Raw genomic sequence first — 178,793 nt, forward strand, 5'->3', positions numbered from 1 at the left:
ATAGTAAATCCCCAGACTATAACCGGTTTTACTTCTCCTGTTGCTGGCAGGACGTCTCTTCCAACGACAGAGCCGCTTCCACTGCCAACGATCCAGAAATCCATACCAACAACGACGGTGCAATCCCCAATAATTACAACAGTCTCGCCAAACATGCCATCCCGACCTGTCAGGATTCTCTATACAAATAAGCCGTTTACGTACCCTGTCGTAAAGCTCCCCGACCGGCTTGATATATACGGGGAGTCGGACATACGACGTCCTGGTCAGGATACGGTTACATTTGCATACCTTGAGGAATCCCGCGGGGGGCTGAGCCAGGTTTTTACGGTTCCATACCCGGTGTGGACCATGGATATCCGGGTCATTGATAACGTTACCCCGAGTGTAGCAAATTTCCGGATGGCTTTATGTTATGCTGCAAACGGAACCGTAATCGATGGTGTGGAACTTAATCATCCGGGAATGACATATAAAAAGATACAGACCTCAAATACTCCCCTGTACCTTATCATCAGCATGACGGATATCCAGGGGAGTCGGATCGATCTCCAGACATCCCGCGAGTACTTCGAACAATCCGAAGCACAAAAGAAAGAGATCCTGATACAACAATAACCGGATCTCCCTGCCTGGAGGATCAGACTTTCTCTACGGTAATCCGGATGCGATCGCCGGCTTTGAGGCAGTGCCCCTTGGGGATATCGATGTTAAACCAGAGTGCCCCCGGGTTGTCCTGCGTCGGGTCCTGCGACATCAGGCAGTCTTTTTTATCATTGATATCTGCCACGAACTCTATCGCTGACTCGAACTCCAGAATTTTTTCCATGATGAAAAAGAAGATGATATCAGATTGCCCGTGGAGTGACCATCCACGTTGTACTGTTCGAATAGCTCCACCGGATAATGGCAAGTTCCCTGCAGCTGTCGGCAAGGATAGCCATATTTGTCCCGACCTCTTTGGGTGATAATCCAAGGTCCTTTGCGATGTATTTTGACTTGAAGTAGTGTTTTCCCTTGGTTATACCGGAGTTGAGGTACTGGACAATCTTGTGCTGGGTGTCGTTATAAGTCTCACGTAATCGTTTCGTTGCTGACATGGTGTGCCTCAGCGCTTAAAAACTCATATAGATCAACTGCTATATATACATAACGGAAATTAGGGTCAAAATTACGGTCTTTTTTCTTTGTCTTGACCGTAATTTCGACCAGAAAGCATATATCAGGGATTTCCCGCTCCCTATTTGCCGGCTTGTTTACCGGAATACCGGGGCTGGGTATCCGGGCAAAAATTGAGGGTATTTTTCAAAAATACCCTCAATCAGAGGGATCTCTGTATGTCAGCCTCGGCGATTTTCTGGATCAGTGCTTCGAGAACCACATCGCGCATGCCTTCCACGAATTTTATGCTTCCGACAACAAGGTGCCCGCCGCCGCTGATTCCGCCGCCAGGGATCTCGTTATGGAGTTCCCGGACCATCCGCGGAATGTTCATGAGAACGCCCCGCGACCTGAGGACCGCGAAATCCGGACCAAAACCGATCGTGACAACCGGTTTTCCGGCATTCTGCCTGCAGAGACGGTCGTGTACTTCACCGGAGGTTTTTCCCGGGGGAGGGAACGTGAATTTGTGCGCATGGATCTCGACATCGATGAGGAACAGGTGGGCCTCGTTCTTCAGTACCCGTGGTACAACGTGGGGCATGCAGGCACTCATCTGGTCTTCGATCATGGTGTTTGCGCCGTCAACAAGGAGGCTGATGAGTTTTTTGTGACGTTCGGTATTGCCGTTAATGTTCAGGATATCCTTGACGATCTCCCGCCCGTCGTTGAACCGGAGCCAGAACTGTTCGTAATCAAGGGCAAGGGCAATATCCTTGCATGCCTCTTCCGTGTACTGGTCCCTGATGAGCTCGAGGAAAAGCTTGCGTTCAGGAGCTTCGCTCCGGTCTCCGACACCGGCAACGGCCGGAAGATGGCGGATGAGCGGTTCAACCTTCGGGTTGATGAGCCGTGCGACTTCCGTTCCCAGCATACCGGCTGTAATGCCGAAATCTCCTCCAACATGATAGGGATTGACATGGGCCTGGAGATACTTGTCGATGGTGCCATCCGGGTGGTGGTGGTCGATGACCACGAACGGTATGTCGTACACGCTGGCAATCTTATAAGCCGGTTCATCCTCTTCTGTCGATCCGTTGTCGGTGAGGAGCACGAGCGGCATCTTCTGTCCGTAGCGGACATGGTCCTTGGTTGAGAAATCCAGATCCCGGGTGATGTCCTCGATCTCGTAGAACGGTGCCTTTGAGGGGGCCCGCTTGAACAGGAAATAATCCGCATCGAAGTCCCCGCCACTCTCACGGATCAACCCGACAACTGCCTGCTCAATGGCGACGGCAGAACAGATTCCGTCCGCATCCGCGTGGTGACGCAGGATTATTGGCTGGGAGGTGAATACAGCCTTCCGTATGATCTTTGCGACCTTCCGCATCTCAGGCCGGAGCCTTTCAAGCACGTCGCTCTTCACCAGAAGGGGAATTTCCTTCGGTTCCGATCGGATATCCAGTGCCTGCTCGATCCGATCCCGTACCGTTGCCGCAAGATCTTCGGAGAGGATCGTGAGCATGTCTGCTTCGATCTGGAGCTGGTTGTTCCGCATCATCACCTCGCCGATTATCTTGACGATGTCCCCCAGTTCGGCATCCGGGTATGCCCGCACCCCCGCTTCGACAAAAGCAGCAACGTTCTGGGTACCTGTCTCATCGACAATGGTAAAGATTGTCGGACCACTGGTCTGTTTGATCTGGGCGATCTCCCCTTCAATGGCAACAGTCCTGCCGACTTTTCCGGAGAGGTCGGCGATCCTGACCGTGGTCGATTTCCGTTCAACGTTCTGGACCTGGTAGACCTGAATGGTTACTTCTTCGAGATCGATGTTGCCGTTGGGACGGATCTGGCGGACCCTGACAAGAATGGAATCCCTCTCCTTGTGGTCGCTTTTCATATTGCTCTTGTGCACAAGGCCCTTGATCCGGTCATTCATCTGGACGAACATGCCGAAATTGGCAAAACCCTGGACCCTGCCCTGGTAGATACTGCCTTCAACAACATCGGCAAGGTCACATCCCGCTCCCAGCCGGTAGACAAGAACATCGTTTTCGTCGTTATTTTGCATTGTCTTCACTCCACACACAAGCGTTCGTGCATATTGTTGCGATATGGTATTGGTATCGTCAACCCTACGCGGTATTGATACTGTGCTGTATGATCATGAATGGGCGTCCTCAGGTAAAATATGCTTGTTATAAATACACGCGGCATTCAGGCCGTTCGGTCAGTCCCTGTACGGGATCTCGACCATATCCCGGTCGTCCGGGGCCAGAACCGGGCCGGCAAATGCGGATTTCGCATCGCTGATGTGCGCCTGGGCATCAGGGTACCGTGAACTTGTGTGGATAAGGACGAGTGTCCTGGCATTCAGTACGGTTGCGGCTTCGCCAGCCTGTCGTGCAGTTGCATGATAAAATTCTGCTCCCCGTTCCGCTTCCGATTCGTCATAGGTGGCATCGTGGATAAGGAGATCTGCATCGCGGGCTATGTCCCTGATGCGATCATGGATCGCCCGGGTATCTCCGGTATAGACAATCTTGCGACCCGGCCTGGCGGATCCCATTACCTGTTCCGGCCGGATCTCCCTCGCGGACTCTCCGGCTCCGAGTCGTATGGTCTCTCCCCGCTGGAGTCTGCCAAACAGCGGACCCGGCGGAACACCAAGGGCAATTGCCTCTTCGCGGTTGAAACGTCCCGGTCGGGGATCCTCTTCAAGGACATACCCAAGGGCGGGCATACCATGGCTGACGGCAAATGCTGTAACCGTGTACCCGTCAAATCGTACCCAAGAACCGGCTGCCAGTTCCACGGATTCCAGAGGGAACTTGAGGTTGAACCGTGCCACGGTTTTCAGGATACCGGTAAATTCATGGATCCCGTCAGGGCCATAGATGGTCAGAGGCTCCGTCCTCCCGTTGAAGGACATGGTCTGAACAAGGCCGAATATCCCAAGGAAATGGTCCGCATGCCAGTGCGTGACAAAGATCGCATTGACAGTGAATCCGCACCGGGAACGCATCATCTGCTGCTGCGCTCCCTCTCCGCAGTCAAAGAGTAACGTATCCGAACCGCGACGGATCATGATACAGGGCGGGTTGCGCTGAGGGGTTGGCAACGCTCCGGCAGTCCCGAGGAAATATACCTGAAGTGTCTCACCGCTCAAGGAAAATCCCCCCGTGATTTTCTGGCATTTGTTTACGATGCACGGTGCTCATAGGAAATACCTCCGGATCATGCTGCGACTGGCCTTTGCCTCATCCAGAGACCGGCCTTCGACAACAATGACTCCCGAATACTGTGCAGCGATCTGCCGTCCGGTCTTTTCCCAGTTGATGGTTCCGGCTCCAAGCTGCAGGTGTTCGTCGGACACCCCGTGATTATCGTGGATATGGATATGGTTTGCACGCCCAACAAACGGGAGGAACCGGTCGACAATCCCGAGCGTGTTGGCATGGCCGAAGTCGAACGTCATGCCGATGCCGTCGATTCCTTCCGTCATGCCGATCAGTTCCTCCGGCTGCCGGCAGAGGAACTCCTTGAGGCTGATCATGTTCTCGAGACAGGCAAGGACGGAGTGCTCCTTTGCAGTTTTCCCGATCTGGCGGAGGGCCTCCTTCTGGAGGTCCCAGACCTTCTGGGGCATCATCTTGCCGATGGGGGAGATGTATCCCGGGTGGAAGGTGACCCGGTCGGTGATTCGCGAAGCGTGCTCGATGCAGGTGCTGATCTGCCGGATCGATTCCCTCCAAATCGGATCGTTGAGGGTCGCAAGGTTCAGGTCACCATACGGTGCATGAACGGTCACTCCGAGATTCGTGCTTGCGATGACCTCCTCGATCTTCGCAAAACAGGCAGGATTGTCGAGCCGGTAGTTGCCGTCACCGACTATCTCCCATCCTTCGTAGCCGGCGTCCTCGATCCCGTACACCCACGTGATATCGTCCCATACCTTCGACGACGACGAGAAATATGGTTTCAGGGTCATGGATCCCGTCCTATCTCTTCGAGCAGATCGCGGACGGCCCGCGTATATTCCCCGAGCGATCCCTCGTTGGCGATATGCCGGTCTGCGCTGTTCAGTGCCTTCAGAAGGCCCCACTTCTGTTCCCGTTCGTCACGGTTCCTGAGGGCTTCAGCTGAAGTGAAATCGTCGGACCTTGCCCGGGCTGTTATCCGGGCCAGCCGGGTGTCGAACGATGAATCGATGCTGATCAGGATGAAGCCGGGGAAATGGCGCCGGAAGAGCGACACTTCCGCGTCTCCGCGGATACCATCGACAAGCACGAGCGGCGCGGACTGCTTCCGGATCTCGGGAATGCACAGTTTCGCAATCGCGTCCATACCCCCCTCTGCACGAAGACGGTTTGCTGTGTCACCGAAGTTCGTATCGTTCGGCTCGAGTCCCTGCCGCTGTACCTCTCTCCGGATCATGTCCCCCATGACGATGACCGGGATACCCATTGCTGCAGCGATGTTCGAAAACTCGCCCTTGCCGCTTGCGGGAAGCCCGACCACGCCGATCACTTTCATAACAGGAACCTCCGGTTGAACAGGATCTCGCCGGTCTGGCGGGTGCGTATCCTCACGTCCCGCTTCAGAGTCTCGGCTATCCTCTCGATCTCTTCAAGAGTCATGGGAGTGTACTGCTGTATCAGGTTCTGTTTTCTGGAAATATATTCGGTCATGTTGACAACATCAGCTGTTACCATGGGGATTTTGTATTCCCCCTGCTGGAGTACCAGGGGAACATCGGGATTCTCATCCGAGATCTTCCTGATGTATTGTTCATTTTCCCGAAATACTGTAATAACAATCTCAAATTCGGCCAGCCGGCCTTCAGCGGATGCCTTTTTACAAAGAGCAATGGACTTTTTTATGTTCCTCTCATATTTTCCTCGGAGAAGGGCACATTCCGGCTCCCAGACCCCGGGCTCTTCCCACCGGGTCTTGTAGTCAATGGCGATCTTATCGGCAAGCCGTTCGCGGATCAAATTGTCAAGCGTGTCGGAGAAGAGGCCACTGGTCTGAATCCCAACGAGGAGCCCAATGTTCTTGGCGTCCCGTGCCAGGGCAACGAGGGCGTTTTTTTGGGCTGCCGGTTCTCCCCCGGAGAACATGACCCCGCTGATGAAAGGTGCCGATGTGCGGATCATGTCCATTATCTCCCCGGTATCGCGAAAATCCTCCCCGGTCTGGATAGCCTCGTTCTGGCAGTAGGAGCACCTGAGCGGGCAGCCGCGGAGGAACACTGTACATACTGCCTTTCCGCGCCAGTCAACGGTCGATAGCGAAACGAATCCACCGAAATTTACCCTGATACAGAACCACCGTGCCGGAATATTTTAGTACCGACATTATATGAGCGTATTGAACAGATGACCCTGATGCATGGGGTGTCGGGCACGGACCTGGAACACTGACCAAAAATGGGGGTATACAAGGATAGGTATCAGAATTTGAAGTGCCGGTTGACAATCTTGATGGCGCAGTAGTCCCCGCACATGGTGCATCCGTCAGTATCAGCTGGCATCCGCTCATCCCGGATAGCCTGGGCGCGGGCAGGATTCATCGCAACCGCGAACTGGCGGGCCCAGTCAAGGTCACGGCGGGCATGTCCCATCTCAAGATCGAGACCGCGGGTTTTCTTCAGCTTGATCATGTCTCCGACATGTGCAGCGATCCGTGAACTCATGACGCCTTCATACACCTCTTCGGGTGTGGGGAGGGCAAGATGTTCTGCAGGAGTGACATAACAGATAAAGTCAGCGCCGAGCGATGAAGAGATGGCAGCCCCGATAGCGGCAACGCGATCATCGTATCCGGGCGCGATGTCGGTAACAATGGGGCCGAGCATGTAGAATGGTTTGTTGTTCGTGACCTTCTTCATGAGCTGGACATTGGTTGCAATCTCGTCGATCGGAACATGGCCGGGACCTTCAACAATGACCTGCACGTTCTGCTTGTGTGCCTTGTCAGCAAGTTCCGCGTTTATGAGGAGTTCCTGGATGCCGGCCCGGTCGGTCGCATCATGGATTGCGCCTGCGCGCATTCCGTTGCCCATCGAGAGCGTGACCTCGTGCTCCTTCATGATCTCGAGAAGGTAGTCGAACTCGGAATAGAGCGGGTTTTCTTTTTCATTATGGAGCATCCATGCGGTCATGAAGGCACCGCCCCGCGAGACAAGTCCCGCGTGTCTCCCCTGGTTTTTCAGGCGCTTGACGGTCTCCCAGTTGATACCGGTGTGAATGGCCATGAAGTTCGTTCCCAGTTTTGCCTGTTCAGCTGTGATACGGAAGAGATCATCTTCCTTCATGTGGACAACAGCGCCATCTTTGACAGCAGCCTCGATGAAGGCCTGATACAGGGGAACACAGCCGACCGACAGCGTGGTATTGGCGATAACCTGTTTCCGGATTTCGATAAAATCTCCTCCTGTTGAGAGTTCCATCAGGGTATCGGCACCGGCGAGTTCTGCCTGCTTCGCCTTCTCGATCTCCTCCGGGATATTGACGATATCCGTCGATGTGCCGATGGACGCATTCACCTTGGTCCGGAGTCCTTCACCAATCCCGCAGATCTTCACCTTCCGATAGGGGGAGATTGGGATGACGATGTGTCCACCGGCAACGCTGCGCCGGACAAAGTCTTCGGTTACTCCTTCCTGCGCCGCAACAGTCCGCATCTCTTCAGTTACGATGCCCCGCTTGGCATCAGCAAGTATACTCATACCATACCCGTTGCGGCAAAGACAAGATAAAGGCTTGTTTTTCCGATTCTGGAATAAATCCGGCTTGTCTTCTTCACAAGTAAAGTTGGTTTGGAATAAGGAAAAATAAATTGAATTGCGGGATTCTGCCGCTACTTGCCATTTTATAATTTCTCAGCCCAACCCTAACATACTTGGGAATGTGTAACAATGACCGATGATGGCTTTCAGGAGGTTACTGTCAAGGAAGCCTCGCATGATGACGCCGGGAAGGGCATCGCACGTTTGAGTATTGAGGTGATGAAGGATCTCGATCTGGTTTCGGGCGATATCGTAGAGATCAGCGGAAAACGGAAGACGGCAGCAATCATCTGGCCGGGGTTCGCCCAGGACACCGGTTACCGCATTCTCCGGATTGACGGTAACCTGCGGGGCAATGCCGGGATTGCGATTGACGATAAGGTTCAGATCCGCAAGACAAAGGCATTCTATGCCAAAAAAATCACTCTTCAGCCTACCCAGCCGCTGCGCCTCGTGGGAGGCGACCAGTACCTCTCCCGCCTGCTCCGGGGCAGATCAGTGATCGAAGGTCAGATTATACGGATCGACGTCATCGGCAACTCGATCAACCTGGTCGTTACCCGGGTCGATCCGAAGGGAATCGTCATTGTTACTGACAACACAGAGATCGAACTCAGGGAGGAACCGTACAGCACAGAAGAGAAGAAACAGGAACCGACGGGTGTCCATTACGAGGATATTGGAGGCCTCGGCCGGGAGCTCCAGCTGGTCCGTGAAGTGATCGAGTTGCCCCTTCGTCATCCCGAGATCTTTGAGAAACTGGGGATCCAGCCCCCCCGCGGTGTCCTGTTCGTGGGCCCCCCGGGAACCGGCAAGACCCTTATTGCCAAGGCGGTTGCCGACGAGGTTGATGCCCATTTCATCTCGATCTCGGGGCCTGAGATTGTCAGTAAATATTACGGCGACAGCGAAAAGGCTCTTCGGGATAAATTTCACGAGGCTGACGAGAACGCCCCGTCGGTCATCTTTATCGATGAAATCGATTCCATTGCACCGAAGCGGGAGGACGTCCACGGGGAGGTTGAGCGCCGGGTGGTTGCGCAGCTCCTTGCACTCATGGACGGGCTGACGAAACGCGGGCAGGTAATCGTCATTGCCGCGACGAACCTTCCCAACTCCCTGGATCCAGCCCTGCGGAGGGGTGGCAGGTTTGATCGGGAGATCGAGATCGGAATACCGGATAAGAAAGGCCGGCTCGAGATCTTCCAGATCCATACACGGGGTGTTCCCCTGGGCAACGATGTAGACCTCGATTATTTTGCTGAAACGACCTTCGGTTTCGTTGGAGCAGATATCGCCCTCTTCGTCAAGGAAGCGGCTATGAACGCAATCCGTAAGATCATCCCGCTGATTGATATTAACAAGGAGATCCCGGGCGAGGTGATCGACCAGCTGAAACTGACAAAGGCCGATTTTGATGCTGCACGCCGGGTTGTTCAGCCGAGCGCCCTTCGGGATGTCCTCATCGAGATACCGGAAGTACCCTGGGAGGATATCGGGGGGCTCGACGAGGTCAAGGAGGTCCTGGTCCGGAACATCGAAGGCCGGTTGAAATATTCCGGCATCTTCGAAACTCTCCGGTTCAGGCCCCCTAAGGGTATTCTGTTATTTGGCCCTCCGGGAACGGGAAAAACCCTTCTGGTTAAAGGTATTGCTGCCAAGCGTCAGATGAACTTCATCTCGATCAAAGGCCCGGAGCTGCTCTCCAAGGGAGTCGGGGATTCGGAGAAACATGTTCGGGAGGCATTCCGGAAGGCCCGGCAGTCCGCACCGTGTATCCTCTTCTTCGACGAGATCGACGCGCTCTTCCCGAAGCGGGGATCCTTTGAGGACTCCACCCATGTGACGGAGAGCGTGATGAGCCAGTTCCTGACCGAACTGGATGGTGTGGAGGAACTCAAAGAGATCATCGTCATAGGCGCCACCAACCGGCCCGATCTGCTCGATCCTGCTCTTCTGCGGCCAGGAAGGCTTGAGCAGCATCTTTATATTCCCCCTCCCGATGAGGCAGCCCGACAATCCATTCTCGGTATTTACCTGAGGGATCTCGAAGCTTACTTGGATCCGGAAATTCGAATCGAGGACCTTGCCCGGAGGACGCGATATTTTGTCGGTGCGGATCTCGAGGCGCTGGTCAGGGAGGTTAAAGCACAGCTCGTGGATGAACTCATCAGAATGGGCGGGGATGATTCGTCCCTCAGGGTGACCGGCCGCCACCTGGAGGCAGCCCTCGATTCCATGAAGGGATCGCTCGACAGTGCTGATTTTGAACGGCATGAGGAGATGTCCTGGAATCTGCTGTACAGCAGGGGGAAACGCGAGATCCTGCATCAGGCTTCCGGCCTTGTCAGGCAGGCAGAGATACTAAGAAGCACGGGTACCCTCCCTCCTGCCACAGAAACGCTTGCCAATTCCGTAAAGGAACAGCTGTACTCTGCGAAGAAATCATTCGAAGCCCTCCAGCGTGATTCGGCAGAACTGCGCCATCTGCTGTCCGCCGGACCACTCAAACTATCTTCCCGATAATCCCCTTCCTCTCCAACCGCCCCGAACAAATAATTTATATACTTGACTATACTAACCTAAAGTAAATCATCGGGCCTGCCCGGGGAAGATACCGTTCCCGGGATAGATTCCGGCAGCGACCCGGAGGGGGAAACGCATGAACTTCAATAACTTCACGATAAAATCCCAGGAAGCCGTCCAGAAAGCAACGGAGATTGCTGCGGCGCAGCAGAATCAGGCTGTCGAGACGTCCCATATCCTGAAGGGTATGCTGATGGTGGATGAGAACGTCATCCCGTATCTTCTCAAAAAGCTGCAGGTGAATCTCGATGTCTTTATGCCGGCGCTCGATCGCCTGATCGGGGCGCTGCCCCGGGTCAGTGGCGGGGAGCAGTTCCTTTCACGGGAAGCTACCAAAGCCCTGCAGAAGGCAACGGCCCTCTCCCAGGAGTTCCATGACGAATTCGTCTCGCTCGAGCACCTCCTCCTCGCCGTCTATTCCATCAATGACAACACCTCGCGGCTGCTGAAGGAGAACGGGGTGACCGAGAAAGACCTGCGGGCGGCCATCACACAGCTGCGCAGGGGTTCGACAGTTCACAGCCAGGACCCTGAAGCGACCTACAACGCCCTGGATAAATATTCCCGGAACCTCAACGATCTCGCCCGGAACGGGAAACTCGATCCGGTGATCGGGCGCGATGAGGAGATCCGGCGCGTGCTCCAGATACTCTCCCGGAGGACGAAGAACAATCCTATCCTCATTGGCGAACCCGGTGTAGGAAAGACTGCGATTGCCGAGGGTATCGCTTACCGGATCATCGATGAGGATGTCCCGGACAACCTGAAAACCAAACAGATCTACTCCCTTGACATGGGGGCACTGATTGCCGGGGCGAAATTCAAGGGGGAGTTCGAGGAGCGGCTCAAGGCCGTGATCAAGGAAGTGATTGGTGCCGAGGGGGAAATAATCCTCTTCATCGACGAGATCCATACCCTAGTCGGGGCAGGCGCCGGTGAGGGCGCCATGGATGCCGCCAATATCCTCAAGCCGGCACTCTCGAGGGGGGAGCTGCATGTCGTCGGCGCAACAACACTGAAGGAATATCAGAAGTACTTCGAGAAGGACAAGGCGCTCGAGCGGCGTTTCCAGCCCGTGATGGTCAACGAGCCCGACGCCCAGGACGCCATCTCCATCCTCAGGGGCATCAAAGAGCGGTACGAGACCCATCACCACGTCCGGATTAAGGACGAGGCCATAATCGCAGCCGTCGAATTATCGCAGCGATACATATCAGACCGGTTCCTCCCGGACAAGGCGATCGACCTGATCGATGAAGCAGCAGCGAAACTCCGTCTCGAGATAAACTCTGTGCCTGAGGAACTGGAGACGATTGAACGGAGAATCCGTCAGCTGGAGATCGAGCGGGAGGCGATAAAAAGGGAGAAGGACCAGCAGAAGCTGACAAGCCTTAACAGCGAGATCGGAAACCTCACTGAGGAACGTAACCGCCTCAAGGCCAAGTGGCAGGCAGAGAAGGACCTTGTCGAGCAGATCCAGTCCAGGAAGAACGAGATCGAGAACCTGAAATTCGAGGCTGATCGCGCCGAGCGCGATGGAGAACTCGGGAAGGTGGCGGAGATCCGCTACGGCCGTATCCCCGATATGGAGAAGGCCATCGCATCCCTGAAGGAGAAGCTGACTGTGCTCCAGAAGGACTCCGCGATGGTGAACGAGGAGGTTGACGCCGAGGAGATTGCCGCGGTGGTCTCACGCTGGACCGGTATCCCGGTCAGCCGTATGCTTCAGAGCGAGCGGGAGAAACTGCTCAGCCTCGAGGCCGAATTGCATAAACGGGTTGTCGGGCAGGATGAAGCGATCGCGGCAGTTGCCAATGCTATCCGTCGGAGCCGGGCCGGGCTGCAGGATGCAAAGCGCCCGATCGGTTCGTTCCTCTTCCTTGGGACGACTGGCGTGGGGAAGACTGAGCTTGCCAAAGCGCTGGCGGAATTCCTGTTCAGCTCCGAGAACAGCACGGTCCGCATCGATATGTCGGAGTATCAGGAGCGCCACACCGTGTCGCGCCTGGTCGGCGCCCCCCCGGGCTACGTGGGATATGACGAGAGCGGGCAGCTGACGGAAGCGGTCCGCCGGAAACCCTATTCCGTTGTACTGCTTGACGAGATCGAAAAGGCTCACCCGGATGTCTTCAACATCCTTCTGCAGGTTCTTGATGACGGGCGCCTGACCGACAACAAGGGTCGGACCGTGGATTTCAAGAATACCGTTATCATCATGACCTCCAACATCGGATCATCCCTCATCCAGGAGAACCTCGAGCATGTCACCGACAGGAACCGCGACGAGCTGTTCGATCGGACCCGTGTGCAGGTTTTCGATCTGCTTAAAAAGACCCTGCGGCCCGAGTTCCTCAACCGGATCGACGAAGTCATCATGTTCAAGCCTCTCACGAAAGATGAAATCCGTACCGTGGTCGGACTCCAGATCGACGTGATCCGGAAGATGCTGGCAAAGAACGAGATCCGGCTCGAGGCCACGAAGAAGGCGATCGGCTTCATCGCAGAGCGCGGCTTTGATCCCCAGTTCGGCGCCCGGCCCATCAAGCGGCTGATCCAGAGGAACCTCCTGAATGATCTTTCACGGATGATCCTTGAAGGAAAAGTACATAAGGAGAAGGGGATAGTCGTTGATGAGAAGGATGGATCCCTCGTCTTCAGGAACGCATGACACGTTCGCGGGGAAGGCGTGCACAGGAGAAAAGGGAGGTACAACGGTGGAAGACATTGAACAGCTGAAAAAGGATCTCGAGGAGAAGACCCGGCTGGCAGACGAACGGCTCAGCCAGCTCAGGTACCTCCAGGCCGACTTCGATAACTTCCGCAAATGGAGCGCGAAGGAAAAGGAAACGATAACCAGCCTTGCAAACGAGAAGCTCGTCAGCGATCTTCTCGTCATTCTCGACGATTTCGAGCGGGCCCTGCCATCGATAGGGCAGGAGAAGAACCGGGAGGGAGTGGAGATGATCCATAAGAAACTGGTGAAGATCCTCTCGGATTACGGGCTGCAGCCGATCGCGTGCGTCGGAAAACGGTTCGATCCGCGTTTCCACGAGGTGTTATGTACAGAGAAATGTGACAGCGAGCCGGACACGATCACCGAAGAGATCGGGAAAGGGTACCAGCTGAAATCCAAGGTCATCCGACCTTCCCGGGTAAAGATTGCAGAACATGTTCCAGTCAGTGAAGGTGAGAACCATGAGTAAGGAAAAAATTATCGGAATCGATCTGGGTACTTCGAACAGCGAGGCTGCCGTCATGGTTGGCGGCAAGCCGACGATCATCCCGTCCGCAGAGGGGGCAACCGTTGCCGGCAAAATGTTCCCCTCGTATGTGGCATTCACGCAGGACGGGCAGCTTCTCGTTGGGGAACCTGCACGGAGGCAGGCCGTGAGCAACCCGGCAGGGACCATCACTGCTGCGAAGCGGAAGATGGGAACGGACCACGTATACAGAATCTACAACAAGGAGTACACACCGCAGCAGATCTCGGCGTTTATCCTCCAGAAGATCAAACGCGATGCTGAGGCGTTCCTGGGAGAGAAGGTGACAAAGGCAGTCATCACGGTACCGGCATACTTCAACGACAACCAGCGGACTGCGACGAAGGATGCGGGAAAGATCGCCGGCCTTGATGTAGTACGGCTGGTCAACGAGCCTACCGCGGCGTCCATGGCATACGGTCTGGACCGGGGTGGCGAGTATAAAATCCTGGTCTTTGACCTGGGCGGGGGCACGCTGGATGTCACTATCATGGAGTTCGGCGGAGGGACCTTTACCGTGCTTGCGACCTCTGGCGATACCCAGCTTGGCGGCACGGACATGGACAATGCCGTGTTCGACTGGATCGCCGATGAGTTTAAAAAACAGGAAGGCATCGATCTCCGGGCCGACAAGATGGCGGTCAATCGTGTCAGGGAAGCTGCCGAGAAGGCGAAGATCGAGCTCTCTACCGTCATGGAGACTGAGATTAACCTCCCATACGTATCAGCAACACAGACAGGCCCCAAGCACCTCAACATCAAACTCTCGCGCTCGAAACTCGAGCAGTTGATCGATCCGATCATCAGGAGGTGTATAAAACCGTTCGAGCAGGCGCTGAAAGATGCGAACCTTACCAAGGACGATATCCAGAAGGTTATCCTTGTCGGAGGACCAACGCGGATGCCCATTGTCCAGAAATTTATCGAGGATCATGTCGGAAAGAAGACCGAGCGTGGTATCGACCCGATGGAATGTGTGGCCATGGGTGCGGCCATCCAGGGCGGGATTCTCGGTGGCGAGATCAAGGACATGGTGCTCCTTGATGTCACCCCCCTGACTCTTGGGCTCGAGACTCTTGGCGGTGTCCGGACCCCCTTGATCGATCGGAACACAACCATCCCGACCAAAAAGAGCCAGATCTTTTCGACCGCGGCGGACATGCAGACTTCGGTCACGATCCACGTCCTGCAGGGGGAACGGCCCATGGCAGCCGATAACGTGAGCCTTGGCCAGTTCAACCTTGTAGGGCTTCCACCGGCCCCGCGGGGAGTACCCCAGATTGAGGTAACCTTCGACATCGATGCATCGGGAATCCTGAACGTATCCGCCAAGGATCTCGGTACCGGCAAGGAGCAGAAGATGACCATTACCGCATCGACCAAGTTGTCCGAGGCTGATGTCCGGAAGATGGTAGACCAGGCAAAGGAGTTCGAGGAGCAGGACAAGCAGAAGAAAGAGGAGGTCGAGAGCCGGAATATCGCGGACTCCCTGGTCTATACCGCGGAGAAGACCAGGAGCGATCTCGCGGACAAACTGAGCCCCGAGATGACAGAACGGCTGAACGGTGCGATCACTGCCGCAAAGGCAGCTCTCGACGGTAAAGATCTCTCCGTTATCAAATCAGAGACAGAGAAGCTCCAGAAAGTCCTGTCCGAGGCAGGGTCCGCCGCGTATCAGGAGGCTGCAAAGCGGCAGGCGCAGCAGCAGGCCTCCTCCTCCGGTACCGAAACCTCGTCACAGGGCTCCGCCTCTCCGGGCGGCGAGAACGTCGTTGATGCGGATTTCAAGGTAAAGGACGAAAAATAATTATTCCCAAACCACTATGGCGGCACGCGACTACTACGAGATCCTCGGCGTCAAACGGGATGCCTCCGCGGACGACCTGAAGAAGGCCTTCAGGCACCTTGCCCGGAAATATCATCCGGACCTGAACAAGGGGAGCAGGGAAGCGGAGGAAAAATTCAAGGAGATCAACGAGGCCTACCAGGTCCTGAGCGATCCCCAGAAAAAAGCCCAGTACGACCATGGGGGGCATGTCGAGTTCACCCCCGGCGATACAGCAGGATACCGGCCGCCCAGTTATGAGGACCTTTTCCGGGATTACGGTCTCGGCGATATCTTCAACGCATTCTCCGGGGGATCCCGGAGGATGCAGCGAGCCGGGGCGGATCTCCGGTACGACATCGAGATAACCCTCTCCGATGCATTTTACGGCACGAAGAACACTGTCTCGGTCCCGCATGACTCAGTCTGCGGAACCTGCCACGGGACCGGCGCGGAACCCGGTCATATCCGTGACTGCCCAGCATGTCATGGTACCGGGGAAATCCGCAACCCGCAGAAAGTGGGAAACCGAAAGGTTATGAGCATCAGCCAGTGCCCTGACTGCGGAGGCAGCGGCAGGATCATTGATATGCCCTGCCGGGCCTGCAGCGGATCGGGAATGGTTCAGAAAATGCGACGGATCGAGGTGACGATCCCGCGGGGAGTCGAGGACGGGCAGTTCCTGCGTATTGCAGGTGAAGGGGAACCCGGTGAGAACGGGGGCACACCCGGGGACCTTTACGTGGTCGTCCATGTCAGGAAGCACGACATCTTCGAGCGGCAGGGCGCCGATCTGAATACCACCGCGGTGGTCGGGCTGATGACCGCGCTTCTGGGGGGGGAGATAACTGTCCCGACGATCACCGGGAGCGCGTCCCTGAAAATCCCCCGTGGGACGCAGAGCCATACCATATTCCGCCTCCGCGGCCAGGGAATGCCATCTCTGAGTTCAAAGGGCCGGGGGGATCTCCTCGTCAGGGTGATTGTGAAGATCCCCCCCAGGTTGAGTGGGAAACAGGAGGAGCTGCTGAGGGAAGCGTTCGAGGGAATCCCTGCAGATTGACGAAAAAACCCGATCGGTCGTCCTGCTGTCAGGATTCTCGCGGAAAATGACTTTACCGACAGAGATTGTCGGGAGATCTGGCATGTTGCAGGTGGCCGTCGAACCAGGGACTGCGAGGAACATGATGTCGGTTCAGTTCCGCACTGCCGGGAAATCATAGCCCCCAGCGGTAGTACTGTTCCATCTTTTATGGGTTCGAGAATCTTTGGGAGAACTTCGAGACCCTTCGAAGGGAGGTTCCCGAGGAGATCCGCGACTGCCGGAAAAATCGCTGGAAGGAGCGCAGAAAGTGACGCTGTCTTTTCCCATCCTGCACCTGTGGCCGAAGAGGGATCAATATCTGCAATGCAGGACGGGCTGCTTGAATTCCTCCTGGGGATGCCGGGCAGGAGCCGAAGCGCAGAATCCATATTTGATCCCTGCCGGATCATGCAGAATGAGACGTCAGCATCCTGCATACCTGCTTTTTCATGTCAAATCAATGAGCCCGTGATACATACGACAACAGGATAATAATCCTCATAACGATCCGCGCCAAAGGACTTATCACCTCAGGGTATCCGGCCGGATCACCGGAGGCTGCCTGCCGTTTCCCGCGGCAGGATTCGGGGGATTTTCATGAGACTATCGGACTTTCTTAAAAAACAGGGAACGGAGAAGAACCTTGCGGAATTGATCCTCTTTCTGGGAAGACAGTCTCTTGTTGTGAAGAAAGGATTCCTCACGATGCCCGGCAAGGGGCCGGAAGGGGAAAGAACCCGGAACGTGTTCGGTGAGGAGCAAATGCCGCTCGATAAATATGCTGACGGTGTTTTTATTGACGCCCTCCGACAGGCGCGGCTGGCCCGGTATATCGCAACCGAGGAGCAGGAGCAGATCATTGAGATTCCCGGCGCGAAGAATGACTTTGGTATCGTCATGGATCCGCTGGATGGTTCATCTCTGATCGATGTGAACCTCTGCATCGGTACTATCATCGGTATATGCCCGGGAAATGTCCTTGACAAGGGATCCCGTTTCCTCGCAGCGCTCTATATTCTCTATGGTCCTCTCACCACTCTGACATACACCACCGGAAAGGGCGTCCACGAGTTCATGGTGGACGAGAGCGGCGAATTCGTTTTGCGGCACCAGGATCTGCGCATTCCCGACGGAAAGATCTACGCCCCGGGCGCTCTCCGCAAAGACTGGATCCCGGCTCATGCCCGATGGATCGAAGATCTCGAGAAGTCTGGTTACAAGCTCCGCTTCAGCGGTAGTTTTGTCGCTGATGTCCACCAGATCCTGCACAAAGGCGGTGTCTTCACGTACCCGGGGATTAAAGGCAAGGATGCGGGAAAACTCCGCCTGCTGTACGAAGCAAATCCCATGGGCAGGATCATCGCGGAGGCCGGTGGGGCAGTCAGCAACGGGAAGGAGGATCTCCTCAACATCCAGCCGGCATCGATCAGCCAGGTCACACCGGTCTACATCGGCGGGAAGAAGGAGATCGCCCTGATTGAAAAATTTATGCGTGAAGGGTGAGTACACTGTGGCAGAGGAATGATGACGGAATGACAGCGAAGACCTATGGTCCAATCTCCGGCTCAGCTATCCTGAGAGGGATCACCGGCCACAAAGCAATCGTCATGGCGGCCAATGTCCGTATCGCGACTGTTGCGCAGGGTATATTTCAGGCAGCAAAGGATACGGACTCTGTTGTGTTTATGGAACTTGCCCGGTCCGAGAGCGACCTGAAAGGCGGGTATACCGGCATGACTCCGGCGATATTTGCAGAAAAGATGAAGGAATCTGCTGCGAAGGTGATGTTCGGGACATGGGCGCTCCATGCGGACCATATTACGATCAAGAAAGGCGATGCAGCAGAGATTGATGGAACGAAACAACTTATCGATGCGCAGGTGGATGCCGGTTACACCTCATTTGCGATCGACGCCTCTCACCTCTTCAACTTCGAGGGAAAGAACGTCCGCGAGGAGCTTTCTGAGAACATCCGGGTCACAACAGAGCTTGCCCGCCACATCAGGTCAAAGATGAAAGACCGTGAGTTCGGTCTGGAGGTTGAAGTCGGTGAAATCGGCCGCAAAGACACCGGCGGGCTTGTGCTGACAAAACCCGCAGAAGCGGTCGAATTCATCAGAGCGCTGAACGAGAACGGCGTATTCCCTGACGTCCTTGCTATCGCGAACGGCAGCACCCATGGCCATACTTATGATGCAAACGGGAACGTGGTTGCACAGCTTTCAATCGATATTCCCCAGACGAAAGCGATTGCACAGGCCCTCCGCGACAACCGTCTCAGTGTCGGAATTGCCCAGCACGGGATCACCGGCACCCCCCGCGAGCTGATCAACCTCCATTTCCCCAAGGGAGACATCATCAAGGGTAATGTCGGCACTTTCTGGCAGGATGTTGTCTTCGATGTCCTGAAAGTCTACGAGCCGTCCCTGTACAAAAGCATCTATGACTGGACACTGGAAAAGTACCGGCCTCTGAACCCCGGCAAGAAGGACAACCAGGTTTTCGATGGCAACTGCAAGATGGCGATCAAGGAGTTTTACAAGGAACTGTATTCCGTTGGCGAGGAGACGAACCAGGCCATCAGGGCCCGTGCATATGCCGAGAGTCTCGTCTTCTTCCGTGCCTTTTCCGCATATGGCACTGCGTCTCTTTTAAAAACCGGCGCAAAGAAAAAATCACCGTAATCTTTTTTTATCCCCGGCGTATCTCTAACTGTGAGACTGTATGCCCAAGACCACCATTTCTGTTATCAAGGCGGATGTGGGCAGTTTTCCCGGACACTGCCGCACCCACCCGAAGCTCCTTGAGAAGGCGTCCAGGCTCCTCAAGGACGAGGAGGGAAAGCTCCTGATCGATTCGCTTGTTACGCACTGCGGTGATGACCTCGAATTGATCATGACCCATACCCACGGCGTTGACAACGAGAAGGTCCACAAGCTTGCCTGGAATGTCTTCATGGAATGTACAAAGATAGCAAAAGATCTCAAGCTGTATGGCGCCGGCCAGGACATGCTCTCGACTGCATTCTCGGGAAATGTTCGGGGGATGGGCCCTGGTGTGGCAGAGATGGAGTTTGAGGAACGGGCATCCGACCCGGTGCTGGTCTTTATGGCGGACAAGACCGAGCCGGGGGCATGGAACTTTTTCCTGTACAAGATCTTCGCCGATCCGTTCAACACGGCCGGCCTCGTGATCGATCCTGCAATGCACAAGGGATTCACGTTCGAGGTGCACGATCTTTTCAAGAAGCGGAAGATCCTCTTCAGGTGCCCGGATGAGATCTACGACATGCTCGCTTATATCGGCGCACCCTCCCGTTACGTGATCAAACACGTTTTCCGGAACGATGGTGAGATAGCCGCAGCGACCAGTACCCAGCGGTTAAGTTTAATCGCAGGTAAGTATGTGGGCAAGGACGACCCGGTCATGATCGTCCGGTCGCAGAGCGGCCTTCCGGCAGTAGGCGAAGTGATCGATCCGTTCTGCATTCCGGTTCTCGTTGCAGGCTGGATGCGGGGATCCCACCACGGACCGCTGATGCCGGTGGGTCTCTGCGACGCTAACTGCACGCGGTTCGACGGTCCGCCCCGGGTTATCTGCTTCGGGTTCCAGATCTGCAACGGGAAACTGGTTGGTCCTGTCGATATGTTCGACGACCCGGCGTTCGATCGCGTCAGGAACCGGTGCAATGAGCTTGCCGATACAATCCGGGCACAGGGGCCGTTCGAGCCCCACCGCCTCTCGCTCGAGGAGATGGAATATACTACCCTCCCCGCTGTCGAAAAGGCACTTGCGGGCCGCTGGGAGGATCTGCCGAAGGAATAGCATCTTTTTATACAAACCGGTCCAGCAGGTCCGGCAAGGTTGGATCCCGGTGGACAGAAGGTGACTCATCCGGACACGGTACCCGTGTAATGATTGACGGGTTCGGGGAGACAGAAGCAGCCCGTCAGGGCCCGGATGCCATCAGCAGGTTGAAAAATCCTGCGGATTCATCTCCGGTATCGGGTCATACGCCCCTCACCATAAGCAAGCTTTAATTATTTTACATGCCAAATTAGGGCAGATGGTTAACGGAATTGTTTTGCCGATAAAAAAAGTATTTGCGCTCGTTGATTCCAAAATTTCAGTGGAGATCAAGGATGAAGGCCGTATCCTTCAGGGACGCCTCGTTGCAGTGGACGAATATCTGAATATCCACATGGACGAGACCATTGAGTTTGTCAACAAGCAACGGGGGAGGAGCCTCGGGACCGTTGTTATCCGGGGTAATAACATCCTGACAATTGCACCGGTTATCTGAGACGCAGGTGGAAGAACGTGGCAAAAACTGTCGTCAAAAAAGCCTCAAAGAACGCGGGCGGGGATGGCAAGAAGGCTGCAGGAAACAAACCTGCAAAGACTGCAACAAAGAGTCCCGTAAAAAAAACAAAACGAAACGAGGAAAAAACACCTGAAAAGAAAACCGGCCGGAAATCAGGTGTCACCGAAGAAAAAACCCTTGAGAAAATCCCGGTAAAAAAAGCAGTTCCAAAAGAGAAGAAAGAGAAGAAGCCCCCGGCAGAACAACCAGTAAAGACCGAAGCACCTGAAGAGGATATGGACAGTGAAGCGGATCCGGTCGACGAGGGTCTGAGACTGATCCAGTCGAAACCCGAAGGGATCCTCCAGAGCGAACTATGGAAGGAACTCGGTGTCGACAGCCGCAAGTGCTCGCGGATCGTCAAGAGGCTCGAAGAGAGCGGGCTCATTGAGCGGGTCGATTTCAAGCGGGAAGGAATCAAAACATACCTCCTGCGGGCAAAACAACAACCGGTAAATCCCGCGGACCTTCTTGCTGGTGACGAGCTCATTCCCTGTATCGGGTGCGAGCTCGAGTGTGTTGTCGAGGAATGTCATCCCCTCATGGACTGGATGTATCAGCTCGCCATTGTCCAGCATTCCGACGAATAACTTCATTCCCGTTTTTCCATTTCGGGTTTTGCGGACTGTTCTTTCTTTGCAATTTCCATCTGGAACAACTATTTATCGGTCCACCATCCACCTTTATCCAGTGAATCTGGCACGCTTTCAGCCCGGAGCTGCGTGATGTTCTCTGTTTTGGTTGTTGACGACTCGAGCGATCTCTTTGCCAGGATCCGTTCATACCTGGAGAAGAGCGGGGAGATCCGTGTCGAATCCGTGCATTCCTTCAGGCAGGCAACCGAGAGACTGAAAAGCCGGAATTATGATCTGGTCTTTTCCTACGATCAGGTACCCGATGTGAACGGCATCGAGTTCGTCTCCGAAATGAATGCACCGGAATTTATCCGGTATCTCCGGTCCGCCGGTAACAGTATCCCGGTAATCTTCCTGACCAGGAAACCTGGTGACCGGATCGTGCTTGAAGACGTGTCCAGTGCAGCAGAGATGGCGCTCTCTCCATCCGGCGATCTGCGTCCGCAGCTCGCCGATATTGTCACCCTGATCAAACAATCCGTTCTGCGGAAAAAGGCAGAAAGGGATACCAAGCTCCAGAACGACCAGCTTGCGGCTATTCTGGCAGCAAGTCCCCTTGGGATTATCCAGGTGCGGAACAGAACCATCCTGTGGGTGAACAACCGCATCGCCGCTTTCCTGGGCTGTAACGAGGCCGGCCTGACGGGAAAGGATTTCCCGGCCCTGTTTCCTACACCCGAAGAGTATGCCCGGTTCTGCGCCGCAATCCAGCACGTGCAGGATTCCTCCGGATTCGGCAGGGCAGAATGCAGTATCCAGAAGAAAGACGGGACACTTCTGCCCTGCCTGGTTCAGGCTCACCTTTTCGATCCCCGGGACGTTGCCAAGGGCGGAATCTTCATCGTTACCGATATCACGGAGAAAAAGGCGATGGCTGAAGCCTTAAGAAAGAGCGAGGCGAAGTACCGCGATCTGCTGGGAAACACGCAGAGCATTATAATCAGGATGGACCTGCAGGGGACAATCACCTTTATCAATACCTATGCGCTTGCATTTTTCGATTATGCATTTGAGGATATACTTGGAAAGAATGTTGTCGGGACAATCGTATCGCCAAAATCCCGGTCCGGTCATGATCTGTCTATGATGGCCGATGACCTGGGATTCAATGCCGATGGATACGCCGTCAATGTCAGCGAGAATATCCGCAGGAACGGAGACCGCGTCTGGATTGCCTGGATCAACAAGGCCATCCGCGATGAGAAGGGGCACGTCGTCGAGGTCCTGTGCATCGGGAATGATATCACCGACCGGAAGCGTGACGGAGTTGTCCGTATCAGCACCGATACCTGGAAAGACGTTGTTGTCGCAGAAACGGACATTTCCGACAGTGTCTTTGACGCCGTATTCCATATCTGCACCGAGATATCTATCGAAGGGAGGGAAGGGAAGGCAGTCGGGACGACGTTTCTTGTCGGGGACATGCAGCACGTACTGGAGAAGTCGCGCCAGATCATCCTGAACCCGTTTGAAGGCCACCCGCCAGAGTCGCGTATCATCACCAACCCCGGGCTCAAGGAAAACATCAAGGCGCTTGCGCAGCTGGATGGCGCCTTTGTCATATCCGGTGATGGTTTTGTCGAATCCGTAGGACGCTATATCACAGTCGATTCGAGCAGTGTCAGTCTCCCTCCCGGGATGGGCACACGGCATAACTCGGTTGCGGCCATCACCAGTGTAACCCGGTGCGTGGGGATCGTGGTTTCCCAGAGCGGAGGCGGGATCACGGTGTTCCGTGACGGAAGGATTGTGAAGAAGATCACGCTTTGATCCTCCCGGTGATGGTATATGCAAAGTGGGGGAGAGCCGCTATCCCAGAAAAAATTCCGGCAATTCCCGCGAATTCATTCTTGTGCAGGCTCCAGGAGCATATCCTGGTACCACCGGTCGACCGGAACAGAAAGTCCGGCTGTAAGCGCAATCTGCGCTGCAAGCAGGTGCCAGCAGGCCCTGCCGCGGTACAGGAAGTCCCCGCAGGTACAGAACCCGTCTTCTACGATATAGGATGAGGTCTTTCCCTCGACAACAACAAAGTCCAGATATTTTTTCACCCGGCCGGCATCGATCGCTTCAAGGGCATATTTCCCTTTCCGGCCGAACCTGTCTTCTATCGCTTTACGTACTTCCGCATCAAGCCCGTTACGTCCTTTCAGCAGGTCCCGGATATCGTTCATGGGATCGTATTCAGGACCGGAGGATCGGCAATGAATATCCATCCTTTTCGGGCTGCGAGTCGTTTCATCGCGGGAGTTTCGAGCGCATAGTGAGTTGCCTCGATGCAGGGAAGGGGTGCAGCGCGGCAGATCGAATGTTTAAGTTCCGATGAGAGGAATGCCAACGCACCCTTTCCTTTCGCCTCCTCCATGAGGAGAAGGTCGAATCCGCTCCCGCCGGCAACGGCAATCCTGCCGACGGGTCCGGTTTTTGTCATCTTTCCCCAGATTCGGAGCGGGCAGTCAAGGCGTCGGGAAATCTCCTTAACGGTCATCGGGCAGTCCCCGACCATCCCGAGTTCCAGGGGTGCGGTGTTCTCAAGGGAGAGGAGTTCCGCGAGTGCGTCGTTTACGCCAGATTCGGCATGGTCGAAGTTGGTATGCATGACCCAGATGTTCATGCCTGCTGCGAGCACGTCCCGCATAAGCGCAGCGGTCTGGCCGGTAAGGGTGGTAAGCGGGGTCCAGATAGGTGTGTGGTGGACAACGAGCATATCGGCCCGGGCGGCTGCAGCCTGCTTCACGACCGTGGGGGTGGCATCGAGTGCGCAGCAGATCGTGCCAATGGTTTTTTTCCCTTCAACGATGAGGCCTATCCTGCCTTCATCGAATTCCTCGGCAAGCCCGGGCGGGGCGATCCGCTCCATCTCGTCAATGAACTCCCGCACATGCATACAGGATCATGGACGCCGGTGGTTAAAATCGCATTTATTACTGAAAGTAATAACAATTGTCTTAAATATTCGGAAAACGGAATATCTGGGCATGCACAAGACCATCGGACAGATCAACGATCGCATCCGTGACGGATCGGCACGGGTCGTCACTGCCGAGGAGATGCCGGCTATCGTGGCCGAACTCGGCGAGGAGAAGGCGCTTAAAGAAGTCGACGTGGTTACCACCGGAACTTTCGGCGCCATGTGTTCGTCCGGGGCTTTTCTGAACTTCGGCCATGCTGAACCGCCTATTCGCATGGAACGGATCTGGCTGAATAACGTCGAAGCATACGGAGGTCTTGCCGCGGTCGATACCTATATCGGTGCAACGCAGGAGTCCGATACGCAGGGAAAGGAGTACGGAGGAGCGCACGTCATCGAGGATCTCATTTCCGGCAAGACTGTCGAGCTCCGGGCAAGTTCCCGGGGCACCGACTGCTACCCGCGCCGCACGCTTACGACCGAGCTTGCGCTCGAGAACCTCAACCAGGCGGTGATGTGCAACCCCCGAAACGCGTACCAGCGCTACAATGCTGCAACCAACACAACCGACCGCGTCCTGAACACCTATATGGGCACACTGCTGCCGGGCAATGGCAATATTACCTATTCCGGCGCAGGGCTCCTGAACCCCCTCTCAAACGACCCGAAGCTCCGTCTGATAGGGAGTGGTGTTCCAATCTTCCTCTGCGGCGGCCCCGGTATCGTTGTCGGTGAGGGGACTCAGCACTCTCCTGCCGGTGGATTCGGTACACTGATGGTGACGGGGGACCTCAAACAGATGTCACAGGAATACCTCCGCGCAGCGACCATGACCGGTTATGGCGTGACGATGTATGTCGGTCTTGGCATTCCCCTGCCGGTTCTTGACCTTGATGTCGTGCGGGCAACTGCAGTCAGGGACGAGGATATCAGCGTGGATATCATGGATTACGGGGTCCCGAGCAGGAACCGGCCATCGCTTCGCAAGGTCACGTACGCGGAACTGCGCAGCGGTGCGGTCGAGCTGAACGGCGAGGAGATCAGGACATCATCGCTCTCGAGCTTCCGCAGGGCGCGGCAGGTTGCAGCCGAACTGAAGCAGTGGGTCGAGAGCGGGAAGATGACCCTGGCTCTTCCCACCCGGCCGATCGACCCGGCTAAACAGAACAGGCCGATGCACCAGACAAAGTCGAGCCCAAAGGTACTGGAGATCATGGACAAGAAAGTGGTGAGCGTGGGGGAGGACGAGGAGATAACAACGGCAGCCAAGAAGCTCCTCAAGGGCGAGACCAATCACCTGCCGGTCATCAACAGCGGAAAGGTGCTGGTCGGGATCGTCACCACCTTTGATATTTCCAAAGCGGTTGCCAACCCGGGTAAAGCGCATCTCGTGCGGGACATCATGAAAACCAAAGTGATCACGACAACGCCGGACGAAGCGGTTGATATTGCGATCCAGAAACTGGAGAAGAACAACATCAGCGCCCTGCCGGTTATCGACGAAAAGTCGCATGTTGTCGGGATCCTCACCGCTATGAATCTCGGGAAGCTGGTCGGCGGGAGGTGGCTGAAATGAAACTGCTGGTCACGTTCTCCCGCGGGAAGGGGAGGAAGCCGATCATCGCCCAAGCGGTCCGCGATACCGGTGTCCTTATCAACGTGGAACGTGCGGTCATCGATTCATCCGAGGGCGAGGCCCTGATTGAAGTCCCGGACGACCAGTGCCGTCTCGTGAGCGACACCATGAGTACGCTCGGGGCGCATGTCCGTATCCTCGACCATGGTGTAAGCTACGATGAAAGCGAGTGTGTGGACTGCGGCGCCTGCATCAGCGTATGTCCCCGTGAGGTCTTCAGTTTCGACGCGGACTGGAAGCTCCATCTTGATGAAGGGCGATGCATCCTGTGCGGCAAGTGCGTTGATGCCTGCCCGCACCGTGCGCTTTCCCTGCCGTTATGATCCGGGAGCGATTCCATTTCCGGGAAACATTTGCAAACATCCTCGCGGATGATCCCGCGCATACAGCGGCAGCGAAATCCGGCATGATGGCCGCGAGGCAGGATCTGGAGGCATATATTGCCCGCGATCCTTTTTTTTCAGCAACCTTTGATCCGTACGAACCGGATTCTGATAATCAGGTCATCACCCGGATGGCAGAAGCAGGACGGAAGGCTGGAGTCGGACCGATGGCAGCAGTTGCCGGTACGATCGCATGGGCTGGTATCGAGGCGATGCGGGAAGCCGGAGCAACGTTTGGTGTTATCGATAATGGCGGCGACATCGCACTTGTCGCGAATCGCCCGGTCCGTGTCGGTGTTCACGCCGGTGGCGCACCCCTCTCAAACCGGGTCGCGTTTGTTATTCCTCCGCAGGAATCGGTTCTCGGCATCTGCACCTCATCGGCAACGGTCGGTCCGTCCGTCTCGTTCGGCATGGCCGATGCCGTTACGGTCTTCGCCCGCGATGTGGCGCTTGCGGACGCTTGGGCAACAGCTGTCTGCAACGCGATTCTGCCGGATGACCGGTCGGTGCTGGATAGGGTGGATCCTTATGAGGTCGCCGGAATTTTCGCAATCATGGGCGATATTACGGTCCGCTGGGGAGAGCTGCCCCCTCTGGTACCAGCAGTCGTTGACGAGGGGTTGATTAGCGCCGGGGACCGGTGATAAGAGATACTCTGAGAAACGCCCGGAATCACTGATACTCCGGGCTTTCCATGAACTCAATCCCCTGAATATATGCGGCCGAGCCGGAGAACGTTGCGACAACCTTCTCCCCATCGCTGATCGCGATCACGGGTTTTGCATCGTGCACGGCAACGATCATCGCCAGGAAATCGTTCTCCCGTATTTTGATTCCGCCGGTCAGCGATGATGCCGGTTCGAGTTCCAGCTGCTCGCGCAGGAGATTGTCGCCGGCGGTCCGGAAGAAGAAGTAAAAGACCTGCCATGCGTTCAGCAGGTCCGAAACCAGCAGTTCGTCCCGCACCTCGGATACAAGGAGTCCCAGCCGGGTCGCGAGGCACTCGTAATCGTCCTCGCAGTCATCCAGCAGCCGATCGGCAGCCGCAACGAGTTCGGTAAACGGGACGCGGGACTGGGAGAGACTCATGCACCACATATTCATTCCGAAACCACAAATACTTCCCTGCCCCGGGTTTCTGTCTCATATAGGTCCAGGAGCCGTTCGGATTCGTTTCATTTCCCACTTCTTCCTGAAGGATTCAAAACAAAGAAAACCCTTATTCCGATCGAAGGGAGATGAATACAGGTGAAAGAAGCTGACACGGACTGGCTGGTCTACCACCATCTTCCTGAGAGTGCAGCAGTCAGCACGGACGAACTTGCGTCCCGCTGCGGGCTCGCGCTTCCTGATGTCGAGGCATCGCTTGTGCGCCTCGAACGTTCCTGCCTTATCGAGCGGAATGGCCGATCGGTCAGGATGCTCTCGTTCGGTGAAGCTCTCGTCCGCAACCAGCTGAAATACGAAGAAGACCTCCCGTTCACGATTGAAAACGGCGTAATCAAAGCAAAAAACAGGGATCCATGCCAGGAAAAGAAGTAGCCATTCTCCGTATCGGTCACCGGCCGGAACGCGACCAGCGGGTGACGACCCATGTCGGGTTAACCGCCCGCGCTCTCGGGGGGAAGGGGATGTATCTCGCTGCTTCCGACAAGGGCGTTGTCAAAAGCATCGCGGACGTTGCCGGGCGGTGGGGCGGGGAGTTCTTCTGCGAGGACAATGTGAAGTGGCGGTCCTGCATCAAAACCTGGAAAGCGGAGGGAGGGGTTGTTGTCCACCTTACGATGTACGGGATCAACCTGCCGGATGCTATCGGCGAAATCCGGATGCATGGGAAGATCCTCGTCATTGTCGGGGCAGAGAAAGTGCCCGGGGATATCTACGGCCTTGCGGATTACAACGTGGCCGTGACGGGCCAGCCCCATTCCGAGATCTCGAGCCTCGCCCTCTTCCTCGATCACCTTTTCGAAGGTTCCGAGCTTCGGCATGAATTCCCCGGTGCGCAGATCCGTATCGTCCCGTCGAAAGCCGGAAAACAGACGGAGGGCCCGTGAGAGGCCGGCTGCTGGTTGCCGGGTTTGCCACCCGCCATATCGCCCAGTCTGCCAACCGGGCCGGCTTCGAGGTCTGCGCTGTCGACCATTTCTGCGACCAGGACCTTGCATGGTACACACAGGACCGGGAGAGATTCGACGATCTCGCCGATCTGCCGGCTGCAATTGAGCGTATCTGCCGCCGCAACCGTTTCGACTTTTTCGTGCCTGCATCCGGTGCCGAGATGATCCCTCCACCGGCACCGCTCCTCGGGACGCCGGCAGACACCGCTGCCCGGTTCCTCGACAAGCTGGAAACCCAGCGGTTCTTCGAATCGCTGGGGGTTACGGTGCCCCGGCTCCTCCCGGACGATGAGTATCCCGCGATGGTCAAGCCACGGTCCGGCGCCGGAGGGTGGCGGAACGCCGTAATCCGGACCGGAGCGGAGATGGAATCGTGGAAGGCGCTGTACGAAAATCCCCCATATATCCGGCAGGAGATCATCCCGGGAACCGCGGCAAGCGTCTGCTGCGTTACGGACGGTTCGCGGGCTGTTGCGATTGCGATAAACGAGCAGATCCTCCGGGGACAGGGAGAGTCTGCATTCGGGTTCTCCGGTTCGATCACGCCGTCAGAACACCCCCGCGGCCGTGAAATGGCGGATATGGCCGAACGGATTGCCGCAGCCAGCGGATGCCGCGGCACCATTGGGATCGATTTTGTTGCGGGTGACGACCGGGTGGCAGCCATTGAAGTGAACCCCCGGTTTCAGGGGACGGTCGACACCGTGGAGATGGCATGCCACGCCAGCCTGTTCTGTCTCCATTACGATGCCGTCCGCGGTAACCTGCCGGCCTGCCGGCCAAAACCCTGTGAGGTGGCGGTCCGGAGCATCCTGTTTGCCGACCGGGACATGACCCTGAAAACGGATCTTCGGGCGCTGAAGGAATACGTTGCCGATATCCCCTGGCCGGGAACGTTCTTTGAAAAGGACCAGGCCGTTGTCAGCGTGTACGGGCAGGGGCCCGATCGCGCGGCTGCCCTTGCTATGCTGGATAAGCATATTAGTTCCGTCCGACAATATATGCGCTGATGGATCCAACCGAAGACGCGCTGAACAACCCGGCAATTCGTGCCTACCTCCACCGACTCGTGGGGGATGAAGGTCTCGACCTTCTCGAGCGGTTCCCCGAGGAAGGGGAGCACAGCGACGAGGACCTTGCAGCCTCGACAGGTATCAACCTGAACTCAGTCCGGCACACGCTCTATACCTTATACGAGAAGCGGCTCGCCGAATATCACCGGATCAAGAACAACGAGACCGGCTGGCTTACCTATCTCTGGCAGCTGCGCATCGATCATATCTACGATGCCATCCGCGAGGACATGGAGACAGTGCTCGAGAAACTTTCACGCCGGGAAAAATACGAAACTGAGAATGATTTCTACATCTGTAAGGACTGCCAGATCCTTTTCACTTTCCCGCTCGCGATGAACTGCGATTTCACATGCCCGGAATGCACTAAACCGCTCGGGCACTTCGATAACGAGATCCTGCTCCGCTCCCTGACGACACGCATCGAAGCGATCAAGAAATCGCTTGGTCATGCCTGAACACAGGAGAATGAACAAAACGGCACCCGAATCGTCCAGCGAAGCGATTCTTGAGGATGCCGGGTGCAGTGAAAAGGTCATCGCCCACTGCCGTGCCGTGCGGGACTGCGCCTGCGAATATGCAGCGCGGAATTCCGCGATTGATTTTTCTCTTGTTGAACAGGGTGCGATGCTCCACGATATCGGCAGGGGTCGGACCCACGATATCCGTCATGCCCAGTGCGGGGCGGATCTCGTGCGTTCCATGAACCTTGGTGAGGATTTAGCCCGGATCGTGGAATGCCACACCGGTGCCGGCCTTACCGCCGATGAGTGCACGCTCCTTGGCCTCTCCCCCCGCGAATGTATGCCCCGGACAACTGAAGAGAAGATTGTGACGCATGCTGACAACCTTATCGCCGGGAAAAAACGGGTGACTATCCACGAGAGCATAGCTTCCGCATATCACCTGCCGCGGAAGGCACGGATGCGGATGTGGCGCCTCGCGTGCGAGGTGGAGATGCTGTGCGACGGGTGATGTGGTATGACTTTTTCCCACTCACACCACTTTTTTATATGCTACCCGGGTCATCAGCATCAACCATAGAACGGTTCATTGATGTGTAAACCGAAGAAAAGAGAAACCGGGGACATTTTTCAGATAATTACCTGCCGCACCTGCGGGAGCGCCCGGATCTGTTCGATGACGCCGGCCGGCAGGGGATCTTCAACAACGATCACCAGCTTTGGATCCTCGGAGAACTGGGGGTCGGTTACAAAGATCTGGCGGATGGAGAGCTGGTGGTCCGCGAGGACCCGCACAGCGGCCCCGACAATCCCCCGCTCGCTTGCATTCTTCGGAAGCACGGTGATGACCGTAAAGCCAAGCGACTCGGCGACCCTGCTGACATCCGGTGTGGCCCGCATGTTGAGGAAGATGTCGCGGAGCGTGGGACGCTCGAGGATCCTTCTTGCGGTCGCATCGACAACCCGACGGTCCGATCCGATGGCCTTTGCAACCGCGGTTGCCGGTATTTCGATACCATTGCAGCAGATCCGGCCATCTTCCGTTACTCCAAAGCCATTTTCGAGGAGGAACCGGACGACACGGCTCTGCGACGGTGAATCGCCAAACTCGTGAATGATTTCAGACCACATACTCACCACACGGATTCCTGTGAACATATCTGCATTCATATCAACCTGATCGCCTGGTTACTCAGGTCCATAGTTCGGGAAAATCGGCAGGCATTCCGGTTTTTCCATGCTAGTGCTTGTGTTCCAGGTACTGAAATATTCTTCGATGTTCGTGTACCAGCATTACGGAACAGCCTTATACATGTCCCCAAAAAGTCCCCGCGTAGAGCTAGGCGCAGACCGATCACGCGAAAAAAGTTAGAGTTTCCCCGCTCTCCGTATAAGGAGAACGGCGCTAACAAATCCTATGATAAAGGTTACCGGAACGAATGCAGTCGGAAACTCAGGAGAACCTACTGGCGGGCAGAATACCTTACTCCAGAGGTTCTTTGCAAAGAGTGTGTTGTCTGCGGTGGAAATATGGCGGTTATCGAAGATATTGGAATCACCGATGACGATAACCCGGCTCTCTTCCACCGCGTCGATCGCGGGGTATTTGTCGGGGGTCCATGCGATGGTACCTGTTGGACTGAGTTCGCCGCCTGCACGCAGGTAAACGGTTGACACGCCACTGAATGACGGGTGAGATGCCAGGTTCGTGATATACAGGTCAAGGGGAGACAGATACGATACTCCCGTTGTTACACCGAATGCCTGGCTGACCGGATTGATGTTTCCATTCGGGCAGTCGGTATTCTCGGCCAGTATGAGCAGTTTTCCGCCATTGTCTACGAAGGACTTGATTGCGGCCACTTCGGCAGCAGAGTACGGGGAATCGTCTGTTGTCAGCGTCGAAATGATCAGGATATCGAACGAGCTGAGATCCACCGAGGGATCCAGGATCCCCTTGTCGGTTACTGCAACAGGGTATCCCTCACCGGCCAGTAATGCCACAAATTGTGAAAAATCCCCGGTGGGATAATAATTGAGATAGACCCCATGGGATATATCCCATAGTGCAAGACAGTTTTGTGATCCGATTTCACAGACGGATGCCGCCGGGGAACTCCCTGTCATCATCATTTTTTCTTCCACGGGCAGACCATTTGATCTGTCGATCTCTGCTGATGCTATCCCACATACCAGGAGCATCAGTGTAAGGACAATAACAGCCTTCACGTGTTTCATTCCCTATCCTCCTCCTCTCATGATAATCATAACAGGGTGCTATGATTAGAAATGAGATATTTTTTTAATTGGAATTCCTGTATAAAATGAGGTGCAATGCGCCGGTGCAAGGCACCTTCATGGCGCACAGTGAAACACAGTTTTTCCGGAAACAGGAGTGAAGGTGGACTGCCATCTTTTCATGGATTATTTGTTTACCGATCCCGGTCCGGGACCGAAATACCCGGGGATGATCAGTATCCCCTCAACCCGGCAAGTAATCATGTTAATCCGAATCCTGATAAGGTGTCTCCTGTCGCAAGTTTTTATAAGATAGACAGCCTTTTTGTAATGGCACGAGAGCGTGGGTTGCCGAGCCAGGTCAAAGGCGCCAGCTTGAGGGGCTGGTCTCGAAGGAGTTCTCCGGTTCAAATCCGGTCCCACGCATGGTTTCTGTTCTTTCCAATCCTCTTTGCAGGTCAGCGTCTTTCCCGCTTGACGACCGTACAGGTATTTAGGCATGAATATCGATGTATATCGATGAAAAATATCCCGGTTCACCTCATGTTCCTGTTGGGAATCGTCCTTTTCCTTGTATCATCCGGCTGCACTGGTGGCCAGTCCGGCGTACAACTCACGGCAAAGGCAGTCCCGGTCGTGTCCCAGCATCAGACAGACAGATCCAACGAAACGCTTGTTGCCTTTGTGGAAAATGCGGCTGCTTACGTAAAAACCAACGGTGCACAAAAGGCACTTGCCGAGTTCAGCAACCCGAACGGTTCGTTCATCCGGGGTGAACTGTATATATACGCGTACGGTTTCAACGGCACGACCCTTGCCCACCCGGTCAATCCAGAGTCGATCGGAAAGATCCGTGAAGGAGCGATCGGCGTTTTTGTTACGGAGATGGGTGAGGTTGTCCGGAACGGGAGCGGCTTTTACCGGTTTACGTATGTCAACCCGCAGCATAACGGGATTCTCGAATCGAAGCTGGGGTATGGCGTGAAGATCGATGACGACTGGTGGATCGGATCCGGTGTCTATACCGGGCCGGTTGAGACTGCAGCAGCGCCATTGCCGGCAACACCTGGTACCTGATCGCCAATCCCACACCACTCTTCTGCCGCCTCTCGTTTTCGGGCCAGTGAAATCCTTATCATATTCCCAGCATAATTCTCCAGTATGCCGGAACAGAAGGGCCGGAAGAAAAAACCTGATCCAAAAGAGCGGGTAAAAAAAGCGGTTCGGAAACCTGGTTTGGAAAAAAGGGTGCCGGAACCTGCAAAAATGCCGCAGAAAAGGACGATTATCGATATGCTTCCGGACCTGCTGGTGAAGGCCCTCGCCCGCCATGACGATTTCATCATAACCTGCGAAACAGATCCCGGTACGGAGAAAAAAACCCTTCATATCCTCTCCGGCAGGTTTGTCACACCCTGCATGCTGAACAAACTTATTGGCCAGGCAGAGTCGCAGCGCGACGAGGGAAGTACGCTGATCTCGCGGAAATGGATATAGCCGGCCAGTGATATCACGGCCTGTCCGTCTGCCGGATTCCGGGTATATGGCGGGAACGATCACCGCTCGATCAGCCGGATGGTATCACCGGTCTTTTTTGCCAGCACGTCCCGTCCCTGGAGCCGCGCCACATCAGCGATTGCTTCGAGAACATGGACCGATTCCTCAAGGAATGACAGAATATCGGCCGGGAAGAGTTCGATCCCGTATTCGTCCAGCAGGTACGATCCTATCTGCCGGTGGTCGAGCCCGTTCATCCGGAGTTCGAGGACTTTTGTAGCAAACTTCTTCTCCGGACAGCCGCAGAGCGGGGAGTCCCGGCAGTTACACCGCAGAAACGCATCAAAAAAAGCAAGGATCTGCTCCCTCACTGCATAATCGAGGGAATCGTAATCGATCCGAGAACTGAGGGTCTCGAGCATCGTGCCCGAGAATGCAAGCTCGGGAATGCGGTATCCGGCGAGCCGTTCAATCTTTTTTGCATGACGGAAACGCGCCCGGTCAGCGATCACTCGTCTTCTCCGGTACTCTCATCAAAGTTCTTTAACGAGGTCATCGACTCGCCGATCCGCTCGCATTCGATGAGCCATTCGTCGAACAGCGTTGGATTCTCGAGATCGTCCTTGACATATTTCCCGCAGCAGGCAGCACCGTCAATGACTGCAGCGGCGATGTTGGACGCGGTCTCGAGGGCGAGTTCCATGTCCTTATCGATCTGCTCTTTTCCTTTCTTGACGAGTGTCTTGATGTCCTTGTCGAAGGTGCCGGAAATATATTTCCTGCTGCCGGCAAAGAGGACAAGCTTGGGCAGCTGGAGGATCTCGACGAGTTCCTCGAGATCTCCCTTGGGGGCCGCCGCCATTACAATCGCTTCGACCGCGGCGAGCTTGTCGAGGGCCTCTTCCTTGCTGAAACGCTTGTTCTGGTACAGCTTGATGATCTTCAGGACCTCGATGGTAATATCGACGGAGAAGCCGTCAAGGATACGGAATCCCTCGGGCATCTCCTCGCTCTTTGGATCCTGTTCGAAACTCGCTTCGGAAAGGGTTTTGAGCCAATTGTCCCAGCGCTCCTGGTTATAAAAGATATAGAACAGCTTCAGGGGCTCTTCTTCAACTTTTTTCGCTGCCTTCTTTGCCATTTCATTACAGTATTCCACCTCCGTGATTAAATGATTTCGGAACTTCGAGGGTCGCCAGAGCCGGGAATGGAGAAGACCGAAGGTTTTGAACTCCCCCGGGGTCGAAGGTTTGTTGCGCAACCCATTACCTCATCGACATTCGAAGTACTCCGGAGAGTACTCCTCCTCATAATCCAGATGATCTATTCAGATTCTGACGAACCTTCCGGACTCATCAGTTCCGAAACGTGAGGGATGACAGGATCCCGGGCCGAGAACGGTTATCACCATTGACGGGCAATTATTCCGGGACTATGGCGGCAGGAGGAAACGGACACGGGAAGGAGAAGCTTGTGATGGCGCGGTACGGGGAGCTCTTCCTGAAGAGCGAACCGGTCAAGCGCCATTTCATCGGCATGCTCCTGCGTAATATCCGGAAAGCGCTCGGAGCCGCAGGTCTGGAATGCCGGTTCGAAACCCCCCGTGGCAGGATCCTGATCTATGGCGATAATCCGGATCGGATCGCGGGGATTGTTTCGCGGATCTTCGGCATAGTGGACGTCAGTACCTGCCTCCGGACATCTCCCGATCCGGAGGAGATGAAACGGGCAGCGCTCGCCCTTGCGTCTTCCCGCCTCAAAACCGGTATGAGTTTTGCCGTCCGTGCAAAACGGCAGCACAAGACCGGCATGGACAGCCAGGAGCTGGGACGTGTTATCGGCTCATGGCTGTACGAACATATTCCCGGTCTCACCGTTGATCTTGATGATCCCGCGTATGAGATCTTTGCGGAGGTCCGCGATATCGGGGGGCTTGTGTATGATGGGCGGTTGCCGGGACCGGGCGGTCTGCCCTGGGGCACGCAGGGCCGCGTGCTGGTCCTTCTCTCAGCTGGAATCGATTCGCCGGTTGCGTCATGGCTTGCCATGAAGCGCGGTTGCGAGGTCACCAGCCTGTACCTGGATGCAGGGCGGTGGGCCGGTGCGGACGTCACGGCTGCAGCGATTGAGAACCATCGAAGGCTCTCCCTCTGGTGTGCCGGCACTCCGCTCCCGATGGTTATCGCGGACAGCGAACCGCTGTACGATGCGATGAGCCGGCAGAAAGTCCCGCCGCGGTACCGTTGCGTCATCTGCAAGCGTTTTATGCTCCGTGTCGCGGGACGGCTGATGGAACACGAAGGCGCTCTTGCGGTCGTTACCGGGGAGAACCTCGGGCAGGTGGCTTCCCAGACCCTCGCGAATCTCGGTGTTGTTGCTGACGCTGCGTCTGTCCCGGTTCTCCGACCGCTTATCACGTTCGATAAGGAAGAAACGATCGCAATCGCCCGCGGTATCGGGACGTTCGTTGCAAAGCCGGGCGATCTTGCCTGCCGCGCTGTTCCGAAGATGCCTGCAACGGCAGCAGGGCTGAAGGAAGTGCTGGAGCACGAGCAAACGGTCGGGATTGTTGATCTTGTGGACCATGCGGTCATCAATTGCCGGTTCATCACCGCGCTTGACGGCAGGATTGTTGATCAGATACCCCATGTCCGCGGGGAGTGACCCCCGGGAGTGACCGATGGAACCGGATGAATTCCGACCGGCATACCTCACCCTGCATGCATCCGGCGAACTGGATGAACGGGCGGACCGTGCAGAGGATCTTTTGAAGGCCTGCACGGTCTGCCCCCGCCGGTGCGGGGTGAACCGGTTCGCGGGCGAGCAGGGATTCTGCCGGACCGGGCTGCTACCGGTCGTCTCCAGCTATGGCCCGCATTTTGGCGAGGAGCCTCCGCTCGTGGGGCACGGGGGTTCCGGCACGATCTTTATTACTCACTGCAACCTCGCCTGCACGTTCTGCCAGAACGCCGATATCAGCCAGGAAGGACGGGGGGGTGAGATACCCCTGGAAAAATTCGCGGAGATGATGCTCCGACTGCAGAAAGGGGGCTGCGTGAACATCAACGTCGTTACCCCGACCCATATTGTCCCGCAGCTTATCAGGAGCATCGGGATCGCGGCCGGCCGGGGGCTTTCTTTGCCAGTAGTGTACAATTCCGGCGGGTACGAATCCATGGATACGCTCCGGCTTCTCGACGGGATCATCGACATCTACATGCCGGATGCAAAATACGGCAGCAACAGAATCGCAGAAGCCCTCTCTGGTGCGGCAGGGTACGTGGATGTCATGAGAGACGCCCTCCGGGAGATGCACCGGCAGGTCGGTGACCTTGTCATAACCGGAGGCATTGCACGGCACGGCCTGCTTGTTCGGCACCTTGTGCTGCCGGACAATCTCGCGGGGAGCGATTCTGTCCTTCCGTGGATAGCGGAGAATCTCTCGCAGGATACCTACGTAAACATCATGGACCAGTATCATCCCGCCCACAGAGTCATCGATAATCCGGAGAACAGATTCCCGTCGCTCCGGAGAAGTATAACTGCCATCGAGTACCGGCAGGCTGTACGGATCGCACAGCGGGCAGGGCTGCACCGCGGTTTTCCCGGCTGAACACACAGGAACTGCCGTGGTCACGCGGGACTGTCCACTCCCGGTTCCAACCACTGTTTTATGTATCTTGAATTGAATATCTGGAGCTATGCCCCATAACGAAACCGAGGTCTCGCTCAGGATGCCGGTCGGCCTTGTTGAAAAGATCGACGAGATTGCAAAGATGAAATACCTGAACCGTGCCGATGTGATCATCGATGCCTGTGCATTTTACTGCCAGCATCAGGATATGCACAGCGAATGGTTCCCAAAGACCATGCGCAATGTCTTCTTCGACCTTGCCCGCCATGACGAGGAGTTCCGTACGACCCTGTGGCACCTGATGCGCGAGTATCCTCTCGAAAATGCTGATAAATAATCGCCCGCCCAAAGAAAACAGCCATGATTCCCGGCATCCTGCCTGAATGAACGGTTTCGGAAGACAAAAGTCTGTATCCAAATCTTCTTTTCTGCTCCCGGCAGAACGACCGCTGTCCTTTTGTTAAATTTTCCTGCCGGATTATCCGTACCCATACTCCAAGCTAACTCGCGATTTGTAACCTGACCCTGTCTTAGCAGGTCTTTTGGATTTTCTCCAAAGAACTTGTCGTGAAGGTACGGTTTCACAACAGGTTCTGGACGGTGTTGATAACCGTCTTTAATGCCTTGACCCGGGAATACCATTTGTCGTCTGATTCGATGACGGTCCACGGTGCGATCTCCGTGCTCGTCCGGGCAAGCATCTCATCAACAGCCTCAGTGTAGAGATCCCATTTCTCGCGGTTGCGCCAGTCCTCGTCTGTGATCTTGTACACTTTCTGTGGATCGTTTGCCCGCTGCTGGAACCGCCTGAGCTGTTCGTCCTTGTCGATCTCCAGCCAGAACTTGACAATACCCCCGCCGGAGGAGTTCACGAAATCCTCCTCCATCTCGTTGATCTCGCGATACGCCCGCTGCCAGTCCGTCTCTGTGCAGAAGCCCTCAACCCGCTCGACAAGAACCCTCCCGTACCAGCTCCGATCGAAGATCGCGATATCCCCTCCCTTGGGGAAATGCTTGATGAATCGTCGCAGGTAGTGGTACTGTTTCTCGTGCTCGGTCGGTGCGGCGACGGGAACGACATAATACCCCAACGGGTTCATGTACCGTGTCAGCCGCGTGATGTTGCCCCCCTTCCCTGCCGCGTCCCAGCCTTCGTACGCAATCATGAGAGGGATCTTCCGCTTGAAGAGGAGGTAGTGGAGCTCGAGCATCTCGATCTGGAGGCTTGCAAGCGACTCCTGGCACTCCTCTCTGGAATATTTTTTTTCCGGTAATGCTTTTCGTTTCACCGGATTCTTCTTTGGGAGGGGCAGATCCTTCTGTTTTGCTTTTTTTTGTTTTCCCTCCCGTATACTATCTGCCCTCTTCTCCAGGGACTTCACAATCGTACCGTAAATTTTGAGGATCGCGTATTTCCGGTCCATAGCCTCGACAATGGTCCAAGGTGCATAATCGGTGTCGGTCTTCTCGATGAAACGGTCGATGAGCGGGAGCGAGTCCTCGTAATGCCGGTGGATGTTCCAGATCGACGGGGTGACGAGCCATGCCGTGAGCGGGTTCCGTTCGCGCTCATCGAGCCGCCGTTTCTGCTCCTCCTTGGTGATGTGCAGGAAGAATTTCAGGATGACCGTGCCGTCATCATGGAGCTGGCGCTCGAAGTTGTTGATCTGACCAACCCTTCCGGAGAGTGTTTTTTCCCATGCATGTTTCTGCATCTCTTCAGAGATGGCGCGGCTGTACCAGCCCCGTGCGAAGAGGGCGATCCTGCCGCGGGGAGGGGTCCGCAGCCAGAATCTCCAGAGGAACGGGTGTGCCCGTTCCTCCTCCGTGGGTTTTTCTATTGCATGCAGGGTAAATCCGCGGGGATCGAGCGCCTGGATGATCTCGTGGACCGCCATGGTGATCCCGGCCGTGTTCCATCCCTCAATGACGATGATAACGGGGATCTGCTGGTCGCGCAGTGACCGCTGGAGATAATTCAGGCGTTCCTTGTACGACCCGAGGGTTTTGTCATAGGATCCTTCGTCAGCTTTCTTTGTCAGGTCGCATCTGTCAAGCATGGTCGAGATTCCCTCCCGCCATTTATAATCAGCGGTATATCTCTATCGGATTCGTAGGGCACAGGGGATGATAACCTTTACCCGGGTCACCCCGGGTAAAAAAATGACCGGGGAATTATCCCTTTACCGCTAGCCCGTTCTCCCGGGCGATCTCCACGAACGCCTTTGCAAGGTGCAGCGCCTGTTTATGGGTCGTTCCGTACGTATTGAACTTCCAGACCTTCGTTGCACCGGGGATGACTCCCGTAACACCCCGTTCTTCGAGAGCACTCTGGAGGAAGTACCCCCGCTTCTTGTGCGATTCCGCGATCCGGTCGAACGATGCCGTTGTGTCAACCCGTGTCATCGTGTGCTTCCGCGGATACTCGGAGAGGCACTTCGTGCCCTCGATGGAGAGGAGCGCGTCCATGACAACCGCGTGGTTGGCGAGTTCTCGGTCGAAATGCTTTGTCCGCTGCCTGACATGCGGGAACGACGCCATCATCCCGATCAGTGTAGCGCCCATCAGCGTGCAGCCTATCATTTCCGGCTCCTTGATTCCGAACTTACGGTTCGTTACATCGCCGACAATTGCTGTTGTGCGGAAGACCTCTTTCTCCCGTTCTGCAGTAACGGCGAGGATGCCGGAGGGAGCCGGGGCTGCCATGCTCTTGTGGCCGGATCCGACAACAAAATCTGCGCCAAGGGCTTTGCCATCAACCGGCAGGATGCCGACCGTGTATGCGCCATTATAAACAACCGGAATATCGTACTGGTGCGCCACCTTTGCAATCGCAGCAAAATCGTGCAGGTTCCCGTACTGGTAATCAACGTGATCGATAAAGGCGAGGACCGGGGCTTTCCCCAGTTCTTTCTTCACAGCCTCGATCTTCGCTGCAGCCGCATCGGGGGTTACGAGTTTCTGGTCGTTTGCCGGGATCTCGCGTGCGACGCCACCCGCTTCTTCGATGGCCAGGAACTCGGTGTAGTGGGAAAGAGATGTCAGGAGGACCGGGTCACCCTTCTTCACGTAGGTCTGTGCAACCGCCTGGAATCCCCGGCGGGCCCCGGGGACTGTCCGGACAGCATCCATGTTCAGCCACTTTGCAACGTCCTTGTGAAACTCGGCGATGGGAGGCTTTGCAATATAGTCGAGCCGGTTGGGCTTGCGGCAGTTGTCGCAGACGGAGTATCCATCACCGTACGCGATGACGGCCTTCATCGCTTCGGCCGTGAGCCGCCCGCCCGCCTGTATGGGGTCGATATTGATGAAGAGCTCGTCCACCTGCCGCGCCTCGATCCCGCTTGCACACTTCATTTCAGCATCTCCTGCTTCAGGGACTGGACCTGCCGCTCGAGGTTCTCAAGGAGCCGCACCGCCTGTGCTTCCTGGTGGATATCGAACTCGTGGGAAGGAGCGGTTTCCCGGAGAAGAATACGGATATCGGTAAGAGTATAAATTGCCTGGAAGGTCATGTCGACTGCCCGTTTTGACATCGGTTCACCTGCCTAGAGTATACGCACCGGAAAATTAAGTACTTGCGCCGATCCCGGGCAGGCTCACTGATATGTATCTGTGTTTCATGGTCTTTATTTGCCAAACGCCAATATACGGATAAGCCGGTGAATGATGAATCCAGCACTAATCCGGTTCAAAACCGAGATCGCGAATTTCTATCGCATCTCGCTCATCAACCTTGTCTTTGCCGCGCTGGCTATTGCATATGGAATCTCCTACATAATCACAGCTGTGCTTGGCAGTCCCCTGGGGCTGCAGGCAGTCCTGCTCCGGCTCGTTACCGGTGCGGCTGCCCTTGCCTGTTTCGGGCTCGGGCTCAGCTGGCTTTTATCAACGCTCAGGATCTTCGAAGGTGTCGAAACGATCCGGGACGCACTCAGTGCGTCGGGCGAAGAGGTATCAGAGGAACGGCTGACCTGCCTGATTGTGCGGATGCTTGCCCATTACCGGGACAACAGGGATACCATCCGGACCATGATCCTTGTCAGCACAGCCGGCGGTTGTGTCTTCTTTGTCCTCTCAATCACGAGCGGCATCCGGGCACTGTCCCTGACTGCGAACAGCGGGTCGGCCACGTTTGAAAGCCTCGTTCTCCTCCCGTCCATGCTGCTGACGCTGGGGATCGCCCTTGTCAGCCTCATCTCGTCGTATTATTTTTCCCGGTTTGCCGGCCTCTGGGACCGCCGCTTGCACGAGATAGGGGAATCCGAATGCACCCTGAAAAAGACCCTGGAAAGGGATGAGGCATGAGCGGGCGCCGGACCGTGTACGAGATTTACTGGGAGATCCTCGTCTATTGTAAAACCCCGCGATCCTTCACGGCAATCATCAACCGGTGCGATCTGAACTCGAAGACCGGGCAGGAATATATCGCGTTCCTCGCAGCGAAGGGATACCTGTCTTTGGTCACGGAAGAGGAGAAAGCGCGGTATCTTTCTACTCCTGCTGCTGCGGAATACATCGCGCTTTTCAGCTCGCTCTATCAGAAACTGTTCGATACCGGGCCCGGGTTCAGGCTCTGATGGAGGTGGGGAACGCGACGACCTCTCCACAATCCCTGACGCGGCCGAACCCGCCGCCGCGCTTATCACCTCCGGGAGCTATTATATTGTCAGATGAGCAGCGGACTACCCGGATGCCCCACCGTGCATCCTGTTTACATCTTCGGGCACAGGAATCCTGACACGGACAGTATCGCCAGCGTCATCGGGTATGCGGATTTCAGGAACCGTTCCGAGCCGGGGCGGTACATACCAGCCCGGTGCGGCGACCTGAATCCCGAGTCACGGTACATGCTGGAACGGTTCGGGATCGAGAGCCCTGTCTTTATCCCGTCTCTCGAGCCCCGGCTCTCGGATATTCCCTACAAGCCGGTCTTCTCGCTTGCAGCCGATGTCCCGACAGTCGATGTGGCGTCCCTGATGGCCACGGAAGGGATCCGGAATGTTGTCATCACCGACCCTGACGGGAAGCCGGTAGGGATGGTCGGGGAGCATGCCCTTGCCGCAGCATACCTCCGGAAGGTCCATCTCGCAGAACTTGCGGTGACCCCCGTCAGCATCGGAACGCTTGCCCGGATCCTGAATGCCGGCATTGCGGTATCTGCCGGCGCCGTTCTCGAGGGTCGTGTCTATATTGCCATCGATGCCCTGCATGTCACCCTTGCAAAGATGACGGCAAAGGATATCGTGATCGTCGGTGACAACGAACCTGCCCAGCTTGCGCTCATCGGTGCCGGGACAGCCTGCCTCATCATTGCGGAAGGCGCTCCGGCTGGTGAGCGTGTCATCGACGCTGCACGGAAGAAAGGAGTTGCTGTCCTGACAACCCCGCTGGACGCATTCGGTGTCGGGAAGATGATCAGCCTCTCGCTCCCGGCACGCGAGGTAATGGAACCGGATGTCCCCATCCTTTCCCTGGCTGATACAATCATCCATGCCCGGGAGGTTGTTGCCGGTTCGAAGTTCCGGGCTGCATGCGTTGTCGGAGCGGACGGTACGCTGTCCGGTATCCTGACCCGCACGACCCTTCTTATGGATGTCAGGCGCCAGGTCATCCTGCTTGACCATAACGAGGCATCGCAGGCTGTTGACGGGATCGGCGAGGCAGAGATCGTGGAGATCATCGACCACCACCGGCTCAGCCCGATAACAACCCTGAGACCGGTGAAATTCTTCAACGACCCGGTTGGCGCGACATCGACGATCATCGCGATGAAATTCATGGAGTCCGGCCTTGTGCCGTCTCCGGGAATTGCCGGCGTGCTGCTCTGCGGGATCCTTTCCGACACACTTGCCCTGCGCATGTCAACGACGACCCACCACGACCGGATGGCGGTGAAGTACCTCGCGCCGCTGGCTGGAGTGGAACCGGACGATCTCGGGACTGCCCTTCTTGAACGGGGTATGGACCTTGCGGGCGTACCGCTGTCGCAGATCATTGCCCGCGACACAAAGGCATTTACCCTCTTTGGCAGAAAGGTGATTATCTCGCAGGTGATGGTTCCTTCATTCTTCTGGAACCGCGAACGATCGGATGCCATTCGTGGGGAACTGTCGGTCCTCCGGTCAGGAACCGGGACCGACCTTGCTGTCGCCCTTTTCACGAACGTCATGGAGAATGCGAGTGATATCTATGCTGCCGGAGACAGTTCCCTCCTTGGGAAAATATTCTGTACCGGTATGCCCGCCCGGTTCGATGGGGTCATGTCGCGGAAGAAGGATTTTCTTCCCTGGCTTGGTGACCGGCTCCGCGGGGTTTCCTGAGACCAGCGAGTATCGTCACTTCCTGCCAGCGGCTCCTGCAGGAACCGGGTGAGAAGACGGCAACCGTTATCATTAGATAGATCCGCGTCAATGCTCTCACTATGATGCCCCGCACCCTTGCCGGTTCCTGCATCCTCCTCGGGCTCATGCTCGTGGTGTCCGGGTGCATGGAACCACCGGTAAAAGATCCTGTCGTGACCGTTGGGAATATCACGCTTTCCGATGTCACCCTCCGGACAATGAACGTGAACACGACCGTGAATATCTTCAATCCTAATCCGCTCGGTGCGAGGCTGAACAGGCTGGCATTTGATGTTTACTACCTTGATGGTTCCCGTACCTTCCTCGGCCACGGAGAAAAGTCAGATATCGATATCAGGGAAAACGGCAACACCACCATCGAAATCCCGGTCACCATCAGCAACGTCCAGGCAGTCAATGCGGCCGGCTCTCTTCTCCGGAACGGGAATATCACGCTGTATGTCAACGGCTCAGCGTTCATTGACGTAAAGGTGACGTCGTTTGAGAAACCCTTCGAACAGAGCAGGACGTTTGAAGCATCCGAGTTCACCGGCCTTGTCCCGGCAACCATCCCGGGCACCGATATCAATCTCTCGGAAGGGATTCAGCAGCTCGGGGGGCTCCTGGGATCATTGTCCTGATCCCGGCTGCCGGACAGGACAACCTTCCGCGACAGGAATCTTCCGGTTTTCCTGCAGAAGACCGGGCGGAATCCTCTCTTGCCCGGAGGGAGTGAGCCTGTGCATGCTGCGCTGAGATTAAGAGAACCCGGGATAGTACCGGGTATGGTCTTTGGGTGAGATGAATGCCTTTTGAATGCAGCCAGTGCGGGGAATGCTGCAGCCACCTCGGCCTCGTTCATGTGATCGTGGAGGAGTACGGGCAGTACCGTTTCCTGGTACGGAACCAGTATACCGGAGATAAGACGCCGGTCGCGGTCGACAAGGACAAGATTTCCCTCTTCAACGACCGAAGCATCTTTGCCGAACGCCCCGAGGCGTGCCCGTTCTTCCGGTTTGACCATGCAGCGGAGAAGGGATACTGCACCGTTCATCTCACCCGCCCGGAGATCTGCCGGGACTATGGCTGCTGGCGGCTGCTGATCCTGAAGCCGGACGGAACGCGGGCCGGGAGGATCATGGGCCATCGCCACCTTGCGTCGGAGGATGAGAGGCTGACCCGGATTTTCAGGCAGAAGGTGGATCAGATAGTTGAGCCGGACGATGCCCAATGGGACCGTCAGGTGATCCTGACACTCGTTGCAGAAGGGTACCGCGTGCTCACGTGAACCGCGGCGTTGAAAAAACCTGGTCCGGTCGGTCCGTTTACTTCTTCTTCAGCCTGGCCCCGGCCCTGTGGGCTGCGATCTTTGCGTCGGCAAAAGCCTTGTGCACACCGACCTTCACCTCATCGGACACCTTCTGCACATCCGCCTCGGTGTCCACGAGGGTGTTATGGGCAGCAACGGATACATCGTCCATCACCGCATGAGCGGCAACGCGGGCATCATCGATCGCTTTTTTCGCTTTGACTGAAAGGGTATCGGCCATTGATGTCCACCTTCCTTCCCGGTATGGTTGTATGCTCTTTTTGGGATAATTAAGGTTTTTTCTTCCGGTTGCTGATGTGGGCGGATGACAAACCGATCGACCTGACCGGCAATGATCCCGGCAGAATTTTCCGTTCGTTTTATTTCCGGAGAACACCTACGGAATGTATGCATGAGCTCCTTGAGGTCTGGAGAGACCGGAACGGGCTGAAATGGATCGCGCTCTCCGCGCTGATCTATGCGCTTGTCCTCATCCCGTTCAACCAGCTTCACTGGAGTGTTGCGGGAATACCGATCCGTCCGGCGGCCGCGCTGCCGGTTGTACTGGGCATCATCTGGGGCCCGGCTGCCGCATGGGGTCTTGGCATCGGGAACATTGCCGGCGATTATTTCGGTTCATGGTCCCCGATGAGCATTGCCGGGTTCCTTATCAATATCCTGTACCCGTACCTGTCCTATCTTCTGTGGCACCGGCTCGTTAAGGGGCGGGGAGAGAGGATGGGCCGGCACGGCCTTGCGATCTTTCTCATCGTAACTGCAGTCATGACTCTCGTCTGCATGGCGCTTCTTGCCGCGTCCGGTACCTTCTTCTTTTCCCGTCCGTTCGAAAGCAAATTCACCGGGTACCTTGGCAACAGCATTGTCTGGGCAATGACTGCCGGGCCTGTCCTGTTCAAGGTTCTGGGAGAACGTGCCGTACAGAACGGGTGGACCTACGGCAGGGAATGGACAGGCAGCGATCAGTAAGCTGCGGGGATATTCTGTGTCTCCCGGCTTAACTGGAGGATTTCCTGAGCATGGTCCAGGAGGCCGGCGAGGTATCCCTGCACCCATTCTTCGCCGGCATATTCCTCGAACGGGCGGTAGGATCCCTGGATCTCCGTGCCCTCCCGGTCGAACCGGAGCAGGCCGATTGGTGACCCTCCCCTGCTGATGAGCTTGTTCAGTTCGGAGAGCGGCTGCCTCTGCGAGCTGAAGATGAAACGGGTATCGTCTGCGAACCCGACCGCTATTGCGACGACAACAGCACCCCTGGCTTCCTTGAGCATCTCGTTGACCAGGTCGGCAGAATTTCTCATCGGTCTCACCCAATGGATTGCCGTTCATGGTTTAAAAGATTCGTCATTCGTCCGGCATGTGCTGCCCTGCCCCGAGCGGGAATCGCAGGACCGATCCGATACCTACTTTTGCCTGCGTGCCGGATGAACAAGGGAGAGATGCTGCATGGACATGCCGGAACTGGATGACGAACCCTGCGAGCAGTGCGGTCTCTGCTGCCGGATCTTCGGCCCCGGTATCACGCCGACGGCAGCGAACGTCTATACCTGGATTGAAAATGGCAGGACCGACATCCTGCGCTGGTTTGCTGCCAACCGCGACGATGGCAGCCGCGTGCCCTGCATTGCCCTGCATGGCGAGGACCTGGGGAATATCGTCTCGTTCGAGATGTGCGATCCGGAGACCGGCGGTTTTGTCACGGTCTGCCCCTTCCTGCGCAGGGTATCCCGGGAGCGGTATCTCTGCGGTATCCATTCGGTGAAACCCGAGATGTGCTGCACGTACCAGCCATGGGTCTGGGGCGAGACGTTCTTCAACCGGTGCCCGGCCCTGAAGAAAGCCGGGAACAGCTGCCGCTGGCCGCTCTGATCCATGGTACCGGGCCATGCAGCCTTCCGGTATGCCCGGACCTGCCCGGACCCGGCCGGGTTTACGGAAACGGGTTCTGCCAGCGTTTTCGGTATCGCGGCATTGTCCTGCCTTTGCGGACAATCATTATCTTTCCAGACCGGAATGGTACTTGGGAATATCATGCCGGATACTGTTCAACCATTTACCGTTGCAAAGGGGGCACACGATGTCACGATGCTTCCTGCAATGGCAAACCGCCACGGCCTGATCGCCGGAGCAACCGGGACCGGAAAGACCACGACGCTGCGGCTCCTTGCGGAAAACTTCAGTGCCATCGGCGTCCCTGTCTTCCTTGCGGATATTAAGGGGGACCTCTCCGGGCTCGCGGCTGCCGGCGGGGACAACCCCAAAGTGAACGAGCGGGCGCAACAGCTGGGCATTACCGGGATACAACCCCAGGGATACCCCGTCACGTTCTGGGACGCATATGGTGCGGCCGGCCACCCGGTCAGGACAACCATCTCGGATATGGGGCCGCTCCTCCTTGCCCGGATCCTGGACCTCAACGATATCCAGACCGACGTGCTGACCATCCTCTTCAAGATAGCCGACGATCAGGGCCTTCTGCTCCTTGACTTAAAGGACCTCAGGGCGATGGCGCAGTACTGCGGGGATCATGCAAAGGATCTGAAGACAAGGTATGGCAACATCTCGCCTGCAAGCATCGGATCCATCCAGAGGAGCCTGCTGGCGCTGGAACAGCAGGGGGGAGACCGGCTCTTCGGCGAGCCTGCCCTTGATGTCATGGATTTTGTCCGGACCGATTCCGCGGGCAGGGGCATGATCAATATCCTTGCAGCCGACCGGCTGATGCAGTCCCCGAAGACCTATGCAACATTCCTCCTCTGGCTGCTCTCGGAACTCTTCGAGAAGTTCCCCGAGGCCGGCGACGTGGACAAACCCAAACTCGTCTTCTTCTTTGATGAGGCGCACCTGCTCTTTGCTGACACCCCGAAGATGCTCGAGGAGAAGATCGTGCAGGTGGTCCGGCTGATCCGGTCGAAAGGTATCGGCGTTTACTTCGTCACCCAGAACCCGCTCGACCTTCCCGACCCGGTACTCGGCCAGCTGGGGAACCGCGTCCACCATGCGCTCCGGGCATTCACCCCCAAGGATGCAAAGAATGTCAAAGGTGCCGCCGGGACACTGCGTCCGAACCCGTCATTCGATACGGCAGCGGTAATGACAGAGCTGCAGATCGGGGAAGTCCTCATCTCGCTGCTCGATGAGAAGGGGAGCCCGTCGGTTGTTGAACGGGCGTTCGTGTACCCGCCGCGCAGCAGGTTTGCCCCGCTCGTACCCATGGAACGTGATGGTGTTCTCCGATCGTCCCCGTTCCAGGCACGTTACGCAAATATCATTGACCGCGAATCCGCGTATGAATTGCTGAAAAAGCGGGCCGATGCCGAGACACCCGCAGCAACACCTCTCACTCCTCCAGCCCCTGTTCAAAAAGCCCCGGCCGAGACCCGGAGACCGGCCCCGCGCTCATCACAAAAAGATATGGGCGATGTCCTTGGATCCGCCGCCACCAGCGCAGCCCGTTCGGTGGGAACGCAGCTGGGGCGGGCCCTGATCCGAGGCGTTCTCGGGTCCCTTGCCGGAAAACGGTGAAGGGTCGGATCCTTTTTTTTTTAATTTTCCTGCTTTGAAGAAACTTGCATGAACCAAGCGAGTTCAGACCAGAACGATGAAAAAAGGTCAATCAATTAGAATTAATATGAGTGCTCCCCGCCTCAGGGCCCCTCACGGGGCACGGCGGGGCAATTACCGTCACCCGGAAAACCGGTAATTGAGGCCGCCGCGGGAGCGCCCCCGCGGGGGCGGCGGCAACTATCATAAAGGGGGTATGGGGGCATCAGCCCCCATCATGGCAATTGAGGAGCGGGAAATCATCTCCTCTCCAGTATCCAATGTTCTTGAGGGAGTCAGGGGATCATCGTCATATATAATCGGAATAGGAAGGGATTATCGGCACCAGACCTGCATCACGTCACAGCCGGCAGCAGGGAATTCTCGCATGCCGAAACCTGCCCGGAGTCCATTCCCTTACGGAACCATCTGACGCGTTCGGCAGAAGTCCCGTGTGTGAAGGAGTCAGGGACAACATAACCCTGCGCCTCTTTCTGGAGGGTGTCGTCGCCAATCGCGTTCGCCGCGTTGAGTGCCTCCTCCAGATCGCCTTTCTCGAGAATCAGGTCCTGGCGCTGCGCCCGGTTGGCCCATACACCGGCATAACAGTCTGCCTGCAGTTCGAGCGCAACGGAGAGTTTGTTCGCCTCGGACCCGCTCAGCTGCCGGCTCTTCCGGTCCACATAATCCGATGTCCCAAGAAGGTTCTGGACATGGTGGCCGACTTCGTGGGTGATAACATATGCCTGTGCAAAGTCGCCGGGCGCCCCGTACTGCCGGTTCAGTTCATCGAAGAAATCCAGGTCAAGGTACACCTTCTCGTCACCAGGGCAGTAGAACGGCCCGATGGCAGCGCTCGCGTACCCGCAGGCAGAGTCGACACTGCCGGTGAAGAGAACGAGTTTCGGGTTCTGATAAGTCTTTCCCAGCTCGTCCTCGAAGATTACCGCCCATGTCTTCTCCGTATCGCCAAGCACCAGCGTTGCATTGTCCGCAAGCAGGTCCTGCTCTTCCCGCGACAGCGATGACTGCTGCGCCGGCATGGCCGATGAAAGGTCGGTGCTGCCGAGAAGAGAGATGGGATCGATCCCGAGGACGAGAGCCAGGCCGATGACAACGATGATCCCGACGATGCCGAGGCCCCCGGCCCGCCCGCCGGACATTCCCCGGATATCCTCCACGTTCCCGCTCCGCGTTCCGGTCCGCCACCTCATGCCCGTTCCTCCTTTGGCAACGTATGCATACCCCCGGAATTCCCGCTGGCAGTGTAGTTTTTCCTGCAGTAACTACCTCTCAAAATCATCACGCACCACCTTTCTTGACTGAATCCTTGATGCTGCTATCACTTAAGGAATGGCATGTGTCCTGTCCATCATTGTAGGATAAAAAAATGGTGACCGGAGTGTTCAGATATGCTGTGCCGGGACCACGGTGCCGGGAGTATGCATGGCAAACGGCCGGGGCAGCTCGATGCCGAGCGCTTCTTTCAGGACCTCCTCGACAGTCTCTACCAAAACAAACGCGATCTCGTTCCTGACATCCTCCGGTACATCCTGGAGGTCGCGCTCGTTCTCCTTTGGCAGGATGATCCTCCGGATTCCCGCCCGGTGCGCGGCAAGTACCTTCTCCTTGATCCCTCCGACCGGGAGGACGGTGCCGCTGAGGGTGATCTCGCCCGTCATTGCAAGACCCGGGTCAGCGGTCTTGCCGGTAATCAGCGATGCAAGGGCGGTGAAGAGCGTGACCCCTGCGGACGGACCGTCCTTGGGTGTTGCCCCGGACGGGACGTGGACATGGATGTCGCTCGTTATGAAGTTGAATCCGTTCTCCGTCCCAGCGAGCCTTGACCGGATGAGGGAGAGGGAGATCGTGGCGGATTCCTTCATCACGTCCCCGAGCTGGCCCGTGAGCGTCAGCTTGCCGGTGCCGGGCATGAACGTTCCTTCGATGAAGAGGATCTCGCCACCAGCCGGAGTCCATGCAAGGCCGGTGACAACGCCAAGCACGGGCTCCTTGCGGGCCACCTCCTGACGGACCTGCTCCTTCCCGAGGATTACCGGAAGCTTTTCGGGTGTTACGATGAACGGCAGCACGGCCTCTCCCGAGACGATCTTCTCGGAGACGTGCCGTGCAGCCTTTGCCAGCTGTTTTTTCAGCCAGCGGACACCTGCCTCGCGGGTGTATTTTTCAATGATCGTTTTCAGTGCTTCGTCATCGAACTGCAGTTGTCCGGCTTGGAGGCCGTGATCCTTCAGGGTTTCCGGGATCAGGTGCTCTTTTGCAATGGCAAACTTCTCGTTCTTCGTGTATCCCGAGATCTCTATCAGTTCCATCCGGTCAAGGAGGGGTGCCGGGATCGTGGCAAGCGAGTTGGCGGTTGCGATGAACAGGACATCGGAGAGGTCGTAGGGGACCTCGAGGTAATGGTCGGAGAAGGTGTTGTTCTGCTCCGGGTCGAGCACCTCGAGGAGCGCGCTTGCCGGGTCGCCGGCATACGACATCGCCAGCTTATCGACCTCGTCGAGGATAAAGACCGGGTTCCTGGTCCCGGCTTTCCGGATGCCCTGGATGATCCTGCCAGGCAGTGCCCCGACATAGGTCCGGCGGTGCCCCCGGATCTCTGCCTCGTCACGGACGCCGCCAAGGCTGATGCGGACATACTTCCGTCCGAGCGCCTCCGCGATGCTCCTGCCGAGGCTGGTCTTGCCCGTCCCGGGCGGCCCGGCAAAGAGGAGGATCGAACCCTGCTTTTCCGCCTTGAGTTTCATCACAGCAAGGTGCTGGATGATCCGCTCCTTGACCTTCTCGAGCCCGTTGTGGTGGCTTTCGAGCACCTTCCGGGCGCCCGCAATGTCGATGCTTTTCTTCTCTTCCGTCACCCACGGGAGGTCGAGCAGGAGGTCGAGATAATTCCGGATGACAGAGCTTTCATGGTTGTGGGGACCGCCGGTTTCCAGCTTCTTTGCCTCCGCCAGCGCTTTTTTCCTGACCTCCTCCGGCATCTTCGACTGTTCGATCCGTTCACGGTATCCGGTATCGCTGCCGGTCCCGTCGCTCTCGCCGAGCTCTTCCTGGATCACCTTCAGCTGCTCCCGCAGCATCGCCTCCCGGTTCGATTTGCTCACCCGGTCGGTGACCTTCTTAGCCATCTCGATCCGGATCTTGATGGTCTCGCGCATCCTGATGAGCAGTTCGAGGAACGCGATGTACCGCTGCCGTACGGAGTCGATCTCGAGGAGTGCCTGTTTCTCGGAGACGTGCACCGGCAGAAACGGCATGACAAATCCCATGATCTGCTCGGCGCTGTCCATCCGGTCGATCGGCGCGGTGAACTGTTCGGAGCCGGAGAACCGGCTGCTCATCTCGTGGAGCGTGTCCCGGATATCCGTAAGGATCCGTTCCCGGAGATCGTCTTCAAGGTCTTCGATATCCGGTACGGGTCTCCAGGCAGCGTAGAGCCGCCCCTCCTTTTCGAGAATCTCAGATATCTTCACCCGCTGCCCGACCTCTGCGCAGATGACATAGCCATCATCTGCCGGCTTGACGTACGCAACGCGGAACAGCGTTCCGGTCTTATAGAACGACTCTACGGTCAGTTCACGGGCACGGGTCCCGCTTTTGACGGTAAGTCCGATTGCATGGGCTTCGTTCTTCTCCTTCATCGCCTCGAGCAGCAGCTCCCCGGTCTTCTGGTCGACCTGGAATTTTGTCCGGGTCTCCGGGTACACGACAATCTCGAAGAGCGGTATCACCAGTTTTTCCTGTGTTGTTTCCATTGGTTCTTTCTGCATGGTTTCCTCGTTCATTTAGTTCGAATTTACCTAACTAATGCCAGGAAGAAAAAAAATTACCTGACTTTGCCCAGGATCCGTATCAGCGTCTCCAGTTCATGGTCATCCAGCGAATCCACCATCCGTTCGACCACCCGTCGGAGGGCAGCCTGTTCGGCGCCTGCAACCATCTTTCCCTTGTCGGTCAGGCGGATGTACAGGATCCTCCCGTCGTCCCGGCAGGGTTCCCGGTACACGCAGTTCATCCGGACAAACCTGTTGACCATCTCGGTGATCGTGGGTTTTGAGTTGTTCGTGATCTCGGCGAGCCTGCTGAACGTCACATCGCCCTGTCCACTGATGGCTTTCAGGTACGCGATCTGCCGGACCGTCATGTCCGAAAGCCCGCATTCGGAGAAGATGGAACAGGAGCATTCGTTCTTCATCATGAGCAGGCGCTCAAGTGCTTCCAGCAGGTGCTCGTTGTGTTCGTTCATACTCCGACTGTTGGTTAGTTAGGCCTTACCTAATGATAAAGATGGTGGTATGTGCTGGTGTCCCGGGATTCCTTCGTTCCGGTGAAGACGGGAACGCGATGTGAGGACCGGGGCCCGGTTTTGTTATGAAAAACAGGGATCGGTTTTTGTACGAAAACCGATGATCGATTTTTCCGGAAGAAATTTTAATCGGGATCGTGATCGCGATCAAAAAAGAAAAATCAGGATCCGATTGAAAAAAAATTTTCAAGGATCGATATTGATCTCAAAATCGATGATCGATTTTTACAAAAAAATCGGGGATCGATTTTACATTCCGTCTGTGATTTGGATCCGGAAATGAGTTTTCAATCAGGGATCGATTTTTCTTTGAAAATCAGGGATCGATTTTTTCCGGGAAATCAGGGATCGATTTTGATCTGAAAATCGATGATCGAATTTTCCGGAAAAGATTTTGATCGGGATCGTGATTGCGATTGATTCCGGGAAATCGCGAACCGGTTTTATTGACCAGGATCTGATCGCTATCCGCCCATGCCAATCCGATGTAAGGGGTACAGGTTTAATGACAAAAGAAAGTGGTGAATTGATATTCTATTCTTTGAAAAAGAACATAAATGTAATTTGACCTGTGATAATTGTGGGTCTGTCAATTCCGTATCACAGCGGCCCGCTCGTGTTCCCGCGGACCGTGAAGTAATTGGTATACTCGTCGGATTGACCGTTGGGATTCGTGACAACAATATCCCAGGCACCAACTGTTGACGTGTTGGGGATGACAAACGTTGCGGTCACGCTCTTGTCGGAGTACCAGCTGATGGTTGTTGCATTGATCTCGTCCTGCCCCTTATGGCGCAGTCTGGCTGTCAGGTCCTTGAGGAACCCCGATCCGGTGATCTCGGTGACGACCTTTGTCCCGGCCTCGCCGTGATCGGGCTCCATCCCCTTGATCGAGGGCCTGGCGCTGGAAGTGGTTGCGGTCGTTGTGGCTGAGGTTGTCGCTGCGGTCGCACTCTTTGCCGTGGTCACGGCGGCCGTTGTTTCGGTTGCAGCGGTTGTCGGGGCCGCGGTCGGGATTGAACCGGCATCAACGTGCGTGATCTTCACGGTCATCACCTTCTCCATCGTGGTGCGCTTTGCCGTGTCCGTTGCCGTATTCATGCGATACCCATACGATCCATCGGCGTTCCGGTAGATGAGGGCACGGGAATACGAATCGGTTGCGGAATCATACCCGAGAACAAGCCATGCAGGAGACTCGCTGCCGGACGCACTCCGGACAATATCGCCAGCCGCGTACAGGGGCCCGATGGTTGTTACCAAAGCTGCGGTTTCTGTGGGGACAGTATCAGAATCGTCGGAACATCCGGAAAAGGATGCAGCCATGACAAGGAAAAAGCCAAAGATAATCAGGATTTTGAGAAATCGGTTCATGCACTCCGGTTACTCTGGATTCTATTAATAATTGCCAGACGGTACGCCATCCATTCTGTAACAAGACGCTGCCGGAAACGGACGTTCTCCGCGTTCCCGCCTCTCTGCGGCAGGTTTTTTCCCTGAACCCATGGCCGGTTCCTGTAAATGCGACAAATCTTCGGCCGTCGGAGATTTCCCCCTGAAAGTATCTCCCACCAGTGCCCGGTGAAGCGACGACTGGCATCCCATATCTGATATAGCTCCCGCGCCCAACATTCCGGTGTGACGTTCGACAAGCGGTACTGGATCTTCATCGGATCCGCGATGTTCTTTGCCAGTGTTGCATCCGTTTCTACGCTCTATCTCGCGCTGGTGCAGGAGCATTTTATGGAATGCAATTCCGTATCCGCCGCCTGTTTTGGTATGTTCGGGATGGTCCCGTGCATGGTCTTTGGCGTCTTCTCGCTCCTGCCGGTCATGATGGCAGTGCCGTATCTGTTCCGGCAGAATGAGACGCCCGGGTTCCTCTCCGTATTCGTGCTCGGGTGCTTTGTCCTGTACACGGCTCTTGACGCGGCAAACAATATCTCGGCAATCCTGGGATACCATCACATCTACCTGTTCGCCCACGCAACGCTCGACACCGCAAACAACATCACCGGGACTGTTGTCGGCACAGGCGAATCGCACTGCTGACCTTGCAAATATGCCCAACAGCCACTATCCTGAGCGGGAAAAGCGGTATTAATGCCCCATGTTGGCGGCAGCTGTTGTCATTATGGGGGTATGGGTGTATCAGCCCCCATCATCGGATCGTTACATATCACGGGACAATTCATTCCCCCTGACTCGCTTCGGAATATAATACCCCGCGCAGGATGGAGAGGCGGGATAAGGAAAAACCGGTATCCTTCATCTGCCCTGCGGGTATGAGGGAATCCTGATTCTCTAATAAAATCAGCTGAACGGGTCTGGAGAATACATTCGGGGTATAACGTCAGAACAGGATGAGTCCACGGGCGCTCATGGTCTGCCGACCATCACCCCATGGAGCATTACCTTATCCTGACATTGAAAAAAGGGAGTCAAGGAAGCTTGCCCCCGCCAGCTGCCTCCTCCTTTGCTGAGAGAGCGGATCACTCCGGCAATTCCCCTGAGTATGATGCCGGAATGGATTTCTCCGGAGCCCGCTGAACACCGTATATCTTTTACCGGAATGTCTGACGGCCGGTACTCCGCGCGCCCCGTTCCCCGGCAAGCGCACGGTACTGTGAGAAACAGTCGATTGCCTCGGCCTCCCTGCCGAGTTTTGACAGTGCCAGCCCCTTGTTGTGCCACGTAACCGGGTCACGGGGATCGATCGCGAGCGCCTCGTCAAACGAGCTGAGGGCTTTCTCGTGCTGCCCGAGGCCTGCAAGCGCCACGCCAAGGTTGGTCAGGACAACAGCCACGCCGGGACTCATGTCAAGGCATGCACGGTATGCCTCCACTGCCTCCTCGAACCTTCCGAGATCCGCAAGCGATACTCCCTTGTTGTACAGGGCCTTGGGGTAGCGTCCCGAGATCGCAAGGAGGCGGTCGAAACACTCCAGCGATTTCCCGATCTCGCCGGAGAGGTAATGGCAGTTACCCAGGAAGAACCAGGCTTCGGTATGCTCCGGCACCAGGGCAACTGCCTGCCGGAACGCGTCGATCGCGCCGGTATAGTCCCCCCGGCGGTAGAGCGCGAGACCCCTGAAGAACCAGGCATCAGGCGAGAGCGGAGCTGCAGCTGCAGCCTGCTCGGCAAGGCTGAGGGCATGCGAGAAGAACCCGAGCCGGTCCACGGCGGCAGCAAGGCCGGTGAGGTACCGGGCCTCCCGCGGCCGGGCATCGAGCGCTTTCTCAAACAGGCGGATTGCTTCAGGATATCTCCCGGCAGTAAAGAGCGCTGTACCCTCGCGATACCAGTCATCGGGATTGTCAGGTTCAAGGGGTTCGTCATCAGCGCTCCCGCCTGTTCCTTCCAGAAGGACCATGCTTCTTTACTCTCCCGGTTCTAGAATCCGGTTGCCGGAATATAACAGTTCCGCGATGGCAGATGCCAGTACCCAAACCCTTAACAGAATATCCCCGCAATAGTCCGGACAGTCATGCCGGTACGAAAAAAATACCCGTTCCTGATCTCCGTTCCCCATGGAGGTACTGAGATCCCGGAGACTATCCGGCCGCGGCTGCTCCTTTCCGATGCGGACCTCCGGTACTATTGTGATCCTGCAACCCGCACCCTTTTCGGGTACCGGGACCGGGTTGCCGCCTGGATCGATACGCCGGTCTCCCGCATGGTCGTTGATCTCAACCGGCCCCCGCTGCCCCTCCCGCTCCGGGATCCGGACGGGATCATCAAGCTCCGGACCATTGACGGCCGGGATGTATGGAGGCCGGGACAGGTTCCCGATATGCAGATGATCCACCGTCTGTGTGTGGATCATTACTTCCCGTTCCACCAGCGAATCGATGAGCTGATTGACCGGTACCGGATCAGCATCGCGTTCGACTGCCATTCCATGCTCCCGTCCGGTTCGGAACTCCAGAAGGATGCCGGAAAAAAACGCCCTCTCATCTGCCTTGGCAACAACGGCGACCGGAAAGGGCGGGCAAAAAAGGGTGGCATCGCGACATGCAGTGAAGAATGGATCACCGCTCTTGCGGACCTGTTTGAGGATGCATTTCCCGGGAACGATGCTGTTGCGATCAACAATCCCTTCTCCGGCGGGTTTATTGTCAACGCCCATTTCTGGCGCAAGGGAGTGCCGTGGATCCAGATCGAGGTGAACCGGTTACTGTACGAATCTTCATCAGGCCCGGCCCTGGCTGAAACCGGTACCGGCGGCGGACAGGTATCGCAGCTGAAGGAAAAGATCTGGAATGTTCTGGCATCCTTCTGGGATCAGGTTTCCGGAACGTAGCTAGAGGTCTTTCTCATACATCACGACGTCGAGAACCTTTCCTAACTTTTCACCGGTGTTCCTGATATGAGCGCACCGTTCATACCCGCATTTCTCCATCAGCCGGATACTTGCATGGTTCTCCCCGCAGAGGGTCCCGATGATGACCCGGATGCCTGATTTTGCTGCCGCGTCCTTGAGCACCTTCAGCGCTGCAACCCCGATTCCCTTACCGGTGAATTCCGGCCGCAGGTAGATTGAAACCTCAGCCGTGCGATCGTACGCCTGGCGTTTCTTGTACCGGGTCAGGAAGCAGTACCCGATGATGCTATCGTTCTCCTGTATCAGGAACGAGGGGTATTTCGGGTTTCCGACAAACAAAAATTCTCTCAGTTCATCTACCGTGACCGGTTCGCTGTGGAACGTTGCCGTCGTATTCCTGACATAGTAATCATAGATATCCCTGATCGTGCCGAGATCGTTCTCTGTGACCGGGAGGAATACTGGCATAGGTACACCTTGCATCCCGGTGCACCTGTATCTTGCGGTGGTGGGGACCCCGGGCATAACGGGTCCTCCCGATACAAGACGGAGGGTAAAAACGGATAAAAACCGAACCCCAACAATTATCCGTCACCTTTCCCTACACACAATAGAACGCATGCCGGTCAAAGTCCTCTTCATCGCCTCCGAAGACGAGGAGAACCTCTCCGTACGGTATCCCGCTGCGGCACTCCTCAGGGCCGGGCACACGGTAGAGATAGCACCGTTCTCCGTTCCGGAAGATACTGAACGGGTCTTAAAGCAGATCCACAGATTCCGGCCGGATCTCGTTGCAGTATCGATGGCGTTCCAGAGCCGGGCATTGCCGTTTTTCGATCTTATCAGGAAGATCCGCAAGAACAATGCAGCCTGCCATATCACGGCTGGCGGCCATTTCCCCACGTTCGAATACCGGAAGATACTGGAGATGAAGATCGGGATCAACAGCATTATCCGGTTCGAGGGTGAGCAGGCCCTCGTTGAGCTGGCGGAATTCCTTGACGGCAAACGGAAGATCTCTGATATATCTAACCTCGTCTTCTGGGTTGGCAAGATGATCGTGGAGAACCGTGTTATTGACGAGTTCCCGGATCTCGATGCCCTGCCGTTCCCGGTCCGGAACGATCATCCCCAGGTCCGCCTTGGCGAGAATTTCGCTACCCTTGTCTCGAGTCGGGGGTGCTGGCACGCGGCCTGCTCCTACTGCTGCATCGGGGCCTTCCATGCAAAGAAACCGGGGAAACGGCATGCGCTGAGAAGCCCGGAGAATATCGCGAAAGAGATAGCATGGCTGTACCACAAGCAGGGTGTCCGGCTCTTCCAGTTCCACGATGATAATTTCCTGCTGCCAAAGGAGCGGGACAGTATTGCCCGTCTCGATGCGCTGATGGCTGCGCTCGATGCAGAGAAGGTGGACGTCAGCACCACCGCCTTCCTGATCAAGGCCCGGCCCGACTCGATCACGCCAAACGTTGCAACCCGTCTCTGGAGGCTCGGGGTCGCGGGCGTCTTCCTCGGTGTCGAAAATGCTACCGACAGCGGCCTGTTTGCACTCATCCGGGGCTCGCAGGCCGATGATATCGAACGCGCGTTCGGGCTCCTGCGCCAGAATAATATTGCCGTGACCTACAACCTCCTCATCTTCCACCCGGATGCAATGCTTGACGAGATCAATGATAATCTGCTCTTTATCAGGAACCACCCGGGATACCCGTTCGATTTCGGGAGGGCCGAGATCGTTGCAGGCTCCCCTCTCGAGAAGCGGCTTGTCCGCGACGGCCTCATCAAAGGCAGCTGGCCGAACTGGGACTACCGCATCATGGATCCTGCTGTCGAGCAGATGTTCCGGATCAACCTTGCCACGTTCCGCGTTCCGGGATCGGGATACGCAAAACTCGCCCACACCCTCATCGCGCTCTCGTACCGGGCAGCGGTAGTCCGGCGGCTGTACTCAGGTCCGGTGGCAAAGGAGCTTGCCGACGAAACAACTGAACTTGTCACGAAGGGCAACACGTTTGTCCTCGACCAGATCCTGAAGATGTATGCCCTTACTGCCCGGCTTGTCTCAAAGAAAGATATTGATGACCTTGCAGCTTCCATCCATGACGGCAGCAAAGACCTGATCAGGCAGGCGGATGCTCTCTCCCAGCGACTGGATCGGCTGCAGCAGGTGGAAAGGAAGTTCCGGAAGACCGGTGTGCCCGGCGAAGTGCAGTTCTCGACTGTTCTGCGGAAGATCTTCCGGATCTAGGGGACGATTGAATACATGGCATCCCGGAGTGTGGATTAATGTCAGGTTCAGCTGATATCATCCGTCCGAACGGAGCAAAACTCCTCCTTGCGGCAACATTCCTCATCCCGTCTCTCTTCCTGGTCCTGCTCATCACCGGCTTCACCCTGTGGGAACCTCTGGTGCCTGTTGCCCTCTCTGCGGTCATCGCCTATGGTGCGGCCTGTGCTGCCGATTCCTGTATCAGGAGCCGTGTCATGAAGATCGCGGTTGCATCGGCTGCCGCACTCGCGTCGATCTTCCTGGGATCGCTGTTGATCCGGAGCATGACCCTTGTCTGCGACCCGGTCCATGATCCCGGGCTGGTCTGTGATCCGGTCCACGTGCCGGAGACTCCGGAACCGAGCGTTATCCCGACCGTCATGCCGGCGGAAACCACGCCGATGATCTTCGATCCGGTCCATGACCCGGGCAGCTGCAGCGCAGACGTTTGCACTGCCGCTCCCGGTATTGCGACCGGGCTTGTGGCAGAAAAACTGGAAGAGTGCCGGCGGAAGTGCGGCCGGTAAAGGCTTGTCATGTGAGGTATTCATGGATCCGGGAAAAAACCAGTGCACGCCATTGGTATAGTGGTTCCCCCCCATTCTCCATAAAAATTGGTTAGGTTGACTCAGGCATGAACAGGATTTCACAACGAGATGATGAAAATCATATAAAAACCGGAGATTTATGAGGGCTCCCCACCTCAGGGCCTCTCCAATGTACGGCGGGGTCAGAGCAGGTTCGGGAAAAACCGCTGATTGAAGGCCGCCGCGGGAGCGCTCCCGCGGGGACGGCGGTAACGATCCTTAAGGGGATATGGGGGAACTAGCACACATCGTTTATCTTTGAGGGTGTTTTTCATAGGAGATTTCCCGGGGTATAGCGTTTAGCTGGGATCTTGTCACGAGAGTCTGGGGTGTGTCGATCCTCATAATTCGACTGAATAGGTTTTACAAATGATTTTCAACATATCTGAAAATTCCCAAAACCCGTTTCCCTGTACGGGTAAAAAAGCAGGTTCATCTCATTTACGTCCCTTCCCACAAACCTTATACCCCTCCCGCCACTACATCCCAGTATGTCATCGATATATACCAGAACAATACCCCTCCTCGTATTATTCCTGCTCCTTTGCCTGCCTGCCGCAGCAGAGGTTCCCCCCGGGAGGATCACGGTGTACTCGTCGCCATCGGGTGCACTGGCCTGCATCGATGGCGGGAACTGCGATTTCACGACAGCCACGTTCACGGTCTCCGGCAACTCCCTGCATACGGTAACGGTCCGCGAAAAAGGATACCGGACATGGACAGAGAACGTGTACGTGACCTCCGATCAGACCAGCAGGGTTGACGCATACCTTGACCTGGATCCCGATGCAACCGGTATCAAAGTCAGTATTAAGCCGGGCGGTGCGACCATCTGTATGGACAACATGGACTGCCGTGCGAATGTGGGTGCAAACAGCACCTCAGGATCCACGTTCTTCCGCGGCGTGAGTCCGGGATACCACACGATCTCTGTGGAGGCACCGGCCGATTACGAGGATACCACCCGGCTTGTTCAGGTTGAACAGGGAAAAATCTCCGAAGTGAACATCGAGCTGGTCGCATTTTTCGCGCCGGTTACGGCAACCATCACCACGGCGGCTCCCCGCGCCACCGGCTCGATCCGCGTGTATATTGACCGGACCGGCAGCACCGTATGTCTTGACAATACGGACTGTTACGTCAATGTCGGCGGGAGCCCCGGCCCGGGAACCGGCACGGTTGTCTTTAGCGACGTAACTGCAAACGAGGTACATATCATCACTATCGCCGCGGACGGGTACCGGCCGGTCTCGACGGGTATCACAGTCGGCAAGGACCAGGTGGCTACTGCGGACGTGTCGCTTCAGCCCCTTGGCAGCAGTACGACGGAGATGACACCCTCCCAATCACAGAAACAGACCGCTCCCCCCACCATGCCGACAGCGCGATCCGGGCTGGATCCCGTTGTGGTTATCGGTGCGCTGGGGCTCTGCGCTCTGCTTCGTGTGACCCGGAAATAGAACCATACCCTTTTCCAGAAAATCTTCCCGCCCCTGTCTTCTGCAGATTTCCCGTATTTTACGGAAGTGTTCAGGGTGTGTTTTTGCCTGACAGATCCGTGAAGCAGGTCAGGAGGCAGGTAATTGCCCGCCAGATAAGGTTTTTTACAGGTACCGACCAATACTCGCATGCGCTGATATGAACCGGTATCCTTTCCGGGGGCTTGCAGAACAATCCCGCAAATAAATGTCATATCAGGGACAAGAACCAGGAGTTGACCACGAGTTATGGCAGATGATACAATCGACCGGATGGCGAGTAAGGGTGTATCGGAAGCGGACCATGTCAAGACCCAGACGATCGAGGCACTGGAAGAGGCAGCCCGCCGGCTCCGGAATACCGATATATCCGTGAGCGGTGAGGATGTGAAAAAAATCCTGCACGGCGTCCAGGACAAGATGGACAACCTCAAGGTGGAGATCGGTGCGAAATATCACGAAGTGGAAGCCGAGTACCAGAAAAAAGTGGAGCCGGTTGAACACATGATCTGCGATCACCCCATCCCGGCGGTTGTTGTTGCCATGGGATTCGGGTTCCTTCTCGGTATGCTGATCTCGAGATCCCGTGACTGACGGGGGACGGCATGGAACCTGATTCCTGCGACGAAGACGTGTCGGTAGAATCGGATCTGGCGACAACGGTCAGATATCTTGACCTCTGGCTGCGGCAGAAGACCGACCTGTTCCTGCAGCATTACGTCTTCGAGCCTTTTGATCTCCTCGGCACTAGGATGATGTACCTTGTTGTCGTCCTCACCCTCCTTGCGACGGCGGCCCTGATCATGGTTGTGGGTGTGATCTTTCTTATCGCGACCTATATACCCCTCTGGGCTGCCCTGCTTCTCTCGGGGCTGCTTGCCCTGCTGGCAGCATTGATCATCGTACAGGTATTCCTGAAAAAACCGATCGTCCTCCAGACACCAACGGCGCGGGAGATGATGAACCGTGGAAAACCGTAGACCGATCACCGAGGATGACGTCTACCTGACCGAGCTGCTGCTCGCAAAATCCTACGGGCACCTGAAGACGTCCGTGGTAAAGGCATCGTCCGATGCACTGTCTTCCGTGGGAGAAACAGTCGGGGGAACCGTGAAGCGTCATCCTGTTGCAACGGCAGGTGCAGCCGTTGGTGCCGGTATCCTCCTGTTCATGCTGTTCCGGATCCTGGGCGGGGGAGGAGGCTCCTCCAGGCGGAGGAGTGCAGCCCCGCGGGACGAGAAGCCCCGTTCCAGCCTTTTCATGGATCTCCTTGGCATGCTCATGCCGTTCGTGATGCCCCATATCACGGCGTACCTCGAGCGATCCCTCGGCCGGATGGCTGGCAGGGACCGGGACTGAGACGTGTGATCCCCGGGATTAATATTGCCGGGCCGGTGTTTCCGGTCTTCTCTTTTTTTTCAGCTCTTGAGAAAAGTATCCAGACATGTCGTATGGTACTGCGATGGGGCCACGGGCGCTCGGGGTCTGCCGACCCCCGCCCCGTGGAACATTGCCGTATATGGGCATTAATAAATCGAATATGGGAATCGAAGGTTAGCTGAAGCCTCCATTCTTCTGTTCGGGATCTGATGACATCTCACACGCTCAAGGGGGCTCCCAGAAAATAAGATCTGTTCCAGATTGTTTCACCGGCCCGCTACCCGAACATGTCGTGAAGTCTGAACCGGTACTGCCCGAGTTTCCCCTCAAAGTTCGATGCCCCGATGCAGCGGGCCTTCCCTGTCTTTGTGGCGGCAAGGATGCCTGCCTTCATGGCTTCCCGTACCGCTTCCTCACCGGTGCCGTTTATGACGATCTCGTAGATCGAGCCCACGCCGTCAGGGACAAGCGAGTCCGGTATCCTGCCTTTCAGCACCGGGCAGAACCGGTGGCTGGTGCTTGCCGGCATGGGGAATGAGTAGTTTTTGCACGCCACCTTCGACCCGCTCCTGACGATTCCCCCGGCAAAACCGGTCATTACTCCTTTCATCCCGGCGATGGCACCGGCTCCCGCCTCCGCTGCTGCGAGGGCGGCCGGCTGGTCCTTCCCCATGACCAGGAAATTTCCCCCGGCAATCCCCCGGACGGTGCCGAATCGTTCCTCGCCAACGTACTCGCCCTCCATGACCGGTATCCTCCAGCAGTTCCTTCCGCCGACAATACAGCGTTCCTCATACCGGTCACCGAAATAGTGCATCCGGATATAAAACCGCGAGTCCGCATCCGGCAGGCCGTCGAATGCGGCAGCTGTTGGTGCCGGCAGGATGCACTGGGAGACCCGTGCAGCCACGTTGGCTTTCATGTTCTTCTTCTCCGCACAGATCAGGATCGATACCCCGGGCCGTTTGTCGGGAGTATCGCGGGCCGAAACATCGTATTCTATCCCGGCCTCGCAGGGGCATGCAATCTTGGAGGTTGCAAAACCGGTTGCGGTCACGGCAGCCCTGCGGGCCCATTCCGGGGTAGCGGCAGTGATGATGACCCGCGAGACCCAGACCGGAAATGCCTCGGCATACGTGTCGAGGATCTCTGTGCCGTTGATCTGCATCGTGATCATCCCTTAAGGATATACGATACCTTCCTCCGTGATAATATGATCCATGCGCACATCGGTCTCGTCGAGCGGGAGCGACTCTATCTCCTGGCAGGAGAATGCAAGGCCGATCTTGCGGAGATTGGGGTGCTTCTCCAAAAAGCGGTCGTAATAGCCGGCGCCGTATCCGATCCGCCCGCCCGTCCGGTCAAAGCCGAGCATCGGGAGCAGGATCGTGTCGATATCGCCGCCCTGCGCCGGGATCTCGCTTCCGATAGGCTCGGGAACGCCGAAGGTGCTGGGGACAAGGACGGCGGGATCGCGCAGGTACGAGAGCCGGAGGCTGATATCCTCCTTTACGATGATCGGGACGATGAGCGGAATTTTCCGTTCAAGGAGACGCATGATGATCGGCTGCGTATTGACCTCCTTCTCCTTCGAGGTGTATGCCATGACGGTTTCGTTGTCCCGGATGAGCGTCATGAGATGGCGGCAGATCGCCCTGCTCTTCGCCAGCCTGTCTTCCGGCACCATCGCGTCCTTGCGTTCCCGCAGGATCTTCCGAATACTGCTTTTCTGCTCCCGCATGGGTAGGAGTGGAAAACAGAGGTATTTATGTTTTTCCGGATTGCTCTCTGACGGAGTACGGTATCCCGTGACGTTTTTTTCCTGACGATCCACTCTGGGAGGTGCATCACCCCGTTCGCGGCTCCTCAGCGATCCTGCCGGTGATGCGGCTGGCCGTGACCGTCATCCGCTGAGCCGGAACGGCCCTGGAGGGGCATGGGTGAAATATTCGTCAAAGATCTGGGAGACATCGATCTCTTCGGGTGGTGAATACGGTCTCGGCCGGTATCCGAAGACCCGGCGGAGGTCGCGCCGGACAAAAAACGAACGGCGGGAGACGATCTCCCGCTGCTGCCGGACCGGTACTGGGAGGTGGTGGATATGATCATGGCAGAGATGGCAAACCACGAGGATACGGGTCGAGGGATCCCGTTTCATCTCGCGGTACTGGCGACGGGATATACGGTGAATATCAAGGAACGGGAGCGCGAAATACTCGGAGCAGAGCTCGCAGGTTCCCTCCACTGCAAGCTTGAGCCGTTTCTCCTGTGCCGGGGTCAGCCCGGGACATTCGGGCGGCGGCATGGCAGTCCCTGATTCAGGATCCGTTCCTGCAGGATTTATTCCTGACGGCAGGGACATTGTTCCCGCTACCCATCCGGAAAACGCTTCCTGCAATCCCCGTTCCGGAACGTATCCCCAAAGGTGATCGAAGATACCCGTGAAAAACCGCCGGTTTATTTTCGTACGGTGTAAAAATCCATCCAATGCCTATGTTTTCCATCGCCCGTAACCAGGTTGTTGTTGCAGCGCTCGCCATGGTATTCATCCTGTCTGCAGGGTGCGTCTCGGAATAACCATCAGGACCTCCCCTTTCAGTGCATCCCGGCTCGCTCGATCCGTCGTTCAATCCCCCGCTTGGCTACCTGATGTCGGCTGATACCGAAGAGTTCCGGGACCGCGGCGTCGAAGTTGCCGTCCAGGAAGACGGGAAGATCGTAGTCCTCGGTTACGGGAACAACAACAGGAACGAAGACCTGGTCATCACCCTGTAAACGGCAGGGGGAGACCCGGACACAGCTTTTGGCAACGGGGGAATTGTCCGCTATGACGGGGGCGGTAACGATCGTGGCCTCGGGCTCGCGCTCCAGTCAGATGGTAAGATCCTTGCAACCGGTTTCACGACAAACGGCAGCCGCCAGCGGGACGTGCTGGTTCTCCGCTATGACAGCAGCGGGAATCCCGACCGGGCGTTTGACCGCGGGGGGTGGTCACGTACAGTTCGCCGGGCTCAGCAACGGATATCGGCTTTGCCTTAGCATGCGGCGATGGCGGACGCATCCTGGTTACCGGTGAAGTGTCCAATAAAACCAGCCAGGATCTCCTTGTATTGCAATTCACGGAAGCAGGAGATTTGGATACCCGGTTCGGGAACAGCGGGGTTTTTACCTATGGCGGGCCGGGAATGGACCGGGGATTTTCTGTCGCAGTCCAGCCTGACGGGAAAATCCTGGTAACGGGAGCAACGGTCATGAACAGCCGGGATGATGTGCTTCTCATCAGAATCAACCCGGACGGGTCGATGGACAGGACGTTCGGGAACATCGGTGCTGTTACCTACAGCAGCACGGGAGACGCTGCGGATTACGGGAACTGGGTCACGGTGGGGGATGGCGGGAAGATCGTAGTGAGCGGCGCGGCAACGGTCAGCGGTGCGTTTGACGTGCTCGTTCTTCAGTTCAATGCCGATGGTACGCCTGACACGGCGTTTGGCGACAGCGGGGTCATCCACTATGGCGATGCGGGCGGGAAGGATGATTACGGGTATGCACACGTGATCCAGGGAGACGGGAAGATTGTGATTGCAGGATACTCGCAGAACCGTACCAGCGACGAGGTCCTTGTTGTCCGGTTCAACCGGGACGGGGATCCGGATACTTCGTTTGGTCTGGAAGGCAGCGTGCTCTGGAACGGCCCGGGAAAACGGACGGATTACGGGCAGGGTATCGCCCTGCAGCCTGACGGCAGGATTCTTGTCACAGGTTTTACCTGGCATGGCAACAGCGAGGATCTGCTGCTGATGCGCCTTATTCCCTGAACCGCAAAGGCACCGTGCCAGCGAAAAATATATTACTCTGACGCGGGCAGGACTCCCGTATGACAGTCTATGTGATGCTGGGGAACCTGACCCATGCTGCATTCGACGAACTAAACAGCATCGATGAGCGGGACAGGAAGGCAAAGGAGATCATCGAGTCGCTCGGGGGAAAGCTCATCGCCCGGTATTACACGCTCGGCCAGTATGACTTTGTCGTGGTCTTCGAGATGCCGGACAAGGAGAATCTGGTGAAGTTCCTTTCGATTCTGGGCAAGTTCGGCACAGTGCGGACCGAGACCATGGAAGCGATCCCAAGCGACCTGCTGTACCGGGTTGCAAAAACGGTGTAATTCCGGATAGCATTCCTCCGGAATGGGTTATCGGGAACCCGTGCATACCCGCAGGTACCAGACATCCCCGACCTGCAAGCGGGACACACCATGTGAACCTTTTTCTTTCCGGGAACCAGACAGTACGGATATGCAAACCACGGAATCCGAACGGCTGCTCATCCTGGAGAAAAAGGAGGAGGTCTGCCGGCTCTCCCTGGAGATCCTGGACATCATCCACCAGCCAAAAACCGACAGCGATGATGTCATCGAAGTCAAGAAGCGGATGATCCGGATCCTCGCTCTCCTGAACGGTCTTGCAAGTTACGGCTTCCCCGGCCGGGATCTCGATGCCGTGATGCGCCTCGTCCTGCGGTTTTTCTCGATGCAGGGCAGGGGCAAGGAGGACTACCTCCAGGGTATCCCTCTCTGCGAACTGTTCTGCATAACCGTAAACGCGATCGAGTTTACGCAGGGCTGGATCCCGCCCGTCATCAGGGCGCAGGTTCCGCCCTACGATATCCTGATGAAAAAATGATTGCACCGTCGTGCAGGTGCTTTAAAAAAACAGGTGTGTGTTCCCATGTCCCGGAAAAAGAATAAAATTCCTTCAGAGAATATTGCGAAAGAACCTGACGAATCATCCGGGGTTCCCTCAGGGACCATGCAGGGCCAGAAAATTCTTCTCGTCATTCTCGTTCTGGGAATCGTTATTACCGGGGCTGTTGTTCTCATCGGCAGCCAGCCAAGTACCCCGATCCGTCCTTTCCCCAAAACGGACGGAAGCCTGACTGTCTGGTATTTTTATGGCAACGGATGCGAGCATTGCGAGAATGTGACACCGTATGTCCAGTCGCTGCAAAGGAAATACAAGGACGTCGATTTCAGGATCCTGGAGATCTATGATAACCCGGGGAACCGCGACAAGCTTCTTGCCCTGAACCGGCAGTACCGCCAGACATCTACCGGCATTCCCGTGGCATTCGTCGGGAATGTCGTATTGCTGGGCGCGGACGAGATACCCGCGAAACTTGAGTCAGCGATCCTCCGTGAACGGGGATAGTCCGGACGTTTTTGGTACGGGACAGATCTTTTTTCTGTACCGGGCTATCCCCGTCGTGTCGCCGCCAGTCCGATCGCGAGAACAACCGCTGCGAAGATTACCGTAGTCGCCGGAGACGATTGCGGGGAGGTTGGCCATGGGGTGGGGAGGGTTATCGTTGATCTCGGGAGGGTTGTGATGGTTGTTGCCGTTCCAGCGGTCGTGATCTCCGAACTGATGGTATGCGATACCGGGGTGAGCACGGCTTCGAAGATCACCCGCTGCCCCTTGCTGACCGTTACCTGACCGGTAAAATTTTCGTACCCTTTCTTCCAGGCACGCACCCGATAGGTCCCGGTTTTATCGAAGAAATAGGTAAAATCACCGGTACCAAGTTCGGCATCGTCCACCCAGATCATTGCACCCTTTGGATCCGTCGTGAAATAGACGCTGCCCCCGGTCCTGATGGTCTCCGCTCCCGTTACTGCGGGTGTTGCAGTGTCGGTCAGGTTTGCTGCGGCCGGTACTCCCGTATCCGCGGCGGATGCTGTTCCCGTGTGGGTTACGAGTATGAGCAGTACCATACATGCGAAGGACAGGGGATGATCCATGCTTTTCCTCTCTCTGCGCCTCCTCTCTCTCCAGATGCATGAATATATCGACATAGTGCCGGGATCCTGTCGGATTGTATCGGGACTGTCAGCCGTCCTCCCGGGTTGCCTGCGCTGACCCGGTTTTTTTACAATGATCTCCTTTACGGTACATAAAATCATAGGATGGTCCGGATTCAGGATATCCGGTATCCGCAACACCCGGATCGAAAATCCCGCGATTCTCCGAAGGCCGGATCAGAGGATCTTTTTTCCGGCATCGGGCCCGGGCTTGACAGTATAGACATCGGTTACCTTCAGGAGGACCGCGGTCTTGGGTTTCAGCTGGGGCCGGAGGTCTTTCATCCACGCAACATTCTGCAGGAAGACCTCGTCGTCCGTGTGGAGCGTGACGGTCCCCCGGATCTGGAAGCCGCCCTTGTCGCCCCACCACGAGAGGGCAGCGTGCGGGTTCTCCTTCATGTTCGCAAGCGTCTTGTTGAAGAACTGGTCCGAGACAAGGATCGTCCCGTCATCGTACATTTTAAATGCCCCGATCGGGACAACGTTGGGAATGCCGTTTTTCGACGATGTCGCGAAGAACGCGGTCCTGGTTCCTGCCAGCGATTCCCGGATCTCGTTTGTCAGGTTTACCATCGAATCTTCCCTCAGGTCAGTATATCTGGTTCGCATACTCTTAATGGCAGCAGTCAGGGTCCGGACACTGTCTGGTCCTGCGAAAGGGGTCGTGACAGACAGCACCCGCACTGATCCCGGCGGGATGGGATACCAAACCTGTCTTTCGGGAATCAGGAAACTCCGGAAATCCCCGGGTGTTCTGGTATTTCCCTGACAGGCAGCAGTGGTCTGAAATCCAATATCCATATTAACCCCTTTATACTATTCACTCACGATGGTTGTCACCGGTGCAGAAGCATCCCGGAAGCATGCTGCATACCACGTGGCCGGTCATGTTGTTGCTGACCTGGTGTACGGGTACCGTTTCCGTTTTGTCACCATCAGGCCCCTGGAATCCGGGGGGGAGGACGGATCGCTCTGCGGCAGTGTACGGGGCAGGGCCCGCGATCTTGCGGTTGTCCAGCTTGCAGGAATTGCAGCAGCCGCCCGCATGGCCGGGCAGGATCCGCGGGAAGAGACCGTCTGGTCCGGGGACGAGCGCGACGATAGTGCTGCTGCAGATACCTTTATCGACAACTGGATTGCCTTCCTCACCCGCATCTATGGAGAAGCGCCGTACCGGGACAGGATCCGGGACGAGATTCTGGACAGGACACAAAAGCTGGTGGACACGAACTGGGGAGCCATCGAGGTCATCGCCGAATGTCTCCTTGCGAGGGAAACCCTTTCATATAACGACACTGAACGGATCCTGAAGGAGCGGTGCCCGGAATTCAGACACGGTGAGAAAGTCTAGGATCCGGCAGGGCGGGTGTCATTGCTGTACGCAGGGCAGTTGGCAGAACCCGCCGAAAACTGCAACATAAAGAAAGATCTTTTACCCTTGATTGCCCACCTCAAAGGGTATGTTTGAAACAAAAATGCCCGGGGTGGAGAACACCGAGGAGAACAAGGCCATCTGCAGGAAGTACTGCACCATCTGCCAGAACTACCGGAAGCACTCGCTGGAGAAGCACCAGCCGGCCGAGCTCTTCTGTGCCTGCGGGCAGTCGTCAGCAACGGGGATGAAGATGATTGGCTGCTTCTGCCAGGGATGCGAGATTTACCTGACACATCACCTCCGCGGCGGGTTCTTCTGCGTCCGGCGCTAAACACAGATCTTTTTTATCATCTTAAGTCGTGAGGGAGAGCATATCCCTCCGGTATACCGGTGCATACAACCTGCAATCCAAAATGCACACGAAGTGACGGTTGAAGGGGAGAGCGTGTGTACAGTACCTTTGGATTCCCGAAGCCGAAGGAATATCCCGGTCTCTACACCTGGTGAAAATCCCGGGGTCCGTCATGCATATCGGTTTCCGAAGGTTCTTCAGCTGTTCACGGCCTCCCGGGGCCGGTCAGAGGGGAGATTGTGACCTCCGTATCCTGATCCGGTAATGGACCGTTCTCCACCCGGCAATTTACTGCAGCCCAATGGTTTTTCAGGATATGCTCTCGGAAAAACCTGAAAATCCGACGTTTTATTGTAAAGAACATTTTGAAACATTCATAAGCAAGAAGGGAATAATGATATTTTCATAGTCAAACCATGTCCCCGGTACACCCTCAGCCCGCACCGCTCTCGATCCTCGTGGTCGATGACGATCCCGATGTTCTCGATACGTTTGCTACCTATTTCACCAGCAAGCCGGGGATCGCCGTCCTGACGTTCAGGTCACCGATTGCCGCACTTGAAAAGCTGAAAACGGATCCCGTCGATGCAATCTTCTGCGATTTCTCGATGCCGGATATGGACGGTGTCGAATTCCTCCGGGTGATCCGGTCGCGGGGAAGCACGGCATTTTTCATCATCTGCACCGGCAGGCACCTCACACGGGTTGCCATCGATGCAATGAACAGCGGGGGGAATTACTACCTGCAGAAGGGGGTGCTCATGATGGACGAGATACCAAAAATCATCGAACTCGTCCGGCAGCACCAGGCCGGCCAGGCTCAGGCTTCCCCTGCGAAACCGGCGGCTGCTGCAACCCGACCCGCGGCAACAACGACCCGGTCCGCATCAGCTGTGACACGGTCCGGCACCGCTGCATCCCGGCCGGCAGCATCCCCGACCCGGGCCCCGGCAACACCGCCGGTCACAGCCGCCGACAGCCCGTTCCAGTCGCTGATCGACAACCAGTTTGTCCCCTTCTGCGGCTTCGACCGCAATGGCAAAATCCGGTACGCAAACCGTATCTATGCCCAGGAGATCTCCGCAGATGCTGAGGAAGGTGCGGGATTCTTCTCTGCAATCCCTGAGGACGAGCGTGCAGAGTTTGCAACGTACATCAAGTCGCTGACGGCACAGAACCCCGCCATCCACCTCCTGCATCATGTCCGGTCGAATGGTGCGCTGAAGCTGGTCCTTGGCAATTACCGGATATTTACCGATCCCTCCGGCGAGATTACCGGATATACTGCAATCCTGACACCGATGTCCGGTATCATCTCCCTCTCATCTCTTGCCCTGCACTCTCTGGAGGAACCCCGGGTCAAGCCGGAGCCCGTGGTGCAGAAGGTCACCATGCCGCCGACTGAAAGCCACGTGACGGTCAGGAAGAAGCGGCGGACGAAGGATTACTTTACCGAGTTGTCGGAATCGGTCGAGAATGTCCAGTACCCGGTCTTTGCCATCGATACTGCCGGAAAGGTCGTTGCCTGGAACCGGGCTATCGCAGAGCTGACCGGGATCGGCGCCGCGGACATGGTCGGAAAGGGGGGCTATGCCTATTCAGATGTTCTCGTGGGCGAGAAACGGCCCATGCTGATCGATTACCTGGCAAAGATCCCGCACGACCTCAAGCTCAAGAAAGCGCTGGGAATCACCCATGACGGAGACGTGTTCAAGAGCGAACCCGACACGGTCCGGCTCCGGGGAAAGACGGTGCACCTCCACAGCAAGGGGGCCGGCATCTACGATGCGGAAGGAGCGCTGATCGCCGCGGTCCAGTCCATCATGGTCAGTACCGAGCAGCCGGCGCGGAAGGGGAGGGAACGGTACAGCGAGGAGGTGTACCTTGGCGGGATCTCGAGTATCATCCTCAAGGTCACCGACAGCGGCATGGGCGGGGCAATTGCCGGTGCGATCGGTTCGGCAGTCGGCGGGTATGGTGTGTACGTGACCGACCGGCGGCTGTTCGTGATCCACAACCCGTTCCTGGACGCACGGCGCAGTGACAGCATCTCGTTCGGCGAGTTCATCCTTGGCGAGCTCTTCGGCACGAACGTGGATACCCGCCCGCGGCAGATGGAGGAGCTTGAGCGCCACAAGGTCTTCGAGGTCTGGAAGAAGGATATCGTCCGGATGGAGCTGAAAAAACCCAAGCTCCTTGCCGGGTCGCTCGATATCACCACGACCGCCGGCGGGAAGTTCCGCGTGTACATCGACCACATCCGGGCATTCGATCACCTCCACCAGGTGCTGAAGATGGCTTACCCGGATATCCTTGAAGTTGAATGATTTTTCCGGTTGTCCGGCCGGTACGGTCCGTACATTTATTATCTACGGGCCGGATTACTCCACATGGCAGCAAAATCCATGCCTGAACGCGGGAAGAAGTCTTCCCGTTCCCGTGGCCCCCCAGGTGTGAGCCAGGACCGGAAAAGGGATATCCTTGAGGCCAGGCACCACCCGTCGTCCCATGCCCGGCCGCATCCGGCACACCACCCCCGGCACAAGGTTACCGGCACTTCCCGGCACTATCCTCATACCCATCCCCCGGAAGAGGCTCTCGACATCGATCACGGCACTCACCAGGACCGGCCCCGGCCCGGCAAGATCGCGAAGAAGAGCAGGCGTCTCTGAATCCTGTTTGTTCTTTGCATGGCCGAATCATTCCGGAGGGATTTGACGGCAGGAGGAAAATGATTTTTAGCCCTGCTTATCCGGCCTCCGAAACCTTTAATGTCCCGGGCCCGATCCTGACATTGGAGGGATCTGTATGGCAGCGCAGAAAAAAACGGTCATTGAATTCCCGAGCGTCTCCGACCGGGCGTACCGGGAATCCAGGCGCCACCTGAAGGTGGACAGCATCATGAGCAAAAAGGTCGTCACCACAACACCGGAGACGACGATGAACCAGGCTGCACAGATCATGGGGGAGAAGCACATCGGCAGCCTGATTGTGGTGAAATACAAGACACCCGTTGCCATCGTGACGGAAAGGGACGTGCTCTCACGGGTTCTTGCAACCGGTAAAAACCTCAAGAAGACCCTGGTCGGGGATGTCATGTCGTACCCGCTCATCAGGATATGTACATCGTTCGAGATCCGGGAAGCGGCACGGACCATGATCAATAAAAAGGCACGGCTCGTGGTCTATGTCTGCGGGAAGATGGCCGGGATCATCACCGCTTCCGACCTGATCCGTGAACTGCCCGACGCACCGGAGACCTCGATGGTTGTCGATGATTTCATGACGCGGGAGATCGTCACTGCTGACGAGGACGAAACGGTGTACGCGGCAGCAACCCGGATGGGGAAGAAGCGGGTCGGGAGCGTGATCGTCATGAGCGATGACAAGCCCCTCGGGATATTTACCGAGCGCGATCTCCTCTCGTCGTTCCTTGTTCATTCCCGGTCGCTCGACACCCCGCTTCGCGAAGCCTGCTCCGGCCTCATGACCACGGCTCCTGCCGGCATCAGCATCCACGAGGCAGCCAAGATCATGGCGGCGAAGCATATCCGCAGGCTCCCGATCATGAAGAAGAAGCAGATCGCCGGGATCATCACGGCAAGGGACCTTGTCGAGGCGTACGCGAAGTGAGGATTTTTACTCTGTCGAGAAATCCTCGCAGCAATCCGTTCATTGGAATAGCGAAGGTGACCTGTGGTTTCGATCATTTTTTAGATGGCCCTGTACGGCCATGCTCCACGGGGCGAGGGTCGGCAGACCCCGAGCGCCAGTGCGCCCATCATTATCCGCTATTTGCAGGTTTTCTCCAGAGCGAGAAAATACATAATCGCCCCCCTTGCGCCAGCCCAGCCCCCGTTGGGGGCGGGGGCGCTTGGGATTCCGCAGTTTTATCTGTTTCATCACTCCTGATTTCATGATAAATGGAATTTAAAAAAATGAATGATGCTACTACGGAATGATCCCGCAAGATTGAATCGCAATCAGCGGAACATGTGACTCCTGTTTGACATAGAGAGGTGTCACCGTTGCAATCAGGAATTCCCGGTCCTCGTCTACAATACCTTCAGCACCATGATGGTGATATCGTCATGCTGGGGCTGGGTTCCCGCGAACGCGATCACGTCCCGGACAACCGCCTCCCGTATCTCTTTTGCAGTGCCATTCCGGTTCTTCATCACGCAGTCCGTGAACCGGTCGGTGCCGTACTCCTCGATCTTCTCGTTGGTCGCCTCCGTTACGCCATCGGTGTACAGCACGATAAGGTCATCGGCGTTCAGCGGGATCTTCACGGCCTCGAGATCGATCTCGTTGATAACGCCAAGCGCGATCCCCTTTGCGGAGAGGAGCTTCACGCTGCCGGTCCCGGCGCTGATAAGGATTGGGGGGTTGTGGCCGGCGTTGACATACGTGAGGCTCTTTGCCCTGCTGTCCAGGACCGCGTAGAAGAGCGTAACGAACATCCCCGTCTTCGAGTCCTCAACGAGATGGACGTTTGCCTCGCGCAGCGAGCCGACCGGGTCGCCGGCGCTGTGGGCGCTGGCCCGGATCAGGGTCCGCGAGAGGGCCATGAACAATGCGGCGGGCACGCCCTTGCCGGAGACGTCGGCGATGACGAGACCGGTATGGTCGGAGTCCAGCGGGATAAAGTCGTAGAAGTCCCCGCCGACCTCGAGCGCCGGGAGATTGTACCCGTCAAGGTCGAACCCGGGGATCATTGGCGCACGCTCCGGCAGGAAATCCTGCTGGATGCCCTTGGCGATCTCGAGCTCCTTTAACATCCGCTCCTTCTCGGCGGTGGTCCGCTTCAGGGTGCTGATGTACTCCCGGAGATCCGATGCCATGGTGTTGAAGGAGTACGCCAGGCTGCCGAACTCGTCCTGCGTGTTCACCTCCACGACATAGTCGAGGTTCCCTTTACCGACCTCCTCGGCTCCCTTCTCAAGTTTCTGCAAAGGCTCGGTCAGAAAGCGGGAGAAGGTCCACGTCAGGACAACCACTGCCAGGATCAGGATAATGAATATCCCGATGAAGATGGTCTTCATGGTCTGCTGCTGGCTTGCCATGTGGTCGGCGGCGGCCCGCGTGTCGGCCCGGATTGTCTCCTGCGAGAGCCGGGCCGGAGCGGTCACGTCATCGACCGGCATTACGACACCGACACTCCAGTTCACGCTCGGCACCGGGGCGTAGGCAATGAACCGGTCGCCATCCTCAAACTGGACACGCTCGATGCCGGTCTTTCCCGCGGTCATCTCCCGGGCCACCCGGACAAGTCCTGTGTTGTTACTCTCCAGCAGATCCTCAGTCACAAAGGATTCGTCCCACCTGCGATCGCCGGCCGAGAGGCCCGGCCGCGTGATGACATGCCCCGTGCTGTCGATCAGCATCGCATAGCCGCGGTCGCCGACCTGCGTGCCGATGATGTTCTGGTTGATGGTGTCGATGGTGACATCGGCTCCCACCACCCAGGTTCTGCCGGTCCGGTTGTCATACACCGGGCGCGAGCAGGTGACCATCAGGCCGTGGCCGAGCAGGTCGACATACGGCTGGGACCACGTGACGCCGCCGTTCTTCTTTGCGTCCTTAAACCAGCTCCGGAGCCGGGGATCGAATGACGCGTTCAGCCCGTTCGTCCACGGGTAGATGACCGAAATGCCGCTGTCCGTCCCCACGTACACTGCCGAGATCTGGCGGTTGTTCGCATACACCGGGATAAAGATATCCCCCATCATGCCGGCAGCGTTGCGCTCTTCCAGTGTCACGGTCTCTTTTGCGCCGGGTGAGTAGAAGAGGACGGTCGTTGCAAACCGGTCTTCCGGGACATCGTCCTGCGTGTACAGCCGCTGCGTGCGGACCCGGTCCGGGTGCGCCTGGATCTCGCCGGCATAGTATGCCATGGTCCCGAGATCTGCGCGGACCCGCTCGAATATGATGTTGCTGATATAGGCCTGGTCGCTTGCAAGTTTCAGGAGCGAGGCCCGTGCATTGGTCTCGAGCGCCGCGGCGCTGTCGGCGCTCGCCTTGTTCCCGAGATCGGTGCTGCGGCCGGCGGCAAAGGTGCTGACGTCCTCCATCTGCGTGAACGCAAGATACCCGGTTGCGCCCAGCGCTACGAGGGAGAGTACGAGGAACAGCAAAAGGATTTTTGTCCGTAAAGGGAAGCGGATCTTCGGAGGAGAGCGGGTACCCGGATTCATCCATTCTCCTTCACGTTCCGGACAAAAAAATGGATTGGTTCTGCACTCAGAAACCGGAATCCCGGCTGACAACAGGATGGCAGGGGGCGCCTGTATCACCCGGGATGTTTGGGGAGCTCCCATGGAACAGGGAAACCCGGAGAGGAAAGGAGGGTATTACGATCCAGTTTTCCCGAACCAGCCAAACGGGTTCAGGATATACAATACCGCAGCGAGCCCGACGAGGCCAAGGGCAATGATTGCGAGCAGCAGTACCTGGTTTGTAGTCAGCGCCATATCAATCAATGATCACGGTTCCGGAAGGAAAAAAGGTTTCCAAATTTTATCAGGTCACCCGGAATATTCCCCGGGATATGCCCCTCCTTTGCCGGCATACATTGACACCGGTGTCCGGCCGGTGCCGCCCGATAAAAAAAGAGGCAGCGATACCATATCCGTTGTGGATCTCAGCTGCCCTTTCCAAAAGAGAGGAGAGCTGCACCACCTGCATCGGTCAGTGTGAGCCGGTTACCCGTGACGGTAAAGCCTGCAGTCTTTTTCAGCAGGGTAAGGAAGGTATTCTCCTGCAGCATGATACCATCTCCGGGACAGTTCATTTTCGTTGAACTCAGGGAACTGATCATAAGCGAGGTTCCGTTCACCGTGTACGATCCGGAGTACTGGTTGCAGCCGGCAGAACCGCTCACGCGCCCTGCGGTGTCGAAAACGGCGGTAACCGTGCTTCCGCTGATCACCGATGAAACAGCATCACCGGCATACACGGAGTCGAGTGTCCAGTTCGTGCCGGCGAGGGGTGCCGGAGCGGGCGGGACCAGTCGCGTGAATGTCAGCACGGTCCTGCCGGACGCGTCAGCGAACGCAAGGGTATCGCTGCCTGCCGACACCGATGCAGCAAGGGGGAGTACTTTAAGGTAAGCGCTCTCCTGCTCCATCACGCCCGGCTTCATACAGGCCATTTCCGTGGAACCTGCCGGCCCGATCGTGATCTTCGTTCCGTCGAGCCGGTAGTCGGCAAAGTAATGGTTGCAGCCGGATGTGCCGGCGATGCTCCCTCCCTTGCCGAACTCCATCGTGATCGTTGTGCCGTCCATGGGTGCGGCAAGTGTCCCGCCGGAAAGGTATCCGGTAAGGACCCAGCGGCTCCCGTCAGGTGCCGGGATGTCTCCTGCCGGGATCCCTGCAGACGGTATGCTGCCGGTGCATCCCGCGGCGATGAGTACGGGGACAATGACCATGAGGCCGGCAATCACGGGGAGGAACGGGATCCTGCCGGTCGTATTCTGCGGATTCATGCAGGAACATGGGATGAATGGTATTATAAACAGACCTTTGACTGCGAATGGTTTCGCAGCAATCGCTCCCCGCAGACCGGCCGTGGCTGCCGGGCCCATCATGAGATGGGACGGCAGTACGGCGCCCTGATGAAGTACAAACTCACCGGTGAACTCACGTGCCGGGCAACCAACATCTCGCGGCGAGAGTACATGCCGGAGCAGATCCGGGCCATGGGCTGCAATCATTCCGGAAGCACCGGTGCATGCCCTGCCGTCAGTCCCGCGGGTAATGGCTCCGGCAGCTTGCGTAAAAAAAGGGTTCAGACCCGTTCCATGGAGATTGTCATGTCTTCTGCAATCCAGAAGATCGGATCCTCAGTGCAGGTGTCGCACTCGGCCCGGGGTTCCTGGAAGGCCATATCGTTCGTGACCGGCCGGGTGATCGCCGGCACGAGCGGGATATCGACGTCCTTCTGGATCACGTACCGGTACGGGTCGAGGTTCTGGGCAAAGTACTCCTTCCACCGGTGCCGATCGTCCGGCGTTGCATTGTATGACCAGTCGCCCCCTTCGGCCGCGGTCACGTCGTTGGGGACCCAGCCGTAGCCTTCAAGGTAATACTCGGCCCAGAAGTGGGTGCCGGGGTTCGCCTCGAACATCTGGTACCCACCGGCAGCGCGGGCCGGAATGCCGAGCGCCCGGCAGAGCGCGGCAAAGTACATGCTCTGGGTGCCGCAGTCGCCCTCGCCGGTCTCCAGCATGTACTCGGATTCAGGCTTCCGGATCGCATCCAGGTAGGAATGCGGGGCATGGCTGTAGGGATACGTGTCTACGATATACCAGTAAATCTTCCGGGTCTGGTTATACGGATTGGTCTCGTTGCCCACAATCTCCTGTGCTTTCTTCTTCATGGCGGGCGTGATAACGATGTTCACGCCGGATTTTGTATATTTCTGGTACTCGGGACTGCTGGTATTGTACGGCAGGACCTTTGCGGGATCGATGGTAAATCGCACCTCGTGCCGGGTGAAGCGGAACTTTGCCGTGGCATTGATGAACGGATCCTTCATCTCCTCGAGCGGGAACTCGAAGTACACGATTCCGATGTCCCCGCTGGTGCCGGTCGTGGATTTCATGTACTGTGCTGGTTCCAGGGAAAGGATGGTCACATTCGTCTGGTGAACGTACTCGATGGGGAGGGGCAGCCAGAGCCGGAACGTGCCGGTTGCCGGGAGCTTTGAGCGGGGAATTGCGATGGATTCGGTTCCTTCCCAGACAACGGGTTCGCCCTTCGAGCCGGTGCCGGTCCGGTGGAGGAGGAGCGGCACCATCTCATCATAAATTGGCGTGTGGTTCTTTGCGGCCATCCGTTTCCGGATCAGGGGTATGTTGTGGAACTGGATGTTGTTGATGGTCTCCGAGGAGTACATGATTTCGCCATCGGTCATGAGGGCTGTCGGTTTCATCGAATCGAGCTGGGCGGTCTGCTCCTGCAGGCTGAGGTCCGGGAAGGCCGACGCGACCTGTGCTTCTGCCACGCTCCGGTTCCAGGGGAACGGGTAGAGAATCATCATGACCTTTGTGGAGCGGTCCCGCGCCCTGAGGGCTGCCGCGGGATTGCCTTCAGCGGTATAGTTCTCCTGCGCACGGATGAAGAGATCTTCCGCTGCACGGTAATTTGCAGCCGAAAACTCCTGCTCTGCCTGCTGCATGAGGGTATCGCCCTGCGATTTTTCGGACGCCGGAGGTACAGCTGCGCCCGGGGACTGTGTTGTACAGCCGGCAGCAAGGAGTGCGCATATGCAGACAATGATGAGGGGAAGGATAAGTGATCGTTTCATAAGGCATCGTACAGGAAAAAAAGTCGGAAATATACCCTGATAAATGTTAGGAAATGATCCCGGAAAGAAGCCGGGGGCTGGTTCCGGTTGGTGCGGTATATCCCGTGGATCCACCGAACCCGGTGGGCCGTGCGGTACCGGCCGGGGTAAGCGGCCCGGTACGCGCACCCGGACAAGTCTCGCGGAAGAAAACGGGTTCGGTCGGCGGGCAGGGCACCATATCAGGTTTTTCTGCGGGCGACGGGATACCCGGGAAGATTTCCATAATGAGCCCGGCCGGTCATTGCAGTATCATACCGGAACCACATGTGTTCCGGCTTCCGGGCAGGGTGGAAGTTCCGGATAGCGGGGGTCAGGCTATGCCGGTTGCTGCCCCGAAACCCTGCCGATAAGGAAGAACAGGGCCTGGACGATGACGGCATTCAGGAGTGCTGTGCCGATGATGATGGGAAGGTATGCCGCGATAAAGTTCCCGAACGTCCCGAACCGGGAAAGGATGGTGCCGAAGACGAAGACCGTTGCAACGGCAACGAATGCACAGCCGCTGACCAGCGTGGCGGTACAGGTGGTGAACAGCGGGGCCAGGGCGCTGCCGTTCCCGTAGGATTCATACACGTGATGACAGGCATATGCCCCTGCCGGCCCGCTGATCAGGTTTGCCCAGGGAAAGATGGACCCGGGGATCAGCATCGACAAAAAGCCGCCGGCGATGCCGATGCCCAGTACCTCGTGGATTGAGGGCCTGAACAGGATGATCCCGAGGCAGAAGAACGCGGTGATCACATCCGGGGTAAGCAGCAGCCCGGGCAGGGAGAGGAGGTACTGCAGGAGCGTGCCTGCGGCCAGCAGGATTGCTATACCGGCACTGTCCCGTGTGTTCATTGCTGTCACATCCACCCGGAAGAAAGAATATTCCTGCCGGCACCTGCCCCGGCTGTCCGGTTATTCCCGCATATGTCCCATCCGATAATTCCGGGATCGGCACGCGGTTCCCCGATCCCACCGGTCCGTTGTGTCATGATAATTCCCTGTATGGAATATTGCCGGTGATATTCTTATTGGTTTGCCGCAGGCCCCGGGGAACCGTACGGGCGCGTTGGTCCGCCGGCAACGCTGGTGAGGGGTGCGGGCCGGATCATATTCCGCTTCCGAACGCCTGCCTCATTCACCGGGACAAAGACTGTTACGATCGCTGCAAAGATCCAGAGCGCTGCAACGAGGGGGAGATGCACCGCGTTCCTGTACCCGGTAAACAGCACGACCACAGCCCCGATCGCCGCGAGCCACGCAGGAACGATGATGAACTGCCCGCGGTTCCGGGCGATACCTTCGGGATGTCTTCGGATATCTTCTTTCCGGGGAGGATATTTCCCGTCGCGCCACCGCGGGCGCCCGCTTCACTTTCACCCGCCGCAATCCCCGGGTTCATCTGCTGTGCCGGTCACCTGATCGGTGTATGGGACGGACGTTCCTGAGTGTCCGGCAGGGCTCGAACATCATTGCGGAACGCTGGGAGCGCACAGCCCGGCGCACGAGGCACGGGAAGCACGCGAAGCGGATGGCAGAGCTGGCAAAGAAGTACGCGAGCGAGGGGTTCATGGGCTGCAACGACCCGCTGGAGTCGGTGCTCTTCTCCGCGTGCGTGGAACTGCAGAAAGCGGGTAAGTGATGGCACCCCGGGGGATATCCATGCGAGGATACATGAGCGCAGAAGAAAAACCGGGACGCATGCAATTCTACCCGGCGTTCTGCTGTATCCTGCTCATCCTCCTGCTCTGTCCTGCCGGGTGCGACCGCCACTGCACCGTGTCCTGACGGGCCGGGGAATCCCCGGGATGGTATCACGCGCTCCCTCTCCCCGGCAGGACTGCCGGAACGGGTAACAACGCCCTCACCACCTGCACAGGATACTGCGGCCGCCATAACCCCGCCAATCCCCCTCATTCTGTCGGATGCAGACCGGCATGCAGCGGACAGTTGCGTTTTGTCGGAGAAGAACATCTCGGAGAGTGTTGCCCTGTTCATGGACAGTTGCATGGTAAGAACAATGCTCCGGGACGGCTGGACGATCCAAGGGCTGCGGTACGATCTTAACCTTCTCGGCAGCAGGTGCCGCCAGAGTTCACACCAGTATGCATCGCGGAACTGCGACTGGTGCGCGGACGGCGGGCCGGTGCTTGTTCTCGGGTACCACGGTATCATGGAAGCCGAACTGATGGCACACCTGGAGGACAGAACGGTATCCCATCTTGGTGCAACACTTCCGCAGGATTCAGGATCGATCTCACATGGTAATTCAACGAGTGTAATCTTCCGGAACGGGACTGTCCTGTACACATTCCCTGACTGCTGAGAGGTCCGTTTTCCCGGGAGGACCCGGGATATAACGGGAAGAAACCTATTATCCCTTCGTGAATATATCCTCCCGTATGATACCCGCCACAGCGGATGTTCCCCCGGATACGGAAGAGAACCGGGAGATCTGCAGGAAGTACTGCACGATCTGCCCGACGTACAAGGCGAACCACCTTGAGCAGCACGAGCCGGACGTGCTCTTCTGCACACGGGGACGGTCGTCCTGCCCCGACAAGAAAGAAGTCCGGTGCTTCTGCCTGGGCTGCGAGCTCTTTCTCAAGTACCACCTCCGGCTCGCGTACTACTGCACGAAAGGCCGGTAAGCGCCGGGGACAGATGGGGAACGGCGCTTTTTCAGATCCGGACAGGAACCGTATCGCCATTCTGCAGCATGTCCTGCAAGCCGGCAGGTGTACTCTCTTCTCCGTACGGGGAGTACCCTGCCCGGGACGGTATGCCATGTATTGTTTGCGTACAGCAAATTCTTACGATATCACTCTGTGCGTGTCTCCGCCGGGATGACCCGGAAGATGACAAACACGGCAAGGAGAAATCCGGTCCCCACGAACCCGGTCACGAACGGCACGAGCCACAGCAGGAGAGCGCCCGTAAAGGTGTCAGTGCGGGCATCCTCCGGGTTCGCCGGGTCGTAGAGCACGGTTACCTCGTCCCCGGCACTCCAGGCCGGAGGGCTGCTGCCCTCGGGAATCTTCACGGTATGGTTCCGCCCGCCGCTGTCCGTGAACGCGACAACGGGATAAGAATAGACCGTATCCTCATCGATCTCCTCCACCGTCTTCACCACGATGCCAGGTGCCCGTTCCTCAATGCCCGACCTGGTGAAGGCATCGTACGATGAGATTGCTGCAACAAGCAGCATGATTATGGCGATGGAACCGAATGCCAGGAGAAAGATCGTCCGCGTGCGTGCTGTATCCCCCGCCAATGCGGATGGGCCGGTGCCTGCCCCAGATACCCCTCCGAAGTCCCGTGCGGCCGGATCGCTGAGCATCGTGGACAGCACGGCCCGGTCCGATTCGTCCGGAACGTCTTCGATCCTCGCGTACAGGGCCCCGTTGACCTCGAACAGCACCGAACCGTCCTTCTTCCGGTTGACAGAATAGTTCTTCTCCATGCCGGTTCTCCGGATTCCGTTATTCGCGATCTGGTCTTGATTTTCGCATGACCTGCAGGATTTGTGCCCGGGTCATTTCCCCTTGTATGCCCTCGTCAGCGCACCGATATCGGGCTTTGCCATCGGCAGCATCGCCTTCATCACCCGTGCGGCCATCTCCGGATCCGGGTCACCGGGCATGCGGGTAATTGCAGATGGGATGATCTGCCATGATACGCCGAACCGGTCCTTCAGCCGCCCGCAGCGCTGCTCTTTGCCGCCGTTCGAGAGCCGTTCCCAGTACCGGTCGATCTCCTTCTGGTTCCTGCAGTTTACGGCAAACGATACCGCCTGCGAGAACGGTATCCCGGGGCTGCCGTTCAGGGCAACAATGTCATGTCCCGCCACCCGGAATGCTGCGGCCATGACCCCCCCACTTCCTGCCCGGGTCCTTCCCTGCCGTACCGGGTAATACGGCGCATCTTCCCTTTCCTGAAGACAGAGCAGTAAAACTCTGCCGCCTCTTCTGCCTGGTTATCGAACCAGAGAAACGGTACGACCTTCTGCATGATTACCGGATATCCGGCAGAATATAAAACAGCGATCATAGATACAAACACCGGTGCCGGGTACCCGGGGCACGCCTGCCGTTGCAGGACTCGTTTTTCCTCGGGGATTATATCTCTGTCTCCGGATCAACTGTGTCGAACTTTCCCTTGTCGTTGAGACCCTGCAGTGCAGCCAGGACCCGCACTGCCGGCATCCGGCACGAACGGGCAAGCCGCTTCACGAACCCCTCATAGAGCGCGGGAGGGATCTGGTGCGGTTCCGTGTCCAGCCGGAGCAGCTCGTGCAGCACCACCTCCTCATCCGGTGTCAGTGGCTCGTCCATACTACACCCTTTTTTTGTACTATTATAAAACCGGCATATCCGTATCCTGCATTTTTTCCCGTGCCGGAAACGGAAACCTGCGCGGAATGATGTGCCGGCAGAGGTGTCACCACGGCCCGTTCACCGGTTCCCGGTATCCCCCGTCTGCAATGGCGGCACCTTCTGCTGCCAGCCCTTCAGGTTCCTGTGGAACTTCACGCAGGCAAAGACAAGGATCAGGATGCCCAGCCCGATGATGAACGTCCCCCAGTTGAGGGGGCCGGCCGGCGTGAACACGTACAGGGCCAGCATCAGGACGAACCCGCACAGGACCGTGACGACGCCAAGGGCCAGGATCTTCCACAACCCCATAAGGATGAAGAGGGCAAGCAGGATCCCTTCCCAGCTGTTCAGCCGGATCCCCGCAAACCCGGCCCAGGCCTTCTCCCGGTATTCTTCCCACACGTTCTCCGGCATACACGCGACAGCAAGCGCTATTCCGATCGGCACGATGATCAGGTCGTCGAGGTACCCGAAGAAGGGAATGAAATCCGGGATGAGATCGATGGGGCTGAGTGCGTAGACCACGGTCAGGACGATGATGGCCTTTGCGTACCACGGGATCCGCGGGTCGTTCCTTGCAAGGTAGAGCGCATAGACATCGCTCATGATCCGCTCGGCCCGCTGCCGGAACGATTCGAACGAGTCCATGGCCCGATTCCTCACCATCCGGTTGATTGCTGATGGGAGAAAAAGGAGAGTACTCTGCCTTCGGTCTGCCCGGAGCCAACTGTCACCGCAGGATTTAGCGAAACACTTTTTGGCGGGTACCGGCAACATCCCGTGATGGCACCCCAACCGGATCCCGGCATGGTACTCCGCGACCTCACACGGGTGAGGCTGACAAACCTGGACAAGATCCTGTACCCGGCAGCCGGGATCACCAAAGCGGACGTGCTCACGTATTACGTCCGCGCGGCCCCCCGCCTCCTCCCGTTCCTGCACAACCGCCCGCTGACCATGCACCGTTTCCCGGACGGGGCCGGCGGCCCGGGATTCTTTGAGAAGGATGCGCCGGCCGGCACACCGGACTGGGTGGAGACCTTCACCCGCAGAGCGGAGACTGCCGGGCGGGACGTCCGCTACGTGCTCTGCAACAACCTCGACACCCTGATCTGGCTCGGAAACCTCGCATCGCTCGAGATCCATACAGCCCTTGCTGCAGCCCCCGCGTACGAGACCCCCGACCTGCTGCTCTTTGATATCGACCCGGAGCCCCCGCTCACTTTTGACGATGTCGTTTCCGTTGCCCATATCGTCCACGGGCAGCTGGAGAACCGCGGCCTTCGCCCGTACGTCAAAACCTCGGGAAAGAAGGGTGTGCATATCGTGGTTCCGCTGGTTCCCGGCCTGTCCTTCTCCCGGGTCAGGGATTTTGCGCACGGGATAGGCAAGGCGATCGCCCGTGACACCCCGCAGGTGGTCTCCGAGTTCCCGCACTCCCGTGAGCCGGGAACAATCTTTATCGACTACCTCCAGAATTCCCATGGCAAAACCATGGTGGCTCCGTGGAGCCTCCGGGCAACCCCCCTGGCGACCGTTTCCGTCCCGGTCCGGTGGGACGAGCTGAAAAAAGGGGTATGTCCCGAAGTTTTTAATATAAAAACCGTGCTTTCAAGACATGAAGATCCCTGGAGCGATATCTTCCATGACCGGCAGAAAATCACCTGAATCCCCGCCGCCAGCAAAGCAGGCCTCGCACGGAAAGAGATCCCCGGTAACAAAACCCGCGTCTATGGTGAAGACGGAGCACCTGCCGGCCGGCGGGGAGGAGCACGGGGCACAACCCGGTCGCGCCTTCTGGAGCGGGAGCATCACCATCGGCCTTGTGAACGTCCCGGTCCGGCTGCACACGATGGTCCGCGATCGCTCGTTTGCGTTCCGGCTCCTCCACCGCGACGACGGCCAGCCCCTGAAGTACGACAGGGTCTGCTCCCGCGACGGGAAGGTCGTGCCGTGGTCGGAGACCGTGAAAGGCTACGAGATCCGGAAGGGCGAGTTTTTGGTCTTCGAACCTGATGAGCTGAAGGCGATCCTTCCCGAATCGGACCGGAAGATCCGGATCGATAAATTCGTGTACTATCTCTCGCTCGATCCGGTGTACTTCGACAGCTCGTTCATCCTCGTCCCCGACCGGAGCGAGGAGGCGTACGGCCTGCTCCTTGCTGCCCTGCAGGACCTTGGCCGGGCCGCGGCCGGAACCATCACGCTCCGGACCAAGGAGTACCCGGCCATTGTGCACGTGTACGACGGCGCCCTTGTCCTCACCACCCTCCGCCATGCTGACGAGGTCATCCCGCCGCACGCGTTTTCGATCCTGCCGGAACTCCCGGTTCCCAAAGCTGCGGAGCTTGCGCTTGCAAAGAAGATCGTTACCGATCTCTCGGGAGATTTCTCCATCAACGACTACCCGGATCGCTACCGTGAAGCGGTGCTGGCGCTTGTGCACAAGAAACTTGCCGGCGAAAACATCGTATACGAGGAACCGCATCCCGGGCAGGCAAAGGAGCTGATGCAGGCCCTGCAGGAGACCATTGCAACCCTTGCGAAGAAATGACGGACTGTCCCCGTTTTCAGCCGATGCTTGCCGCAACTGCCCCGGCCCCGTTCAGCGGCGACGGCTGGCTCTTTGAGATCAAGTGGGACGGTGTACGGGCGATCGCGCATGTGGGGCAAAGATTCACCCTATGGAGCCGGAGCGATGCTGACCTGACGGAAAAGTTCCCGGAACTCGCGGAGCTCCAGACCCTCGCGCCCGGAACGGTGCTCGATGGAGAGATCGTGGTGATGAGCGGCGGCAAACCCGACATGCAGGCCCTCCTGACGCGACTGCAGGGGCGTGCGCCGGGCGCCGGTGCGCCGGCCGTTACCTACCTTGTGTTCGATATCCTCTGCCGCGGCGGGAAAGACCTGACCCGGCTGCCGCTTGCGGAACGACAGCGTATCCTCCGGGATGCCGTGCGGGAAGGCCCCCACATCGTGATCTCGGAGCCCGTCCCGGGGAACGGGGAGGAGTATTACCGCGCTGCGGTTGCCCGGGGGCTCGAGGGGATCATGGCGAAGCGGGCGGACAGCCCGTACGAACCGGGCGTGCGGAGCGGAGCATGGCTGAAGATCAAGGTGACAAAGACCTGCGACTGCATCATCGCGGGATATACGCCGGGAAGGGGCGGGCGCAGCCCGGCCTTTGGTGCGCTGATCCTCGGCCTGTACGACCGGGGAACGCTGGTTCCGGCCGGGAAGGTCGGGACCGGATTCTCTGACCGGCTGCTCAGTGGGCTGATGCAGTTGTTCGCTCCTCTCGTTGTGCCGGAGCCGCATTTTCCCGGGTTCCATTCATCAACAGTCTGGCTGGATCCGGTCCTGGTCTGCGAGGTGGGATACCTTGCCGTGACAAAGGACCGGAGACTCCGGATGCCCCGCTTCGTCCGCATGCGGGACGACAAGCCGGCCGCAGCCTGCACAACGGACCAGCTCGCGGGACCGGCAACGGCCCGTCCTGCAGGCCGGGTGCAGACGCACACGACACCGCAGAAGACGGTAAGAAACGGACTGAGGACCTATCATGAGAAACGGAATTTTTCTGTCACACCTGAACCGGCGGGGGCGCCCGGCATAAGCGGCAGCCGGTTTGTCATCCAGGAGCACCACGCCCGCCACGTGCATTACGACCTGCGGCTGGAGCGCGACGGCGTGCTGAAGAGCTGGGCCGTGCCCAGGGGTATCCCGGAGATCCCGGGAGAGAAGCATCTTGCGGTCGCTGTCGAGGACCACCCGATCGAGTACGCATCATTCGAGGGCGAGATCCCGAAGGGAGAGTACGGGGCCGGCACGGTCACCATCTGGGATTCCGGGACGTACGAGACAAAGCACTGGGACGATACGAAGATCGAGGTCCGGCTCCGCGGGAAACGGCTGGACGGGATGTACGTGCTGGTGAAGTTCAGGCGTGCGGGAGACAAGGACTGGCTGCTGTTCCGGGGAGCGTGATCCGTACGGTACACGGTCTTTCCAGACCCCTGCCGTTACCTTTGTTGTACCCGGGATCTCCTCTCTCCTGCTCCCCGCAGCCGGCTCTCCGTCCGGTGATGCTGCCGGCATCAATCCGCCAGCGTTAAGAGCGATGAACGCATAGTCTGGAAGATCATTGTATGAACAATATCTCAGTATTTCTGCTGACCGGCGTCCTGTGCGCCCTGCTGATCGCCTCCGGCTGCACGGGCCCTGCTCCCGCCAGTACGGCGACACCCGCTGCCACGACTGCAACGACCGCTGTACCGGTGCCATCGCCGGAAACAACCGTCCATTCCTCACCCGCACCGCAGACCGCATCGTGGGCCGGCACCTGGAACACGACATGGCTCGAAACCGACAACAGCACGACCATCGCGCGGGTCTCTCTGTTCCAGACCGGCACGGACGTGACCGGGAACTACACGTTCACCTATCCCGGGGAAGGCACATATACCGGGCATCTCAATGCAACCGCGAGCGGGAATACCCTTGCCGGGACGTATTCCGAGAGCGATGACGATACCGGCTTCATGATCTTTGAACTGTCCGGAGATACCACATCGTTCACCGGCCGCTGGGTCCATGCAGAGAACCGGAGCATGCTTGCAGACTCGACGCTCTGGTGGAACGGCACGCGGGTGTAATCTCACAGCATTTTTATTTTTCCGGGAATCGTCCCGGCCGGTCCCTTCCGGCCCGGACAATATGCCGTTCCCTGTCAGTTCCATCAGTTTCACCCCCCGTTCCCTGAGTATAAACACGCTGACCGGGAAACGGGAACCTGCAGGAGCGATTGCTCATCCGGAACAAAACCCGTCCCCTCTACCCGCCGCCCGCCGCGGACTTTGAGACCATCGGCAGCATCGCGGAACTCGACGCAGTTGCCGGCGGATCGCGATGGCAGGGCTTCGAGCGGCTGGCTGCATACATCTTCGGGCAGCATGATTTCGAGGTCAGCGTCGGCACGGTGATCAACCGGAACGGCAAGCGGCGGCAGTATGATGTCATTGCCCGGCGGGACGGCCGTACCCTGCTCGCGGAGTGCAAACAGTGGTCGGGCAGGCGGTACCGCATCTCCGCGCTGAGGCATGCCGTGGTGCAGCACCGGGAGCGGGCGCAGTTCTACGAGACGATCACGCGGGAGGCATCGATCCCGCTTATCGTCACCCTCATCGACGAGGATATCCGGATCATTGACAGCGTCCCGCTGGTGCCGGTGCACCGGCTTAACGCGTTCATCGGTGAGCTGGATCATTTTACGGAGGGTTTCCCATGTCCGGAATACCAGACAGCAGATACGGCTGTGACAAGTGTGGAGGATTCGTGGAATCAGGAAGAAGCGTACGAGGAACAGTAAGGTTTTTCCACCACGGGATCATCCGAATCGTGACATCGTGGTATGACAGGAGAACTCCCCCGACCATGAAAACGGAACGGAAGGATGCGTCATCGCGGGGATCAGGGACCACCTCTTCCGGAAACGGGAGGGAGAGAACGGCGAGACTGTCGCGGGCCTGCTGACGGGCACCCGCAGGAGGAAACGTGTAAGAAGGGAAAACAAAAAATGTCTGATTCCTGTGGCAGAACGGATGAAGTGCGGGAAGGACGCGATCGGGTTCCGGGGGTTCGGGTTCTGTACCGAATATGTCTGAGCAGACCACGCGGACACGGCGGTCATTGACCTGAAGCCGGGCCAGCGGAAAATATCCGGCGAATGCATTTTCGAGCGGTTCGGCTGACCGCGATCATCTTCCCGGTGACCGGCACAGTACAGGAGATGTAAACCAAGCGCACCCGGAAATGCGGAGGAGTATCCCCGGCCGGGCCGGTATGACAGCTGCCTATGATGGCGGGACACGCATCATCGGATCAACGTTTGCCCCTTCCATCTCCCCCTGAGCCCATGCAAACCGTTCCCGTATCGACTGCGGGAGTTCCTTCTCATTGATCGGGACGAATCCGTACGCGCCATAGAATTTTTCGAGGCCCCGAACCGAATGCATGTACAGGACGTCACTGCCGCACGCCTCGACAAGCCCCCATACCGCAGCGTGCGCAAACCCGTGGCCCCGGTGGCCGGGCGGGGTGAAGACCCCGTCGACCTCGTACCCGTCCGGATGCCTCCTGCAGCGGGCGAGCGAGACCATCTGCCCGTCATGGAATGCGGCGAAGATCCGGTCGGTCCGGGGATCCCCGGTCGTGGTGTGATAATCAACCCAGAGTGCATCCGCAAGCGGGAACTCGGAAGAGAGCAGCTCGCGCACGGTTGCTCCGGTGCTGTGCCGGATGATATTCCCGGGTGACTGTCGGGGGAGGGCAGAGGGCGGGGCGTCGTCCGATGTTCCCTCGATACGGTACCGTCCTGCCGGTACATGGATCACAAACCAGGCCCCGCTGCCCGGGATCCCGATCTCCCGGAGCGTCATGCCGGTCACCCCGGCAATCTGCCGGCAGATGAACAGGCCGATGCCGGCCTGCCCGCCGGAATCGTACTCGAAGATCCGATCCTTCTTTTCTGCGGGTATTCCCTGGCCGTCGTCCCGGATGGAGAGGTCGAGCCCTTCCGGCGTCTCGCGGTATGTGACAACGATGTTTTTTACCGTCCTGCCATGACGCAGGGAATTTTCCACCAGATGGACGAGGACATCGGCAAAGAGCGGGTCCGCGTAGATCTCGAGACGTTCGGTCCAGATCCTGAGGGAGACCGTGCCGATCTTCTGCATCAGCCGGCCTGATTCGAACACCTGCCGGACACTCATCCAGACCGGGGGCGTTGTGCCGAGATCCTTGTACGATTCAGTGAGAAGGAGCTGGCGGGAAATATTCCACGCAAAGGTCCTGATGCGGTCAAGATACCCGTGCGTTCCGGTATCCGCGCAGCGGGCATCCGCTTCTTCCACTGTCTCGAGGATCCGGTCCACCGAGAAGTGGAGGTGGTCAGCCGAGATCCGCGAGAGCATGCTGAGCTTGTCGTTTGCGGTCCTGAGCGCCTGCTCGGCCCGGACCCGGCCGGTGATATCGGTGAACGTAAGGACTGCCCTGCCCCCCGGGAGGGGGGCAGCCGAGACAAGGACGATGAATGTCCGGTTGTCCGGCAGCCGGAACACGGTATCCGCTGCATAGACCGCTCCTTCCCGCGCGAGCCGGGAAAAGAAGTCCGGTTCGTCATCCCCGCCCCAGATCAGGGACAGGGGGGAGCCGGTAAGATCGCCTGCCTTCCGGTGGAGGAGATCGGCTGCCTTCCAGTTGACCGCCTCGATCGTCCGGCCGGCGCCGGTATCGCTGATGAGAATGGTGCCGCTCTCCGAATGTTCAAAAAGCCCCTGGTAGAGCGCTTCCTGTTCGCGGAGCCGATAGGTGAGCCAGCCCACCAGCCACCCGATGATGACGAGAACAATGATCCGGACAATCGCCTCGTAAATCTTCTCCGGCATGCTCCCGGCAAGGATGAACACCATCAGGAAGTAAATCGCGCCGAGAGCAGCAGCCGCGATTGCTCCCCGCCGCGGGAACCGGTATGCGGTAATGACGACCGGGATATACAGGAGGTGGGGGATGGCGACCGTTATGCCGGCGAGGAGCCCGGCCAGGTTCAGCAGGAGCGCCGCTGCTGCAGAAACCCCGATGAGAGTCTCCCAGAACCGGGGACGGTTTGCGATGGCTTCCAGCCGGATCACCGGTGCCTCCCTCCGCTCCCCGCGACATCGGTCCCATGGCAGGATGGTGATAGCCATATGACCGGTAAACCCCGGGAACCGTCCGGCGTTTCCTGAACGCCCGGCATACCGGCCGGCACGAGCGGTACCAATCCCGTGCGGCAGATGTCCCGTGTCATGGCAGTCTCCGGTGCTCGTACTCTCCCGCTCATCGGATACATGCTTTGCGAAACGCGATCCGGCGGGTAATCTCCTGTCAGCTCCTGCAGATATGATCAGGCCATGACATAATGGTACTAGCCCATACCGGAGGAAAAAACGGCGACGGTGAAAAAAATTCAGCCCCTCGTGACCGCGATCGACCAGCAATCCCGCGTGATTGTCCGTGACGTGTCGGGAGAAATACTTGTTCGGAGATCGGCCTGCCGACCATAAACGCTTTGGTGCTCCGGGCCAAATCATGGTAAAACAGTTCATGGTTTTTTTATGAACGCAACTCCTCACGGGTGCGACAGCCCGCGCCCCCTCACGTTACCACAGCTTGGCTGGACCTCCGAACACGCAGATGCTTTTGCGAAATATTCCGGGCCCTACACGGCCGGCCGCGTGGCCTGCCGGCAGAAGACCGTCTGGGACGTCCTGACCGAATCCGGGATGGTCACGACCGGCATCACCGGCGCCCTCCGGAAGCTGGGCCGCTTCCCCGCGGTCGGCGACTTTGTCGTGCTGCTCAGCCAGCCCGGTACCGGGGTCTCCGCGATCGTGGATATCCTTCCGCAGCGGACGCGGTTTTCCCGCGGGGCTGCGGGAAAGGAATGCACAGACCAGGTCATTGCGGCAAACATCGATACCGTCTTCATCGTGACGGCTGCCGGCCCGGACCTCAACGCCCGGCGCATCGAGCGCTACCTTGCGCTTGTCCATGCTTCCGGTGCCCGGCCGTTGATCGTGATCAACAAGGCCGACCTTGCGGAGGACCCGGGCGGGCTTGCATCCGCGATCCTCCCGTCGTCCGGCCAGGTCCCTATCGTTACCCTGAGCGCCCTGAGCGGCGATGGCATGGCACGGCTGGACCCGTACCTTGCGCCCGGCACAACCATCGCCCTTGTCGGCTCTTCCGGCGTCGGGAAGTCGACGCTGATCAACCGCCTGCTGGGCGGTACCGTGCAGGACATGGCCGAAACCCGGGAGTACGACGACCGGGGCCGGCACACGACAACAGTCCGGCAGCTTTTTGTCCTCAGGGGCGGGGCGCTCATGATCGACAATCCCGGGATCCGCGAAGTGGGTATCGGGACTGCATCGGAGGGGATCGCGGATACCTTCCCCGATATCCTTGAACTTGCGGGAAACTGCCGGTTCTCTGACTGCCGGCACGACCAGGAGCCCGGCTGCGCGGTGACGGCGGCGGTGCGCAGCGGGAAGCTTCCGGCATTGCGCCTTGAGAACTACCGCAGGCTCATGAAGGAACTCGCGTTCGGGCAGGAGAAGGCGGAGATCGGCCTTGTGCGTGCCGAGCGGAAGCGGTGGAAACAGTACAACGGCCATGAGGCAGAGAAGATCCGGAGGGCAAAGGAAGGCAAAGGGATGTTCTGAGAACACCCCTGCCACCCGTATCCCTTTGACCGGCGAATCAGCCTGCCCCATACTGTCCCGAATCAAATCTCACAGGGTTTTTTCCTCCCGTGACCCGTGGAGACCGTGAAGTTTTGCCATGAAAAAGGAACAGTCCATAAGAATTTCAAAGGAGCGGAGGGCGGAACTGATTGCTGCGATCCGGGATTTTTACTCCCGCGAACGGGAGGAGGAGATCGGCGAGCTTGCCGCGGGCCTGCTGCCGGACTTCATCATGGAATCGAGTGCGCCGGAGTTTTACAACCAGGGCGTGGACGATGCCTGCCGGCTCATGAAGGAATCTGCCGAGGACCTGCTGTCCCTGCGGGCCTGATTCCCTGCTTCCCGGCAGAATATCCGGGCCGGAGTCCTGGTCTGGGAAAGACGTATGAATATGCAACGGGAATCTCTGATCACCATGGCAGAACGGATGAAGTGCGAGAAGTGCGGGAAGGATGCGATCGGGTTCCAGGGGTTCGGATGCTGTGCCGAGTATGTCTGTGCCGACCATGCCGACAAGGCGGTCCTCGATCTGAAGCCCGGCCAGCGGAAGATATCCGGCGAATGCGTCTTCGAGCGGTTCGGCTGAATGGCGGGTTGGCCCGGGATGACCAGCATTTGCCGGGAACGCGGCCGGGGCCGGTGAACATCGCTGGAAATGCATGATGTTCCCGACTGATACACGATACGGTCTTATCGTTTCTGGCCTGCGGCGCCGCACTGTTCTGAAATGAACAATTTTTATGGCATCCGCGCGATCGTTTGCATCTGAAGCCGGACTCTTCGCGGCGCTCTGTTACGGACAACACGTTTCAAAAAGGATTGTATTGGAGAATGTCCCGGCGCTGCCGAACGCCTTGTATATTCCGGGAAGCACGGGTCAGCAGGGAATGTTTATAGGGTACCTGCCCAAGACTAACACCAGAATACCCGTGCAGGACCCGCCCCATGCATCCTTGTCCGTTGTTCCCAAAGGTATCCGGCCTGTCCGGCATCCTTATCGTCATGGCTGCAGCAATCATTCTCCTTGCCGGGCTCCAGGCGGCGTCCCCTGTTCTCGGTCCGTTTTTCCTGTCAGTGTACCTGACGCTTATCTTCGGTACGCTGATCCACTGGTTTGAAAGGCACGGATTCTCATCCCGTGTGGCTGTTCTCCTTTCCCTGGTCTGCTTCTGTGCCACGATCGCGGTATTCCTGTTCGTTATTGCCGGGTCCTTTGTTCAGGCCATGTCCGATCTTCCCCACTACCTGGAGAAGCTTGAGGACGGCGTTGAAGCAGCGAGCCCGTTTCTCCTGTCGATCGGGATCGATCCGGCAACCCTGACGTTCCTGAACCTTGTTCAGTTTTTCTCTGCTGAAATATACGGTCTCATCAACAATCTCTGGGGGATTGCCAGTCCGCTCGGGCTGACCGTTCTCACCACCGTTTTTTTACTCTTCGAAGCAAAGGGATTCTCCCGGAAACTGACGGATATTATCGCGGAATACCGGCCCGGTGATGTGGACCGGTTCCGTGCACTCGCACAGAAAAACGTGGACTACCTTGTCATCCGGACCGGGGTTAATCTTGCCATGGGTACAGGAACGACAATCGTTCTTATGCTCATCGGTGTGAAATACGCGGTATTCTGGGGTTTTCTTGCATTCCTGCTGGGATTTATCCCGAACATCGGCTTCTGGGTTGCCGTTGTTCCACCCATGCTCCTCGCATGGTTCGATCTAGGACCCGTGCAGGCATTCCTGGTGGTTGTCGGATCCGGGCTGATGGATTTTCTTGCCGAATACCTTTTTTTCCCGCACATCGCTGCCCGGGGGCTGAATCTCTCCATGGCCGTTGTGTTCATATCCCTTTTTTTCTGGGGTTGGATCCTTGGGGGGATCGGTGTTTTTCTTGCAGTACCCCTGACGCTCTGCGTCCAGATGATCTGCGAACTGTTTGATGAGACCCGGTGGATCGGGTTCCTGCTCAGCCCCGCACCCAAAGAGAATGGCAAGCCCGGATGATCCGGGGGCGGAAACGCACAGCCGGGCTGGGCCGTGCCCGGGATGAAATAATCCCAAAGGCGAAAACGGTTGCAGAGGTTTTTCCTGCGCTGCCATTCGGGCGTGGTTTTTTTTCCCGGAGTCCGACCGAAGGCCCCTGATCTGTCTTTCGGGCGGGTCTGTGCAGCAGGGAACCCGGAACGATGCAATCCCTTTTTACCCGGCAGGTCGATGGTTTCCGTATGCCTTCAGCCTGGCTCGATACCAGGGAGTACCCGTTCAAACCGCACTATTTCACCGTACCTGCGGGGAAGATGCATTACGTGGACGAAGGATCGGGTGACCCCATCGTGTTTGTCCACGGAAACCCCGCATGGTCCTTCGAGTTCCGGCACCTGATCAAGGCCTTTGCGCCAACGAACCGGTGCATTGCACCGGACCTGATCGGGTTCGGGCTGTCCGACAAGCCGGAGGACTGGACGTACCTCCCGCAGGACCATGCGATGAACCTCGGGATGCTCCTCGGGGCGCTGAACCTGGACCGGATCACGCTGGTTGTCGGGGACTGGGGCGGGCCGATCGGGATGTCGTACGCCCTCGGCCACCCGGAACGGATCCGGAACATCGTCATCATGAACACCTGGATGTGGCCGGTGGATGATGACCTGCATTTCAGGTTGTTCAGCTGGTTCATGGGCGGCAATGTGGGCCGGTGGCTGATCCGGCACCGGAATTTCTTTGTCCGCAGGGTCATGCCGTCCGTGTTCGGGGACCGGTATAAACTCACGGAAAAGATCCACAGGCATTACCTGATGCCCCTTGCAAAGCCTGTACAGCGGAACGGCTGCTGGATCTTCCCCCGCGAGATCATCGGATCGACTGCCTGGCTCCGTTCGCTGTGGGAGCGGCGCAGCGCACTTTCCAAAAAGGATATCCTGATCGCGTGGGGCATGATGGACAACTCGTTCCGCAAAAAGGAGATGGACCGGTGGGTGGAGGCATTCCCCCGGGCAAGGCTGGTCCGGTTCGAGTACACCGGTCATTTTGTGCCGGAGGAGAGCCCGGGCGACCTGATCCGCGAGATGCGCAACCTGATCGGGTGAGGCGGGCACCGGGTGCGGGATGGTGGTATGTGCAGGGACGGGAATGTCCGGTATCTCACGCATACTGGTACTGGCAGCGGATACCTGCCCGGTTTGATCAGCTTGTCGTAGTTGCTTTTTTGAAAAACTAGGATCCTATCCCGCCGGACCGGTTTTCAGGATCTCCGCCACGTCATCGGTTACCGTATAGTTCATGTTCCTACCGTCCCATACGGAATCGACTATCCGTTCCTCAAGAAACCGGGAGAGGTGCCAGTGCACAGTGCTTTTATCCAGCTGCATCCTCTCTGCAATCTGCAAATTGCTGATGCCGGGTTCTCTGAAGATTGTCATGAGGATTTCACGCTTTGTCGGGTTCCGGATATATCCATAGACCTGTTTCTTCTCCGGCCGGATCCCCCCGTTCCTGAACAGGTACCTCATTTTCCCGTCTTTTTTCTCGGTGACTTTGCTTTCAAGACCGAGCAGGTATATGTGATATTTCGCGGTGCCACGGTTCAGGTTCATGTCCCGGACGATGTCCGCTGTCGTGCATCCCGGGTTCTGCCCGACATACTCCAGGATTTCCCGGCGTTTCTCGTTTTTTAAAATGTTTCGTATCCTCGCAAGGACGACCGGACCGAATTTCAGCACGGTAAAGCCGGCGACAAGGGCACCGGCAGCCCAGCTGAGCTGGATCCAGAGCGGGAGATCAAAGAAGGAGACCGTCATATCCGAACCGGCAGAATCAAAAGGTCCGGTCGGGGGGGAATATGGCTCGACCGTGTAACCGCCGCCGGCAAGTGCTGCTCTCGGCATTAAAAACAATAAAAAAATGAGAATAATTGCCGGATATTTCATCCAAGAGCATATAGAATTTCAGAGTGAATAACCTTGCGTTCCGCTCACGGATTCCCCGTACACCTCGTAATACCATGTCCCCTTTGCAATCCCGCCCGGGTTGTTGATGTTCAGGTTGATCCGGCTGTCATAATTCCCATCGTAACTGTCATAGAACGGCCCGAAGGTGTACCCGTCCGGGGAATAGATCTTCAGCCGCAGGGAATTGCCGGGGTTTCCCCAGTTCAGGTCGACGTTGAGCGTCGTGATATATGACGACACGGACTTCGTATGCCAGTTTGTCTGGCCCTGGACGATCGTTTCGTACACTGACAGGAGACCTTTCAGATCCCCGCCAGCATCGCGGGCCGGCTCGACTGAATAACCGCCAACGCTGGTGAGAGGTTCCGTGTTCTCCTGTGCCGATACCAAAGCGGATGATGCGCACAAGACGAGCATCATCATGACAAGTGCCATTCGTTTTGCCATGGAAATGCCGTTTCAGGAAAAGCGACTTGAATTTTCTGTCCACATCGTCCAACTGGCAGTTGGATGTTGTGGACAGATTGCTTATTACAAGGAATTGTCAACATGCGTCTGTGAATACCTGAATGGTATTCCAGGGATCCCGCCCCGCAGATTCACATCCATTATCATCACACTCAGCGGGATCCTGAAACGCTCAGGGACTGGCTGGTCCCGATAAAGGCATGGTAACTGGTCCTTTGAGCGGAAGCTATGGAAAAAAGGAGTGAAAAAATAGAACTGCGAAAGGTTGGAACTATCCTGCTGCTGGTAATGATGGCAGTGATGGTAGCTGTGCCCTTCGTGAGCGCAGAAAATGCAACGCTGAGTAAAAACCCGAAAATCAAAAAAATCGTCAGTGATCTTCCGAGTAAAAAAACCATTTCCCAACTCGACCTGCCGAAAGAGTACCTGGAATACCTGAATGCCCCGGCAATCAGTCCGGAAAACAAGGATCAGGCAGCAGCAATATGCACAAATTCCACGGGCTTTTCAAAATTCAGGGATCTCACTCATGGTCAGATAAGTGTTGTATGGGCATATCCCTACACCGGCAAACAGAGGATATCCACCGTTGTTGGCTCATCGGCCTCTGACACGTACGGATTATATTATGCGTATGTAAACCCGGAAGACGGCAGCATTCTTGACGAGGGATTTCTCAACTGGAAGAAATACTGGTAGGTGGAAAAATGATGAAAAAAATCCTCATAAGTTGTATTGCACTCTGTCTGATGGCCGGAATATCCTCCGCCACTCTGACTGCCAACGCCCTGGCGACCGCACCCGTGAATGAGGGCAACTCGATTGCCGACACGAGTGCTATTGTGGCCACATGGATAGACGCCGGGTACGATCCCGATTACCTCACAACATCTGCGGCCACGAAAAGCCTGATGCTGGATTATTGGCAGAATGATGCCTATCTGCTCCTGAACAACAACATCGGGCATATCAACACGGCAGCCAGTCACGGCTCTCCGGCATACGGAGTCTATGCGTACAATAATAACCAGATTACCTCGACCGAGATAAACGATCTGGATCCTTACCAGGGACTGGCAAGTTCATACATCTTCATGAACGGCTGCAACAGCTATCAGAATCCCTTGCGATCGGCATTTAAAGTGAATAATATCAACATGTATATTGGAGGAGTTACCCTGCTGCCGCTGTATGATTCAGAGGATACAGCAGCAGATTTCTGGGACTTTTTCCTCATACAGGGTCTGGAACCGGCGGATGCACTCTCAAACGCCGTTGCACTGCATGGAACCGGGGGTATGTACGGAATATTGATGCCCTAGAGTTCAGGACATAGGATGTATAATGAAGCACCAGAAGACATACCCCATCCCTTTTTTTATCATGGCTATTTTCATTTGTCTTGTGATCATCGCTCCGGTCAGCGGAACTGTTTCTTCGACGGGCAGTAATCTTCAGGACCGTGATATACCATTACTGAACAACACGATTCTCACTGCTGAACGTGATGTCCTGTCATTTGATATCGAACCGAACCTCAACAGCACAGCCAATCTTTCCCTCATCATCCACCATGAAGCATGGATTTTCAATTATTATCCAGATAAAAAGACCGTTTCTGTTACAAACCTAGTGCCGGTCGGCCGCGATACCCCGGTGCATAATCACACCGTTTTTGGTAACAGATCGCTGATGCAGCAGAGCAATATCCCGAACCTTTTCTTCCCGAAAAAAACGCAGGTTTTAGAGAGCGCCCAGATCTCCGGCACCGGAAACCAGACGCAGTACGGATGGAATAATATTACCATCGATCCGAATTGTGCCGTCATCATCGCATATTCGCACGATTTCACAGAAGGGTCCCGGTTATATAACGGCGACCAGATCAACCTGCCCGGGGTAACCATATCCCGGAATTTCAGCGAACGCGATTCCTCGTTTATCCTGAATTATTCATTGAAAAATACCGGCCCGGTCTCCCTGCACAACGCAAACCTGAACGTGTTTTTCCCGGAAAAAGCGAATGGTATTCCGCTGATCGAAAGTGCTGTGATGAATGTCACATCCCCCTGCGGGATCGATATCGCGGACAAAACAACATACACCGATGGCACCGGCCACTTCTCCGCGGGAAAATTATTGTTATCTGACTGCACCGGAGATATCATGAGCGGCGGGCAGCAGAATTACCTGGTAACCGTCACGGGAAAAAAACAGAATAGCGGCATGATATTCCCCACGGTAATTCTCAATTACCGGGCCGACACTGATCCGTTCAACGCTTCGGGCAGCATGAACAGGATCTGGCCCGGTGTGAACCTGGTTACCGGGGATAACGTGAACATCTCCCGGTACTATTATTACGAAGCCTCGGTTGCTATCCCTGAAACAAAATTCTTTGTTGTTTCTCCGGATGGTTCCGGTGCCAGAGAAGCATCGCCCTCCTCTGATGCCACACGATCAAACCTGGCTTCTTCACCGCTTCCTCTTTTGGTATCTCTCTTCGCCCTGTGTCTGGCAGGAATATATGTCCGGGTGAACCGAAGATGAGGGGTGACGGGAATCATATCGGACGCTGACCTCCATTCATAACTCTTTTTTTTATGTTGACCAACATTATATGAAGAACTTTGAAATAATGAGGTAAACCAGCATGACAACGATCAATGTCCGGAAAGTCTTTGTTTCAATCACCGTGATTATCCTTGTTTTTTTTGTGGCATGGTATTTCAGTATCATGTATTTCAACAACAGCCCGGGGCTCTACCGGTATACAGTTGATATCCGGGGGCTGGAAGATTTTACATCCGGGTCTGTCACCGATATCCTCGTCCCGCTTCCCCAGAGGAACGGCCAGCCGGTCTTTTCTGATGATGAACTCCAGTACAAAAGGTTTGGGAACTGGACATCGCTCATCGTCGTGACAAAAGATGGCAAAATGCTCTCGTTCCGGACTACCGGCAGGAACCTGACCCCTATCCATGCAGAATTTTCAAAAAAATATCGCGATGGAACGGTCATCAGGAATATCACGCAGGAATCCCTCACCCCAGTTCTGCCTCTCGTGCATTCTGAATACTCTATGCTCAAAGCTGTTCCGGATCCCGCGAGGGATTATTCTTCAATTGTGTACATCCCGGATACGATCAGGCCTCTCCACAGTGCCGGGGGCACGATCTCGGTTTCGCTTGACCTTATCGCGATCGAAGGGATGCAGCATTCGGTAAACGGAAAAGTGTATACGGTGCAGGTATCGGAACGTTTTCCTCCCGCGGTGTATAACGCTATACCTGTTCTTGTGCATATTTCAGAGGGTGTATGATCTCCCGGCAAAAGTACTGCTGTGTGATGGCAGGAACATGGTTACAGCAGGACCGGACCCGGCTCCCGGGCACCAGGATGTTCCGGGATATGCCACTTCCATAAGGTATTGGTCAGAATGGATCCGTTTTATTCTGTCCCCCGGAAAAAATCCTCTGTTTTTCACCCGCTGACGGTATCCGCCCTGATTATCCTGTGCTGGTGCATCCCGCTGGCCGCAGCTGTCCTTGCAGGAAAAGGCCATGGCGCCGGCATCTGGAATATTTTTGAGATCATCGCACTCGCTGCAACGGTCCTCGCCTCGGTTATGTACGGGTGGAGGACACTCGATACGAACGGTGCCGTGCTCATCGGGATCCTGCCGTTCCTGTTGGTAATGACGGTGATCCGGTTTGGAACGGGGAACCTGCCGGTGACTTCGCACCATCTCGTGAATACGGTGGTTTACATCGCCGTACTCTGCATCATCGGCGGGCTCGAAGGGTACTTCGCATCGCGGCCTGACTGGAAATTCCGGGGAATCGCAATCATCCTTGCTGGTGCATGGATCGGTGTGTTCCTCTCGGGGATTGATTAGCCTGCCCCATGGTGAAAAAATGAAATTGTTTAAGCGGATCCCGATCTGGGTCCCCCCGCTGTCTGCCCTTGGGATCCTGTACCTGTATTCCATTCTTGCCGGAGTGCCTGTATTTCCCTGCAAAACGATTGTCATGCTTTCCCTTCTCGCTGCGTTCGTTGCAATGGCAGTGATAACACCCGTTCCGCTCCTGGAAAAATTCAAGGGGGGCTTCCCGGTAATTCCACTGTTTCTGACTTTTATCATCGCGCTGGGACTCCTCGGTTATTTCATCCTTGGTGGCAGCAGGGAAACCCGTGCCGGCGGATTGATGCCCCCCTTCGGGTACAGGTTTCCGATCTCCGGCCTGGCAGCCGACACTCTCGTGTCGCTCACAGGCTTTGCGAATATTATGTACCAGAGTCCGGTATACGATGTGATGATCTGGGCTGGATTATTTATCGAGATCGGGGTGGTTTCCGGAATAATGTACCTGGTATCTGCCCATCAGCCTCCGGATTCCTGACCAGCAGGGAAAAAACATCGCGATCGCGTGCGGACAGGGAAAAATTTCATCGCGTTCGCTCGATCGGTTTGCGGCTGGTGCGGGAGTGCGTCGGTTTTCACGGGATTGCAATATTGAACGCAGGATCGAAGCTATCGAACATGCCGGCAAAGGCAGCAAACACCCCGGGATCTCCCGCGGTCACGCTCACGTTCCGCGGCGCCTGCGAGGGGTTCAGTGCCAGCGTCTCGAGGGTTTTTCTCGGCATCTCCACAATTACCGCTGCATCCGGCGCAGTCTCGTTCAGCCAGTACATCAGGACGCTGTTCTTCACCCGGATCCGGGCGGTTTCACCGGTATCCGTTATCCGGAGATTCATGGTATAGTCAGCGTCGGCTGCTCTCGTTGCATTGACCCGGACGGACAGGTAGTCGAGGAGCTGGCCGGTGGTCATGGCCGCCATGATGTCGCCCGAGATCATGTTCCGGGCCGGGACCTTCAGCGTGCCCCGGAGTTCCGATGCTGCCGTGAGATACTGGTTCCGCTCGGCGCCCGATTCCGCCTGGTACCCGAGCTGTTCAAGCGCATCGGCCTCGATCCGCCGTGCCTCCATATTCTCCGGATCGGCATCGACAAGGTATTGCGCGATCGAGGCAACCAGCTCGTACTTCCCGGCATCGTAATCCCTGCGGAGCTTCGGCATGATCGCATCCGCTCCGCCCATGTACTCGGTCATGCTCTTCCCGAACTCCGTGGGGGTGAGCCGCTTGATGTTCACCGGGTTCCCGTCGTAAAACCCGAGATATCTCTGGTACGTGGCCTTCACGGCCATCGGGACCGAGCCGTAGAATCTGTGGGTGTACCAGTATGGTTCGAGCGAGGCGGGAAGTTTCACCCTGTCCGCGATCTCGTCCATGGTGTAGCCCTTGTTAGCCAGGTTCAGGGTCTGGTCGTTGATGTACTTGTACATGTCCCTCTCGTTCTCGAGGATTTCGATAACTTTTGCGTTGCCGAACCGGGGCCAGTTGTGGGCCGAGATCATGACCTCCGCCCGGTCCCCGTACCGCGTGCGGGTCTCGTCCAGGCTCTCTGCCCAGGCACGGGGGTCACGGACCTGTGCGCCCCGCGGCGTGAGGATGTTGTGGAGCGATGCTGCGCAGTTCTCCGACACGAACAGGGTGTTGTACTGCGGGAGCCAGATGTTGAGTTCCACCGGAGCTTCGGTGTTTTCCGCCATCTGGAACTCCATCCGGACGCCGTCAATGGTGACCTCCTGCCCGGTGTGCGTGATCGTCATTGTGGGGGGGATGAGCGATGCTGTCCCGGTCGCGAGGGTTTTGCCGATGCCGATATCCACAAGCCCCTTCTCATCCCGGGGGAGCAGGAGGCCGAACTGGTTTACAGCCCGCCGCTGCATTGCATTGCCGGCGTACACGTTCTCGCTGATGGCCTGATCCATGAACCCTTCGGGTGCGATGATCGCAACGTTCCCGGATTTCACCGCATCGCTGGTGGTGACGCCCTTCACTCCCTGGTAATGGTCGCTGTGGGGATGGGAGTAGATCACGGCTTTGACCGGGCGGGAGCCGAGTGTTGAGTTCACGAGTGCCATCGCCGTCCGTGCCGTTTCCACGGTATTGAGGGGGTCGATCACGATCCAGCCCGTGTCTCCCCGGATGAAGGTGACGGACGAGACATCGAAGCCCCGGACCTGGTAGATCCCCGGCCGGACTTCAAAGAGGCCGTGGATGTTGTTCAGCTGCGCCTGCCGGAACAGGAGCGGGTTGATGGTATCCGGCCGTGCGCCGGCAGCTGTGCGCCGGAACCCTTCGGCATTCCACGCGGTGATATTCGGGATATCGGACGGGATGACCAGCGGGTCGTACGTGGCAAGGAGCCCCCGGCGTGCGAATGCGAAGTCCTCATCGCTGTTGTTCCACGCCGGGGTGTTGTTTGCCGCATTGTTTGCGGCGATGGTGAACGATGTGGCATTGTTCCGGAGATCGGCAGCGGAGGTACCGGCAGCAGCGACGGTAACGGTACAGGCGCAGATGGCGAGAACAGCCAAAATGACAGGAGACCGGGATTTCATGGGCAGTATTCCGGTACTCTGTCCTGTGGGATAATAACGCCGCAATAATCCGGATCTCGATCGCCGGCGGGGTCTTCCCATCAGCGCATACCACCGGGTACCTCACAGTCTCGCTCGCATTCCTCTCCCTGACATCGGCAGGTTTTATTATGGCTTTTCCCAGGCCGGAACGAAAAATCATCCGGGTATCTGCCTGTGTATCCGGCGTGATCGGGTTGTATGCCATTTTCCTGAGTACCAGAGTGTTTCCAGACGCCTGTACCCTCTGCAGATTTCGGGGAATGGAAAGGGTGCATATGCTGCGATGAACCTGTTGGTACTCCTGCCGCTCACCGGTTTTTATCATGTCAGTGCTGCACTGGATGAGAGATCGGAAAAATCGCAAAATTCCCCGGCACAATCCGCGGTTCTCCGGCAGGAAACCGCGTGCGCCCGTGCCGGAACTCAGATGATCCCCATTTATGAACATTGAACAATAATCCTCCGGTGTTCAGGGGAGATCAATGGCAGGAAACTCCGGATTAGGGAGGATACCGTCCGAATCATGGTATCCCGTACTGGTTACGATCGCGATCATCATGCTCTGTTGTGCGGCGGGCTGTATGTCTTCGTTCGGCACGGAGAAAAAAGCAGAGGCCGGCAGCGGAGGGGGCTCCGGCGGGGGGAGTTCCGGCGGGGACAATGCCGGCAGCGCGGGCTCCGGTGACGGGGGATCCGGCAGCGGGAGCTGGTCGTCCCCGGGATCGGATGAACCGGAGACCAGCACATGGCAGGCAACGGTCTCGGCAACAGAAAAGGTCTGGACAAAACTCACATACGTGAGAAAGTTAGAAAAGGATACATCGCGGAGCGAGGAGACCACGTCAACGCTGCAGTTCCAGGGATCGTTCCCGGTGCAGGTGGATCACGAGCAGGATTACCAGGGCAAGGATATCTACCGGATGCATTTTACCGAAGGCAAACGCTCGTTCCCGGTCTCGGGCTCGTTCTCGGAACAGAGCACGTCGCTCGCAACCGGGGGCGAGGCCGGCTGCCACCCGATGGACTCCTACACGTTCGATTACGAGAAGCAGGGGACGATCTCGCAGACGGATTTCGACTTCGGGTTTTACCCGGACGGGAAGATGATTCAGCTGGACGGGGGATACACGGAAACCACCCATTCAAAGAGCGTTTCATCGGACGGGAAGTGCGATGGTGAGGACACCGACACCCAGGACGGCGTGTTCTGGTTCCAGTGCCATTCCGAAGCCGATGATGCGAAAGGCACCGAGTTCGATGGCGGCCAGCGCGACTTCAAAATGGACGGGACGAGCTACGTGATCACCTGCCACGTGAAGAACGTGCGGGAGATGAAGGACGATGAATCGCTGCACTACACCTCGCCGTCCTCGACAACGCGGGAGATCACGATGCGTGTGGTTCTGGACCCGGTGCCGCCCAAACCGAAAAAACTCAAGGCAGTCCCCGGCGGGCCGTATACGGTGGAGCGGGGAACCCCGCTGCAGCTGGACGGCAGCAAATCAACCGGATCGATCACGGAATATACCTGGACCTTTACGAAAGGTGCCGGATGCCCGTCATCCGTCTCGATCGGTTCCGGCACGCTGACCGGATCGCAGCAGACGGTCACGTTCCTCTGCCCGGTCACCGCGAAGCTGACGGTGACGGACGGCAAGTCCACAGATTCAGCGACTGTGCCGGTTTCCGTGACGCCCCGGTCATGGGAGACGCCCTTCACCCTATCGGCAGAGGGATTCGATACCGGCTTCATGGCAACCCCGCCGTGGTACAACAGCCTGAGCGGCATGTACGAAGGCGGCGCAAGCATCTGCGGCCTCTGCGAGGGGACGGCAGACGAGAGCTCGAACCTCCTCCACCCGGCACCGAAAGGCGGGTCCTGGGAGACCGCTGGCGGGTACAGGATTGCCACAGTCAGCGAACCGGGCAAACCTTTTGACGGGTACTCGTACACCGCGGACTACAAGGTGGAGATGAACCGGAAGACCGTGATCAACCCGAATATCCTCCCGGCAGCATCCGGCGGCAAGGAACTCCCCTATGGCATGGGATCGTTCTACCAGCACAATCTCGATGCAAAATATAATGTTGACGGGTATCTCGCCGGCATACGGAAGCACGAGAAGGACCATGCCGACCGGATGAAACAGGCCCTCAGGTCCGCGGATCCGGCAAAGGATATCGAAAAGATCATTGAGAAGGACAAGGACACCGTCAAGAAGAATGCCGACAAGAAACTCCATGATACCGAGAAACTGATCTGCCAGAAGAGCAGCGATGCCAGCCAGCCCCCCATGGCAGTGACCTGGACCGGCAAGCTCCTCTTCCCAACGGCAGATACCAACGAGTGGAAGGAAGGCACGACCAGTGTCGGCGGGTACCGGGCGGATGCCGGCGCATCGTGCGGGTAATTTTTTTGGTTCCCGCAAGGAGTTGACGATGCAGGATTCCGGCTGAAAGCCCGGAAACGATCCGTTCCAAATCCTGCAATCCCGGATCCTTCCTTCCGGATCTTTTCCGGGAAAACGTTATCAGGATGGAACGGTCAGATCCTCTCCGGCAGTCCGGCGGTACGGTGACGATCATGCGTGCAGGTCATTCTTCAAAGCGAACCCGTTGCGGGGCGTGGGTATGGTGAGCGGGCTGACAACGGCAGAGATTGAGCGGAGGGTCCGGGCGCTGATGCCCGGTGTCGTTGAGGATATCAGGGATCTTATCCGGTACCCGTCCGTATCGTTCCCCGGCTACCCTGCTGAACCGGTCCATGCCATGGCCTGTGCAACGGCAGACGTACTGAAGCGGTCCGGCCTTCCGGACGCACATCTCATGGAGATCCCCCGCGGGTACCCATCGGTGTACGGGGAGATCCCCGCGCCTCCCGGGGCACCGACCATCCTGCTGTACGCCCACTACGATGTCCAGCCCGCAAAAATAGAGGATGGATGGGATTCGGATCCATGGACGCCGGTGGAGAAGGACGGCCGGCTGTACGGGCGCGGGGCAGCCGACAACAAGTCGGGGATCGTTATCATCGCCGCCGCTCTCAGGGTCTTTGACGGGAAACCTCCCGTGGGCGTGAAGGTCATCATCGAGGGTGAGGAGGAGACGGCCGGCCATCTTGAGGAGTTCGCTGGAGCGCACCCGGACCTCTTCCGGTGCGACCTGTTCGTTGTGGCGGATACCGGGAACATTACGGCAGGTGACCCGGTGCTCACCACTACCCTGCGGGGCGTGGTTTCCTGTATCATCAAAGTCCGTACGCTCGATCACGCGGTGCACTCGGGCTCATTCGGGGGACCGGCGCCGGATGCCCTCGTTGCCCTCATCCGGATCCTCTCGACGCTTCATGACCCGCAGGGAAATGTTGCGGTGAAGGGCCTCCGCGAATCCCCGGCCGGCACCGCGGAATACCCGGAGGAACTCTTCCGGCAGAACGCCGGCGTGCTGCCGGGGGTGGATCTTGCCGGCACCGGACCGATCGGTTCGCGGCTCTGGGCAAAACCTTCCGTAACCGTGATCGGCATCGACGCCCCGTCCGTCACCGGTGCGGCGAACATCCTGATCCCCCACGCCTCGGCAAAGGTCAGCATGCGGATCGCGCCTGATGCCGATCCACGCCGCGAACTGCAGATCCTCGCGGACCACCTGCGGGCGGCTGCCCCGTGGAATGCACGGGTCACGATCCAGGAGACGGGAAATGATCCGGGATTCGTCTGCCCGGCCGGCGGGCCGGGGTTCGCGGCTGCAAAACGGGCGATGGAGGCCGCGTTCAGAAAGCCCGTGCAGGAGAAGGGGACCGGGGGTTCGATCCCCCTGATGCGGGCGCTCCGCGATGCGGTGCCGGGAGCAGAGTTCGTGCTGTGGGGTGCCTCGGACGATGCGGGCTCGTTCATCCACGGGCCCAACGAGAGCGTTGACATTCGCGAGCTGGAGCGGTTTATCGTGGCACAGGCGCTGCTGATGCAGGAGATGGGGGAAGGCTGGTGAGATTCATACCATTTTCAAAAAATGCGTTTTGGCCGGTGCCATCCCGTACCAAAAAATTTTGTACAATGTTTTTCCGGATACACGAACATTTGGGCGGGTCTGGTGAACGCGGACCATATGCCGGAATGTTTATCGATATCTGAGGAACGGAAAAACCGTGTCAATGGTTTGTACTCGCTGCCAGGAAACGTTTCAGCAGTTTTTCGGATATACCCGTTGACTGTTTTTTGGTGAAACAGACGATCCGTTCCCCTTTTTCCTGACAGCCGGTCTGACCAGCCCAGTCCTTCCGGATGCTTCTCAGGCAAGGCAGACGCTGGTGCGTGAATACGTTCAGCGGCCCCGGATGATCGCATCCATGGTTTTGACGTTTTTATCATATCATGGCAATGTATCCGGTTCTTTTTCACAGCGGGTTATCGTGGCGATGTGCCGGTGCGGTGGGAGACGGGAACCGGTCGACTGCCATTCATCAGTCAGGATGACGGAAGGATATCCGGCGAAAAGGACGGGCTGACCCCTGACTGCCGGACACATCGAACTCTTCGGGCAGTGATCCCGTAACTGAAAAATACCCGGAGAGACAGAGAAATTGTAATGGAACCCTCTGAAATCCAGGAGATGTATCCGGCACTTGACCGGGCGGCAGATGACGTGCTGAGCCTGCTCTCCACGGAATTCATGAAACCAACCGGGAGTCATGTTGAGACGGTCATCTCTGCTGCAGCAAGCCTGGCCGGCCTCTCGCTCCTCCGGAGCAGGAGTTTCGATCTCAGCCCCTACAGGCCGGGAATGATACTGGCCTACGATCCCGGCAGGGATCTGGAAGAGATCCGGGATTTTATGGTGACTGCCGCCGGGAAGACCGGCCTTGACCCGTCTGCAGGCTGGGGGCGGGAGATCCCTGAAGCACACCGGCCAAAATTCAGCATTCCCGAAATGACCCGGGAACAGGAGAGAAAATTCATTGACGTATGCGAACGGCACCGGCTGAGACGGGTTTTTTATCCCTATGTTGCAGTCCTTGCGGCCCTGAAGTTCGTGTATGCATCAGACCGGGTCCGTCTCCTTGACCAGAATACCGGCAAAGCCCTGGTCCTGTACTATCTCGTGGCCGGGGCAAAGACCGTTCCCTACCCCTCATTCTCGTAAGGGGTGCCGGTGGCAGTGCAACCGTGCGCCCGTTCTCCAGGATTTCACGTTGGCCGGGGATGGCAGCAGGGGACATCCCGCCAGCGATCGGAAAAAGGTTTTTGGCAGCTGGTCCCGGGTACCTGATGAACCGGTGCATGATCACCGGGTACCATCAGGGTACATCCGTTCTCCGCCTTCGGGAACCAGGTTCCGGGGCCGATCCCATCCGGGCCCGTATTGTGCCCCGCTTTACCATTTTTCCGGGAAAATGACAGTGTTTCTCCGGAAAACAGCAGGGTTTTTAGGAAAAAATGGCCTTTTCACGCCGAAGCAGGATGACAGGATATGGCAGAGTTGGGACGGGCGATCAGGAGGGGAATCTGACTGGGGGAGCGGGATCTGAAGGAAGGCTGGTTTTCCGGATCGGGCGTACGTCGGCTCATACGTTTTTCCCGTCAGAGAAGATACATATCCCCGGGCACCCCCCTTTTTGGAGTACTTCCCAAAGGGGCCCTGTACGGCCCCGGATTGCCCTTTTTTCCGGGAAAATGACAGTGTTTCTCCGGAAAACAGCAGGGTTTTTAGGAAAAAATGGCCTTTTTACGCCGAAGCAGGATGACAGAATATGGCAGAGTTGGGACGGGCGATTGGGAGGGGGATCGTGCTATGGCACTGGGGGAGATTTGTCGAAAATTTCCGCCAGGATCCGATTGATCCGGTTCAGGTTTCCGGCAGGGTTGTGGTCACGACTGGAATTCTGGACACTGCGAAGCAGTTCCAGCAGGTGGGTATCTACGATACCCACCTTTTTTTTCAGCCAGGGTCCGGGTTCGAAGAAACCTTAAGGCTTCTTCTCATCCTCCAGGATCTGATGGCCTGTCGGATTAAAAAAAATCTGTCCGGCCCTGTTTCCCGGACATCCTCACGTTGATGCTGATGCGATGCCCGAGACTCCAGAGAATGATCTGGTACTGGATCGCGGACATGAAGAGCACGAACGCGGGGATGAGGCCGTCGAGCCAGTCCCGGAATGCGATATATTTTTTCCGGAACGGATCGATACGGGAAAGAAGAGCAGCTCCGCGAGAGCAGCCGTGATAAGCGGGACAAGGCCGGTGCCTGCGAGTTTTCCCATGGAGCCGTCCGGCTCACCCGCGGCATTCCAGTGAGTGATGATTTGATCCGGGAGCACCGGGTACGCGGCGAGCGGGACGAGGGAGGTGAAAATGAGGCCGGTTGAGATCGGGAGGGAGTTCGAGCCGGGTCGAGGGGTGCTGTGGGGAATGAAGAATAAGGGATGGGGCTTATGGGGGATTGCCATCTTCTTTTCGCGGATGGGTCGGTTTTGTTAAGCTAAGGCAAGTGCCGGAATGTGTGTCACCCAAAAACACGGAAATCGTATCCTGCAACCATTATTCCCGTCGTGAGAGAAATAATTAATGGGAGGTACATCAGATAGGAAGTAGAGAACCATATGACCAGCCGTGACGAAATCCTTGATCTCCTCACCTCAATAAAGAGTGATCTTACCGCACGGTATAAAGTCCGCAGCATTGGTATCTTCGGTTCATTTGCCCGGAAGGAAGGACGGGCAGATAGTGATGTGGATATTCTTGTCGATTTTAAAGAGGGTGCAGATCTCTTCGATCTTATCGAACTTTCGGAATATCTTGAAGAAAAGATCGGAAGGCACGTGGATCTTGCTACACCGCGGGCACTCCGTCCGGAGATACGTGAAGGTGTTTACCGGGATGTTGTGTACGCATGAGGGAATACCGGCTCCTCATCTCCGATATCCTTCAGGCAGCAGAAGATATTCATAATTTTACGCAAGGGAAATCCCGGGAAGATTTTGTTGCTGATGAGAAGACCAAATCTGCGGTCCTGTACAAATTTGCCGTCATGGGAGAAGCAACGAAACTTTTACCGGATCAGGTGCGGGAACGTTACCCCGATATCCCCTGGCGGAGTATCGCCGGACTGCGGGATAAGGTGATTCACGGATATATCGGTGTGGATTATGAGCTCCTGTGGGAAACGATTGATAAAAAAATCCCGCTTGTCATCATCGGCCTTCGCAGGATCCTTAACGAAAATAATTGATAATCCGGCACGAAAGGAAATTTACCAAATCTTTTTTTTTCGGCCTGGCCTTACACGTCATCCGATATTTTCAGGATTGCTCCTTCTCCATCCGGAAGACGTAGTAGGAATTAACAACTGTGGCAAGCGCACCTGCGAGCGCCGAGACCAGGATGAACCAGATGGCAAGATCCGGGACCAGCGCCCCGGCACAGCTCACGATACCGGCAACCTTGAATAAGGTCCCGCCTGGCATGTGGTCTTCTTCCAGACCGACGGGCTGCTGAGGGTCCAGGGCGTCCGGATGCCGGCAAACCAGTTCGGCTCGACCTTTTCGAGGAAAAACCCGCAGTACAGGAAGAGGAGCCCCACGAGGACCGGCATCACCAGGTTTATGCTGATGCGATACCCGAGGCTCCAGAGGATGATCTCGCACTGGATCGCGGGCATGAAGAGCACGAACGCGGGGATGAAGCCGTCGTACCAGTCCCGGAATGCGTCATAATTTTTCCGGAGCGGATCGATCCGGGGAAGGAACAGGAGCAGCGCCACGAGAGCGACTGTGATGAGCGGGACAAGGCCGATGCCTGCGAGTTTTCCCATGGAGCCGTCCGGCTCACCCGCGGCATTCCCGTGCGAGATGATTTGATCCGGGAGCACCGGGTACGCGGCGAGCGGGACGAGGGAGGTGAGGGGCCGGCGATGATTGCTGGCCGGATGAGGTTCATGCCGGGTGGTGGGTTTCGAGGGGGAATGAAGATGGGGAATGGGGTGGGTGACGGTTTTCCTGTCCGGGCCTGCGTCGGCTGTATGGTATTTCACACCAGCCCGGGATGCTGGTGGAAGGGTGCCCTGCGACACGAGATTGCCGGAAGGAACGCGGGCACTGGAATTATTCAGGGAATTGTGGAAATCAGTGCGGTTATCAACAAAGATTTTAGTATGGGAGAACCCATGCTGATTCAGGAGAATCGTATGTCAACATTCACCGCTGTTCTTCATAAAGAGGACGATACCTATGTGGCAGAATGCCCGGAAATAGGAACCGTCAGCCAGGGTAAAACCGTGGAAGAGGCGGTCAACAACCTCAGGGAGGCAACTGAATTATATCTCGAAGAGTTCCCCAAAACAAAAAAGAAGCGGGCAATCCTCACAACCTTTGAGGTGTCATCGGTTGCCACATCATAAACCGGTTTCCGGTGAGGAAACGGTTAAAATTCTTTGTAATACCTTTGGCTTCTCTGTTTCCGGCCATGCCGGCAGCCATGTCAGGCTCTCAAAACCAACTGCTGACGGGAAGGTCGGGACGGTTGTTCCTCTCCATGACGAGCTGAAACAGGGAACACTGCGGGGTGTTCTCAGGCTGGCCCGTGTGGATATCGATGACTTTTACCGGCATGTATGAAGGGATGTCGTGGTGAAAAGGGATTCATTGGTGATAGAAAAAGCCGGAAATAATTCCGCGGCCTGTTTCCCTGAACCGCCCGGATGTAGTGAGATCGGAAAAACCGTTAATGAAACGGAAGAGAACATGCGCGAAGGAATTGAAATGCATCTGGTGGAATGCATTTCCCGAAGGCGTTCTGACATTGTAGTCCGTTCGCACGAAGCGAGAAAAAATATCCTGAATAATCAATGTAAATCCGGGACGTCCGCCAGTCTTCTGGAGGATTTACACACATAGATACCGGGAAAGGCCGGTTAACCTGATCGACAACTTGTTCAGGCACCGGGAACACGACAGGATTCCCCGGTATCTCTGGGACCTCTGGACAACCCGGATTTAATCCCATCGAATTCGATGGGATTAGAAAACAGGCCGGCCTGAATAGATGTATCCTGACTGCCCGTTCACATTGCAGGAACGGAATGTCTGCGAGTCATGAACATAGTGTGCCGCAGGTAAACTTTATCTCTCTACCAGCAGGACCCGGTCTCAAGAGACAGGGACCCGTCGGAAAAAAACCGGCCCCGTATCGTGCCCTGTTGTACGACTTTTGCCTCACCCCTCGGATCGCAGAGGCAATGTTTCGCGAAAACACGGTAATTTATCCGGAAAAAATCGTGATTGTCCGGCGGGAAAATGAGAGGCAATGAATAGCAGAGTTACAGCGGCCGAAATTTCCCTGCCACGTATATTTGCCTTCAGGGGATCCTGATCCCCGGCCGGGAAGCAGGGTGTGTCTCCGGGCGGAGGGGGGCGGGTTTTACTCCGGTACACGACGGTACCATCTCACCCTGGCGGAGATAGGGCGATCCCCACTCCTTTGTGAGGGCAGTACGCAACGGAGGCTGAAATGACCTCCGATTGGCCTTTCCGGAGGCATCTTTGGCCACAATTCATCAAAAAGCGGCCACATGTTTTTCGGAATCGGCGATTCTGGCCCCTGTTTGCCGTTCCGGTGCCCTTTCCGTGCCCGGAAATGGCCACATTCAGCAACGATACACGGGCTTTTGTTTTACCGGATAGGCTGGAGGACGCTGGATCGAAGGGAAGGGCTGTTTTGGGATCGGGTTTTAGGGAACCCTGGGACGGGTCAGATACCCGTCACGGGTCTGAGCGGAATCCAGAAACGGACTATCTTAGTAGGGGCCTGGAGGGGGTTTCTACGACGGTGGGCGACAGTGGATTGCGTGCGGGGATTTGGGCATGAAAGTGGCGTTTCAGGATTAACTGCTTGAATTTTCTGTCCATATCGTCCAACTGGCAGTTTGATGATGTGGACAGAGTGCTTATTACGGGAAATTTTCAAGACTCGTGTGCGAATACCAGAGTGGTATTCCCGGGATCCCGCCCTGAACTGCTACACCACACCCACACCCTTAACGGGATCCTGACTCCCCAAAGGGACGGCGTTATTCCCGCGAAAATGAATTATGGCTGATCCTTTGAGCGGAGCGTCTGAAAAAACACAAAGGAGAGAAAACGAATGGAACCACGAAAAATCAGTATCGCCCTGCTTGCACTGCTGCTGGCAGCGATGGCGATGGTGCCGTGCGTGAGTGCGGCGGAACAAAATGTCAATGAATCCGGTGTGAGTCATGAGAATATTGGTAAAAATGCACCGGAACATTATATCCCCCCGGAATATTTTAAGGACGCAAAGCCGCCAACCCCTCTGCCTGAATCGGAAATGATCAACCTGATTATTTCAGAGAAAACAATTGAGAAATCTGCTCTTGACAACGAAACCGGGATAATTAATCTTCCAACCGCATTTCTGGATTTGAAAGCACAGTTTACCGAATCGAAAGGATATTCGAACCGGTTTACTGAAAACGGTCTCAAACCAGAAGAGAGGGTTGTTCTCGTGCGAATGCCCCACGTGATGTATGACAGGTTCCTTGCCGCATCAGATAGCGGTAACCTGACCTTACCAGCATCGAATTTTGCAAGGTATTATACGAATCTTGCAGATCTCGAGTCCCATATCAAACTTGAAGGTGTAACATTAAGGGTATCTCCCGGGGAAGAGGATGCTAAAATGTTGGAGAGGATGACCTCTCTTCCGGCGCCTATCCCGACACCGATGACCGTGAGTTCGGGTAATGCCGGGATTGGAACCAATGCACTCCTCACCCCACCGGGTGCAAACACATGGCATAATGAATGGATCCATTTTAACCGGATAAATTTCCTGAATACCTATGATTACTGTATCGGTCAGATTACCCCGAACACATGGTATGTATCAGGCAACAGCAATCAGTACTATTCCCCCCAGGAAAGAGAGTATTACCTCAATGACGGTCAGGAGGCTATTGAGATCGTAGTGAATTACGATCATTACACCCAGTACCCCTCAGGATATGTTTACCTGTTCCCGGCGATTTACGATGACCACAGTGGAGCACCCATTAATCTGTCGTTATATGAAGACCCCGGGGAAGGGATTATGCAACTGAATCCCGGGACATTTCCCCATGCGTACGGGTATCACGTCCAGATCTATAACGGGAAATATTACATCGTTTTCCAGGATATGAATGATCTGTCATGGTTCCATGAATACGTGTATAATGATCAGGATAATCCCAGTACAACATTCACGAGAGCCAGTGGATCTGTTGAATTCTGGCAGGGTTCGAACCCGATTACGGATACCTTTTATGCATACACTACTCCCGTGATTGATGAATGGGCCCATGAAGTACCTATTCTTGGAAGCGCATCATGGAAGAAACCCAGTTCTGTCTGGAGTCTGAACCAGCAGACAGCAAATGAGAATTTTGTCCACATCAGCTGGGCATGGGGAGGTTCGAATAATCAGGACCTGATCACAAATTCATATCTCTGGTCCGGATGGGCATAAATCCCCAAATTTTTTTAGTATATGATACAAATAATGAAAAAAGGAGAATGTTTTCATTTTTTTTGTTTCATGATAGTGCAGCTGAAAAAAAGGTAATTACCGAGGATGTGATCAATTAGATGAAAATATTGCAGATATCCCCCAAGAGGCTGATTCTTGGTATCACTCTCATTGTTTTAGGAATAATCGGGGTTTATTTCCTGTTTGGAATGATAATTCCTCCCAATAACTCACAAACCGGTGTGTCACCTGCTACAACACAGGAGAATAGTGGCTCCTACTGTTTTATCCAGGAAGTACAACCCGATTTCATCGGGAATTCTGTGATTGTCCATCTCACTGATGATGATCTGGAAGATTTCCCCGTTATAGGAAAATTCATCAGGAACCCGGGAAATTTTTCGAAAACATGGCATAATGGTCACAGGACCGTTGGTGATTTTACCGATTACCAGCACCAGTATTCAGATTTCCGAAATTTGTCGTGCCGGAATATATCCTACGAAGAATGTCATGCACGACAGGTTCCGGTGGTTTTCGAATATGATGGACGATATCATGAGATAAGTTGTCTTCCGGATTTTGGAGGGGCACACCAGATGAGGGATTCCTGATTGCCGGGAGAAACATCGATGCAGAATGGCCAGCAGATATTACCACGCGCAAAAAAACAGTCGAGGATTTAGAGGGGATCTCCGGCAGGACCACCGCATCCAATGGGACCGCTTGGTCTGTTGACGTGAACATGACCTTATGGCTTTCCGGGAGATATCTCGTTAATGCCTGGCCGGAGGAATCGGATCCCCGTTACGGGGACCGGAAAATGTTTTTCATTCCCCTGGATGATACTGTCAGTAATGGTTTCGGTAAGTATTCCGGAACCGGCGAAATTGTTCTTTTTGCGATTGCACCTTCTGAACAATCGTCTCTTCCCGTGTCCATAACCCCGAAACCAACACCCGGTTCATGATGACTCAGCCAGGATCGTGTCAGGTGATTTAACGAACATCAGGACCGCGAGCATGAAGAGCACGAACGCGAGGATGAACCCGTCGTACCAGTCCCGGAAGGCGGCATAATTTTTCCGTGGCGGATCGATGCGGGGAAGACACAACAGCAACGCCGCGAGAGCGGCCGTGATGAGCGGGACAAGGCCGATGCCTGCCGGTTTTTCCATGGTGCCGTCCGGCTCGCCCGCGGCATTCCAGTGCGAGATGATTTGATCCGGGAACACCGGGTACGCGGCGAGCGAGATGAGGAAGGTAAGGATGAGGCCGCCGATGATTGCTGGCCGGATGAGGTTCATGCCGGGTGGTGGGTTTTGGTGGGTAATGAAGTGCAGGGACCGGGATTTACGGGAGAATGTTCTGGGTTTGGGAAAGTTCTGTTCAGCAGGGGGTTGTGCATCCGGGGATGGTGGTCGAGGAGTACCCCATGTCACTCGAAGGAGAGACCGGGCCGGGCAACCCGGTTTCCAATCATATCCGGGGAATCCTTCATCGTGGTGTTTTGATCAACTGTTCCATCCGGTTGATGAAGCGTTCAGCATCCAGAAGAGCCTGCCGGACTTCTGCTGTTGTCGGTCGTGCATCAAAGCTGTACTGATCATTCTGCCTGAGCCCCCGCATATAATCGAATTGTAAGACCCATGTATCCTCAAGGAGTCCTTTTTTCTGGTACGACTCAAGATAGATACCGATGCAGTAGTGGCTCTTTTCCCGAATCCCGTCACGATACAAGAGAGCCCGGGCTGCATGGAAATATCCCATGTACACTGCAATCAGGCCGGAACGCAGGGCATCAGCATCCAGGTCTAATTGCGCTTCAACGATCCATTCCCGCGCCTGAACTATTGAGAGAAGGGCTTTCTCTTCTGATGCCGGGACAATCCGCAAGAGTCCCCGCTCGTAACATTCGTCAAGCCGCTTCAGGAGACTCACCGTCCAGGGTTATTGACTGCCGGGAAAAGAGCCGGTAGAACGGTTCGTCGTTCTTTTTCATGCCGTCAATCTTTTCCCTGGTGATAACGAGAAGATGGACTTCAACAGACAAGGCCCGCGAAACCGTACGTTCAGTTTCGGCAACGGCAGTACCGGCCGGGGGCTCTTGTACAAAGACCCAGAGGTCGAGATCGCTCTCTTCCGTGTTTGTCCCCTCTGCCCAGCTCCCGTACATCCCAATCCCAAGCGCCCAGGCTGGTTTTTTAAAAAAAGCCATGACCCGGTCAATATTCAGGATGCGTTTGATCGCTGCGGTCCGTGCGGAGGGAATGACCCGGTACGTCCGGTCGTCCCTGCGGGCAAGCAGGCCTTCGCGTTCAAGAAGTGCAAGGTACTGGGAGGCAAGCCCTTTTGAGATGCCGGTCTTTCCGGCAACCTGCTGTACGGTGCAGGCATGCCGGGTGAGTGCAATGGAGAGGAGGGTAACCCGTTCCGGTGTCCGGAACAGGGCCGGGAGATCGTGCGGCTGGTTGTTCATGGTCCCTGAACAATATGTTCACGTTTCATGAACAAAATGTTTATGGATCGTGAACTTTGCGAACGGGCTTACGCCATATCTCCGGGATTTCACGTTGGAGAAACCTGACTGTTTCTTCTCCTCTTTCAGGTCTGATGACCATCAGGATCCTGATGACCTGTCGGAAATCGTTATGCAATGGTAATAGCTACCATCCTGGCACTGTCCCGCGGGAGTCTCCCTCGCTTACACATCCGGCCTCTCCGCGGCCCCGGATTGCCAATCCGGCGATCCGCGATCCGGAATTTCGTGCAATTTCAGGCCACTTTCGTACACAAATTTCCGGGGGGCGTTGCATTGCCCGTTTTTCGGTAATCGGGGCGATTTCCTTTGAGTTTAAAATCCATTAACCGGCATTAACCAGTGGCCGATCGCGGGGCCGGACGGGCTGCAGCACTGGGAAATGGAAAGAAGGCCTGTTTTGGGGGGCCAGGTTTCGGGTGCCCTAGGACGGCTGTCCGGACCTGTGACGGGTCAGGTGATTTGGCCGGGTCGGTGACCTGTCACGGGTATGAGTGGAGTCCGGGAATGCACTATCTTAGTGGGGGACTGGAGCGGGGTTTTACGACGGTGGGCGACGGGGAAATGGTGAGATTTGGAGGAAAAACTCCGGCCATATATTTTCAACCGGTTTGCGACCGGAATTTTTTTTGAAAAAATCGCAAGAAATTTTTTTTATCACGTTCATTTTGAAATGAAAAAAATTCATCACGAAAACAATCGCGGCCGAAAATTTTTTCAAACATTGTCCGGTAAGGCAAGGTGAACGGCAGCCAGATGTCCCCCGTCACCAGCGGCCGGGCCGGACCCGGCAGCACGTACAGCGTCCCGGTGGTTGCCATCCTCGCGAACTTCCGGGGACCGGACGGTGACAAGCCATCGCTCCTCAGCCACGAGGATGTCGTCACCCTCTTCCACGAGCTCGGCCACACGTTCCAGGCAACCCTGACACGGGCCCCCTACGCGACCCTCTCGGGGAGCAATGTCGAGTGGGACTTTATCGAGGCGCCCTCCCAGGCCCTGGAGGAGTGGGCCTGGCAGCCGCAGGTGCTGGACGGGATCTCCGGTCTGTACATGGATCCCTCACAGAAACTCCCCGCCGATTTTCGGGACCGGATGATCGCGGCCCGGGACATGGACGCGGGTTTCTTCTACACGCGGCAGCTGATGTTTGCGAGCGAGGACATGGCGTTCCACACGGTGCCCGGCCCGGTGGATGTGACCAGCGTCTCGAACTTCCTGTACCGGGAGATGATGGGGATCCCGCCAACCCCCGGGGCCCACGAGCCCGCCACCATCGAGCACTTCATGAGCGGGTACGATGCAGGCTACTACAGTTACCTCTGGTCGCAGGTATACGCCTTCAACATCTTCGCGAAGTTCAGGGAAGACGGCCTCGCCAGCCCGGCCACCGGATCTCTGAGTTCCGGCACTGGATCCTCAAACCGGGGAACATGCAGGACGGGGGCGTGCTGCTGCAAGGATTCCTCAAAAAAGAGCCCACGACCGCCACGTTCTACGAGTGGCTCAATATCACAGTGGCGGCAGGAAACAGGAGCCGGTGAAAAACCGGCCCGGGGATTTTTTACTCCGGTTTTTCTCTCCGGCATCCGGACACAACCATGCATGGTTTCAACTTGCCGGAATAATACCATCAGGATGATCCCTGACTATAGGCCTCATCGTGATGAAGTAATTTCAGGAAAACAATTGCATTTTCTTTTGTATCAATCACGTAAAACAGGACAAAATGTCCGATATGGACACGCCACTGTCCTTTGAGCGGGGGATGGAGAGGTTTACCCGATTCCGGGTTTTCAACAAGGAATCGTATCTTTTTTTTGAGTTGCTGGTATCGTGCAGGATCTTTCGTCCGAATCTTCCGGCAGGTGGAAGCCAGATCGGGATGAATGACAGCCCGGTAGCTCATGCCTCAATTTCCTTAAAAAAATCGTCGATGGAATTATACGTTTTTCCTTTGCCTTTTTTGATATCGGCATGGGCTTTTTTCAGCTGCCTGATGATTTCGGGTTTGATTGCCGATTCCGGGGGATAAACATTCTCATCGATCTTCTCTTCAATCCGGTCAAGACGGCAGACAATATCGGTGAGAAGGGATTCAATTTTCTCATTCCTTGCAAGACCTCCGGCAGACTCACGGACTCCGGCAGGTTTTTTTCCGGCTGCGGCGATCCATTGCGGATCGTACGTGATGCCTTTCCTGCTCCGGGACCCGGAATGCCCTGCTGCTCTGGAAGTCATAGTAATACAGTAATGTGTATTTTTTTATTCAATAGTCTTTTGCCAGAGCGTTCGATGGGGAATCCGTTGGTTAATCCCGCTCACGCAAAGGGCCGGACGATTTGTCCGGAATCCAAACAGATCCCAAAAACCTATCCTTTCCGCCACCCCTCATCCACCAGCACCTGCATCACGCTCGCGTTCACCGTGACCCCGAAGCGGTAGAACCCCGGGCAGACGCCGCAGGCCTGGCACGTCACCATCCCGGTATCAGACCGGGTAATGTTCGAAACCTCGATCCCGTACACGGCGCTGTAGTAGTGCCGGATGATCTCCTCCTCGGTCGGCGCCCGGATGTACACGCGGCCCGAGTTCGCTTCCCAGGCATCCCAGGGGGTCTGCTCGCATTGCATGGGAAGGTAGGTGAGAGGGATCGGAGAGCCGATCAGGTACTGGCCGGTCTCGTCCCATGTGTCATCGATGACGGCCGACTCCACGGTCCGCCCGGCAACGGTGACGCGGATAGTGTGCTCCGTGATGACCTGCGCCGTCACCATGCCGGAACGGTTGCCGTATCCGGTATGGGAGCTGGTGAAGCGGTACGTGAGCCCGGACCGGATCGGGTAGTCGGCGGACCGGGTCGCGTTGACGAGCGTGAGGCCGGAGCCGTCATACGCATAGGTCGGCGCTCCCTTGATCCAGGCCTCGGCAATGGTCCGGACCTCAGTCTCGTCCGGTGCCCGGGTGTATTCGATGGTCTCCTGCAGTTTCTGCCGGATTTTTACCAGACCGTCGGGCAGGTACTCGTCGAAATTGTACACGGTGACGGTCTTGTTCCGGCCGTTCCCGATGACCGTGATGTCGGCCCAGCCAACGTCCGTCACATGGCTCTGCCCCTCCTCGTACCGTTCTTTGAAGGACGGGAAGTTATTGTCCGCAAACACCTTCGCGATCGCCGCATACTGCTCCTTTGAGAGAGGCTTTGAGAACTTCTCCGTGACATTCCCGTCATGGGACATCACCGTGAACGTCGCGGTGTCCGGTGTCACCACCAGCTGCTGGATCGCGTGCGTGGGCATGACAAAGCCCCCGTAGAACGTGTACCGGATCTCGGCCGTGCCCGTCCCCGGCGCCGAGGTGTTGGAGGTCTGTACGCATGCTGCGGTTACTGCCAGCAGGAGCAGCAGTGCCAGGATTCCTGTCAGGTATGGTTTCATTGTCTCGTCTCCCCGCGCTGAACGCCGGTAGGTCCGGGATAAGGCGGAAGCAGGTGTCTCCACACTGGCGTTTGTTGAGAATCGGATAAAAAACCGTGGCATCGTACCCATGGCGGGGCACGGACGATCCCACACCAGGACTGAATACAGCAAATCCCCTGAAATCCGGTTTTTCCCCGGGTGCAGGTTCGCTATACCCCGCGTAATCACGGAGCCTCCACCAATGCCGGCTCCCAAAACGTACGCCATCGTTTTAAATAATCCGCAGGAGCAGATCCCTCTGACGCTGCGTGGCGTGTACGGAGGGTGTCGGATGTCTGTCTCAGGGAAGCGTGTGATCGTTGGTGTCGTTCTTATCGTGATCGTCTGCGTCGTCGCAGGCTGCTCGGGCTTTTCCGCAACGAAATCCCCGGCGGCCGGTGGCAGCAAAGGTGGCGGAGGCAGCGGAGGCGGAAGCGGAAGCAGCGGTGGCGGCACCGGTGGAGGGAGCGGAGGCAGCAGCGGCTCCCCGCAGTACGGGTACTTCACCATCAGTTGCAACGGTGAATGGAAGGAATCTTCCGTCGCGGACCATCACGGGACGTTCTCAATGAAAGGTACCGTACCGTTTACCTTCGACTATCCCTGGGATAACGAAGCCCGGATAGCGATCTATACCAGCGACACGGGAAAGAACGGCGGCGGCGCACCCCTGCGCATCAAATCCGAGGTGTGGGACGGGGCCCTGTGCACGGGAACCGACTGCCAGCCCTGCCACTTCACCTGGGAGGGGGATGTGGGCGCGAGCGGATTAATAAACTACAAGAACGGGAAATGGACCGTGTTCTTCTCGGCTGTCCCGCTGGATACCGGGCCGTACAGGACGATCTCCGAAAAACAGGACAGCCCGGACTGTCCTGCGATGTACAACAGCCCGGAATTTGTCCATTACGATTCATATGGGCCGGAATATGACTGCATTGTATCGGATGCACCGGTACCGTTCGATTTCTCCACCGGATCCGGCTTTGACCTGCCCCCGCACAAACCCGGGAAATCGTGGGAAAAGTTCACGTCCCATGTCTCGTTCTCCCGCGGGAGAGCGCCGGGCTGAAAGGATCCTATCTTCAATTTTACCAGTCCCGCCCGACCGGAAAATCCGGCAATTCCGGGTGCCGGGATTGCCGGGTCGTGCAATGAATACATTTTTCACTCAAATGAATACTTTTTGTATTCATTCCGGAAACCCAGGCGGTTCACTGACGACATCACTTATCCGTTCCCGTTATGGTGTCAGGTTATAACCCCTCACAAATCCCAGAACATGTCGGGTTATAATCCCTCCCCACAATTCCTCACAGGAGTCGTGGCAGAATCCGGGATGCATTACCGGATCTGTTTTTATGGAGCAATCACCGATTCCCATTTTCTATGCAAGGATGAGATATTCAAATCATCAAACCATACTGATACTTTCACCCCGACCCCCCTCCGCTTATATTCCTTGAAATTCCATTAACAATTATCAGATGAAACTCATTCATATCGCCGACACCCACCTCGGCCTCGCCGCCTTCAGCCGCCTCGATCCCGAGACCGGCATGAACCTCCGCGAAAAACAGATCTACGATAACTTCCTCCGCGGAATAAACGACATCATTAATCAAAAACCCGACGCGCTCGTCCACGCCGGCGATCTTTTCGATACCGTCAAGCCCAAGACCAAAGCCTACACCACCGTTCTCGAAGCACTGGAGCGGTTGCGGGCCGCAGACATCCCGCTCATCATCATCGCCGGCAACCACAGCATGACCAAGACCCGGTACACAACAAGCCCGTACGAGGTGCTCACGTACCACCCGGGAAAAATCACGGCCGCGTATAAGTTCCGGTACGAAAAAGCCGAGATCGGCGACACGGTCTTCCATCTCCTCCCCAACATGCTCCGGCCGGAAGATTACCGGACGGAGTTCGACAAAATCGAACTGAGTAAATCCCGCCACAACGTGCTCGTGACTCACGGCCTCGCAACCCAGATTAAGGACAAGCGCCTTGCTACCGTTGCGGAGCACGAGCTGGACGGCACGATCCTGGGAGAGAACTTCGATTACATCGCGCTCGGCCACTACCACCGGCAGTGCCAGATCACCGATAACGCGTGGTACTCGGGCTCGCAGGAGTTCCTGACATACGGCGAGATAAAAGACGAGAAAGGCGGCCTTATCGTGGACACCGCGAAGCGCACGGTGACACCGATGGTCCTGCCGCACACCCCGATGGCGGATTGCGGGACGATCAAGTGCGCCGGGATGCACCCGGGCGACATCACGGAGGAGATCATCAGCAGGGTTTCCGCAAAGCACCTGCCCCTCGGGGCAATGGCACAGATCACGCTGGACCAGCTCTGCCGCGAGGACGGCAAGGGGATCGACATGAAGCAGCTTGCGGGGATCCGCGAGGGGCTGCTCGACCTCAAGATCCGGGTGAGGGCTGCGGAGGAGGACACGGTGCAGCCGCTCCAGCAGGACATCCGGATGATCGATTACCTGCAGGAGTTCTCGTCATTCATCGATCGGCAGGGCCAGCTCACCGCGAAGCAGAAGGCGTTCATCGCTGCCCGCGGCAGGGAGATCCTGGTGCAGGTCATGGAGGAGCACCGGGGGGAGGTTGAATGAATCTTTTGTCCGGTTGTCCGTTCCGGTCAGAAGTTTTTCAGGGGCAGTCTCTGGAAATTATGAGCATTCCCACCCCCTTCGGGGGTCGCTCGGGCGCCTCGTCGGGCCCTCGCTGGGCAGATTACCGGGTCCGGGAAACCTGCGGAGAATTTCCGGGTTGGCGCCCCTTTTCGATTTCCGAGCTCGTGAACCCGGTAATCTGCCCCGCCGTGCCGCGGAGCGGCCCTGAGGCGGGGAGCCATCGTATTTCCACAGGTATTTACGGTACTGCCCCGACGTCTCATGCAAAATTTTCCGGAGGATCGCTGATATGATCCTCGACCGCCTCGTGCTCCACAACTTCAAGCGCTTCAAAAACGCCGAGATCGATTTCAAAGACGGCATCACCGGAATTCTCGGCAACAACGGCTCGGGGAAGTCAAGCCTGGTCTCGGCCATCCTCTTCGCGCTGTACGGCGTGCAGGCAACGGGAATCGCGGCGGACTACATCGTCTCGTCGTTTGCCGGCCCGAGGGACCGGTGCGAGGTGCGGCTGGACTTCCGGATCGGCGGGGACTCGTACACGGTGGTTCGCACGTTCAAAAAAGGCAAGACCGTGTCGCACGATGCCACGTTCCACAACGGCGGCAAACTGGTGGCAACGGGGGTGAGCCCGGTGGAGGATGCGGTGAAGCGGACGCTCGGGATGGGGCCGGTGGACTTCCGGAACACCATCTACGCGGCCCAGAAGGACCTCTTAACGCTGCTCGAGAACACGCCGGGGAAGCGCCGGGAGTGGTTCCAGAAGGCGCTCGGGATCGATTACCTGAAAAACGGCAGCGATACGATCCTGAAAGAGGAGATCGATCAGAAAGCCGGCGAGCTCCAGCGGGTGACCGGCCAGCTCGACGCCCTTACGGCACGGCTGGGGGAGGCAGATCTGCCCGCGCTTGAAGCGTCAGTCACTTTCCATAGGGCAGCCATAGCGGAGCAGGAGCAGGCCCGGGCGGCGAAGCAGAAGGAGCGGGACGGGCTCGCGGCACGGCAGAAGGAGCTTGCGGAGCAGAAGCTTCTGTACACTGCCCTGCTCCAGAAACAGGCGGCGGTTGCAAAGGAACGGGACGCGGACCGGGAACAGGCAGGGAGACTCGAGGCGCAGCTCGCACTCATCGCACAGGAGCAGGCCGAGTACGAGCGGCTGAAGCCTGTGGTGGCCGGGCACGATGATCTCCGGCAGCGGCTGGAGGCGCTGCGGCAGAAGAAGGAGAAGTTCCAGCAGCTGAACGCGGAGCTCGGGTTTGCGATGAAACAGATCGCCGACCTGAAGGTGCGGGAAGAGGCACAGAAACAGAAGCTCGCCTTGCTCGATGCCGGCACGAAGAAACGGGCTGAGCTGGTGACCGCCATCCGCGCCGGCCTAGGCGCCGGTGAAATCGCGGACAACCGGCTCGAGACTGCTGTCAGTTTCCGGCTGGCGGAGATCAGCAAACAGGCCGGCACGCTCGCTGCCCGGCTCGCCCACTCCACGGAAGAGCGGGAGAAGATTGCAGCCGACCGGGAAACCATCCGGAGAGCCGGAGCCGACGGCATCTGCCCGCTCTGCCGGCAGAAACTCGGGGAGCACTTCGGCAGCATCGACGCGGAGTTCAGCGCGAAGATCCACGATCTCGAGGAAAAAGCGGCCGCCGACCTTGCACGGCAGGAGAAACTCGCACAGGAGAAGGCCGGCATCGATGCACTGAAACCCTCCCTCGATACCCTGCGCAGCCTTGACGCGGACCTGAAACAGAAGCCCGTGTACGACCAGGATCTTGCAAACCTTGCCGGACAGAGGATACGCAAGGAAGAGGACGAACACCGGATCCGGAACGCGCTCACCGTCCTGATGTTCAATCCGGATGAATTCGCTGCCTGCGAGAAGGAGAACGCGGACCTGCAGAAGGTCCAGCTCCGGTTCATCGAACTCGGCAGGAAGATCGGGCAGGGCATCATGGCGCAGCAGCACCTGGACGCGATCCGGGAGAAGATTGACCGCCGGACGGAAGACCTGGAGACAATCTCAGAAGAGATTAAAGCCGCAGCCTTTGATCCTGAAGCAGCAGCAAGGGCAGAGCGTGCTGTCGCGGAGGCCGATGCGGCCCTTCGCGACATTGGCGTACGGATTGCAGAATCTGCAAAGGAGCTCCGTTTCGCGGAAGAGAAGATCGCGGAGTACCGGAAAGCGGAGCAGCAGGCTGCCGGGCTGAAGGAACGGATTTCGGCTCTGGAAGACGAACTCGACCTGCTGGCACGGACCCGGAAACTGATCGCCGAGTATGTGGTGTACCTTATGCAGGTGGTGCGCAGCCGGCTCGAGGGAGAGACCAGCCGGATCCTTGGTGAAATAACCGGCGGGCGGTACGAGCAGGTGCTGCTGGACGATAACTTCAACCTGCTCGTCCGCGACATCGACAACGACTACCCGGTGGACCGGTTCAGCGGCGGCGAGCAGGACGACATTGCAGTCGCCCTCCGGATCGCCCTCTCGCGCTACCTTGCCGAGCTCCACGATGTCCACGAGTCCACGGTGCTCATCTTCGACGAGATCTTCGGCAGCCAGGACGAGGAGCGGAGGGCGAACCTGCTCACAGCGCTCCGCACGCAGGAGTCCCGGTTCCCGCAGATCCTCCTCATCTCCCACATTGCCGATATCCAGGGCGAGTTCGCGAGCACGCTGGTCGTGGAGAGCGGCGCAGGCGAGGGGAGCCGGGTCCGGGAAGCGGAGTGAGGGGGTCCCGGCGAATCCGTGCATCGTCTTACCGCGGTGAAAACCGGTTCGCCCGTACGCCGTATTATTTTAATACCATGTACCTCAACACGTCTACTCATTGAGGCAGCGGCATGATCTCTCTCCTGTACGTGGATGACGAAGAGGGCCTTCTGGACGTCGGCAGGATCTTTCTTGAGACGACCGGCGATTTCAGCGTCACGACCGCGCTCTCTGCAAAGGAGGCGTTCGCCGTCCTGAAGAACCGCGAGATCGACTGCATTGTCTCCGATTACCAGATGCCGGTCATGGACGGCATCGCATTCTTAAAAACCCTGCGGCAGACGGGATGCCTCATCCCGTTCATCCTCTTCACCGGGCGCGGGCGGGAGGAAGTGGCGATAGAGGCGCTCAACAACGGGGCCGATTATTACCTCCAGAAAGGTGGCGATCCGGTTGCCCAGTTCGCGGAGCTCTCCCACCAGGTCCGGCTCGCGGTCCGGCGGAAACGGACCGAGCAGGCGCTGGCCGACAGCGAGCGCCGGCTCCAGGAGATTATTCACGGCTCACCCATCCCCCAGTTCGTGATCGACCGGGACCATCGCGTCATCAGCTGGAACCGGGCGCTGGAGGAGATCAGCGGGATCCGGGCACAGGACATTCTCGGGACAACCGATGCCTGGAAAGCGTTCTACCCGGAGAAACGGCCGGTCCTCGCCGACATCATCGTCAACAATCTTCCGGAGAACGTGCATCACTGGTATGCAGGGAAATCCGGCAGGTCCCGCTATGTTGATGATGCATTTGACGCCATCGATTTCTTCCCCCATGAAGGCAGGCCGGGGACGTGGCTTTGTTTTACCGCAGCCCCGCTGAGGGACGGGAACGGGAATATCATCGGGGCTGTCGAAACGCTCGAGGACGTCACAAGCCTCAAGGAGAAGGAGATCGCGGTCACGGAATCCAAGGTGTTCCTCGACAAGATCATCAACAGCATTGCCGATCCCATCTTTGTCAAGGACCGGGAGCACCGGTGGGTACTTCTGAACGATGCCTGCTGCCAGCTCATCGGCCGCTCGCGCGAGGTCCTGATCGGAAGGTCTGATCGCGATTTTTTCCCAAAAGAAGAGGCAGACAGGTTTCAGGAGAAGGACGAGATCGTATTTACCAGCGGGAAAGAGAACATCAGCGAGGAGCCGCTGACAGATGCCCGTGGAAAGACCCATATCATTGTTACCAAAAAGACCCTGTACACCGATACAGCCGGTAACGCGTTTATCGTCGGTGTCATCCGGGACATTACCGACCGCAAGGTGGCGGAAGAAGCCATCAGGCTGAGCATGGAAGAGGCCTGGATCAATGCGGACCGGCTGAAACGGGCGCAGGCTGTTGCACACACGGGCAGCTGGGAGTACGATCCCGTAACGGGGAAGATCTGGGGGTCGGACGAGGGATTCAGGATTTACGGGATGGTACCTCCCCCCGGCAACGATCTTCCCATCGGGGAGATCGAGGCGTGCATCCCCGAGCGGGAGCGCGTCCACCGGGCGCTCACCGACCTGCTCGAACGGGATCTCCCCTACGATCTCGAGTTTGCGATCAATCCTGCAGACGGTTCCCCGCAGCGCATTATCACGTCCGTTGCCGAAGCGCAGCGGGATCCGGACGGCACTGTCCGGAAAGTAGTCGGGGTCATCCAGGATGTGACCGAGCGCCGGAGGGCTGAAGGGGTGCTTGCCGAGAGCGAGGAAAAGTACCGCTCGCTGGTTGAACACAACCCGTTCGGGGTCCTCCTCACCCGCCCGGACGGGAGGATTCTGTCCGCGAATGCTGCAGCGTGCCGGATTTTGGGCCGGACCGAGGAGGAGATAAGGACCGCCGGGAGGGCCGGCATTGTCGATATGCAGGATCCCCGCGTTGCAGCGGCACTGGACGAGCGGGAACGGACCGGCACGGCGATTGGCAGGGTCATGACCTTTGTCAGGAAGGACGGGACCCGGTTCGATGCGGAAGTGTCGTCCACGATCTTTCACGACCGGAACGGTGAGAGGATGACCAGTATGATCATCACGATCCCGGCACCTCCCTGCAGGTAATGAGATTGTCAGGCCGGGTGCAGGATCTCCGGGCCTGCAATCGTGCGTGAAGGATGACGGCCAAAGAACCCGTTCTGCTCATCAGCATCTTCACGCAGGGGACTGCTCTTGGGAGTGCTGTATCTTTCAGTGACTGCAGAGATATCGGGGGATACCCATTCCCTGGATACGGAGCGCCGGGTCAATATGATCAGGTTAACCCCATGGTATGACATAACCAACGGCAAAGCATCAGATCACCTCAGCGAAGGCATGCGTCCGGTGCCAGACACCGGTGCCTTGCACGATTTTAAAAACGTGAAGGCGATTCACTTTTACTCATTATCTTTCTGATACCGGTCTGGCACACTGTACGATTATCCTGATCACAGCAATCTGCCGGTGTTCGGAGAGATGAATGATGGTCGTGGTGTATGAGTCCGATAAAGGTTCTGACAGGTATTGCAGTCCTCGTCCTTGTTCTGTTCCTTGTCCCGGGCGTGGCTGCGGATTATACGTTCGTGATGAAACTGAATTCGCATGGCAACGAGTTCGAAGAGTTTGCCTCGCCGGTATCGGTTGCGATCAGTCCCACCGGCTGTATCTATGTGCTGGAGCAGGAAGGGGGAAACCGGGTCCAGAAATTTGCTCCCGACGGCGATTATCTCCTGCAATGGGGAAGTAACTATCATGGCGGTTCTGATGACGGAGATTTTTCCTATCCAAGCCAGATAGCCGTGAACTCTTCAGGCTATGTCTATGTTGCTGACACCGGGAATTACCGGATCCAGATGTTCGATTCGCAGGGGAATTATCTCCGGAAATGGAGTTCATGGGGCGCCGGCACCGGGGAACATTTTACCAATCCCCGCGGTATCGCCATTGATGGACAGGGGAATGTGTATGTTGCCGATGGTGGCGTCTACGGGCGGATCGTAAAGTTTGGACCCGGCGGGAACTATATCGGGGAGTGGGGACCGCTGGGTTCTGGAATCACACAACTGGGGGTTGATGGAGACGGACACGTCTATGTTGCGGATGCCGGCGCCAACCGGATCCAGAAGTTCGATACTGCGGGAAACGAGCTCAGCTGGGGTCCGGTATCCTTTGCCCGGTTTGGTCCCCGGGGTGTCGCCGCTGATTCCCTCGGGAACGTCTATGTCTCAGATACCGGCAGCGACCGCATCCGGAAGTTCGATACCTATGGCAACGATATCACCGAATTCGGATCTTCGGGTTCGGGTGAGGGCCAGTTCAATTATCCCCAGGGTCTTGCCGTGAATTCCGCGGGTACTGTCTATATTGCTGATACATCGAATGGCCGGGTCCAGGCATTTTCAGAAGGACCGGTTGCATCCGGGAGTATCTCGGTGACATCGTCTCCTCCCGGGGCAGCGATATTTATCGATGAGACAGATACCGGGGAGGTAACCCCGAAATCGATCCCGAAAGCCCCCGGCACCTACCGTGTGTATGTGCGTCTTGCCGGGTATGAAGTACCCCCGTTACAGTTCGTTCTTGTCGAGAGAGGCAAGGATGCAGTTGTGGATTTCCTGCTCACTGCAGAGCCACCAGCCCCGACGGGAACGCTCCGCGTCACGTCCACACCGGAGGGTGCGGAGATCTTCATCAACGATGCAGATACCGGTAAAAAGACCCCTGCAGATATCGATGGTGCCCCCGGTACGTACACGGTCGCGGTCGGGAGCCTCGCGGGATATATAACGCCCGCGCCACAGAGTGCCGTGATTGAATCCGGTAAAATCACAAGCATTGATTTCCGGTTCCAGGCCGGCGGCAGGGCGTACGTGACTTCAACAGACGAGGGGGGAAATCCGTATCCGGGTCTGATAACCATTGACGGGCACGATACGGGAAAATTGACACCTGCCATGCTGGACAGCATTGCCCCGGGGCATCACCATTTCATTGTCCGGGACATCCACGGCGGCAGTGCCATGGTCTGGGGATATTTTGGCTCTGCAGAAGCTGACATTCCCGTATTTGGGACAACCGATGTGAATGTGCCATTGAAGTACGTTGAACCTCTGATGACCGTTATGACCGGATGTCCGGTTGACCTCGCGATCACCGATCCGAAAGGTCATACGGTCAGCGGCCTGAACAACGAGATTCCCGGCGCCATCTATTTTGAATATGGTCCCGGTGCCGATGGCCGGCCCGATACAATGGTCATGATTCCCCGGGGTGCGGAGACGGGCGAATACCTGATTTCCGTGACACCCCGGCCCGGTGCACTGCCGGCAGAAACGTTTACACTGACAGTCTTCAAAGCCGATGGCAAAATTGTTCTTGCGGACAATGTCCCCATCAGCGAGATTCCGGCCGAGCCATATCATGTTATTGTTGGAGGGACCAGCCCCGTTCCGGAATATCCCGGGGGAGCTATTCCCGCGTTCCTGATTATATTGATGGCGATTGCCGTCTTCACCCTGAAGGCGGGAAGAGATTGAGCGCCGGGCCGGACACCACGACTTTTTTTTGGCCCGGCGGAATGGGCAGGTTACGCCCTTTCATCGGGCCACAGCAGATCGCTGCGGGCCGTTAATCACGCGAATCCCGTCAGGTCCCCGGCTGGAACGGATTCCTGGCCGGGACAATGGATTGGCAGAGAAGCATCCCTCGCCGGAACCCGCTCACCCGTATTGGCAGACCTGAGCGTCTTTCTGGCAGACGGCCCCCACAGCAGAAGGATCGGGCCGGTTCCCGGAACCGGCACCCCCGGCAGACGGGGAGCGGTTTTCGGGCAGGATGTGTCCGAACCACCGACGGCCGGCAGTGATCGATCCGCAGGTATATCTCCCCCCGTAACCGATCCTTCCGGGAATGACAAAAAAAGAGCACACTACCCGGGTTGTCGATGAGAAGGAAGGGCTGATGGAATGCCTTGTCTGCGGCGAGAAGTACCACACCACGATGAAAGCGGGACCGGACGGGAAGTTCCTTCCCGAGAACTGGGTCTGCGTCAACAAGTGCCGGCTGATCCATCACGATAAGAAACCGGCAGGCCGCAAATAATGCCCCGGCTGGTTTTTCCCGCCCGGCAGGTTCTGACCTCCTGACGGTAAACCGGCACAGCCATCCGGGGTGTGCCTCATGATGCTCATAGATCACTTTAAGCGGCTGCTCCGGGAGAGCCGGGAGCAGCTCCGCGCATTTATGGACCCGGCAACGGATGCGTACACCTCTGGGACATTGACCTTAATCTTGTTGAGATCAACCGGGCCGGCCTCGCTTTCCTTCCCCCGGGTATGCTGAAGGCGGACTTTGTGGGACGCAACATCGCGGAGTTCATGTCAGACGACGGCGAGAGGGGGATAATCGGACGGTACCGCGGGGTTCTCAGGACCGGTATCCCGTTCTCCGGCAGCGGCAAGCGATCACAGCATCTCGGCAACCGCTGGCTGGATGTCACGTGCTTCCGGGTGGGAAGCGGCCTTGGCATCGTAACCCGCGATATCACCCGGTTGATGGAAGCAGAAGAAGAGCTCCGGGCCGCCAATGCGAAGCTGACTGCAGCTGAGAAGGCACTCAGGGAACAGTGCGGACAGCCTGACGGGCGGGAGAAGGGCAGCGGGGAAGGGCGGTAGCGGCGGACGGCTCCGGAATTTCCAAAGCGCTTCCATGCGAACCGCCGGTCGCGATTACTGCTTTTTAAAGCGTGCTGATCCCAAGAACCGTATAGGCCGGGCAGGTGCCGATCGCACCGGTCACCAGCCACATGATGCCGAAGAAAACCACCAGATACGAAAGTGGTGCTGTCACCATATTCAGCACGAATCCTGCAAGAAGAATACAGCCGGCGAGGATCCTGACAGCCCGGTCAATGGTACCGACATTTTTTTCACCAAATTTCACTGCGGTCACCTGAATGACTATCGGATGCTGCAGGGAAAAAGGTGGTGATGGTGTCAGCAGGCCGGTAATTCACCCGTTCCCGATATTCCCGTGGCTGTCAGCCCCCGCCAGGATCTTTTCCTATGAGAAACCGGCCCGAAAAACAAAAGGTACCCGATCCTTTTCTGCCAGCTTCCCTGCCCCCCGGATCGGCAGGTATTCCCGCCCGGCGCGCTGGCGGATCAGGACGGCGGCCGGTCGCTGCCGTACCGGAACCCTCTTTCCGGCAAAACGATCTCGAACCGGGCCCCGGTACCTGGCACGCCGTTCTCGGTGATGGTAATACCGGTGATGGCAAGGATCTCGCGCGAGAGGAAGAGCCCGAGGCCTGTGTTCCTCCCAAACCCCCGGGTGAAGAGGCGCTTCTTGTCCTCCGCGGAAATGCCGGCGCCGTCATCCTCGTAGAGGATCGCGGGGGATTTGCCGGGCCGCTCCTGCACGCTCACCCGGATGAGCGAGAGATCCGGCCCGGCATACCGGAGGGTATTGTCGATGAGGTTGTAGAAGACTTTCGGGAGCAGCCGGTCGGCATAGATCTCGAGGCCGGGGCATTGGATCTCGAGCCGGACGCCCTGCACCGTCAGTGATGCAGCAGCATCCTTCACCACAGACTCCACGGACTGCCATGACGGTGATGTTACCCCGAGATCTTCGTAATCCTTCGTGAACTCGATCTGCGCGGCGATCGTATTCGTTATCCTCACCTCGCGGTCGATGAACCCGAGGGTCTTTGCCGGATCGCTGAGGGTATCTTTCGAGATCTCGAGGAAGCCTCCCAGCGCCATCAGCTGGTTGCGGATATCGTGGCGGGTCATGCCGGAGAGGAGGTTCAGTTTCCGGTTCACGGTACGGAGGGCATCCTCCATCTGCTTGCGCTCCGTGATGTCGGTGAGCACGCTCAGGATGGCCGGCGATCCCCCGAACCGGACCGGGACGCTCCGGACAATGCAGATATGCCGGCCCCCGCCCGGGGCGATGATGGTGATCTCATGTGATGCGCCCGCTGCCGGGTCGGTCCGGATTCGCCCGAGAATGCCGGCACTCACGGCCCGGCTCTCCGGGGCAATGAACGAATCGATGGGCAGCCCCGCGATCCGGTCCTCCGGGATCCCGAGGAGATCCCGGGTTGCCGGGTTCGCGTACCGGATCGCGCTGCCATCGTGCACCACCACATAATCGGGAAGGCTGTCCGCGAGCGTCCGGTACCGCTCCTCGCTTGCGGCAAGATCGCTGCGGGCACGGGCCATGTTCAGCATGAGGAAGAGCCCCGCGGCAAGGAGGTCCACGAGCAGCGTGATGATGAAGAAGATACTGTTGAGCTGGTCGGTGGAAAAGACTGTCTCCGGGGTGGAGATGAGCCAGTTGATGGTCCGCAGCGCGTAGATCAGGGCATAGAAGGAGAGCGCGCCGGCAAAGATGTGGGTGAGGGTGCGGTTCCCGGCAGTGCCGGACTGCAGGAGGATAACGGCAATGGCAAGGAGGCCCGGGACGATAACGGCAGATATCACCAGGCCGCGGAGGGCAACGGAATCGCTGACGTACGTGTAATAGAGGATGAGGAAAAAGACCGGCACGAGTGCTGCATATGCCATCGGCAGGATCTTCTGTCCTCTGATGAACCGGTGTATGCTGTCCATTCGCAGCAGCACGCTCAGGACGACCAGCGTGTTGGCAAGGACAATGGATACTGCGGGGGCAATGATCCCGCGAAGCGTGATGAACAGGTAAGCACAGGAGACGACCGCCGTTGCACCGGCCCAGATGCTGAACCCGTCATAGGTTTTCTGTGTCTTCCAGTACACCAGGAGCAGGCAGGCCAGGAGCGCGCTGACAAGGAAGAGGAGAAGGAGAACGGTGCGGTTATCGATTTCCATGGGGGGTGCTCACCTGTTTGCCAGAGTGCCCGGCTGCTGTCCGCCAGAGGCAGGGGGCCGGAATGAATCCTGCAGCGCGTTCTGATGCCGGCGACAGGAATCACTGGTTGCTGCGATGAATTCGGACGGAATGCGCAATAAGGATTGCGAACGTGCCGTGCCGAAGGAGCCGGGTATTCCCGGTTATCCGGTTGAGCCGGGGCCGTTCCCGCCGGGATCAGCGACGATCTTCCCGTCCTGCAGGTAGATGACGCGATCGAAGTACTTCCGGTGCCAGTCCTCGTGGGAGACCATCACGACCGTCTGCGCAAGCTCGCGGTTGAGCTTCCGGATCAGGTCGAGGATCAGGACCGAGTTCCGGGAATCGAGGTTGGCACAGGGTTCATCCGCGAGGAGCAGGGCCGGGTTGTTGACGAGCGCCCGGGCAATGGCAACGCGCTGCTGCTCGCCTCCCGACATCTCGCCGGGCAGGAAATTGTACCGCTCTTTGAGCCCCACGAGTGCAAGTATGTCCCGGCAGGCAAGGGTGCATTCCTTTGCTGTCATGCCCCGTACTTTCGAGGGCAGGTAGATGTTCTCCTCGGCCGTCAGCTCCGGCACGAGCGCGTAGTCCTGGAAAACGTACCCGAGCCGGTTGAGCCGGAAGAGCGTCCGCTCCCTCTCGGAGAGGGCCGTCACGTCCGTGCCGGCAATGACGAGCGTCCCGGCAGTAGGCCGGTCGAGAAGCCCGAGCAGGTGCAGGAGCGTGGACTTCCCGCTTCCGCTCGCACCCATCACGCCTACGAACTCGCCCTTGCGGATCTCAACGTCAACGCCATCCAGCGCCCGGACCTCCACGCTCCCCCGGCCGTATATTCTTGAAAGACCTTCTGCCCGGATCATGTTACCCCCGGATTGCCGCAAGGATCTCCTCGCGGGTGGTCAGCCATGACGGCACGAATCCTGCGATCAGCGCAACAATGAACAGGCTCGCAATGGACCGGATCACGAGCCCGGCCTCCAGCAGCGGCGCGACCGGGCCACCGGGGAAGACGAGCGGGTTCACCGCAAGGTACTGCAGGACAGCAAGGAGAAGGGTGCAGCCGGCTACCGTGCCGCAGGCGCAGATGAAGATCGCCTGGAAGATGTAGGACTTGATGATGATGCGGCGGTCGATCCCGATGGCCTGCAGGATCCCGATCTGTTTCCGGCGGTACACGATGGAGATGAAGATGACGATGAAGATCACCACCACCGCTATCACAAGGCTCACGACCGTGCTGATCAGGTTAATGATGTCAAAGGAACCGACAATCGATTTCAAAAAGTCCGCGGATTTGTCCTGCCACGTCCAGATCTGTTCCTGCACGCCGTACTGCATCAGGAGGAGGCGCATCGCGTTTTCGTTTCCGGTTTCCTGTGTCCGGACCAGGATCTGGTTGGCCGGGTCCTCCACCCCAAGTACCCCCGCAAGATCCCGGCGGCTGATATACGCGTTGTTGTCGATCAGGGACGTCCCGGTCTTCAGGATTCCTTTTACGCGGAATTCCTTTGTTACGCCGTTGCGAAACGTCACTTCGACGGTCTTTCCCACGTCAACGCCGCCAAGCGTCGGCGTCCGCTCCACCTTCTGCTCCCGGTCCCCGGCAAGGGTCGTGCCGATAAGGATCTGGCCGGTGTCGCTGCCGCTCAGGTAGTCGCCGCTGATGATGCCGGTATGGACCTTCATGACTTCCGGCTCGCGGTCCGGGTCAACGGCAATCACGAGCGGGGTTGTCGACTTCCCCTTGTACACGATCGTTGCCCCGGCCGCGTACCGCGGGGTGGATGCGGCAACGCCCGGTATCCGGTTGATCTTCTCAACGAGCGTGCCGGGCTTCGCGATGAGAAGCGCCCCCTCTTTTGGCTCAATGACCAGGTTCGCGTAGCTGTAGTCAATGGTCTGCTGGTTGAAGAGCACCACCACGCCTGCGATAATGGAGGGCAGGAAGATCAGGTTCACGAAGACCATCGCGATGATCATGATGGTCAGCGCCAGCGTGCCCTTGTTGCCCCGGGCAATGAGCCGGGACGCGAGGAACAGGGCGACCTGCTCTTCCTCAAGCATTGCCGGGTCCCTTTTTCCTTGTGAGGAACCAGTATGCCGCTCCCGCGCAGAGCAGGAAGACGAGCAGGCCGGCGATTACGACGCCTGTTGCGTCGCCGTCAAGAACGGTCATCTGCAGGCGTTCCTCCCGCGTCTGGACGCCGTAATCGTCCTCGTACTGCACGGTCAGGGTATACGTGTACGTGCCCGGACTGCCCGCCTGCAGGGAAAAGACTGCCGGTGCGTCATTATCCGGCTCGATCTTCCCGACGTACGCAGCTTTGTTGCCGGCAAACGGCAGGTCGATGGTAGCTTTCACCGAATTGGCATTGTCCGTGCCGGTGTTCTCCAGCCGGATCACGAGCGAGACCGGGTCGCCCTTCCGGATCCGGACCGGATCGGTCGAGAGGGACGCGATGCCGATCTTTGCCCTGCCGCGGACATGGATCCCGATCACCTCGTCCTGTGACGTTATCGTTCCGTCAGGGTTTACGTAGCTGATGGTAAGGCAGACGCGGTTGATCCCGATCGGGGCGTTCTTGTCGGTCAGGAAGACCATATCGATGGAGGTATTCTCTCCTCTCAGCAGGCTCCCGGCATGGAACGTGCTCGGTGTCTTCTGCGTAATGGAAGGGCTGCTGCAGTTGACGATAACCGTCACCTGGTCTGCCCGGGACTGGCCGTCGTTTCTCAGGACAACCCGCGCGTTCACCTCGTCACCAGGGCCGATAGCTTCGGGCACGGTCTTGATGGCGGTGAGCGCCGGTTTTTTCAAAAGCGCAATCTGGGTGTTGACATTAACCGGCACCGGCTGCCGGACACTCTGGCCGCCGGTTACGTCAATCCAGATCTCCGGGAAGTAGATGCCGTCCTTTGCAGGCGCCCGGATCAGGAACGTGATGGGGATGGACTGGCCCGGGCCGATGGAACCGACCCGCTTATAATTGCCCGAGATGACCTCGACATCCTTAGAGTCGAGCTGAACGCTCTCGATATTGACGCCGATATCGGTGCTCTTCGAGCTCTCGAACGCTCCGCTGCCCGGAAGGCCGGTCTTCTCGCTGACGGTTGCCGTTGTGGCAGTGTTTCTGATGATGGCGGTGATCGTACCGACATCGCCCGGCTGCAGCACTGCCGGGGATATGGTGTAGTCAGCGACCATGACGGTGGGGGGTTCCGCGCTCACCGGCACAGCGGAGATCATCAGGGCCAGCAGGAGGAAGAGAAGGCAGGGACGCAGGGAATGCATGGATCGCAAGCTCCGTTTTGTACGCCAAACATCGGGCGGGATGGGGTATAAGGATTGTGAACGTACCGGTGGAGACAGGTTTCTTCTCATCTCCCGTCCCGGAGCGAAAGCTGTAAACCCCAAGCGTCCCATTCCAGAGTAAGTACAGGCTGCATCATGACTCCCTCCCCGCGAAGAAAGCAACCATCCTTCTCCCTTGCGCAGAAGGACGGGGAGCTGGATGCCCTCGTACAGGCAACTGATCACCGGACGCTCGCGCTCTGGGCCATCGACTGCGCCGGCCGGGTCCTGCATCTCTTTGAGGAGAAGTTCCCTGGCGATCCCCGCCCCCGCACGGCCCTCACCGTGTGCCGGGAATGGACGGACAGCGGGGAATTCAGCATGGCAGTCATACGCACGGCATCGCTCGACGCCCATGCGGCAGCGCGGGATGCAGGGAAGGACAGCCCTGCCTGTTCCGCTGCGCGTGCCGCGGGGCAGGCTGCTGCAACAGCGCATGTCCGGACACACGCCCCTGGCGCTGCGCTGTATGCCCGGCAGGCAGTCTTCCGTACAGCGGCTGCGGAAGATACTGGCACGGCAGTTGCAGCAGAGCGGGACTGGCAGGTGCGGCACCTGCGGTCGCTGCGGGAGCATGAAAAATCCTGAACCGTGCGGGGATGCCGCGGGATACGGGATCATGCGTGACCATCCCGGCCCGGAGCCGCATCTGCAGCGCCACAAAGCCCCGCGGGAGGATACCGCACGGCTGGCGGAACCGGGACTGGGCGGCGAACCGTGCCCGGAGACACAACACCATCAGAATGATCGTGAGAATGAGAAGACCGAAAGCAGCGGCACAGATCCGAAACCAGCGGGTTTCATGAACCGGCCCGATCCCGGTGAGATCCCACGGGCGCGAATCATCGATATCATGGCAGCCAGGCAGCCGGTTCAACCGGGATATCATGTGGAACAACTTCAGGTACGTCTCGGATCAGGCACAGAGATCCTCCCGGGCCGGATACCTGCCGGACAACGCGGATCCCCTTGAGCCGCATGTGCTTTATTCCCCGGTCTTATCCGGAAAACAGTCGTTTCGTTACGCTCGTGCTGTGCGTATCAATAGTGCTGCAGATGATGAACCTGCGCATCGCACCTGCATGCTGGCATACCGGGGTGCAGCCACGGTGGTCCGGTGCAACACTCTATCACCTTCGGCAGCGAATATCATATACTCATCAACGGTTTTGCCATCGGGTATTTTTCCGGAACCTTCGTTCCCATGCCCTTTGCATGACTCTTTTTGAAAGCGCCCGCGTTCCCGGAAGGGGACATACGGGGATCTTCGAACACCTCGTGAAAAGGAACAATGATACCAAAAACCCGTCATCCGAATGTCAGGGGCACCCGTACCGGCTACGTGATCCGGTACACCTGTCCTTCATGCACCGCCGAGAGCGTCATCGTCAATAAATCTGCCCGGGACCATTTCAGGGAGGCCCGGGCCGCCGTGTGCCGGCACTGCCGGACACGGATAAATGTCCTGACCCCGGGGAAGGATTCCTGAGCAGCTGCCGGTACCGGTACTGGGTACAGGCCGGCAGACTCTCTTTTTTTTTTGAGTACCCGGTATCAGCAATGGCGAGGCAGCTCCGTGCAAACGGCACGGTAAGCCGTTCCGGCTCCTGCCGGATCGCCGGGATGTACCGGTATTGTCCGGCAGGCGCCCTGCCCTGTGCACGGGACGGATCAGTCTGCCCCGTCCGCCTGGATGAAGAGCCGGCCGCGGGAGGTGAGGCGCAGGATGATCCCGCTTGTGGATCTCCCTCCATCAAGGCAATGCTTCGACAGGAGGGTATGGACCCCGGCCCGGACGCTGCTCTCGCTGCGGGAAGGCTGCAGCGCCTGCACGACATGACCGATGTGGCAGCCCTGCCGGCCGGAAACGGTGCGGAGGATATCCAGCTGGATCTCCGTGGGCTCAAAGGGACGGGGGGTTTCGAAACTGATTTTTTCCATGGTTACCATGTGGTTGTCCTGGTGACAGGTTATTAAAAACTCAGATCGCAGCAGGTATTGATCCTGGCGTGCGAATCACCATGAGAGTATTGGCGTTCCGACATGATGTAATCATGCACCGGTCCGAAGAACGGGACTGCGGAACGGCCGATCTCCTTATCTCCGGGTATTCCGTCGTATCTGCCGGGATCTCTTCTGCTGCTTTTCCCGGATATAGATGATCTTCCCGCTCTGGTCCTTTGCCTGCCGCTCATCGATCTCGAAGATGCGGAGCGAATCGATCAGGTCGAAAAATTTCCGGAACCCGTAGTTCCTCGCATCGAATTCAGGACACTTCTTCTGGAGGTTGCTGCCGACAAGCCCGAGCTCCGCCCACCCCTGGTCATCGGAGGAGTCCTCGACGCTGCTCCGGAGCAGCCGCAGGAACCGGGGATCGCTCTGTGCGGTGCCGATGCCGGGGATCTCCCTGCGTGGCACGCCGGCATGCCCGGCAGCCGCTTCCGGAGAGCGCAGGATCTCCGTGAAGATGAACTTGTCGCAGGCATCGACAAAAGGCTTGGGTGTCTTCCGCTCGCCGAAACCGAACACGACCAGCCCCGACTCACGGATCCGGGATGCAAGGCGGGTGAAATCGCTGTCACTGGAGACGATGCAGAACCCGTCGAGATTTCCCGCGTGCAGCAGGTCCATCGCATCGATGATAAGTGCGCTGTCCGTTGCATTCTTGCCCGTGGAATACCCGAACTGCTGGATCGGGACGATTGAGTGGGACAGGAGCACATCCTTCCATGGCTGGAGCTGCGGGGTTGTCCAGTTGCCGTATATTCTCTTGACCGAGGCTATACCGTACTTCGCGACCTCATCCAGCAGGTTCTTGATGATACCTGCCTGGGCATTATCCGCATCGATCAAAACAGCCAGCCTTTTCTGGCGGCCGGCCGGCTGCGCGAGATATTCCATGGTTCATCATGGGTGCCGCAGGATAATAATCTGTGGCAGTGACACCAACGGTACGCGGGCGGCCCGCAGGATGAGATCGTGAAGCACCCGCACCTGACGGAAAGGAGAATAAAAAAGTTAGAACCGGGGTTTCCGGTGTTTCGGGAGGCAGTCGCGGCAATATACCGGCCTGCCTTCGGTCGGCTTGAACGGAACTTCACATTCCTTTCCACAGTCCGAACAGGTTGTCTTCGTCATCTCGCGGGGTCCGCCGAAGTCTCTCCGGGGCCCTCTGCTGCCGCCAAAATTGCTTGATCCAAACATAGCTATTACTCGAACAGTCTCAATTGGATTAAAACTGTGACACAGTATAGGACGGCAGGGTTTAATAAATGGCGTATCGTGCAGCCTTCATCCCGGGCCGGGGATGGTGCACGGATGCGGGCCCGGACGGCAGCAGTCAGGAGGTGACCGGGACGTTGTGGTCCGGCACGGCAGGTGGCCAAACCCATACCTTCATCATCCCGCGCACCCTTGGTTTACCTCACCGGAGATGTTTGCATTAATAACCATGGAAAAAAACCCGATACCGGAGTTACACCCGAATTCAATCCCGACGGCACGCCAGTCGTCCGCGTACGGCTGCCAAAAAAGAAACTGAACGAACAGTTTGCCTGCGCCGCCACGAACCTGGGGGCGAACCATATCCGCGTGAAATGCCATGACGGCGTCGAGCGCCTGGGCAGGATCAAGGGCAAGATCAAGAAGCGCGCGTGGATCCGCGAGGGCGACATCCTGATCGTTGTCCCGTGGAGTTTCCAGGACGAGAAGTGTGATATCCTGTACCGCTATCTTCCGCCGCAGGCGGACTGGCTGCGGAAGAACAACTATCTCTGATTTTTATCACCCGGACTCCCCGCACCCTGCCGCGGGTATCGCGCATCCCGGATGCACGGGTTTGATATTCTTTTAAGGAAGTATTCACTATACCAGGCAGTCCGCCGGCGGAGGAGAAGAGCGAGAATGGCAGGAGACGATTCCGGCAAACCCCCCGGCCGCAGCACGGAATTTTTGTGCATTATCCGTTTCCGGAAGGACGACAACGTCGGTATCGCGCTTGCCGACCTGCCGTGCGGGGGATCGTACCCGCTCATCACCTTTGGCGAAAGCGGGCGCGGGAGCCTCGCTATCCCGGAGAACCAGCCTTCATGGTTTGCAGGGTCCGGCGCCCCTGCCGTCATCCCCCGGTACCACAAGGTCGCGCTCCGGGCAATCCCCCCGGACGCAGCCGTGGTAAAGGACGGGACCGTGATCGGTGCAGCAACAACGGCAATCCTCCCGGGCCAGCAGGTGGATCTCGTTGTCGGGGACCGGGGTGTTACGGCCGGTAATATCCGGGAATACCCGGATCCGTACCAGCCTCCGGCGGAGTCCCTGGAAACGCTTGCGGCGGCATACGCCATCCAGCGCGACGGTTTCGACCGGTGCCCCGTGCTCCGGTCCCGGGAAGATCTCCCGGATTATAACGGGGTCGCCGTGCCGGTGTATCCGCGGGCGGACGGTGCCTGGGGATCCCGCAACCATATCCTTGTCATCCCGTCGGTCTTCTGCGTGAACCAGGAGGCCGCTGCGATCGCGGACGCGTTCCGGCACGAGGCATGGGGCGATAACGGCGAGAACGCGGTCATCGCCCTTCCCCACCAGTCCGGGTGCTGCCAGGCCGGCTTTGACGAGGAGGTCACGCTGCGCACGCTCGCGTCTATGGCCTGCCACCCGAACACCGGCGGCTTGGTCATCGTCACGCTCGGCTGCAGCCCTCTCTGCGTCAACGACCGGCTGTACGCCGCGGTCCGGGCTGGCGCCGGGAGCGATTGCCTGGTTGCCTGCGTTCGCGTCCAGCAGGACGGACGGGAGGCGGCGATCCGGAACGGACAGGAGATCGTCCGGGGGATGATCGGGCAGCTCCGGGCGCAGGAGCGCAGACCCCTCCCGCTCTCCGGCCTCTGCCTTGCCGTCAAGTGCGGCGGGTCCGATCCCACGAGCGGTCTCTTTGCCAACAGCGCGATCGGCCACATCGCGGACTGGCTGCTCGACCGTAACGGCACCGTGGTCATCTCGGAGATCATGGAGTTTTTCGGTGCCGAGCGCATCCTCCGGGAACGCTGCCGCGACCCCACAGTCTGGCTGGACCTCCTGCGGATCATCAAGACCAACGAGATGATCGGGGAGTCGGTTGCCCGGGCCGCGGATTCCGGGACCTTCTCCGTGGAGCTGACGCCGGGCAATATCCGCGCCGGCCTCTCCACGCAGGAAGAGAAGTCGCTCGGGGCGATCCGGAAGATGGGCACGCGGCACCCGATCGAGAACGTGGTGCCGTTCGGCCGGCGCGTTGCCGGCTTCCGGCACGGGCTCTATGTCATGGATGGGCCGGGGCAGGACCTGATCTCTGCCTCCGGCCTTGCCGCTGCAGGTGCGCAGGCCATGCTCTTCTCGACCGGGATCGGGACGCCGCTCGGGAACGCTGTCACGCCGGTTATCAAGATCACCGGTAACGCGGACACGTTCGCGCGGCACCGCGACTTCATCGACCTCTGCATCCCGTACCGGGAGATCCTGGACCGGGGGCGGATGGAGCGGGAGGTAGCCGAGGAGGCGCTCCTCCCGGAGCTCCTCGCGGTCATCGGCGGGAAGAAGACCCGGGCCGAGGAGAACCGGCACCGTGACTTCGGGATCCGGAGCTACATAATGGTGCAGTGAGGGGTGCGTGATGGAGATCATACCGGAAGAGAAGGGCGGCCGGCTTGTGATCAGACTCGCCGGGCGTTTCGATGCGGAAGGCGCAAAAGCCGTTGCCGGCGCGCTCGACCGGGCCCTCGCCGCCGGGCATCATGCCGTGGAACTGGAAATGGGTGGTGTTGACTACCTCAGTTCCGCCGGCATGAAGGTCCTGATCCTCTACCACCGGAAGTTCTCGCAGCTCAGGGGACAGTTCTTCCTCTCCTCGGTGAACGACCGGATCGGACGGATCCTCGAGATCACCGGCCTGTACAGCCTGCTGGAGATCTCTCCGGGCAGGGAGGCGGAACCCGGAGTACGCCGCGTCCCGTGTGATGGATGGTCGTTCTCCCTTGACGAAACGGAGGGAGGTGCAGCCCTGCCCGTTACGGTGGTGAGGGCCGGGGAGGGCGGGACGATCCTGCCGTTCCCCCCCACGCTCACGGCATTCGGGAACGGTGCACTCGGCTACGATGCAGCGGACTGCGCCGGCCGGTACGGCCCCTTCCTTGCTGTCGGCGGTTTTGCCGCATGCCGGCTTGCGCAGGGGGATGAGGCGCCCGATTATGTCGAGTACGCGGAGGCCGAGATCCCCCGCCTGCACGTGCAGGACGGCATCGGTCTGGCCGGCGGTTTTGTCCGGAAGGCAATGTTCAATGGCGGGACAGCCCCGCCGGCTGTTGATGTGCTCGTGCAGGCTCTGCTGGAAGCGGCGGGACTGCCGGCCGCCGGTTTCATTATTGCCGCGGAATACCGCCGGACAGGGGACGGGGAAACCGGGCCGTCCGGGTGCGGTGACACCGCACCGGGGCTCTTGCTCGCCGCGGGCGTTGCCGGGACGGGGAGCATGCCGGATCCGGTCCGGGTCCTGCTCTTCCCCCGCATCCCGTCCGCGGGCCCTGCCAGCCATGTCTACGCGGCCTTCTTTCCCTACAGTCCCCTCCGGCAGCGGGGCCCCGTACGGCTGAAGGAGACTGCAGCAACGCTCTTTACCGGGGACCTGCTGGAGATCGCGTGCCTTGCGGATACGGAGAAACGGCCCGGGCCGGGAGCGATCCGCCTCCTCCGCGGGATCATCTGGTTCGCACCGATCCGGGAACCCTGACGGTTTTTTCTGTGCAGCATAGCTCCGCCTGAGATCCGGCAGCCGGCAGCGGATATCCCCCTGAGCGTCGGCACCGGCAGAGGATCTTCCCGCAGCTCTTAAAGGATACCCCCCGCGAAAAGGAGAGGGTGAACCGAACACCCCGGACGGACTGCGGAAATCGCATGCCGGTACATCCATATAATCCCGATTGACAGAAGAGACCGTATGTTTGATTTTTTACTCTGGAGAAATCCCTTCCACCAAGCACTCATCGGAATTTATGAATGTGAACCCCTCTCTCCCCCAGAGGGGGAGGCAGCCCAAGGGGGCAAGCCCCCTTGACACCCATTGTCTGTTTTAATATCCACACATGGTAGTGCTCCAAGGGGCGCGGGTCGGCAGATCCCGAGCGCCCGTGGCTCCATCATTATCTCCACATTTTTATCAGGTTTTCTCCAGAGCCTGATTTTTCATCATTTTTCAGTCTGTTCCCGACAGAGCCCCACGCACGCCGCATTTTCCCCCCGCACCCCCGCTTCCTTATATGCCATAACCAACCTAACTAAAATCAACGGCATGAAAGACGACGCGTACTACGGTACGATACGGGAGACGGCCGGCCGGATCCGGGCATCGGTCCCGGCCGATCTCGCGGGATTGTTCGCAAAGACCTGCGGTATCAGGCACAGCGACTTTGTCGCGTGCAGCCCCGCGGAATGCGGTGAGGTCTGCGCCGTGGACGGCTCCAATGTCATCCTTCTCGAATCCGGCAGTATGGCGCTTGCGGTTGTCCGGGCGGCCCAGACCACTTTTCTCAACATGGAACGCACCCGGCGGTCGGTCACGCCGATGACGTTTGCGCTGATCGGTCCCGGAGAGGAGAACCAGGATTTTCCCGTTCTGTACACGGACTGCTTCGGCCACCCGCCGGGAAAGCCCCTGAAGAACGAGGACATTGCCCGGGCTGCGGGGATTCTCCGCGACACAGTCGAGTACTGGGTCACGGAGACAATGGCGCGGGAGCTCGGTACCGGCGCCCTCCTCCTCCGTGACGGGCCTCTGCGTGTCTCGCACGAGAGCCACGATCCGGTCCTCACCCGCATCGCCGCAACCTGCCGGGAGAGGGATATCGGCCTTGCCGGCATCTCCAAGCGCTCGGCCGCGACCTGGGGTGGCGGCCACCCGCTCCTCCCCGCGGTCTGGGCGTGTGCGAAAACCCTTGCAGTCAAAGCCCCGTGGTGGATCAAAATCGATCCCGGTATTCTCGACCATGCGGCCTTCCCCCAGTGGCAGCACGGCGAAATGTACGTGTCCTGCCTTCACCCGCGGGCAAAAGGCCCGCTCAAGATCGAGCTTGCGAAGGGGACCGGCGATGAGATCGCGAATACGATTATGCACCGGATCTGCGGTTGCTCCGCGGACGGCCGTATCCCCGGCTACCCGTATCCGCTGCTCGACGCCCACCGCACGGTCGCGCTCACGGAAGAGATCGTGGAGCAGGTGAAAGGCGATCTTCTCGGCCGGCTTGCGGAGGCCGGTATCGATCGGCAGACCTATGAGATCCTGTTCGGAGATTATCATGATGAATTTGCGCGATACTGATATCGCGGACGCATCCAAGTACCGGCTCATCGGCCGGAGCGTGCTTGCCTACCGCTTCATCGCACCCCATGACGAGACGATCTATATCGGCGACATTAAAAAGATCGTGGATCGCACGAAGGGCTCCACCTTCTTTGCCAAGGTCACCGATCTCGTCCACGATGCCAACTTCGCGGACCCGAAATGGGACACGCGGGCGTATGCCGAGCAGTTCTACGGCCTTGGCGAAGATGTCTTCATCGCAGTCGACGCAGTCCCGCTCGGTTTCGTGGACAAAGACGGCCGGTTCCATAAGCCCCGCACCATCCCGTCCAAGTTCTCCACGGTGGAGGACCCGACCGCTGCCGATTTCCGCTTCCTCACCGAGCAGATGGGCGAGATCGAGGTCGGGCTCATGCGGAGCGGGCAGGACGTGATAAAGGACGTTGCGGTTCGTATCCCGGCAAAGGTGCTCCCGCAGCACATGGGGGTCTTTGCCACCACCGGCATGGGCAAGTCCAATTTCATGAAGACCTTCTGCGCCTCGTGCATGAAGGAGCAGAAGTTCGGCCTCCTGATCGTGGACCCGCACGGCGAGTACGTCAGCGGCGGCAAGTCCTCTACGGGCGATCCCACGAAGGGGCTCGCCCACTACACGAACGGGAAGGATGGCCTTTCCATCTTCACCATCCGGGGCGAGGCCGACCGGAAGAAGTACGCCATGAACCGGCTCTGGCTGGAGTACGACGATTTCCGGATCGGCGACCTTTCGATCCTGTACGATCTCACGAGCGCCCAGTTCGACATCGTCGAGGCGTTCTCGCGGGTGAACGGGAGCGACGTTATCCGGTTCTTCGAAGAGGTGGACCCGGAGATCTTCCCGGTCAAGGACCCGCTTGCAGCCGGTATAAAGGAAGGCAGCCTTGCCTGGATGATCCGCAACTCCATGGCCGGGCCGGTCCGCGTCATCCAGCGGCATATCGAGAACATCACGAAGGCTAACAGCGCCTTCTTCCGGCAGAGCGGCTCCACGGTGCAGGAGATCATCACAAACCTCCATAAGAACAAGGTCGTGCTCATCGACATCCCGGACATGGGGGAGCGCAGCGAGCTCTTCGTCCTCTCCATCATCACGCGGATGATCATGGAGAAGCACCGCTCCGAGGCCCGCGGGTTCGGCATCGACGAGAAGCAGGAGGCCTCCCACCAGGTGCTCATCACCATCGAGGAGGCGCAGCGGGTGCTTGCTGCCGGCGGGGCATCCACGCAGATGTTCCGCGAGTGCGCCATGGAGGGCCGGAAGTTCGGCGTGGGCCTCTGCGTCATCACCCAGCAGCCGAAGAACGTGGACCCCAAGGTGCTTGCCCAGATCAATACCTTCGTGGTCATGGGACTTGGCGACCGGGGCGACCGCGAGATCATCATGGGAAGCGCCAAGCAGGACCTCAGTAAGATGGAGATCGAGATCCAGACCCTTGACCGCGGCGAGGCGATCATCTCGACCATCGGGATCCCGTTCCCGGTCTCGACCCGGATCCACCGGTACGAGGACTACATCGCCACGCTCAATTCCCGGAAGAAGAAGGACATCCGCGAGGGGTTGTCCGGCGGGTTTTCGTAAGGCGCACTCTGCAGTGTCAGTTGCCTGCCGGTGTCCCTGCATCGGAACGGAACGCGCCGGACGGTACCGTCATCTCGAACCGGGCCCCCTTTCCCGGTTCACCGTTCTCAAGGATCGTGATGCCGGTCAGAGAGAGGATTTCGCGGGCAAGGAACATGCCCAGACCGGTATTCTTCCCGTAACCCCGGTCGAAGATATGCTCTTTCTCACCGGCAGAAATCCCGATGCCATTGTCTTCCCACACAACCATGAGATCCTTGCCAGACGGGAAGGCACAGACCCGTATCTCCGTTACCCGATCCCCGTGACGGACCGAATTGTCAAGGAGATTGCCAAACACGGTCTTCAGCATCGGGTCCGCAAAAATCCGGTAACCGTTCCCTTCCACGCTGAACGCAATCGTCGGAGGGATCGAGGACCGCGGGACAACATCGGCAAGCGCGAGCCATTGCGGTTCATGGGAACCGAGGTCCTGGTATACCCGCGTAAACTCGATTTGTGACCTGATGGCGTTGGTCTCAGTATCGATCCGGTCCAGCAGGGAGTTTACCGCAGGGTCGGAATTGTTCTTTTTTGCCAGTTGCAGGAACCCGCGGGTGACCGAGACCTTGTTGAGGATATCGTGCCGGGTGATACTGGTGAGCAGGGTAAGCTGGCGGTTTGCTGCCCGGAGGCGTTCTTCCGCGCTCCGGAGGCCCGTTATGTCGTGCAGGGAGAGAAGGATTGCATGCCTTCCCTCGTAGCTGATAACCTTGCCGATACTTTCAACAGTGCGGGAGTTCCCCTGTGCTGTTATGACCGAATAATAGGCAAGATAAGCATCATGGCCCCCGCTGACACGGGCAAAATCTGCAGCTGCTTTTTCCCGCGATGCCGGTGCAAGGAACTCCATTACGTCCTTTCCGGTGAGGTTTGTCTCCTCCGGCATCTCCAGCAGTCGTGCTGTAGCCTTGTTGGCAAAGAGGCACCTGCCGGAAAAATCAAGGATCGAGATCGATTCCAAGGCGTATTCAACCAGGGACCGGAACTTCTCCTCGCTCTCAACAAGCGCGGACTGCGAGTTCTTGAGTTCCGTGATGTCCTCGGCTAACCCAGCGACACGGTAGATGCGGCCGGTGGTATCCCGGATCGGGAAATTCCGGGAATGGATCCACCGCACCGTGCCGTCCGTGTGACGGATCCGGTATTCGGTATCGACCGGGATCCCCTCGTCCAGCTCTTTCCGGATCGCTTCCTGCACCGCTGGCAGGTCTTCGGGAAGGACCGCTGCAAGGAAGGAGAACGGGTCGTCGAGCAGCGACCGGGCAGACCTGCCCCAGATTATTTCATAAGCCGGGCTGACATACGTGAACCGGTTCATCGCCCTGTCGGAGATGTAGAACACGGTCGTGATATTCTCCGCGATCTCCCGGAGCCGCTCGTCGCTCTCCCGGAGCGCGGCCTCTGCCTGCTGGCGGCGCAGCGAGACTGCGACCATGTGTGCAAACGAGTCCAGCAGGTCTGGCGGCGGATCAGGCTGGTCAGCCCGGAGCGCCAGCAGCGAGGTGCCGTACAGTTCGCCGTCAATGACATGCGTGATGAGCAGGAAGCGGTCGATGGCTGCCAGTGCCTGGATACCGGCACTCACCGACGGGGAGATCTGCCCGTTGCTCATCTCCGCGATGCTCCTTTTTGTGGTGATATAACTCCGGTTGATGTCCTGGTACATCGCCGGGGTCACGGGCACGGCGATCTCGACCGGATCCATGCCGATGATCCCGGTGAGTCTCTGCCAGGCATCCGGCAGGCTCTTCAGCACTCCCGGTGCGATTTCGATCGCTGCTGCCCGCAGCACCTGCTTCTGGCGATCATAGATATTGAAGGTCGTGGCAACCGCGCCGGAGATGGCGAGGAGTTTCTTCGCCGCACGCTCCTCAACACTGCCGGCGGAAGGCAGCGATGCGAATTCCTGCTCAAGTTCGCGGATCGTTGCAAGCATCTCGTCAGCGGATCTCCGCAGGGTGATGTCACGGGCAAACCCGGTCGTACCGATCACGGTCCCTGCAGCATTTTTGATTGGCATCTTGTAGGTCTCGAACCATTTCACCTGGTTCTTGTCAGCTATCTTCTCCTCGACATGCAGGGGTTGCCCCGTGGCGATAACCCGTGCATCGTCCGCACGGTACTTCCGGGCAAGGTCTTCCGGCCAGATGTCCAAATCGGTCAGACCGAGCACGTCCGCTGCGGAACGCTTCCCGCAGGAACGGGCGAAGGCTTCGTTGGCAGCGAGGAACCGGCCATCGGGATCCTTTAACCAGACCAGCCCCGGCTGGTTCTCGATGATGGCTGTCAGGTACGATTCACGCAGGATCACGGCGTTCTCGGCACGTTTCTGGAGAACTGCTTTCTGGATTTTGTGCGCAAGCTCGGCAAACTGCGGTGTCGCGTTCCCGCCTTTCTGGAGGTAGAAATCGGCTCCTTCGTTCAGCGCCTGGATAACGATCTCCTCGCGGCCCCGACCGGTAAAGAGGATGAAGGGGATGGAATTTTCAGAACCGCGTACCCTTTTCAAAAACTCAATCCCGTCCATCTCGGGCATCTGGTAATCAGAGACAATCGCATCGTACGGGTGCTGCCCGAGCAGGTCGAGTGCCGCTACTGCTGATGGCACGGTATCAACGGAGAACTGCCTGTCCTGTTCAAGGAAGATCCTGCCGAGTTCAAGCAGGCCGGGCTCATCATCCACATACAATACCCTGATAACCGGCATCTGCACCAGACAGGATCTTTTATGAACGGGGGGTTATTCCTTTCGATCATGCCTGTTTTATACAATGGAAGGGTATCCGGCCGCGGGATCCTGCCGGATCTCATCGTTCCGGCAGTTCCGGTACAGCAGTATTCGCCACCGGTCCGTTCTCATCCTGCGGGCAGGTTCCGGATTCGTCCCGGTTTTACGATCGGGGGTACCTGATCCGGAAGGGAACGTTCAGTTCCACCTTCTGGTTATGCAGGGGCGGGTACCGCCCGTCCCGCATCAGCTCGCTGACCCGGCGGACCAGGTCGCAGACCATCATCTTCTGTTCATCCGTATGGGGTCTCATCCGTATTCCGGCAGAAAGGGGAGTCATTGGTCACCGTATTCCGTGTAATCAGACAGCACCTTGCAGTGCCAGGAAATAAATTGCCCAAATCCACGCGGTTATCCCCTTCCACCAGCCTGTTCAGATCAGGAACCTGCCGGTCCGGTAATCAATCCGCGTTTCTGCTGATGAACAGCGCGCAGCCGAAGACGATGATCCACCAGCGGGGGAGCAGCGGCTTATGGGCAATCCCGCCGGCTCTGCAGTAAGTGTAACCTGCCAGCGGTGAAAAGCCCTTCTCGATCGCAAACAGACAGTTCCGGCACTGGTTCGGGTGGGTGAACACGAAACCAGTGTTCATTTGGCTCTGCTATCAGGTTTCCGGTTGAATCGGATCAATGCTGTAACCTGCCGGAACGATCAGGGAACCCGATCCATTCAGGGTATTTAATCCGACCGGCAGGGAGTTCTCAGTATCTGCAATACTATACGGAGCTGATATTTTTGACCATACTCTGGAAATTTTTCTGGAAAAAGATACGTCTCATCGCAGTATGTTTTCTTCTCCTGTCCGCTGTTCAGGCTGCATCAGCTGAAAAACCCTCTGCCGATTTCTCTGGAAGCCCCATTACCGGACTGCCGCCGCTGTCCGTAAACTTCAAGGATGCTTCATCAGGCAGCCCGGCCGGGTATGCATGGTTTTTTGGCGACGAAAGCTATGCGGGATCCTGGACGCGGATGACTGCTTCCGCCCAGTGGACGAAACGGCTCCGGCCGGCCGTTGCCGTAACCCCGGACGGAACGATCGTGCTGATGGGCGGCCATGATGACACCGGCAACAGAAACGATGTCTGGAGGTCAACCGATAAGGGGGCTACCTGGACCCTTGCCAACGCGAGCCCCGGCTGGATCGGGCGGCATGCCCACGCGGCCGTGGCACTGGCGGACAGCAGTATCATCATGACCGGGGGCTTCAACAGCAACTCGAAGCGCGAGGTCTGGATTTCACCGGACAAGGGATCGACCTGGTCGGTCCTCAGCGCAGATCCCGGGTTCACGCCCAGGTACTATCATACCATGACCGTGCTTCCTGACGGCAGCATTGTTATTGCCGGCGGGTATGGCGACATGGCGGGCCGGATGAACGACGTCTGGCGGTCGGCTGACGGCGGGATGACCTGGACGCAGATGACCGCGGGCGCTGAATGGTCCAAACGGGACAGCCACACCACCGTTGCCCTGCCGGACGGCAGCCTTGTCCTGATGGGCGGGTTCGACAACGATTACCGGAACGATGTCTGGCGATCGGAAGACAATGGCACACACTGGGCCCTCGTGAACGCGAGTCCCGGATGGTCCCCGCGGCGGATGCCGGTCAGTGTCGCGATGCCGGACGGCACCATCGTCCTCACCGGCGGATATGATGATGCCGGCAGGATGAGCGATGTCTGGATCTCCCGGGATCGCGGGGATACGTGGACACGCGCAGGCGGAAGCCCCGGGTGGCCGAAACGGAGCGAACATGCCATGGTGGTCCTGCCGGATGCGAGCATCGTGCTCCTTGCCGGATATGACAATGTCGGCAGCAGCCTCACCGAGATGGTCAAGAACGACACGTGGCGACTCCAGCCGGCAGGATCGCTTGTGAAGAATCCGCAGCATACCTATGCAGCGGAAGCAACTTACAGCGTTGCCCTGCAGGTGTACAATGCTGACGGGTATGACAGTATGCTGAAGAGCAGGTACATAAGGGCGGGTACGGCGGGCGGTGTCATCCCGCTGCCCCCGTACACGGATCCCCCGACCGATCCTGATGAGGACGGTATCTATGAGGACCTGAATGCCAACGGGCGGCCGGACTTTGCCGATATCGTCCTGTATTACGATTACCTTGACTGGATCGCGGCAAAAGAACCGCTCGCAGCATTCGATCTCAACGGGAACGGCAGGATCGATTTCGCAGACCTTGTGATGCTGTACGATGAAGTCTGATCCCCGGTATTTTTTAGTTCTGTTGAAATCCAGACATACATCATACTCAGTGGAATTGCGAGAGGTTATCAGACCCTGAATAAGACAAGGGAGGCATCAGCCGACTTTCGATCCCATATCCCATTATTTTATCAAAGTCCGGATAAGGTAATGCTCCACGGGACAAGGGTCGACAGACCCCGAGCGCCCGCGGCTTCATCTTAATCTTACGCGATGATTCAGGAGAAGTATTCCCATGAAACCATGCACAAAGATAAACGATGGGGGATGACGCCCCCATACCCCTGAATGATACGAGCCGCCGCCCCGAAGGGCGCCCTGCGGCGGCTTTCAACTACCGTTTTCTTGAATCTGCTCCTGCCCCGCCGTGACTCGAAGAATCTGATGGTTCTTCTCACATCTCATTCCACGGGACCTCGATGTCCCGCGAGGGGCCCCGATCCGGGGAGCCATCATACGTATCCACAATTCAGGTGATTTTCATCGCTTTCGTGTGAACCATACCAGTTTCATGTATGTCTCTCTGGGGCCAGACAGACAGGTACAGTCCGCGCAGCCGGTCACGCCTCCAGCAGTTTCCGGGCAAACTGCTGGAGGGATAAGAGCGATGGCCGGTCTTCCGGGGATGCGTGCCACGCTGCGCTGAACAGGAGCAGCAGGGCATTGTCCATCATCGTCCCGAACTCATGATCGGGATCCCCGGGCCCGGGCAGGGGTTTTGCCATGACGGGTGCATCAGCGGGCAGGAACGTCAGGTACGTTAATGGGCGTGGCAGATTCTTGTCGAGCAGTTCCGCATGCTGGCGGATGACTGAAAAGGCGCGGACCACGTGCTCCGGAGTCCCGCTGCGGCACGATGCCGCGTGCGCGAGTTCCGCCGCGGCCTGGTACTCCCCCTCCGAGAACCGGAAGAATGCAAGGGCAGCATCGTGACCGATTACGGAGAAGAGCCCCTCGAACGCTCCACCGCTGGACTCCACGTAGTCCCGCAGCGGACCGGGGGGAAGCTCTTTTGTGCTGGAGCCGCCGGCAATACCCGGGCCGAAGCGGTACCGCAGCCGGGCAGCGAGGATCGTCAGTCCTGCTGCATAGACAAGCTGGAGCACCACGCCGGCTGTGTACTCGATGGGCGTAACAAAGAAGATGATACCATAGATCGGCGTCGAGAGGGCGACGATATCCTTGTGCAGCCGTGTCCAGGCAAGGTATGCAAGGAGGCAGGAAGCAAAAAGGCCCCCGATGGCAGCATACTGTATCTCGAAGAGGATGCCGGCATTGTGGAGCGCGACCCCGGCGAGCGTCCCGCCGAACGCGAGCACGGGGACAAGGGCCTCGGCAAACGGGAATATCGTTTTTTCCGGTGAAGGATTGTTGTCCGTCATGATTGTCCTCCCGAAAAGAGACGGCCTTGATGAACGGTCACCCGTTCTGTTCGGTTTTCCGGATGATGACGCAGTTGATGACAGGTTCACCGGTGACAATGTAGCGCCGGATCACCTGACCGTAGACCTCGACAATATCGTTTACCTTCACATCATCGGCAGGTGTCGTGAACATCTTGACAGATATGGATCCGGAACGGTCGGCAACAGTAAACTGCGGACGGTTAATAAACTGGTACCGGGCCTGCTCGACAACACCCACGATCCGGACGATCTTTCCGATCATGCTCTCATTGATGAGCCGCACCCGGACGGTCTTTGCCTTCATCTCGTACTCCGGTTCCAGGTCAGCATACTGGCTGCGGCTCATGTAGTTGAGGATGGCCGGAATAATGAGCAGCAGGAAGAGGGCCGGTATGATCCAGATAAGGCTTTTCCGTACATCGTCAGCCATTTCGGGCGGCCCGAAAAACGCGGCGATGATGAACCCCGACGTAAAGACGATGAATGCCGCGATGGGCAGGATGGATATCCTGACGTCAACCGATCCGATCTTCATAAAATACCCTGAGTAGATGAGTCTCTTTCACCGTTTCAATGCTGCGATTCATCCCTGCACGAACAATTCGCAGCAAACAGAGCCTGAAAAGAGACCCGGCCGCGGGGGTGACAGACCCCCGTGACGGGTCCATATATGAGGCGATTATTGATGGTGGGGCGAAAAGGACTGCTGTCCTTCAGCGCCCTGGTTCCGCCCCGATGGTTCCGTTTTTTAGTGTATAGTATGCGGTTGGTTTACTTGAGTGCTGCGATTTCCTTGCGGAATGCGACCCAGTAGATGACACCGACAAAGAACAACCCGCCCACGATGTTACCTATCGTGACCGGGATGACGTTGGCGGTCCACATGTTGACCCAGGTTGCACCGGTTGTGCCACCGGTGAGCCCTGCTGTCATGATACCGGCCGGGATGAAGTACATGTTGGCGATCGAGTGTTCGAAACCGCTCGAAACGAAGGCCATGATCGGGAACCAGATGCCGAAGAACTTGCCGACCGCGTCATCCGCGCAGATACCGAGAAGGATGGCGAGGTTGACAAGCCAGTTGCAGGCGATACCCTTGAGGAAGACCGACCACATGCCCATCAGACCGAAGTAACTGGTCTTTGCTGTGGCGATCGCCATTGCACGCGTCCCGAACGCGGTTGCCGTGATGGCTCCTGTGTCGGCGATGGAGATGAACGGGCCGTTGGCGCAGATGTATGCCCAGCACAGGGACCCGATCAGGTTCCCGATGTAGACGAAGACCCACAGGTTCAGGACTTCCATCCAGCTGATCTTGTGGATGAATGCCGCCATCGGGGCGAGCATCGCGTCACCCGTGAAGAGCTCGGCACCGGTCAGGACGGTGATGATAAGCCCGACCGGGAACACGGCTCCCAGTACGAGCTGGGCCATACCTGCCGATGCAAAGCCGCCGGCAACAGCACCGGCCTTGATCGCATCAGCTGAATAGACAATACCTGTACTGCAGACCGTTGCGAGCGCACCACCCATGGCGATATATGCGCCGGACATGAATCCGCGCATAATCATGTTCCACCAGGGGAGACCGACCTTGTACTTGCCGGCGTCTCCTGCCTTTGCAACGATTGCTACCGGCGGATGAAATACCATTTTTTACACACCTCTGATTAAGCACCTATACCAGCAACATATTATATCACTTTTCTGTATAGGCCAAATAGACATTCTTGCCGGGCGTTATTAATAATTTTCGAAATGATCGCGTTTCCGGCCAATCCAGACATTTTAACAGGAATACCGGGACCTGCTGTCAACGACCGGTCATGAACGACAGTCCGGTGATAACCAAATGTCGTAAGAATAGAGGAAAGGCCGGGTCATGGAGGGGCTGTTCCGGCACACGGCGCCGGAATACCATCCCGCCGGGAACCGCACAGAACGCCACCCGGCGGGAGGAACAATCCCCGAAAACCCGCCAGCGACGGGAACCTGTACCGATGTTTGTCCCCTCCAATATCTTCAAAACCGATGCCCGGAAATAACATATACTGACTCTCTGCTTGCGGGGTATCTGATGAATTACTCTGTCATCACCGGACCGGTTTTCGGGCAGCATGACTGCGAAGGACATGTGGAGTGCCGGGACCGCCTTCTCGGCATCATCGATCAGCTGCCGCAGCAGGTTACTCGCCATGAGCCTGTCCCGGCAGCCCCGGGGGATATCGAGCGCGTCCACCACCCCGGCTACCTCAAATGGCTCCGGGCACAGTGCGATCGGAACGTGGAGTACGACTTTGTCCGCGACTCGATCTTTGTCGGCGGGCAGTTTACCCCGAGTTCCCTCTTCTCCGGGTATATCGATGAGAACACGTATATCAACCCCCACTCGTACGAGGTTGCCACGTACGCTGCCGGGTCGGCAATCGCCGCTGTCGAGCGCACGCTGGATGGCGAGAGCTGTTTTGCGCTGGTGCGCCCGCCCGGCCACCATGCGGCAGCGGCATGGGCGATGGGGTTCTGCCTCATCAACAACATCGCGATCGCGGCCGCCAGGGCGCTCAGGATGGTGAACCGGATTGCCATCATCGACTGGGACGTCCACCATGGCAATGGCACACAGGATATCTTTTACACCAGCGACCGGGTCCTGTACTGCTCAACGCACCAGGAGGATGCCTTCCCCCACACCGGCCATATCGAGGAGACCGGGACCGGCGCCGGCACCGGTTTCACCATCAATGCCCCGCTTCCCCGGAGAAGCACCATCGCCGACATTTCCCTTGTGTTTGAAGACGTGTTCCTGCCGGCCATCGCCCGCATGGATCCGGACCTGATCCTCATCTCCGCGGGCCAGGATGTCCTTTCCGATGACCCGGTTGGCGATATGCGGCTGCAGCCGGCGGATCTCGGGTTCCTGACCGGACTGGTCCTCGACCGGACACGGATGCCCCTCGCGCTCGTGCTCGAAGGCGGGTACGGTCCCTCCCACGGTGCGGCCGTACGGAATATCCTTGATGCCCTCGGGGGGGCACGCCCAGCCCGTGCGGACAGGACCCCGGCAAAGAAGACGGCAGGGCTGGTTGCCGGACTCCGGAACATGCACGACCTCTCCTGACGAAGAAGGCATCCCCGCAACAAACCGTTAAGGAAAATAAGGGGGAAGGCGAACGTGAAGGTATGGATACACGGATAATCGCTGTCCTCGCGGCCGGCATACTGGCAACGATCCTTCTGTCTGTCGTCTCGATATACCTCGGGGGGATTGCCATCATCATCGTTGCCGCGGTTGTCATGACCCTGCTGATCATGCAGGACTCCTCGTTCCTGCCGCAGGTTGACATACAGCTGCGCGAGGATGCAAAGGCGGTTGTTCTCATGAACAAAGGCAATGCTCCCGCTGAGGGGATCCATGTAGCCCTTGTCCCGCTGAATATCGAGTATGACGTGGCAGTACTGTCCGTTGACGAGTCGCACGAGTTCGCGCTCCAGTCCATGCTCGCGGAAGCAAAGGCGGTTGTCACGTTCTCGAACGGAAATGGACGGACCTTCTCCCTCGTCAAGCAACTCTCCTCATCCGGGGAGTTCGATCCCCTGAAACCGACAATTCCCATTTTCGGCTGGAAGTAACCGGAAAACGTATCCCCTGGCGCGCTGCAGTCAGCACGCTCATTCCCGTCAGGCACCCGCAGCCGGCCGATCCCGCATCAGGGTTTTTCCCGGGGGATTGTTGCGGGAATGGCAGGTGTGACAGCGGAACCGGTCCGGTACATGCCTTTTGGTGCATGGATGACGAACCGTGCGCCACTGCCGGGCGTTCCGGTCTCGGATATGGAAAGCCCGGTAATGGAAAGGATCTCGCGGGTGAGGAAGAGGCCAAAGCCGGTATTCTTGAAATATTCCCTGCGGAAGATCTTCTCCTTGGCTGCGGCCGGGACGCCGACACCGTCGTCTTCAATGAGGATGTTTATACCATCCGGAGTCTCTTCCGCCCGCAGGGAGATCTTTGTCACTTTCTCACCGTGGCGCAGGGAATTCTCGACAAGGTTGTAGAACACCTTCTCAAGGAGCGGGTCGGCAAAGACCTGGACCTGGGGGAGGTCGAACGAGACCTCGACCCTGCGCAGGTCGAGGGTCGCGATCGCAAGAGAGACGGTCTCGGCGACATTCTGCCATTTCGGCGACTGCCCACCCACGTCCTGGTAATCCCGGGTGAAGAGGATCTGGCTCTTGATCGCGTTGGCAGCCGCCTCCTCCTTTGCGATATACTTCAGCAGCTCGGGATCCCTGGTATCATTGCGCGAGATCTCAAGAAACCCGATAAGGGCCGTGAGCTGGTTGAGGATATCGTGGCGCGTGATGTTGTTGAGAAGGGTCAGTTTCTTATTGGCTGCCGTAAGCGCTTCCTGCGCCTGCTTGTTCTCGGTGATGTCAACGACCGTGCAGATGATCGTGGCATCGTCGCAGTCTGCGGCCGAGACAAGAGCCCAGTGGATGGCCCCGTCGTATGCCACGAGCCCGACTTCAATGTCCCGGACCCGGCGCTTGTCGCGGACCTGTTTCAGGAACTCGTCGAGCGCTGCCTTATCGGGAAGAAAATCTTTCAGGTTTCGCGTAATGATATCCCGGCATTCGAAGTGGAGGATGCTCGCGAACTTATAGTTGGCGTCGACGATGTTGAGAGTCTCCTTGTCGAAACGGAAGGCCCCTGCCTGCGAATTGTAATACGTGCCGCAGCTCCGCTCACCTTCCTTGTGGTAGACCTGCGAGTAGGTTGAGATGAGAACCCCGAGCGAGACAAAGATATAGAACCAGACCGTGGCAAGCATGTAGAGCCGGATAGTGGGGAGACCGATAATGAAGACGAGCGCAAGGTACATCCAGCCGACAAGGACAGTGCCGTAAATGCTCAGCCGGGGACGGGCAAACGCAATGAGGATGATCGGGATAAGGTAAAAGTACGGGAAGACCTCGTAGATGCCCGCCGTGAGGCTCACGTACGTAATAATGGCAGCAGCAACGATACTCAGGACAATGGTAACATCGTACACTATCTGTCGCTGCGGCGTTATCGGTCGCACAATTCCACACCTGTTGTATCGTACCGGCGCGGTGCCGGCATACCTGTATGATACACTGGCAATCTACCTTATTAAAGGTATCAATAAGCCGGGTCAGGGGCCTTGCGGAACCCGGATGGCGTTGTGTGCGGGGGAAAACGCACGGGCCGGAACCGGGAGGGATATGATGGCAATGTCTATATCGTTCAACTCCGATTTACCGTTTTGATCATCATCGGATGTGACAGGTATGGGTGTGATTCCCGGTTATCGGATTACAGGTATTGCACTGTTGTTCATTCTCGCGTTTATCCTGCTCTGTACCAATGCCGGTGCAGCGGCCGCAAATACCGGCCAGAATACGGTAAACCCTGCGATCAGCCTGTCGGCTGATTATGTACTTGCATCTACGACCACACAGGCCCCCGGGTGCCAGGCTCCCTGCGAGTGCATGGCACAGAGTGCCGCACAGCAGAAATGGGGGGCGAACGGGTTTTTGCAGTGCAGCCAGATGCCGTGTTACCGGGTGGTGACCGGCAGCACTGTCATCGCCTGGTATTGTTTCAAACCGCTGGAAACAACAACGACAACAGCGGTTCCGGTCTGCCAGGCACCCTGCGAGTGCCTGTCGGAAGGAGCCGCACAGCAGAAGTGGGGAGCGAACGGGTATACCCAGTGCAGCCAGACGCCCTGCGGGAGGGCATCGACCCTTGCCGCCGTCATCCCCTATTACTGTTTTAAACCGGTGACAACGACGACAACGACGGCCTCCCCCGTCTGCCAGGCACCCTGCGAGTGCCTGTCAGAAGGAGCCGCGCAGCAAAAGTGGGGAGCGAACGGGTATACGCAGTGCAGCCGGACGTCCTGCGGCCAGGCCCCGACTGCTGCGGCGGTCATCCCCTATTACTGTTACCGGCAGGCTTCTGCCCCGGTAACAACAATAGCGGCAGTAGCGGTCCCGCAGGGGCTTACGACCATCAACCGGACGCTCGTGCGGGTCAATACCACAAAATCGATCCAGCTGGTGGCGGTCGATCCGGCCTATAAACTGCTCGATACGGACGGCGACGGCATCAATGATTTCATGGACAACTGCCCGAAAGTCAGGAATCCCTCGCAGGCTGATACGGACCCGGGACTCTCGATCTGCGGGCTTGAGGGAGATGGACCTGGGGTGACCCCTCAGCCCTGCATCACAATGTCCCCTGGCGACGGGGTCGGGGATGCCTGCGATAACTGTCCCGCAGCCGTGAACCCGGACCAGGAGGATTCAGACGCGATGACCAGATGCGCTGTCCAGACCGCGGATACGGGAGGCGGAACAGTCTGCACGAAGGTTTCGGACGGGTTTGGCGACGCCTGCGACAACTGCCCGTATGTGTTCAACCCCGATCAGGCTGATGCCGACAGCGACGGCACGGGTGATGCATGCCAGAACCCGTGCAGCATGAGCGCGAACGCGGTTGGCAACTTCTCGTGGACAACGTGGCGGGGGATGAACTGGATGACATCGGTCAAGGACCAGGCAGCCTGCGGTTCGTGCTATGCCGAGTCCCCGACCGGGACGCTCGAGGCGGTGTACAACATCGAGCAGGGAAGCCAGAAGAATCTCGACACTGCCGAGCAGGTCTTTGTCTCGCCATGCTTCTCGCCCGTTCCCGGCTCCTGTCTCGGTGGCTCCGAAGGTGAGGTGATGAAGGATATCCGGGACCATGGTGTCCCGGACGAGTCGGTCCTGCCGTACCAGTCGCAGCACTGCGCCCATGATGACGGCACCGGCCACCTTGCATGTAATGCCGGCATCGGCGCGCACTGCTCGATCCCGAACTCCTGCAACATGGGAGCGCTCGCCCCGGACCATGTCTGGAAGACCACGAGCTACGGTTCCTCTTCCGGCACGGTCAGCCATGTCAAGCAGCAGCTGCTCTGCAAAGGGCCGCTTTCCGTCTGCTCGGGCTCATGGTGGCACTGCGTTGTGCTCGTGGGGTGGGACGACAACCGTAACGGCGGCTCCTGGCTGATCAAGAACAGCTGGGGCACCGGCTGGGGCACCAACGGGTACGGGTGGATCAGGTTCTCCGGCGAACCGAAGAGCGAGATCCGCGAGGCTGCCACGTACATGAGCGGGATCACCCGCGTCGGGGGTGCATGAGCTATGGCACCGGATGCGAAAATTCCTGCGATCATTTTCCTGCTGCTGGCAGCCCTCATTGCCGCTCCCCCGGCGGGAGCCATGATCAATCCATCGGCCGGCTATTGCGAGGCTCTCGGGTACCAGTACACGGTCACGGTCGCTGCTGACGGAGGCATGACCGGATTCTGCGTGCTCCCGGGCAACCGGAGCGTTGATGCGTGGCAGTTCCTTGAAGGAAAAACAGCTCCGGAGTTCAGTTATTGTAAAAAGCAGGGGCTCGAGATCCGGACGGTTATTGACCCTGATGTATGCGGGATGCTTGGCGACACCTGCGCTGTCTGCATCAAGGGCGACGGGTCAGTGCAGGAAGTGACAAGGATGATGGGAATTGATTTCCGCGAGAAGATCTGCAGCGGGAATATCTGCTGCGATCCGGCAACGGACATCTCCTGTTCATTCGCGCAGGGAACAAATGGCAGTACCGGCACGGACGGCTCCGGGCAGAAAGACTGGCTGTCGCTCGCGGTCATCGGCATCATTGTCCTCCTGATTATTGCAGCAGCAGCGTACTTCCTGATGAGGAAGAAGATCCCGTAATGATTTCCGGGCGCCTCAATTTTTTTGGATTCTCCGCAGCAATCCGGTTTATCCGATCCCGGCAGGTGTGAGCCGGTGACAGCAATCTGACCTTATTTTGCTACAGTTTCGGGAAAAAAACCGATATCATTAATATTCACAACGGAGTATGGAATGATTGTCTATGTCGCGTATTCACCATGTTTTCCTTTTCACGGTGGTCATACTTGTCCTGATCACTGCCGGCTGCACCCAGACCACGGGCCCGAATGCTCTGATGACACCACAGCCAACCCCCGAACCGACACAGGTACCTGCCGCACCCGCAGGTACAGGCACGATACCGCCGGGTGCAGCGGGAACGCAGGCGGCAGGCACCTGTAACGCAGACACCATGAACGATGCTGCCAACTGCGGCGGGTGCGGGTATGCCTGCCCGGCCAACGCGCTCTGCCAGCAGGGGCAGTGCTACTGTAAGGAAGGATATACCGTTGAGAATAACGGGTGCGTGGCCGCGCCTGCCGGTTCCGCCACACCCGGGACAGGCTGCCCAGCCGGTATGAGCCCGTGCCCTGACGGATACTGTTACGAGCTTGCGAACGATGCCTCCAACTGCGGCATCTGCGGGAACCAGTGCCCGTCCGGCATGATCTGCAGCGCATCGACCTGTTCCAATGTGCCCACTGAGAGCACAACGGCTGTCCCGACAACAACAACAGCTGCGGCAACGACCACGGTCACCACAACCACGACCATTACCGGAGCGGTATCCCCCGGCGGGTTTCATTTAAGCTGCGCGGCAATCGGCCTGAAAGACTGCGGCGGGACCTGCGTGAACACATCGACAAACAACGGGAACTGCGGCACCTGCGGCAACATCTGTTCGGGACTCAAGCCAACCTGTTGTGGCGGGACCTGTACAAGCCTCAAGTCGGATGAATCCAACTGCGGCACCTGCGGGCACAAGTGCGGCCTGACGTCCACCTGCGAGAACGGCTCCTGCAAGGCAAAGGCAGTTGTCACGGTATGGTCGAAATCACCGCTGGTCACGGTGAAGGTGACCGTGCCGAAATATGAGAAGCAGTTTGAATTGCCCGGTTACTAAGATCCGGCACTTTTTTTTAATTTTAAGGAACTTCCCGGTATCCCTTTTTCAGGTCATTGGAAAATGTGTGGCAGCCAGGGCACTACCGACCGGCACCACTCACAGGAATTTCTGTAGCACGGGCTTGCGTATACACTCTGCCGGAACAGCGTGACGAAAGAGGATTGCCGGATGAAGCAACCCGATAGGTGTTGTACAGGTATGGCGGCGGAATGAACCTGCCGCAATCAGTTACCCGATATACCCCTCGAGCATCGCGAGCGCCTCGATCTCCCGCTTCCCGCCACACTTCCGCACAAGGCCGGCGTGGTACTCGATGTGCTTTTTCAGGTCAATATCACGGGTGATCCGGTACCGCGTCGCATGCACAGTTGCGTCAATGAGGCTGTTGAAGCCACGGTTTATCGGGTGTACGGCAACATTCTCAATCAGTTCCTTCTCGGGTGTCAGCGAGACCGTGATCGCTTCAGCGGTCCGGTGTTCGACTGTTGCCGTGAACGCTGCCCAGGCGTCGGCTCCGGCAAGGCGGTGCATGATCTTCCCGTTCACCGGCTCTTCGATGAACTGGTCCTTGTGCAGGTCCTCGAACGCGGTCTTCACGTACAGCACCGGGTCGTGCACGATGTTTGCCACCAGCCAGCCGTCACGGGAAACGTTCTGTTCCGTGTGGCTGCCCAGGAAGAGGACGGCGTGGTACCTCTTATCCCGGTAGTGGATGCCGATAGGGGCGGCATTGAAGGTCGTGGTGGCGATGACCTCGTTGATGCCGCCTCCTAAGAGTCCCATGACCAGCCCTCGCCAAGTGCGATATAGATGGCTGCAATGATGATATCGGCAGTCGAGCCCGGGTTGATGTCCCGCTGGATACAGTCCTCGTCCAGCTGTTTGATCGAAAGTTTCCCGTCAAGAACATCCCGGGCGCGGAGCATGGTCTCGCGGGCTATGTCGATCCCGTGCTTCTTGATGATAAACGTGTCCGGCTCGGTGGCAAGGAGCGTGAGGAAGGCATCGACAACCGACTGCCGCCCGGGCCCGAGCTCTTTCAGGAGATCGGCACCGCGGCGGACAAGGCGGAACCCGGTTACCCACTCGCGGGCCACCATATCGTTGGCGGCCGAGTGCTGCATGATGTCGAGGAGTGTCATGTCCCGGTCGCGGATTGCCGCAATCGCTCCGGGATCGTTGACATCCAGCTCGTCAGTCTCGTTCATCTTCACCGATGTCAGGGCAAAGGCCTTGTAGAACGCCACGGCATCGGAGGTGTCGGTCTTCGAAACGGCTGCTATAGCACCGGGGATGTCCTTTCCGTACAGGAGCGGGACGAGGAGGATGAACGCCCCGAAATGGGTGTTGCCCCCCGCATGGCAGCTGGTGTCGCGGACCGCGTGCCCGATGATCTCGCCGATACGCCCCTTCCCAGACTCAGCCTCCTCAAAGGCAGCCCGGGCAAAGATCGTGGAGGCAAGGAAGTGTTCAAGCCGGGTCTCCGGGTAGTCATGGCACCGGTCTACGTTCCCCGGCTTGGGATATGCCGTCACTTCGAGCATCATGGCAAGCTGAGCCCGTTCGACCGGTCGCATGACAAAACAGTTCATTGGAAAACACGGCCCATGATCGTATCTGAGAGCTCGCGTTTCAGGCGCATATATTCTTTCGTGCTGAGACCATGCTGTTTCAGGGTCATGTTCCGGAACATGCAGGGGCTGGAGATCTTGCAGCACCATGCAAGGCTGCCAAAGCAGGTCTGGCTCCCTGCATCGAGCGGGGTTCCCCGGACGGAATCGAGTTTCATCCTCACGTATTCCTCGCGGGGCATGCCGATACGGTCGAGGGTCGGGATGAGCGGGCATTCCTTGACCGGCATGCAGCAGAACGTGAGCGCCCGGATGTCCCCGCCGCGGCAGAGCTGCTTGGGAGAGTTGTACCACCCCTCCTCGTCGGCAAACCGGGTAATGGCGGCATCGAGGCCGGCAAGCGTCCGTTCGTCAGACTGCCGTGCGAGCGAGACCATGTCGGCCCCGTGGGAGAGCATCTCCCGCATCCGGTCGAACGTGGTAATGGAGTTGTTGGCGATGATCATCAGGGGGCAGCTGTTCCGGATCTGACGGAGCTTTGCCGAACCGGCATCCATGAGGTCGATATGCAGGATGTCTGCCCCGGCTTTCCACAGCACCCGTGCCAGTTCCCGGTCATCTTTTGCAATCCCGACCCGGATCTTCACGGAAACAGTGACTCCCTCCGCCTTGAGTGCCCTCACGACTTCGGCAAGCCTGTCGGGATTTTTCAGGTAGTATTCCCCGCACCCGGCTTCGACCATGGCCGGCTGCCGGCAGTGGGCATCGATCTCGTACACCACGGAATCCCCGAGCGCCCCTGCAAGCGAACGGAAGGATTCAGGTGTGCTGCCGCGGAGGTTGATCCCGGGAATCACGTCACTCTTCCCGAACAGCGCGATCTGGGCGTTGAGTTCCTTCACAGGATCATCGTACAGGAACTCCCTCCGTTCGCCGCCTGATGCAACGGCCTTTGCCGCTGCCATGGTTGCTTCATCGATGGAATATCCCCCGATGAACGCAAACCCGATGTGATCGGCACGTGCAAGAACATAGGCCGCATCCACGATCCCTGCCATGGATGCGATGCCGACCGGTGTCCTGACAACCCGGTCGTTGATCAGGATCCCGAAGCGTTCAAAAGCGTGCATCATGAGTTCATATCCATTGAAGGTACAGTATCAAATTACTTTGCATTCAGGGAGGAAAGCGTGTACCCGTCCTTTGACTTCTCAAGCACGATGCAGGCGCGGGCGTCGTCGATGGTAATCCCCCGGTTCTCCCTGAAATGCTCAACAACCACAGTCCACGGGATCAGGAATGCTTCGCTGTCTTTTCCGGGCCCCTGCCGGAACTCAACCGCGAGGTAGCCGTTCCGGCCTGTTTTTGCAAGAAACTCCGTGATCGCGTCCACCTGGTGGACCTTGTTTTTGCCTGAATGGAAGTGCTGGGAGAAGTAGAGTTTCCTGTCAATGATGGACCTGCATTCGATCGAGATGTTATAGGAGGGGTTTAGGGAGTCGGCGAGCACGTCAACGGACTGCTTCGCGAACCGGGACTGCCTGAGCCGGTAGGCAAAACCCTGGATGTGATGCGTTCTGAAATACCGGTTCATGCAGTTGACGATTTCCCGCTCGAAATCACTCATCGGGTACACGTGGGATATACGGTAAAAAAAGAGTTGTGAAAACGTCTAAGGAAACGTTCCGTGTGTGCCTGCTGTTGCAGTAACACGAAACGGGAAGAAATATCGATAAAAATTATTACTAACAGTACCAATTTTTCATACAGTGTGGCAGATACGCCGGTGCCGGGATCGCCCGGCCGGGTAACAACATCCGCCGACATCTGATCGAGGATTACTGTATGGGAAAGAAGGGAATGTTACTCGTGGGACATGGGAGCACCATGCCCTACAACCAGGAACTCGTGGAGAAGACCGCCGAATTCATCCGGGCAAAGAACCCCGGGTATATCGTGAAGTGCGGTTTCATGAACATGAACAAGCCCACGATCAGGGAGTCGCTGGACGCATTCCGGAACGAACCGATCGAAGCGCTCGTTATTGTCCCGCTCTTCCTTGCAAAGGGCGTCCATATCGAAAAGGATATTCCCGGGGAGATCGGCCTGCCGGAGGGTGTCAAGAAGGGCAGTTTTGTCCTCAACGGGAAGTCAGTCCCTCTTGTGTATGCGGATCCGATCGGGAGCGACCCGCTCCTTGCCGACCTGATGGTCAAGAACGCGAACAGGGCTCTTTCACTTCTCTGATCTTTTTTGTATGGATGTCCTGGTACTGGATACGGTCCATGGCGGAAAGGAGATTGCGGCAGCCTGCAGGGAGGCAGGTCATGCTGTCGATGAAGTGGATGTGTATCACGGCACAACTCCTGAAGAAATGGAAAGGGCGCTGCACCGGGACTATTCCCTTGTCATCGCACCGGTCCATCTCGACCCCGGTCACCCGCTCCTTGCCCGGTGCAGGGGACCGGTGATCACGCATCACGATGCAGTGCGCAGGCTTCTGGGGAATCATCTTCCCTGCCCGATGATCGAGATTACCGGGGCCCGGGGGAAGACGACGACCGCCCATGCGCTTGCCCATATCCTCTCCGGCAGGGGCGTCCTGCATACATCAGCCGGGACATATGCCTTTCCGGACAAGAGTCTGCTCTGGAAAAAGAGCATCACACCGGCATCGGTAATCCCGGCAGCACGGCACGCGGCCCGTATGCCGGGCTGGCTGGTTGCCGAGGTCTCGCTGGGCGTGACCGGCGCAGGCGACCTCGCAATCCTCACATCGCCGGAAACATACCCGTTTGCCGGAGGGAAGAAAGATGCAATCCGTCAGAAGGCGGCCTCGGCCCGGCAGGCAAAACGCGTGCTGGTTGCGGAGGGTGTTACGGCGGATCCTGAAAATGCTGTCCGGGTCAATGACATTGCGAGGTGCGATGGCATGCAGTGCACGGTTGCATATGACGGCAGGGAGAGCACCATTGAAAATCCCCTCTTCCTGCTGCCCCCCTACCGCACCCCGCTGATGCTCGCCGCGGCGGCAGCAATGATGCTGCATGTCAGCCCGGCCCCGCTCAGCACGTTTGCCGCACTGCCGGGGCGCATGTCGCTTTCCTCTGAAAACGGCATCACCATAGTCGATAATTCCAACAGCGGCACGAATGCTGAAACGACCCTGTGCGCTGCCCGGTACGCCCGGCATTGTTCCGGTGTTCACGACCTGACGCTCGTCATCGGCCAGGCCGAAGACGACGGGGCTGTCTGCGAAGGTTTTGCGCCCGACCGGATCGCAGATGCGATCCTGAAGGCAGAACCCTCCCATGTTGTCTGGATCGGGCGGTATCCCGAACCCGGAACCGGTGTGTCGGGCTTGCCGGAAGGGAAGATCGATGCCATTTGCCCGAACCTTGCACAAGGCCGCGCTGCCGCGCTGCGCATGACAAAAAAAGGCTCAATTGTCCTGTCCGTAAAAACCTGGAGATAGCTGATAACCATGAAGTACATGCATCCCCGCCCCAGCTCGATTGTTGCCGCGCTCTACACCGCGCGGGACCTGAAAGCCGACGTCGCGATCCTCCACGGGCCGTCCGGCTGTTCCTTCAAGCACGCCCGCCTGCTCGAGGAGGACGGAATGCGGGTTCTTACAACCTCGCTAGCCGACAACGAGTTCATCTTCGGCGGCACGAAAGCGCTCGAGGACGTGCTCCGGTACGCGGAGAAGACGTTTGCGCCGCACCGGATGGCGGTTATCGGCACCTGCGTGGCAATGATCATCGGTGAGGATCTCCAGTCCGCCATCGACAGCGCCGGTATCACGACCCCCACGATCGCAGTCGACATCCATGCCGGGTATCTCGAGAACATCGCCGGAGTACTCTCCACGCTCGAGGCGGCAGAACGGGCAGGTTGGATCACGTTCGGGGAGCTCGAGCGCCAGCGGTTCATGATGAACAAGGCTACGGAAGTCGAGCGCCTGCGCGGCGCTGCCTGCCAGTCATATATCGAGCCGTCGCGGGGCGACCTCAAGCACCGGGCTGCTGCGCGCCTGCTCGAACTGGCAGGGAGCGGGAAGAAAGGCGTTGCAATCCTCAATGCCAAGAAAGAGACAGCGTACATGTTTGCCGACGAGCTCATTGCGCTGCACGATGCATGCCCTGTCGCGGATGTCACCTATATCGCCAACCTTGACCAGCGCGGACTTCCCAAGGTACGCGCGGACGCTGCAACGATCCTGGCTGAGATGAAGTCAAAAGGCGTGGAACCGGAGCTCATCGGGGCGCTGGACGAGTATGGCGCGAACGGCGACAACCTGGGGAAACGGATCCGCGAGATCGCCCCCGCGTTTGCCCTGATTGCCGGTGTCCCGCACGCGATCCCGGAGGAGTACACAAAGGGGATCGAGTGCTTCTCCATTACAAACGGCCCGCGGCAGGTTGCCCCGCTCCACGCGCTCGGTCACGAACATGTCATGGTGGAGATTGACCTCCATCCCAAGACGCTCGGTGTCAGGAACATTGTCGAGAGCGAGTTCGGGGCCGTGCTCCGGAGCATGGCATGAAACAGATCCTGATCACCGGCGATCGGTCGGGCAGCGGCAAGACGAGCATTACGCTCGCGCTCGCGGCCCTGCTCTCAAAAGAGCATATCGTCCAGACCTTCAAGGTCGGGATGGATTATATCGATCCGTCGTACCTCTCCGCTGTCTCCGGCCGCCCGTGCCGGAACCTTGACAGCTTCACGCTGTCCGGCAGTCAGATACGGGATATTTTCCGGTATGGCTGCCGCGGGGCAGACATGGCCATTGTTGAGGGCGTCCGCGGGCTGTACGAGGGAGCCGAGGCCCTCACGGATACCGGCAGCACAGCAGCGATAGCAAAGACGCTTCACCTTCCCGTGATACTGGTCGTGTCGGCCCAGAGCATCACGCGGAGCTCAGCAGCGATCGTGAAGGGATTCCAGGCCTTTGATCCCAAAATCCGTTTTGCCGGTGTCATCCTCAACAATGTCCGGGGCGGTTCCCACACGGCGAAGGCTACAACCGCCATCGAGCATTACTGCGGCATCCCGGTTATCGGTGCAATTCCCCGGATGGAGGAGATGCAGCTTTCCATGCGCCACCTCGGCCTTGTTCCGTGGCGCGAAGGATCCGGGCAGGGGGACTTCGATGACCGGATCGGCACTATCACGGAGATGATCGGGCAGTATGTTGATCTTGATCGGTTCGTTTCCCTCATGAAAGAGGACAGCATGCCGCAAAAGAAATCCCCGGTTTTCGACACGTTCCCGGATCGGGACGTGAGGATTGGAATCGCGCTGGACGAAGCCTTCAACTTCTATTACGCCGACCTGTTCGACATCCTGCACACTCTCGGCGCAGAGTATATCCCGTTCAGCCCGGTTCACGACCGCCTTCCGGAAGCCGACGGGTACATTTTCGGCGGGGGGTATCCCGAATTGTTCATCAGTCAGCTTGAGGCCAACGACCGCATGCGGGAAGCGGTGAAAGAGACCGCGAAGAACGGAGTCCCGATCTACGCGGAATGCGGCGGGCTGATGTACCTCACGGAACGCATGACGCTCAGGAAAGGCTGGCAGGGATCCGCTGCAGACCAGTGTGCCGGGATGTGCGGCATCTTTACCGGGGAGACGCGGATGCCCGCACGCCGTGTTGTCAGCTATGTCGAGGGCATATCGGAAGCAGCATCACCGGTTGGCAGGGCCTCGTTCCGCGGTCACGAATTCCACTACTCCGATGTATCGCTCAACAAGGATACACGGTTTGCCTACCGGCTCTCCCGGGGTGTCGGGATCCGGGACAATCGCGACGGGGCTGTCGTGAATAATACCCTGGGGAGCTATACCCACCTGCACCCGGTGGCGGGTGCGGGCATGTTCCGGCATTTTATTGGATTGTGCCGGGAGATACGCTAATCTTTGGATCTTCCTGTTCGGCACATCCGGAAAATGCCGGAAAAGTCCCGCGGCTATTCTTATTTCATCTTCAGGGGTTTATCAGTAACAACCGGAGCCGCCCTGTTGGAAACCGGTACAGGAACCGTTGTCTGTACCGCTGTCAGCAATGCCCCGGCAGACAACGCACCGGTATGGCTGCCAGCAGATGAATTCTCCCTGCCGGTATCGAAAATACCCGCAAAGGACAGAGGCAGGATTGTGCCTGTATCCGGTGAAGAATTCGCTCCGGTATACATTGGGTTTTCGGATCCTCCTGTCATGATAAAAAAAACGGCACTCAGGACAAGGATGATAACCGCCATCCCTGCTGCAGCTTTCCAGGAGATTCTTCGTCTGAGGAGCGATAACAGCCCCTCGGGCTGTACCGGCATTTTTTTCCGTCCGATTTCCCGGTGAGCCACGGTCGCCCTCACGGCATTGTCCGGGCCGGAATCCCCGCTCCTGCCGTGATGTGACTGTCCGTGCGGCATCTCCCCCCGGAGGGGGCTGCCGCATTTTTTACAATACCTGATGCTGTCACCGGGGTTGGGATGACCGCAGGCCGGGCAGGTCGTTACCGGCTGTATGCGGGAATCCGGAGAAACCGGCCGGGCCGGAGGCACCAGCTGAACACCGCAGCGGTCGCAGAAGTGTGAATTCCGATCGGGTTGCGACCTGCCACATCTCGGGCATACCGGGTATTCTGCAGCTTCCTCGCCTTCCAGTCGTGCTCCGCACCGGTGACAAAAGAATGATACACCGGCGGGAACGCGGCCCCCGCACCGGCTGCACCGTCTCGTCATCAGTAAGGTATCCTCAATGCAGATAGAACGATGGTGATAATGAATTGGTATGGTGGTGATACTACCACTATTCAATCGTTCAGTAATGCACGGTAAAAAATGCCGGATCAGGAATGATCCGTGACATCAAAGTCAACGATCCTGTCCACGAACGCCGACATCTGCGACAGGACAACCGGATCAAGCCCCTTGTCCACGCAGAGAAAGATGCCGGAGATATCTGACAGTTTGAGCTTGTTGACAACAAAGTGCAGGAACCTGGATGCGGTGGCTGTGGGGATATGGATGAGGAGCATGCTGACCGAGTCGAATACGATGCATTTCTTCTGATCCGGGATCTCCTTGATCAGTTCCGTGATGGCAATCCCCAGATCCGTGAGATTGGCGGGGCTGTTGACGTATTTCACCCGCGGTCCCGGCGAACAGGCTCCGCCAGAGTACTGGGTCACTGCATCGATGACATAGTACTGATCCGGCCCGATCCCTTCCTTTGCATAAATCTTCGCGAGCACCTTCTGCGGCTGGTTGACCGTGATGATGAGGGGTTTACATCCCGACTTGAGGATCTTCTTCATTACGCTGATGTTCATTGCCTGGATACGGTCAGGCTGGGCAAGCATCAGGTACAGGAGGTTATCGGTATCGGTTGTCAGGCTGGTATCGTCTGGCACGGCCCGGTCACTTCCTTGTAACAAATTCCCTGAAGGCCGCGGGTATGTCGTCGCGATCCTCGACCGCCTGCCTGCTGAGATCCTCAAGGGTCGCAGCAACCTGCCCGATATTGTTGGCATGGATCTGGATCTGCATCCGGATGTCTTCGCGGTCAAATTCTCCGGATGTTACCCTGCCGGCGAGTGCCTGCAGTCCCTGCTGCAGAAGTTCCAGCGGCTTCTTTGCGCGCATCATTGATTCATTCAGGTAAGCGATCAGGGCACCTTTACGCTCTTCTGCTTTTTTCCGGTCGATGATATCGATAAAACTCTCGATCAGGTACTCTTTGCCGTCCATCTCTGCCTTCGCAACTGTTTTAAGGATCGGGATCCTTTCCCCTCTCGCGTTGATAAGTGCCCTCTCGATATTGCGGATATCCTGGTGCATGTCCGTAACCGGGCACTGCCCGCACTTTGCAGGGCAGACATAGTCATGGCATACGCTGCCGACCAGCTCCTTTTTTGTCCGCCCGATAAGATCTTCGGCGATCGGGTTGGCATCAATGATGGTATGCGTTGCAGGATCGATGATCAGAATCCCGGTCTGAATGCGATCAAAAACCATCCTGAAGACATCGTTGCAGTTGTCCGGTTTTTCCGGCTTTTGGGATGAAACCTGTTTTTTTCCTGCCATGTCCCTCCGCTCCAAATGGTGTGTTGCGTGGTGAGTTCTATGCATTGTGAACCTTATGAACATTCTTCCTTTCTCTCATCGCCTGAACTGCACCAGATCGCACAAAACCCGATCAAAAGAAAAAACTACAAGTACCCCTGCATCGCATGAACAGGTATGATCATCTATATTGACGGGAAGTACCTTCCGGAGGACCAGGCAAAGATCTCGGTTTTCGATCACGGGTTCCTGTACGGCGATGGTGTCTTTGAAGGCATCCGTGCCTATAACGGAAAAGTGTTCCGGCTCAAGGAGCATATCGACCGGATGTATGATTCCGCAAAGACCATCGACCTGACGCCTCCGATATCCAAGGAGGAGATGACGGAGGTCATCTGTGAGGTCCTGAGAAAGAACAAGCTCGACAACGCCTATATCCGCCCCATCATCAGCCGCGGCAAGGGGGATCTCGGCCTTGACCCGCGCAAGTGCCCGAAGGCATCGGTTATTGTCATTGCCGTGACATGGGGAGCGATGTACGGCGACCTGTACGAGAAGGGACTGAAGGCCGTGACCGTTTCGGTCCGGCGCAACCCTGCAGAGTGCCTGCCGCCGAATGTCAAGAGCCTGAACTACCTCAACAACATCCTTGCCAAGATCGAGGCAAATTACAAGGGCGGGGACGAGGCTATCTTCTTCGACACCAACGGTTACATCTCGGAAGGCTCCGGGGACAACCTGTACGTTGTCAAGAACGGGGAGATCATCTGCCCCCCGACTCTCAACAACCTCCGCGGCATCACCCGGATGGTCCTTCTCGAGACTGCACGGGAACTGGGTATCACCGTGAAGGAACAGAACCTCGGGTACTTTGATATCTATACGGCCGATGAGCTGATCTGCACGGGCACGGCAGCAGAGGTTGCCCCGATCACGTGGGTTGACGGCCGCACCATCGGCAGCGGCAAGCCGGGCCCGGTGACACGGCAGCTGATGGCCGCGTTCAAACGCGTCACCGAGACCGAAGGATATCCCATAGCGAAAAAGAAATAAGGCCGTTACTGTCCTGCCCTGGCACCAGGCGCAGGACTGTCATTTTTCCGGCTCTGGCGATACATGCATGAACCGGTAAGGTTCACATTTGAGGAATGAAAATACATTTTTTGGATATGTATGAGGACCACAGGGCCGGGTCGGAAAACTCCGTTCTTCTTTTGTTCCGATGACTGATGACAATCAGCATTCTGATGAACCCCCCGGACTCACCGGCATGGTGCGGCCAGAACAGGATCCGGAAAATGCTCTTTGAAAGATGCCGAGAAAGCCTCAAAGAGGTGTCGATCGTTGCATACATTAATATCGGCAAAAGAGGGTCGGAAGCAGGTACTCCCGGCAGGAGAAGGACGATACTACTCACTGAATCCTTCAGGATTCATCGGTTTCAGCAGCATGAATCGTAAGGAGATAGGGGGACACCAGCTCCTGCTGAAATGGTTCCACCGCGGAAAGACTGTGTCAGTAATGCTCCCGATTACCGGGTATGTACCTGACTGACTAAGAGCGTACTTAATAACTTTTTTCCATCTCCGGCGTGAGGTACCCGTCCGATCAATCGGATCCCGATTGAAAAATTGCGGGCAGGGGGTGCGGGGTCGATTGAAAAAAATTTTCCGGCAATCGCTTCGCGCCAGGAACGAGCCTGAGCTGATCGTAGTATGAATGCTTCCTGTTTCATACCCGATCCGGATATTTTTGAAAAGAGATCCTGCAGACATGAGAGAAGAAACCTTCCCGGGGATCGCCCGGAGGTTGATTATTCCCCTGCAGGATATATGAACGGGCATCCTGCCGATATGATCGTACTGTAAGAGAAGCCGCCCGGTTTATTCGATCCTGAGGATCTCCGGATAATAGAGCTTGAGCAGCTGCTCGAGGTGGATGTAGGCTTTTTTGTGATCGGTATAGACACGGAACGTCTCGCCGTTCCTCATCCTGAAGGTAATGTGCCCGGCAAAGAGGAGGGGTTTTTTCATTTCGATGGTCATGATGTCCTTGCGTGCAACTTCGAAGACCTTCAGGTGCAAGAGCTCTTCGATGGACCTCGGGTGGGTATCGACCGTTGTGCCGAAGAGCTCGTCGATGATGAACTCGCCGAACTGCATCTCCTTGGTCTGGACCGCGTCTAGTTCCGGGTTGTGGATGACAAAGATCCGCTGGTCTGTTGCATAGATCCCGTAACCTCCGGTCGTGGAACCGATCGCCCCGGCGATGACTCCCATAACGCCGTCACCGGGAACCTTGACCGTGATGCTGGACAGGCCGCCGATATACTGCTCTTCTTCAAATCCTTTGATGATGGTATTGATGTTCGGCTGCTCCGAGTAGAGGATAGACTGGATGGCAGCAATCGCTGCCCCTTTCGAGTCGTAGATGCCCGTGCCTTTTCCCCAGATAAGCATCGACTTGCCCCGGATTGTTACGCTCTCGAGAGTACCTATGAACGTGTCCCCCTCGCGGGTGATGGCAGGGAGTTCGCCATGAACCTGCGTATCCGGCGGCATGATGATGAAATCGATCAGCATCGGCTTCCTCTCTCCGTAAAACGGGAAGGAGTACTCGTAATCACCCTTGCCGATCATATCTTTCGGCTCAATGCCGGTGAGCCGGGCGATTGCCTTGTTCCACGCGATAACGATGCCCTGGCGGTCAACGGAAAATATCGGGTACGGGACGTTCTCGATGGATTCAGCAATCTCCCGGCACTGCCCCTGGCTGACCGACAGTGACGGGTGGATCGGGATGCGGGGCATGTTGGTGGTTACTTCGTGCGGGACATCGCGGAACGGGTCGCAGGGCTGCAGTTTGCCGACAAGATCGAGCACCCGTATCTCGTCAAGCCATTCGAGATCTGCATCGTCGAGTTCCTCATCCACACGGACGACATTGGGATAGAAGAGGTTCAGCAGCTGTTCCAGATGGGTGAAGGCTTTCTTGTGGTCCACGTAAATCCGGTACGCGCCGCCGCTTGTTGTCCGGATGATCAAAAACCCGGCAAGGAGGCGTGGCGTCTTCATCTCGATGGACGTGATATTGTTGCGCCAGACCTCGAAAACCTTGATCTTCTCGAGTTCGGCAATGGAACGCGGACGGGTGTCGACGTTCATCCCGAACAACTCGTCGATGATGAACTCCCCGAACTGGACGCCGTCGTGCCGCATCGCGTCCAGCTCGGGATTGTGGACAACGAGCAGGCGCTTGTCGGTCGCGTAGACCCCGTATCCCCCGGTGGCTGAGCCGATTGCACCGGCGATTGCTCCGCCGATACCCTCGCCCGCCACCTTGAGGATAATGCTGGAGATGCCGCCGATATAGTGCTCCTCCATCTCATCAAAGAGCCCGTCTTCGCCAAGTTCCTCGCTGACAAGCAGGGACTGGACAGCGGCAATGACGCTGCCCTTGCTGTCCAGGATAGCTGTCCCTTTTCCCCACACCTGCATGGGTTTACCCTGGATCGTGAGATGCTCAACTTCGCCGTTGTAGGTATCACCGTCCCGGGTGATGCCGGGGAACGATTCGATGTCATGACCCGATGCAGCCTTGAGGATGGCGTCGATCAGCATCGGGCGGGGTTCTCCATAGATCGGGAAGGAATAGGCGTAATTCCCCTGCCCGATCATGGTCTTTGCATCGATACCGGTCAATTCCACCATGGCAAGGTTCCATGCAATAACCACGCCGTTTTTGTCGATGGCGAAGATCGGGTACTGAACCTGGTTGATCGAATCGGAGAGGTTTGCAAGCTCGGCCACCGGGCCAGGCCCGGCCGACGGCGGGCTCACGACCGGCTCTTCACTGCCGGCCTTCTGTTCAAGGGATCCGCGGGGCAGGATTTCATCAAGTCGCACGACATAGGACAGGTCCCTTCCCTGAGCGAGATACTCGGAAACCTCCCCTTTGTCATTGAAAAAGGCCCGGTAACTCCACTGGAAGAGGAGCGGCTCGCCTTTGTTGTTGAGCACGTGGTGCTCGATATAGGTCCCGGGATACTGCGGTGTCAGGGACGCAAGGCGTTTCTGGATACCCTCCCGTTCATTTTTCGGGATGATGGAAAGGAAGTTTGTCTGCGGGATCTCGCCCTCTTTCCTGCCGATGAAGTATGCATATGCGGAATTCGCAAGCGTGCAGGACCCGTCCGTCAGGAAACAGCAGAGGAGATCCGGTTGCTGCTCGACAAGGGAACGGTAGCGCGTGTCGGTGCCGGACACCTGGCGGTTGATACGCCGGTTGTGGATGGATGTCCGGATGAACCCTTCGACTTTCCGGATATCGGTAACAACATCGATCCCTTTCTGGACATAATAATTTCCGCCGTTATTGAGGGTTTCGATGGCAACCTGGGCAAGGTGGCGGCCGGTGAAAATGATGAACAGGGCCTGGTCGTTCTGGGCGCGGATCTCCTTTAACAGCTGAATCCCGTCCATCTCCGGCATGGCATAATCAGAAATGATAGCATCGAACTGGTACTGGCTGATCAGGCCGAGCGCTTCCGAGGGGGTCGCGACACAGAAAACGGAAAAATCCGGCTTGCTCTCGAAATAATTTTTCAGGACCTCAAGCACGCTTGTATCATCATCAACGCACAGGAGTGAGATGGGCGGCTGGTTCTCAATAGGTGTCGACATGTCCGGTTTTCCTGCTTTTGTCTGTGCTGGTATATATGATTGGAATCTCTCCGGAATTATAATAAGGTATTGCGCCTGCCCCCGGGTACGCGAAGATCAGATATGACAGCAGCTGTTTAGTCGTTTCTCATTTTATTTTAATGTAACGAAATTTTGCCGTCTGAAAAAGGGCTGATTATTGTTTTTAATTGCATGCCCGTCTCGGATCTCCGGCCAAAGAAAGAACCGGCACCGGGAATGCAGAATCCCGAAAATCCGCTGGGAAACCGGGTTCCATAATCTATTTATGACGTCAGGTAAAATTAGTTAGAACGCGGCGCTGCTATAGTGTAGTCCGGCCAATCATGCGGGCCTTTCACGCCCGCGACTGGGGTTCGAATCCCCATAGCAGCA

184 protein-coding genes, 2 tRNA genes and 1 pseudogene (1 of these 187 running past the window's edge) are annotated in these 178,793 nt (G+C 57.5%); 110 read left to right on the plus strand and 77 right to left on the minus strand.

The genetic code is table 11. The features are described 5' to 3' along the window. Window positions 1-618: the 3' portion of a hypothetical protein gene (locus A4E33_RS01300; RefSeq protein WP_292345676.1), read on the plus strand. It extends 63 nt beyond the left edge of the window; the window shows 618 of its 681 coding nt (coding positions 64-681); its start codon lies beyond the left edge, outside the window; the stop codon is at window positions 616-618. A gap of 22 nt (window positions 619-640) precedes the next feature. On the opposite strand, the gene A4E33_RS01305 is transcribed toward A4E33_RS01300, so the two are convergent. From A4E33_RS01305 to thiC, 8 genes are all read right to left on the minus strand, one after another. After that, window positions 641-829 carry a hypothetical protein gene (locus A4E33_RS01305; protein ID WP_292345677.1) on the minus strand — a complete coding sequence of 63 codons (189 nt, stop codon included), beginning with the start codon at window positions 827-829 and terminating at the stop codon, window positions 641-643. Between the two features lie 19 nt (window positions 830-848). Then, window positions 849-1,100 carry a hypothetical protein gene (locus A4E33_RS01310; protein ID WP_292345679.1) on the minus strand — a complete coding sequence of 84 codons (252 nt, stop codon included), beginning with the start codon at window positions 1,098-1,100 and terminating at the stop codon, window positions 849-851. A gap of 221 nt (window positions 1,101-1,321) precedes the next feature. After that, complete coding sequence (locus A4E33_RS01315) at window positions 1,322-3,175, minus strand: DHH family phosphoesterase (protein WP_292345681.1); 1,854 nt, start codon at window positions 3,173-3,175, stop codon at window positions 1,322-1,324. Window positions 3,176-3,334: 159 nt separating this feature from the next. Next, entirely contained in the window at window positions 3,335-4,273 is a 939-nt protein-coding gene (rnz, locus tag A4E33_RS01320) for a ribonuclease Z (RefSeq protein WP_292345683.1), read from the minus strand. Window positions 4,274-4,321: 48 nt separating this feature from the next. Further along, window positions 4,322-5,095: a sugar phosphate isomerase/epimerase family protein gene (locus tag A4E33_RS01325; protein ID WP_292345686.1), complete on the minus strand. Its 774-nt coding sequence runs from the start codon at window positions 5,093-5,095 to the stop codon at window positions 4,322-4,324. After that, the gene (locus tag A4E33_RS01330) at window positions 5,092-5,640 is read right to left on the minus strand and encodes an AAA family ATPase (protein ID WP_292345688.1); all 549 of its coding nucleotides are present in this window, start codon (window positions 5,638-5,640) and stop codon (window positions 5,092-5,094) included. The genes A4E33_RS01325 and A4E33_RS01330 overlap by 4 nt, the downstream gene beginning before the upstream one ends. Further along, window positions 5,637-6,359 carry a radical SAM protein gene (locus tag A4E33_RS01335; protein ID WP_292345690.1) on the minus strand — a complete coding sequence of 241 codons (723 nt, stop codon included), beginning with the start codon at window positions 6,357-6,359 and terminating at the stop codon, window positions 5,637-5,639. Before A4E33_RS01335 ends, A4E33_RS01330 begins: the two co-directional genes overlap by 4 nt. Window positions 6,360-6,559: 200 nt before the next feature. Continuing rightward, the gene (thiC, locus tag A4E33_RS01340) at window positions 6,560-7,837 is read right to left on the minus strand and encodes a phosphomethylpyrimidine synthase ThiC (protein ID WP_292345692.1); all 1,278 of its coding nucleotides are present in this window, start codon (window positions 7,835-7,837) and stop codon (window positions 6,560-6,562) included. 189 nt (window positions 7,838-8,026) lie between these two features. Between thiC and A4E33_RS01345 the strand changes: the two genes are divergently transcribed. The 11 genes from A4E33_RS01345 (at window position 8,027) to A4E33_RS01395 (ending at window position 23,420) form a co-directional block, all read left to right on the plus strand. Beyond that, on the plus strand, window positions 8,027-10,423 hold the full coding sequence (locus tag A4E33_RS01345) for a CDC48 family AAA ATPase (RefSeq protein WP_292345694.1): 2,397 nt from the start codon (window positions 8,027-8,029) through the stop codon (window positions 10,421-10,423). A gap of 136 nt (window positions 10,424-10,559) precedes the next feature. Continuing rightward, window positions 10,560-13,151 (plus strand): ATP-dependent chaperone ClpB, encoded by a 2,592-nt coding sequence (gene clpB, locus A4E33_RS01350; RefSeq protein ID WP_292345696.1) that lies wholly within the window; start codon window positions 10,560-10,562, stop codon window positions 13,149-13,151. A gap of 46 nt (window positions 13,152-13,197) precedes the next feature. Further along, window positions 13,198-13,686, plus strand: coding sequence for a nucleotide exchange factor GrpE (locus A4E33_RS01355; RefSeq protein ID WP_292345697.1), 489 nt, complete (start codon window positions 13,198-13,200; stop codon window positions 13,684-13,686). Then, window positions 13,679-15,550 carry a molecular chaperone DnaK gene (gene dnaK, locus A4E33_RS01360; protein WP_292345698.1) on the plus strand — a complete coding sequence of 624 codons (1,872 nt, stop codon included), beginning with the start codon at window positions 13,679-13,681 and terminating at the stop codon, window positions 15,548-15,550. Before A4E33_RS01355 ends, dnaK begins: the two co-directional genes overlap by 8 nt. Before the next feature lie 16 nt (window positions 15,551-15,566). After that, on the plus strand, window positions 15,567-16,631 hold the full coding sequence (gene dnaJ / locus A4E33_RS01365; protein ID WP_292345700.1) for a molecular chaperone DnaJ: 1,065 nt from the start codon (window positions 15,567-15,569) through the stop codon (window positions 16,629-16,631). A gap of 618 nt (window positions 16,632-17,249) precedes the next feature. Then, window positions 17,250-18,155: a class 1 fructose-bisphosphatase gene (locus A4E33_RS01370; protein WP_292345702.1), complete on the plus strand. Its 906-nt coding sequence runs from the start codon at window positions 17,250-17,252 to the stop codon at window positions 18,153-18,155. 29 nt (window positions 18,156-18,184) lie between these two features. After that, on the plus strand, window positions 18,185-19,336 hold the full coding sequence (locus A4E33_RS01375) for a class II fructose-bisphosphate aldolase (protein WP_292345703.1): 1,152 nt from the start codon (window positions 18,185-18,187) through the stop codon (window positions 19,334-19,336). Window positions 19,337-19,376: 40 nt separating this feature from the next. Further along, window positions 19,377-20,477: a fructose-1,6-bisphosphate aldolase/phosphatase gene (fbp, locus tag A4E33_RS01380; protein WP_292345704.1), complete on the plus strand. Its 1,101-nt coding sequence runs from the start codon at window positions 19,377-19,379 to the stop codon at window positions 20,475-20,477. A gap of 241 nt (window positions 20,478-20,718) precedes the next feature. After that, on the plus strand, window positions 20,719-20,955 hold the full coding sequence (locus A4E33_RS01385) for an LSM domain-containing protein (RefSeq protein WP_292345706.1): 237 nt from the start codon (window positions 20,719-20,721) through the stop codon (window positions 20,953-20,955). A gap of 17 nt (window positions 20,956-20,972) precedes the next feature. Further along, window positions 20,973-21,605: a helix-turn-helix transcriptional regulator gene (locus A4E33_RS14790; protein WP_394334379.1), complete on the plus strand. Its 633-nt coding sequence runs from the start codon at window positions 20,973-20,975 to the stop codon at window positions 21,603-21,605. 135 nt (window positions 21,606-21,740) lie between these two features. After that, window positions 21,741-23,420: a PAS domain S-box protein gene (locus A4E33_RS01395; RefSeq protein ID WP_292345708.1), complete on the plus strand. Its 1,680-nt coding sequence runs from the start codon at window positions 21,741-21,743 to the stop codon at window positions 23,418-23,420. Window positions 23,421-23,494: 74 nt separating this feature from the next. Here the strand turns inward: A4E33_RS01395 and A4E33_RS01400 are convergent, their stop codons facing one another. Together A4E33_RS01400 and A4E33_RS01405 are read right to left on the minus strand one after the other, a co-directional pair. Beyond that, window positions 23,495-23,824 (minus strand): SWIM zinc finger family protein, encoded by a 330-nt coding sequence (locus A4E33_RS01400; protein WP_292345709.1) that lies wholly within the window; start codon window positions 23,822-23,824, stop codon window positions 23,495-23,497. Next, complete coding sequence (locus A4E33_RS01405; RefSeq protein ID WP_292345711.1) at window positions 23,821-24,537, minus strand: Nif3-like dinuclear metal center hexameric protein; 717 nt, start codon at window positions 24,535-24,537, stop codon at window positions 23,821-23,823. Before A4E33_RS01405 ends, A4E33_RS01400 begins: the two co-directional genes overlap by 4 nt. 91 nt (window positions 24,538-24,628) lie before the next feature. On the opposite strand from A4E33_RS01405, the gene A4E33_RS01410 reads away from it, so the two are divergent. From A4E33_RS01410 to A4E33_RS01420, 3 genes are read left to right on the plus strand one after another with little or no spacing between them, the layout of a single operon-like run. Beyond that, a complete protein-coding gene (locus A4E33_RS01410; protein WP_292345713.1) occupies window positions 24,629-26,137 on the plus strand; it encodes a homocysteine biosynthesis protein in 1,509 nt (502 codons plus the stop codon). Beyond that, window positions 26,134-26,520 carry a 4Fe-4S binding protein gene (locus tag A4E33_RS01415; protein ID WP_292345715.1) on the plus strand — a complete coding sequence of 129 codons (387 nt, stop codon included), beginning with the start codon at window positions 26,134-26,136 and terminating at the stop codon, window positions 26,518-26,520. Before A4E33_RS01410 ends, A4E33_RS01415 begins: the two co-directional genes overlap by 4 nt. Then, a complete protein-coding gene (locus A4E33_RS01420) occupies window positions 26,517-27,227 on the plus strand; it encodes a UPF0280 family protein (protein ID WP_292345717.1) in 711 nt (236 codons plus the stop codon). Before A4E33_RS01415 ends, A4E33_RS01420 begins: the two co-directional genes overlap by 4 nt. Before the next feature lie 28 nt (window positions 27,228-27,255). Here the strand turns inward: A4E33_RS01420 and A4E33_RS01425 are convergent, their stop codons facing one another. Further along, window positions 27,256-27,672: a hypothetical protein gene (locus A4E33_RS01425; protein WP_292345718.1), complete on the minus strand. Its 417-nt coding sequence runs from the start codon at window positions 27,670-27,672 to the stop codon at window positions 27,256-27,258. A gap of 159 nt (window positions 27,673-27,831) precedes the next feature. On the opposite strand from A4E33_RS01425, the gene A4E33_RS01430 reads away from it, so the two are divergent. Genes A4E33_RS01430 through A4E33_RS01450 form a run of 5 tightly spaced genes read left to right on the plus strand, consistent with a single transcriptional unit; the run spans window position 27,832 to window position 30,748 of the window. Further along, window positions 27,832-28,125: a MarR family transcriptional regulator gene (locus A4E33_RS01430; RefSeq protein WP_292345720.1), complete on the plus strand. Its 294-nt coding sequence runs from the start codon at window positions 27,832-27,834 to the stop codon at window positions 28,123-28,125. Beyond that, a complete protein-coding gene (locus A4E33_RS01435; RefSeq protein WP_292345722.1) occupies window positions 28,107-28,637 on the plus strand; it encodes a tRNA (cytidine(56)-2'-O)-methyltransferase in 531 nt (176 codons plus the stop codon). Before A4E33_RS01430 ends, A4E33_RS01435 begins: the two co-directional genes overlap by 19 nt. Next, a complete protein-coding gene (locus tag A4E33_RS01440) occupies window positions 28,634-29,710 on the plus strand; it encodes an ATP-grasp domain-containing protein (protein WP_292345724.1) in 1,077 nt (358 codons plus the stop codon). The genes A4E33_RS01435 and A4E33_RS01440 overlap by 4 nt, the downstream gene beginning before the upstream one ends. Beyond that, complete coding sequence (locus A4E33_RS01445) at window positions 29,710-30,231, plus strand: transcription factor (RefSeq protein ID WP_292345726.1); 522 nt, start codon at window positions 29,710-29,712, stop codon at window positions 30,229-30,231. Before A4E33_RS01440 ends, A4E33_RS01445 begins: the two co-directional genes overlap by 1 nt. A 10-nt stretch (window positions 30,232-30,241) precedes the next feature. Then, window positions 30,242-30,748: an HDIG domain-containing metalloprotein gene (locus A4E33_RS01450; protein ID WP_292345728.1), complete on the plus strand. Its 507-nt coding sequence runs from the start codon at window positions 30,242-30,244 to the stop codon at window positions 30,746-30,748. A gap of 119 nt (window positions 30,749-30,867) precedes the next feature. Here the strand turns inward: A4E33_RS01450 and A4E33_RS01455 are convergent, their stop codons facing one another. Together A4E33_RS01455 and A4E33_RS01460 are read right to left on the minus strand one after the other, a co-directional pair. After that, window positions 30,868-31,368 carry a regulator of amino acid metabolism, contains ACT domain protein gene (locus A4E33_RS01455; RefSeq protein WP_292345729.1) on the minus strand — a complete coding sequence of 167 codons (501 nt, stop codon included), beginning with the start codon at window positions 31,366-31,368 and terminating at the stop codon, window positions 30,868-30,870. Window positions 31,369-31,605: 237 nt separating this feature from the next. Continuing rightward, a complete protein-coding gene (locus A4E33_RS01460; RefSeq protein WP_292345731.1) occupies window positions 31,606-32,241 on the minus strand; it encodes a DUF4350 domain-containing protein in 636 nt (211 codons plus the stop codon). A gap of 575 nt (window positions 32,242-32,816) precedes the next feature. On the opposite strand from A4E33_RS01460, the gene A4E33_RS01465 reads away from it, so the two are divergent. The 3 genes from A4E33_RS01465 (at window position 32,817) to A4E33_RS01475 (ending at window position 33,972) form a co-directional block, all read left to right on the plus strand. Then, window positions 32,817-32,901: transfer RNA gene (locus A4E33_RS01465), tRNA-Leu, on the plus strand. Window positions 32,902-33,018: 117 nt separating this feature from the next. Further along, a complete protein-coding gene (locus A4E33_RS01470) occupies window positions 33,019-33,552 on the plus strand; it encodes a cache domain-containing protein (protein WP_292345733.1) in 534 nt (177 codons plus the stop codon). 84 nt (window positions 33,553-33,636) lie between these two features. Then, window positions 33,637-33,972, plus strand: coding sequence for a hypothetical protein (locus A4E33_RS01475; RefSeq protein WP_292345734.1), 336 nt, complete (start codon window positions 33,637-33,639; stop codon window positions 33,970-33,972). A 59-nt stretch (window positions 33,973-34,031) separates the two neighbouring features. Here A4E33_RS01475 and A4E33_RS01480 read toward each other — a convergent pair whose 3' ends face one another. Together A4E33_RS01480 and A4E33_RS01485 are read right to left on the minus strand one after the other, a co-directional pair. Then, window positions 34,032-34,484: a DUF5814 domain-containing protein gene (locus A4E33_RS01480; protein WP_292345736.1), complete on the minus strand. Its 453-nt coding sequence runs from the start codon at window positions 34,482-34,484 to the stop codon at window positions 34,032-34,034. Then, window positions 34,481-35,113 carry a DUF2150 family protein gene (locus tag A4E33_RS01485; RefSeq protein ID WP_292345737.1) on the minus strand — a complete coding sequence of 211 codons (633 nt, stop codon included), beginning with the start codon at window positions 35,111-35,113 and terminating at the stop codon, window positions 34,481-34,483. The genes A4E33_RS01480 and A4E33_RS01485 overlap by 4 nt, the downstream gene beginning before the upstream one ends. A gap of 293 nt (window positions 35,114-35,406) precedes the next feature. On the opposite strand from A4E33_RS01485, the gene thiI reads away from it, so the two are divergent. The 3 genes from thiI to A4E33_RS01500 all read left to right on the plus strand — a co-directional run bounded on the left by thiI (window position 35,407) and on the right by A4E33_RS01500 (window position 37,943). Then, window positions 35,407-36,636 carry a tRNA uracil 4-sulfurtransferase ThiI gene (gene thiI, locus A4E33_RS01490; RefSeq protein ID WP_292345739.1) on the plus strand — a complete coding sequence of 410 codons (1,230 nt, stop codon included), beginning with the start codon at window positions 35,407-35,409 and terminating at the stop codon, window positions 36,634-36,636. 16 nt (window positions 36,637-36,652) lie between these two features. Continuing rightward, window positions 36,653-37,585, plus strand: coding sequence for a radical SAM protein (locus A4E33_RS01495; RefSeq protein WP_292345742.1), 933 nt, complete (start codon window positions 36,653-36,655; stop codon window positions 37,583-37,585). 88 nt (window positions 37,586-37,673) lie between these two features. Further along, a complete protein-coding gene (locus A4E33_RS01500; RefSeq protein ID WP_292345743.1) occupies window positions 37,674-37,943 on the plus strand; it encodes a ribbon-helix-helix domain-containing protein in 270 nt (89 codons plus the stop codon). A gap of 244 nt (window positions 37,944-38,187) precedes the next feature. On the opposite strand, the gene pap is transcribed toward A4E33_RS01500, so the two are convergent. From pap to A4E33_RS01515, 3 genes are all read right to left on the minus strand, one after another. Continuing rightward, window positions 38,188-39,666 (minus strand): polyphosphate:AMP phosphotransferase, encoded by a 1,479-nt coding sequence (gene pap, locus A4E33_RS01505; protein WP_292345745.1) that lies wholly within the window; start codon window positions 39,664-39,666, stop codon window positions 38,188-38,190. 115 nt (window positions 39,667-39,781) lie between these two features. Then, window positions 39,782-40,963, minus strand: a complete 1,182-nt coding sequence (pscS, locus tag A4E33_RS01510) for an O-phospho-L-seryl-tRNA:Cys-tRNA synthase (RefSeq protein ID WP_292345746.1) — start codon at window positions 40,961-40,963, stop codon at window positions 39,782-39,784. Continuing rightward, entirely contained in the window at window positions 40,960-41,142 is a 183-nt protein-coding gene (locus tag A4E33_RS01515; protein ID WP_292345748.1) for a hypothetical protein, read from the minus strand. The genes pscS and A4E33_RS01515 overlap by 4 nt, the downstream gene beginning before the upstream one ends. A 130-nt stretch (window positions 41,143-41,272) precedes the next feature. On the opposite strand from A4E33_RS01515, the gene A4E33_RS01520 reads away from it, so the two are divergent. The 5 genes from A4E33_RS01520 to A4E33_RS01540 all read left to right on the plus strand — a co-directional run bounded on the left by A4E33_RS01520 (window position 41,273) and on the right by A4E33_RS01540 (window position 45,238). Then, window positions 41,273-41,914 carry a hypothetical protein gene (locus tag A4E33_RS01520; RefSeq protein WP_292345750.1) on the plus strand — a complete coding sequence of 214 codons (642 nt, stop codon included), beginning with the start codon at window positions 41,273-41,275 and terminating at the stop codon, window positions 41,912-41,914. Then, window positions 41,911-42,186: a winged helix-turn-helix domain-containing protein gene (locus A4E33_RS01525; protein ID WP_292345752.1), complete on the plus strand. Its 276-nt coding sequence runs from the start codon at window positions 41,911-41,913 to the stop codon at window positions 42,184-42,186. The genes A4E33_RS01520 and A4E33_RS01525 overlap by 4 nt, the downstream gene beginning before the upstream one ends. Before the next feature lie 123 nt (window positions 42,187-42,309). After that, the gene (locus A4E33_RS01530) at window positions 42,310-43,929 is read left to right on the plus strand and encodes a putative manganese-dependent inorganic diphosphatase (RefSeq protein ID WP_292345754.1); all 1,620 of its coding nucleotides are present in this window, start codon (window positions 42,310-42,312) and stop codon (window positions 43,927-43,929) included. Between the two features lie 101 nt (window positions 43,930-44,030). Further along, on the plus strand, window positions 44,031-44,591 hold the full coding sequence (locus A4E33_RS01535) for an LEA type 2 family protein (protein ID WP_292345756.1): 561 nt from the start codon (window positions 44,031-44,033) through the stop codon (window positions 44,589-44,591). A 164-nt stretch (window positions 44,592-44,755) separates the two neighbouring features. Next, window positions 44,756-45,238 carry a YkgJ family cysteine cluster protein gene (locus A4E33_RS01540; protein ID WP_292345758.1) on the plus strand — a complete coding sequence of 161 codons (483 nt, stop codon included), beginning with the start codon at window positions 44,756-44,758 and terminating at the stop codon, window positions 45,236-45,238. 37 nt (window positions 45,239-45,275) lie between these two features. On the opposite strand, the gene A4E33_RS01545 is transcribed toward A4E33_RS01540, so the two are convergent. Then, on the minus strand, window positions 45,276-45,500 hold the full coding sequence (locus A4E33_RS01545; RefSeq protein WP_292345760.1) for a hypothetical protein: 225 nt from the start codon (window positions 45,498-45,500) through the stop codon (window positions 45,276-45,278). Between the two features lie 167 nt (window positions 45,501-45,667). Between A4E33_RS01545 and A4E33_RS01550 the strand changes: the two genes are divergently transcribed. Next, on the plus strand, window positions 45,668-46,246 hold the full coding sequence (locus A4E33_RS01550; protein WP_292345762.1) for a QueT transporter family protein: 579 nt from the start codon (window positions 45,668-45,670) through the stop codon (window positions 46,244-46,246). On the opposite strand, the gene A4E33_RS01555 is transcribed toward A4E33_RS01550, so the two are convergent. Further along, window positions 46,240-46,578, minus strand: a complete 339-nt coding sequence (locus A4E33_RS01555) for a hypothetical protein (protein ID WP_292345763.1) — start codon at window positions 46,576-46,578, stop codon at window positions 46,240-46,242. The genes A4E33_RS01550 and A4E33_RS01555 overlap by 7 nt on opposite strands. A gap of 145 nt (window positions 46,579-46,723) precedes the next feature. Here A4E33_RS01555 and A4E33_RS01560 point away from each other — a divergent pair, with 145 nt between their 5' ends. Further along, on the plus strand, window positions 46,724-47,146 hold the full coding sequence (locus tag A4E33_RS01560) for a YkgJ family cysteine cluster protein (protein ID WP_292345765.1): 423 nt from the start codon (window positions 46,724-46,726) through the stop codon (window positions 47,144-47,146). Between the two features lie 144 nt (window positions 47,147-47,290). Further along, on the plus strand, window positions 47,291-48,802 hold the full coding sequence (locus A4E33_RS01565) for a helicase HerA-like domain-containing protein (RefSeq protein WP_292345766.1): 1,512 nt from the start codon (window positions 47,291-47,293) through the stop codon (window positions 48,800-48,802). 374 nt (window positions 48,803-49,176) lie between these two features. Here the strand turns inward: A4E33_RS01565 and A4E33_RS01570 are convergent, their stop codons facing one another. The 4 genes from A4E33_RS01570 to A4E33_RS01585 form a co-directional block, all read right to left on the minus strand. Beyond that, on the minus strand, window positions 49,177-50,034 hold the full coding sequence (locus tag A4E33_RS01570; RefSeq protein ID WP_292345767.1) for a neutral zinc metallopeptidase: 858 nt from the start codon (window positions 50,032-50,034) through the stop codon (window positions 49,177-49,179). Between the two features lie 192 nt (window positions 50,035-50,226). Beyond that, a complete protein-coding gene (gene lon, locus A4E33_RS01575) occupies window positions 50,227-52,611 on the minus strand; it encodes an endopeptidase La (RefSeq protein ID WP_292345769.1) in 2,385 nt (794 codons plus the stop codon). 56 nt (window positions 52,612-52,667) lie between these two features. Next, complete coding sequence (locus tag A4E33_RS01580) at window positions 52,668-53,087, minus strand: MarR family winged helix-turn-helix transcriptional regulator (RefSeq protein ID WP_292345770.1); 420 nt, start codon at window positions 53,085-53,087, stop codon at window positions 52,668-52,670. A gap of 660 nt (window positions 53,088-53,747) precedes the next feature. Next, the gene (locus A4E33_RS01585; protein ID WP_292345771.1) at window positions 53,748-54,521 is read right to left on the minus strand and encodes a hypothetical protein; all 774 of its coding nucleotides are present in this window, start codon (window positions 54,519-54,521) and stop codon (window positions 53,748-53,750) included. A 264-nt stretch (window positions 54,522-54,785) separates the two neighbouring features. Here A4E33_RS01585 and A4E33_RS01590 point away from each other — a divergent pair, with 264 nt between their 5' ends. Next, the gene (locus A4E33_RS01590) at window positions 54,786-55,199 is read left to right on the plus strand and encodes a hypothetical protein (RefSeq protein WP_292345772.1); all 414 of its coding nucleotides are present in this window, start codon (window positions 54,786-54,788) and stop codon (window positions 55,197-55,199) included. Between the two features lie 512 nt (window positions 55,200-55,711). Here the strand turns inward: A4E33_RS01590 and A4E33_RS01595 are convergent. Further along, on the minus strand, window positions 55,712-56,521 hold the full coding sequence (locus tag A4E33_RS01595) for a tetratricopeptide repeat protein (protein WP_292345774.1): 810 nt from the start codon (window positions 56,519-56,521) through the stop codon (window positions 55,712-55,714). A 114-nt stretch (window positions 56,522-56,635) separates the two neighbouring features. Between A4E33_RS01595 and A4E33_RS01600 the strand changes: the two genes are divergently transcribed. Then, a complete protein-coding gene (locus A4E33_RS01600; protein ID WP_292345776.1) occupies window positions 56,636-57,451 on the plus strand; it encodes an N-formylglutamate amidohydrolase in 816 nt (271 codons plus the stop codon). On the opposite strand, the gene A4E33_RS01605 is transcribed toward A4E33_RS01600, so the two are convergent. After that, window positions 57,452-57,940: a GNAT family N-acetyltransferase gene (locus A4E33_RS01605; protein WP_292345778.1), complete on the minus strand. Its 489-nt coding sequence runs from the start codon at window positions 57,938-57,940 to the stop codon at window positions 57,452-57,454. Between the two features lie 151 nt (window positions 57,941-58,091). Between A4E33_RS01605 and A4E33_RS01610 the strand changes: the two genes are divergently transcribed. The 6 genes from A4E33_RS01610 (at window position 58,092) to A4E33_RS01635 (ending at window position 63,168) form a co-directional block, all read left to right on the plus strand. Continuing rightward, entirely contained in the window at window positions 58,092-59,723 is a 1,632-nt protein-coding gene (locus A4E33_RS01610) for a B12-binding domain-containing radical SAM protein (protein ID WP_292345779.1), read from the plus strand. 38 nt (window positions 59,724-59,761) lie between these two features. After that, complete coding sequence (locus A4E33_RS01615; protein WP_292345781.1) at window positions 59,762-60,271, plus strand: hypothetical protein; 510 nt, start codon at window positions 59,762-59,764, stop codon at window positions 60,269-60,271. Window positions 60,272-60,822: 551 nt separating this feature from the next. Further along, entirely contained in the window at window positions 60,823-61,791 is a 969-nt protein-coding gene (locus tag A4E33_RS01620) for a PEGA domain-containing protein (protein WP_292345783.1), read from the plus strand. Window positions 61,792-62,058: 267 nt separating this feature from the next. Next, window positions 62,059-62,403, plus strand: a complete 345-nt coding sequence (locus A4E33_RS01625; RefSeq protein ID WP_292345785.1) for a hypothetical protein — start codon at window positions 62,059-62,061, stop codon at window positions 62,401-62,403. 11 nt (window positions 62,404-62,414) lie between these two features. Further along, window positions 62,415-62,789 (plus strand): hypothetical protein, encoded by a 375-nt coding sequence (locus tag A4E33_RS01630; RefSeq protein WP_292345786.1) that lies wholly within the window; start codon window positions 62,415-62,417, stop codon window positions 62,787-62,789. Further along, a complete protein-coding gene (locus A4E33_RS01635) occupies window positions 62,776-63,168 on the plus strand; it encodes a hypothetical protein (protein WP_292345787.1) in 393 nt (130 codons plus the stop codon). Before A4E33_RS01630 ends, A4E33_RS01635 begins: the two co-directional genes overlap by 14 nt. 298 nt (window positions 63,169-63,466) lie before the next feature. Here A4E33_RS01635 and fhcD read toward each other — a convergent pair whose 3' ends face one another. From fhcD to A4E33_RS01650, 3 genes are all read right to left on the minus strand, one after another. Beyond that, window positions 63,467-64,357: a formylmethanofuran--tetrahydromethanopterin N-formyltransferase gene (gene fhcD / locus A4E33_RS01640; protein ID WP_292345991.1), complete on the minus strand. Its 891-nt coding sequence runs from the start codon at window positions 64,355-64,357 to the stop codon at window positions 63,467-63,469. Between the two features lie 12 nt (window positions 64,358-64,369). After that, on the minus strand, window positions 64,370-64,930 hold the full coding sequence (locus A4E33_RS01645) for a 5-formyltetrahydrofolate cyclo-ligase (protein WP_292345789.1): 561 nt from the start codon (window positions 64,928-64,930) through the stop codon (window positions 64,370-64,372). A 162-nt stretch (window positions 64,931-65,092) separates the two neighbouring features. Next, window positions 65,093-65,494: a hypothetical protein gene (locus tag A4E33_RS01650; protein ID WP_292345791.1), complete on the minus strand. Its 402-nt coding sequence runs from the start codon at window positions 65,492-65,494 to the stop codon at window positions 65,093-65,095. A 293-nt stretch (window positions 65,495-65,787) separates the two neighbouring features. Here A4E33_RS01650 and A4E33_RS01655 point away from each other — a divergent pair, with 293 nt between their 5' ends. The 6 genes from A4E33_RS01655 to A4E33_RS01675 all read left to right on the plus strand — a co-directional run bounded on the left by A4E33_RS01655 (window position 65,788) and on the right by A4E33_RS01675 (window position 68,399). Beyond that, the gene (locus A4E33_RS01655) at window positions 65,788-65,964 is read left to right on the plus strand and encodes a hypothetical protein (protein ID WP_292345793.1); all 177 of its coding nucleotides are present in this window, start codon (window positions 65,788-65,790) and stop codon (window positions 65,962-65,964) included. A 42-nt stretch (window positions 65,965-66,006) separates the two neighbouring features. Continuing rightward, complete coding sequence (locus A4E33_RS14670; protein WP_363053621.1) at window positions 66,007-66,228, plus strand: hypothetical protein; 222 nt, start codon at window positions 66,007-66,009, stop codon at window positions 66,226-66,228. Next, a complete protein-coding gene (locus A4E33_RS01660) occupies window positions 66,177-67,007 on the plus strand; it encodes a hypothetical protein (RefSeq protein ID WP_292345796.1) in 831 nt (276 codons plus the stop codon). The genes A4E33_RS14670 and A4E33_RS01660 overlap by 52 nt, the downstream gene beginning before the upstream one ends. A gap of 59 nt (window positions 67,008-67,066) precedes the next feature. Beyond that, entirely contained in the window at window positions 67,067-67,357 is a 291-nt protein-coding gene (locus tag A4E33_RS01665) for a GYD domain-containing protein (protein ID WP_292345798.1), read from the plus strand. A gap of 130 nt (window positions 67,358-67,487) precedes the next feature. Beyond that, on the plus strand, window positions 67,488-67,874 hold the full coding sequence (locus A4E33_RS01670) for a hypothetical protein (protein WP_292345799.1): 387 nt from the start codon (window positions 67,488-67,490) through the stop codon (window positions 67,872-67,874). A 45-nt stretch (window positions 67,875-67,919) separates the two neighbouring features. Next, complete coding sequence (locus A4E33_RS01675) at window positions 67,920-68,399, plus strand: hypothetical protein (RefSeq protein ID WP_292345801.1); 480 nt, start codon at window positions 67,920-67,922, stop codon at window positions 68,397-68,399. Window positions 68,400-68,443: 44 nt separating this feature from the next. On the opposite strand, the gene A4E33_RS01680 is transcribed toward A4E33_RS01675, so the two are convergent. Both A4E33_RS01680 and A4E33_RS01685 read right to left on the minus strand, forming a co-directional pair. Beyond that, window positions 68,444-68,989 (minus strand): PEGA domain-containing protein, encoded by a 546-nt coding sequence (locus tag A4E33_RS01680; protein WP_292345803.1) that lies wholly within the window; start codon window positions 68,987-68,989, stop codon window positions 68,444-68,446. Between the two features lie 237 nt (window positions 68,990-69,226). Then, complete coding sequence (locus tag A4E33_RS01685; RefSeq protein WP_292345804.1) at window positions 69,227-69,625, minus strand: pyridoxamine 5'-phosphate oxidase family protein; 399 nt, start codon at window positions 69,623-69,625, stop codon at window positions 69,227-69,229. Between the two features lie 256 nt (window positions 69,626-69,881). On the opposite strand from A4E33_RS01685, the gene A4E33_RS01690 reads away from it, so the two are divergent. The 5 genes from A4E33_RS01690 (at window position 69,882) to A4E33_RS01710 (ending at window position 74,412) form a co-directional block, all read left to right on the plus strand. Next, window positions 69,882-70,403 carry a hypothetical protein gene (locus tag A4E33_RS01690; protein ID WP_292345806.1) on the plus strand — a complete coding sequence of 174 codons (522 nt, stop codon included), beginning with the start codon at window positions 69,882-69,884 and terminating at the stop codon, window positions 70,401-70,403. 109 nt (window positions 70,404-70,512) lie between these two features. After that, window positions 70,513-70,758, plus strand: coding sequence for a DUF2769 domain-containing protein (locus A4E33_RS01695; protein ID WP_292345808.1), 246 nt, complete (start codon window positions 70,513-70,515; stop codon window positions 70,756-70,758). A gap of 437 nt (window positions 70,759-71,195) precedes the next feature. Further along, window positions 71,196-73,106 carry a response regulator gene (locus A4E33_RS01700; RefSeq protein ID WP_292345810.1) on the plus strand — a complete coding sequence of 637 codons (1,911 nt, stop codon included), beginning with the start codon at window positions 71,196-71,198 and terminating at the stop codon, window positions 73,104-73,106. A 63-nt stretch (window positions 73,107-73,169) separates the two neighbouring features. Beyond that, window positions 73,170-73,451, plus strand: coding sequence for a hypothetical protein (locus tag A4E33_RS01705; protein WP_292345812.1), 282 nt, complete (start codon window positions 73,170-73,172; stop codon window positions 73,449-73,451). A 136-nt stretch (window positions 73,452-73,587) separates the two neighbouring features. Then, window positions 73,588-74,412 (plus strand): cyclic nucleotide-binding/CBS domain-containing protein, encoded by an 825-nt coding sequence (locus tag A4E33_RS01710; RefSeq protein ID WP_292345814.1) that lies wholly within the window; start codon window positions 73,588-73,590, stop codon window positions 74,410-74,412. A 422-nt stretch (window positions 74,413-74,834) separates the two neighbouring features. On the opposite strand, the gene A4E33_RS01715 is transcribed toward A4E33_RS01710, so the two are convergent. The 5 genes from A4E33_RS01715 to A4E33_RS01735 form a co-directional block, all read right to left on the minus strand. Then, window positions 74,835-76,976: a SpoIIE family protein phosphatase gene (locus A4E33_RS01715; protein WP_292345816.1), complete on the minus strand. Its 2,142-nt coding sequence runs from the start codon at window positions 76,974-76,976 to the stop codon at window positions 74,835-74,837. A gap of 446 nt (window positions 76,977-77,422) precedes the next feature. After that, window positions 77,423-78,268, minus strand: a complete 846-nt coding sequence (locus A4E33_RS01720; RefSeq protein WP_292345818.1) for an META domain-containing protein — start codon at window positions 78,266-78,268, stop codon at window positions 77,423-77,425. Between the two features lie 302 nt (window positions 78,269-78,570). Beyond that, a complete protein-coding gene (locus tag A4E33_RS01725; RefSeq protein ID WP_292345820.1) occupies window positions 78,571-80,091 on the minus strand; it encodes a transglutaminase-like domain-containing protein in 1,521 nt (506 codons plus the stop codon). Window positions 80,092-80,448: 357 nt separating this feature from the next. Beyond that, window positions 80,449-80,973: a hypothetical protein gene (locus A4E33_RS01730; RefSeq protein ID WP_292345822.1), complete on the minus strand. Its 525-nt coding sequence runs from the start codon at window positions 80,971-80,973 to the stop codon at window positions 80,449-80,451. 173 nt (window positions 80,974-81,146) lie between these two features. After that, window positions 81,147-81,356 carry a hypothetical protein gene (locus A4E33_RS01735; protein WP_292345824.1) on the minus strand — a complete coding sequence of 70 codons (210 nt, stop codon included), beginning with the start codon at window positions 81,354-81,356 and terminating at the stop codon, window positions 81,147-81,149. 191 nt (window positions 81,357-81,547) lie between these two features. Between A4E33_RS01735 and A4E33_RS01740 the strand changes: the two genes are divergently transcribed. The 3 genes from A4E33_RS01740 to A4E33_RS01750 all read left to right on the plus strand — a co-directional run bounded on the left by A4E33_RS01740 (window position 81,548) and on the right by A4E33_RS01750 (window position 82,769). Beyond that, window positions 81,548-81,760, plus strand: coding sequence for a hypothetical protein (locus A4E33_RS01740; RefSeq protein WP_292345826.1), 213 nt, complete (start codon window positions 81,548-81,550; stop codon window positions 81,758-81,760). A 315-nt stretch (window positions 81,761-82,075) separates the two neighbouring features. Continuing rightward, the gene (locus A4E33_RS01745; protein ID WP_292345828.1) at window positions 82,076-82,444 is read left to right on the plus strand and encodes a hypothetical protein; all 369 of its coding nucleotides are present in this window, start codon (window positions 82,076-82,078) and stop codon (window positions 82,442-82,444) included. 76 nt (window positions 82,445-82,520) lie between these two features. Then, window positions 82,521-82,769 carry a DUF2769 domain-containing protein gene (locus A4E33_RS01750; RefSeq protein ID WP_292345830.1) on the plus strand — a complete coding sequence of 83 codons (249 nt, stop codon included), beginning with the start codon at window positions 82,521-82,523 and terminating at the stop codon, window positions 82,767-82,769. Between the two features lie 170 nt (window positions 82,770-82,939). Here A4E33_RS01750 and A4E33_RS01755 read toward each other — a convergent pair whose 3' ends face one another. The 5 genes from A4E33_RS01755 to A4E33_RS01775 form a co-directional block, all read right to left on the minus strand. After that, window positions 82,940-83,581 carry a DUF3592 domain-containing protein gene (locus tag A4E33_RS01755; RefSeq protein WP_292345832.1) on the minus strand — a complete coding sequence of 214 codons (642 nt, stop codon included), beginning with the start codon at window positions 83,579-83,581 and terminating at the stop codon, window positions 82,940-82,942. A 72-nt stretch (window positions 83,582-83,653) separates the two neighbouring features. Then, entirely contained in the window at window positions 83,654-83,986 is a 333-nt protein-coding gene (locus tag A4E33_RS01760; protein WP_292345835.1) for a VOC family protein, read from the minus strand. Beyond that, the gene (locus tag A4E33_RS01765) at window positions 83,941-84,129 is read right to left on the minus strand and encodes a VOC family protein (protein WP_292345837.1); all 189 of its coding nucleotides are present in this window, start codon (window positions 84,127-84,129) and stop codon (window positions 83,941-83,943) included. Before A4E33_RS01765 ends, A4E33_RS01760 begins: the two co-directional genes overlap by 46 nt. A 107-nt stretch (window positions 84,130-84,236) precedes the next feature. Then, the gene (locus A4E33_RS01770; RefSeq protein WP_292345839.1) at window positions 84,237-84,452 is read right to left on the minus strand and encodes a hypothetical protein; all 216 of its coding nucleotides are present in this window, start codon (window positions 84,450-84,452) and stop codon (window positions 84,237-84,239) included. 120 nt (window positions 84,453-84,572) lie between these two features. Then, window positions 84,573-85,142, minus strand: coding sequence for a YkvA family protein (locus A4E33_RS01775; protein ID WP_292345841.1), 570 nt, complete (start codon window positions 85,140-85,142; stop codon window positions 84,573-84,575). A gap of 135 nt (window positions 85,143-85,277) precedes the next feature. Between A4E33_RS01775 and ligD (A4E33_RS01780) the strand changes: the two genes are divergently transcribed. From ligD (A4E33_RS01780) to A4E33_RS01800, 5 genes are all read left to right on the plus strand, one after another. Beyond that, window positions 85,278-86,162: a non-homologous end-joining DNA ligase gene (gene ligD, locus A4E33_RS01780; RefSeq protein WP_292345843.1), complete on the plus strand. Its 885-nt coding sequence runs from the start codon at window positions 85,278-85,280 to the stop codon at window positions 86,160-86,162. After that, complete coding sequence (locus A4E33_RS01785; protein ID WP_292345844.1) at window positions 86,113-87,048, plus strand: Ku protein; 936 nt, start codon at window positions 86,113-86,115, stop codon at window positions 87,046-87,048. Before ligD (A4E33_RS01780) ends, A4E33_RS01785 begins: the two co-directional genes overlap by 50 nt. A 23-nt stretch (window positions 87,049-87,071) precedes the next feature. Then, window positions 87,072-88,481 (plus strand): non-homologous end-joining DNA ligase, encoded by a 1,410-nt coding sequence (ligD, locus tag A4E33_RS01790; RefSeq protein WP_292345846.1) that lies wholly within the window; start codon window positions 87,072-87,074, stop codon window positions 88,479-88,481. A gap of 161 nt (window positions 88,482-88,642) precedes the next feature. Then, window positions 88,643-89,149: a hypothetical protein gene (locus A4E33_RS01795; RefSeq protein ID WP_292345848.1), complete on the plus strand. Its 507-nt coding sequence runs from the start codon at window positions 88,643-88,645 to the stop codon at window positions 89,147-89,149. A 149-nt stretch (window positions 89,150-89,298) separates the two neighbouring features. Continuing rightward, complete coding sequence (locus A4E33_RS01800; RefSeq protein WP_292345850.1) at window positions 89,299-89,862, plus strand: restriction endonuclease; 564 nt, start codon at window positions 89,299-89,301, stop codon at window positions 89,860-89,862. A 484-nt stretch (window positions 89,863-90,346) separates the two neighbouring features. Here the strand turns inward: A4E33_RS01800 and A4E33_RS01805 are convergent, their stop codons facing one another. After that, entirely contained in the window at window positions 90,347-92,239 is a 1,893-nt protein-coding gene (locus tag A4E33_RS01805) for a GNAT family N-acetyltransferase (protein ID WP_292345852.1), read from the minus strand. Window positions 92,240-92,647: 408 nt separating this feature from the next. On the opposite strand from A4E33_RS01805, the gene rsgA reads away from it, so the two are divergent. The 5 genes from rsgA (at window position 92,648) to A4E33_RS01830 (ending at window position 96,861) form a co-directional block, all read left to right on the plus strand. Beyond that, the gene (gene rsgA, locus A4E33_RS01810) at window positions 92,648-93,757 is read left to right on the plus strand and encodes a ribosome small subunit-dependent GTPase A (protein ID WP_292345855.1); all 1,110 of its coding nucleotides are present in this window, start codon (window positions 92,648-92,650) and stop codon (window positions 93,755-93,757) included. 118 nt (window positions 93,758-93,875) lie between these two features. After that, window positions 93,876-94,109 carry a DUF2164 domain-containing protein gene (locus tag A4E33_RS01815; protein ID WP_292345856.1) on the plus strand — a complete coding sequence of 78 codons (234 nt, stop codon included), beginning with the start codon at window positions 93,876-93,878 and terminating at the stop codon, window positions 94,107-94,109. Window positions 94,110-94,193: 84 nt separating this feature from the next. Further along, window positions 94,194-94,364 (plus strand): hypothetical protein, encoded by a 171-nt coding sequence (locus tag A4E33_RS01820; protein ID WP_292345857.1) that lies wholly within the window; start codon window positions 94,194-94,196, stop codon window positions 94,362-94,364. A gap of 416 nt (window positions 94,365-94,780) precedes the next feature. Next, entirely contained in the window at window positions 94,781-95,779 is a 999-nt protein-coding gene (locus A4E33_RS01825; RefSeq protein WP_292345859.1) for an AI-2E family transporter, read from the plus strand. A gap of 221 nt (window positions 95,780-96,000) precedes the next feature. Beyond that, the gene (locus A4E33_RS01830; protein ID WP_292345861.1) at window positions 96,001-96,861 is read left to right on the plus strand and encodes an alpha/beta fold hydrolase; all 861 of its coding nucleotides are present in this window, start codon (window positions 96,001-96,003) and stop codon (window positions 96,859-96,861) included. A 135-nt stretch (window positions 96,862-96,996) separates the two neighbouring features. Here the strand turns inward: A4E33_RS01830 and A4E33_RS01835 are convergent, their stop codons facing one another. Both A4E33_RS01835 and A4E33_RS01840 read right to left on the minus strand, forming a co-directional pair. Next, window positions 96,997-97,659 carry a winged helix-turn-helix transcriptional regulator gene (locus A4E33_RS01835; protein ID WP_292345863.1) on the minus strand — a complete coding sequence of 221 codons (663 nt, stop codon included), beginning with the start codon at window positions 97,657-97,659 and terminating at the stop codon, window positions 96,997-96,999. A gap of 60 nt (window positions 97,660-97,719) precedes the next feature. Further along, window positions 97,720-98,169 (minus strand): peptidase domain-containing protein, encoded by a 450-nt coding sequence (locus tag A4E33_RS01840; RefSeq protein WP_292345865.1) that lies wholly within the window; start codon window positions 98,167-98,169, stop codon window positions 97,720-97,722. A gap of 249 nt (window positions 98,170-98,418) precedes the next feature. On the opposite strand from A4E33_RS01840, the gene A4E33_RS01845 reads away from it, so the two are divergent. From A4E33_RS01845 to A4E33_RS01870, 6 genes are all read left to right on the plus strand, one after another. Next, window positions 98,419-98,889: a hypothetical protein gene (locus A4E33_RS01845; RefSeq protein ID WP_292345867.1), complete on the plus strand. Its 471-nt coding sequence runs from the start codon at window positions 98,419-98,421 to the stop codon at window positions 98,887-98,889. 8 nt (window positions 98,890-98,897) lie between these two features. Then, window positions 98,898-99,512, plus strand: coding sequence for a hypothetical protein (locus tag A4E33_RS01850; protein ID WP_292345869.1), 615 nt, complete (start codon window positions 98,898-98,900; stop codon window positions 99,510-99,512). A gap of 61 nt (window positions 99,513-99,573) precedes the next feature. Further along, window positions 99,574-100,740: a hypothetical protein gene (locus tag A4E33_RS01855; protein WP_292345870.1), complete on the plus strand. Its 1,167-nt coding sequence runs from the start codon at window positions 99,574-99,576 to the stop codon at window positions 100,738-100,740. A 103-nt stretch (window positions 100,741-100,843) separates the two neighbouring features. Continuing rightward, a complete protein-coding gene (locus A4E33_RS01860) occupies window positions 100,844-101,512 on the plus strand; it encodes a hypothetical protein (RefSeq protein WP_292345871.1) in 669 nt (222 codons plus the stop codon). Between the two features lie 117 nt (window positions 101,513-101,629). Then, window positions 101,630-102,088 carry a hypothetical protein gene (locus A4E33_RS01865; protein ID WP_292345872.1) on the plus strand — a complete coding sequence of 153 codons (459 nt, stop codon included), beginning with the start codon at window positions 101,630-101,632 and terminating at the stop codon, window positions 102,086-102,088. Between the two features lie 19 nt (window positions 102,089-102,107). After that, window positions 102,108-102,593, plus strand: coding sequence for a hypothetical protein (locus A4E33_RS01870; RefSeq protein WP_292345873.1), 486 nt, complete (start codon window positions 102,108-102,110; stop codon window positions 102,591-102,593). Between the two features lie 97 nt (window positions 102,594-102,690). Here the strand turns inward: A4E33_RS01870 and A4E33_RS01875 are convergent, their stop codons facing one another. Further along, window positions 102,691-104,664 carry an alkyl/aryl-sulfatase gene (locus A4E33_RS01875; RefSeq protein WP_292345875.1) on the minus strand — a complete coding sequence of 658 codons (1,974 nt, stop codon included), beginning with the start codon at window positions 104,662-104,664 and terminating at the stop codon, window positions 102,691-102,693. 503 nt (window positions 104,665-105,167) lie between these two features. Here A4E33_RS01875 and A4E33_RS01880 point away from each other — a divergent pair. From A4E33_RS01880 to A4E33_RS01895, 4 genes are all read left to right on the plus strand, one after another. Continuing rightward, on the plus strand, window positions 105,168-107,096 hold the full coding sequence (locus A4E33_RS01880; RefSeq protein ID WP_292345876.1) for a hypothetical protein: 1,929 nt from the start codon (window positions 105,168-105,170) through the stop codon (window positions 107,094-107,096). 220 nt (window positions 107,097-107,316) lie between these two features. Then, complete coding sequence (locus A4E33_RS01885; RefSeq protein ID WP_292345878.1) at window positions 107,317-108,672, plus strand: M20/M25/M40 family metallo-hydrolase; 1,356 nt, start codon at window positions 107,317-107,319, stop codon at window positions 108,670-108,672. Window positions 108,673-109,269: 597 nt separating this feature from the next. Further along, a complete protein-coding gene (locus A4E33_RS01890; RefSeq protein WP_292345880.1) occupies window positions 109,270-109,824 on the plus strand; it encodes a hypothetical protein in 555 nt (184 codons plus the stop codon). A gap of 607 nt (window positions 109,825-110,431) precedes the next feature. Beyond that, window positions 110,432-110,737 (plus strand): hypothetical protein, encoded by a 306-nt coding sequence (locus A4E33_RS01895; protein WP_292345882.1) that lies wholly within the window; start codon window positions 110,432-110,434, stop codon window positions 110,735-110,737. Here the strand turns inward: A4E33_RS01895 and A4E33_RS01900 are convergent. Then, window positions 110,729-111,127: a DUF1648 domain-containing protein gene (locus A4E33_RS01900; protein WP_292345884.1), complete on the minus strand. Its 399-nt coding sequence runs from the start codon at window positions 111,125-111,127 to the stop codon at window positions 110,729-110,731. The genes A4E33_RS01895 and A4E33_RS01900 overlap by 9 nt on opposite strands. A gap of 153 nt (window positions 111,128-111,280) precedes the next feature. On the opposite strand from A4E33_RS01900, the gene A4E33_RS01905 reads away from it, so the two are divergent. Continuing rightward, window positions 111,281-111,574 (plus strand): nucleotidyltransferase family protein, encoded by a 294-nt coding sequence (locus A4E33_RS01905; protein ID WP_292345886.1) that lies wholly within the window; start codon window positions 111,281-111,283, stop codon window positions 111,572-111,574. Continuing rightward, window positions 111,571-111,909 (plus strand): DUF86 domain-containing protein, encoded by a 339-nt coding sequence (locus tag A4E33_RS01910; protein WP_292345888.1) that lies wholly within the window; start codon window positions 111,571-111,573, stop codon window positions 111,907-111,909. Before A4E33_RS01905 ends, A4E33_RS01910 begins: the two co-directional genes overlap by 4 nt. Window positions 111,910-111,979: 70 nt before the next feature. Here A4E33_RS01910 and A4E33_RS01915 read toward each other — a convergent pair whose 3' ends face one another. Continuing rightward, window positions 111,980-112,144 (minus strand): hypothetical protein, encoded by a 165-nt coding sequence (locus A4E33_RS01915; RefSeq protein WP_292345889.1) that lies wholly within the window; start codon window positions 112,142-112,144, stop codon window positions 111,980-111,982. Continuing rightward, window positions 112,105-112,710 (minus strand): SdpI family protein, encoded by a 606-nt coding sequence (locus A4E33_RS01920; protein ID WP_292345891.1) that lies wholly within the window; start codon window positions 112,708-112,710, stop codon window positions 112,105-112,107. The genes A4E33_RS01915 and A4E33_RS01920 overlap by 40 nt, the downstream gene beginning before the upstream one ends. A gap of 153 nt (window positions 112,711-112,863) precedes the next feature. On the opposite strand from A4E33_RS01920, the gene A4E33_RS01925 reads away from it, so the two are divergent. From A4E33_RS01925 to A4E33_RS01940, 4 genes are all read left to right on the plus strand, one after another. Further along, window positions 112,864-113,076 carry a type II toxin-antitoxin system HicB family antitoxin gene (locus A4E33_RS01925; RefSeq protein WP_292345892.1) on the plus strand — a complete coding sequence of 71 codons (213 nt, stop codon included), beginning with the start codon at window positions 112,864-112,866 and terminating at the stop codon, window positions 113,074-113,076. Continuing rightward, window positions 113,063-113,293 carry a type II toxin-antitoxin system HicA family toxin gene (locus A4E33_RS01930; RefSeq protein WP_292345893.1) on the plus strand — a complete coding sequence of 77 codons (231 nt, stop codon included), beginning with the start codon at window positions 113,063-113,065 and terminating at the stop codon, window positions 113,291-113,293. The genes A4E33_RS01925 and A4E33_RS01930 overlap by 14 nt, the downstream gene beginning before the upstream one ends. 1,525 nt (window positions 113,294-114,818) lie before the next feature. Further along, on the plus strand, window positions 114,819-116,201 hold the full coding sequence (locus tag A4E33_RS01935) for a hypothetical protein (protein WP_292345894.1): 1,383 nt from the start codon (window positions 114,819-114,821) through the stop codon (window positions 116,199-116,201). Window positions 116,202-116,320: 119 nt separating this feature from the next. Continuing rightward, window positions 116,321-116,815: a hypothetical protein gene (locus tag A4E33_RS01940; protein WP_292345895.1), complete on the plus strand. Its 495-nt coding sequence runs from the start codon at window positions 116,321-116,323 to the stop codon at window positions 116,813-116,815. Between the two features lie 350 nt (window positions 116,816-117,165). Here the strand turns inward: A4E33_RS01940 and A4E33_RS01945 are convergent, their stop codons facing one another. The 3 genes from A4E33_RS01945 to A4E33_RS01955 all read right to left on the minus strand — a co-directional run bounded on the left by A4E33_RS01945 (window position 117,166) and on the right by A4E33_RS01955 (window position 118,679). Then, window positions 117,166-117,507 carry a DUF1648 domain-containing protein gene (locus A4E33_RS01945; protein ID WP_292345896.1) on the minus strand — a complete coding sequence of 114 codons (342 nt, stop codon included), beginning with the start codon at window positions 117,505-117,507 and terminating at the stop codon, window positions 117,166-117,168. A gap of 190 nt (window positions 117,508-117,697) precedes the next feature. Continuing rightward, window positions 117,698-118,141: a HEPN domain-containing protein gene (locus A4E33_RS01950; RefSeq protein WP_292345898.1), complete on the minus strand. Its 444-nt coding sequence runs from the start codon at window positions 118,139-118,141 to the stop codon at window positions 117,698-117,700. Further along, a complete protein-coding gene (locus A4E33_RS01955; RefSeq protein WP_292345900.1) occupies window positions 118,119-118,679 on the minus strand; it encodes a nucleotidyltransferase domain-containing protein in 561 nt (186 codons plus the stop codon). The genes A4E33_RS01950 and A4E33_RS01955 overlap by 23 nt, the downstream gene beginning before the upstream one ends. Window positions 118,680-119,495: 816 nt before the next feature. On the opposite strand from A4E33_RS01955, the gene A4E33_RS01960 reads away from it, so the two are divergent. Then, the gene (locus A4E33_RS01960; RefSeq protein ID WP_363053623.1) at window positions 119,496-120,500 is read left to right on the plus strand and encodes a M3 family metallopeptidase; all 1,005 of its coding nucleotides are present in this window, start codon (window positions 119,496-119,498) and stop codon (window positions 120,498-120,500) included. Here A4E33_RS01960 and A4E33_RS14675 read toward each other — a convergent pair. The 3 genes and pseudogenes from A4E33_RS14675 to A4E33_RS01970 form a co-directional block, all read right to left on the minus strand. Next, window positions 120,451-120,648 (minus strand): annotated as a pseudogene (locus A4E33_RS14675) (type II toxin-antitoxin system RelE/ParE family toxin); the annotation flags it as partial. The gene A4E33_RS01960 and the pseudogene A4E33_RS14675 overlap by 50 nt on opposite strands. Continuing rightward, the gene (locus tag A4E33_RS01965) at window positions 120,645-120,980 is read right to left on the minus strand and encodes a hypothetical protein (protein ID WP_292345902.1); all 336 of its coding nucleotides are present in this window, start codon (window positions 120,978-120,980) and stop codon (window positions 120,645-120,647) included. The gene A4E33_RS01965 and the pseudogene A4E33_RS14675, both read right to left, overlap by 4 nt. Before the next feature lie 131 nt (window positions 120,981-121,111). Beyond that, window positions 121,112-122,176, minus strand: coding sequence for a hypothetical protein (locus A4E33_RS01970; protein WP_292345903.1), 1,065 nt, complete (start codon window positions 122,174-122,176; stop codon window positions 121,112-121,114). 313 nt (window positions 122,177-122,489) lie between these two features. Here A4E33_RS01970 and A4E33_RS01975 point away from each other — a divergent pair, with 313 nt between their 5' ends. The 7 genes from A4E33_RS01975 to A4E33_RS02005 all read left to right on the plus strand — a co-directional run bounded on the left by A4E33_RS01975 (window position 122,490) and on the right by A4E33_RS02005 (window position 133,241). Continuing rightward, a complete protein-coding gene (locus A4E33_RS01975; protein ID WP_292345904.1) occupies window positions 122,490-123,269 on the plus strand; it encodes a hypothetical protein in 780 nt (259 codons plus the stop codon). A 415-nt stretch (window positions 123,270-123,684) separates the two neighbouring features. After that, window positions 123,685-124,830: a DNA repair exonuclease gene (locus tag A4E33_RS01980; RefSeq protein WP_292345905.1), complete on the plus strand. Its 1,146-nt coding sequence runs from the start codon at window positions 123,685-123,687 to the stop codon at window positions 124,828-124,830. Between the two features lie 310 nt (window positions 124,831-125,140). After that, complete coding sequence (locus A4E33_RS01985; RefSeq protein WP_292345906.1) at window positions 125,141-127,576, plus strand: SMC family ATPase; 2,436 nt, start codon at window positions 125,141-125,143, stop codon at window positions 127,574-127,576. A 113-nt stretch (window positions 127,577-127,689) separates the two neighbouring features. Continuing rightward, window positions 127,690-129,651 carry a response regulator gene (locus A4E33_RS01990; protein WP_292345908.1) on the plus strand — a complete coding sequence of 654 codons (1,962 nt, stop codon included), beginning with the start codon at window positions 127,690-127,692 and terminating at the stop codon, window positions 129,649-129,651. Between the two features lie 413 nt (window positions 129,652-130,064). Continuing rightward, complete coding sequence (locus tag A4E33_RS01995) at window positions 130,065-132,104, plus strand: PEGA domain-containing protein (protein WP_292345909.1); 2,040 nt, start codon at window positions 130,065-130,067, stop codon at window positions 132,102-132,104. A gap of 373 nt (window positions 132,105-132,477) precedes the next feature. Beyond that, the gene (locus tag A4E33_RS02000) at window positions 132,478-132,669 is read left to right on the plus strand and encodes a hypothetical protein (protein ID WP_292345911.1); all 192 of its coding nucleotides are present in this window, start codon (window positions 132,478-132,480) and stop codon (window positions 132,667-132,669) included. Between the two features lie 275 nt (window positions 132,670-132,944). Beyond that, window positions 132,945-133,241: a hypothetical protein gene (locus A4E33_RS02005; RefSeq protein ID WP_292345913.1), complete on the plus strand. Its 297-nt coding sequence runs from the start codon at window positions 132,945-132,947 to the stop codon at window positions 133,239-133,241. Window positions 133,242-133,305: 64 nt separating this feature from the next. Here A4E33_RS02005 and A4E33_RS02010 read toward each other — a convergent pair whose 3' ends face one another. The 5 genes from A4E33_RS02010 to A4E33_RS02030 all read right to left on the minus strand — a co-directional run bounded on the left by A4E33_RS02010 (window position 133,306) and on the right by A4E33_RS02030 (window position 138,736). Further along, a complete protein-coding gene (locus A4E33_RS02010) occupies window positions 133,306-133,518 on the minus strand; it encodes a DUF2892 domain-containing protein (RefSeq protein WP_292345915.1) in 213 nt (70 codons plus the stop codon). A 212-nt stretch (window positions 133,519-133,730) separates the two neighbouring features. Further along, window positions 133,731-135,422 (minus strand): PAS domain S-box protein, encoded by a 1,692-nt coding sequence (locus A4E33_RS02015; RefSeq protein ID WP_292345917.1) that lies wholly within the window; start codon window positions 135,420-135,422, stop codon window positions 133,731-133,733. 183 nt (window positions 135,423-135,605) lie between these two features. Then, window positions 135,606-136,304: an ABC transporter ATP-binding protein gene (locus A4E33_RS02020; protein WP_292345918.1), complete on the minus strand. Its 699-nt coding sequence runs from the start codon at window positions 136,302-136,304 to the stop codon at window positions 135,606-135,608. Between the two features lies 1 nt (window position 136,305). After that, the gene (locus A4E33_RS02025) at window positions 136,306-137,508 is read right to left on the minus strand and encodes an ABC transporter permease (protein ID WP_292345920.1); all 1,203 of its coding nucleotides are present in this window, start codon (window positions 137,506-137,508) and stop codon (window positions 136,306-136,308) included. Beyond that, the gene (locus tag A4E33_RS02030) at window positions 137,501-138,736 is read right to left on the minus strand and encodes a COG1361 S-layer family protein (RefSeq protein WP_292345922.1); all 1,236 of its coding nucleotides are present in this window, start codon (window positions 138,734-138,736) and stop codon (window positions 137,501-137,503) included. Before A4E33_RS02030 ends, A4E33_RS02025 begins: the two co-directional genes overlap by 8 nt. Window positions 138,737-138,892: 156 nt before the next feature. Here A4E33_RS02030 and A4E33_RS02035 point away from each other — a divergent pair, with 156 nt between their 5' ends. The 3 genes from A4E33_RS02035 (at window position 138,893) to A4E33_RS02045 (ending at window position 140,285) form a co-directional block, all read left to right on the plus strand. Then, window positions 138,893-139,384, plus strand: coding sequence for a putative immunity protein (locus A4E33_RS02035; protein ID WP_292345923.1), 492 nt, complete (start codon window positions 138,893-138,895; stop codon window positions 139,382-139,384). Continuing rightward, the gene (locus A4E33_RS02040) at window positions 139,371-139,769 is read left to right on the plus strand and encodes a hypothetical protein (RefSeq protein ID WP_292345925.1); all 399 of its coding nucleotides are present in this window, start codon (window positions 139,371-139,373) and stop codon (window positions 139,767-139,769) included. The genes A4E33_RS02035 and A4E33_RS02040 overlap by 14 nt, the downstream gene beginning before the upstream one ends. Before the next feature lie 318 nt (window positions 139,770-140,087). Beyond that, window positions 140,088-140,285, plus strand: a complete 198-nt coding sequence (locus A4E33_RS02045; RefSeq protein WP_292345927.1) for a hypothetical protein — start codon at window positions 140,088-140,090, stop codon at window positions 140,283-140,285. A 182-nt stretch (window positions 140,286-140,467) separates the two neighbouring features. On the opposite strand, the gene A4E33_RS02050 is transcribed toward A4E33_RS02045, so the two are convergent. The 3 genes from A4E33_RS02050 to A4E33_RS02060 all read right to left on the minus strand — a co-directional run bounded on the left by A4E33_RS02050 (window position 140,468) and on the right by A4E33_RS02060 (window position 142,000). Further along, complete coding sequence (locus A4E33_RS02050; RefSeq protein ID WP_292345928.1) at window positions 140,468-140,746, minus strand: hypothetical protein; 279 nt, start codon at window positions 140,744-140,746, stop codon at window positions 140,468-140,470. Between the two features lie 147 nt (window positions 140,747-140,893). Continuing rightward, window positions 140,894-141,697: an NYN domain-containing protein gene (locus tag A4E33_RS02055; RefSeq protein ID WP_292345930.1), complete on the minus strand. Its 804-nt coding sequence runs from the start codon at window positions 141,695-141,697 to the stop codon at window positions 140,894-140,896. Window positions 141,698-141,814: 117 nt separating this feature from the next. Further along, the gene (locus A4E33_RS02060; RefSeq protein ID WP_292345932.1) at window positions 141,815-142,000 is read right to left on the minus strand and encodes a CxxC-x17-CxxC domain-containing protein; all 186 of its coding nucleotides are present in this window, start codon (window positions 141,998-142,000) and stop codon (window positions 141,815-141,817) included. 210 nt (window positions 142,001-142,210) lie between these two features. On the opposite strand from A4E33_RS02060, the gene eif1A reads away from it, so the two are divergent. The 5 genes from eif1A to A4E33_RS02085 all read left to right on the plus strand — a co-directional run bounded on the left by eif1A (window position 142,211) and on the right by A4E33_RS02085 (window position 148,740). Next, window positions 142,211-142,573 carry a translation initiation factor eIF-1A gene (gene eif1A / locus A4E33_RS02065; protein ID WP_292345933.1) on the plus strand — a complete coding sequence of 121 codons (363 nt, stop codon included), beginning with the start codon at window positions 142,211-142,213 and terminating at the stop codon, window positions 142,571-142,573. Between the two features lie 126 nt (window positions 142,574-142,699). Next, entirely contained in the window at window positions 142,700-144,433 is a 1,734-nt protein-coding gene (locus tag A4E33_RS02070) for a UxaA family hydrolase (RefSeq protein ID WP_292345935.1), read from the plus strand. A 10-nt stretch (window positions 144,434-144,443) separates the two neighbouring features. Then, complete coding sequence (locus A4E33_RS02075; protein WP_292345937.1) at window positions 144,444-145,556, plus strand: STAS domain-containing protein; 1,113 nt, start codon at window positions 144,444-144,446, stop codon at window positions 145,554-145,556. Between the two features lie 558 nt (window positions 145,557-146,114). After that, window positions 146,115-147,140 (plus strand): DNA double-strand break repair nuclease NurA, encoded by a 1,026-nt coding sequence (locus tag A4E33_RS02080; RefSeq protein WP_292345938.1) that lies wholly within the window; start codon window positions 146,115-146,117, stop codon window positions 147,138-147,140. After that, entirely contained in the window at window positions 147,118-148,740 is a 1,623-nt protein-coding gene (locus A4E33_RS02085; RefSeq protein WP_292345940.1) for an ATP-binding protein, read from the plus strand. Before A4E33_RS02080 ends, A4E33_RS02085 begins: the two co-directional genes overlap by 23 nt. 16 nt (window positions 148,741-148,756) lie before the next feature. Here A4E33_RS02085 and A4E33_RS02090 read toward each other — a convergent pair whose 3' ends face one another. The 3 genes from A4E33_RS02090 to A4E33_RS02100 all read right to left on the minus strand — a co-directional run bounded on the left by A4E33_RS02090 (window position 148,757) and on the right by A4E33_RS02100 (window position 152,163). Next, a complete protein-coding gene (locus A4E33_RS02090; RefSeq protein ID WP_292345942.1) occupies window positions 148,757-151,489 on the minus strand; it encodes a PAS domain S-box protein in 2,733 nt (910 codons plus the stop codon). 184 nt (window positions 151,490-151,673) lie between these two features. Further along, window positions 151,674-151,823, minus strand: a complete 150-nt coding sequence (locus tag A4E33_RS02095) for a hypothetical protein (protein ID WP_292345944.1) — start codon at window positions 151,821-151,823, stop codon at window positions 151,674-151,676. A gap of 148 nt (window positions 151,824-151,971) precedes the next feature. Then, complete coding sequence (locus tag A4E33_RS02100) at window positions 151,972-152,163, minus strand: hypothetical protein (protein ID WP_292345945.1); 192 nt, start codon at window positions 152,161-152,163, stop codon at window positions 151,972-151,974. A gap of 143 nt (window positions 152,164-152,306) precedes the next feature. On the opposite strand from A4E33_RS02100, the gene A4E33_RS02105 reads away from it, so the two are divergent. After that, on the plus strand, window positions 152,307-153,794 hold the full coding sequence (locus A4E33_RS02105; RefSeq protein WP_292345947.1) for a kelch repeat-containing protein: 1,488 nt from the start codon (window positions 152,307-152,309) through the stop codon (window positions 153,792-153,794). A 560-nt stretch (window positions 153,795-154,354) separates the two neighbouring features. Here A4E33_RS02105 and A4E33_RS02110 read toward each other — a convergent pair. From A4E33_RS02110 to A4E33_RS02120, 3 genes are all read right to left on the minus strand, one after another. Next, on the minus strand, window positions 154,355-155,176 hold the full coding sequence (locus tag A4E33_RS02110) for a hypothetical protein (RefSeq protein ID WP_292345948.1): 822 nt from the start codon (window positions 155,174-155,176) through the stop codon (window positions 154,355-154,357). 37 nt (window positions 155,177-155,213) lie between these two features. Then, window positions 155,214-155,735 carry a nucleotide-binding protein gene (locus tag A4E33_RS02115; protein ID WP_292345950.1) on the minus strand — a complete coding sequence of 174 codons (522 nt, stop codon included), beginning with the start codon at window positions 155,733-155,735 and terminating at the stop codon, window positions 155,214-155,216. Window positions 155,736-155,971: 236 nt separating this feature from the next. Further along, a complete protein-coding gene (locus A4E33_RS02120; protein WP_292345952.1) occupies window positions 155,972-156,853 on the minus strand; it encodes a formate/nitrite transporter family protein in 882 nt (293 codons plus the stop codon). Window positions 156,854-157,277: 424 nt separating this feature from the next. Here A4E33_RS02120 and A4E33_RS02125 point away from each other — a divergent pair, with 424 nt between their 5' ends. Continuing rightward, window positions 157,278-158,318 carry a histone deacetylase gene (locus A4E33_RS02125; RefSeq protein ID WP_292345954.1) on the plus strand — a complete coding sequence of 347 codons (1,041 nt, stop codon included), beginning with the start codon at window positions 157,278-157,280 and terminating at the stop codon, window positions 158,316-158,318. A gap of 62 nt (window positions 158,319-158,380) precedes the next feature. Beyond that, on the plus strand, window positions 158,381-158,830 hold the full coding sequence (locus A4E33_RS02130) for a hypothetical protein (RefSeq protein ID WP_292345955.1): 450 nt from the start codon (window positions 158,381-158,383) through the stop codon (window positions 158,828-158,830). A gap of 77 nt (window positions 158,831-158,907) precedes the next feature. Here A4E33_RS02130 and A4E33_RS02135 read toward each other — a convergent pair whose 3' ends face one another. Next, window positions 158,908-160,281, minus strand: coding sequence for a sensor histidine kinase (locus A4E33_RS02135; protein WP_292345958.1), 1,374 nt, complete (start codon window positions 160,279-160,281; stop codon window positions 158,908-158,910). A gap of 235 nt (window positions 160,282-160,516) precedes the next feature. Here A4E33_RS02135 and A4E33_RS02140 point away from each other — a divergent pair, with 235 nt between their 5' ends. The 3 genes from A4E33_RS02140 to A4E33_RS02150 all read left to right on the plus strand — a co-directional run bounded on the left by A4E33_RS02140 (window position 160,517) and on the right by A4E33_RS02150 (window position 164,075). Next, window positions 160,517-162,412, plus strand: coding sequence for a C1 family peptidase (locus tag A4E33_RS02140; protein WP_292345960.1), 1,896 nt, complete (start codon window positions 160,517-160,519; stop codon window positions 162,410-162,412). A gap of 3 nt (window positions 162,413-162,415) precedes the next feature. Next, window positions 162,416-162,991, plus strand: coding sequence for a DUF333 domain-containing protein (locus A4E33_RS02145; protein ID WP_292345962.1), 576 nt, complete (start codon window positions 162,416-162,418; stop codon window positions 162,989-162,991). A 163-nt stretch (window positions 162,992-163,154) separates the two neighbouring features. Further along, window positions 163,155-164,075, plus strand: a complete 921-nt coding sequence (locus tag A4E33_RS02150) for a hypothetical protein (RefSeq protein ID WP_292345964.1) — start codon at window positions 163,155-163,157, stop codon at window positions 164,073-164,075. Between the two features lie 231 nt (window positions 164,076-164,306). Here the strand turns inward: A4E33_RS02150 and A4E33_RS02155 are convergent, their stop codons facing one another. The 4 genes from A4E33_RS02155 to A4E33_RS02170 are packed head-to-tail and all read right to left on the minus strand — an operon-like array spanning window position 164,307 to window position 167,276. Beyond that, the gene (locus A4E33_RS02155; protein ID WP_292345965.1) at window positions 164,307-164,861 is read right to left on the minus strand and encodes a DUF447 domain-containing protein; all 555 of its coding nucleotides are present in this window, start codon (window positions 164,859-164,861) and stop codon (window positions 164,307-164,309) included. Then, window positions 164,849-165,670 (minus strand): triphosphoribosyl-dephospho-CoA synthase, encoded by an 822-nt coding sequence (locus A4E33_RS02160; RefSeq protein WP_292345967.1) that lies wholly within the window; start codon window positions 165,668-165,670, stop codon window positions 164,849-164,851. The genes A4E33_RS02155 and A4E33_RS02160 overlap by 13 nt, the downstream gene beginning before the upstream one ends. Beyond that, a complete protein-coding gene (locus A4E33_RS02165) occupies window positions 165,667-166,782 on the minus strand; it encodes a methanogenesis marker 9 domain-containing protein (protein ID WP_292345968.1) in 1,116 nt (371 codons plus the stop codon). Before A4E33_RS02165 ends, A4E33_RS02160 begins: the two co-directional genes overlap by 4 nt. A gap of 32 nt (window positions 166,783-166,814) precedes the next feature. Then, window positions 166,815-167,276: a Holliday junction resolvase gene (locus tag A4E33_RS02170; RefSeq protein WP_292345970.1), complete on the minus strand. Its 462-nt coding sequence runs from the start codon at window positions 167,274-167,276 to the stop codon at window positions 166,815-166,817. A 218-nt stretch (window positions 167,277-167,494) separates the two neighbouring features. Between A4E33_RS02170 and cfbA the strand changes: the two genes are divergently transcribed. The 4 genes from cfbA to cfbB are packed head-to-tail and all read left to right on the plus strand — an operon-like array spanning window position 167,495 to window position 171,571. Continuing rightward, complete coding sequence (gene cfbA / locus A4E33_RS02175; protein WP_292345971.1) at window positions 167,495-167,896, plus strand: sirohydrochlorin nickelochelatase; 402 nt, start codon at window positions 167,495-167,497, stop codon at window positions 167,894-167,896. Window positions 167,897-167,906: 10 nt separating this feature from the next. Next, entirely contained in the window at window positions 167,907-169,124 is a 1,218-nt protein-coding gene (gene cfbE / locus A4E33_RS02180; protein ID WP_292345972.1) for a coenzyme F430 synthase, read from the plus strand. A 9-nt stretch (window positions 169,125-169,133) separates the two neighbouring features. Continuing rightward, window positions 169,134-170,198: a Ni-sirohydrochlorin a,c-diamide reductive cyclase catalytic subunit gene (cfbD, locus tag A4E33_RS02185; protein WP_292345973.1), complete on the plus strand. Its 1,065-nt coding sequence runs from the start codon at window positions 169,134-169,136 to the stop codon at window positions 170,196-170,198. Continuing rightward, entirely contained in the window at window positions 170,195-171,571 is a 1,377-nt protein-coding gene (gene cfbB, locus A4E33_RS02190) for a Ni-sirohydrochlorin a,c-diamide synthase (protein WP_292345974.1), read from the plus strand. The genes cfbD and cfbB overlap by 4 nt, the downstream gene beginning before the upstream one ends. Before the next feature lie 59 nt (window positions 171,572-171,630). Here cfbB and A4E33_RS14680 read toward each other — a convergent pair whose 3' ends face one another. The 3 genes from A4E33_RS14680 to A4E33_RS02200 form a co-directional block, all read right to left on the minus strand. After that, window positions 171,631-172,395 (minus strand): zinc ribbon domain-containing protein, encoded by a 765-nt coding sequence (locus tag A4E33_RS14680; RefSeq protein ID WP_363053614.1) that lies wholly within the window; start codon window positions 172,393-172,395, stop codon window positions 171,631-171,633. Window positions 172,396-172,502: 107 nt separating this feature from the next. Then, on the minus strand, window positions 172,503-173,066 hold the full coding sequence (locus A4E33_RS02195; RefSeq protein ID WP_292345976.1) for a hypothetical protein: 564 nt from the start codon (window positions 173,064-173,066) through the stop codon (window positions 172,503-172,505). A 7-nt stretch (window positions 173,067-173,073) separates the two neighbouring features. Further along, window positions 173,074-173,739 carry a PAS domain-containing protein gene (locus A4E33_RS02200; protein WP_292345978.1) on the minus strand — a complete coding sequence of 222 codons (666 nt, stop codon included), beginning with the start codon at window positions 173,737-173,739 and terminating at the stop codon, window positions 173,074-173,076. Window positions 173,740-173,895: 156 nt separating this feature from the next. Here A4E33_RS02200 and ilvE point away from each other — a divergent pair, with 156 nt between their 5' ends. Next, complete coding sequence (ilvE, locus tag A4E33_RS02205; RefSeq protein WP_292345980.1) at window positions 173,896-174,771, plus strand: branched-chain-amino-acid transaminase; 876 nt, start codon at window positions 173,896-173,898, stop codon at window positions 174,769-174,771. Window positions 174,772-175,601: 830 nt separating this feature from the next. Here the strand turns inward: ilvE and A4E33_RS02210 are convergent. Continuing rightward, window positions 175,602-178,400, minus strand: coding sequence for a PAS domain S-box protein (locus tag A4E33_RS02210; RefSeq protein WP_292345982.1), 2,799 nt, complete (start codon window positions 178,398-178,400; stop codon window positions 175,602-175,604). A 318-nt stretch (window positions 178,401-178,718) separates the two neighbouring features. Between A4E33_RS02210 and A4E33_RS02215 the strand changes: the two genes are divergently transcribed. Beyond that, window positions 178,719-178,793: transfer RNA gene (locus tag A4E33_RS02215), tRNA-Glu, on the plus strand.

It is taken from the genome of Methanoregula sp. PtaB.Bin085 (genome assembly GCF_002067035.1).
Taxonomy (GTDB): domain Archaea; phylum Halobacteriota; class Methanomicrobia; order Methanomicrobiales; family Methanospirillaceae; genus Methanoregula.

Coding starts and splice junctions, on each gene's coding strand:
- A4E33_RS01305 (WP_292345677.1), bottom strand. CDS start 829: ATGGAAAAAATTCTGGAGTTCGAGTCAGCGATAGAGTTCGTGGCAGAT.
- A4E33_RS01310 (WP_292345679.1), bottom strand. CDS start 1,100: ATGTCAGCAACGAAACGATTACGTGAGACTTATAACGACACCCAGCAC.
- A4E33_RS01315 (WP_292345681.1), bottom strand. CDS start 3,175: ATGCAAAATAACGACGAAAACGATGTTCTTGTCTACCGGCTGGGAGCG.
- A4E33_RS01325 (WP_292345686.1), bottom strand. CDS start 5,095: ATGACCCTGAAACCATATTTCTCGTCGTCGTCGAAGGTATGGGACGAT.
- A4E33_RS01330 (WP_292345688.1), bottom strand. CDS start 5,640: ATGAAAGTGATCGGCGTGGTCGGGCTTCCCGCAAGCGGCAAGGGCGAG.
- thiC (WP_292345692.1), bottom strand. CDS start 7,837: ATGAGTATACTTGCTGATGCCAAGCGGGGCATCGTAACTGAAGAGATG.
- A4E33_RS01345 (WP_292345694.1), top strand. CDS start 8,027: ATGACCGATGATGGCTTTCAGGAGGTTACTGTCAAGGAAGCCTCGCAT.
- clpB (WP_292345696.1), top strand. CDS start 10,560: ATGAACTTCAATAACTTCACGATAAAATCCCAGGAAGCCGTCCAGAAA.
- dnaK (WP_292345698.1), top strand. CDS start 13,679: ATGAGTAAGGAAAAAATTATCGGAATCGATCTGGGTACTTCGAACAGC.
- dnaJ (WP_292345700.1), top strand. CDS start 15,567: ATGGCGGCACGCGACTACTACGAGATCCTCGGCGTCAAACGGGATGCC.
- A4E33_RS01370 (WP_292345702.1), top strand. CDS start 17,250: ATGAGACTATCGGACTTTCTTAAAAAACAGGGAACGGAGAAGAACCTT.
- A4E33_RS01375 (WP_292345703.1), top strand. CDS start 18,185: ATGACAGCGAAGACCTATGGTCCAATCTCCGGCTCAGCTATCCTGAGA.
- fbp (WP_292345704.1), top strand. CDS start 19,377: ATGCCCAAGACCACCATTTCTGTTATCAAGGCGGATGTGGGCAGTTTT.
- A4E33_RS01385 (WP_292345706.1), top strand. CDS start 20,719: ATGGTTAACGGAATTGTTTTGCCGATAAAAAAAGTATTTGCGCTCGTT.
- A4E33_RS01395 (WP_292345708.1), top strand. CDS start 21,741: ATGTTCTCTGTTTTGGTTGTTGACGACTCGAGCGATCTCTTTGCCAGG.
- A4E33_RS01400 (WP_292345709.1), bottom strand. CDS start 23,824: ATGAACGATATCCGGGACCTGCTGAAAGGACGTAACGGGCTTGATGCG.
- A4E33_RS01405 (WP_292345711.1), bottom strand. CDS start 24,537: ATGCATGTGCGGGAGTTCATTGACGAGATGGAGCGGATCGCCCCGCCC.
- A4E33_RS01410 (WP_292345713.1), top strand. CDS start 24,629: ATGCACAAGACCATCGGACAGATCAACGATCGCATCCGTGACGGATCG.
- A4E33_RS01415 (WP_292345715.1), top strand. CDS start 26,134: ATGAAACTGCTGGTCACGTTCTCCCGCGGGAAGGGGAGGAAGCCGATC.
- A4E33_RS01420 (WP_292345717.1), top strand. CDS start 26,517: ATGATCCGGGAGCGATTCCATTTCCGGGAAACATTTGCAAACATCCTC.
- A4E33_RS01425 (WP_292345718.1), bottom strand. CDS start 27,672: ATGAGTCTCTCCCAGTCCCGCGTCCCGTTTACCGAACTCGTTGCGGCT.
- A4E33_RS01435 (WP_292345722.1), top strand. CDS start 28,107: ATGCCAGGAAAAGAAGTAGCCATTCTCCGTATCGGTCACCGGCCGGAA.
- A4E33_RS01445 (WP_292345726.1), top strand. CDS start 29,710: ATGGATCCAACCGAAGACGCGCTGAACAACCCGGCAATTCGTGCCTAC.
- A4E33_RS01450 (WP_292345728.1), top strand. CDS start 30,242: ATGAACAAAACGGCACCCGAATCGTCCAGCGAAGCGATTCTTGAGGAT.
- A4E33_RS01455 (WP_292345729.1), bottom strand. CDS start 31,368: ATGTGGTCTGAAATCATTCACGAGTTTGGCGATTCACCGTCGCAGAGC.
- A4E33_RS01470 (WP_292345733.1), top strand. CDS start 33,019: ATGTTCCTGTTGGGAATCGTCCTTTTCCTTGTATCATCCGGCTGCACT.
- A4E33_RS01475 (WP_292345734.1), top strand. CDS start 33,637: ATGCCGGAACAGAAGGGCCGGAAGAAAAAACCTGATCCAAAAGAGCGG.
- A4E33_RS01485 (WP_292345737.1), bottom strand. CDS start 35,113: ATGGCAAAGAAGGCAGCGAAAAAAGTTGAAGAAGAGCCCCTGAAGCTG.
- thiI (WP_292345739.1), top strand. CDS start 35,407: ATGGCGGCAGGAGGAAACGGACACGGGAAGGAGAAGCTTGTGATGGCG.
- A4E33_RS01495 (WP_292345742.1), top strand. CDS start 36,653: ATGGAACCGGATGAATTCCGACCGGCATACCTCACCCTGCATGCATCC.
- A4E33_RS01500 (WP_292345743.1), top strand. CDS start 37,674: ATGCCCCATAACGAAACCGAGGTCTCGCTCAGGATGCCGGTCGGCCTT.
- pap (WP_292345745.1), bottom strand. CDS start 39,666: ATGCTTGACAGATGCGACCTGACAAAGAAAGCTGACGAAGGATCCTAT.
- pscS (WP_292345746.1), bottom strand. CDS start 40,963: ATGAAGTGTGCAAGCGGGATCGAGGCGCGGCAGGTGGACGAGCTCTTC.
- A4E33_RS01515 (WP_292345748.1), bottom strand. CDS start 41,142: ATGTCAAAACGGGCAGTCGACATGACCTTCCAGGCAATTTATACTCTT.
- A4E33_RS01520 (WP_292345750.1), top strand. CDS start 41,273: ATGATGAATCCAGCACTAATCCGGTTCAAAACCGAGATCGCGAATTTC.
- A4E33_RS01525 (WP_292345752.1), top strand. CDS start 41,911: ATGAGCGGGCGCCGGACCGTGTACGAGATTTACTGGGAGATCCTCGTC.
- A4E33_RS01535 (WP_292345756.1), top strand. CDS start 44,031: ATGATGCCCCGCACCCTTGCCGGTTCCTGCATCCTCCTCGGGCTCATG.
- A4E33_RS01540 (WP_292345758.1), top strand. CDS start 44,756: ATGCCTTTTGAATGCAGCCAGTGCGGGGAATGCTGCAGCCACCTCGGC.
- A4E33_RS01545 (WP_292345760.1), bottom strand. CDS start 45,500: ATGGCCGATACCCTTTCAGTCAAAGCGAAAAAAGCGATCGATGATGCC.
- A4E33_RS01550 (WP_292345762.1), top strand. CDS start 45,668: ATGCATGAGCTCCTTGAGGTCTGGAGAGACCGGAACGGGCTGAAATGG.
- A4E33_RS01555 (WP_292345763.1), bottom strand. CDS start 46,578: ATGAGAAATTCTGCCGACCTGGTCAACGAGATGCTCAAGGAAGCCAGG.
- A4E33_RS01560 (WP_292345765.1), top strand. CDS start 46,724: ATGGACATGCCGGAACTGGATGACGAACCCTGCGAGCAGTGCGGTCTC.
- A4E33_RS01565 (WP_292345766.1), top strand. CDS start 47,291: ATGGTACTTGGGAATATCATGCCGGATACTGTTCAACCATTTACCGTT.
- A4E33_RS01570 (WP_292345767.1), bottom strand. CDS start 50,034: ATGAGGTGGCGGACCGGAACGCGGAGCGGGAACGTGGAGGATATCCGG.
- lon (WP_292345769.1), bottom strand. CDS start 52,611: ATGCAGAAAGAACCAATGGAAACAACACAGGAAAAACTGGTGATACCG.
- A4E33_RS01580 (WP_292345770.1), bottom strand. CDS start 53,087: ATGAACGAACACAACGAGCACCTGCTGGAAGCACTTGAGCGCCTGCTC.
- A4E33_RS01585 (WP_292345771.1), bottom strand. CDS start 54,521: ATGAACCGATTTCTCAAAATCCTGATTATCTTTGGCTTTTTCCTTGTC.
- A4E33_RS01595 (WP_292345774.1), bottom strand. CDS start 56,521: ATGGTCCTTCTGGAAGGAACAGGCGGGAGCGCTGATGACGAACCCCTT.
- A4E33_RS01600 (WP_292345776.1), top strand. CDS start 56,636: ATGCCGGTACGAAAAAAATACCCGTTCCTGATCTCCGTTCCCCATGGA.
- A4E33_RS01605 (WP_292345778.1), bottom strand. CDS start 57,940: ATGCCAGTATTCCTCCCGGTCACAGAGAACGATCTCGGCACGATCAGG.
- A4E33_RS01610 (WP_292345779.1), top strand. CDS start 58,092: ATGCCGGTCAAAGTCCTCTTCATCGCCTCCGAAGACGAGGAGAACCTC.
- A4E33_RS01615 (WP_292345781.1), top strand. CDS start 59,762: ATGTCAGGTTCAGCTGATATCATCCGTCCGAACGGAGCAAAACTCCTC.
- A4E33_RS01620 (WP_292345783.1), top strand. CDS start 60,823: ATGTCATCGATATATACCAGAACAATACCCCTCCTCGTATTATTCCTG.
- A4E33_RS01625 (WP_292345785.1), top strand. CDS start 62,059: ATGGCAGATGATACAATCGACCGGATGGCGAGTAAGGGTGTATCGGAA.
- A4E33_RS01630 (WP_292345786.1), top strand. CDS start 62,415: ATGGAACCTGATTCCTGCGACGAAGACGTGTCGGTAGAATCGGATCTG.
- fhcD (WP_292345991.1), bottom strand. CDS start 64,357: ATGCAGATCAACGGCACAGAGATCCTCGACACGTATGCCGAGGCATTT.
- A4E33_RS01645 (WP_292345789.1), bottom strand. CDS start 64,930: ATGCGGGAGCAGAAAAGCAGTATTCGGAAGATCCTGCGGGAACGCAAG.
- A4E33_RS01650 (WP_292345791.1), bottom strand. CDS start 65,494: ATGCCGCCGCCCGAATGTCCCGGGCTGACCCCGGCACAGGAGAAACGG.
- A4E33_RS01665 (WP_292345798.1), top strand. CDS start 67,067: ATGACAGTCTATGTGATGCTGGGGAACCTGACCCATGCTGCATTCGAC.
- A4E33_RS01670 (WP_292345799.1), top strand. CDS start 67,488: ATGCAAACCACGGAATCCGAACGGCTGCTCATCCTGGAGAAAAAGGAG.
- A4E33_RS01675 (WP_292345801.1), top strand. CDS start 67,920: ATGTCCCGGAAAAAGAATAAAATTCCTTCAGAGAATATTGCGAAAGAA.
- A4E33_RS01680 (WP_292345803.1), bottom strand. CDS start 68,989: ATGGATCATCCCCTGTCCTTCGCATGTATGGTACTGCTCATACTCGTA.
- A4E33_RS01685 (WP_292345804.1), bottom strand. CDS start 69,625: ATGGTAAACCTGACAAACGAGATCCGGGAATCGCTGGCAGGAACCAGG.
- A4E33_RS01690 (WP_292345806.1), top strand. CDS start 69,882: ATGGTTGTCACCGGTGCAGAAGCATCCCGGAAGCATGCTGCATACCAC.
- A4E33_RS01695 (WP_292345808.1), top strand. CDS start 70,513: ATGTTTGAAACAAAAATGCCCGGGGTGGAGAACACCGAGGAGAACAAG.
- A4E33_RS01700 (WP_292345810.1), top strand. CDS start 71,196: ATGTCCCCGGTACACCCTCAGCCCGCACCGCTCTCGATCCTCGTGGTC.
- A4E33_RS01705 (WP_292345812.1), top strand. CDS start 73,170: ATGGCAGCAAAATCCATGCCTGAACGCGGGAAGAAGTCTTCCCGTTCC.
- A4E33_RS01710 (WP_292345814.1), top strand. CDS start 73,588: ATGGCAGCGCAGAAAAAAACGGTCATTGAATTCCCGAGCGTCTCCGAC.
- A4E33_RS01715 (WP_292345816.1), bottom strand. CDS start 76,976: ATGAATCCGGGTACCCGCTCTCCTCCGAAGATCCGCTTCCCTTTACGG.
- A4E33_RS01720 (WP_292345818.1), bottom strand. CDS start 78,268: ATGAATCCGCAGAATACGACCGGCAGGATCCCGTTCCTCCCCGTGATT.
- A4E33_RS01725 (WP_292345820.1), bottom strand. CDS start 80,091: ATGAAACGATCACTTATCCTTCCCCTCATCATTGTCTGCATATGCGCA.
- A4E33_RS01730 (WP_292345822.1), bottom strand. CDS start 80,973: ATGAACACACGGGACAGTGCCGGTATAGCAATCCTGCTGGCCGCAGGC.
- A4E33_RS01740 (WP_292345826.1), top strand. CDS start 81,548: ATGGGACGGACGTTCCTGAGTGTCCGGCAGGGCTCGAACATCATTGCG.
- A4E33_RS01750 (WP_292345830.1), top strand. CDS start 82,521: ATGATACCCGCCACAGCGGATGTTCCCCCGGATACGGAAGAGAACCGG.
- A4E33_RS01755 (WP_292345832.1), bottom strand. CDS start 83,581: ATGGAGAAGAACTATTCTGTCAACCGGAAGAAGGACGGTTCGGTGCTG.
- A4E33_RS01760 (WP_292345835.1), bottom strand. CDS start 83,986: ATGGCCGCAGCATTCCGGGTGGCGGGACATGACATTGTTGCCCTGAAC.
- A4E33_RS01765 (WP_292345837.1), bottom strand. CDS start 84,129: ATGCAGAAGGTCGTACCGTTTCTCTGGTTCGATAACCAGGCAGAAGAG.
- A4E33_RS01770 (WP_292345839.1), bottom strand. CDS start 84,452: ATGGACGAGCCACTGACACCGGATGAGGAGGTGGTGCTGCACGAGCTG.
- A4E33_RS01775 (WP_292345841.1), bottom strand. CDS start 85,142: ATGGACTCGTTCGAATCGTTCCGGCAGCGGGCCGAGCGGATCATGAGC.
- ligD (WP_292345843.1), top strand. CDS start 85,278: ATGGCACCCCAACCGGATCCCGGCATGGTACTCCGCGACCTCACACGG.
- A4E33_RS01785 (WP_292345844.1), top strand. CDS start 86,113: ATGAAGATCCCTGGAGCGATATCTTCCATGACCGGCAGAAAATCACCT.
- ligD (WP_292345846.1), top strand. CDS start 87,072: ATGCTTGCCGCAACTGCCCCGGCCCCGTTCAGCGGCGACGGCTGGCTC.
- A4E33_RS01795 (WP_292345848.1), top strand. CDS start 88,643: ATGAACAATATCTCAGTATTTCTGCTGACCGGCGTCCTGTGCGCCCTG.
- A4E33_RS01805 (WP_292345852.1), bottom strand. CDS start 92,239: ATGGCTATCACCATCCTGCCATGGGACCGATGTCGCGGGGAGCGGAGG.
- rsgA (WP_292345855.1), top strand. CDS start 92,648: ATGAACGCAACTCCTCACGGGTGCGACAGCCCGCGCCCCCTCACGTTA.
- A4E33_RS01815 (WP_292345856.1), top strand. CDS start 93,876: ATGAAAAAGGAACAGTCCATAAGAATTTCAAAGGAGCGGAGGGCGGAA.
- A4E33_RS01820 (WP_292345857.1), top strand. CDS start 94,194: ATGGCAGAACGGATGAAGTGCGAGAAGTGCGGGAAGGATGCGATCGGG.
- A4E33_RS01825 (WP_292345859.1), top strand. CDS start 94,781: ATGGCTGCAGCAATCATTCTCCTTGCCGGGCTCCAGGCGGCGTCCCCT.
- A4E33_RS01830 (WP_292345861.1), top strand. CDS start 96,001: ATGCCTTCAGCCTGGCTCGATACCAGGGAGTACCCGTTCAAACCGCAC.
- A4E33_RS01835 (WP_292345863.1), bottom strand. CDS start 97,659: ATGCCGAGAGCAGCACTTGCCGGCGGCGGTTACACGGTCGAGCCATAT.
- A4E33_RS01840 (WP_292345865.1), bottom strand. CDS start 98,169: ATGGCAAAACGAATGGCACTTGTCATGATGATGCTCGTCTTGTGCGCA.
- A4E33_RS01845 (WP_292345867.1), top strand. CDS start 98,419: ATGGAAAAAAGGAGTGAAAAAATAGAACTGCGAAAGGTTGGAACTATC.
- A4E33_RS01850 (WP_292345869.1), top strand. CDS start 98,898: ATGATGAAAAAAATCCTCATAAGTTGTATTGCACTCTGTCTGATGGCC.
- A4E33_RS01855 (WP_292345870.1), top strand. CDS start 99,574: ATGGCTATTTTCATTTGTCTTGTGATCATCGCTCCGGTCAGCGGAACT.
- A4E33_RS01860 (WP_292345871.1), top strand. CDS start 100,844: ATGACAACGATCAATGTCCGGAAAGTCTTTGTTTCAATCACCGTGATT.
- A4E33_RS01865 (WP_292345872.1), top strand. CDS start 101,630: ATGGATCCGTTTTATTCTGTCCCCCGGAAAAAATCCTCTGTTTTTCAC.
- A4E33_RS01870 (WP_292345873.1), top strand. CDS start 102,108: ATGAAATTGTTTAAGCGGATCCCGATCTGGGTCCCCCCGCTGTCTGCC.
- A4E33_RS01875 (WP_292345875.1), bottom strand. CDS start 104,664: ATGAAATCCCGGTCTCCTGTCATTTTGGCTGTTCTCGCCATCTGCGCC.
- A4E33_RS01880 (WP_292345876.1), top strand. CDS start 105,168: ATGGCAGGAAACTCCGGATTAGGGAGGATACCGTCCGAATCATGGTAT.
- A4E33_RS01885 (WP_292345878.1), top strand. CDS start 107,317: ATGGTGAGCGGGCTGACAACGGCAGAGATTGAGCGGAGGGTCCGGGCG.
- A4E33_RS01890 (WP_292345880.1), top strand. CDS start 109,270: ATGGAACCCTCTGAAATCCAGGAGATGTATCCGGCACTTGACCGGGCG.
- A4E33_RS01895 (WP_292345882.1), top strand. CDS start 110,432: ATGGCAGAGTTGGGACGGGCGATTGGGAGGGGGATCGTGCTATGGCAC.
- A4E33_RS01900 (WP_292345884.1), bottom strand. CDS start 111,127: ATGGCAATCCCCCATAAGCCCCATCCCTTATTCTTCATTCCCCACAGC.
- A4E33_RS01905 (WP_292345886.1), top strand. CDS start 111,281: ATGACCAGCCGTGACGAAATCCTTGATCTCCTCACCTCAATAAAGAGT.
- A4E33_RS01910 (WP_292345888.1), top strand. CDS start 111,571: ATGAGGGAATACCGGCTCCTCATCTCCGATATCCTTCAGGCAGCAGAA.
- A4E33_RS01915 (WP_292345889.1), bottom strand. CDS start 112,144: ATGCCAGGCGGGACCTTATTCAAGGTTGCCGGTATCGTGAGCTGTGCC.
- A4E33_RS01925 (WP_292345892.1), top strand. CDS start 112,864: ATGTCAACATTCACCGCTGTTCTTCATAAAGAGGACGATACCTATGTG.
- A4E33_RS01935 (WP_292345894.1), top strand. CDS start 114,819: ATGGAACCACGAAAAATCAGTATCGCCCTGCTTGCACTGCTGCTGGCA.
- A4E33_RS01940 (WP_292345895.1), top strand. CDS start 116,321: ATGAAAATATTGCAGATATCCCCCAAGAGGCTGATTCTTGGTATCACT.
- A4E33_RS01945 (WP_292345896.1), bottom strand. CDS start 117,507: ATGAACCTCATCCGGCCAGCAATCATCGGCGGCCTCATCCTTACCTTC.
- A4E33_RS01955 (WP_292345900.1), bottom strand. CDS start 118,679: ATGAACAACCAGCCGCACGATCTCCCGGCCCTGTTCCGGACACCGGAA.
- A4E33_RS01960 (WP_363053623.1), top strand. CDS start 119,496: ATGTCCCCCGTCACCAGCGGCCGGGCCGGACCCGGCAGCACGTACAGC.
- A4E33_RS01965 (WP_292345902.1), bottom strand. CDS start 120,980: ATGACTTCCAGAGCAGCAGGGCATTCCGGGTCCCGGAGCAGGAAAGGC.
- A4E33_RS01970 (WP_292345903.1), bottom strand. CDS start 122,176: ATGAAACCATACCTGACAGGAATCCTGGCACTGCTGCTCCTGCTGGCA.
- A4E33_RS01975 (WP_292345904.1), top strand. CDS start 122,490: ATGTCTGTCTCAGGGAAGCGTGTGATCGTTGGTGTCGTTCTTATCGTG.
- A4E33_RS01980 (WP_292345905.1), top strand. CDS start 123,685: ATGAAACTCATTCATATCGCCGACACCCACCTCGGCCTCGCCGCCTTC.
- A4E33_RS01985 (WP_292345906.1), top strand. CDS start 125,141: ATGATCCTCGACCGCCTCGTGCTCCACAACTTCAAGCGCTTCAAAAAC.
- A4E33_RS01990 (WP_292345908.1), top strand. CDS start 127,690: ATGATCTCTCTCCTGTACGTGGATGACGAAGAGGGCCTTCTGGACGTC.
- A4E33_RS01995 (WP_292345909.1), top strand. CDS start 130,065: ATGAGTCCGATAAAGGTTCTGACAGGTATTGCAGTCCTCGTCCTTGTT.
- A4E33_RS02000 (WP_292345911.1), top strand. CDS start 132,478: ATGACAAAAAAAGAGCACACTACCCGGGTTGTCGATGAGAAGGAAGGG.
- A4E33_RS02005 (WP_292345913.1), top strand. CDS start 132,945: ATGTCAGACGACGGCGAGAGGGGGATAATCGGACGGTACCGCGGGGTT.
- A4E33_RS02015 (WP_292345917.1), bottom strand. CDS start 135,422: ATGGAAATCGATAACCGCACCGTTCTCCTTCTCCTCTTCCTTGTCAGC.
- A4E33_RS02020 (WP_292345918.1), bottom strand. CDS start 136,304: ATGATCCGGGCAGAAGGTCTTTCAAGAATATACGGCCGGGGGAGCGTG.
- A4E33_RS02025 (WP_292345920.1), bottom strand. CDS start 137,508: ATGCTTGAGGAAGAGCAGGTCGCCCTGTTCCTCGCGTCCCGGCTCATT.
- A4E33_RS02030 (WP_292345922.1), bottom strand. CDS start 138,736: ATGCATTCCCTGCGTCCCTGCCTTCTCTTCCTCCTGCTGGCCCTGATG.
- A4E33_RS02035 (WP_292345923.1), top strand. CDS start 138,893: ATGACTCCCTCCCCGCGAAGAAAGCAACCATCCTTCTCCCTTGCGCAG.
- A4E33_RS02040 (WP_292345925.1), top strand. CDS start 139,371: ATGAAAAATCCTGAACCGTGCGGGGATGCCGCGGGATACGGGATCATG.
- A4E33_RS02045 (WP_292345927.1), top strand. CDS start 140,088: ATGATACCAAAAACCCGTCATCCGAATGTCAGGGGCACCCGTACCGGC.
- A4E33_RS02050 (WP_292345928.1), bottom strand. CDS start 140,746: ATGGTAACCATGGAAAAAATCAGTTTCGAAACCCCCCGTCCCTTTGAG.
- A4E33_RS02055 (WP_292345930.1), bottom strand. CDS start 141,697: ATGGAATATCTCGCGCAGCCGGCCGGCCGCCAGAAAAGGCTGGCTGTT.
- A4E33_RS02060 (WP_292345932.1), bottom strand. CDS start 142,000: ATGTTTGGATCAAGCAATTTTGGCGGCAGCAGAGGGCCCCGGAGAGAC.
- A4E33_RS02070 (WP_292345935.1), top strand. CDS start 142,700: ATGGCAGGAGACGATTCCGGCAAACCCCCCGGCCGCAGCACGGAATTT.
- A4E33_RS02075 (WP_292345937.1), top strand. CDS start 144,444: ATGGAGATCATACCGGAAGAGAAGGGCGGCCGGCTTGTGATCAGACTC.
- A4E33_RS02080 (WP_292345938.1), top strand. CDS start 146,115: ATGAAAGACGACGCGTACTACGGTACGATACGGGAGACGGCCGGCCGG.
- A4E33_RS02085 (WP_292345940.1), top strand. CDS start 147,118: ATGATGAATTTGCGCGATACTGATATCGCGGACGCATCCAAGTACCGG.
- A4E33_RS02090 (WP_292345942.1), bottom strand. CDS start 151,489: ATGCCGGTTATCAGGGTATTGTATGTGGATGATGAGCCCGGCCTGCTT.
- A4E33_RS02095 (WP_292345944.1), bottom strand. CDS start 151,823: ATGAGACCCCATACGGATGAACAGAAGATGATGGTCTGCGACCTGGTC.
- A4E33_RS02100 (WP_292345945.1), bottom strand. CDS start 152,163: ATGAACACTGGTTTCGTGTTCACCCACCCGAACCAGTGCCGGAACTGT.
- A4E33_RS02110 (WP_292345948.1), bottom strand. CDS start 155,176: ATGACGGACAACAATCCTTCACCGGAAAAAACGATATTCCCGTTTGCC.
- A4E33_RS02115 (WP_292345950.1), bottom strand. CDS start 155,735: ATGAAGATCGGATCGGTTGACGTCAGGATATCCATCCTGCCCATCGCG.
- A4E33_RS02120 (WP_292345952.1), bottom strand. CDS start 156,853: ATGGTATTTCATCCGCCGGTAGCAATCGTTGCAAAGGCAGGAGACGCC.
- A4E33_RS02125 (WP_292345954.1), top strand. CDS start 157,278: ATGAATTACTCTGTCATCACCGGACCGGTTTTCGGGCAGCATGACTGC.
- A4E33_RS02130 (WP_292345955.1), top strand. CDS start 158,381: ATGGATACACGGATAATCGCTGTCCTCGCGGCCGGCATACTGGCAACG.
- A4E33_RS02145 (WP_292345962.1), top strand. CDS start 162,416: ATGGCACCGGATGCGAAAATTCCTGCGATCATTTTCCTGCTGCTGGCA.
- A4E33_RS02150 (WP_292345964.1), top strand. CDS start 163,155: ATGTCGCGTATTCACCATGTTTTCCTTTTCACGGTGGTCATACTTGTC.
- A4E33_RS02155 (WP_292345965.1), bottom strand. CDS start 164,861: ATGGGACTCTTAGGAGGCGGCATCAACGAGGTCATCGCCACCACGACC.
- A4E33_RS02160 (WP_292345967.1), bottom strand. CDS start 165,670: ATGAACTGTTTTGTCATGCGACCGGTCGAACGGGCTCAGCTTGCCATG.
- A4E33_RS02165 (WP_292345968.1), bottom strand. CDS start 166,782: ATGATGCACGCTTTTGAACGCTTCGGGATCCTGATCAACGACCGGGTT.
- A4E33_RS02170 (WP_292345970.1), bottom strand. CDS start 167,276: ATGAGTGATTTCGAGCGGGAAATCGTCAACTGCATGAACCGGTATTTC.
- cfbA (WP_292345971.1), top strand. CDS start 167,495: ATGGGAAAGAAGGGAATGTTACTCGTGGGACATGGGAGCACCATGCCC.
- cfbE (WP_292345972.1), top strand. CDS start 167,907: ATGGATGTCCTGGTACTGGATACGGTCCATGGCGGAAAGGAGATTGCG.
- cfbD (WP_292345973.1), top strand. CDS start 169,134: ATGAAGTACATGCATCCCCGCCCCAGCTCGATTGTTGCCGCGCTCTAC.
- cfbB (WP_292345974.1), top strand. CDS start 170,195: ATGAAACAGATCCTGATCACCGGCGATCGGTCGGGCAGCGGCAAGACG.
- A4E33_RS14680 (WP_363053614.1), bottom strand. CDS start 172,395: ATGACGAGACGGTGCAGCCGGTGCGGGGGCCGCGTTCCCGCCGGTGTA.
- A4E33_RS02200 (WP_292345978.1), bottom strand. CDS start 173,739: ATGGCAGGAAAAAAACAGGTTTCATCCCAAAAGCCGGAAAAACCGGAC.
- ilvE (WP_292345980.1), top strand. CDS start 173,896: ATGATCATCTATATTGACGGGAAGTACCTTCCGGAGGACCAGGCAAAG.
- A4E33_RS02210 (WP_292345982.1), bottom strand. CDS start 178,400: ATGTCGACACCTATTGAGAACCAGCCGCCCATCTCACTCCTGTGCGTT.